The following is a 230,686-nucleotide window of genomic DNA, read 5'->3' as shown; positions in this document are numbered from 1 at the left end:
CTCAGGCAACAACGGGGCGAAGATATCGTATTGTTGGAGAACAACGATTCCGAATCTTGATTTCACAGTTGCACATTCCCCATACATTATGTAGGACATATGTCTCTTTTTCCACGAAAACGATTAAAAAACCTTTATATTCCAGACAAAATGATCGATATACAAAATGGGGCACCTGAATATCCCGTGTTGAGCATTGGATTCACATCTCACAAAAGCAACACGGGAAACAAAATGATACATACGGTAGCGAGAAAGAGAAGAAGAGAAGCTCTGTCTGGTGAGATGGCAAGGGCTAACAAAGGAGTAGTCATATGAAGGTACGAACGAGTCAAAGAGGAAAAACACGCAACATCTACATGAACTTGCTGTTATCTGTTCTGTTGTTGATTAGCAGCATCCCGCTGTGGCCGGTCTCAAAAGTGAACGCCGCAGATGAGGAACATCATCTGTTATCCCTGAACCGGCCTGTGTACAGTTCCTCATCTCTGGGCGGCAATACGGCAGATCTTGTGGTTGACGGCAACAAAAACAGCCGCTGGGAAAGCATATGGCAGCAAGATCCGCAGTGGATCTATGTTGACTTAGGCACGGTGGCCTCCATCTCGGGCATCTCCATCCAGTGGGAAAATGCGTATGCTTCCGCCTTTGATCTGGAAGTATCCAACGACGAGGTCAACTGGCAGTCTGTTTACTCGACAACGAAGGGGCAAGGCGGCCTGACAGAAATTGAGGTCACAGCGGAGGCACGATATGTGCGCTTGTTCAGTCATCAAAGAGCACAGCCAGCCTATGGCGTCTCTGTATACGAATTCAATGTATATGGGACGGGCGGAGCAAATCCACCTCCCAAACCATTAGCAATGAACCTTGCACTAGGACAACCGGTTACAGCGTCTTCGGAAGAAATTGATGAGCCCAGCCGTTCAGCCGAGGATAAAGCCAAAATGGAAAAAGGGAATTACGAAGCACGGAATGTAACGGATGGCCGTCCGGATACACGCTGGTCTTCCATCTACAAGGATCAGGAATGGATTGTTGTAGACCTTGGACTAATCCGGGAAATCGGGAACGTATCCCTACAATGGGAAAACGCTTTTGGACGTGCATACGATATTCAAGTATCAAATGATGCAGACCAGTGGACTACATTATACCGGGAACTGCACAGCGACGGTGGACGGGATGAGATTCCGGTATACGCCGAAGCACGGTATGTGAAATTAGCCGGACTTGGCAGAGGAACAACCAACGGATACTCCCTGTACGCATTCGACGTCTACGAGTATATCGAAGGCGATGCCAAACCTGTGCATACAATTCCGAATATCCCTGAACCGTCCTCGGTAAAGGTGGGTTCCGGTAGTTACGCTGTAAATGACATCACCATGCTGCAGCCGAAAAACCCGAAAAATCGCACAGCTGACATCACAGCGCCCCTCCCTTCCAATGACTGGTGGCAGTCTATTCTTGTATCCGATCTGGGGGATGGCAACAGTTTGGTCACACTCCCGCTTAAAAGCAGATATACCAAACAAGGACTTCAACTTCTGAATCCCGGAGCTGGTTACGTTTCAGCTGATGGCGGTTCTATGGACGCTGACGGTGAACCGGATCTGATCATGAGCACCAGCAATATGAACCCGGCGGAGGTAAATACCAAGGTGGCGGGATATGGGGATTATTCCGCAACGATCATCATGAGCGATGATGACACGGCCAAAATGAATACCACGTTTGTGAAAGGTTCCCCTTTCCTGTACAACACCTTCGATAACCCGGATACCATTATTGTTCGTTCTCCCAACATCACACGTCTCTTCGATGATCAGAACCGTGAAATTGTTCTGAATGATGGAGAATCGCTGACGGCCGATCATATCGGTGTTGAAGTAACCAATCAGGACAGAGCGCCCACGCCTCAGACCTTTACAAGAAACTACGGGATCTTTGCACCTGAAGGAACCGTATTTATGAAACTTGGCAATACGCTCAAAATCAAGCTGGGCCAGAGCGAAAACTATCTGTCACTGGCTACCCTGCCGTCCGCGGCAGAACTGTCTTATTATTACCGGCATGCCTACGCCTTTGTAACCGATACAACAGTGGACTACAATTATAATGAGAGCACTTCACTGGTAACGACTACCTTCAACTCGGTAACCCGGACGAAGCGGGCAGGCTTTTCCTCCGAGACACTGATGGCCTTGTTGCCGCACCAATGGAAACTAGCGACTACTCCGGTAACGGAGCTTGCTTACCCTTCCATTCGCGGCATGATGAAAGTAAGTGAAGGCAATACGTTTACGACACAGGATCGATTCTATGGCATTATTCCGCAATTTGTGGAGCCAGATGATCCAACCTACTCGCGTGCACAATTAATCAGCTATCTGGATCAGCTTGACGCGGATACGGCAGGCAATCTGATGAGCGAGGATCCTTACTGGCAAGGGAAAAAGCTTCATCCGCTTGCGCTGGGTGTACTCATCAGCGACCAGATAGGAGATACGGTACGACGAGACAACTATCTGTCCCTGCTTCGAACTATTTTGACAGATTGGTATACCTATTCGCAGGACGAACCTTTGCACTCGTATTATTTTTATTATTCGGATGAATGGGGAACCATCTTCCCTTACGGTAGCGGATTCGGTGTTAATACGGGATTGACAGATCATCATTTCACCTACGGTTATTACGTTTTTGCATCGGCTGTACTGGCCACATATGACAAAACATTCTTGCAAGATTACGGCGACATGGTTGAGCTTCTGATTCGGGACTATGCCAATCCTTCAAGGACAGATGATCAGTTTCCATGGCTTCGCAATTTTGATCCGTACGCAGGTCACTCCTGGGCAGGTGGTTACGCCGATAATCGCAGCGGGAATAACCAGGAGGCCGCAGGTGAAGCCCTCTTTAGTTGGGTCGGCCAATATATGTGGGGTGAGGTGACAGGCAACAAAGCCTATCGCGACACCGGGATCTGGGGCTTCATGACCGAAGAGAAAGCTGCCGAGCAATACTGGTTTAACTATGACGGGGATAACTGGCTGGAGGATTACCAACACGCTACGGTAGGTCATGTGTACGGCAGCGCCTACCTGTATGGAACGTACTTCTCTAATGAGGCGGAGCATATTTACGGTATTCACTGGCTGCCGCCAGCGGAATGGATGACCTATTATGGACGTGATCCGCAGAATACTAAGGCTCTCTACAATGGTCTCATTAAGGACCTGGGTGGTCAGCAGGAGCGCACATGGCAGCATATTATCTGGCCATTCCAGTCCATTGGAGACCCGCAAGGTGCTCTAGCCAAATGGAATACGAGTGAGATGCAGCAAAATGAAGTCTTTAACGCGTACTGGTTCATGCACAGCATGGCTTCTACGGGAACACGCACGATGGATATATGGGCAGATGATCCGGCAGCAACCGTGTATGAAAAGGACGGCGTCTATACAGCGCAAATCTGGAATCCGTCCGACACTGTCAAAACAGTTCATTTCTACAATGCCCATGGCGCTTTGGGTTCGGCTACCGTGTATGCCAAAGCGCAAGTAAAGGTTAACCCGCTGGAACATTCCGTCGTTAAACAGCCGGATGCCTCTCAGGGTGTAGTCTATCTCGATCGGAGCCAATGGACCATTACGGCATCCTCCAGTTCGGAGCCGGTAGAGCGCATGGTGGACGGTGATCTGACTACACGCTGGTCATCCGGACAGATTCAGAAGCCCGGCGATTGGTTGCATATCGATCTGGGTGGCGAACAGTTTATGGATACGGTATTCATGAACTCCGGCAACAACGGCGGTGATTATGCTCACGGGTACGAAATCTACGTATCCAAAGATAACGAGAACTGGAGCGAGCCTATCGCAGAGGGAGCAGGAACATCTCCAAGTCTGTCCGTTGATTTGGGCATGCAAACCGCCCGTTATGTCAAAATTGTATTGACTTCCTCTGCAGACAGCTGGTGGTCGATCTCTGAACTCAAGCTTGCCCGATTTGGCAAACTTGAAGCAACACCAGAGCTCCCACAGCCCGTACCGCCTCCAGATCGCTCTTCATGGATCGTAACCGCCTCCTCTACTCAAGGAGCAGATGTTACAGCCAATATGCTGGACGGAAGTTCAGATACACTATGGACAAACGGTAGGAAGCAAACCAAAGGACAATGGATTACCATTGACCTCGGCCAGAAGAGTTTGTTCGATGCCATAGAATTGGACCCGGGCCATGCGAAAGTAGACTATCCGAGACAGTATCGGATTTATGTCTCGGATGACGGTGAACACTGGGGCACATCCATTGCGGGCGGCGAAGGCACGCCTGGACGCATGTCCATCACCTTCCCTGAACAGCAGGCACGTTATGTGAAAATGGTGCAGATCGGGGATTCCGATCAATGGTGGACGATCTCCGAGTTGTTTGTTCATCATAATGGAACGGGCAAACAAAAGAGGCTGCTGCCAGATGGCTGGTCCGTGACCGCTTCCTCCGGAGACGATGCAGCGGCTATACTCGACGGCTCGGACCAAACACGCTGGACCTCCGGTCAGACTCAAACAGGCGGCGAATGGATTCAGCTTGATCTGGGAGCCTCGCAGCAAGTGAATCGGATTGTGCTGGACAGCGCGCACAGCCGGGAAGACTTTGCTCGCGGTTATGAAATATATACTTCTCTGGATGGAGAGCATTGGGGAAAAGCCTTGGCTTCGGGTGAAGGATCAGATGCGCTACTTTCTATCGCTTTTACACCGCATGAGGCACGTTATATTAAGGTCGTACAGACGGGTACCGATTCTCATTGGTGGTCCGTGGCTGAATTAGAGGTCTATACCGCTGATCAGACACCTTGGATATCCGGGGAACAGGATCATCTGCTACCTGTTGAACTGGATCGAACATCATGGACAGCGACTGCCTCCACCTCTGAAGATGTTGCGGCGATGCTCGACGACGATCTGAATTCGCGCTGGACCTCTTCATCTGGTCAACATGCCAATCAATGGGTCCAGATTGATCTGGGAAGCAAGCAGAGCTTCAGCCGCTTGACAATGGACTCGGGCAGCAGCAGTAACGATTATGCTCGCAGCTTCCAGTTCTTCACTTCTGATGATGGCGAGCATTGGAATGGGGGTACGGAATCCCTGGGAACAGGAACAGCCATCTCAGAAACGTTCTCCAAACAAACGGCGCGATACATCAAAATTGTTTTGACCGCGGACACTCCCGAGTGGTGGTGGTCCATTGCCGAGTTAAAACTTTACCATTAATGTCAGCATGATCTCTCCAACCATCTCTCTCCCGTCCTTGCGGGGCAGGGGTGGTTTTTCTTTGATAAGGATGAAGCATACCTCATGTAAACTTCATGTTCCATGTATCACCTCTATAGTAAGATATAGATTAATGTAAAAATTATTAATTTCTAATCGATAAGGAGGGCTTTATTTGAAAAATATAATTGTCTTTGGTGCAAGCAAGGGATTAGGGGATGCATTTGTCAGAGGTGTGCCACAATCCGGTGATAAGGTCTGGGTGGTCTCCCGCAGCAAGCCGGAAAGTCTGTCCGTGGAGGATGGCGTCCAGCGAATATGGATTCAGGCTGATCTTTCTGAGCTTCAGGCCGCAGAGCAAGTTGCCAGCCAACTTCAAGGCGAGACGTTGGATGTGCTTATTTATAACGTGGGGATCTGGGAAAAGGAAGGATTTGAAGAGCACTACACGTTTGATCGGGATGAACCCGCAGATATCAGTCAGCTGATCCATGTGAATGTGACTTCTACGATTATATGTATACAGGCTTTACTGCCTCAGCTCCGCCAGTCTGAAGCAGGGAAGATCATCCTGATCGGTTCAACAGCCGGTTTGAGCAATGCAGGCAGTAGCCAGGTTTCTTTTGTCGCCTCCAAATTTGCAATACGTGGTATTACGGAAGCTCTAAGAGAACATACGAGGAATGACCGCATCGCGGTGACATGCATCAACCCGGGAGAACTGGCGGCAGAAATTCCGTATGAAGACGGGATGGAACGTGCACTTGCCGAGTATGATGGGACCCGCATTCCCCTGCAGGATATGGTCGCCATCGTTCGATGTATCATCAGCTTGTCCAAAGCGGCCTGCGTGAAAGAGATCAACATGCCCGCCTTAACGGATACGAACACCTAGATAGCAATGACATCTACACGCCTCAATCGGTCCGTTCACCGGAGTGCGCTCTGTATACACACGCTGGACCAGAAGCCCGTTTACATTAATACATGCGATAAGTGCGCAATACCTATAGAATTCAGGCGTTCATGCTCAGGGATATTTTCATATAACAAATGGGATTTTCCGGCCTTGGCCAGGTGATCACGCATAGCTGCAATTCGTCCTTTGTTAACATCAATAAAACGAAAATCGATTTGGCGCAAATGCTCCAGCCCGGTCAGTCCAGCAAAAGAATCCGCCTTGAGCGCCGTATTCATCTCTTTCAGTTCAATAGACTCCAAAGCACGGGCTGTCCATAGATGTTTGGTATCCCGTAACGATTTCATATAGTCCAGTTCGAGCTGTCTGAGAGAGGTCATATGGGAAAAGTCGCATAAATGCTCCAGCTTGGGCAAGGACAGATGCAGATATTCCAGCCCGCGCATCTGTTCGAGTCCCTGAATACTCGTCAGCTTGCGAACAGAGCTGAGCTTTAACATCGATATGGTCGACTGTGTCAATACATCCAGTCCCCCTTTTAACTCACAGTGATCCAGGGACAGATACTGAAGCATGGGCAGTTCCGCTAACACATCAACACTTTCGACCGTGCAGTTCAGAATGAGTGTATGCAGTTGGAGGCATGCCTCAATAGAAGCAAATCCGTTGAATTTGCCACGCAGTTCAAGAAAGGTCAATCGTTTGTAGTGTTTAATAAAATCGAGCACGGTCGCCTTTGCAGGTGAATTCAATCTTAGAAACTGCATCTGCTCCATCGCACCCAGAATCGTCAAATCCTGTGCCTGTGAAAGATCAAGCTGCAAGGCAGAGACATGTTTCAACTGTGCCAGTCGCCCCAGAAATCCGGATGAATATACCCCTTTAGGGTCCATATGTGATATGTGCAGGATCAGATCCGGCCGGGCAAAGAATACTTTGGCATCGAGCTCGGCAAGGTCCTCATATGTATCCGCGCCAACGCGAAAATGAACCGTTGCTCTGCGGCGCAACAGATGCACCGCCTGGTGCATCTTTTCGGCATTCCATGGAACCCCCTGTATTGATGCATGCCATAACTCACTCACAGATAATCCCCCTTTTCCTCCCGTAGTTCCAATTCATTCCATTATAAACAAGATCGCCTGGATGAACCACCACCACCGATCCCCGTTTTTTCATTCCTTTCCTCTTTTTTTCGTTCCTCCCCTTTACTGTTCTCATACTCATGCCTTTCCTTCCCGTTGCTTTCAGGATTATTCGACAGAAATCTACATAAAACTATAGATCATGCCGACATATAACTAAGGCGTTTTGAGCTTTTAATTAATCATCTGGGGAGATGGAATATGTCGAACATGTTGAACAAGTGGGGGAAAACGGGAGCACGGACATCCAGTATGGCAAATACGTTGTCCATTGTGCTGCTGGTCATTATCGTAGTTGTATTTACCGTGCTGGGAACATTTATGTTTGCAAGCACACGAAACATTCTGGTGAAACAGCAGGAATCCATGCTCCAGACCAAGACACAAGCCATTGTTAGTGAATTTGATGCACTATTCAAGGAAAAGGGTGCACTGGTCAAGCAAATGTCCACCAACACATTATTTCAGCAATACATAGAAACAACAGCATCTGCTGCGGATGCGAAAAGTTCAACCTACGCTGCGGAAACACAGGCGACACTCGCCGCTATCGTTAAGGCAGAGCCTTCGTTTGCCGATGCCTGGGTCGCGGGTCTGGATGGAAAAGGCTTTTGGATTCAAAATGATGGTGTCGTATCTGCACCGGACTTTGATATCCAGTCACGTCCATACTACAAGCCGGTTACTGACGCAGACGGACTTTATTTCTCCGATCCGTACATTGATATTGCAGCAGGCGATGTACTCATGGGTATCTTTTATCCGATCAAAGACGAAAACAACACCACAATCGGCTTTGCCGCAGCGGATATTGCATTCAAGGATATCCCGGTGATTATGGAGAGTTATTCCCTTGGAAGCACGGGCTATTCCATGTTGCTGTCCAAGAGCGGGGAAATTCTGTACCATCCGGATCAAGAAAAGGTATTGAAGGAGAACATCCTGGACAGTACGGGGGACATGGGGGACATCGGCAAGAAAATGCTTGCTGGTGAAAACGGCGTACAACTTATGAACGACAATGGGGAACGTCGGTATATCGGCTACGCTACCAGCAAGGATACGGGATGGTCCGTTGGTCTGACCATATCCGAAGAAGAAGTTCTCGCGGAATTAAAAACATTCACGTGGATTACACTTGGCGGTTTTGCTGCAGCCACCCTTCTGCTTGTGATTATCTGTTACATTACCCTTCGCCGTCTGTTACGCTCCATACCACAGCTGCTGGCCAAGATTAAACAGATTGAACAAGGTGACCTGACTGTCCAACTGGATATCAAATCTAATAATGAAATTGGACAGATCGCTACAGGTTTGAATTCCATGGTGCAGAAAATTCAGGTCATGCTGCAAATGGTCGGCAGCTCGGCGCAAATCCTGAACCAGTCGTCGAATGATCTGCAAGATATCTCCTCACGAACGGCTGTGACCATGAATGACACATCAACAGCCATTAACGAGATTGCCAATGCTACAAATTATCAGTCCATCGAAACGGAAAATATCTTACGCAAAACAGGCTCATTATCCAGCCAAATTGATGAAATTGCTACCGATGCGCAGGCTATGGGAACGGTCGTGCAGACATCTGCTGATCAAAGCAGCCAAGGACTTGCGGTCGTGGAACAATTATCGAAATGGTCCGAGGAAAATCATCAGTCCACCCAAGCGGTGTCCTCTATTATCCAGGAGATTGACCTGAGTCGGAATGAAATATCCAGTTTTGTGGATACAGTCAAACAGATTGCCTCTCAAACGAACCTGCTCGCCCTGAATGCCTCCATCGAGGCTGCACGTGCTGGCGAACATGGAAGAGGATTTGCCGTCGTTGCCGAAGAGGTCCGCAAACTTGCAGAACAGACGGCTCAGGCAACAGAGGAAATCAACAAAAAGGTGAATGTTATTGAAGAGAAAACAACCCTGTCGGTTGAACATACCATGCGCGGTATGAAGATTGCGGAGGAGAATGCCAAATCCGTAGAAGATACCAAACATGTTTTCTTCAGTATTAACAAAGACTTGAAAGATCTGCAGCAACGTATGATGCAGATTACCACTAATACCGCCAATGTACACAAACACAAAGATGAGATATTCCAGGCACTGGAGATAATCTCCTCCACCACAGAGGAGAACTCGGCATCGACGGAAGAAGTAAGCGCCAGCACGCAGGATCAGCTGGATAGTATCGAACAGGTAGCGGATCTGTCGAAACAGTTGAACCAGCTATCTGGCAAACTGCAAGACGAACTAAGTCAGTTTAAAGTAAAGTCATGATCCGCAAGCTTTCCCCTGCTCTTCTCTTTTAGTCGCTGTCCATTTATTATTAATGAATATGCGTACGAAGAGGATTGGAGGCTGAATCATCATCATGAACTTTGCCAAACGAATGGATCATTTCAACGAAGGAATTTTCACCCGGTTGCTGGAGATCAAACGCCGCAGACTGGAGAACGGTCAGCCCGTTATTGATCTCAGTGTGGGTACACCGAATATCCCACCTGCGCAGCATATTATAACTGCACTATGCGAGGCCGCTGCTGATCCGGCTAATTATATATATGCTGTGAATGATCAGAGTGAGTTGCTGCAAGCTACAAGCGATTGGTACAAGCAACGCTATCAGGTCGAGTTAGACCCGGCAACACAGATCTGTTCCTTGCTCGGTTCACAGGAAGGGCTAGCACATATATCCCTCTCCATTGTCGATGAAGGTGATCTGGTGTTAGTCCCTGACCCCTGCTATCCCGTCTTTGCGGATGGGCCGTTACTGGCAGGTGCAGAACTCTATTATATACCGCAAAAAGAAGAAAACGGGTATGTTATTCAGCTTCAGGATATACCGGAAGATATCGCTCATCGAGCGAAATTCATGCTGGTCTCCTATCCCAACAATCCAACAACTGCGATGGCACCGGATCAGTTCTATCTTGACCTGATTGCCTTTGCGAAGAAGTATGATATTATCGTGCTCCACGATAACGCGTACAGCGAGCTCGTATTTGACGGAAAGTCATGTGGAAGCTTCCTTGCATTCCCTGGCGCCATGGACGTCGGTGTGGAGTTCAATTCCCTATCAAAAACGTACGGACTGGCCGGAGCTCGAATCGGCTTCTGTGTGGGCAATACAACCATGGTCTCCATGCTGAAAAAGCTAAAATCCAATATGGATTACGGGATGTTCCTACCGATCCAAAAAGCAGCAATTGCCGCCATTACCGGAGATCAATCCGAGGTTGAACGGGTCAGAGCTATTTATGAGGAAAGACGGGACATCCTGTGCGAAGGCTTCAGTAGACTCGGATGGAAAATAACGAAGCCCGAAGCGACCATGTTTATCTGGACACGGATTCCCGCTCATTATGAGAGTTCTGAACACTTCACCATGGACTTGGTCAGCCGGGCAGGCGTCATCGCAACACCCGGAAGTGCCTTTGGCCCTTCGGGTGAAGGATATATCAGACTGGCACTGGTGCAGGATAATGAGAACCTTCTCCGAGCAGTGGCTTCTGTTGAGGACAGCGGCATTCTCAGAAACATGTAGGATTAGCCAATAACGCGAGCTGCGACGGATTGAATCCGGAGCAGGCTCGCGTTTTTTGGGGTTGTTATAATCAGGTATCATTCAATTACTGGCCTTTCATTTTAAAGCCATCCATCGCTGTGTGAACGCATGACCCAAATGGATGAAGCCCTGCCGCGAATGGCGGTAAAACGTGGCGCGGCTCATATGTAAAGCTTCGGCCAACTCGGACTTGCGATAATTTTTATGCAGATAACTTTCCCTAAGTATGCGCTGCTCCAGATTAGTAAGCGGATAGGTCGGTGGATCAGCATGAAGGATGCTTACGACCAACTCCCGTGCCCTCACTCCTTTGCACCCCATTGCCTGTAAAGGAACCATCTCCTCAAGTACCTTATCATCATATATATGGTGAAGCATCAGTCTGACCTCATCCCGGGACAAGATACGGGGGGCTTCCTGCGGGATGCAGCCTGCAGTCCGAATGTTCTGCCTTAGAATACGCTGAACCCAGACCTCAAAGGTTGCCTGCCTGAAATCCAGTTCCCATACATGCATATCCTCCCTGGCATATGGCTGAGAGGGCATCGTCGACTCCTCAAATCCCAAATGAGGGAGTAACATGTTTAGTTGTCTGTCCGCAGTGGGAATGATTGCACGCAGACCGCTCATTGCATCAATTAGCCAGGATTGAAACAGCATGCCGCCCAGTTCCTCAGGCCGATAAGAAGACTGTCCCACGTCTACCGCAGCTAACAGGATACATATGGTATCAGCCGCTTCAGGAGAGCATCCGCGTGCCGAGTTGACCGGGTCACCTAGCATTTTTCTAATATCAGGAGAATATTGCTCCAATATGGATAACGTTTGGTCATGCAACCAAAGTCCGGCACAGAAAGCCAAAGGTACCCTGTCCGGATTCCGAATGACACGTATCCCCGCCGGCGCATAATTAGCAATATCATCTAATAATGAAGAATACTGTCCGTTCTCGATAAGCTCCGATTGCCAATCCGAACGTGCCAGCGATTCGGCAAGAAAACGCTGCAAGTAAGGAAGATCTTCAGGTTCAAAAGACATCTGCTGTTCCACTTCCCGTTGACGTATCCCTGTGAAATCCGTATATGCATGGGTCGAGGGCAATTGATCACGGTACAACTCCAATATGTGGGCCGCAATCTGCATTTGCAACAGTTTGTTCAATGAAGGATACCGCTCCATAAGCAGCTCCAGTACCCGGGAACGCATCATCTGATAATGGCTGGGGTCGCGCCTTTCATAATCCTCCCTCAACATCCGGGATACCAACTGATGCAGAGAAAGGCCTCCGGCTCCAGTGTGCACACATGATAAAGTACTCAGTGCCGTGTAATCCAATGCATTCAGAGGATGACTCAACAACTGGTTCAGCATCGTCTGATCCGCTGCCGGGAACAGCGACAGCATCTGCAAAGCCTCATACATATAGGGAGAGGTTGCTTCCTTGAGTAACTCTGCACTCAATATGCCGGGTATCTGTTGTGCGTAGTCCTCCCGCTCCCTTCCCTGACGTCGCAGCATATCCACTGTTAACGCCAGCAGCAGCGGGTGACCATCTGTTTTGTGTACGATATCCTGCTGTACGAGGGGTGGCAAGCCGCTTGACTGCACATATTCTTGAACCTCTTTGCGAGTGAAAAGCTCCAAAGCAAAAGAATGAATCTGATTGCCCCATACAAGATTCGTATGCCACTGAATGGGCAGACCTGTCCGCGAAGCCACAATAAGTAAGAACTCGCTTGTGCTTGTTACTAGCAGGGGAAGCAGGCTGGATAACAGCCAGCTATCGATCCGATCTATTGTTTCACAGTTATCAATAATCACGACAGTCCGTTGACGGGTAAGCTCTTCAACAACATGTGCAAGAAGTGGTGTATCTGCGACACGTGTTCGACCATACTCCGTTTCCAGAATCATCTCCAGATGAGACAGAAAAGCGCGCGGCGTCTGCAGGCAGAACTGTCCATCCATCCACAAGGTAACCGTTGAACATCGCCTGGCCTCTGCCGCCATCTCCGTGAGAAGTGTCGTCTTGCCAATCCCTCCAATTCCCGAAATTGAAAACATTTGTGAATTGACATTAGGTGAAGCAAGCCAATTGGATAATACCTCCAATTGCTGAGTCAAACCGACAATACATGGCGTAGGGGAATTTGGTTCCACGGATCTAAGATTCATGCTGCACACTACTTTCCATTCAAATTTGAAACAAAAACGAGACAACGCATTTCTTTTAATATACTATACTATTTCTTGACAGGCATAGACTGTTTCGGTTCCTCACATGCTTATCCATTCAACAATAATTTCATTACTGCAAACCAAAGGGGAAGTGAAGTGTAAATGAAGAAACGTTTATCCATGATGAAAGTACTGCTTGTACTCATCATGATCGCGGGACAAATGGGAGTGTACAGCTCTGTGAATGCAGAAGGAGAACCTGACGGGCCAAATGCCATTCCTCCGGTTGAGAACGGCTGGATCCAGGTATCTACCAAAGAACAGCTTGTGTATATTGACCAAAATCAGGAGCTTTATCTGACAGAGAACATCCGCCTGACTGCGGATATCGACTTGACGGGAATAGACTGGATTCCATTTGGCGGCAATGACTACGTACCGTTCAGTGGAACATTTGATGGACAGGGGCATTGGATCACTGGCTTGGAGATAAACAACGACACACGATTGTCCAATGGTTTTTTTGGTCAAGCCAACGGCCGCATTCAATATATTAACCTGAGGGCAGATATTAAAGGTGGCTCCAATACAGGCGCACTTGTCGGCTTTCAATCCGGGGGGAGCATTGATCATGTCTATACGGAAGGAACTGTACGAAGCGGGCACATCTACAAAAGTGTCACTCCTACAGGGGGCATCGTAGGATTACTGAGCAATGCACGTCTGTCTCACTCTTCCTCCGCTGCTTTCGTTACAGTAGGCGAATCTGACAATTTGCATGGTGGTGGACTTATAGGTTCCCAGGCAATGGGTAGCATAAGCGATTCTTACTTTACCGGTAATCTAGCTAACGAGCCTGTCAAGGACCATCCTACCTCCCATATATATGCTGGAGGAATTGTAGGTTATCAGTTAAGCAGCACAGATGAATACAATATCCTCAAAAATACATATTCAACTGGCGCGATCTCCACACTGAATCCGAGAAGCTACTCCAGTTGGGGGGCGATCGGTGGATATGTCTACAAAACAAATATAACGGATACATACTACGATACGATGACATCGGGTATGACTGTCGGAGCAAGCGATCCTTATCAAAGCACAATTGAGATCTATGGGAAAACAACAACAGAAATGAAGCAGCAGGCTACTTATACTGGATGGGATTTTACAGATACCTGGAACATTCATCCTGCAATCAACAATGGCTATCCTTATCTGCGCCCTGCCATATTAACAACCGCGCTGCCTCAGGCGGTTCAGAATGAATCCTACTCCATGGACCTGGCAGGTTATGATGGAGCGCGCTCAGGACTTACCTGGACAGCCTCCGGACTTCCCCAAGGATTAAGCTTGAGCCCTTCTGGTGAGCTGGGCGGTACACCGACACAATCCGGCACGTACTCTGTAAACCTCTCGCTGCTGGATGGAGGCTCCGCCACAACTGAACGTATTCTGCAACTTGTCGTTGTTACGAAGACTCCAGGCATTGCGGATGCGTCGGTTCAGCCCGGACTAGAGGTGGGCGCAACGAGCATTACAGCAGCGCAGACGCAAACGGGGCATTCCTTTGCCTACATCTTGGATCGCACGGACATCAATCCTCCATGGGTTGGGGATATACTACCTGAGGGTGCGGTAACCTATATTTCAGGTGACGATATTCCTGGTACAAGTCCAGGGCAGGCTGTAGACCTCTTTGAAGTGACAGAAGATGAAAATACAGGGAAATATCTCATACAGGCGTGGCAGCGCTTCACACTTGAACAAAAACACATTCGTCAGTTCGTTCCGGTTAACGGTCTTCATCTGGAGCCATCTCAACTGGACCTGACCACTGGTGGGCCCTCGGCTAAACTGACAGCCATCATTGATCCGGAAGACACTACAAACAATACCATTCACTGGAGCTCCAGTAATGAGGCTGTCGCCACCGTAGATATGCATGGGGAAGTCCAGCCTGTGACTGCAGGTACAGCCATTATTACGGTTACATCTGAAGATGGCTTCCATACAGCAACGGCAACCATCACTGTACTTCCCCAAGCTGGAACAGTTACCGGGGCTGTATATGGCACAGAAATGACTCCACTGGAGGGAGTCTCCGTTTCTGTGGAAAGCATCGGTGTATTTACAGACAGCCAGGGGCATTTTACACTGGAACAGATCCCTGTAGGAGCCCGAACACTTGTTGTACGCGCCAAAGGCTACAATACAACTGAACGAAGCGTCGAAGTACTGGCAGAGCAGGCCGTGGATATGGGCATGATTACATTAAAGCCCCTTGCTACCCCGCAGCCAGAGCCGCAACCATCACCGGGTACAACTCCAGCACCTTCACCAGCTTCAGGATCGGAATCGTTCTCAGGGTTCCCAAATGTTTTGCCACCGGCCGAAGATCCAGCTACAGTCAAGCTTGAAATTAACGGTCTGGACATCAAATCAACAGCCTCAACAGAGATAGCTCCTGACGGTCAGACTGTAATCCGACTCAAACCTGATACAGCTTCTCTCATGCAAGCCTTCAGTGGTGCAGAATTGGGAATACTAATCCGCATTAATCTGGATTCTCCTGTCGTATTTCTGGATTTGCCGGGTAAGTCGTTACAGAGTATTCAAAAGCAATCGGAAACCAGTGTAACTTTCGAGGTCAATGGAACGAGTTATGAACTGCCCCTGAACACTTTACCCCCACTGACTGACAACATGACTGTTACCATGGGTATTGGAAAAGCCTCTCCTAGCACCATCAGCACCCTGAATGCTACGGTGGCGAAGCAAGGCTATGAACTCATCGGCACTCCTATGAAATTTACCTTATATATCGACGGGAAGCAGACAGAACATGCTAATCACAAATATAGCAAACGAATCCTTCCACTCCCTTCACAGGTTGATCCCGCCACATCAACGGCCGTTTGGATCGATGCAGAAGATCAGATGTATTTTGTCCCTTCCCTGTTCACCATGGACGCCCAGTTGACACAAGCTATCATTTTCACTCCCCAGAACAGCATGTTTGCAGTTGTCTCTGCGAATCATGCGTTTGCGGACATGAAAGATCACTGGGGACGAACCAACGTCGAAATGCTTGCGAACAAATTCATTGTCGAGGGGGTAAGCGATAATACCTTTGCGCCAAAGAAAGAGATTTCACGTGCCGAATTCGCTGCATTGCTAGTCCGTTCCTTAGGATTGCCTGAGCACCAGCCAACATCCAATTTTGCCGATATCACTTCAGATCAATGGTATGCTGGAGCCGTGGGGACTGCACAGGCTGCTGGCTTAATCAACGGTTACGGTGATGGCTTATTTAGACCGGATGCAGCCATTACCCGTGAACAAATGGCCTCAGTCCTCGTCCGTGCATTGGAGTTTGCAGGAATGATGCCTCAGCGGAACACGGATGTACTGGATGTGTTAGCGGATAGAACTACTCTTTCCCCGTGGGCTTCCAGCCCTGTATCGATTTTGCTGGAAGAAGGTTTGATGAAAGGTACACAAACCAACATGTTTTCTCCTAAGGAACTGGTTACTCGGGCTCAGAGTGCGGCAGTATTGAGCCGAATGCTGCAATATATGAAATTTATCAACAGCCCGCAGTAGACGAAGTCCTGACATATTATCTAAGCACAGTTCGTTCAGAAAAGCCCGCTGCATGCATCATGCATGAGCGGGCTTCTTTTCACTACAAATTCTACATTGTGTCTTTAAATCCCTTTACTTCATCGACTTGCGCCAGTTGGAACGATACATCAGATACAGGAAGTACGGTGTTCCGATGATCGCAATGAGTATGCCTGATGGAATCTCTGTTGGTGCCATGACGGTTCTGCCGATTGTATCGGCGAGCACCAGCATGACTGCACCCGCTAATGCGGATAGGAACATCGAACGTCTTAACTTATTCCCCGTCAGTAGCCGTACCATATGTGGTGCAATCAGACCGATAAAACCAACGGTTCCTACACAAGCAACAGCACCTGCTGCAAGTAATACACCCACTGTCATGGCTAATAAACGTGTACGACGTACTCCGAGACCAAGCCCGGATGCACTGTTGTCATCAAATACCAGCAGTTCGAATCTGCGTGCCAGCCACCAAGCCACCGGTACCAGAATAACTAAAAATAATCCGATAACCCTCACCTGTTCCCAGGTACGAGCATAGGTGCTTCCTGTCAGCCAGATATATCCGCTGCTACCGTATACCGCACCACGGACAATCAGAATCTGAATACCTGCTCCAGCAATGGCAGACATCGCGATCCCTAGCAACACAACCGCCGAAGGGTTCAGTCCTTTCTTCCAGGCGAGGGAGAACACCACCACTGCAGCAATGGCTGCACCGATGATTGCCGCAATTGGCAGCAAGTATATCGGAAGACCCGGCCATAAGATGATGACCATCATCGCTCCAAGCCCTGCACCTGAGGACACACCAACAATTGAAGCATCTGCCAGCGGGTTACGTACCGCCATCTGAATGAGCACACCGCTAATTGCCAGTGCAGCTCCTGCACCTGCGGCAACAAGAGTACGCGGAATCCGAAGCTGAATCAGCGCGGAGAACAGTCCATCCGATTGGAATAGACTCGGCAACCAATCGGCCAGCGGAATTCGCATACCGCCAAACATCGTACTGAGCAAGATAAGCACGACGGTTATGACAGAAAATAATACAGCCATCGGGCCAAATGCAAAGCGACGTGCAGCTCCTCCTGTGCTCATTGAAGTTGACATGCCTGATCCGTTTGCAGCCTTCATGCGTGTAAGAACAAGCCAGATGAGCCACGGTGCACCAATGATCGCCATAACCGCACCTGTTGGCAGCTCCATGCTGGAGTTATGCACCATCTTGGCGAGGACATCTGCTCCAACCAGGAGCGCTGCGCCCCATATGAACACACCGGGTAAAAGTAATCGGTTAGAACGTACACCACTCAATCGAACCAGATGTGGTGCGACCAGTCCCACGAAGCCAATCGGCCCAATTACACTGACAATCACAGCAGCCAGCAATACAGCAAGAATTAACCCTACTGCACGAGCCAATGTAACCTTTTGTCCCAAGGAAGAAGCCGTTGATTCATCCAACTCCAGCATATCCCACTGTCTGGACAGGATTAACGCGAGAAGGGTAATGCCAACCACCCAAGGCAAAGCATAAAACACACCACTCCAGTCATTCTGGACAAGTGTTCCGGAGCCCCAAAGGAACAACCCTTGAGTCTCCATGGAGAAAAAAATATGTAATGCACTTGTAAATGAACCAAGCACCATCGATACAATCATACCGGACAATGCAAGTCGAACCGGGCTTGATGTTCGTCCGCCGCCCATGAAATAAGCCGCAAATGCTGCCAGCAAACCACCTAGTGCTGCGAAAAGAAAAGGCGACTGACTTAACACGCCTGGAAAAGCGATAGCTCCCAGCACCACCACAAAGTACGCTCCTGCATTAATGCCCAGCGTATCTGAAGCAGCCAATGGATTACGAGTAATCGTTTGCAGTAAAGCGCCCGCAACAGCCAGTGCGCCACCTGCAAGAATACCGATCACTGTACGCGGCATGCGCAAGTCCCAAACCATATTGTGCTCTAATGAATCCTGTCTGCCTGTAAGAGCGTCCCAAACGACATGCAAAGGAATGGATGCTTCTCCATAACACAGACTTACAAAAAAAAGCACGATGAGAGCGGTTAGACCGCCCCCATATATGCTTATTGTGCGCCAATTCATAGCTGGCTTAGATCCTTGAACCGAACTCATTTGGTAATCGCCTCGACTACCCCATCAACCAATACTTTGGAGGAGATCGGTCCACCAAATGTCCATGTTGTGCTATCGAGTTGATATGTGCGTTTTTCCTTCACAAAGTTCAGTCCGTTCCATACCGAGTTATCTTTCATGGCTGTGCCAAAGACGTCATCGTCTGGTTGTGTAATATAAATGAAGTTACTGTCCTTCACATCAGTTAAGGATTCAATGCCTACTGTAGAGAAGCCATAGTTTTCAACTTTGTCCGGCTGCCAATCGTTAACCAGTCCGATTTTGTCCAACGTACCAATGACAACCGAGTTATCCGTAAACATACGCAGGCTGACTGCATTTTGATATGTGAACGCTTGTGTCAGTGCAAAGTTGAAGTTTTCTTTCCCCGCAGCAGCCAGTTTTTCTTTGGCTTCTACATAGTGCTGATCGAGATTACTCAGAACTTCTTTCGCTTTGTCTTCTTTACCGAGAGCAGTTGCAATGTTATTAAAGATCTCTGTCATCTTGTCATAATCATAGCCGTCACCATCATACGGATCATATTCAATCGTTGGAGCAATTGCATTCAGCTGATCGTAAACCGCCGTGTTATTATCTGCATTAGCAATGATGAGATCTGGCTTCAATGCAGCAATAGCTTCCAGATTTGGTTCACTGCGTGTTCCGATATCCGTTACACTGTCATCCAGTGCTGCTTCGGATGTTACCCACACTTTATAGTTAGCGTTATCTGCGTTACCTACTGGTTGAACACCCAGGGCAACGACATCTTCCGTATATGTCCATTCAAGCGTAACGACACGTTCTGCTGGCTTGTCCAGCTTAAGCTCTCCACGTTTATGCTTCACGGTAACAGGACCTGCTGTCTCTTCAGCCGGAGCACTACCGGAGTCACTACCTTGACTTGTATCTGTTGTAGTCGCGGTTTTACCACAACCCGCCAAAACCAGCACAAAGGCCAGCATAATCAACAGTCCATTCAACCCTTTTTTCATATCTCTTTTCTCCCCTGTTAATATGTATTTATATGATAACAATTATCATTATCACTATTGGATTATGCCGTAGGAATGTATTTTTGTCAATGGAAAGTACCTTATTCCCATTCTTTTATCAAATAAAAAAGGAAAGGATAGCTCAAATGCCATCCTTCCCTTCTGTTGATTGCTGTTAACTCAACTGCATCGTAGTGATGCATGTATTATCATTTTCATATGTAGACAATTGCGTTTCTGCAACCTTTCCATCTCCAACAATACGAATCAGATAGGTTCTGTCTCTAGGCACCCAAAGATCCATAAATCCGTTTGCACCAGACTTCATCACTTCATCTTTCATAAAAGTGTTGCCTTGAGAATCGTGAATGGTAACACTGAATTCCTTATTACTCATTTCTCCCTGACAACCGGTCAAGCTATGAATTGCACAGGGATGGGTCTGGTCCACATAGGGTGCAATGGAAAGGAAAAACTCATTCTCAGGCAAATCATATGTAGTCGTATGTTTATCTTGATCTGTGACGATTAACTGTTTGGCATTAATGGAGGCAGATTCCGGTGTCTCTTTTCTTGTGCTGATATCTTCCACCAATTTTTTGATGTTAGGCCCATTGGCTGTACCTGCCTCTTCCTTGCCCGTATTGCTTGCAAACAGGTAGGTTCCGATTACAATCACAACTGCAACACTTGCAATGACCATCATTTGTTTTTTCATCTGGAGTCCATCTCCTCGTCCGTTTTCATTAAGTATAATGGAGAACAAACTATCATGGACTTATACAGCAAGAAATTCACCAGATATTCACATATATGGTTGGCTCAATTCGGGATAAGTATATATGGAATATCTAGTTGATAAGTCTTAACGCTCATTGCGTGAGCGACAATTAATGTGCCATAATCCGGTCTGCCATTTCCTCGGCTTGCAGCACCGCAGACAACGGGTCGGAGAGGAAATATCTATTCCAGTCAAGGCTAATAACACGGCAGTGATCTGTCTCGATGGACTTCTGCCATGGTTTGCCTGAAGCTTGATCAAGCCCACGTCTTGGACCATTATCGTGGATTCAGGGTCGTTCTCTAGGCTCACCACCGGTTAGATCAAAACATGGAGCAAGCGCTAACAAATCTGAGACGTCTGATTCAACGATTTGAAGCGTCTGCAGAAATCGGAGGAACCTGAGACACTCTATATCCGATTAACAAGCCGTTTTCAGTGTTTTTATTGGGGAATTTTGGTATATAACATGTCTGATGTTGCTTACAATTTAAACAGAGGACATGAAGGCATAATAAGATGTCCTGAGTTCCTTAGAAAATCATCTATCCAGTCGCCAAAATCGGCAGTCTGGGGATTTAAGACTCTTTATCCAGCTCAAAAAAGATTACACAAAAAACAGCGCCCACCAGAACGATTCAGGTGGCGCTGTATTATTTGGTTTGAATATGTCGCTATTTTCAATATGCATAAGCCAAAATACTATATCTAATCACACAAATAAGTGTTCATATCTCAAAATCTTGATACTACTGACAAAAGTCTTACGAGAATCCTTGCTCACCTGCAAAACGGGGATGGACATCAGCACAAGACAACTCCTCATTAGAAAATCGAATCCAGACATAATCATCATATAACACACCATGTGTTTGTTTTACGATCTCCGAAGCTACATAATCATTCAGATCTAAAGATTGCAAAATTTTATCGGCATGGTGTCTGGTACGAGGGAAGCATCTGGATTCAAAGTAATCCAGTACATCCCCAACGGTTACCTTAGACTTGCTTGGAAAAGGGAGAAAAACAGGAGATACATTGTGATCTTGCCATACATCAACCGTTTGATTACTATAATCCAACTTCACTTTGGCAATCACCTGGTCATGCTCCAAGACCTCAAATTCAAGAGGAGAAGATATAAATTTGTTTATTTTTTTCATCTGCTACCTCCCATAGTGATCTTTCATATTTCTTTGTTACGATTATATCATTTCTTCAACTTGTATTTCATTTCCTTACTTCATCATTCTATTGAAAAAAGCCCGAACAATTTCGAGGAAATCTCGAACTTGTTCGGGCTCTTCAGATTGCCTTCCATTCACGCAAACCTATCTACGTATTGGAGAGAGCTTTGTTTTTTTCATAAAACCGGGCATTGTGAGAAGATACACCCGCCATATCGGAAGCAGCAGGTTCCAGATAGGTCTTGGCACTGTTGACTGCGAGCACCGCATCGTTAAAAGCACCTGCGATCAGTCGAACTTTGCTGCCATAAGTGATGAAGTCCCCTGCTCCAAATACGCCGGGAATACTGGTGCGCATCCGTTCATCCACCGATATGCCGTAATCTTCCCGCGCCAGTCCCCATTGCACAAGGTTACCAAAATCACGATCATACCCATGGCTTACGACAACTTCATCCACTTCAACATGTGTGATCTCACCAGTTTCTACATGGGCCAGCTCAACACGATCGATTTTGTCACCTGTACCGTATAAGCGTGAGATGCTAAATGGCGTCATGACGCTCGCTTGAGCTTTCATCTGAGCAACTGGCGACTCGTGTCCGGTAAATGCATGACGTCTGTGTGCCACCGTAACTTCACTTGCGATCTTGCCCATTTCATTCGCCCAGTCAACTGCGGAATCACCGCCACCCGAGATCAGAACACGCTTCCCGGCAAATCGGGATAGATCAGTTACGGTATAGTGCAGGTTCGTCAGCTCATACCGATTGGCACCCTCGACATCCAGCTTTTGCACCTGAGTCATGCCTCTGCCCGCACATAACAGGATGGTACGTGTGTAATGACGCTCCCCTGTTTTGGAAATGAGTACAAATACACCATCTTCACGTCGTTCAAGCTCAGCAATTTCCTGCCCAAACACAATCGTTGGATCGAACGTTCTCGCCTGTCTCTCCAGCGATTCAATCAGCTTCTCACAGGGAATCGGATCAACCCCGCCCACATCCCAGATCAGCTTCTCCGGGTACGTACGCATGAATCCACCCAGTTCCTGTTTGGCTTCGATGATCTTGGTACACATGGCTCTCATACCACTATAAAATGAGGCATACATGCCAGCTGGCCCACCACCAATAATCGTAATATCGTAGATATCCAGTTGAGGCTCCAAAGTCATCTATGGCACCAACTTTTCAACAACGTAGTCCATCAATTTTACAGAACCAATCGGACCCACACCAGATACGAATTGGCTTGTCTTCAACGGGAAGACATGATCATTCTTCACAGCCTCCAGATTCGACCACACTTGGCTTGCTTTCAGATCTTCCATAGATTTCTTTGTGTCATAACCTACGAGGGTTCTGTCTTCCAGGAAAATATAATCCGGATTCATCTCGGGCAAGAATTCCAGGGAGAACTGGCTAAACCAATCTGTAGAGTCTTTGATCGCTTCAGGACTATTCAGACCCAGGATATCATAGAAGAAAACACTGCTGCTTCCTCCTTTGGGACCCATGAAACGGTATCGATTGTGCTCAACCCGGAGAACCAATACGGTCTTGTCTCCCAGAGCTGCCGCAATTTTCTCTTTTGCTTGTGAGGCTTTCTCATCGAATTCAGCCAGTACTTTGGCAGATTCTTCAGTCTTATCGAATATGGCAGCCAGCTTTGGCATAGCACGTTTCATTTCACTGTTGGCATCCAGTGCCACCGTAGGAGCGATTTTGGACAATTCATCATATACGCCCTGTTCCATACCTTCGCCAGCTGCAAGGATCATATCCGGTGACAACGCAAGTAACTGCTCATAGTTATATTGATATTGCTCGACTTCAATGATCTGGACCCCGTGTTCTTTCAAATAATCAGGGCGGTATTCCGCTTCAACTTCTGGAGTTAACAAAACGATTTGGGGTGTAACACCCATTTCAATCAGATACTCGGCATAGATCGAATCAAACACAACCAGATTTTGAGGATGGGTTGGAATCGTTACTTCTCCAAACTGATCCTGCACCACCTTAGTCCCACTTTCATTGGCGGTTTCTTCTGTTGTACTCGCTGCTCCTTCAGTTTGAGCACCTGCTGTTCCAGCTGTAGCCTTCTCTTCAGTAGCTCCACCGGAACATGCCGCCAGCATCATACTGATCACTAACAGCATAATGCCCAGCCCTTTAAATCTTCGTGACATGATATACTTCTCCCCTTATATATGTTGATAATGATAATTATTATCAAATATTATCAAATAAGAAGTGTTGCTTCCATAGCATATCGTGCGTATTCAGTTGGATTATTGTGCTCTAGTGCTCTGCTTTTCCATTTACATATTTCACAATTTCGTTCAGGATCAATGAGTGCCCTATAATCCCGCGACCTTCTACCCACAGACGGGTATCTATATCGAACACCTGATGGCTCTGGACTGCCTTTAATTCTTTCCACACACTGCTGCCCAATAGATTCCTCATACTATTTTCCACATTAAAATGCAACATGACGCGCCTCTCCACAAACAAGTAATCCGGATTAGCCTGCATCAGCAAGTCAAGGGAACAAGGATTGAACCACGCTTTACCATCGATCAGTGCGTCTGGAAGAGACAATCCAAGCTGTCTATACAGCATTCGGGATGCTCCGCCAGACTGGCCCCCCAAATATCGATACCCGAATGGTTCAACTCGCAATACCATGAAGGTTGCACCAGATTCAATCACACTTTGCAACTGCTGGCGTGCAGTCTCCACTTCGTTTGTCATCCGGAGTTGAAGCTGTCTCCCCTCTTCTTGCTTGTGAAACCAGATTGAATATTCGTTTAGCACACTTCCGATTTCCATATTCATTCCCCCGATCCATGGCGCAATTGTGCGTAACTGCTGCCTGTATTCGTCAGACCACACGTTGCCAATCAGGAGCTCAGGTTGCATGTGCCGAATCGCCTCGACATCCATTTCATAGGGTGAAGCCTGCAGCATCTGTACCTGATGCGCTTGAAACAGCTCATATTGGTGCTCGGGCAACAGCAAAGGGGTTACAATCACCGCCTCTGGGATGATTCCCAAATGAATTAAGACTTCAGCAAAAAGCGGGGAAAGGCACACTATCCTGCGATTTGGCAGCGTCTGTGCATATTCTCTTGGGGATACGCCTGTCAGTTGCTTGAAACGACGACTGAAATAATGTGCATCTTCAAATCCTAGTTTTTTGGCAATAACCTGTGAAGTGGCTGACGTTAGCACCAGCTCTTCCTGTGCGCGATAGATTCGGTAATAGGCCAGAAAATCGAGGGGCGGCTTTCCATAATATTCACTAAACTTGCGGGAATAATGCCACGGGCTCATACCTGAAATCTGGGCTAACTGCTTGCGTGTGATCACCTGATCATGATGCTGCTGCATGTAATGAACGGATCGACGCAGGCTCTCTTCTGTCGTATGCATCTTGTCCGGCTGAGCTTGGTACAGGTGGTCCAACAACTCATGAATCAGATGTTGTCTGCGAACCCATACTGCATGTGGATTCTGAGACACTTCTCCGCTTACCTGCTGGCTAAGGCTGCCTAAGCTTCCACCGGTCAGTTGTACCTTCTGGTATCCAGTACCGTGAGGAACATGCCAATAATGCTTCACGATCTCTCGTTGGTTCTGAGGCATTGTGTACGTATGGAACTGAATATGCCACCCTGCCAGATCCTGAAGCCCTCCCTCCATTACTTCAATAACCACATTTTCTTCTAAAGCAATAAGCTGTCCATAAGAAACTTCGACTGGATGCCCATTTAGTTTCCAGATGGCTTTTCCATCCATAAGGAGGATAAAGGAGGGACTCGAAAAATAATGCACTTTGCCCGCAGTCATCCATGCCGGGGTTAAAGGTTCGGTTGATGCCCACTGCGCCACCCATGCTGCATTGTTCGTCATAAGATTAATCCTTTCCATACGCTATGTAAGATTGTAATTTCTTTCATTTGAATTTCTATCATTGTACCATTTTGCATTCCTTTCATAAGATTTTGACTATCGAAAGCCAAAAAAGAAGCAAGCGTATCACACATGTGTGGTCGGCTTGCTCCTTCTCATGGTCTATTTTGTTCCTCAGCAGGAAACAGAATGCTTGCGGAAAAGGGGGATTATTTCGCGGCAGTGGTGTTCACTCGCAATTGTTCATTCAATTTCAGCACATTTTCAAATTTCGAAATGCGGCTGCCATTCTTGGATCCGTATATGCCTGGGTACATAGGTATCATGGACATGCTCACCTCCTTTCCTGATCACCCGTTGAATTTTGCGGAATCGAACGTTATTATTTTCAGATAAGCCAGAAGGGTATCCAGTTCAGCCGTATAGACATGCTCTGTTCTTCCGTTTCGCACCTGAACATCCGTCCGTTTGGAGAACTTGCTGTAAAGCCTGTTAATATAACGGTTCTCTGCAACGGCATGGAACTGCAGCGTTTGAATATCACGGTTCTCCTCACAGATCCATAACACCACATCCCGAAGCCCTGCAAAAAACACTCTGCTGCTGCGATATTTTTCAGCCAATATGGCAGAATCAATGAATGCCGTGTTCCTGTCTTCCGTATAACGATACTGAATGAACGCGCTCAACTGCCCCTGCTCATCGTCGAATAAAAGCAAATGTGCTTTCTGTACCGTACTAATCAGATGGAGCAATGCATCATGCAGCATATATTGCTCATCGAAGTCATCACTGTTTGTCAGATAAAACCGCGCAAAACGGGCATAATCCTCGTCTTTTAACGTATCGTGAGCCTTAAGTTGCAGCATCAAGACGACTCCACCTTTCCATGTTGCTCCTTCATCCTTAAGTCTCGCTCAAAAGAAGTGAGGTATGAACGAAGCTGCGCAAGCTTCACAACGTAAGCATTCAGTTCACCTTCTTCACGGATTGTACTTGTAACTTGCTGCGCAATTTTGGAGAATAACCTGTGGTTGGCTTCTTCACTGAGAGCCCAGAACCGAATTTCCTGCACAGGTTCCTCATCCTCATATTCATCCAAGTGTTGCACCAGGAGCTGAAGACCCTCGATAAAAATCCTGCTTCGGCGGTGCTCATGCACAATGAAAGCCACCTGAAGCTGAATCACATGCCGATCCTCATAATCATGCTCTCCCGTGCCATGAATATATCCAAACGCACCTGCTACCTCATCCTCATCATCAAAACATAACATCGCCCCCCCACCCATAAGCAGTGGACTGGATATATAGCTGAGTGTCGTCGGAAAGGAATAGGGCAGATTTAATTCATTATAATGAGCCAGCAGAAAGTCCATATATCTATGCTGGTACATATAGGTTGAACATTTAGCAAAATAGTGACTCATAAGTATGTCCCTTTCTATTACCGGGCCTTTATCCCTACAGGTGATGTGGTCTATTGTACTCACGTTAGTTTAAGTTTTGTTTAAGTCCGGGAAATTTCGCCAAAAATCTTCTTTCTGCAAACTGGGGATCCATCTATAATAAAAAATATACGATCTTACCCTGGCCGGAGGTCACCCTAGATGAAGCTTATCCCATCGGCTCGCAGTCTCATCCGCAAACGGACTATTCTCCGGAGAAGCCTGTTCCTGCTTGTGATTGCTACCGGAATTCTGATGATATATATATCAATATCAAAAACAGCCCAATTAACAGCAGCTACAGCCCAGGCGTTAATATCCGCAGAACACGGAATCCTGGATATGTCTGATCGTTCTTACTCCATATTGCCCAATGTGACTTTGGATGGAGAATGGGAGTTTTACTGGCATCAACTGCTGGAGCCGATTGATTTTTACGCTTCTGCTCCACCTGTGCCTGCCTTTGAACAAGTACCCGAGCCCTGGACATCGTACAAACAGGACAACGATTCATTTCTGCCCAATGAAGGCTATGCAACCTACAGACTACGCATCCTCCTTCCGGATGAACGATCAAGCAGCCCACCACTTGCCCTTTATTCCAAGAGCATCGCCTCGGCTTACCGAATCTGGATTAATGGTCAACTGCAAAGAGGCAATGGCACTGTTGGCACGGATCGTTTCTCTGAGAGTCCCAAGAGTTATCCCAAAGTCATCTATTTCGAATCGCGTCCTGGTTTGAACGAAATTGTCATTCAAGTGTCCAACTTCTCCCAGCGAAATGCAGGCATCTGGCAGAGCATGAATCTGGGAACAGCGGAGAATATCTCCTGGCTACGGATTCTTCATATCGCCGCGCAGTCAGGTATTGTCGGGATTTTTGGTGTGATGGCGTTATATTACGGACTGGTCTATCTTAACCGCAGAAAAGAATTTTCCGCCCTGCTGTACAGTCTGCTCTGTCTGTCCGTGGGTGTGCGTACCGTTGTGCTTGGTGAGTCGACAGCGCTATATCTACTACCTGATCTCCCATGGGAATGGGCGGTCAAAGCCGAATACATATCCGTCGCCCTGACGGCATTATTGCTAATTCTGTTTATTAACAGGGAATATCCCGAGGAATCTGTATCCTGCGTGTCTAAAATCGGCGGACTTGTTCTCCCGATCTTTATTCTGTTATTCCTGCTCACACCGGCTCGTGTGTACACTTATGTTCTGACACCCTTTACATGGGGGGCTCTGTTTCCTTCACTGATCTATACACTCTATATGTATGTCCGATCTGCGTTCAAACGGAGAAAGGGTGCTGTCACCAGTATGATCGGTTTTCTGTTTTTCATGGCCTTTGCCCTGAATGATATGCTCTTCTACACGGTCCATTTGCCCACAGAGGACATGCTCTCCATCGGGTTGCTTATTTTTCTGTTAACCCAGGCGTATAATCTGTCTTCCCGCTTCTCACGAGCATTATGGCAAAAGGAACAGTTGTCCCTCCAGCTTCAACGAACGAACCAGCGGCTGGAACAAACCGTGGATGAGCGAACCCGCTCATTGCGGCTAAGCAATGCAGAGCTTCAGGAAGCCAACCAGAAGATGGCTGAATTCGAACTGTTCCGTGTCCGGCTCCTGTCTAACATCTCTCATGAGCTGAGCACACCGATCACATCCATTAAGGGTTTCGCCAAAGCATTGCGAGATGGCATCATTACGACCGAAGCTCCTAAGTATGTGAACCGGATCTACACACGTTCCCTGCTACTCGAACGAATGATTCATGATCTGATTGAGCTTACGAAGCTGGAAACCAACCAGGTTCAGTTTCAAATGCAGGACGTTGATTTGCTCTCATTCATGCAGGAGTTGTTCCAGAAATATGAAGCAGACGTAGAGACGCAAGGTATCCATTACCGTCTGAATCTGCCTGTGGAATCAAACTTCGGGGACAAGGACTCCGAGGGTTGGATCGTGCAACTGGACCCTATTCGAATCGAACAGGTGCTGTCCAATCTGATATCAAACGCACTGCGATTCACACCTCAGTCCGGGACGATCTGTGTGCGTCTTCATCTTGAGGAAACACCCTTAACGGAAACAGGCTGGACCGCCTGCATCTGTGTTGAGGATACGGGTACGGGCATTCCGCCGGAGTGGCAGGAACGAATCTTTGAACGTTTTGAACAAGCTAGTCAGCAGCTTGGAGTTGATCACAGAGGCTCAGGGCTGGGACTCGCCATCTGCAAAGAAATTATGTATTATCACAATGGAGAGATTGGGGTAACCAGTGAGCCAGGTTCAGGCAGTCAGTTCTGTTTTCGGTTACCCGCCTGGAGAGGAAGATTGCAGGAAGATGACATACATTGAGGAGCGCCGCCGCATTCTAGTTGTTGAGGATGATATCGATATCGCAGATCTGGTCACGATTTATTTACATAATCAGAACTACATAACTCATGTAGCGCATAATCTTGAGGAAGCTACGAAGCTGCTGGAACAGCGACGCCCTGATCTCATTTTGTGTGATATCATGCTGCCTGACGGAACAGGCACCGACTGGATACGAGGGCTTCGGAAGAGCGCTGATGTGCCTGTCATTTTTCTCAGCAGCCGGCAGGAAACCGAGGATATCGTTCAGGGACTGGAACTGGGGGATGATTATATAACCAAACCGTTCGATCCGGATATTATGGTCGCCAGGGTCAAAAAAAGACTACGACCTGTACCCTCCACATCCGAAAACATGGTTGCCACTGGCGAGAACGTATGGCGTGACGGCTGGCTCGATCTGCATTTTGACCGCTTTGAAGTCCGGGTCAACGGCAAAGAGATCAGTTTACCTGCTAAAGAGCTGCAACTCCTGTTCCTCATGGCAAGTCGCCCAGGGCACGTTTTCAGTACAGACTACTTATTTGAACGCATATGGGGGCTGGATAACTGGAGTGATGTTCGCACGGTCATGGTGCATCTTCATCACCTGAGACGCAAAATTGAGGATACCTCCAGTACCCATCGATACATTATCACCGTTCGCGGGATCGGCTACAAATTCCAGGCACAGTGAGATGGATCGTAGCAACCCTATATATTTCATTTAATAACTTGCTTGATCCGTTAAACGAGAACAGAGGGCTATCCTATAAGTCATGATATGACTTATAGGATAGCCCTCTTCACGTTTGCCAGTTTCACATGGAAAATGATTTCAATGCCATGCCTATCACTAAGATTATGCCTCGCTTACACGCTTTTGCGGTTGGCTGTTCTTCAATATAAGTATGCAACATATTGAAGGTTCCCTCTTCTATTGTAGAACGGAATGTCCAACAGACTGACGGAACCCCCTATGACAGTGCCAACATGGCGTTCATATCTTCTTCTGCTGTTGTAATTAACTTGAGACCAAACATATCCACGAGTACATCCAAGACACCTTCCGATATGAACTCAGGCGGTTTTGGTCCAATTCGAATGTCCTGAATGCCAAGGCTGAACAGGCCAAGCAGGATTGCAACTGCTTTTTGCTCAAACCAGGATAGCACAATGCTGACAGGTAACTCGTTCACAGTACAGCCAAAAGCGTCCGCCAAAGCCATTGCAATTTTCACCGTAGAACCGGAATTGTTGCATTGACCCAGATCGATATAACGCGGTATACCCGTGTCTCCAACCGTACCATAATCCACATCGTTGAAGCGGAACTTGCCACAGGACGTCGTCAGAATTACAGTATCATTCGGCAAGGATGTCGCGAGTTCACGATAGTAGTTGCCACCTTTCCCTGGCGCATCACAACCTGCAATAACGAAGAATCGACGAATATGACCGTCTTTCACCGCTTGAATAATCTCGGGCGCAAGCCCAATCACGGTCTCATGATGGTATCCTGTCGTCAAGACTTGCTCTGACTGTACATTAGCCGCAGGCAGTGACAATGCACGTTCAATCAGAGGGGTGAAGTCATCATCCATAATCTTGGCCACACCCTCCAGACCAGCCACTTCGTACGAGAAAAAGCGGTCTGCATATGTGCCTTTGATCGGCATGACACAGTTGGTCGTTGCAAGAATAGCACCCGGGAATTGTTCAAAAAGTCTTCTCTGATCGTACCAGGCTTTGCCGATATTGCCCTTGAGATGGGCGTATTTCTTCAGCGCCGGATAACCGTGCGCAGGCAACATTTCCGAGTGGGTGTAGATGTTGATTCCTTTCCCCTCAGTTTGACGAAGCAACTCCTCCAATGCATACAGATTATGTCCCGTCACCACGATGCACTGTCCTTCAATCTGGTTCTGGCTAACCGTAATCGGTTGCGGTACACCAAAGCGGTCCGTGTGCGCACGATCCAGCACATCCATAATGCGGATTGCTGCATTACCTACCTTCATCGCCATCTCCAGATGTTCCTGTACATTAAAATTCGAGTTCGTTAATGTCATATATAATGCCTCATGTGTAATCCGATCCACCTCAGGATCAGAATATCCCAACTGGCGTGCATGTGTCGCATAAGCAGCGATGCCTTTTAACGCAAAAATCATCGTATCCTGCAAACTTGCGATTGTTTCGTTTTTGCCGCATACCCCTACCACGGTACACCCGCCACTCGGCGTCTGTTCGCACTGATAACAAAACATATGGTTTCCCCTCCAAACTTAGATTAAAACGCAGTTCGTTATGGAATAGCGTAACAGACCCTGATATGAGCTAGTGTGATGGTGCACACAGTTTCTGATCCAACATCTATATATGGTTCTTCAGACTATCATCCAAACTGACTGGAAATAATAACATTCGAAAAAAGGCATATCTCGGATCATTATGAAAAATACTGTGTACAGCTAAAAAACGTATAAATCCATAATCTTAAAAAAATACGAAAATGAAACGATTCTAGATTTTGCCCGTAAGGGTAATACACAGAGAAATCTAATATTCAAGGAGCTGGTCAATTGCAACATTACAGACACAGTGCGGAGGAAACCCTTCAGGATGTACAGAGTTCCTCCAAGGGACTCACGACCTCCGAAGCTGCCAAGAGAATTGAAACGGAAGGATATAACGAGTTAAAAGGTAAAGATGCAACACCCGTCTGGAAACTGTTCCTCGAAAATTTTAAAGATCCGATGGTCATCGTGCTGCTGATTGCAGCCGCGGTACAGGTTGTCCTTGGACACCTGATTGAATCGTTGATCATATTCCTGGTTATTTTGCTCAACGCAGTAATCAGCGTAGTTCAGACCAAAAAAGCCGAAAGCTCGCTCGACGCGCTGAAACAAATGTCTGCACCCGAAGCCAAGGTCATTCGTGACGGGCAGAAAAAAACCATTCCAGCGAGGGAACTCGTTCCCGGTGATATTGTTATGCTGGATGCAGGTGATTATGTCCCGGCAGACGGGCGTATTCTGGAATCAGGAAGTCTGAAAATCAACGAAGGCATGCTGACCGGAGAATCCGAAGCTGCGGAGAAACACGCTGATGCCATTCCGGATGAAGCGCCTATTGGAGATCGTCGCAATATGGCCTTCAGTGGCTCACTGGTCGTATATGGACGGGGCATGCTAGTCATTACAGGAACGGCTCTCAAAACCGAAATCGGCAAAATTGCTGAATTGATTGAAAATGCCGAAGCCAAAAACACGCCATTACAGCGCAAGTTGGAATCATTCAGCAAAAAACTGGGCTTTTTCATCCTGGGCTTGTCGATTCTCATCTTTGGCATTGAAGCCGGTCGTGTATGGTTGACCGAAGGTACGGAGAATATCGGACCATCCATCGTAAATGCATTGATGTTTGCCGTAGCTGTTGCGGTTGCTGCCATTCCTGAGGCGTTGTCCTCCATTGTGACTATCGTATTGTCACTCGGAACAAATAAGATGGCCAAACAACATGCGATCATTCGCAGACTGCCTGCCGTTGAAGCGCTCGGCTCTGCCAGTATCATCTGTACGGATAAAACAGGAACACTAACTCAGAATAAGATGACTGTCGTTGATTATTACATTCCCCATGGCACCAAGGACGAATTCCCCGATGATCCCGAACAGTGGTCGGAAGAGGAACGGCGTTTGTTACATATTGCAGTGCTCTGCAATGATTCGAATATTAACCAGGAAGGCAAGGAACTGGGTGATCCAACCGAAGTGGCCCTCATTGCCTTCAGCAACCGGGTGAACAAGGATTACAATGAAATCCGTGACCAGTTCCCGCGTGAAGCTGAGCTTCCTTTTGACTCGGATCGAAAGCTCATGAGTACGGTGCATACCTTCGAGGGACAGACGGCTTTGCTGACCAAAGGTGGACCGGATGTGCTGTTCAGTCGCTGTAGTCATGTGTTTATCAACGGTGAGGTTCAGCCCCTCACACCCGAGATTCGCACACAGTTTGAAGAAAAAAATGAAGCCTTCTCCAAACGTGCCTTCCGTGTGCTGGCCTACGCGTACAAAAAATTCGATGATAAAAACCAGGTCACCATTGATGACGAGCATGATCTGACACTTGTTGGTCTGACAGCGATGATTGACCCACCGCGTGAAGCGGTATACGGCTCTATTGAAGAGTCCAAAAAAGCGGGTATCCGCACCATCATGATCACCGGAGATCACAAAACGACGGCTCAGGCGATCGGTGTGGATATCGGCCTTGCCGAACCGGATGATCTCGCCATTACCGGAGCCGAACTGGACAAAATGTCTGATGAAGAGCTGGATCAACAACTCGAACACATCTCGGTATACGCCAGAGTATCACCTGAGAATAAAATCCGGATTGTGCGTGCATGGCAGCGTAAAGGCAAAGTTGCAGCGATGACCGGAGATGGGGTCAATGACGCACCAGCGCTGAAACAAGCCGATATCGGCGTAGCGATGGGTAGCGGAACAGATGTCGCCAAGGATGCGGCTGCCATGATTCTGACGGATGATAACTTTGTCTCCATCGTGAATGCGGTCAGTGTTGGGCGGATGGTATTTGATAATATCAAAAAAGCCATCGCATACCTGTTCGCCGGTAACCTCGGCGCGATTATCGCCATTTTGTTTGCCTTGATCGTCGGCTGGGTTAATCCATTTACGGCCCTTCAGCTGTTGTTCATCAATCTGGTGAACGACTCCCTGCCTGCCATTGCTTTGGGTACAGAGAAGCCCGAGCCAGATGTCATGCGACGTAAACCACGTGATATTAACGAGGGGATCTTCGCAGGTGGAACCCTGCAAGCTGTGATTACACGTGGTGTCCTGATCGGTGCGGCTGTTATCGTATCCCAATATATTGGACTTGGCATCTCGGAGGAAATCAGTGTAGCTATGGCATTCACAACCTTGATTCTCGCACGCAGTCTGCAAACATTTGCAGCACGTTCCAATACACAGACCATCTTCCAGGTGGGCTTTATGACCAATAAATTCGTGCTTGGCTCCATTCTGGTATGTCTCTGTCTCTATGGAATCACACTGATTCCAGGTATTCGCGGCGTCTTCGCCATCCCGGATACATTCGGCTGGAATGAGTTCCTGATTGCAGGCGGACTTGCTCTTGCTGCCGTCATTCTGATGGATGTCATCAAGTGGATTCGCAATCGCGGCAAACAAGTTACTGCGGCGTAAGATCTGCAGTTATAACATGCACAAACAGGCGCCCGTTATCGGAGCGCCTGTTTCTGTATCTAATTACCCCTGTTTAATGCCAAAAGCGATCCATCTTCCATCAATATCCTCGATCACAAACTCCTTGTTATTATAGTCTGTATGATTGAGGACACGTACGATTTTCACATTTGCGTTGATCAATTCCTGTTGAAGCTCTTCCTGGTTCTTGGTAATAAAATATGCATCATATCCATACCCATATAATTCTCTGTTGGGAATGACCTTCTGTCCATTGCTTTGGGTTAAAATAATCTCGGTAAGATCACGATACAGGCAGATATGAGGTTCCGCGGCATCAAGATATTCGACCACCCGAAAGCCCATCTTTTCTTCATAATACTGCGCGGTTCGCTTCATATCCAGAGTCGGAAATACGCTGTGGGACATTAATAATAAGTGAGTCATGGGTATAATCTCCTTCATTTTCAACATGCTAATTACTTACATATCTAGTTACCTAACCGCTGATCCATCTGCTTATGTATGTTCAATGATCATTTTAGTTAAATTCAGGAAATCCGTCTATTGTTTATTATTAAAATCTTACTATGCTCATCACATCCGAACGAATTAGTATGACATTATTGCCATATGATAAATTTGGGTGTAAAATGATATATTGCTTTTCATCACATTTTCATCAAAGCTCAATCCGAATTCACATTCATAGATAAGACAGGAATGGTACCGTGAAAGATAAAATTGTCATGCCACTCTGGACGTGCTGCTTGTTCATCGTTGTGATGAACACCACCATGTTCAATGTTTCTTTGCCAGTCATTATTCATGATCTGCAGATCACCTCGGACCTGGGGTCTTGGGTCATCTCAAGTTATTCGATTGGTTACGCCCTGTCGACGGTGATTTACAGTCGATTGTCAGACCGTATCTCGGTACGCAAACTGTTAACGGTCGGGCTTCTGATCCTGGGGTTATCTTCATTGCTAGGGTTGTTCGCGCATAACTTTGCAATCCTGTTACTGACACGTATTCTGCAATCTGCGGGTGCAGGAGTTATGGCCGGGCTGGGTCTCGTCATTGCAAGTCGTTACATCCCGGTGGAAGTACGCGGAGCTGCCATCGCGCTGATCTCATCAGGTAGCGCCATGGCTTTTGGACTTGGCCCCATTGTCGGCGGACTCATTAGCGAGTACTGGGGCTGGAACGGACTTTTTGCCATAACGGTGCTTGTCCTGCTCGCCCTGCCTGTATTGCTCTATTTTCTCCCCCGTGAAACCGCCAAAACAGATCAGCCGTTCGATGTTATTGGTGCCATACTAACCGTCATTAATGCCACTACACTTCTCGTCGCGATCACCCAGCAATCCTGGTTATGGTTTGCCGTGGGCGTTATTTCACTTGTTGCACACCTCCTGTATATTCGAAAAGCGAGTCTTCCGTTTGTGAATCCACAAGTATTCCGAACGCCAGGATACACCCGGTTAATCCTTATCGGATTCTGCGTGCTGGTGGTGAATCTGGGCAATCTGTTTTTGATGCCACTTGTGCTCGCTGATTTATATGGACGCTCTTCGCTCGCCATTGGTTTGCTGATTGCTCCTGGGGCAATTGTTGCAGCATTCTGCACCCGTTTTGTTGGACGCTGGATCGACCGTTATGGCAATATGCGATTTATGATCATCGGACATACCCTGCTCGCAGCGGTACTTGCTTTATTCATGCTCGGACTGGATCAGTCCGCCTTGATCATTACAAGTGGTTATCTCTTTTTCTCACCAGCACTGTCAGCCTCCATGGCTTCACTGAATAATGAAGCGTCACGAGTGCTGCCCAAAGCGCAAATCGGTTCCGGTATGGGCATGTTACAACTGATTCAGTTCTTCGGTGGTTCGGTGTCTGTAGCCGTGTGTGGGCTGCTGCTGCACAGCATTCCGGGAGTCTCGGTCGAGCAAGCTTATCATGTGGTGTATGCTTGTCTCTTGCTCGTCTGCGTTGTTTCACTCGGGCTGACCATCTGGCATAGCAGAACTTCACACTCAGGCATTAAACCTGTTACATTGGACAATTGACAATTGAGGTTTAAAGTTCATAACAAAAAGGCTTGCGCCAAGCGCAAGCCTTTTTTAGTTTGGAACAGAAATGCCGTTTTTTAAAGTAGATCACTCAATGAACTTGAACTTACCGGTTAATTTCCTGATTTCCTCCTACAGCAACATACCAACTACTTCCCGTCCAGTGCGAACTTCCAGGCCTCCATTATGCTAATTGGGGCTTTACTGCTGCTCTCGCCGTCACCTTCCTGCGTCCAAAGTGGTGGATAATACGCGAATACTTGTCCTGTCTGGAGCTGAGACATATCCTCTTGCCAGCCTTTCCAGCGAAAGGTCTGATAGAACTGCTCCAGATCGCCATTCGCCAGCCAGTTGATGAAACCTGAATATGCCAGTTCTGTCGATTCCCATTCGAGTGTATCCGGTGCAAAATAATAAATGTGTCCCGTGCGGCCATACTTGCCTGTATCCAGTCCGAAGAAACCTCCTGCCGCATCATATGCAACGACCATCATACCTTCCAGCACATCTACCCAAGGTTGCTCACTCACACCATTCCAACTGGTGAGACTCCCCGATGTACTGTCACCACCCGCCCCAAGCAGCGTGATCCAGCCATGGTCCAGTACAATACCTTCTGTCTCATAAGCAACAGCCCCCAAATAGGATTTGGTGCTTATTTGCAGACGATAGAGGGTATCCTCTCCAGCCTCTTGTTTTGCTGGAACATACATATATGTATTTTGACCGCTATCCAGGAGTTCTTTGAGTTCTTCCCATGCGTGATTCTCCCGATCTACTAATTCAGCTATCGTTAATGTATTCATGAGCAGTCTCCTCGCTGATTTTATAAGAGCATATCATGGGTTATTAACCCGTTCAAATCTGCTATAATCGATCTTCAAAGCTAAATTCAAGGGGGAAACGATTTGATTCGCGTAGTTATACTTATGATTCCGATTCTGATGGTGCTTGTATCCGGTTGTCAGAATCATACATCTGCCATGAAGGAACCCGTTTCTGTTCAAAAGTCTGATCCCCAGGTCATCCATTACATATCACCCCAAGGAAACGACTCGAATAAAGGAACCATTCAATCTCCGTGGAAAACGTTGCAGCACGCAGCCGACCATGCTTCGCCAGGAAGCACGATCTATTTGCGTGAAGGTGTCTATCATCAGAAAGTCAAAATCACCAGGAGCGGTAATTCTTCCGCTAATCCAACCCTATTTTCAAGTTATCCTCAGGAGCAGGTTATCATTGATGGTAAAGGTTTATCTGTCCGGGGCATTGAAGGGTTAATTGAAATTGAAAATGCCAGTTATATCACGATTCAGAATCTCGAAATTCGTAATTTCACAACCACACTTGGGGGCCAAGTTCCAACCGGGATCTATGTCCACGGAGCAGGTGAGCATATTCAGCTGTTAGGCAACACCATACACGCGATCGCTAGTTACGCAACTCCTGAAGGTCCCGATTTGCGGGGCAGGGATGCCCACGGTATTGCCATATATGGCACAGAGCACCCTCAAGCATTACGCGATATCATCATCAAGGATAATGAATTGTATGATCTTACACTTGGTTCAAGCGAGTCACTCGCAGTTAACGGTAATGTTGATACCTTTGCCATCCAGGACAATATCATCCATGATTCCGACAATATTGGTATTGATCTGATCGGGTACGAGGGTACGTCCGAGGATGATACATACGATCAGGCTCGGAACGGCATTGTACGAGGCAACGAAGTATACGATATTACGTCCAATAATAATCCCTCCTACGGTAAAGACCTGCCCAATGATACCAACTCGGCTGGCGGCATCTATGTAGATGGCGGGAAAGATCATATCATCGACCAAAACCGGGTATATCGGAGCGATATCGGAATTGAGATTGCCTCGGAGCATGCCGGACGTTCAACCAGCAACATTACTGTGCGTGATAACCTGATTTATTCCAACAGATTGACGGGTATTGCCATGGGAGGTTATGACGAGGAACGAGGAGCTACCGAGGATAGCAAGATTATGTACAATACACTTGTGGGGAATGATACCCTGAATGCAGGCAATGGACAGTTATTCATGCAGTCACGGACAAAGAACAATACGTTCATGCGTAACATTCTCGTATCGGGCAACTCGGAAGTACTGATATACAACGAATATACTAGCAATACCGGCAATGTGTTTGACCATAATGTCTATTACTCACCAGGTGAGCAGGAAGATGCCCTGTGGGTTTGGAAAAATAAAGCCTACTCCGGCATCGCTGCCTACATCAAGGGATCTGGCAATGATGCACACTCCATATATGTGAACCCGGCATTTATGGATGAACCGAGCGAAGATTTTCGTCCTCAGGCGAACTCTCCGGCTAAGGCGTATGGTTACCTTGCTCCGCGATAAATTAACCCTGAGTCTGCCATCTCAACTTAGTCAATCTTTTTCATGCAAATAAAAGGAGCCTGTGCATGTGGGATCATCTCCCTCATCATGCACAGGCTCCTTTTTGCTTTCTTTTGATGCAATCCAATTTTTAACTTTTTACCATCTGAGCTGCATGTGTCACCCGGTTTCGTCCTCCGGTTTTGGAGGCATACAGGGCGTTGTCCGCTCTTTGGAACAAAGTCTTTTCCGTATCTTCCTCTACTACAGTGGCCGCACCGATACTCACAGTACTGTTATATTCACCCCAGTCGGCTGAAGCAACCTGTGAACGATATCGTTCTGCAATACCAATCGCCTGCTCCTCTTCACAATCTGGAAGAATGACAACAAATTCCTCTCCACCGTAACGTGCAACCACATCCGTACTTCGCGATACCGTTTGCAGCAGCCCTGCCAGATTGCCGAGCACCAGATCTCCGATCGGATGTCCGTACGTATCATTAATGCTTTTGAAATGATCAATGTCCACAACGAGAAGGGAGAAATAACGTTGTTTCTCCTGGAACATCATCAAACTTTCAAGCATTTTTTCCTGGAAAAACCTGCGGTTCTTCAATCCTGTCAACAAGTCGGTGGAGGCCAGTGTCTCCAACTGATCATTCACTTTGATTAACGCCTGCTCTTTAATTTTATATTCCTCATGCAGTCGTTCAAGCTCCTTGTTCGCTTCTTGCGTCGCTTGATACAGCTCCTGCAGTTTGGTTTTGGTATGCAAAATATCCTTCTCATGTTCGATTCGCTTACGCATGACAACAACGACACAATTTGAACCCCTGCTCTGAATATGCGCTTTACAATCTGACCATCGTCAGGTAAAATCAGTTCAACATGTCGCGCGACAGAGATCAACATTACGGAGGAAAACCATGAGTACTTCAACACATAGCTCTACACCTCAGCAACTCTGGGGAAGATCATTCCTATTTATCATGTTAGCCAACGCATTATTGTTTATGGCATTTGAAATGTTGCTTCCCACCTTGCCTTTGTTTGTCTCAAGTCTTGGTGGCGAAGCCTCCCAAATTGGGCTTGTTACAGGCGTATTTATGTTTTCCGCCATCTTGATTCGACCCTTCACATCTGTTTTAGCAGCTCGAATAGATAAAAAATATCTATTGATTATCGGCATCACTATCTGTGCATTAATGACAGGCGCATACTACCTATCGTCAGGTATTTGGATGATTCTTGTATTTCGAGTGATCCACGGATTCGGATTTGGTTTGGCAACGACATATTTTGCAACGATTGCCACTGAAAACATACCAAGAGATCGCCGGGGAGAAGGTATGGGGTATTTCGGCGTAGGGGAGACGGTCGCTATATCCATCGGTCCATTGATTGGAACAAGCCTGTTGTTTAGGTACGACTACCAGAGCCTGTTTATGGGAGGTATGTGCATTTTGCTGTTAGCTCTCCTAATGACAGTGTTTGTATCCAGAAAGCCGAAAACAGAAGGTAGTAGCGAGTCTGTGCAAACTCATGTCCCTTCGGTGAAACTGATTGAAAAGAAGGTACTCTTCCCTTCCCTTCTCATTATGCTCGTTGGCATTGCAGCGGGTTCAATCATGTCCTTTGTGGCTTTATTTGCCGCCGAAAGAGGGTTCGAGAATATAGCCTGGTTTTTCTTCATCGTCGCCATCGCCAGCTTCGCCGTTCGACTGTTTTCGGGGAAAATGTTTGATCGATGGGGACCAGGTTCCGTGTTGTTACCTTCTGCCGTGTTTGCAATCGCGGGGCTACTGGTTCTGATTATCGCCCAGAGTGATGTGCAATTCCTGATCGCCGGTGCGTTATACGGCTTTGGTTTTGGTGCCATATTCCCGGCGATTCAGACCTGGTGTGTGAATCTTGTAGAAGAACATGAGCACGAAAGTGCGATGGCTTCCTTCTTTAACTTCTTTGACCTCGGAATTGGCGGTGGTTCGTTGATCCTGGGCGTGGTGGCTTCTGCATTTTCCTATACGGTGGTGTATGCTATCTCTATAGGCATTTTTGTGGTATATATCTTGTTATATTTGGTATACTCCCAAAACAGCAGAGGTATACAGCTCGCCAACTGGAGGTAGACATTGAGTAAAAAACGAATCAAGGAAATTGCCATTCAACATTTTAATCGTCTGGGTTACGAGGGGACCAAGATGGCGCAGATTGCCGAAGAGGCAGGCATTCGCAAGCAATCCCTGGCTTATCATTATTCATCCAAAAAAGCGTTATTGCTGGAGTTATATGAGGAAGTTGTGCAAGAGGAACAACAGTTTGTACGCCAATTTTTCAGCGAGTCTGTTACCCAAACGCTGGATCAGCAGCTATATGCCTTTTTGCATGAACACAAAAATCGCTTTCTGACTCACCCAAACGTTGCTTTTATGTATATCCTGTCCTTTATCACACCGCTGGAGGTGCATGATTTTGTGCTAGCCCAGTATCGAACGTACCTCGGGACACTGAAGGAAGAGCTGGCAGCCGTATTTACCAGACATTCCGATATACGCCTGAGTCCGGAAGAAGCCACCGTAGCTTTTGTCACCGTGATGGATGGATTGGATGTACAGCTCGTGTATGAGACACGACAATCCTATGAACAAGCTTTGGCGATCACCTGGAATGTCTTCTGGTCAGGCATCCAGCGTTAACGGATCAATTACGATCAGACTACAAAAATAAGAGGGGCGTCCCACCAGCCATGTTGATGACTTTTGGGATAGCCCCTCTATTTCTTTATTTCACAGTTAGGATCACACGTTGATAATGCTTCAACTGATGCTCTCCATCATCCTGTACTTCGGCAACGATATGAAGGGTATCACCCGATTTGGCATCGTCAGGAACGGTAAATGTCACCGCTTCGGTGTCACTGCCCTGTAATTTTATCGTATCCACCTGCTCATCCTTGGCAAGTTCACGATGCAATCCAAGCTGCAGGTCACCCGCCATTTCAGGCTGAACTTTGTTCGGTGTTACTTTGGAATCCTCATAAGTGTCCGCTTCGAAATATCTCCACCACGTATAGGTCAGTTGATCTCCATCCGGGTCTTTACCCTCCGCGTGAAGAGTAACTTCCTCCCCAGGACTAACACTAAGATCCACCCCTTCCTTAATCGTTAAAGACGGATTATGGTTGGCACCTTCGTAAGTGTCTGCAACTGCCCAGTCTGCACGTGCTGCAAAATCATCCTGCACATCGTCAAACCATCTCATCAGAGAGTATTCGGCTTCATAGCGTTTGGTGTACGGATCGTAATCAAGCACATTGTTTCTAAACAGCTTGTCGTTCACAACCCCAAAGCGTCCACCCCAACCGCCGTAGGAAGGGTCTTCCATACTGCGCAGCCCATTATCAATCAGATAAAAGAAGGAAGGAGAGTCACCCTCGGATATAAAATCGTACTTGTCATATTGCGGATTGTTCTTCAGATATTCAGCACTTCCCCGTTGTTCTTCGGCTAGTTCGCCTTCGATCATTTTGCTGTCACCCATCGATGCATACATATCCATCAGCTTGCCATGTCCGTTCAGAATATTCTTGACCATCCAGTCGCCATGAAGCTTACTGTTCACTTCTTCGGCATGCATCTTCCATGCATAGGCAAAATGCCAGAAGTTCGATTGGTCGTTGAGAATGCGGATATCCGGCCAATTCTTCGCAATGTATTCGTTGTAGCTGTCATCCTGATCGAGGATGATGTACAGGACCAGTTTGTCACTGACTTTTTTGCGAATCGTATCCCACTCGGCCGTATCTTTGTACTGTTCTTCAATCGATTTTAGCGCTCTGGCTGTGGTATTGGTGCCCCCCCATGTCTGAACAATCAGGTCTCGGGAGTCATCATCGAGGAAAAGAGTTTCGAGGAACTCGGAACCTTCGGTTTCCTTCTCCATCTCCCCTTTATCGGAAATATTACCGATCTTGGTCATCGCTCGAAGCTGTTCCGGCTCCGGGTACCCATCCGCATGTTTGGATAAGTTCGGGTAAATCTCGCCATAGGCATCGATCATATCGTACACCCACTGTGTGCCTGTCCAGCGGAACGGTTGGATCCCCGCTTCCTCGTCTCCAGCATAATGATACACCGAGCTGGTCAGTACAATTCCGGCAAGGTCCATTTCATTCGAATATAAGAGGAAACGAATGACGGAGTTCATATCATCCACTTCACCGTCGGTTGTAATCACCGTTCTGCCTTTGGCAGCTTGGTTGTTTGCAGGTTCCTGGGTTTCATTCTCTATCTGCTCTGTCGCCTGATTCGGTGTGTCACTCGCGGTTTGTGGCGCTTTGGATGCGCATCCACTAATCACCAGGATGATACTGAGACAACCTGCGGCAAAACCGTTTAACCATTTTCTCTTGTTCATAATGCTCCCCTTTCTTCTGTACAGCGTGATGTTAGTTGGGTTGGGATCAATGCAAAAAAACCCGAACAACATTATGAATGGAACAAAGTCCACGCATAGTGATGTTCAGGTTTTGCCTGCCCGAAGCAGTAACAATCCTTATTTGAGTGAAAGTATATCATGTCCACTCATGAATGTAAACGTATTCAAATGTTTTTTTGAATTTATCTTTGATATAGTATAATGCTTATAGCCAAGAATCAAACGAATCGGCCCGTTATTATATCAATGTTATTAGGAGGACTCAGACATCATGCAACAACTGGATGCGGCCTTGAGCCGTTTGGTGGAACAGCAGGATTTATATAATGAAGCTTATGGACTTTTCCAAAATCATGATCTGCGTCCACGCGAACAACATCACCAGCCGGAAGTGGATACACGAATACCTCTTTCTCCAGAACTTCAGTATCTGTACAGTCATTATGAAATGATGGATGCGGATGCGGAAGGTACACTCAAAATGAAAAATGCCGCCGTCGAAATCGGTGATGCAGCGCTGATCTCCTTTGTCGCACCTGAACATCTGCTTCGTCAGCAACTGGGATTCCGCTGGATTGGCATGAATGAACCTTATGAGGAGTCCTCCACCTGGCCAAAAAATCACGTTGTCATCGCAAACTTTAACGATGATCCGTTAATTGTAGATGTAGAAGCACCAAACTCTCCCGTATATGCCGCTTTTACAGGTGGAGAACCAAACCGTGTTGCTGATTCGTTGTCAGACTTTTTCAGTGCACTAGCCATCCTGATTGAAGCGGCGCGTACCTATGCCGGAGAAGTAAAAGATGAAGAAACCTATGAAACCAAGCCCGAGTATCTGGAGCAAGTGGAACCTTTATTGCAATATCTGTTGGGAGAAGAGTATACTGCTCATCTGTTCGAATATCTGTCATTTTGTTAATTATATATTTACTCTGTAATAACGCTATTATCAAACTAGGACCCAACATTAATTGTCGGGTTCTAGTAGTTGTATCATTAATTCGATGTGATGCTTAACAGAAAGCTTTTTAGGGAATCCCAATTGATGGAAAACTCCGTCAGCTAGATTATCACGAAATTGTTTAGCTCCTATAGTTTCAGGAGTATTATTATACTCGTTTAGAAACTCAACAAGCTTACTTAAAGCTTGAAAATACTTACCTTGAACGTTCGAAGTGCCTTCTTTATCATCAGATACAAAGTGACGAATCCAAATTTCATTGCTCTCGGGACTATTTTTATAGGTTAAATGTAGGGCAACTGCATGAGCAGGTCCTCCTCCTCCTGTTCCTGAACCTATTACTTGATAATCTCCAAAGCCAAAAAAATCTGGCCTATACACGCAAATTAAATCTGAATAATACTCAGCAGACTGATAATCAGCATTGCGTGATAAACGGTTAAAACAATCTTTAATAATAACCCTATTAAATTGTTTAAAAGAATTAGAAAACGAATTACTAACTTTCCCATCTTGGAAAATGTGATAATCGATGTCTCTTTTCTCCTTGGATCCTTCTATAAAATTTAAAATATTATAATTACCCGCTATGTAGATAAAAGAGAACGAGAATTCTTTGTAAAAATTCATTACTTGCTCTAGTTCCGATATGCTTGTTGACTCTGTAATAAAATAGCCTAAACTTACTATGTTTTTATTTTCGAATACCTCTAATAAGGGATTATAAATTTCATATCCCTTATTACTTAAGTCTCCAGTTTGTGGATTAACAATTAGAACAAAAGGGACTCCCGAGTTATTTATTTCAGGAAGTATCCTCCTAGTTGTTGAATTGAGATTAACGGGTTCAATTATCGGAGTTACTTTTTGACTTTCTTTGATCAAAAAGTTTAATTCATTTATTGCAAAAAGCTCATTTTGCTTACCACGTAGAAAAGGAAAGTACATAATTTATCCTCCTGTTAGATAACATTTAATGTATTATTCTACGAAACTGTAAAACTTCTGATCTTTTAAGAGAACCCCTCTCAAGTAGAAACCTAATAGATTTAGGCCAAACAAAAGAATTATCTATTTTGGCTTGAGCTCTAAGCTTGAGTTGTTTGACCATCAAATCATGTGCATCTAATGGTTCCAATTCCTTGAACAATTTTAAACACTCTTCAAAAATGAATGCATCCGAGACTCTTGGCACATCACCATAAGCTTCTTTAATCACTGCTTCATACTCATGTCTTCTTAGTGTCAGAAACATTGAACCAGGATTTAATTCGTTAGTATATTCTCCAGCTTCTCTATATACTTTTAATGCCCCTCTTTTACTCAAAAACATAATTCCTACATGATTAGGTACTTGTGAAAGTATTAATTCGATGTTTTTTTCATATGAGACAACCATAGTTTGCTTGAATAACTGTTGATAAGAATTTATCTGATTAGCTAATCTCCGATTGTTATCAATTTCAGTTTTTATTTCATAAGCTATTGAAGTCCCATTCAACCACAACAAATCTGCGACACAACTCCCACTTTTCACTTCGGTCAATATGCCATTTTTCATCTTTTTACGACTTTCTTTTTTCATTTTACCATATAGTTCCGATTTGTAAATATATTCACATCTATAGTGCTTCAAAAGTATACTATATGCTTCATCGAATAAGAGTCGAAAATCTCCATTAATATTAGCTTCTTTGACAAATTCAAAAGATTTCGAGAGTTCATCAAGTAATGGTTGGTATCCAGATGAGATAATTTGTCGGATAAATGAAGCAGAATATATTCTTGCTAAATCGCTAAGTGAAGACAACCTAAACACCTCTCAATATTTTTAATTCAAAGTAATAGAAATTTATAGAAGAAATTTCATATCAAGATTAAATAAATAGAACCATCTTTCATAATATCATACTCAATTTTGATTTGGTTACATTCCTGAAAATGGTTTATAGTTTCTTTTTTTGTATACTTATATATAATAACTTTAAAGAAATTATGTATTAATCTTCCTATATCATTCGATAGTTGCACATTATTCAATTAGACATTCTAAGTTATTCCCTATAATTGTTATTAAAGTACAGTTCATATCAAGGAGGGGCGCCCATATGATCTATGTGGCTTTGCTACGAGGCATTAATGTAGGCGGGAACAATAAAATTAATATGAAACAGCTGAAAGAAACGTTTGAACAAGCAGGCATGCTGGATGTCGTTACCTATATCAATTCTGGCAATATTATTTTTGCTGACCATCAGGAACGTGCCGATGCGAATGCGGAGATATCCCTTTTGTTAGAGCAGGCCATCGCCGCCGATTTTGGCTTACAGATCAGGGTAATGGTGCGGAATATGGATGAAATCCATAGCGTTATTCAGGCGCTGCCAGAAGAATGGGTTAATGATGACACAGCCAAAAGTGATGTGATGTTCCTCTGGGATGAGATCAATGAGCCCTCCGTGCTGGACCAACTGCCTATTAAACCGGAAATCGGCACACTGATCTATGTTCCCGGAGCGATTTTATATTCAGTCAGCAGAGAAGATGCATCCAAAAGTGGCATGAACAAGCTTGTGGGATCCAAAGTATATGCCTACATGACGGTTAGAAATGTGAATACCACACGTAAGATCTATGCACTAATGCAGGCAGCAGCAGAGAAATAACTCGGAACCAGCACAATGGATAGTCAGTTGTGTATCGTCCAATTCATATGAAAAAAAGCATGCAGAAACATCCTTATGGATGTCTCCTGCATGCTTTTTACCGTGTTAGGAAACTATTTTTTCCACTGTGTATTAGTCAATTTGAATGCGTCTGCGAGATTGATCATCACCAGGACGTTTCGGAATCTCGAGCTTCAGCACACCTTCTTCCAATTTGGCCTTAATGTGCTCCTCATCAATATGATCAACATAGAATCGCCGAATAAATTCGCCGGAACGGCGTTCCTGCCGTATGATTCGATTGGAGTCATCCTTCTGCTCCACTATATCATTGCGTTTGGCACGAATAATCAATTCATTACCTTGAACCTGAATGTCTATGTCCTCTTTGGCGATGCCCGGAAGCTCGGCTTCTACCGAATATTTGTCTTCTTCCTCACGAATGTCGGTCCGGAATGGCTGGGAGCCAGTTCCAAAAGGGGAGAGGAATGAGTTCTCAACCATGTCATTGAAGGATTTCAACATGTGTCCGAACGGGTCTTCATTTCGTTTACGAAACGGAATCAGATCAAACATGAAAATCAGCTCCTTTTATGTGGTTGGTTTATTGGTGTTGCTTACATTGATTATTATAATACCCTTGCAAATAAGGCTCAAAGTCAGTAAAAGACGAAAAAAAACGATTTTCTTTCATCATGGTTCACTATTTTAAAATAGATCCTATTTTCTTTTATTTTGACCTTATTTGATCTTCTGACTTTGTCTGACTATAACGAATGAATAGCGTCCGCTACAGTATTGGATTGATTCTTCCTCATTCCTAGCATCATGATTGCCAGCAATACAACCAGAACAGCTACGAGCATAAATGGAACATGTTTATCCACTTGATAGAGTGTTGTTGTAAGTAAAGGCGTAATGACGGCGGATATCCCCTGAATCGCTGCTACCAATCCCGCTGCACCTCCCTGCTGTTCTTTGCTAACTGCCAGCGAAGCACCTGCCATGAACCCCGGCATCATCAGGCCCGAACCCATGCCAAACAGGAAAAACGAGAAATAATACATGGATAACACATTGAAGACTAAAAACAGGATCATGCTTGCGATCAGGAAAAGGGATCCGAGCAAAATCATCGGACGTGGCTGCCATTTCAACCATTTCATCTGAATGACCTGCATGATCAACATCGCTGCTCCAGAGAACATGAGTCCAAACGAAACCATTCGGGCCGTCGCCGCTGAGGATAGAGCCAGTTGATCCTGAAAATAAAATCCCCCGACAACCTGTAGTGTCATGATACCCATCATCGTGACCAAGCCTGCAGCAAGGTACATTCGTAAACCACGTTGGAACGGGTTGACTTTAGGCGGTTTTGCCTGAATGACCGGTTTGGCTGCCGGGATTAACAACAAGGCAATAATAAACGCAGCGATCGCTATAAAAATGCCAAAATAAAGCGGCCAGAGCAGACCGATAAGGGTAAAAGCTCCTGCAATCGCAGGTCCAAATACAAGGCCAAGTCCATTCGCAGCACTGATAATCGCCATCCCGCTTCCCCGCTCTTCCCCTTCTGTCACATCACCCATATAGGCCTGGGCAGAAGAAAGTACAGCCGGAATAAACATACCGATCAGACTGCGCGTCACAATCAGAAGGGTTAACAATACGCCCCCTCCGATCCAAGCATTCAATCCACCGTACAATGCCAGTGCAAATAATGCACAGCTCACAGACATACCTATAAATCCAATCAATATGATGGGTTTTCTTCCTCTTATATCACTCCATCTGCCCCATACCGGAGCCATGACAGCCATCATAATGGACCCAAGGGAGATAATAAGACCGGAATGACTTTCTTTCATGCCCAACTCGCGAATAAGTGGTGGCATAATGGGTGCAATCAGCATCAGACCCAGCATCGCTGCAAATACGCTAAAAAAAATACTTCCTCTAATTCGGTTCATGCTTATACACTCCTCTATATTTCAGTACAGTATCCACTGTACCTGGAGTATACAAGGCGGAATGAATCCCCACTGCCTCTATACGGAACAATTCACGGCAAGCCGGATTATTAATTTTATTCTAAATAAGATAAACCCATAAAACGTTACACCAGACCACTACGATTGCAGCACCATCTTTCGATCGCTGTTATCAACGGATTTCCGTGATTCCCTTCTATGATGGAAAAAATCCGTTGATAAAGGCGAACGCTCCGCTTCTCCAGACTGGTTCTGCACTCTTCGTTCTTGTGTAATGTTTCAGTTCATATCTTATTTAATAAATCTTTTTCATTTCAGAGGGCTTCACGCCGAATTTGCGATAAAATTGCTGCGAAAAGGCACTGACATTGCTGTAACCGACCGCAATCGCGGCCTCGGTGACGTTGTTATCCTGATTGCGCAGCAACTTCATGGCGTTGTCGAGACGAACCTGACGCAAATATTCGAACACCGTGCTTCCGAAAAGTGCCTTGAATCCTTTTTTTAATTTAAAATCGTTAAGACCTACTTGTCTGGACAATGCTAGCAAAGATGGAGGATCTACCATACAGGCCTCCATAATCTCCCGTGCCGTATGTAACTTCCGGATGTCCTCTCTCGAGAGTCCCGCGGGAATTGGCGCCAGATCAAACAATTGGATCATAAATCGATTCAAGATCTCCAACGCTGTCGCTTCCATCATTAAGGATGATCGATAACTGTTGTTTAATTCCACAATCAAACTGTCGATCATCGTTCGTATCCGATTATCCAATTGAAATATAATTGGCTTAAACACTTTTCGTCCCAACACCTGATTAAACGCAATCGGCTTGAAACTGCCCAGTTGTGCCGCGGCATAATTGAATAGAGAAACCGGAATCCCCAGCGAAAACGACGTATATAGCTCCCTTGCCGGAGGATGGAACCACGCTTCGAAATCATGCATGAAAATAAGGGCCCCCTGCCCTATCGATAATGAATAATCCTGACCGGATATATCCACATGTCGCTCTCCTGACAAGGCAAATTGCAATTCCACAATGGGTGTATCGGACGCAAAATACGTAGGATAAGGCTGATGATATTCAACCTGGGAATATAAAATCTCAATGCCACTGTATGTTGTCACTCTTTTGACCTTACCGCTACCCGCCTTGGGAGAGAGCAGATACGTGTGTTCATCTTGCTGACTGTAAGGCTCCTGGGTCAGGTAATGCTGATATACTACGCCTAATGCATCATCCGTGCGCATGGGTATTCACCTCGCCTATATCTTGATCAGACTTGTCAGTAAAAAAGCCCGAATTAATTGATAATGATTCTCAATTATAATTCTAGCGTATTTTTGCCCGTTCGACCAGTCCTATATATATGAAGGTTCACGTCTGCTTTTTTCTTCATGTGGCAACATCATTTTATACGCTAACTTACATATCCAATTTGGAAAAATATGTCTTATCTAACCTTTTACACAAATCGCAGACTTCTCTTACCTCTCCTTAACATAAGCTCCCTATACTAAAACAATTGTACAACTCATTACATACGAAACGATAAAGGGGATCTGGAACATTGAAAAAGAGAAATCAATGGCTTGCCGTTCTGTCGATGACTGCCATTCTTACCGCAGGAGCAACCAGCTACACATCAATGATTTATGCCGCTGACGCAACTAAAACTACCAATGATCATGTCGTACTGCGTACAGCCATCCAAAATATGCAGGGTACGGTCACATGGAACGGAAGCAGTCGCAGTGTTGATATCCAGATCGCAGATACTAAAGTACAACTTCCAATAGGAACGTCTTCAGCCACCATCAACGGTGTGAAAACTCCTTTGGACAGTAAAAGTTACATCACCAAAGGTACAACGTATGTATCTTCCCAAACGCTAAAATTAATTACGGATCAACTGATCCTGAAACAAAATAAAACCGGTTTTGAAAAGACCGCATCGTTTCAGATGCCTGGTGGCAAAGCAGAAATATCAGCCTCCACGCCAGATGGACAGCGCCTGCTCGTAACCGAAGCGGACAATGGTAGCATTGCCATACTGGATATTGCTGACTTGAAAAACATTAACGTATTAAAGACAGTCAGCTTCCATGACCTTTCCGCCAAAGCTGAAGTCACAAGCGTAACCGTGTCCAAAGATGGTAAATACGGACTTGCTGTTATTCGTACAGGGGATACAGACAGTGAAGCAAAAAAAGGGTTGCTTGCCATTGTGGATCTGACTACCTACAAAACGGTAAAAACATATGAACTCGGCATTGGTCCTGACTCCATTGCACTGTCACCTGACGGTCTGCACGCGGTTATCGCGATAGAGGATGAAGAGTTGAATAAAGCTGCCGATGAAATTGACTATGCCAACACCAAACGTCCGGGTAGTATTATGGTTGTGTCTTTTGCTGACGGGAACGTATTGGAGGGTGAAATCACCAACTTGCCGGTATCTCTCGAAAATGTAGAAGGCGCCATCTATCCGCATGATCCACAACCAGAGTATGTTGCCATTAGTGCAGATAACAAAACAGCAGCCATCACGTTACAGGAAAACAATGTCGTTGCCATTGTAGATCTGGAGTCAAAAAAAATCAGCTCAATCTTCGCTCTGGGTACTACTTCACATCAAGCGGATCTAAAGGATGATGGTATCGTTCAGTTTAAAGAGACGTTGACCGCTCGTTATGAACCGGATGGGATTGCTTTCTCGGCTGATGGCAAATACCTGCTGACAGCTAACGAAGGGGACTTGGGCAAGAATGAATTTGAGGACGGTGTAAAAGCGGGCGGACGTAATATCGCTGTCTGGGATCTGCAGGGCCAGCGGATGTACGATAGCCAGAATCTCATTGACGAGGCAACAGCTATGGTCGGCTTGTATCCGGATGATCGCAGTCCCAACAAGGGCAGTGAAGTGGAGAACCTGACCGTTGCTACTGTAGATGGTACAACATATGCCGCGGTAGCTTCCGAACGGGCAGATGCCATTTTGTTCTTTGATCTTGCTGATCCGGTCAATCCGGACTACCTGGGTCTAATTCCTACAGCCGGAGAATCACCGGAAGGAATCCATCGGGTAAATGGACGTAACCTGTTTGTGAGTGCAGATGAAAGCACGGGAACACTTAGTTTTTTTGCCAAGAAATAGATCGAGTGCCTTCGGTATTCAAAGACTGAATGGAATGGTTTCACACTCTATTGAGTAGGTGGGGGCGTAGAGCCCCTGTCCTCTCCTACTGTTGTCCCCACACCATTCCGCGTATCCAAAACTAGTGCTGCAAATGTTATCGACGCTTCATATTTTCCAATTCCCGCCTGTTCCGCTCGACTTCCTCTTGCAACACTCGTACTTCCATCCTTAATGCGGATACTTCCTCTTTGATGCCAGACCTCTTCATCCCAAGATAGAAAACCAGATATAATACAAGACCAATCATAATAAAGAAAATTAATAGCGTTATAATCCCAGTAATACCAAAATTACTAACTCCATTCATAATGTACGTTTTCCCCTTTCCCATATCTTATTAATTTATATTTACAACAATACCATAATTAAGCATAACGAACAGTATAAAAAGCCAAGAGAGCATGCTCCCTTGGCTTTCAATTCATCTATATATACCTTCCTATCCGGTGATCCTTATTCCCAGAAGAAACGACCTGCGAACACTTTTTCCGTCAACAGTTTATACGTTTCTTCGGGCAATTCTTTTTTCATCTTTGCCATAACGGCGTCTTTGCCTTGGTTGTATTGTGTCGACATGCCAATCTCTGCCGTTGTATTGCTTGCATCCAGACGCATGATTGGGGCTTGAGCATCTTTCGTCCAAGGTGTCCATGCCGCTAGATCAGGTGATCCACCCGTACCTGGATTGCCTGTGTACAGGAACTGCTTCAGATATGCTGCCATCGCGGCGGACAACTCATCACGTCCTGGTTTGTTTGTATCGCTAAAGTACCCATCAGGGAAATAGGCAGCAATTCCGTCTGCGTGTCCTGTATAGAAGTCCATATCCGCACCATGTGGTGCGCCCAGTAACGTGAGCAAACGCTCAGAGATGACCCCAGGTTGTGTACCCCATGCAAAACGATACGCATATACTGGTGGCTGACCTGCTTCACTCGTCAATTGCTCCGCTACACGCTCTGCATTAAAGCCTGCATAAGCTTCACTTCCGTATTTCAACGCAGCAGCATATTGCTCCGCCTTGGTTTTATCGGTAAACAGAGTCTCATCCGTGATGGATGGAGAGAAGTTTGGATCACCGAAGGCAAATCCGGAGAACTCCGTTTCCAGGCTGCCGAGCAATACCGGTACTTTTTTATAATTGCCATTATTGATGGCGTCAAATCCTTCTTTTGGAATCACGGTGCCATCCCGGAACAGATGCGGGAATGGGTCCATACGGATTGCCGTTGCACCAAACGCAGTGACCAGCTTGTCCGCAGGCAGTGCACGCAGGTAGCTTTCCAGCTGTGCCTGAGACTGCTTGCCAATCCATGCTTTTGCTTCTTCTGCGTTAGCCGCTTTCCCCTCTTGCACGAGTAGCTTCACAAGTACATCCTCGGATTTTTGCTTGCCTTCTTCCGGTGATGCTGTCGTCAATCCTCCGCTGAAAGCAACTGCTTTTTGATACAGCCCTTTGCTAAGTGGCGAGATCAGAGTTGCCAGCACATCACGTGCACCAGCAGATTGTCCGGCTAATGTAACATTGCCTGTATCTCCGCCAAAACCTTCGATATTATCCTGCACCCACTCCAATGCACGGAATGCGTCAAGCAGACCATAGTTACCTGAGTCATCCAGGGCATTGCCTGTTTTCAGTGCTGCGTTTTCGAAGAATCCAAGTGCTCCCAGTCGGTAGTTCACGGAAATGATAATGCTGTTGGTGCTCCGTGCAAGCTGTTCACCTTGAAAATCTTTACCTGATCCGGTCATATTCCCGCCGCCGTGCAGGAACACCATAACCGGAAGTTTCGAACTGGTTGTGTCGGGACGCCAGATATTAAGATACAACGAATCTTCGCTTCCCGCTGTAGTCTTGCCGGAGATCTGCAAGCTGTTCGCTGCAAATTCCTTAGCCGATCTCGTTCCTGTCCATGATTCCGGTTCTTGCGGGGCTTTCCAGCGCAGTTCACCAACCGGTGGTGCCGCATAAGGAACACCGAGCCAGCCGAGCGTGCCATATTGCTCATAGGTTTTTCCATCAATCGCGCCATACTTGGTCTGTTGCACAGTTTGAGGTTGGAACGCTCCAGCTTCTTTATGTTTCAACCAGTTCTGCTCCAAAGTTCCACTGCCATTCTTGAACTGTATCTGCAAAGCCTGTGCAGTTGCCTCTGCCATCAGGCGGTTGGTAAGTTGACTCGCGCCCTTCCCTTGAAGTGCCTTGATTCCTTTCCCAGCCGCGTAGGTGGAAGCCGCTCCCTGCTCATAATCCGAACCCGCTTCATATCCAAGCACCTTCAGCAGCATTTCCGCATAACCTTCCGCTGTAAGGGGTGCATTAGGTTCAAACTTCTCCGTTCCTGTTACGATCTCAGACACATATGGATGCTGCTTCAAGTAACCAATGACCGGTTGTAATACTTTGCCTGCCTGAGCCGCATCGTCATACGTTTCCGATCCCTGATAAGCGAGTGCTTCTTTCTCCAATCCGGACAAACGCAAGTAAAGTACTGCGGCCTGAATGCGTGTAGCCTTTTTGTTTAGATAAGCCGCATTAACGCCTTGACCACTGCCACGAATAAGTTCGGACTGAATCAGCTTGTCCATCGCTGCTGAAGAAGAGGTTGTTGTGTTCCCTGCTGCATAAGCTGGTAGAGCGGATACACATAACCCCAGAATTGTTGCCACGGCAATCGAACGTTTAATGGTTTTCATGTCATAAATCTCCTCGCTGTCGAATAGTGAGTGATGGGATAATTTCATTGGAAATGTTCACTTGAGATGTGTATCTAGGAATCAGTATTCCAATGTCTGGATGAGTCTATATCTCTATTTAGGAAAAATGGTCTGCTGCGCTCCTTTCTGCTTAACCTATCTGCTACGGCGCTTACGGTCATGCCATCAGGCATTTTTTTATATAAAAAAACCTGAACCGAAGGCAAACAGACATCGCTTTAGCGTGGTCTACTGCCCTCAATTCAGGTTTTGCCTGCAATCAGTAACAACCCTGAGGAATGAGGTTCATTCCATATGAAAATGTAAACGCAATCAATCGTTTGGTAACTAAAGAGTCAACGAATGAACTGACACAGGTATTGCCCTAAATACGGTTACAATCCTGTTGTTATGGTGATGTTAGCACATAATGTAAGCGTTCGCAATACCTTTTTTTTAATCGTCATTATATGATCTCTGAACTGTCTCTTAATTCGTTAACTCCTCACTTTGTCCAGTTTACCTAAATTCCAGCACCCTTCACTAATCGTAAATTTTACATATAGTTAACCCATTTCATACGTTAGTTTAGCAATTGTTGTATACACTTGGTTTGGGATACCAACTATACATATATTCTAGGAGGATGCATTCATGTTAAACCGGTTTAATGTCCGTGCAGCCAAAATGATGCTCGCGGTGACAACAATTGTTACGGCTACACTCGGAGGTAGCAGTGCAGCGTGGGCTGTGGAAGACACCACCTCAACAACATCTGCATCACCGATTAAAAATGTGATTATTCTGATTCCTGACGGTATGGCTAACGATGCTACCGCTCTGGCTCGTTGGTATAAGGGCTCGTCCCTGACACTGGACTCCATGGCAAGCGGCATGGTTCGGACTCACTCCGCCGATGCGCCGATTGCGGACTCAGCCCCTGCCGGAACCGCTTTTGCAACAGGTTATAAATCTCATACCGGATTTGTTGGTGTACTGCCGGACAAGGCTACGATGCCAGGGCAAAAGGCGATTGCACCTGGAGACGAAAGAAAACCTGTTGCTTCCGTGCTGGAAGCATCCAAACTGGCGGGTAAAGCAACTGGCATTATCGCTACATCCGAGATTATGCACGCCACACCAGCGGACTTCTCCTCTCACTATCCGGACCGTAAAAACTACGATGCACTCAGCAAACAACAAGTCTACAATGGCATGGATGTTGTGTTGGGCGGAGGTAGCAAATATCTTGAGCCAGCCGGACGTAAAGACGGCGAGAATCTGATTTCGTCCATTAAGGCACTGGGTTACGATTACGTCACTACACCAGCTGCAATGAAAGCATCCGATTCGAACAAACTGTGGGGTATGTTTGCACCCACGAGCATGGCTTACAATATGGACCGTGACCCTGCGAAGCAGCCAAGCATTGCCGAGATGACATCCAAAGCCATTGAAGTACTGTCCAAAGACAAAGACGGCTTTTTCCTGATGGTCGAAGGCAGTAAAGTGGACTGGGCAGCTCATGCCAATGATCCCATTGGTATTATCAGTGACGTGCTGGCTTTTGACGATGCCGTAAAGGTAGCCATGGATTTTGCCAAAGCAGATGGAGAGACCGCCGTTGTGGCTGTTACGGACCACGGTAATGGTGGACTCACCATTGGTAACAACGCGACTTCCGGCACTTATGACAAAGAGCCGTTGTCCACATTTATCGGACCGTTGAAAAAGGCCAAGCTGACAGGCGAGGGCGTTGAAGCGAAGTTGAATGCGAAGCGTACAAACATCAAAGCAGTGATGAAACAGTACTATGGCATTACGGACCTGACTTCCGAAGAAATTGCCACCATTAAAGCGGCCGAGCCGGGCAGTCTTAACTATGCAATCGGTCCAATGATCAGCAAGCGTGCTGGGATCGGCTGGACAACCGGTGGTCATACAGGTGGAGATGTCGTGTTGTACACGTATGCTCCGAACAATGACCGTCCATTCGGTGTGATTGATAACACGGATGTCGCCAAATATATGGCACGTGTACTGGATCTGGATCTCGACAGCGTGAGCAAACAATTGTTTGTACCTGCCAAACAGGCATTTACAGCCAAAAGCGCGACGTACAAGCTGGATCTGACCGACGCCAAAAATCCGAAGATCCTCGTTACAAAAGGTAACACCAAGCTGGAACTGCAAATCTACAAAAATATTGCACTGGTGAACGGCAAAAAGACAACTTTGGAGGGTGTCATTGTGTATAACGGTGTAGAGGCATTTGTACCCCAGACGGCCGTTGATCTGATTCAATAATTCGTTAGAACTACTGGAACCACAAGGAGATTACACCATTTGGCTGCCGAATATTTCGGCAGCTATTTTATTGTTTACTGATAAGGAGTAGGTTCCTGCTAGTGCCTATCGTATAATGAACGTAACAAACATACATATGATGCAAGAAAAAGGGAGAGATTCACCCATGTTGATCAAATTAAACTGGATTACGCTGAGGGTCAGTAATTTGGAAGCTTCACTCGGGTTCTACCACGATATGCTCGGACTTCCAATTCAGCGCAGATTCGAAAGCCGTGGACGGCAGATTGCCATGCTTGGCATGGAGAATGAAGCCAAACTGGAACTGATTGAGGGCAGTGAATCCATTCTTAAACCGGAGGCCGGCGTGTCGATCGGTTATGAGGTAAACTCGCTGGATGAAGCCATGGAACGACTGGCAGAGCTGAATATTCCGATTGTTCGTGGCCCGATCCAGCCCAATCCGCAGCTGCGGTTTATTTACATTACAGATCCAGACGGCTTCGAGGTACAACTCGCAGAGCATGTCTAATTAGGCAACTGCGCACAAATGTGCGTATCACGATGACCAGTTGGGTGTGCAAGTGTGCAGTCAAACCAGATGCAAGCTCACATCTGCATCGGGCAGCGTAAGCACGTTTTTATGTCTGTTTACAGCTTCATGCGGCGCATCAGCGGCACACCTATCCGATTTAGCAACCGATCAAGCAGCAGCCAGCACCAGCGTCTGCCCCATGGAAGGTGGCGCTCATACACGGCCGAATACTCAAAATCCGCCACCGCACCGCGATTGCGCTTGAACTGCGCAGCCCCGGCACTCTCATGCAACAGATGGCCGTTCTCGCGAGCCTGTCCGATCAGGCATGCCGATAACATGCGGTATAGTCCGACGGACTGAGACACCGCCGTATCGTAACCAAACAGCGGGGTTGTCATGATTCCATTTCGGCAGAAATAACCCATCACCGCGTCCAGTCGCCCTTCCTTCCGCAGTCCATACAGTCTGAGTGTTCCAGATGCCATCGCAGCAGCAATGAACCGTTCCGTAAACTGGGGATTGTGATAGGAGTATTTTTCAAGGTATAACAGCTTGTATAGCTCCACGATTCGCGGAATATCTGCATCCGTCATATCTGCTTCGTAGACAAATTCATATCCATGCTTGCCCAATAATTCGTAATCCCGCTTCAACAGCCAGCGCGACTTCGAGTTGCCAAAATTCGGATCATGCGCATGATACAGATAGATTTGTCGGCTGGGAATCAGTCGACACCCCACTTCCGTTAGCCTCGCCGTCAGATCGGGATGAAGTCCCGGGCACAAGGAGCGAAATACAATGACATGTTCAGGGTATCGCTCTTGTACCGCTGCAAGCAAACATTCTGCCTGTTCACCGGACATGGCTGGATACAGATTGGTGGACAACAACCAGTTGTTCACATGCACAACTTTGTTGATCTGTGATTGCTTCATTCCCCAACCTATTAGACTGAGCAGCACAGAAAGACCTTTTTCCAACACTGGTTTCTGCAACATGGTCAGTTCCTGCTTGGCGTAACTCACATAGTGCGTATATGGCGAACAAACGTAAGCATTATCATACTCTGTATCATTCACTGTCAGCGGAATAACGAGATCACCAATCCGGGCGAGCAACAATGTCGTTTCCACGTTGGACATAAAGCTTTGGGTCCCGTCCAGCATCATAGGTTCCAGATAGACTCTGGCATATCTGCCATCCTCCGTATCGGGCCAGTCCATGTCTTTGAACGATTGCTGATCATAAAAACGTACGCGTGCAGCCCTATTATCATTCTTAACCTCATATGTACTGTCATCACAGTCCAATCTATCTTTCATTCCTTTATCCTTCAACCTTTTACTCCCCCATGAGGTTACATCTTCTTTTAACTACCATTTACAGTTTCAGTTCTACGCTCTTCATACTCTACACATCACTGTATAGGAAAAAAATGTCGGCATCAAGCTGTATTCCAGATAAAAAAAGCCCGTCTAGTACGCTAAATACGTACCGACAGGCCCTCAACTATTAATATTAAAGTTTATTCTCAACGGAAGAAGCCTGATGATCCGAGACTAACTCATTCAGGTCTACAATCAGTTGCTCCAATTCTCCAAAGCTCTCTACCATCTTCTGTGTCAGGTTACGTTGTTCTTCCATGCTCGCCAGAATCTCTTCTGTCGCTGCACTGGATTGCTCCGTTACACTCGAAATCTCGGAAACCTCATTCACAACTCTGGTGGAAGATTCCTTCATTGTAGCCGAACTAGTCTCGATATCTGTCGCTTGATTCAACACATGCTGAGAGTTGCTGTTGATCGTACGGAATACTTCCTCTGCCGTATGGACGCTATCTCTTCCTTGTTGTAACGATTGACGAATACGTTCGAATCGATCCGTCAGTGCCTGCGTCTGCCCTTTTAATCGAGACAGGATGGTTCCGATATCACTTGCGGACTGACCCGAGTTCTCTGCCAACTTACGAACTTCCTCTGATACAACAGCAAACCCGCGTCCATGCTCACCCGCACGAGCGGCTTCAATGGCCGCATTAAGTGCGAGAAGGTTGGTCTGACTCGCAATATCCGCTATGCTGTTCAGCATAAGTGTCATGGATTCACTTTCCTCGTTGAACTTTCGCATGTCATTTGCAGTTGTATTAATCGTTTCATATAGATCTTGCATCTGGAAGTTTAGCTGGTCCATCTGTGTGCTTCCAGTTCGCGTGCTCGTTGCCATACTTGCGGATAACTCTTTCATCTGCTGGGAATACGAAGCAACGTCCTTGATATGCTGATCCGACACAGATAAGGATTCTGAAATCTCAGCTACACTGGTCGCCTGGAACTCAACACCTTTTGCAACCTCACTGAACCCAAGCGTCACCTCATTGGTGATAGAACCAGTCGCATTCACTTTTTGCTTCAATTGATCCGTATAACGTGATAACCCTTCGACCGATTCCTTCACACGCTCCAGCATGGTTTCCACTCTTTGCTTAGAATGCTCCACCTCATTCTGGCGTACTTCACTTTCATGGAAGAGCCTTTGATTCAGCTGGGAGACCAGCATCAGAATGGCCCCCGTGAGAGCGAATAGTCCCACATTAACGATATTACCTATTAGCTCAACAGAGTCAACGGTATTCATAACAAATAATTGAAGAACACTGTTGACTAGTAATACCGAAAATCCAACCACAAAAAATTTCTTGTTAGGAAATAACAGTAGAACTGCGGTTATGACCAAACTTAACGCAAAATTGACCGTTCCCCAACCGACATAGACTCCACATATTGTCAGTAATACGGTAATCAGCCATGGAATGAGATGAATATGTTTCTTTTTCGCATTAGCGTATGTAATCCAAACTACAAAGACTAGAGCTACTCCATTGGACACAAGTAACTTCGGCATCGTAAAGGCCAGCCCCATACCAATGGCAATAATAATCCACAAAATGATACCGATTAATTTGTTCCTTTTCCAAATAATTTCGTCCATACGATCCATGCATACCCCGTCCTTTTAAGTAGGTTAAATGTGAGTTGTAGGGCCTTTCTGTACTACATCTAGTAGTCTTTGGTCCTGCTTATGTGCAAATCGCAAATACGCAGCGCCTTAGCATAGTACATATTAACTTCATAAGTATGAAACCAGCGCTACTTTATGTATATCGGTATTCAACATTTAAAATGAATATGAAATATAAAATGATATGTAAGCATATCATTTTACAAATAAAAAAGGCCTGTTTCATGCGTTATGGCGCACAAGACAGGCCTTTTTGATCGTGAATGGATATGCAGCAAATCTTACTTTCCGAATACAAGTGTCGTATTGGAGGAGCCTGCATACTTGGTGACGAACTCACGCGCGTAGCTGGCACTCTCTACCTGATAACTGTAATTGGAGCTTGGTCTCCAGTTCGTTTTAGGAGAAGTCGGACTATTAAGCGCTGGTGTACTGCCCGAATCCGTAAACTCACCTTTTCCTTTGTCATCCAGGATGCCACCCTTTTCAGCGCCAGCACCAAAGTAGTTGTTTTCGGAATAAATCCGTGCTTTTTCACCAATTGTGATGGCCTGATTAAAGTTGTTTGCATAGTTGTTTTTGAGATGGAAGTAACCATATCTTAAAAGTCCAGGACCACGTACATATAAATTTTCGAAGTAATTATTGGACATCGTCACATGAGGTACTCCATTGTAACTGCTGTTACCATCATTCGGATGACCGAGGATGACGCCATACTTATGGTTCGCAAATTTGGAATTGCTAATCGTAATATAGTCGGCGCGATCACCAATATACAGAAGTTTGTCCAGATCACTACCGCCAGAGCTGTAGCTGTGACCAGCAAAAGTCACATGATCAATCCAGTAATTGGAGCCTGAAGTGATATACATCTGGATATCATCATTGGCATTAATATTGGAAGCGTGTTCAAAAGTCAGATTCTGAAAAATCACATTGCTTGAACTGCTTGTGGATCTGAAATGAATATTCGTTAATGTATGTTTGCCAAAGGAACCTACAAGTGTCTTGTTCGCTCCAAATTCAACCTTTTGCAGCGTGGAGGAAGAAATATTCTGTTCAACGACGACAATCTTGGCTGTAGAGCCTGCCATATGTGTTCTCAAGTCATTGAGATTACTAACGTAAACCACCTGACCGTTCTTGCCACCTGTCGTAGCTGACTTGGATACACCATTTTCATTCTTGGCACTGCCTGCAAAACCAGTCAACCCGTTCGTACCTGTGTTCGGATAACTGGCCGCACCATATGTAGACGGGGCTGTGGAGACAGTTAATAACAATAGAGTTACAGCGAGTAAAAGCATCGAAAATTTCTTCAAAATTTCACCATCCTTTATAATATTACCCTCTAAGACAACTCGATTATATCGTGTAACTTTGGCTGTGACAATACAAAAATTGCAAAAAGACAACAATTATCATTTTTATGCAACAGCAGATCAGATATAGTGAAAAAACGTAAAACCAGGCCATTCTTTCACACAAAACAGAGCCGCTAATTAGCGGCTCTATTAACGAGTACTATGTGATCCAACTTGGAACTGATCCACCCTCGGATCAATTCCTAAAGCCTCTGACAAAAAACATCGCTTGCGGATATAATATGTTACGACTTCTGATAGCTGCGGCGGAACGCGCCAGGTGTAAGTCGTTCCAGCTTCTTGAAGATGGCTCCATAATAGCTGGTCGATTCGAAACCGACTTGACGAGCAATATCCTCCATACCCCGTTGCACATTATCGAGCAGCAGTTCCTTACTCTTGTTGACTCTTACCTGATTAACATAACTGATGGGACGAATACCTGTCGTTTTCTTAAACAAATGACAGAAATATTCTGGTGTGACACAGATCAATCCAGCCAGCGTTGGCAAAGTGATCTCTTCAGCATAATGCTGTTCAATATAGTCCAGAACCGGTTTTAATCGCTCATACTGCTGCCCGACCGTATCGCTGCCCTCAACAGATACGCGTTGAATAATCTCTGTCAATAAGGTATAGAGAATGGCGGAGCAGGCGTAATTGCTTAATGTCTGCTCTTGTGGTGTTAAGGCAGCTTGCAGCAACTCCCGCATTCGGGATAGAAGGTATTCAGGTTGTGCAAGCGTGTATACGCATGTATCGACAATGCCCACGGTTTCAAATAAGTTTGCTGACCCGTTGCCATCGAAAATGATCCAGTCGACTTCCCAACTGTCGGATAGCGCATAGTATTCGTGCTTCTGTCCAGGGAATAACAGCATGCCCATACCTGGCTTGACGATATGTTCCGTTTCACTGAGCTTGAGCATACCCACACCGCTGCGACATTGTATCCACTGATAATCCTCAATGCCTTGGTCTCGGCGGATATGCTCCTGTTCATGATGCAGGCCGATGCCAAGTAAATAAAAAGGGAGCAGCTTGTCTCGGGCAGATAACACCGGAAAATTACGATTGGGATGAGGCATACGACTAACTCTCCTGATCTTAATATTGTTATGTCATATTAATTATTTAAGATATTCACTTGAATTAATATAACATATAATCGCAATATATTGATAAATAAAGGAGATCACAGGATGACAATTAAGATCGGAATTGATTATTATCCAGAGCAATGGACCCCGGAGTTATGGGAGAAAGATGCCATACTTATGCAACAGACAGGGGTTGCAGTTGTGCGAATGGCGGAGTTCGCCTGGAGCCGAATGGAACCGACTGAGGGTAATTATCAATTTGAATGGCTGGATGCGGCTATAGAAGTATTCGCTTCGCGTGGCATGGAAATTGTGTTATGCACCCCCACCAATACCCCGCCAAACTGGATGACAACCGGTTATCCGGATGTGCTGCCCATGGATGAACAACGCCACATTATTCGGCCAGGTGTGCGTGGACATCGCTGCAACAACAGCCCTTCCTTGAGAATGCTGGGTTCCAAATTTGTGGAAGCGATATCACAGCGTTATGGTAAGCATCCAGCCGTCATTGGCTGGCAAATCGATAACGAGATGCACTACCAGGAGTGCCATTGTGATACATGTAATCGTGCATTTGTCGCTTGGCTGCAAAAGCGTTATTCCAATCTGGAGGAGTTGAACCGGGAGTGGGGTACGGTCGTCTGGAGTGGTGAGTACAGCAGCTGGGCTGAGGTAACAACACCGCTCGGACCCAGCAAACCGATGAATCCTTCCTATCTTCTGGAATACAAGCGGTTTTGTTCCGACAGCGTAGGTTATCTGCTGGGATGGCAGCTTGAGATTTTACGCCGTAACTGTCCAGGCCAATTCGTGACGCATAACATGTGGCAATATCCGAATAGCCTGGACTATTATGATATGCACAACGAATTGGACTTCGTCTCTGTTGATTATTATCCGAATGAGCTGTATCGCGATTATGGCGATCGGTTTCCGAGGAACGGAGCGCTTACGCTGGACTTGGTTCGCGGCATCAAACGCCGGAATTTCTGGGTAATGGAACAACTCAGCGGAGCACAGGGCGCCTGGATGCCGATTCAGCGCACCCCCTATCCTGGCCTGATCCGTGCTCGCTCCTGGCAGACAATCGCCCGCGGTGCAGATATGGTCGTCCATTTCCGCTGGCGGAGTGCAACCGTCGGAGCCGAACAATTCTGGCATGGGCTGATCGACCACAGCAATGTTCCTGGACGCAGGTTCAGGGAGTTTGCCGAGCTTACTCGCGAGGTGAACCAGTTAGGAGAGTTGCTTGCCGATTCGACCATTGTTACCCAGGTTGCGATTCTGCATTCGCATGATCAGCATAGAGCGCTTTCCCTTCAGCCGCAGGCGGAAGGAGGAATGCACTATATAGACAACTTGTCCTCCATGCATAATGCATTTCTGAAAATGGGCGTAGGTACAGACGTTATCAATTGGACCGAGGAGCTCGACGGGTACAAGCTGGTCGTTGTCCCTTCCCTCTTCCTGTTAAGTGAAGAAGTAGCACAACGACTGGAGCGATTCGCAGCTAAAGGAGGAACGGTTGTCCTCACCAATCGGACTGGTGTGAAGAACATGAGAAATGTATGTGAGATGCTTCCTCTGCCGGGGCTACTGGCCCAAGCGGCGGGTGTTGTCGTAAGTGAATATGATGCCATCGGCAACAGTGAGCATCGGGTACGGAACGCGGAGGGCAAGACATTCGCTGCGAAGCAATGGTGTGATCTACTGGAACTGCGAGGTGCAGAGCCAATCGCCTGGTATGATAACGACTTTTACGAGGGTATACCAGCGGTTACTGTCAATAAGTTTGGTGAAGGTGAAGTGTATTATGTCGGCACTTGGCCGGAGCCATCGTATTTCTATCAGCTGTTTGAAGATATATTGAAGGAAAAGGAATTAGCGCCCAAGATCCAGCTGCCGGAAGGTGTTGAGCTGTCGATTCGAACGAAGGGGGAGCAAGACTTTCTCTTCCTGATAAATTTGACGAATGAGCAACGAGAGATTACGCTGGACGTTCCTTATCGCAGCTTGTTGACCAGCGAGAGGTTGGATCAGAAGTTGACCCTTCCAGCTCTGGGAGTAGATATACTAACTGTATAAGATCAGCCGTTTTCATATTTAAAAAGGGATGTCTCACAAGGCTTACGACCTTGAGGGACATCCCTTCTCTGCTTTCACTAACATCCACCTAATCTGAATAAGAGTATTGCCAGTTAGTTCATCTTATTTGATTTTGATTTCCAGTTCATCATTCTTGGCTTCCTGCAAATCATCGTAGACCTTATCTGGTTTGCCACGAAGTATTAATATCATTGACTCCGGATTGTCCAGCAGATTGCTGCTGAAAGAATACATCATTCCGTCTTCCGTTCCGCTCCCGCCTACCCCGGATAACTTGGTCTTCTTCCCGTTTTTAGTGGTAGTTACAATCTCGAGAGGCTGAACGACCTCACTGATCAACAACTTCATTTTGTAATCGATCTCTTGCTCCGGCTCAAAAACAAATCTAACCCGAGTAACAAGCGGTGATAATTCCACTTCTGACAACATAACTTCATAACCCCCAACGGTAAACGTACGATTAACGTTGAGGATTTCCGTTTTGGGGATAGAGAATTTAGGATCCAGCGCAAAAGAAAGATTCATTTTTTTGGAATATTGATACTTCCGTTCCTTTTCCCCGTTTTCTGAATATTCCACCACATCTGGAACAACGGAAGAAAGCTGGAACTGAAGATTCACTTGCTCAGGCAGCGGTTTATTTCGATTACGCTCAATTGTATTCCGGCCATAAATGGTATGCTTATCCTTCGAAAAATGTATACCTCCTATATTTCCGTTATCAAGGACATAACCTGTTCTTGCATCCGTCATCTTGGTATTGACTATCGAATAAATCTCTCGCGAAGCATCCGTCTTGGCGGTATACAATACGGTTATCCTGTTCTCATCTGCCATAACCGCATTCACGGTAAACTGATATATGCCCGATGTAACCGTCCGATCCACAAGTTGCACATAACCATGATTGAGCGTTGAAGTAATCGTAGCACGGTCCATATCCGAAGTTAGCAGGCCACGAAAGGGCTCTAGCACTCCCCAATGGGTTACAGGCTCAGTATATGTTGCCTGCTCTTGACCATAACTCCCAAGCGGACCTAAGAGAAACCAACCCGCGGCCAGGGCCGTGACCAGCACTGCCGTAATCCATTTGATATGAACGGTCCTACCTGATCGTCTTGTTCTGCCCTTCGCGAGACCACGTTGAATTGCCGCAGTCGTGTCCGCCGGATTCCATTGCTGGTTCTCTCTTTTCACCTGATATGCGTCTGCAAGAAGTGCTTTCTCCTCCGGGTTAGTGGTCATGCCAATCCCTCCTATTCCTCATCAATTTGCGCAACTGCTGGAGCCCCTTGTGCTGCCAGGTCTTGATTGTCCCTTCCGGTTTGCCGAGGATGGAGGCAATATCCGTCAGTGTCATGTCGTTATAATATTTCAGCAATAATACATGGCGATATTTCGGTTTCACCTTTTGCAAAAGAGACTCCATAGCGATTCGATTATCGTCAACGCTAATCATCCATGATGCCGGAATGCTGTCCTCCATATCCTCCTTCGCCAGAGGTGTCGCCCGCTTGCGGCGCCTCTGTTCATCGATGCAGACATAGATTAGAATCCGAATGATCCACGACTTGAACGCCTTCTCATTATTCAGCGTACGACGTTTGATCCAAGCTCGGCACGTCATCTCCTGTACCGCTTCCAGCGCATCTTGCCGGTTACGCAGATAACTGTAGGCAATGGAAATGAGCGTATCTTGATGTTCCATAATGGATTGCACAAATGCCGTCTCGTCTTCGGTCTGTACATAGATCCTCTGGTTCATCTCTGCTTTTGTTTCCACCCCGCATCCCTCCTTCTCTCTCTCTTTCTGTGGTATAAGACGGGTGAGTGAAGCAAACGGTTTTTAATATTTGTTCATTATAAAAAGCCCCGCCATCATCATGAGGGAGCTTGATTACATAGGACTTCGTCTGCCGATATACTGAATTACGTACAAGCATGAACAATCTAAGATCAACTAACTTACAGGTTGCCGGTGACTTCGATCCCGTCAGCCAATTGCAGATGATTTCTCACCCAAGCTATAAACTGATTCAAAAATTTCCGTAATTCTGGCTCTGCAACCACCTGTTGATCCAGCTCTGATAAAATCCCCACCCACACTTCCTTCGTAATCGGATTCTCCCAGCAGGGATCAAGTGCCTTCATCTCTTCTCCAGTTCGCGGGTCAGCTTCCATCTCTACTTCAACAGATTCTTCTATGTATAAAGGGGATAAAACAAAACCCACATTCCGCTGTGGACCTTGATACTGATATATGAGCGCAGGAATTGTTCTCTTTGATTTTTTAGCCATATGCTCCTCCTGTTTCAGGCAATCTCTTACCAATCAGAGTTCAAACCAGATTAAACCGCCATCAACCCGCCTGGTTTCTCGCTCCATCTGATGCATCCAACTCCGCGCCTCTTCGCCCCCGATATGAAACAAACAGTAGATATACGACTCCCCATCCACAATCTCTTCTAATCCGGAAGCCTCTTCTATCCACACTTCAAGGGCTCTAGGCCAGGAAGGATCTTCACGTTTCAATACAAAGCTGTTGGCTTGGTGTTCTAAGCTGTACATGTTGGTAAACGTTAATGAACTTGCCAGACGCTTCACGACTTCAGGTAAAATCGCAGGCTCCGTTGTTCTAATCCCATATTCCCAGCCCATATGTACAACCTCCTTCAGACTTCTTTTGCTCCAGATGATTGCTTTTGTCCATGCATTTGATGGATCGAACGATCCAACCACAACTCATACCAGTCCAGAAAATGTAATCGATTCGTATTGCCCCAATACTGATCAGGATAAATTCCATTGCGGTTAGCCCGGTCATCAACCCAGATCTCTCCGTAGGAGGCTCCCTTAACAATCAGATTCATGGAGATGCCACAACCAAAATCACTGATGCGCAACATGCCTGCCGACCATTTTGGATCAAAATATTCATGTTCCAGCACTTCCCATTCCTCTTCTTCCTTGCTATCATCGAACCAGTCATAGTTCCAGTTCCATGCTTCCGTGAATTGGAAAGGGTCCGAGATCGCATTCAGCTCATCATCATAACCAAGCACAGCGTATACGCCATCATTCGGGTTTTCCAGACCATAATAAGGTCCTGCACCACCCGTTCCCATATGAAGAAGCCATACCTTATACTCCTCCGGTAACTCAATTCGCCATTTCTGTTCAAATTGCGTAATATCCTCCTGCGTCCACACAGGTGCCATTTCATATTCATGGTTTTCTACGCCAAACAGCTCCAGATCCGGGTCCAGACTTCGGAGAGTGATCAACTTTTCACGCATACGTTCCAGTTGTACATTGTACATGGCCTACTTCCCTCCTTTGCTACTCCATTACGTTTGTTCCACGGCGTACCCGCGTTGCTGCAACTCACCCAGTGTGGCTGCCACATCTCGCTCAGGACACAACTGCTTAATCAGTCTGGCGGTCACCGGTTTTCCTTCATATACTTCAGCTACGGCTTCCAACGGCAGATCCGGCAAGTCATAGTACCCTTTGGCCCAATCAGCGTAATCTTCCGAGTTCTTATTCAAATATCCCAGCAAAAATTCTGCGCCACCTCTGGCGTCCACTTTGTCTTCCTCGGCCATCGCCAGCTGAATCCAGTTACCAACCTTCCATGGAAAGTCGTTCCCTTCCTGCCATAGGCAAAAGGTCACATCCTCCAGATCCAATGTTTCCTCCTGATCTCGCAGTACAGCCATCAAGGCCTCTGGTACTTCATCGTACATGCCCGGATAGATTTCTCCGTCCTCACGAGCATGTGGGCTCAAGGGTGACTCATGATCGAATCCTTTTATCAACGTGCCTGAGTTCGTAAACAAGACATGCAGATGATCACCTGCGCCGTTATTGATGTTTCCCCATGCCAGACCTGGCTGAAGTTCAGCTTCATAATGATGAACGCGTAGCCATTCTTCCTCCGAAAAGATAATATCCAAAGCAGCGAGTATTCTCATCCGTTTACGCAGGGCATCTGCATTCATCATCGTTATCTCGTTCCATTCCTGCATATGAATCCCTCCTGTTTGTATATGTACACTAAATCCGGATTAATTCATCCAGCGTGTTATCTCCCTGAATACTTGGTGTCATGACAATGGTGATCCGACTGGCTTCTCTGGAGACGATACACGCATAATTTCCGGGTTTTAACTGAAACAGAACCCCTTCACACGTATCATCCGGCTCCAATTCACCGCCAGTGACATCATCCGCCGCTCCCAGATAGACGTGCCCAGACGGAACTTGCAGATCATACACCTTTTCCCGTTCCGCTGCGTGATCTGGATCTGAATCCTCCTCTAGATCCTCCAGGCTCCATTCCACCTCATACACTCCATCCGCACCCAGATTCAAGAACAGACAATGACCTGCATTTACCTCAGCCAGCTCATCCACTGGAATGGACCACCAGTCCGAAGTATCCTCAAGCCGATGTTTTAACGCTGCCAGATCATACAGGCACAATGTTGCCGTATCTGTAACCATTTGAAATGTTCCTCTCATATTCACCCGTCCCTTTTGTCTGATCCAGGTCTGACCTCAGAAATATATTTCATTCATTATATCAAGCCTGATACACGTGTAAAAGGAACCCATGGACCATCTCCGCTTGCGCAACTCTTCATTTCTCGCTCCAAATGGTCGATATAAGCATAACTGACTTTTTTTGAACCTGATGGAGGAAGCCAAGCCATGTCAATTAACAATAGAAAAGAACCCTTTCGCTACACATTGAAAGAACCGATCCACTTTGAGATCTATATTCTCAGCATCAACGGGGTTAACGCACCAGCCAAACCCATTCAGGCCGAACTCTGCGATATCAGTCGATCCGGCTGTCAGCTGTCATTTCCGCTATCCCTTCCTGTAGAGAATAACGATATTCGGATTGGAATGAATATGCTGCTCTTTGAAGACCCTCTATATATGGAAGGCACTCTCCGTTGGGGTCAAGAAAAAAATACCTCATGGCACTATGGTGTTCAACTCGAAATGCAGGATGGGAACCAGGACCGTCTCTCTAGAGAGATGCGAATGCTTGCAGGACAAGGCAAAATTATCGTGAAATAGCCATATAGCCTGATAACAAAAAACAAAAAAAACAGCCCAATCAAATTGGACTGTCGCAAGTGAAACTCTTTTCTTTATGCCGCTTTACTTACTGTCGCTGGTTGTTCCATTTTGGACCAGTTCACGGTTTTTTCAAGAACCAGTGAGACCAATACCCCAATGACGAGACCATTACTTATGATCGGAATGAGGTACATGGGCAAGGTTTGAAAAGCCTCAGCAGGAATATTCATGACTGCAACTCCCGTGAGGACCGGCAGCGCTACACGATAGATCGTTTTAGAATTAAACGTCGTACCTTCAAGCGTTCTAAGTGCCGTACCGAACATCTGAAGATAAGCCACGAACAAAACAGCACTGCCAACGCTTGGTGGTATTTGTGCAAAGAATGCCGTGATTGAAGGTGTAAGACCCATCACACATAACATCCCCGCTCCAATAATCAAGGCAGCACGACGCAGAATGCGAGTACTCTCCAGAAACCCGATCGATGATGCAAATAAACCAAAGGGCAGCACACCTACACAGGCTGACAACATCGTGAACAGACCCGTTAGCGCATAGGAATGCCTATACTGACGACTTGTTGTTTCTGTCCGGTATAGTTTCTCAACTGTGCTTAATGTGGTGATCGAATTCGTCATGTTCACCAACCCCACGAAAAATGCAGTAATGACAATACCCGGTTCCCATCTGGGTGCTCCCCAGGGAAACAGTTCGAGACCAGCCGGGGCCTGATTAGGCTGTCCGCCATGTTGTCCAGGAAACAATAGACTATAAGCGATCCAGCCTGCCACAATCCCAATCAGGATCGCGTAGTTCCCCAGTTTCCCCCTACCCTTTAATTGAATCCATGCCACCAAAAATGCAATGACAACGGACAATGCGGCAACAGGCAGATCGAAGCGGCCAAACTCCGTATATCCAATCATGCCTTTGAAAAAATTCATGGTTAATTGAATCGTCATTAGAAACAACATGGCACTCTTCACCATAGGTGTGAACAGCTTTTGCAGCACTTGCGCTGCTCCCAGCCAGCCCAGAATCACCATCGTTAGTCCCGCTAACAGAAAACCTGCAGCCAGCCCACCGCCAATACGCTCCAGACTCATACCTGCCGATGAAGCAGATACCGTCAAACTTAGCGTCAATCCCCACCATAACCCTGACGGACCATCCATAATCGCATATCGATGACCAAATACGGCTTGAAGAATACATACTGCTCCGGTAAGGATAAATGCGTGCTGCATGGAGGCAGCGATGGCATCCGGAGACAGAAGAAAATTATGTCCAATGGATAGCGGAACAACAACGGTATTGGTAAACAGGAAGAAAAACCACTGTATACCTGCCAAAATCAGTGAAGATACGTCCTTCATATTCTTTTGTGAAAAATGCTCTTGATGTCTGTTCATTCGTTTGGAATATCCTTTCACTGTTCTGTATCATAAATGTATAAACCTTCTCAGGCTTGGGTTAATAGTCGTTCCATCTCGGCATACCGATGCCGGCTCGCATGTGCAAGCGGTGTAATCCCGTCCCGATCCGCAATCTTTGGATCTGCACCATATTGCAAAAGCAAGGCAACAATCTGCTGGTGACGCGGCCCACCATCTCCCAAAATGACCGCTTCCAGCAAGGCTGTCCACCCCAGGTTGTTGATATGGTTCACATCCACATCACTGCGTGTCAGCAGAAGCTCCACAATGTCCACATGGCCCCGATCCGCTGCCGGGATAAGGGCTGTGCCGCCAAAACGATTCGTTAACTTCGTATCTGCACCTGCTGTAATCGCCAATTCGACCATGTTATACATACCCTCAGCACTCGCGTATAACAGCAGGTTGTCCAATCGTACATCCTGAAGATTAATGTCGGCTCCGGCATCCACTAGCATCCTTGCCGTGTCTATCTTGTTACCGTGCACCGCTGCCAGCAGAGGTGTTCGCCCCAATGCATCCCGTTCGTTCAACCGGCTACCCTGTTGTGTGATAAATCGAATGACCTCATCGGTATGGCCCGCTTGAGCAGCATCATGTATTGTTCTAACCACGTTGTTTTATCCTCCAATTCAAGGTCTTTCTCATGCAGTAATATTCATATAGAAACCAAACCCTGTTAGTCAGGTATGCAAATCTAATGTATGGTAACATAAGATCGTAGTATATTAAAAATACATGTTTTGTTGGCTTTCCATACGAATTACATATACATTGCAGGCGAAGGAGAACAACCACTTGGATATCAAACAATGTCGCTATTTTATTGCCATTGCTGAGGAGAAACAGATTACAGCAGCAGCCCGAAGACTTCACATGGCTCAGCCACCCTTAAGCCAGCAGCTTAAGTTAATGGAAGAAGAGCTTGGTGTGATTCTATTTGAACGCAAAGGGCGCATGATGGAGCTAACGCAGGCGGGTCGCAGCTTCTATGATTATGCGGTTACCTTGACCAAATATATGGAGGAAGCTGTAATGGAGATGCAAAGTTTCCGTCACGGCATACGGGGCAAACTCGCCATCGGTATCAATACCATATCGGATCGCCTGATCCCGCAAGCACTGCAACAGTTTCGCACTACCCACCCACAGGTTACTTATAAAATTCAACAAAATGAGTCCGCACAATTATGCCGATTGCTGGAAGATGGCAAAGTTGAACTTGCCTGTGTACGCATGCCTGTCCAGACTGAACGTTATGAGGTGCTGCATCTGCCACAGGAGCCCCTTTTCTATATCTCTTCAACACCACTTGATAGTCCGACAGAGATGGGACCAGGAGTGGAGATGGGGACTTATTTTGAGCAGCTTACAGGTATCCCTCTACTGCTTCCAAGTACAGAAGGACTCGGCATGTTCGAGTTGATACTGGACAAGTTCCGGGAGCATCAGGTTACCCCCTCCATCATGGGTGAGTGCTCAGACATTAATATGTTACTCGAGCTGGTCCGACTCGGATTCGCCAGTTCCATCGTGCCTCACACGGTACTACAGCTATATCACGAGCACCCATTTCACGTATATCGCATTCAGGACCAGCATTCCACGGTTGGCTCGGCGCTGGTCTGGCTGCAGAACCGCTATCTGTCCAAGCCTGCACAACACTTTGTGCAACTGGTGCAGGGTATGCTTCCCGTGTAAAAGGCTGTAAGCAAAAAAACAGCAGCTTCACCGGATTACATTCCGGTGAAGCTGCTGTTTCATTTTTATGGTTAAGCTTTAGCTGTGAACAACAAGTCTTTTTCTTTGATCGTAGTACGACCAGCAGACTCGATGGACTCATACTGATGCATGTTTGTAATAATGACTGGTGTTATCGTTGTGTAACCGGCTTTTTCGATCTGTTCCCGGTCAAACTCCATCAGTACATCACCTACGGCAACCTTCGCACCTGCTTGAACTTTAGGAGAGAAGAACTGACCTTTCAGCTTCACGGTATCAATCCCGATATGAATCAACATTTCTGCGCCTGTATCACTCACCAGACCAATGGCATGTCCACTCTTCGATAACGAGAACACGGTTCCGTTGATCGGAGATACGACGCGACCTTCAGATGGTTGAATCGCGAATCCTTTACCCATAATTTCTTCAGAGAATGCAGGGTCTGGCACTTCGCTCAGCGGTTTAACTTCACCTGTGATTGGGCTGAATACTTGCTCATCTTGTGCTTTTGCTTCTTCAGTTACAGCAGCAGAAGTTGTTGCTGCTGGTGCCGGCTCAGCTGCTGGTGCAGCTACTGGCTCTGATGCATTTTCTTCTTGGAACCCAAGAATGTACGTCAGTACTGCCGCAGCTACGATGGCAATCAAACCACCAGCCAGAGCATAGAGCAGTGTGCTAATTGCTGGACTGATAAATGCTGCCACACTCGGCAGACCTGCAAGTCCTGTAATAACGTAAGATTTAACATTGAAGATACCCATGAACCCACCGGCAATCGCTCCCCCGATAAGGGCTGCAATAAACGGTTTTTTGAACTTCATGTTGATACCGTACATCGCTGGTTCCGTAATCCCCATGACAGCCGTAAGACCTGTGGAATAAGCAAGGGATTTGGTTTTGCTATTTCTCGATCTGAGACCTACACCAAATGCTGCGCCACCTTGTGCCAAGTTAGCTGCAAACATCAGTGGAATGATAAAGTCGTAACCCAGTGTTGTCATTGAACCTACAACGATTGGCAGCAACGCATAGTGCATACCTGTAATGATCAGCAGTGACATCGTACCACCAATCAAGATACTTGCGAAGATGGACATGTTATCGAACAACCATGAAATACCACCTGACAAACCATTACCAAGAACCGTACCCAATGGACCTACTGTCATCAACGTCAGTGGAACCATAATTAACAGTGTTACTGTTGGAACAACCAAGAGTTTAAGTGAAGCATGTGTTACACGATCAACGGCTTTCTCTACATAAGAAGCAATCCAGATGGCGAGAATGATCGGAATTACTGTGGAGGAATACGTTGCGGCAATGACTTTAATGCCTGCGAATGTCGAATCCCCTTCTGCAAGTAACGCGGTAATCGTTGGATGCATAATACCCGCGGCGAGTGCTGCCCCAATGTACATATTGCTACCCAGTTTACGTGCAGCACTGATCGCCAGAATGATTGGCAGGAAGTAGAATGCACCGTCACCGATTGCTGACAAAATGATGTAGGTCGAGCTGGTATCGGACAACCATCCCAGAGCTACCAGGATAGCCACGATCCCTTTGATCATACCAGCACCTGTAATCGCTGGCAGAATCGGTGTAAATATACCGGAAATGAAGTCGAACAACGCACTTACCGGATTTCTCTTTTTCTTTTCTCCAGTTGAGGCACTTGATGCTGCATTATCTGCGTTTGGAGATTTGGACATGTTGCCAACAAGTGCGTTATACACGATAGGCACATCGTTACCGATGATGACCTGAAACTGTCCACCGTTTTCCATAACACCCATAACGCCTGGTGTATTTTTCAGCGTCGCTTTGTCCGCTTTTTTGTTGTCATTGAGGTTGAATCTGAGTCTTGTCATACAGTGTGTGACTTGATCGATATTCTCTTCGCCACCGACAAGCTTCAAAATATCCTTGGACAATTGTTGTTTATCCATTGTGTTTTGCTCCTTTTATGTGTAATGAAGGTTAAAAAAAAACCTAAACACTGAATAATGACAAAGCAGAAAAGCTTATCATTATTCAACGTTTAGGTTTTGCCTTTTTAGCAGTAACAATCCCAATTTTATTCAATTGTTTGTTCATTTCTGACAACTCGTTCAATATGAATGGTCAGATACAATATCTCTTCCTTGGACAACACCCGATTATAGATCTTACGCGTATAGTCACTGATCCTTACTGCACATGCATGTGCTTCCGGATACTGCTTGCTCACCAAGTCATGAAGGGGATTATCTTCTTCTTTATCTTCAATCGCCGTTCCTTGCAACACACGTTGGGCAAAGAACTTCAGATGAGTTAAAAATCGATAATAACTCAATGAATCTTCATCAAGTTCAATCACAAAGCTACGTCTTACGATGTTAAGTATGTCCTTAACAATGTTTGTAATACTGATCGTTTCCCTCATCTCACCGTTCATCTGGGCATTAACCAGATGCATTGCAATGAATGCGCATTCGTCTTCGGGTAACAGGACACCTAATGTTTCCTCAATAATCTGTAGCGCCTTGAGTCCAATGGCATATTCCTTCCGGTACATGCGCTTGATCTCCCAGAACAATGCGTTACGGATCTGCAATCCTTGACGATGTCGATCAATGGCAAAATGAATATGATCCGTCAGTGAAATGTAGATGCTTTCATGCAGCTTCTCACCTAACACCGTCTCGGCATAACGGATAATCTCATCCGAGCACTCGACATATTCAACCGGGATATCAGACAGAAGTGTTTTGAGTTTCTGTGATACTTCCTTACTTTCAAGCGAGAATATTTTTTCGACGAGACTCTCGTCAATCGATTCACCAGTATGCTTTTTGAAGGCAATTCCACGTCCCATAACGACCAGTTCGTTTCCTCCCGGATCAATTACGGTAACTACGTTGTTGTTCAACACCTTCTCAATTTTCATTTCTTCACATCACCTTGCACCGTCAAAGTAGTAAAAGGCAAAACCAAAGCAGGTCACAAAATATGCCCCGCCTCTGGTTTTGCCTGATTGAACAGTAACAATCCAGTATTCATTAGCCTTAGGCCCATCTTACCATATAACTATCCATATGACAATGTTTTTGTGAAAGCGGTTAATGTGCATTAATGTGACATCAGAAGGTGCTTGTACAACTATGCTTATAGAACTAGTATTTACTCGTTATTGTTCTTTAGACTTGCGCCATTTGTACCAATGACTTCTTTGTACCAGTGGAATGATTTTTTCTTGTAACGATCCAATGTTCCTGAACCATCATTGTTGCGGTCTACATAGATGAAGCCATAACGTTTCTTCATCTCTGCTGTTGAAGCACTTACCAGGTCAATACAGCCCCATGACGTATAACCCATCACTTCTACGCCATCCTCAAGAGCTTCTCCCACCTGTACCAGATGGTCATTCAAGTATTGAATACGGTAATCATCGTTCACCGTTTTATTGCCATTTTCGTCCGTAATCAGCTCATCGACTGCACCCAGACCATTTTCGACAATAAACAATGGCTTTTGATAACGGTCCCAGTATTTGTTCAGGGTTACGCGTAGTCCTTGCGGATCAATCTGCCAACCCCACTCGCTCGCTTTGAGATAAGGGTTTTGTACACCTGCAAACAGGTTTCCTTTTCCTTCGATACGTTTCTCGGGATCACCTGTCTCACAGATACTTACATAATAACTGAACGAGATAAAGTCTACGGTATGCTTCAGAATTTCAGCATCGCCATCTTCAAACTTAATATTGATATTATTCGCTTTGAAATAACGATTAATGTATTTCGGATAATAACCACGTGCATGGATATCAGCAAAGATATCATTGCGCTGTTCAGCATGCATCGCTGCAACCACATCATCCGGATTCGGAGTCAACGGATACGTAGGCATGCTCAGTACCATACAGCCGATTTTGGCTTCAGGCATAATTTCATGGCCCAGTTTAACAGCCAGGGCACTGGCTACCAATTCATGATGGATTGCTTGGTACAGATCCTGTTTGGACAGTTCTGCTTTTGGCGTGTAGATTCCGCCGCTCATGAATGGCTCCTCCAGGATGGAGTTGATTTCATTAAACGTCAGCCAGTATTTCACTTTGCCTTTGAAACGGTTGAATAGCACTGTTACATAACGCTCGTAGAAATCGATCATTTTCCGGTTAACCCAGCCATCATATGTTTTGGACAGATGCAGCGGTGTCTCATAGTGAGAGATCGTTACGAGTGGTTCAATACCATATTTGTGGCACTCATCGAAAAGGTCATCGTAGAATTGCAGACCTTTCTCATTTGGCTCCAATTCATCACCTTTAGGGAAGATACGGGACCAAGCGATAGATGTACGGAACACTTTGAAGCCCATTTCAGCAAACAGTTTAACATCCTCTTTGTAACGGTTATAAAAATCAATCCCGATCAGTTTCAGGTTATCCTCTGTAGGACCTTCCGTTCTAGGCGTTGTAATCCCGTGAGGCATAACATCTTGAACAGAAAGACCTTTGCCATCTGTATTATAAGCTCCTTCAAGTTGGTTGGCTGCTACAGCGCCGCCCCATAGGAAGTCTTTCGGAAATGGTGTAGTCATATCAATCATTCCTCTCATTATTTATCACTATAATAGGTTGGTTATAGAACTTAGTTAGTTGGCAGTTGTTCCAATCGTTGCATGATCAGCTCCAGTTGAGCACCCGTAATCGACTTTGATGAACCAAATTGATCTCTGGACATACCGGACATAATACCGGCTTTGGCACTATTTTGAACGGCTTCAAAAGCCCAATGCTTATCATTCAAATCGTTGAACAATAATACAGTTGACTCGTCTGCAGCATTCCAGCCGCGACTCGTCAAAATATGGTCTACGATCACTGCCATCTGTGCACGTGTTACTTCCTCTCCCGAGGCAAATATCTGATTGCTGACACCTTTCATCAACCCTGCCTTGGTCACTGTTGCAATGGCCTGACGAGCCCATTCAGGGGCAGAATCTGTGTACGGGTAAGCAGATTCGGATACTTCAGGAAGATTTAACTTGTCGGCAAGCACGAGGGAGATCTGCGCTCTTGTCACAGGCTCCGTTGGCTTTGTTCCATGCTCTGTGTTACCTCCATCCTGTTCCCCCGAAGTTCCTTTGCTTAATTGGAACAGGTCGGCAAGTACTTCTTTATTGTCAAAAGCCGGTACCCATGACCAATGCTTCATGCCGCCATACAGTCTTTGGCTATCCATGTATGCATCGTCATACAGCGTCATATTGACATGCTTGGCTCCAAGCTCAGTTAAAGCCTGATAAGCCAAAGAGCTTGTCCGGCTGTCAGTGGTTGGATCATTTTTGGCATGCATAATCCATACTGGGACATCCACAATATCTTTCAGTTCTTTTTTGAATGCTTCTACAGATCCGGTGTAATCCGCTACCGTATCCTTGGCCGCTACAATAATCGCTCCAGCAAACAGATCGGGATATTGTGTCAAGAAACGGAAGGCACCACCACCGCCACTGGAAACACCAGACAGATAGATCCGATTCGGATCAACTTCACCTTCAGCAACCAGCTTCTGAATCAACTCATACTGCGCCACGAAGTACGCCTGCATCTGGGCCAGTTGCTCCGGGTTATCATAGATTTTGAAGCTGTAATTCTCAGGATACTGTACGGCCAGTACGGAAGTATCATACCCCGATTCCGTCCAGACTACAGCTCCACGATTTGCAGTAAGATGGCTGCGCCCGTCCGTACCAACTTCGCCACCACCATGGAGCCATACCATGAGCGGCTTCGGTTCTTCGGACGTGCTTCGTTTCAGTTGATAGGACAAGTTCGCACCATTACTGCCTGTAAATTGTCCTTTTTCAAACTCATCGACCGTACGCGTTTTGACTACATTTACATTTTTATCGTCAAAAGAAAGTTCAGGATACGCCTTGCTTGTGACTGCAAATGCTGACTTAAATCCACCTGGATATTTAAAAGGCTTTACCGCCATATGGATGGTATGATCCGTAATTGTCAATTTTATTCCGTCATCTTCATACTCATTTTGTATGATCTCTTCCGCTTCATTTAAAGGATAGCCATCATAATTGCCAGTAATTTCGAAGTCTGAAGCTTTCAGATTCTGATATTTCTCCGGATCCGCTACAGTAATGTCAAAGGACTCTACCATCTCTCCAGGATCACCAACATAGGTATTGGCCTGGATTCGAGTAACCTGGGTGCTTTCCGCACCAACGGTTGCTGGCCAGATCACACTCAGACTTAGTGTCAGGGCAAGCATCCATCCCATACTTTTTGTGTTCATGCTCCATCTTTTCAAAAGATATCCCTCCATATGTAATGTTTGTAGCACATAAAAAAGCGGACAAACGCTAATCAGCAGGCCCTCAGGAACATTAAATTCCATTAAACACGAACTGTTATATCAGGTTTGCCCGCTCAGAAAACGTGAGAACTACAGTTGCTCACCATTACTGGAGATTACGTTTTTGTACCAGTCGAATGAATCCTTTTTGGAACGTTTGAGTGTTCCGTTACCTTCGTCATCCAGATCCACGTAGATGAAACCATAACGTTTGGACATTTCGGAAGTGGACATGCTCACAAGGTCAATCGGGCCCCATGCTGTAAATCCAATCAGATCGACGCCGTCTTTGATAGCTTCTTTCATTTGTTCAATGTGTTTTTTCAGGTAATCCACTCGATAGGAGTCATGGATCGAACCGTCTTCTTCAACACGGTCATATGCACCCAGACCATTTTCTACGATGAACAATGGTTTCTGGTAACGATCCCAGAAGTTGTTCAAGGTTACGCGCAGACCGATCGGATCGATCTCCCAGCCCCAGTCGGATGCTTCCAGATAAGGGTTTTTCACGCCGCCAGTCAGGTTACCCGATGTTTCTTCCTTGTCTGCGGATGCAGATTTGGTTACGGACATGTAGTAGCTGAAGGAGATAAAATCAACGGTATTGTTCAGCAAGATCTCGTCATCGCCTGCTTCTTTTTGGATCACGATGTCGTTTTCTTCAAAATAGCGAGCCATGTAGTTCGGGTATTTACCACGAGCATGCATGTCCGTGAAGAAGAGGTTGATTTGATTCTCGTGTTGAGCCAGACGAACATCTACCGGATTACATGTTGCTGCATAAGTTTCCATACGAGCAAGCATACAACCCACTTGGGAACCAGGGATAATTTCGTGTGCAAGCTTCGTTACCAATGCACTTGCTACAAATTGATGATGCAGCGCTTGATAAGTGGTTTGTAGCTTGTTATCCACTTTATCGATCAGAATGCCGCCGCCAGTGTACGGGCTGAACAGCATTACGTTAATTTCATTAAACGTCAGCCAGTATTTCACTTTATTTTTATAACGGTTAAACACCGTTTCTGCATAACGAACGTAGTGCTGGATCACTTCGCGGCCAGCCCAGCCATTATATTTTTGCGTCAAGCCAAGCGGTGTCTCATAGTGAGACAATGTAACGAGCGGCTCAATACCGTATTTCAACAATTCGTCGAAGACTTCATCGTAGAATTTCAAACCAGCTTCATTTGGCTCTTGATCATAACCGTTCGGGAAAATACGTGCCCAGTGAATGGACAAACGGAAAACTTTGAAGCCCATTTCAGCGAACAACGCAATATCTTCTCTAAAGTGATGATAGAAATCGATACCAAAACGTTTCGGGAAACGTTCTTCAATTTTGCCGGAGAGGATCTCTTCGATTCGGGAAGAGGAAATTTCCATAGCATGTCCGCCTGTACGCTTCTCTTTTGGAACATGAGCGATCATGTCCGCTGTGGAGAGGCCTTTGCCGTCCTTATCGAATGCACCCTCCAATTGATTGGCAGCTGTAGCGCCGCCCCATAGGAAGTTTTCGGGGAATCCTTTTTTTGCCGTGGTCATGAACAACAACCTCTTTTCGAAATTTATTTTGGTTTTTCCAGATAAAAAATGGTGTAATTTAGAGCAGAAAACAAGAAAAACCTAAACTCAAGGTAAAATAGCACCAAAAAAAGGAGCTTTCATTTCACCATCAGTTTAGGTTTTGCCTGTCTTCACAGTTACAATCCATCAAAAGATGTTATTGCATATTCTGTTGTGTTTGCTCTTGTAATGTAAGCGTAACATATCTATTTTGCAAAATCAACTTCACTGGATCAACTGATCGTTCACACACTCTCACCATCGAAAAAATTAACGCGGCATACGCATAATCGCTGCCCTTAATGCCTGCGCTCCTTCCTCCGTTTCCAGGTAAACAGCGGGACTTTGGTCCCCTAAAGCCGGGATATCTTTCGCCATCCATTCAAAAGCGTACTCCCCCATTTCACACAAAAGCACCCGACTTATATCTGCCGGAATCCCTTGTAATCGCGCACGTTCTACCCATGCAGGGTCCATCTTTTGTCCAAGTTCTTCGAACAATTCGGAAAATGAGTCCCAGCTTGCCTGATTAAACTCCTTTAAATAGATACCTTTCATACTCATGTAATTTCACTCCCTGGATTGCAATTAATAACACCGAAGTCCTATCTGACACAATTCATCCTTAAGCCGCTTGAATCCGTTTCTGTAACAGGTAGACTTAATTTTAAATGTTTTTCGGGGGAAAGAACAGTCAAGGAGGATTCAATAATGACTCAGGAAGAAAACACATCCGGTTGGGATGCGATTGATCAATCCATGCGTGAATTGTATGGGGAACAGGAGCCAAAACACTACGGCACTGCCCTTCCGTATATGCTCGGTGGGCCTGATCCACTTGATGGTATCAGCGTCTATGCGGTGAACACACCTATGCCTCACTGGCATTTTGTCACATATGGTTTCTCTGAATTATATGAAAAAGAGATGCAGGATGCATCCAAGAGCGGGTATGGTTTTGAACTCACATTTCGTCTTACACGTAGTGAAGCAGAGACTGATCCGCCAGCCTGGGCGCTGAATCTGCTACAGAATGTAGGCCGTTACGTGTTCAACAGCGGAAATATCTTTCAGCCAGGAGATTACATGGACGCCAATGGCCCCATCTGTCTGGAGTCTGATACTTTGCTGACTGCTCTCTCGTTTATTGAAGATCCGGATCTACCCGCAATCTCTACGCCTAATGGTTCAGTGCAATTTATTCAGATGGTTGGCATTACAGGTCGGGAACTGGAAATGATTCAAAGCTGGAATGCTCGTGGATTCCTGTCTGCCTCCTCCATGTTCATGCCCAAATATGTGACGGATCTGATGAGAAATTCGTACGCAGATATTCCTTCGGTTATACAAGCGGTTGAGGATGGAATGGAACAGGACGGGTCCAGCACAGCGTTTTTATTCATACAACAACTGGCTTGGGAGTCTCCTCGCAAAAGATTGCTGCAAAAATCGGTCCCGGCCAAACTCCAGCTTGGAGCCAAACAAGCCGTATTAGTTGGCACCATCCTTCGCAGCCGAATTTCGAAAGGTGCCTCCCTATCCTTGATCGGACCGGATACTAATATTCTGTTCGAATCAGGAGAACAGCCAGCCGTATTGGAATCGGACAGACAAGTTACCCTGACGGTGAACAAACAAATTGTTGAGGAGCTGGCAGAGAACCTTCGCCCGGTTGAAGGGACATTCGAGATAACTTCATTGGATCATATTCTCGTTCAGATTGTTAGAACAGAAATTAAGGACCAGGAAGGACACGTCATTCAAACGATTGGATGAGAACTGTACAGCAAGGAGGAAACAACATGCCTGCCATTACATTTGCCACACGACACGAAGTGTCCCCGACTTGCTCTCATGCAGCAGGAACGGCTCCGTTCGAATATTCACCAAAAACCAGTCTGGACAGGCTTCGCAAAATCAATCATTTCCTGATTCATGCATTCCAGAACAGTATCTCGGATATCAAAGAGAATTTAACGGGCACCTATCTTTTTCTACTCACAGATACGGACGGTGTGTTACTCTCCATGGATTACAGTTCAGATCTTGAAGCTGTGGTGAAACATTCCCCTATATGTCCGGGTATGATCTTCACCGCAAAGAGCTGTGGAGTCAACGCCATATCAGAAACGATGGATAACAATAAACCTGCACTGTTGCTGCCGGAACAGCATGAAAGTCCTTATTTTCAAAGCTGGCATTGTTACGCCGCACCGCTGTTCATGGGATCCCAACATTTTGGTTATCTGGATGTGTCCACCATTAATGCAGATATGCAAGGTGAACTGATCGCCATTGCCAAGCTAATTCCAGCGTACATGCAGAACTGTTACCAGAGTCAACAGACTGCTGAACTGTGCGACAAACCGGCGGTGGAGTTCACCGAGCGTCAGTTAACGATTCTGGAGATGATAGCCGGTGGCCTCACGGTAAAAGCCATTGCTTTGAAATTAAAGATCAAGGAATGCACCGTGAATCATCACAAAAAAGTGATTTTCAACAAATTAGGTGTGCAATCCAGCACAGAAGCTGTTTCAATTGCCAGCCGAATGTCTTATGTATAGAAGACCCCTATAGATTCCTATAGGTAGTATATGAGAACGTTTGTGCTACAATTTAGGAAGCAGGCAACATGTAGAGAGAGAGAAACACACACACACATTTCAGGAGGGTAATATGACAATTCCAAAAAAAGCTTCTTTATTAGCCATGCTCATTATGATTATGCTGGTTGCAGCCGCTTGCGGTGACAAAGCAGATAACACAGCCGCAACAGAAGAGCCTACCCCGACAGAAACAACGACGGGTACTGATTCTGATACAGCGAATACAGAAGAAACAGAGAAAACAGAACCAGCAAGCGAAGAGTCCAAGGAAACTGATAATTCCCAAGACGTTGAGCTGGGGACGACGGAAAAAGGTTCTTACACCAATGACTATTTCGGCGTATCTCTGAAATTCCCGGAAGCATGGGAGTTCCAGGATGCTGCAGGCATGAATGAGCTGACAAGTGCTTCATCCGAAGCGATTGCTGGTGATGATGAAACGAAGAAAAAACAAATTGAACTGTCTCAGACCAAAACATTGAATCTGCTTATGGCTTCAAAGTATCCATTGGATGGGGGGCAAGTTGGCCCTTCCGCTATGGCCATTGCTGAGAAAGTAAGCTTGTTGCAAGGCATCCGTACAGGTAAAGACTACCTGGAAGCAACCAAGAAATTCATGGTGGATAGCCAGTTCCCTTACGATTATAAGGAAATGACAACGGAAACCATCGGTGGTAAAGAGATGGATCTGATGCAAATCACGATGGATGCAGGTGACGGTTCAACCATTACTCAAGATTACTATAGTACAATCATTGAAGGTTATGCTTTCAACTTCATCTTCACTTACATGGATGATAAGACCAAAGCCGAGATTGATACCATCAAAAAATCGGTTCAATTCAAATAATCGCTTTTGATTACTGCCATTATACAAAGAACATATAACTCAACCCCGATAACGATCTATGGAGATCATCGTCGGGGTTCTTTTTTACTGAAAAAAGATGTCTTGCTCTTGCACTAGCTAGATATGGCTACCCAGTGCCCTTCCGTGACCTCTACCCACTTGGAATGTTCGAGATTATAACGGTCCTACAAAAAAAGGTTGTCACCAAGATCATCTATATGATCCTGATGGTAGCCTTTTGTCATTCTTCCAGCACACGGCAATCTGCCAGAACATCGGGATAATTTAACATGCTGTCCGCATCAGTAATTTTGCGAATAACTTTGCACGGTACGCCTGCTGCAAAAGAATGCGGTGGAATATCACGAGTCACCACGCTACCTGCTCCGATCACACAGCCGTCTCCAATCGTTACGCCCCCGCAAACTGTAACGTTTGCCGAGATCCATACATCGTTTCCAATCGTGACCGGGTTGGCATAACATAGTGACTTCACATCACCGTTTTGGTCCACCATCTGTCTCCGCTCGCTGGCAATCATGGGGTGAATGGGAGTAACAATCGTAACATTGGGTCCAAAACTGGTATAGTTCCCGATCGTCACTTGAGCGTCATCTTGTATCGTCAGATTGTAATTACCAAAGAAATGATCGCCTATTCGGGTATGCACACCATAATGAAAAAAGATGGGGCCTTGCATGAATCCACCTTCACCGATCTCTCCCAGTAACTGTTGCAATATTTGATTCCTCTCCTCAGTCTGTTCTTCAAAGGTCTGACTGTAACGCTGACTGAGATTATGGGCCCGCCTTTTGATGGTTTTTAATTCCGGATCACTTGGACTAAACAACACGCCTTTCATGATTCTCTCTTCTTCACGCATCATGAATCCTCCTCTACAAGGGTTAGCTTATAAAATAAAAGCCACAAACATGGCCTGTGGGTTATAAGGCTTCTGATAGAATGCCTGACTTCAACGCCTGAAGCACCATTCCTCGTAACCCAGCATCAAAATCATGTTGGAACGAGTCCTGATGTACAATCTCGGGCAACGACGGCATGGGATGATCCTTCCCGTATTGTTTCCACGCCATATCCAGCTCTTCTCTCTCCACCCGTTCCTGATAAATGACAATCTGGTGCGGGGCAACGACGGCATTAATCGTTTGCAAGATGTGACATACGTTCACTACAAAATCATCTTTGCTCAAGTCACGGTGCCACTCAGGTGAATAAGGAAGATACTTGATCTCACCAAACATCCCGTTTTTCCCACGGATCATCTGTCCATTCAACATCATGCCCATACCCGGCGGGTATCGGTTCGGAAAATAAATTCCTGCTACACTCCGTTCCTTCATATCCGCATGCTGTGTACAGTATCCGCTAATCGCTGCATTAACATCATTCTCCACGAGAACGTTCAGTTGGAACTCGCTCTCGATCTCCCGTATCAGATGTGAGTGAATAAGCTCTTCATGACTGCTCACCGTGATGTCCCCATCTACGGCTTGCCCCGGAATACCAATGCCGATCATATCAATGGAGGGATACTCCGTAATGAAACGCGCGATAAGTTGCAGCATATGCTGTTTATCAAAAGCAGGCAAGATGCTCTCTTCCTTCAGCACAACCTTATTCTCCAGATTCATGACCGTTGCCGAAATCAATTCCTGGCCTTTCATCTCTTTGATGTAAAGAACCAAAGCAAGCTTAAAGTTATAATTATATCGATATGCCTGAGCAGGACGACCGCCGTTAGAGGGAACCACTTTATCCTGGAACAACTCTCCGCCATCACATAATTCCTGAATCAGCGCATTAATGGTAACAACACTAAGATTGGTTAATAAAGCTAATTGCGGTTTGGTCGCCGTCTCAATCTGCTGCATGACTTCACGCACATTATTCAAATTGATGTATTTCATCATTGTAGCGTTGGCTTTTTTCATAACCCTCTCGTTTCTACTCTGGTTCAATTGAGCCAAAGCAATGGTATGGATGTCATTCAACCATATCATAACATAATGCCTTACTCGAACAATGAGTTCCATCGTGCTGGAAAAGGATCGAAATCGGCAGGGTTACTTTGTTCACTCAAACAAATCATCCATTGACTTCACAGGTTTCACTTCCATCGGCTGGTTGGACAAGACCATACTTGCATAGGTACCTGCCCATATTATAACTGCCATAATAACGTAGACCATCCATACTTACCTCCCTGTTTCATGCGGATTATGATTTTGCGATACTTACCACATGTGTCTATTCCTCTAGTTAATAAACAAACTTTATAAAGTGTATTACGTAAGTATGCGAGGATAATAGTTCTTTGTCAATATGATTTAGATTTATCCGAGCCCTTTTCAGTCCAAGGAACATGTGGACAACATGACTACAACAACGCGTATTATCTCGATGCCCATAAAAAATAACTGCCGACAGAATCATTCAACGATTCTGTCGGCAGCTATTTTTTCAACAAGCGAGCAGTTTATTTCGAATAGATTCGCTGTACCCCGGGCAATAAGGTCACAACTTGAATACCCACTCCCCATGCAAAATAGACCAAGTGAATAATAGAGACATCCTGAATCCAGTACACCTGCGCCATAATCCAGATGATGAGAGCAAAACCCGTATACAACGAAAAAGTCCAAGCCCAATAGCGGTCAGGATAGAGATTCAGTCTCTCACCCAGCCCCCAATGAACGTAACAGATGAGCGAAATAGCAATCATTGTAGGCATCACGCCAAGTACCAGCAATAGGATGATCCCCGGGAACAAAAAACTGGCAAACGGAGAATTCTCTAACAAAGATGTGGGCAAACTCACCATACTTCCGGATGGGTCTATGATTAAAATGACGCCTCCAACGATCGCTCCAATCCCCAGCATTCCATGCATCAAAATGAGTAACCACGATCTGCCTATACGCTGCTTCATCATGAATTGCTCCTTCCGTTCTCTCGTCTCTCAACTTCATATATGGAGGATTTTGCTCAAACCCTCTAGTACCATTCTCACACATGACGCGTATTGTTCCTGTGCTTCTTTTCACTATATTGAATCTCGAAAATCACTCGTAATGGAAAAACTTGATAAAAGAACGTACGTTCGGTATAATGGAATTATCCTGAATAAGCGAGAGGCAGATATGGACGACAAATTTATTAAGGAATTACGCGAGATTAGTCGGGATGACAGACGAAGATCGGAATTTATGATTCAAGGTTTGAAGGAAACACTGCAAGAACGCAAAGAAGAAGGCTTACTCAAGCGCTGGATACGGCGTAAGAAAACAGAGAAAAAAATCTCTCAAAGATTTAATCAAGATCCTCGCTCGGATCAAAAGTAATAACATAAAAAGGAGGCGGAATACGCCTCCCTTGCTATTTACATACTTGAATTATTTAGGCTTTGTTAGTTGTGACTTAATCCATAAGTTAGCTAAAATACACATTTATGCTTCCAATAGGTCAAATCCTAGCTGGACTTGGTTTCTGATAAGCTTACTTACCTGACTTTCTTATAAAGGGAGTGAAAATATGACAAATACTTCGGGCTCAATATCAAAAAAGAAGGCAATAATTCTGGTGACAGGAATGTCGGGTACAGGTAAATCAACGGTTCTGGGCGAACTTGCTCATAGAGGGCATAGAGTTATCGACACCGATTATGATGGTTGGAGCGAGAATGTGGATGGTTCTGGGTGGTTATGGCACGAGAATCGAATCGATGAGCTGCTCACTGAACATAGCGAAGGTACTTTATTCATTTCGGGTTGTGTATCAAATCAGGGGAAGTTTTACCCGATGTTTGATGCAGTAGTGTTGTTAAGTGCCCCCCTCGAAGTAATCCTTGAACGTATAACTTCCCGTAAGACAAACGATTATGGAAAAACTGTCGAACAACGTGAAGAAATTATGCAAAACGTCGCTACTGTTGAGCCTCTCTTACGTGCTGGAGCTACTGTTGAGATCGACACCAGGAAGCCGCTTGATGAAGTTATAACCGAGCTTGAGCTCATTGCCAACTCCACTAGCTGATCACTTCTTCGCACTGTACAAAACCGCCCAGTTCGACCAATTTAAGTACCTTGTTAAACTAAGCATCCGATCATAATGATCTGCTGCTTTCTTTGTTTTATTGAGTTAACGTTTCCCGTTAGCTTAAGAGTAATTTCACTTTTTTAATTGACTCATCTTTTTAAGGAGTACCGCGGTGCAGACAGATATAACACTGGCTAAGTATAAAAGAGCATATGCTATGGCAGCATAATATGTAAGTTCAGCTTCAATATCGGAGCTTGTAAGAAGAAGAATAATGGAAAAGCCAACAACAAAAACTACAGCACCTAACAGAACATTTTTAATTCCTTCTTTCACATACTCACCTCCCAGGGATTTTTGACAGTTCCCGACCTGCTATTTTAGCGTTTATAATTTTTCCTCCCTTAGGCTATTCTTGATTGTGATCTAGCCCTTTCCCAAAACAAGTCTTTTGGTTGTATGATTCGAAAAATTCGGAACGAATATCCAGTGTTTTAATAGTGAGTAGATATCCATTTATCGTATTAGTAATCATTTCAATTTCAGATACATTGTATGAAGTTATATCCATTTTCGAAATGATCACTTGCTTACTAAGCACTTTTGATAAAGAAGAGGTAATTTGTTTCTTTACATCGTCATTTAAACTTTCAAACTGGAGTACAAGGCTTTCAAGGTCATCCTTGCTACCTTTAATCAAACTGTGGGATTGGATAGCACTATGCTTTGGAGATGAAGACTTGATAGCATAAATCTCAATGATATCATCCATATTAAATTTAAAGTTTTTACCTTCTTCTGTTCCAACAAATAGGTAGCCTTCCTTCAATTCTTTAGCAACACCACGGAAAAATTCATCTCGATTATTAACTTTAAATATTACAGAATGTTGTTCTTTAACTGTCATCTCAATAAATTGCCTCTTATTCATCATACTATGCAATGTGTTCCCCTCCCTTTTAAAGATAAAGTATTCTTTATGAGGTATGTTATTCCCTTTTCATTAAACTAACCTGCCCTATAGCTTAACTGAAAAACAGCCGACTATTTAGCCGGCTGTCCATTTGAGTATCACTATGAGTTCTGTACCTGATTTATCTATTTCAGCTTTGATCTACCCCGTTTTACGGCAAAATGGCAAAAGACCGGACTGGAAAACCAGAAGCTTTCTCCGCTTTGGGTACAATGTTGAAGATAACAGCGCCCTTGGCCGGCACCTGATCCAAGTTGGTTAACAGCTCAACTTGATATGTATCCTGAGCAAGTACATAGTATTCTGCCAGAAGTGCTCCATTCTTCTGATAATCCACCGCTGAATCCGTGTCAAAGGTTTCATGCCCAATGGCTTGCACTTTTCTCTCCTCAAATAAAAACATGAGCGCACTAACCGACCATCCGGGTGCATGACTGTTGCCCTTATCATCCTTGTTATCAAATGCTTCATGGTTAGGCCAGCGTTTGCTCCAATCGGTACGTAAGGCTACAAAGCTTCCAGCTTCAATCACGCCATGCTCTCTTTCAAATTCAAGAATATGCTCCACTTCCAGTGTGAAATCCGGATTGTTCTCTACTTCTGCAGACTGGTCAATGACCACAAGCGGGAGCACAAGCTCCTTCAAACCTAATTCATCCAGATACCGGGTATCCCGAACGAAGTGGATCGGCGCATCAAGATGTGTCCCGTATTGACCCGGGAACTTGAAGCTCTGGGCAAAGAAACCTTGATCGTGAGCAAACAGTGTATCGAATTGTGCTGCCTCAAAAGCTGAAAAATGTGGAGAGCCTGGACCAAACGTATGGGTCAGATCCACCCATTTCTTTTCTTTTAACAATTGAATGGCTTGAATGAGTTCGTTGGACATCCTAATCACCTCATGCACAAAATGGAATAAATTTCTCCTATTATATCTTATTCCACTGCAATTGGGGAGCAGCCCCTATATTGGTTGGCAGGGTTATGTCCCAATCTCACTTTTTCTATCGGCATATCTGTTAATTTTCAAATTTAAAAACTTCACTGACCGTAGTTGTCAGTGAAGTTTATTTATAATACAAGAGTAATCCATTCAATCATGAAAACAAAAGGAGCATGTATGATGCAAACGAAGAACGTATATCTATATGTATTTGATACGATGTCAGATTGGGAGATAGGATATCTAACTGCTGAATTGAACTCGGGAAGGTATTTCAGGAAAGAAATTAAGCCTTTACAGGTCGTAACGGTCGGCATAGATAAACATCCGGTAACTACCATGGGCGGATTGAACATCCTTCCCCATATTTCTATTGATGAATGTACATTGAAAGGTGACGACGTCATCATTCTTCCGGGAGGAAACACCTGGATGGACACCATCCATGATCCCCTATTGAAAAAAGTTGCTGTCTCTATAGAAGAGGGTACAGTTATTGCGGCGATTTGCGGTGCGACAGTTGCACTTGCAAAAATAGGGATACTGGATTCCATAGAACATACAAGCAATGATTTAGAATACCTGAAGATGATATGCCCAGATTATACTGGAGAAACATATTATGTAACGGAGCCAGCAGTAACCGATGGAAATGTAGTTACTGCATCTGGAATAGCTCCGTTAGAATTTACGATGCATGTGTTGAAGCTGTTGAATGTCCTTACACCAGAAACATTACAGGCCTGGTTCAATCTGTATCAGACTCATGAGTCCAAATACTTCTACCAGTTAATGACTTCTATTGCACCTGAATAACCAGTTTCCCGCGGGTATGATGGGTTTCACTCTTCTCATGTGCTTCCCGTACTCCCTGTTGAGTTAGCGGGTACGTTCCATCAATAACCGATTTGAGTTTGCCTTCCGCAGCCAGTTCAGCCAGCTGATCCAGTTGATCCCCTTTGGGCTCCATCATGAAGACGTTGGCCGTTACTCCGGCTTCCTTGGCAAGCTTCTCATCCGGTTGTTCCACCAAGGATACCAGATGCCCGCCAGACTTTAACACCTTGAAGCTATTACGCTGAATATCACCGCCCATGGTGTCCAGTACAACATCATAACCGGAGAGAATCTCCGAGAAATCTTCTTTTTTATAATTGATAAAATGATCTACACCCAACGAACGAAGCAACGCTTCGTTTGATTCACTCGCCGTGGAAGCCACTTCAGCGCCGAGGGACTTGGCAATCTGAATGGCATACGTCCCCACACCACCTGCACCAGCATGAATAAGTACCTTCTGTCCTTTGCCTAAACGTCCATGATCCACAAGTGCCTGCCAGGCGGTCATCGCGGCCAGCGGGATCGCTGCTGCTTCCTCGAAACTCAGTTGCTCCGGTATACGGGCAATAATATCCGCATCAACAGCAACATATTCTGCATAGGTTCCGAATTGACGCGGACGCGCAAATACCCGATCACCTTTTCTGAACCGCGTGACATTTGAACCTGCTTCAGCCACAATACCCGCAACATCGCCGCCCAGAATCAACGGAAAATTCTCCGCTGCTTCTTTCATATCACCTTGTCTGATTTTGAAGTCTACCGGATTCACCGACGTGGCATGTGTTCGGATTAACACCTGATTCACTCCACATCTTGGCTTGGTTACTTCCTGTTCCTTCAATTGTTCCGCTCCACCAAATTCCTCAATCACAATTGCTTTCATTAGAGATCCCAGCCTTTCCATTGGATTATCGTTATGCTCTCCTCCATCATTACCCTTTCCCAGCAATCACTTGACCTATTCATTCAAAATTCACAACAATCTGAGATTCACAAGCCAATTCAACAATCGTGATATAATGTCGATTAGCGATGAAGTTAAATCTTAACCCAATAACTGAACAAGCGAGGTAACACGATGGAAGTAGAAGTAAGTACATTACATGCATTTTCTGATCAGGCTCATGGCGGAAACCCCGCAGGTGTTGTTTTACAAGCAGCGCATTTGTCTGAAACCCAGATGCAAGAGATTGCCAGACAAGTCGGTTTTTCAGAGACTGCGTTTGTCATGCCGTCGGATCAGGCTGATTTCAAAGTGCGTTATTTCACCCCAAGTGATGAAGTTGATCTATGTGGACATGCCACAATTGCTTTATTTTATCTAATGAAGACACAGCTGCTCGTTAATGTTGGTACATATACACTGGAGACACTGGCCGGAATTCTTAAAGTTGATATCGAAGTCAATGGAGAAGTCTATCTGTCTCAGACGTTGCCGGAGTTTGGGGAGATCGTGGATCGACAGCAGATTGCCGATTCGTTACGTATTTCTATGGAGGATTTGCATTCCGAACTACCTGTACAGATTGTGTCTACCGGGCTACCCGATATCATGATAGCCGTTAAAGATATTGATGTTCTAACCAAAATCGACCCTGACTTCCAGCGTATCACTGAAATATGCAAGGCTCATCATACCGTAGGTTATCATGTGTTTACACTCGAATCAGATGCTGAAGACGTTCTGGCAGAATGCCGTAATTTTGCACCGCTTTATGATATACCGGAAGAGAGCGCAACGGGCACATCCAATGGTGCAATGCTCTGTTATTTATCCCAATACAACCAGCTTACAGATCCTCATCTTCACACGTACACGATCAGACAAGGGTATACCATGAACCGCCCCTCTGAGATCCGAGCCAGATTAACTTTGGACAGCTCTAATGAAATCACACAAATTCAGGTTGGCGGTAATGCAATTCATATTAATAACATTCAAATTCACCTCCCTTAATGGGAGGTGTTTTACGTACTTAGGATATGCGAAGCAGTGTAGTAGCCTGTGGTCATCATTGAATTTGTTGTAAAAATCGTAGTACCGCTACCTCCAACTGGTTCAGTCCTGGCTGCTCTATAGGAAAATGGCCTGCACCCTCCAAGATCACACATTCCTTGTCCACCACCAGACGATCAAAAAAAGATTGGCTGAACCTGATTGGTGTCATGGGGTCCAGTTCAGGGTGAACCAACAGGACCGGACACTGGTTGAACTGTTCCGGGCTTACCTCCGGTTTTTTATTAAGGAATGTTCTTAATAATTCCAACGGAATACGTGTAGCTGCCGCTTGTGGATCATCCATAATAAGCCGGGTTAAGTCCTTATTATTAGTAATCAGTTGCATTCGGGATACCTGTTTGACCGAAATACGTACATGATCCAGTAGACCAGGGAACAGATCCATCATCCGTTTTCCCGCCCGGCTTACCAGACGATTCGGTGCAAGCTGATCACGCATTTCCGGGTTACTCGTATCTACAAAAGTAGTTGCGATCAAACCCTTAACACGCTTGCTGCGTGCACTGGTGTGATAGGCAAGCATACCTCCGATACTACTTCCCAATACAACGATTGGCTTGCCGTCTTTCTTGTATTCCCGTTCGATGAGTGACACAAGCAGCTCTATCCATAGTTCGTAGTTGATACGTGTACCAGACATTGCATAACTTAACCCATACGGCGGAAGATCTGGCGATACCACCTCGTATCCATGCCGCTGCAACATGCGAGCATACGGAGCGAGCAACCTGCCATTGCCTCCCGCCCCATGAATGAACAGGATTTTGATTGAAGACTCCGGCGCAGGTAAACGATCGATATGCAGATGGACCCCATTTGACTCCGACCATTCTTCCTCAGGAGCTGTATGCTCCCCTAGCCTGACTTCTTCCGGGAAAAAGGCCTGATACTGTTTCCAATAGGGATGTGTTGTCTGATAGGAAGGCAAACTTTTTTTCATACGGTACATTCTCCTCTTTTCCTATACCAAAAAAAGCCGTACAGTGTACGACTTTTCGTTAAAAACGTCTATGACCATACTTCTTTTTATAACAACTTCATAATTCTGTCAATCCGGAAACTGTACATTGCCCGGTACGATATATGCCCCGCCTGACCCATCATTAGGCAGAGCCGGGATCGTGTCATTTAATACCTGACCGCGAATATCGGTAATACGAACGTTTAGTTTTTCTTTGCCCAGTCCAGTTCCGAGGAAATGATTATAGTCTTGCTTTTCAAGATTGAGCCACGTACCATCCTTCTGTTTCACTTCGAACTTTAGCACCGGATATTTGTGATTACGAACCTGAATGGCTGCCCACCACTGACTGCTACCTTCCTTAATCCGATAGGAGACGTTGCCTTGAATTGGGGCTTTGACTACTTTCCAGCTGATATTGATTTTACCTGCCTTTGGGTCACCAATCAGGTTAAAGGCATTCGGTGAGAGATCCAGCGCTCCACTGGCGCCTTCTGGATAGAGATCTGTTACATAGACGGTTGTTTTGCCTTTAGGACCCTGCACCTCGAGATAGGCTCCCGCTAAAGCGGCTTTGACACCGTTATAATTGAGTTGGAACGGATTAAGTGCAGTAATCTTCATGTCCGCCGGGATGGGATCAAGCAACACCGCACCTCCCGAGTAACCTGAGCCTGTATACGTCGCGTAACCCTGATATGTATCGTTCCATGCAGCAGATGCAGGCAGAGCAAATAATACGAGACTGAGCAACATCCCTGTACCGGCCCATTTTAACCGTTGAAATCTACTTTTCATGTTCATGAGCTATTCCTCCTCGTCATTCTACCTTCTGTTACATTGAAACATAAGTTGAACTAAAGAATATTTACACTTGCCACTCCGATGACAGAATAACCTTCCGATCACAGTTTATCCCCAGATTTTTTGATTCAATTTTACAAAGGTGAAAATCTGTTGATAAAGGCGAATGCTCCGCTTCTTCAGGTTTCTTCTGTCCTCTACGTTCTCGTGTAAATGGTTGGTTCAACTGCTAGATTTGAATATAACATTATTTTACATAATAACTTCTTATTTTCAATCCCTCTCTACCAAATCACAACTATAGTCCTGCCCGTGGACTTGAACATTCACGACCACGCACAAGATATGGATACATACCATAATTTGGTGAAATAGGTATACTAACAAGGCTGTATTGGATGGGTTCCCAGTAATAAAAAAACGCCACACCCCGGAGTAATTTCTCTCTCCAAATGGTGTGACGCCTATTAAGTATTACGGTGAAAATTCCCTGGCTGCCCAGGGAGAGCCGCACCGGCTCAACCCGTTTCCCTTCGTTTCATCCGCTTCCTTAGTCGCTCATACGATGCGTAAATCCGCGGAGATTCTTTTGTCAGGATAGGCCCCAGCACAGCCAGAATTAACACATACAACACGGCAAACGATTGGATGGATGCCATCAGCCCTCCGGCCTTGCCGATGTTTGCCATGATAATGGAGAATTCGCCCCGGGAGACCAGGGTAAAGCCCACATTCAACGAGGCCTTAGGGCTCATTCCAGCCAATCTGCCAGCAATCATACCTGCACCATAGTTACTGGCAATCGTCAGAATAACGGCAATAATCGTCATCCCAACAGCTCCGCCAAGTGAAGCCGGCTCGATGGTCAGGCCAAAACTGAAGAAGAAAATTGCACCAAAAAAATCTTTGAAAGGCATGATCTGATGTTCAATCCGACTCACATGTCTTGATTCGCCCAGCACAAGTCCCATCATCAACGCTCCAATAGCTTCCGCTACATGTAGTGTCTCCGAGAAACCAGCCACCAGGAAGAGCAGTGTCATGACGGTAAGCAGGAACAACTCTGATGACTTGATATTCAGTGCCTTATCAATATATTTGATGCTTTTCCTGCCAATAATCAGGAACAGCACAATAAACAGCAGGGCAGACAGCGATACCAGTAGAACACTTAAGAATGAAGTTGCCCCGCTGAGCACAAGCCCAGTCAGGATGGAGATATGAATCGCGATGAACAAGTCATCGAACATGATCATGCCCATGATAATCTCTGTTTCAGGGTTTGCCGTGCGTTTCAGATCAACCAGCACTTTAGCTACAATGGCTGTAGAAGAGCTGGTCATGATCCCGCAGACAACAAGTGTCTCCTGAAGGGGCAGATCCATGAACCACCCCAACAACAATCCAGAGACAAAATTCAGACCAACATAGAACATGCCCCCGGTCAGAATGGCTTTACCAGACTTTAATAAACGGGAGACCGAGAACTCCAAACCCAGATAAAATAACAAAAACAAAATGCCAAGCCTGCCCATAAATTCAATAAAGGTCGAACTTTCGATAAAACGTAAATCCACTATGCCGATCTGTGGTGCATGTGGTCCAACAGCCATACCAATCAGGATATAGAACGGAATGACCGAAAATCGTAATCGTGAAGATATCAGCCCAGTAAGTGTAATCAGCGCAACGGCAATTCCCACTTCGAATATGAGCATATCCATAGGCTAAGTCCGTCCATCAGTCAACAATTGTTTGAGATGTTTGATCTGATTCCGTTCACCGGCAACTACAATTGTAGCTCCAGCGGTAAAAGCATAATCCGGGCCTGGATTAAAATGCTTCTCCTTATCCTTGGTCACAACAGCGAGAATAACGGCGCCCGTAGCCTGACGGATATCCAGTTCACCAATCGTCATGCCAACGCTTGCGGCGTGAGGTTCAATTCGCAGCCATTCGATTAACAGCCCTTCAAGCATCACTTCACGCTCATCCTGAAACTTCGGTTTATAGGTCATACCACCAACGATGGCGGCTACTGCCCGGGCTTCATCATCGTCCAGGGTGACAAGTGATACCATATCGCCCACCTCTTCAGGCGTATCCCCTGACTCCATATGGAACAGGTCACGTCGCTCGTCGTTATGAATCACAATGACCAAGTGCTCACCACTACGGGTATGCAGCCAGTATTTACGCCCAATCCCTGGCAAGTCTGTCTCTTTAAAGTGCATGATCTGCACCCCCTAGGGCCGGCTCGTTCAAGGTTTCGCTCCTCAGCTCAATCCCCGTGATGCGGATTCTCATGGAACCTGATGGTGTATGAACAGACCTAACTTCCCCTACACTGCCAAGCAGTAATTGACTCCCTACTGGAGAGAGGAAGGAAATACGCCCCTCATCAGGATCGGTATCTTCTGGCATAACAATCATGAACGAATCTGACGTATGAAAATCGAGATATTCAAAATCAATATGACTGCCGATCAATACAGCCGAGTCCAGATCTTCATCCGGGCCCAGGAGCAGTTTTTCCACATACTCCGTATATGCCGACAGTTGTTTTTCCAACTGTATCCGCTCTGGATCGCGCACGTCGAAATAGGCGTCGAGAAATGTTCTTTTCTCTTCACCGAATGTAAATAGCTGGCTCACCAGCTTCTCTCTGCAATTATGGCGGGAAGTCCTATGGTTCATAGTAAATTTCACCCCCTATACAAGCCTTGTTCTCCATGTTGATTGGCATGTTTCTCTTCATCATCTTGTTTTCCTCCTTTATATTATAAAAAGACCCCGGGATACGAGACCTTCTTACCATCTTACCAAAACTAATATTTTAATCCAGTATATTCGTCTAACTTGCTTTTTTATTATCATTTGTGGTCATATATTCCATTTAATAACTTAATTCTTCACATCATATGGTAGATCCATAGAACATTTTAATTACTGCATAAAAAACATTTTATGAATTTTCATCTCGTATTTTTATTTGCTTTCCTGTATATTTAACTACAAACTTTTATTCAATTTATGCAAATAAGCCTCTACAGACTTTAACACAATAAAGGAGTGCATCGAAAAAGTGTCCACGATAACAAAAGAAACTACAGAGTCCGTTCAAGTTACTGCCGCAGATTATGTTCATTCCGTTTACGAGTCGGTTGTCGCCAGAAATCCGTACGAAGACGAGTTCCATCAGGCTGTCAAAGAAATTCTGGATTCCCTTATTCCTGTTATTGAAGCACACCCCAAGTACAGGAACCATAGTCTGCTGGAACAGCTTGTTGAACCCGAACGTGTAATCACATTCCGTGTCCCATGGGTAGATGATCAGGGCAAAGTTCAGGTTAACCGTGGATTCCGGGTGCAATTCAACAGTGCCATTGGCCCTTACAAAGGTGGACTTCGCTTCCATCCTTCTGTATACTCGGGCATCATCAAGTTCCTTGGCTTCGAACAGATCTTCAAAAATGCTTTGACCGGTCTGCCCATTGGCGGTGGTAAAGGCGGTTCTGACTTCGATCCCAAAGGAAAATCGGATCTGGAAGTTATGCGTTTCACGCAAAGCTTCATGACAGAGCTGTACAAATATATCGGTTCCGATACCGATGTACCGGCAGGTGACATTGGTGTAGGCGCACGGGAAATTGGTTACATGTTCGGCCAATACAAACGTATCCATGGCGGGCATGAAGCAGGCGTGTTGACAGGAAAAGGTCTGCTGTACGGAGGAAGCTTGGCACGTAAGGAAGCAACTGGCTTCGGCTGTGTGTACTTCGTGAAGGAGATGCTGCAATCCAAGGGGCTCAGCTTCCAAGACAGCACAGTCGTTGTCTCTGGCTCTGGTAATGTGTCCATCTATGCCATTCAGAAGGCCCAGGAGCTTGGAGCTACAGTCGTGGCGTGTAGTGACTCAGGTGGCTACATACACGATCCACAAGGCATCAATCTGGATACCGTGAAACGTCTGAAAGAGGTTGATCGTCTTCGCATCAGCGAATACATCAAAGAACATCCGCATGCTACATATACCGAAGGCTGTGAAGGCATCTGGTCTATCCCTTGTGATATTGCTCTTCCATGTGCGACGCAAAATGAGATCGATGAAGAAGCTGCGGCCCTTCTGATCAAAGGTGGCGTGAAGGCCATTGGCGAAGGCGCAAATATGCCTTCCACTCTGGCTGCCATTGACGTCTTCCACGGCGCAGGCGTGCTGTTCGGTCCAGCCAAAGCGGCTAATGCCGGCGGTGTAGCCGTGTCTGCTCTTGAAATGTCACAGAACAGCATGCGGTTGTCCTGGTCATTTGAAGAAGTAGACGCCAAGTTGCATGACATCATGAAGAACATCTACACCAGCTGTGTAGAAGCTGCTGAAGAGTATGGCTGTGAAGGCAACCTCGTAGCCGGAGCGAATATCGCCGGTTTCCTCAAGGTAGCTGATTCCATGATTGCTCAAGGTGTAGTCTGATACTAATAGGAATGATATAGAATAACTTTAATCAGCAAGCGTCTCTCAGTAATCAACAGAGAAACGCTTGCTGATTTGTTGTATAAACATTTCATCTCCAGAACAAGCTACCTTTAACGAAAAAAGATAATATTTGAATTAAAGGAGAATCACCATGGACTGGATATGGAAATCCATTTTGTTAGTACTCGTAGGTATGATTCTTCTACGAATTGCAGGGCGCAAATCAATCTCACAAATGAATGTCGCTACTACAGTCATCATGATCTCAATCGGCACAACCATTGTGCAACCTGTTGCAAATCATGAACTAGGAAAGGCAATTGGATCAGCCACCGTTTTTATTGCAACACTGCTCTTGGTAGAGAGACTAAAGATTAAATTTAATCTGTTCGAACAGTTATTGAGCGGAAGCTCCAAAATCGTGGTAGAGAATGGTGAGATCAGCATTACAAATTTAAAAAAAATGCGGTACACCGTAGATCAGTTAGAAACCCAGTTACGATTAAATGGAATATCCAACCTGAGCGATCTGGAGATAGCAACATTGGAACCGAATGGCCAACTTGCTTATGCACTAAAGCCGCACGCTCGTCCCGTCACCATGGGTGATTTGGAAAAACTGTTGGGAGGCACTCCCAATCTAACAAATACCAATTCGAATGATATCTTTCAGGAAGTAAGTACGGGCAGTCATAAGTATCCTATCGATCCCGAGCTAGAATAACCCTGTGCGGATATACTGATCTGCTGACCTACCATGCATGATAATTCATCTGTATTCCCTCTTGATAGGGTAACCACATGAGATGAAACAAACCGCTCTCCCCGATGCTGGAAGGCGGTTTGTTTCCTCTATATGTTCACTAGGGCATGATCAATCGCATATCTTCCATCCTGTCTATAGCCACACAACAACTCGTTATCAATACTGCAATCCATACACGAATTCCCTTCTTCCTTGTATGCATTTGTTGTCCTCCACATGAGGAGTAGCTCATATCCTTTCTCCCTTGAGTAACTCAATTGTAAAGGCAACTCACTCGGCTTCTTCCCTACCTTCGATGGATAGAACGAGAAAACTGATTAGAATTGCTCTAATCGCAAGGCAATGGTAAAGTGGTACTGACGTAATTCCATCTATTTGTACTATTATAAGGAAGTGTTTACATTGTCTAACCAACCATTTGCCAGCACTGCGAGTCCTCATCTTAGCGCAGACTGTGAGCAATGTTTTGGCCTGTGCTGTGTTGCCTTGCCCTATGGCAAGTCATCTGACTTTGCTTTTGATAAAGCCAGCGGCACACCCTGTCCCAATCTGCGCACGGACAATCGCTGCGGTATCCATACCCAGCTTCGGCAGAAAGGGTTCAAAGGTTGCACGGTATATGACTGTTTCGGAGCTGGACAGAAGCTGTCCCAAGTGACCTACGCGGGCAAAGATTGGCGTGATCATCCAGAGTCTGCAAACGAGATGTTCGATTGTCTGCCTGCCTTGCGACAACTTCACGAGTTGCTCAGTTATATGAAGGAAATGATGATGAGACCGGAGACGTCATCCCTTCACTCGGCATTTGGTGAGTTATATGAGGAGATTGAGCGCTTGAGCAATCTGGAGCCTGCGGCACTCCTCCGTCTGGACATCGCCAATTATCGGTCCAGTGTGAATCAACTCTTGGTCGAGGCAAGTGAGAAGGTACGTGCGAATGTGCCACCCACCGCTCATGGACAAGGGAAGTCGAAGAAGAGTAAAAAACGTACCGGAAGTGACTTTTTTGGTGCTAATTTAAAAGGGGCTGACCTGCGGGGCGCAAGCTTCCGAGGGGCTTTAATGATCGCAGCTGATCTCCGAAATGCAGATACACGAAATGCGGATTGGATTGGCGCAGACTTGCGGGATACAGATCTGGGCGATGCAGACCTGAGAGGTGGCATCTTCCTGACGCAATCCCAGATTAATGCAGCCAAAGGTAATGTGAATACCAAGTTGCCGGATCATCTTAACATTCCCTCACACTGGGTGTAGGGTGCCATTTCCGCAAGAGCACGGGCAGGGATACAAGCAGGATAGTACCTGCCAATTCATATGAATGTATGAATCGTGTACAGCAACAGCCAAAAAAAACAGCTCGTCCTGTACATCCAAGGACGAGCTGTTTCTATAAAATTACTGGAACGAATCAGAATTATAACAAGTCGCGGCGAAGATCTTCAGCCGATTTCGGAGACAAGTGACCGAGCGGAATATCAAATACCGTTTTCGCTCCCTTATGTCCTTCCACGCTCAAGCGTTGTGCGGCTCTTGCATACGCTACAAGTACGCTTGCTGTAAATTCAGGATTGCTGTCGAGTTTCAGACCAAATTCAATAATTTGCTTTTGACCCGCACCCGTAACCCCACTGCGAATTACAAATCCACCATGCGGCATACCTTCATGCTCGGATTTCAATTCTTCTTCGCTAATGAACGTTACAGTTGTATCGTAATCTGCAAAGTAGTTAGGCATCGACACAATCGTCTCACGGATCTCATCCTGATTAGCACCATCTTCTGCTACCACATAACATTGACGCAGATGTTTCTCACGTGTAGACAACTCTGGTGTCTCCCCTGCACGAATGCGGTTGATCACCTCTTCAACAGGTACAGTATACTGTACACCCGCCTTAACGCCTGGAACACGACGAATAGCATCCGAGTGGCCTTGGCTCACACCTTTGCCCCAGAACGTGTACTCTTTTCCTTCTGGCAGGATGGACTGTGCAAGCAGACGGTTCATGGAGAACAAGCCTGGGTCCCAACCTGTGGAAATGACACTTACGTGACCGCCTTGCTCTGCCGCAGCATTAACTTCCTTGTAGAATTCAGGAATCTTCGCATGTGTATCGAAGCTATCTACCGTATTGAACAATTTGGCGATGGCTGGTGTCTGCTCTGGAAGGTCGGTTGCAGAACCACCACAGAGGATCATAACATCAATCTTGCCTATGTATTGCTCCGCTGCAGAGATATGCTCAAAACGTACTTCTGTGCTTTCAGCGACCATCTGCTCCGGATTACGACGTGTAAACACAGCAATCAGTTCCAGATCCTCGTTCTGGGAAATGGCTTTCTCTACACCTTTACCCAAGTTACCGTAACCAACAATACCCACTCTAATCATGTTCAATCCTCTCCTGTCTTCTTCTATAGTTGTCTATTACTCTGTTTATAATGATATAACATACCATGTAACCTGTCAGGTTTCCAGTTCGAAATAAAAATACCTTGCAGCGGTGCAGCAATAATGCGGCTCCGTATGCAAGGTATTATGGCGTTCATTCGTTATTTTAGGAAGGCAGAAAGCAGGAAAGAAAAATAGCCCCTTATCTTCTGCTTATGATTCTGTCCAGGTCAACGTCAGTTCAATGACGCCTTCCTGTCCCGCCAATGTTCCTCCAATCAAGGACCAGACATCCTGCGTTTCCGGATCGGTTCCCTGAATGATAATATTTTTGTCATCGATCGTCTGACCTGCATCCGTTAACTTTTTGGCGTTGAAGTAATCTTTATACAGCTGGGATACGGTTTTCATATCTTGTTCAGTGGAGAAAATCACCATGGCCGATTGCTTGCCTTCATTCTCACCAGAATTGGCTAAACGAATCGTTGCATCTTCCGGCAATGGGAAATCACTTGGCAAGTTCTCCGGCAACTCATTGGTTCCAGCAGCGGCTTCCTCACCACGATCTGAATCCGAGTCGGCTGGCGCAGTCGTACCCTCCGTCTCGATCACTTCACTTGTTGTTGCTTCGCTTGCACCTTCATTAGTCGCTTGTTCATTAGTTCCGGAGGAAACTTCGGTGTCCACCTTCTCCGTATCACTAGGTTCGTCTGCCGCGCTGCTGCAAGCACTCAAGGCCACCATCATCGCCAGTGCCGCACAGGCCAATACATATTTCCTTCTCTTCACCATCCGTTACCACTCCTTCATCTTCATTTTATGTGCTAATCTCGTTCAAACGGCTGGATCACAGGCACGGCATGAACGTTATTCTTAACCCATATCACAGATACAGATAATACACTTAAAGACAATAGACAACTGGCTACGAGAATGGACAAGAAGCGGGTGATTACTTTAAACTTTTTCATCCATCCCTCCTCCTCATCCTGTTCATCATGTGTTTGTGGGGTCATGTTACTCATAGGTCACTGGACGGTGTCACTAATTTCATGATCTCGGCAGCGACAATATCCGGTTGACTGTTGTGGATGTAATGCTCGGCGTGAGGGACAATCTGCTGGGTTCCTTGTCTAGACCATGAAGCAAATTTCACTTGATCTGCCTGCCATGCCCGACTCCCCTCACTGGGTTGATCTGATCCGGCTGTCAGGATCGTCAGAGGAAAAGGAAACTCCTTTTTGTTCTCCAGCACACGTAATGCGTTGATCTTGGAATGACGAATCTCATCCATCACATTGTCATTGTATGCATGCTTCAGGGTAGCAATGGTGGCAGCCTTTTTCATCGGCGCAGAAACCAACTCCGGGTCAATGACCAGTGTTGCCATCATCTGATCCGAATGTAGCAATGTACGCGCAATGCCTGTTTTAACCAGGAATCGGACTGAAGTAAAATACCATTCGGGCGTATCCATTTCCACCGTACTGTAATACTCCGGGCTTCCGCCATCGATCATGACCATGCCAGCCACCTCATCAGGATACCTTTGCGCAAACCGCAGTGTCTCCAGCGCACCCAGAGAGTGACCGACCATGATGTAAGGTGGACGTTGACCGGATGTTCGCAGCAATTGGTGAATCTCTTCCGAGATGGTATCAACATCACGAGGTTCATCTGTATAGTCGCTGTATCCATACCCGAACCGATCATATACCGCAATTTTCACCTGTGATTTCAACTTGTCATATAGCGGACTGAAATCCACATATGGATTGGGTGTCCCCCAGCCTGAGGCAAACACCACGGTTACCTCTCCTTTGCCAGCGGTGTAGAGGTGCATGTTGCGACCACTCACTTCATAATACTTGCCTGGCGGGGGATAGGACTTCATATCCTGCGTGGATTGATACGCTTCATACGCTGTACCTGCCAGCAGCAAAAGTCCTGTGGCAAGCATGATGCCTCCCAGCACTTTTAACCCTCTCCGTAACCCCTTCTTCATCTTCTCTACCCCTTACCCCAAAGGTTCATCTATATATGTATGCTTCAATCGTACCCAAGAAATAGCGGGATTGAAACAATCCCGAGTCCAGTTCTTTCCCCAACCAAAGTCCAGTGCCCCTCCCCTACCTGTAACGCAAAAAAAACTGCAAATCTCCCATTCAGGAAACTTGCAGTTGATCTATACTTGTATTCTAAAACTCTTACCTCAATCTATCTCACGATGATCCTTACCTATAGTTGTAACGTAAGACCCACCGGGCAATGATCACTGCCCATCACGTGGCAGTCGATATGCGCATCTGCCACCTTAGGTGCCAATTGATTGGATACGAGAAAATAATCAATGCGCCAGCCGACGTTCCGTTCTCTAACCTTCGGCATATAAGACCACCAGCTGTATACATCCGTACGATCCGGATACAGATGGCGGAAGCTGTCTACATACCCGGAAGCAAGCAAATCAGTCATCTTGCCACGCTCTTCAAGGGTAAATCCCGAGTTGCCCAGATTGGGCTTCGGATTCTTCAGGTCAATCTCCTGATGAGCCACATTCAAGTCACCACAGACAATAACCGGCTTAGTCTGCTCCAATTGCAGAATGTACCCCCGGAATCGATCCTCCCATTCCAGACGGTAAGGCAGTCGGGTCAGATCCCGCTTCGCGTTAGGGGTATAGACGTTCACCAGATAAAACTCATCATACTCCAGTGTAATCATACGTCCTTCCGGCTCGCTGTCCTCCTCCATCCCGTAACGAACGGATAAAGGCTTGATTCGGCTAAATACAGCCGTACCGGAATATCCTTTTTTGATCGCATAATTCCAATATTGATAAACATCTTCCCCCAGGTCCATCTCAATCTGTCCAGCTTGTAATTTGGTCTCCTGAAGGCAGAAAATATCCGCCTTACTCTCCTGATAATAATCCATGAATCCTTTGGTCACACATGCCCTTAAGCCATTCACATTCCAGGACACCAGCTTCATATCCTCATCTCCTCACATCTCTCCAATATAGCACGGGCCCATTCTGGGGGACAAGCCTTACGGATTTGAGATGAGATGGAGTCATTGGAATCCTTATGGTGCTAGCTTGACTATAGTTCGCTTCGTAACTTAGAGAACACCGCAAGGTCAATATATCTGCCTTTCTCAAACTCATGTTGTCGCAGTACACCCTCCTGTTGAAAATCAAGCTTGTGTAACAGGCGAATTGACGCCTCGTTCTCCGGTTCAACCTTCGCTTCGATCTTGTTGAGCTGCATATTCGTGAATCCAAAATGCAGCACAGTACGGGCCACTTCAGTCATAACACCGCGGCCCCAGAAAGAGGAACGCAAGTCGTATCCGATCTCTGCACGGTTATGTACATCTTCATAGTTCAGGAACCCACAGGTTCCGATCACTTTACGAGTTTCACGGTCTTCAATCATCCAGCGTAAACCCGTGTGTACCTTGAAAATCTTCGTATACCAGTTCATCTCACCCTGTGCATCCTCCACGGATTCAAAGGGAGTGAATGGCATATATTGAACTACAGCTTCATCGGAATATAACGCGAGCAGATCATGGCTGTCTCCAGCCTCAGCTGACCGGAGGATGAATCGTTCTGTCTGAATTAATGGAAATAGATCAAACCTAAATTGCTCACTCATGCGAGGTCTCCTTTGCAACATTCATTGTAGAAGTCCATTTTACTACACTTGCCTTCATCAAGCTTTTACTATTAATATGTTCTATTAAGGCATTACTGTAGAAAAGGATACATAGGAGAGGACGTGCTATTATCACACAATCATATGACGTTATTATCGTTGGAGCCGGCTCCATGGGTATGAGTGCGGGTTATTATCTATCGCGCAGTGGATGCAAAACTTTATTAATTGATGCCTTTGATCCTCCGCACACGGAAGGAAGTCATCACGGGGATACCAGACTGATGCGCCATGTGTACAGTGGTGGGCCAGACTATATTGCCATGGCATTACTTGCACAGAAGTTATGGCACGAGCTGGAGGAAACGACCGGAGACCAACTGTTTGTTCCTTCCGGTGTAATAAATGTGGTTGATCCAGAGATTCATTCCTTCCACAACCGATTGAGCCATGCAGATGATGCAGGTATTCGGTATGAAACGTTGCACGCAGCCGAGGTGATGAAACGCTGGCCAGGTATTACAATACCTGAACATTACGAGGGCATGTATGAGCCTGATGCGGGTTATCTGTATAGTGAACCCTGTATTCGTGCCTTCCGCAAAGCAGCCGAGACTCACGGTGCCACCTTGTTAACGCACACGCTTGTGGAGCATATCGAATACGGACCCCATTCCGTTGCAGTTCAGACTTCAGGTGGTGAGACATACCATGCAAATCAAATCATCCTGAGCGCTGGCGCCTGGTTTCAGACATTAAAACCTTTTGTGGATCTCCCAATTCAGGCAGTGCGTAAAACGGTTGGATGGTTTGATGCACCAGAAGCCTTGTATGGCGAGGCACACTTCCCCGGTTTTACACTGGCAGGAAAAGAAGGTACATATTATGGATTTCCAAGCATTGGCGGATCAGGTCTGAAGATGGGTCGTCATGATACGGGCCAAATGTGGACACCAGGAAGTACAATGGCTCCTTTTGGTACGGAAGAAACGGACGAGGGGGATCTGCGCAGGCTGCTCGAACTTCATATGCCTCAGGCAGCTGGGGAATTGAAACGTGGTAGTGTGTGCAAGTATGAATTTACTTCGGATGAAGATTTTATTATCGACCGACACCCTGCCCATGAACGTGTGTGGCTGGCAGGCGGTTTCTCCGGTCACGGCTTCAAGTTTGCAAGTGCCATTGGGCAGATTCTATCCGACTTGGTGCAAACGGGGTACACGGATCAGGATATTAGCAGGTTCGCCCTATCCCGTTTTCGTTAAGTACCAGCTGGGTGGATAAATATATGTATATCTAAAATAGCTACTTTCCTTGAGGGTGCAGTGTTGTTTAAAGCACTGCACCTCCAAGAAAAAAGGACACATAATAACGTTTAATTCATGCGTACTCACACTAATTAACTTTGACTAGGCTCCATTGCTGATTGGCCCCGCCATTGTCGGCCCACTGAATAGTGGAGGCACCTGCGGTCAGAGAACCTTGATTGATGTCAACCGTCAGGCCACTGTTTCGATTCGCAAGTACCACATATCCTCCCACATCAATTGGCAGCCATTGTTGATTGTTGCCCCCGTTATCCTGCCACTGAATCAGAGCGGCTCCGCCTTGTGTGGAACCCGAATTCACATCCAGCAAAAGCCCACTGCCTACATTGTGAATGTTGTAATATCCGTTACCTGCCGACTCCAGCTTCCACTGCTGGTTGGCTGCTCCATTATCATTCCACTGAATGATCGTTGCCCCACCCGTAGAAGAAGCACCGTTAACATCAAGTGCAAGTCCACTATTGCGGTTGATTAATTTGTAGATTGCCCCGGATTCATATCCTGTACCACCATTGTAAGTTGCACCGGAAATGACGTAAGTTGTGACCGAGTTAGCCTTGGCCGTAGCGGTAAAGGTTTTATTTTGCACCGAAATATTGGTCAGTTGCTGCAACTTCTCTGTTGAAGAGGTCCGATATACTTGAGCAGACGTACCTGTGTTAGTAAAACGACTGAGATCATAGGTTACCGTTGTATCCGTCGATTCCGAATTGGTTGTAACCAGCACTACTTTGCCGGAAGCTGCATCATAGGCTGCAAGGGTATTGGCATCACTCATGCCGATAATCTTGTATCCGGGACGAATAAATTTGCTGTAGTTGCCCATGACATAATATTTTTGGTTCACGGTGTAACTGGTCGTTTGTGTATTGTTCAACACGTTCTTGAAGAATCCCCATCCTTCTGCACTATCCACGGCTTGCCAATACACCCATCCACTTGCGCCCATATTGCGAATATCCTTGAGGATGGTACGTGACATCGTAAGTCCGCTTGCATCCCCATCTCCATATTCCGAGGTCCACAGATGTTTGCCCGCAGACGTTGCTGTGTTGCGCAAAGCAGTACGATTGCTTCCGCCATACGTATGAGTGTTGATCTGAGTGATCGCTGATTTAACGGCATTGCTATAGCTATTGAACGACACATTAGTATCATCGATACTGTATTCTTCCGGTGCGCTCAGCTTTGTGGACAGGCCCTTTGCATTCAACGAAGCTTGTACCTGACTCAGAATTGTGTTCTGATCCGCCCGGTCAAAATGCATGCCCTCCTGGTCATTGCCCTGCTTCCACCACGTCGAGATCGGTTCATTCAGCGGAGTTACGCTATCAAATGTGATCCCCCAGTTATCCCGAAAATGCTTCACAACCTCGGTTAAGTAATCAGCAAAATCATCGTAGTAATCGGGCTTGAGGTTGTTCCCACCATTGGCCGAACCGGACACATTACCACTGATGGTCATCCAGTAAGGTGCGGAATTCGCAAAAGCTTCGATGATATTCACGCCTTGAGCTTTGGCAGCTTGCAGCATATATCGTTGGTTTGCATCTGCATTCCAGTCATACACGCCGGGAGAAGGCTGGTAACCAGGAACGGCTTTGCGATATTCAAGGATATTGGATGATGGATTATCCCCGCCTCCAATGTTGTACCGCAGGATATTCAGACCCAGTCCGGTATTTGCGTTGAACATTTTCTCCACATACTCATCCCGATTGGAATATTCTCCAACCACTTTGCCCCACCACGCGAGGGATGTCCCCCATCCTTCCATCGTCTGATATTGCTTCGATGGATCGGCAACAGCCGTGTAGGCTCCCGCAGCAGATACCTCTGTCCCCACACCCAAACTGCCTGTTAGCAGACTTCCTGCCAGCAGCAGCGAGCTCATTCGTTTTAACCACTTCATCCGCTTCACTCCTTATCATTTTACACTTGCACTCCGATGTCAGAACAACTTTCCGATCGCTGTTATCCCCAGATTTTTAATTATTCTTAAAAAGGGGAAAATCCGGGGATAAACGCGCACGCTTCGCTTCTTCAAGTTATTTCTGACCTCTCCGTTATGTGTAAATGTATAGTTTAACTTAGAAAATAAACACCTATTATTGTGCAACCTCTCTGAAGGTCGCGTCTGACTTATCGAGTGCGGTAACGACAGCTTCCAGTTTCAGCACATTATTATAATGTCTCAGGTACAGGTTCGGGTTACTAAACGAGGTATACGATGTCCAACTAGCGTTAGCAAGTCCATTTACACGTTTGAATGTGGCGTCATTTCGGAACGTAGCGCTGCCGTCATTTTTCACGAGTGTAATGTTGCCATTATTATTGCGCAGGAAATAACCCGGATAATTCATGGACTCAAACGAAATGCCTGTTGCATTTGACAGACCTGGAACGATACGGAATTGTGCATCCTCCGCCGGACTGACATTGGCATCAATCCGCGCCTGATAGTTGTAGTGACGAATGTAGCTGCCAGGCACATTGAAGGACTCCAGCTTGCGGATATCACCCGGTTGTCCGGACTCTTTCAATACGGTCATATGCCGGACCAGTCCGGTAAGACCTGCAATCTCTTGCTTGGCACCCCAAGTCTGGAAGTTGTCAGCAGAGTCGCTGTAATAATATTTTTGTGTCGCATAGCCGTCAAAGTAGATTCGCCATGAACCATTATCCAGCTGAACAAGCGCCGGGCCTTCCACCCAAGATCCCCAACCTGCCCAATCCCCTGTGCCTTTGAAGGTATAAGGGCCCGTTAGCGAGGTGGATGTCGCATATTCAATGTATTTGGTGGTCTCGTTTTTGGTAAAAGCATGATAGGTTGAGCCTGTCTTCACGATAAACGTATCGATATAATTGGGAGCAATGCCCGCCAGTTCAGTAGGGGCAGACCATGAGGTAGATGTTAGATTGCTACCTGAAGCTGTGAGTACATAAGGTTTGAAATTCTCATAGTTACCTGGTGAGAGGGACACGATAATGTTCAGACTGCCGTTGCTGTCTTTGAACCATTCTGGTGCCCAAGTGTGTGCAATTGTGGTAGGTGTGGATAAAGTAATATTACGGACAAATGTCCAGTTTACCTTATCCGGGCTGGAGGCGATGCCGATGGTGTTACCCGACCAGTTCGTGGTATAGACGACGTAATATAGACCATCTGTGTGCTTCATGATGCTGGGATCGCGAATCAGATTGGCCGGAGGTGTATAGGCTGGCCCTTTCAGCAAACTATAGTGGGTCGCATTATACGATTCATAGATATACATATTGGACTCACTTGTGTTCGTAAAGGCGGATATCGTATAAACACTTGTCGCTGCTCTGGCTGTATTGGGGAATAACATCGTTAATAGAAGCAATGTTCCGAGCAGCAGAATCATTCCGGCCTTGAAACCGCTGGACTTTTCTACTCCTATTCCTATCCCCTCTTCCGTCTTCGTCAACATTGGGTCATCTCCTTATCCATGATTAAATGGAATAATTAATTAGACTTAACATACCCTATGGCAGAATACACGTTATCTTGGAGTCAACCTCTATAGACACACCTTACGACTACCTGTTCAAATTCCAATTACATGAAGCATCACTCCCTTCACAGATCATGGATGAACACTCTTTATATATGTAAACGTTTACAAATAATCGTGCCACAAATGTTCCCTCTGCTTATTGCACAAACCTGATTACCACAGTTCCCCATCCCCTTAGCCGAACTCACTCCCAAGACCGAATCCCAAGATTCACAAACCCAGGTCAATCTGGCTAAGAAAATGAGGGGGTAAAACTGCGGTAAAAATAAACTTTTGCGTTATGTGTTGCTATTTTCTAGTCCTGGTCCATTACAATAAATGGCTGCTTCAAACTCGAACGATCTCGTTCCAGTCATCGCTCCCTTGCATCTCTAAATCAATAAGACAGCTAAAGATCAATACATGAGCTACTTCACCACAACCCATGGATAACGGGATGGCCCATCTAAAAGAAAACGTACACGTTCTGGTGTTTTACCTTCTTCATCGAACAAAAGTAATTCATTCTCTTCCTGTAGCCAGGCTACAGGGATCTTGTAATCCTCTTGCGGACCAATCTGCCAGTAACGACCCAGATGATGTCCGTTCAAGTGGATGGTTCCTTTGCTCATCCCAGTCAGGCGAAGCATCAAGTTCACCTTATGATGCTCGGAAAGGGTAGGCTTGGTGAAACGCCAGCGGTACCAAACGGGCTGACCGTACGAGTCTTGTGCTCGGAGGGTACCAGATGTAGAGTGAGCCTTCTCGCTCACCATAACACTTGAGATCCCATCGTCCGAGGTAACGGTCACCAGATTGGCAGTACAATTGCCACCTGAGGCGATACCAGGCTGTCCTGCACGCTGGATTGATCCCTGTCCAGGATGGAGCGCTTCCTGTTCTACCTCGTATCTCTCCCATTGTTGGGGAAGCAATGCATCCGTCCCTGCCATACGCCAATCCTTCAGTTCGCCCTGACTTGGATACGTGATCAGTTCCAGTCGATTCAGCGAAGAGCGGCTATACGGCATTTCCAGTGTATTCGTCTCTCCGGCCTTGATATACAAGGATATGTCTAACGTCTGGAAGGCAAACCAATCCTGATATCCCTCCATCGGAACTTCGATGCCATTGATACAAAGACCTTTGCTCAAGGCACCCACAAGAATCGCCCGATCCATGCCATCCAGCGTAAAGCTTCTGCTCAGCAGTGGAGATTCTTGGAGAGAGTTCACCTCATCGAGATGAACACTTCCACTCTCCGTACGCCAATCCCGACGAATATCCTGAACCTTGCCATCCAGATACACAGCACCAGCCAGACCTTTGCTCTCACCTAAATACGGGGAGAAGTTCAATCTGCCCATATGCTGTACCAGAATCTGAAGTGTATTCTTCCCTTTGGCCACCTGCAACTGCACACCTGCTGCCCCTACCTGACGAACCAGTGCCTGCTGAACACCATTAACGATGATTCTGGCAGTATCCTGGATATCCGGCAAAATGAGGTTAGTGACCCCTTCGGTTGGACTCTCGAAATCACATTCGTACAATAGATAACCAAAATCTTGTCCGTATCGGGAAAAGTCTTCCGGTTGTCCACTCGCCGAGCGTTGCTTCGCAGTTAATGCAATACGTGACAGCTCAGGAGAATCAGACAACGTCGGCGCACTCGGTAATGTCCATGGAAGCTGCTGCTGCATACCTGCAATAGACTTCTCGCTGGCATAGAACTCGTGACCTGTTAACGTCCGTTCTCCATCGGTCCAGTCACCAAGCAGCGTAATTGTGCGATCTGGGTCAGTGATCATGCCCTTGACCTGACCAGATGGCAATACATCTACGTCATCGAAGCCGATCGCATAACGAAGTCCTTTCTGGTCTGTTGCTTCCAATCGCCATGTTCGATTCATCATCTCTTGATCCAGAATGACGAAACGGATTGGTGTACCGTTTGCTTCCAATCGAATCATTCCAGACTCTTGGAAATGGAACAGATCGAAGCGGTATACGTTCCTTGCTGAATCATGCTCAACTAGCACTTGCATCGTACTGCCCGTGACGTTTAGTGCCCCGGCTTCCAGTTCAACAACAGACCGCTGTCCCGCAGCGGCCACGATGAACAGGGTCAATTCTCCGTTTATCATTTCATTGCCCGTAATCATCGTACCCACAGTCAGGTATACGTGTTCAGCAATCTGTACTCGATCCAGCAACGGAACAATCTGTCCCGGATTCACCGATACCGGAAGAGTTCGCCCTTCTTCCAACGTAATGTGCACTGTCTCGCGTTCATCCTTGTGACTCTCCAGGAACCAAATCTGCTGGTTGTTAGCCTGTCTGCCTCGTACAGATATGCCTTCAGGATGACGTACAACGATCTGTTCTTCTGGAATTTCCTCTGTTTCCATCAGAAGGGCCCCGAAAGCATGGACGAAATAGGACAAATTCTTGGTTACTGCATATTTCGGTGTCACCCGTCCATATTCGTTCAGCGGTGCATCATAGTCATAGGACGTAATCATGAAGATGTCACTGCTACCCATCGTTCTGCCGCCATATCCACCAAAGTTCGTGCCACCATAGAACATGTAGTGACTGATTCCGGTATACCCGGCACGCAGGATCTCCATGATGCGTCTCTCCAGTAAAGGCGCTGTCTTCTGAATGGCCGCAGGTCCTCCCCAATTCTCGAACCATCCGGTCCAGAATTCCGTGACCATCTTTGGGGTGTTCGGCTGTTTGGCTCGAAGTTTCTCATAATGCCCGTCAGCACCTGACCAGAAATTAGCCCCTTCAATTGTGCCTTCCGCCCCGCCAACGCAAGTGATCAGCGTAGCGTCAATGCCACGTTGCAACAATCCATCCCTCAGCGTATTCATATGGTCACTTGCAGCAGCGTCATCCATCAAATACCCGTACTCATTCTCCACCTGCACGAGAATGACCGTACCCCCGGCAGACAGCTGGCGTTTCCGAATGATCGGCACAAGTCGGTCAAAATACAAATTCACATAGTGCAAATACGTCTCATTATTTTCCCGGAATTTCACGCCGTCCTTTGTACCAAGCCAGTATGGAAAACCGCCAAAATCCCATTCTGCACAGATAAACGGACCCGGACGCGCGATGACCCACATGCCCAGTTCTGCGCATAAATCCAGAAATGCTCCGCAATCGTTGTCCCCTTCAAAGGACCACTGTCCTTCTTCCGGTTCATGCACATTCCACGCAAAGTAGGTGTCGATGCAATTCATGCCTGCCAGCTTCGCCTTCATCAGAACCTCACGCCATTCTTCCTTCGGCATACGGAAATAATGGATCGTGGCACTGTTCAGAAATATACGCTCTCCGTTTAGGAAAAAGCTGCGTGCATCGTATGTTAATTCAGATTGAACACCATTCTCAGCCCTGGCGATGTTCTTCTCCTGTTCCTGCAGCAAAAGGGATGCTTTCTCTGTCAAAGTTATCCCCTCCTTCTCTTTATTTAGGTTCATATGTCCTGTTGTTCATTTAAAATATAAGTTCAACTAATGAATATTTACACTGGCACTTCGATGACAGAATAACCTTCCAATCGCTGTTATCCCCAGATTTTTTTGATTCCCTTTTCTCAAAGGGAAAATCCGGGGATAGCGTATGCTTCCGATGTAGCTTTCTTGCAGAAAGCTTGTAGGCGCACGCTCCGCTTCTTCAAGTTATTTCTGTCCTCTTCGTTTCTGTGTAAATGATTAGTTCAAAATGATATTGTTCATATTTACACCAGCACTCAGATGACCGAACAACCTTCCGAGTGCTGCTATCAGTTCCCCTGCAACGTCACACCTTCCAGTACAACGGTTGTAATGGAGTTGTCGGCCGTGGGCACTTCAAGTCCGTTGGCATACACCGGAATGTCTTCAAGCTGTTCCAAGTTCCGATCCCGTGAAGTCTGATACACCTGAGCGGTGGATGATTTTCCGTACGCATACCCTTCCAGTTCAAACGCTGTTGTACCCGCTGACAATTCGTTACGAATCACCAGCACCAGTCTCTGACGTTCTGCGTCATAGGCAGCCAGCGTGCGTCCACCATCCGTTGGAATAATCGTCGCGCCGGGACGAATGAACTTTGTAAACTGAGCCATACCATAATACTGTTTGGTCATCTCGTACTGCTCTTCTCCGTTGAAATTGGCATGAATGAAGCCCCAATTATTATTGGCCCCTTCATCTTCAACGGCCTGCCAGTATACCCAGGCGGATGGCTGCATGATTTTCAGATCAAACATGATTCGCTCTGCCAACTCTTGCACCGAGGTCATATCCTCATGACTGTGCGGCTCGCTGCCGCCTGTTCCGTACTCGGACATCCACAGCTTCTTACCCTGGCGTTCTGCCAATGTGCGCAGCTCTTCCATTTTGCTACCATTATAGGAGTGGGTATTGATCTGCTGGATTACGTCCAGCGTGTCCTGATCATAGAGGTTGAAATTAAACACCGTCTCATCAATGCTGTTATCGTCTGCGGCACTAATGACGGTTCCGTCCAGTCCTTTGCTCTTCAACGATGCAGCAACTTTCTTGATAATCTCGGCCTGTTTCTCATTCGTAAAATGACTGCCTTCCTGCATATTGCCCTTCTTCCACCAGTCGGAGGAAGGTTCATTGAGCGGATTCAGTGTGCGGAAGGTGATCCCCCAATCGTCCCGATAATGCTTCACAACTTCGGTCAGATAATCGGCAAATGCATCATACTGATCGTCACGCAGATTATTGCTGCCATCCACAGCTCCGGTAACGGATCCACTGATCGTCATCCAGTAAGGTGGTGAATTGGAGAATGCTTCGGCAATGTTCACGCCGCGCTCCATCGAGCCTTGTAATACAGCCCGCTGACCTGCATCAGCATCCCAGTCCCACTCTCCAGGTTCAGGCTGGAAGCCAGGTACATCCCCGCCGGGACGGAGGGCTTTCATCTCTGGATTTTCCTCACCGCCGATATTATAACGAACGATGTTCAGCCCTAATCCTTTCTCCGGATCAAAGACCAGATCCATCACTTCACTAACCTTCGCCTGATCCTTCCATCCGCCAAGATCGTTGGCCCACCAGGCAAGTGACGTGCCCCAACCTTCAAAATGATCATAGGACTGATCCAGCTTCAAACGTACCGGTTCCTCTTGGAATACAAGTGTTTTGGATGATTCATTGGCAAAATGATTGATAACAATTCCTCCTCCTGCCAGCAGGGCAATCAGGGCTACCCCCATGAGGATATAACTCCGTTTGCTCCTGCTGCGTTGTTCTTTATGCGCCATGGGCTAAACAATCCTTTCTCCATGTACGTTGATGACTCCGTTGACCTTGAACGTTAAATTCAAAACATAGACACACACTCAGGCACCATCTGTGTTACTTGATTCCACTGCTTCCGCCGCTAATGTTAGCCTCATAGACATAACGCTGTCCGAAGAGATAGACCAGCACCATCGGAATGGTGAGGAACAAGGAAGCGATCATGACAAGGTTCCAAGGCGGCATCTGTCCGCCACCTACCGTAGTCAACAGCTGCACGCCGAGTGCCAGCGGCATTTTCTCCGGATCATTGATATAGATGAGCGGCCCCATGAAGTTCCCCCAGTTATAGGAGAATGAGAAGATCGCAATGGCAGCAAGTATCGGATAAGTCAGTGGCATAATGATCTTCCAGTAGATTCCCGGGTGTCCCATACCATCGATCATGGCGGCTTCATCCAGTGATTTTGGAATACTCATGACAAACTGCCGAATCAGGAATACGTTGAACGCTCCGGCGAAGAAACTCGGTACGATCAGTGGGTAAAATGTATTAATCCAGTCCAAGTGACGGAAGATGATGAACTGTGGTACCATCGTCACCTCACCCGGAATCATCATCGTACTGAGCAACACAATAAACAGGAAACGGCTGCCTTTTGCCTTGATTCGGGCAAAGCCGTAGGATACGATCGAAGCTGATAATACCGATCCGACAATCGTAAAGACGGTTATGATGACCGAGTTTTTGAGATACGTGCCAAGATTGTTATTCGTGAAGATGGTATAAAAGTTCGACCATTGGAACTCCATTGGAACGAAGGTAAAGGCTGATTTGACGGTTGTTGCGTCACTTGCCAGTGCAATGGAGATCATGTACAGGAAAGGCGAAGCAAGCAGCACCCCGACCAGAATCAGAAAAATATAGGATATCGTCTTCTCCACAGTCGATGGATTACTCATTGGCTTTTCCCTCCTCGTAGTGCACCCATAGCGCCGATGAACGGAATACAACGAGTGTCAACGCCATGATGATGATGAATAGTACCCAGGCAATCGCCGATGCATATCCCATTTTGTAGAATTGGAACGCATTCTGGAACAAATAGGGAACAACCATCTGACTTGAATTGTCAGGTCCCCCGGCAGTGACGATAAATACCTGCGCGAAGGTCTGGAGCGCTCCAATCATTCCGGTCACGAGATTGAAGAAAATGACGGGAGTCAACATCGGGAATGTAATATGGAAGAACGATTGTGTACTTTTCGCCCCATCGATGGCAGCGGCCTCGTACAGTTCCTGTGGAATGCCTTTCATCCCTGCAAGCAGCAATACCACGCCACCGCCCACACCCCATAAGGACATGAGAATCAATGCAGGCTTAACCCAGTTAGGATCAAGAAGCCAAGCAGGACCCTGAATACCGAAGATCGCAAGTGCCTGGTTGATCAAACCTTCAGTTGGCGCAAGCAAGTGGATGAAGAGCAATGAACTCGCAACCACCGGAACAACGGAAGGCAGATAGAACAGAATACGGAAGAAGGTGATCCCTTTGATTTTCTTGTTGAGGTAATATGCAATCCAGAGCGAGATCGACATGCCCAGTGGAATGGATATCAATGCATAGAAGAATGTATTGCCGACGGATTTCCAGAAGATCGGATCATCGGTCAGTAATGTTTTGTAATTGTCGATACCGATGAATTCAGGGGACTGGAACAGATCCCAATTCGTGAAGCTCATATAGATGGAAAACAGGATCGGACCCAGAGTCAGCCCCAGAAATCCGATCAGCCAAGGCGAGATGAAGATGTAGAACCATTTCCCGTCCTTTTTTCTCACGTTAAGCCCTCCCATGACGCAGAGAGCAGATGGAACCCGCATTCTCGCCGATTCCACCTGTCCTGCTGTCGCTGCTATTTGTGCATGTTCAGAAAAATCCTCTATTTGTAGAGTCTTTCCAGACCACTCTGAATTTCGGTTACGGTATCATCAAGCGAGGCTTTGTTGTTAAAATACACACCCAGCTTATCGTTAATGAGCTTCATCATTTCGTTCCATTGCGGGTTGAACGGTTCTGCATAGATCGTTGATTCACTGAACGCAGCCATGTTGATTTTTTTGCCGCCGTATTCAGCATTCAGGAATTCATCACTGGACAGACCTGCTTTGGTTGCAGGAGCATCCTGACCGGCTTTGACCATTGGCATCTGTGCTTCCGGTGTGGTCAGTGCTTCGATGACTTTGAATGCTTCTTCCTTGTGTTTGGAAGCGTTGGTAATCGTTAACCCGTTGAAGAATGCGTTTGTTTCGCCCCATACCGGAGAGATATCCCAATTAATTCCTTCCACCTTGGCAAGTGAACCGATGTTCCAGAACCCTGTCGTTTCCATGGCGATCTTGCCTTGAGCGAACAGCGGATCAGCTCCGATATTCCCCATGTCGGCAATCTCGGTTGGCGTTGGTCCCGCACCGTGTGTGAAGGTCAGATCATTCATGAATTGTAATGCTTTCCGCACAGGCTCTGTATTGAAGGTTGGTTTGCCACTCTCATCGAACAGCGAGCCACCGTTCTGGTAGATCAGCTGCATCCATTGCGGCCACCAGCTACCCGGATAGTAACCCCATTGAACCGTTTTGCCATTCTCCTTCACCGTCAGCTTCTGAGCTGCCGCCATCAGATCATCCTGCGTCCAATCTTTGGTTGGGTACTCCACCCCAGCCTTGTCGAACAGATCTTTGTTATAAAAGAGGACCATCGCACCTGCCCGATCCGGCAAACCAAATTGTTTGCCATCATACTTCATCAGGTTTGCGATATCATCGGAATAACGCTCGGACATATTCACATTGTTCGCTTGAATCATGTCATCCAGCGGTATAATCTGATTCTTGGAGGCGTAAGCCTGATAGTTCTCGGCAATCATCATGATGTCCGGTGCCGTTCCTCCGGCGATCATGGTCTGTACCTTCTGGTCATAATCCCCTGCAACCACGTTCAGCTTCACGTTAATATCGGGATACGTCTGTTTCACAATGTCGAGTCGTTCCTGATAAATCTTCTTCTCATCCTCCGAGCCCCAGATGGTCATGCTCAGATCCACCTTGCCACCGGACTCGCCGGAAGAACCATTTTTACTCCCGCTGCTACAGGCTGTCAGACCCATTACCATGACCAGCATCAATAACGAAATGACCTTTAGACTTCTTCTCATACGTTACGCCCCCTTGATATAATGAATGGATGACTACACTGAAACCCGTTTCATGAAATGGGTTTCATTAAGCTGAAACATAAAACCCGTTCCACTTTATGAAAGGGGTTTCATTCACGCACTCATTATATTTCACCCTTCGAGGAAATGTCAACGCTTTCTTTTCCAATTACAGACCCTTTATCTTGCAGCAGGTCCTGTACTTTGACGCACAATCAGCTCCGGTTGCAGAATGATCTGCTTCTTCGGTTTGCCTTGATTAATCAGCTCATGCAGCACATCCACAGCCTGTTTGCCAAGCTGATACGTGTTCTGGGATACGGTTGTCAGTTCCGGTATAACGGCACTGGCGAGCGGTGTATCATCGAATCCCACAATGGATATATCCTTCGGAATCGAGAGCCCATGCTCAATCGTTGACTTGATCGCACCAATCGCTGTGTTGTCATTAACGCAGATGACTGCGGTGGGTGGATTGTCACGATCCAGCAGTTTGGACATCTCCCGTTTGCCATCGTCGATGGAGAAGCTGCCGAGCAATTGCCGTTCTTTCGGTATTTCGAGCCCATGCTCCCGAAGTTTCTTCTGCACAGCTCTGACCTTGACCATGGTGGTGGACAACTCTTTCAGACCGCCAACAAAGGCGATATCCCGATGCCCCAATTCAAGCAAATGCTCAGCTGCAAGGGCTGCCCCTGCCCCCTCATCCGTGTATACCCGGTGGAACCCGCCTTTGGCAATATTGCCATTGACCAGTACAATTGGCATACGCTTGCCCATATCAATCAATTCCTGAGCCATGTCATCCGGACAGACTTGCATGTTAATTCGCCCGCCGAGGAAAATAATCCCGTCTACCCGCTTCTCTCGCAGGATGGACAAATATTCAGATTCCCTGTTGTAGTCACCTGCGGTATTGCACAGAAAGAAGGTATACCCCAATCCGCGAGCCTCATTCTCCGCTCCCCAGAACACTTCCGGGAAGAAGGGATTCGTAATGTCCGGCAGGATGATGGCGATGGTACCCGTCTCTTTCTTGATCAGACTGCGCGCCTGCGCATTGGGCTGAAACTGGTGCTTTTCAATGATGGACATAATCTTCTCTCGGGTGCTTGCACGCACAGGTGCCGTATCATTCAGTACCCGGGAGACCGTCGCTACAGATACATTTGCTTCTTTGGCGATGTCGTATATGGTGATCGGTGTCATAGCGGAACCTTCCTTTTTCTCTAATTTTCCCTATTTTCCCTGCTTATCATACCAGATAAGGAATGGCGATGAAATGGGTTTCAGTGTCGGGCGAATGATTTCACACTGAACCCATAGAAGTTCCGGGTATGACATTCATACGTGAATGGTTCGTTGCATTACGCATTAGCGTCCATATTTTTACAGTACATGTATGCTTTTCTTTATTTCACCTTCTAATCTGCGTTTATGGTCCATATATTAAAATGTAAGCGAATTCAATGGAGATTAGAGGAGTGTGAACGACGTCATGATCATTCAAGTCAGTCCGCTGGCAGAAGCAAGACTTACTGAAAAGCTGGGAGATCGACCAGGCTATTTCAAATTGTTTTATGATACCGATGGATGCGGTTGTGACGGAATTGCGGTACTTCTGATCTTAAACGAACCGGATAGCGATGATGTTACCGTAGAAGCGGGGTCGCTTCCCTTTGTAATCAACAAACAGCAGCAGATTTACTTTGAACCCTCTCTGCGTCTGCAATCCGAGCACAGTTTCCCTTCATTCCGACTGAGTAGCGATTCCATGATCTATGGCAGTAATGTCAAAGTCCATGATTTACGAGATACCGCAGACGTAGCCCCTCAGCCCACTGGATGGTTTGTACGATAAACGTTGAATTAGCACTATAATCAAAACCTCCCAATCCCAGATGCTCCGTGGGACGGGAGGTTTTTTATCAATTTTATTGAGTTTATTAGGCACTATTTTTGTGAACATTTCATTTGAGTTAACGTTTGCTGTCAGTTCAATTTTGCTGAAATTACTTCACAACAATTTCAATTGGGTTCATGGTCATAGAGATATCCGCGGTCATATCCACAATGAGATTTTGTTTCCCTTTTTTGGTTACTATAAACTCATCTTCAACCTCAACCACTTGACCTAACTTAAACTCAGTTACATATCCCACATCCGCATAATTACGCTGCTCGTTACTACCGGAGAAGGAAAAACGAATGATAGGTTTTCCATGGGTTACTTCAACAGGTTTAATACCTGTATATTTTAATGTTCCTTTTACTTTCAATGTCTCACCCGTACTTAAAACTGTTGGTGTTGTGACTTCGAGAATAAAATCAGTTGCTACTACACGTTCAGTAACATTATCCTCATTTTTATCGGTTGATGAACACCCAGCTATTGTCATGGATACCGCTAATACCAACATTAAGATGCTATTACTCATTTTAATAATTTCGTATCACCTCTCTCATACTCTAACGAATGATGTATAGAAAGGGTTGCTCAATTTGTTCCTTGGTTTCCCTGAACTATCATTTACTGTTAGTTCAATCATGTATCACACGAATTCAATTAACTTCTTATCTATTTCTGCGATATCACCAATCTCCGATGTACCATCCCAAAGGATAATTGAAGAAGCTTCATCGTTTTCAACAAAATCATCAAGTTGGCACAATTCACCCATGAACAGAGCTCCATACTCCGTCCGTTCGGGTCCATGAAAACTTGGCTGGAGTCTAAACTTCATTAGCCCTTTGAATTCAGCCGTATCCATATTTTGATTGGTTTCCTCAAACAATTCTCTAATTACACATTGTTCCGCATTCTCTCCAGCTTCAATAATACCACCTGGAAGTTCCCAGTTGTTTCTCCACTTATTATGCATGAATAGATATTTTCCTTGGCACTTCACCACAATTAGAGCATGTGTTAGTGGAGCATCCAGTGTGCTTGTAATGACCTTATCGTATTCGATACGAATAAATTCCAAAAAAATGTTACCTTTTGAATCTGTCACGATTGCCATTTTTACTCCTCCATTTCTTTTGTAAAAAAAATAAAAAAACGCGCTAGACCTTAGTCCTGCGCGTTCATATCTCACAGGATGGGGAGCGCGAATAGCGTTAACCCACCCCAAATTTTTTAGGAATGGATTAACGCTTTTCATGATGGTGAGATTGTTTTAATTCTTGAATTAACATCTGTCATTCTCCTAATCATCAATATATGGAAATGATACCCACCTTAGCACTTTAGAGTCAAGTATATAATTTTGCTGATTTACCAATAACGTAACCTTCCCGTTAGTTCATTCCCACTCTTTCCAAAAGGTCCATCCTCCATCTCTTAGCGAGAAAAGTGATTTACACTGCTTACATCTTAAAATTGAACCAGAAGGATATTTTGGATTATCGATATACAGTTTGGGAACACATTTCTCGTAGCCACACTTTGGGCAAATCTGTCTCATGCTTTTCTTTGTTTTCAACTTCTTACCTCGATTTATTTATATATTTTCTTTATTCTAGCTCATTCATTGAACTAAACTGTCCTTTAGCTGAACAAAAACAACCGATCACGTGAACTGTACCTCCATTGTTAGTCGTGTTTAACAAATGGGGTGCAGCTCACAAGCTGATCGACTGCTGTCTGAGGTTTATTGAGTTACCGTATACTTTTAGTGTAACAAATGACGACGAATATAATTTGACACTTCAGTATCATCAAAAACCGAAATGCTTTTCAACTTCCAGTAACATCTGATCTTTATTAGACTGAGATGTTCTCATAAACCATTTTAATTGATACTGCTCTGCTTGTTGCAGGTAATGATTCGATGCTCTAACCACCGTGTTTAATGTTTCTTCCCGTGCACGTTGTGGATCTGATAAACTAGGGAACAAACCCTCCATGCCTCTCAGATGATCCCGATCCAAATACTCCGCTCGAACTAGGTCATCTTCTGCAAACATATAAACAACTCGGTTGGGGTTAACAATCTCCCTTAGATAAGCAGGTTCCATAAAAGTATCTACTACGATTGGCTTCTCTTTCCCCATCTGTAACAAATCCAAAATAATAAACTCAACGCTTTCATCAAACACTGAATTTAACCAGTGACTTCTATCGTTCCCACGCCCTAAAAAGAACCATTCCCAATCAATGAAGTGTCGCAAAATTGCTGGATGATCCTGCGGATTAGCCTTTTTTTGATAATCGAAAGTGTGGTCATCTGAAGAATAATAATTCATATCCCATTTTGAAGAAAGTAAATTAGTCATCGTGCTTTTGCCGCCGCAAGGGCCTCCACATATCCAATAAACGTGATCTAAATATTGTCTTAATAGTCGATCTGAAATTTTCATTGTACAACCATCCCCCTGTATAAGAATGTTTCTTAAATGGGAGAATATCTCATTTTGTTCGCATTAAATGTCCAGGTCGCTGGCATTGCTACACCGCCTTTCCGAGCTTAATTTCTGATAAATTTATTCCTCGGAATCACTTTTCACAATCACAACTAATGATCTGTATACTGCAAAGCGTGAATCGGTGTACCTTTAGTGATTTCACCTGTCAATGTATTGATTTCTAGTAGCTCTACCAAAACCTTCCATCCATTTTCGCTTTTGAAAATTTTATACGGGAGTGGTGGTGACTGTTCGTAGTCTTGTCCTGCATACTTTTGAACTACGTAAAGTTGAACTTCATCCGTATTGATTTGTTTGCTTTCCACAATTTCATACCCTGTAGTTGGATTGGTTTTAAAATCCTTCACATATCCTTCTTCACGACTTTTCTCATCCAAATAATTTGTATCTTTAGAATAGAACATCATTCCTTCAACATCCCTAGCAATGTAAGCCTGAAAGTACTCCGTTGCTGCTTCCATCGGAGTTTGGGCTACGACTCTTTCCGCAGTTGTAGTCGATGCTACTAAAATAGAACCAGCAACAACACTGGCAAGTAAAAGCGATACTAATCCTTTTCGTTTCATGGATTGAGAACTCCTTTTTAGTGATAGAGTTGGTAATAGTGATCAAATTTTCTTTGAGATCTATTTAGTATAACGCATTGAATTATTGGAAAGTTTTTATATTTATGAGAAATTTGTTTACATCTATCTTTTAGCCTCTTTATCCAAACTCTTCTTTACGCCCACCTCACTTAATGTTAGATTTTATAACATATCATTATGAAAGCGAGTGGGTTAAAGATGGATCTGCGACAGTTATTGACTATCCCCATTCTCTCCAAAGCAAAGGTCATTGCCGGGCATCGTGGCCTTGATCGCTTGGTGCAATCGATTAATATTATGGACGCACCAGATATTGTCCAATTCCTGAAGCCAGGGGATATGCTGCTGACGAACGGTTATATCCTAAAAGATCGTCCCGATGCTCATCTTGCATTCATTACAGACATGCATGCAATTGGTTGTGCAGCGCTTGCTGTCAAGACACAGCGTTTCTCTCTTGAATTATCTCCGCAACTGCTTGAGATAGCCGACAGACTAGGCTTCCCAATCATCGAGCTGTCTGAGATAGACAATACACTCGGTGAGATATTTCAACATTCGATCAGTGCCATCCTCCAGAACAAAACCCATGAGCTACACTACGCCTTGTCTATTCACAAGCAATTTTCCACGATGGTGATGCAGGGAAAAGGCATACCATCCATCGTAGATACATTGTCTCAGTTGCTATCCTCACCTGTACTTCTGCTTGGTTCGAAGAAACAGATTACGGCAAGCTCCCATTATGCACAACAGATGGATCACCAGTCTCTCGCCGCGCCCTTACTGACTTTTATAGATGAGTCCCCTTCCTTCCACACCGCAATCTCGATCTGTCTACTTACTGCTGATAAATATCGACATGCTGAGCTTCATCCCATCTTCACGGATCGGCACGAGGGTTATTTGATCGCACTATACGAGAGTTCCGCAAGCTCTAAACTCTCCACTCTGGCACTGGAGCAAGCCGTCAATGTGATCGGCCTGGAGTTAACCAAGAAACAAGCCGTCAAGGAACGCTCCCGCCGTTACAAAAATGAATATTTCTCCGATCTCATTCAGGGCTTCATTCGTTCGGAACAAGAAGCGCTACATCGCGGCAAGAAATATGGGCTGCAAGCCAAAGGGAGTTCTGTTCTCATCATCGCCAAAAAGGATGAATCCTTAGCGGACATACCTAAGCAGAACTCTACTCCCTCTGGGGGAGAGCGTTTCATCTCGGAACGAGACGCTAATTATGAGCTGATTAAACAGGAATTCGCCCGATTGGATCTCTCCTTTGTCATGTTCACTAAGAACGACCAGTTCGGCATACTCGTCTTTTTGGCCGAATCGTCTTGGGACGAACATACCGTTGTTCAGCAGCTTGAGCGGATCGCGAGCAGTCTGTATACAGAGTCGCAACTCAGCTTATCCTTCGGAATAGGTAATCCCTACACAAACGTATTGGATATCGGACTCTCCTATAAGGAGGCAGTCAAGGCGCTCCAATCCGGCTATCAGATGCGAAAGACCCGCTTCGCTCACTCCTATCAAACCATGGATATAAGCCGTCTGCTGCGCATGATTCCCCATCATGAGATGCTGCAGTTCCATCACGAAACCTTTAAGGCCTTCGCTGACCGAGATCCAAATGAGCGTAACGAGCTTATGAAAACCTTGTCCTCTTTCTATGAGAATCATTGCCAGATCGTTGATACAGCCAAAGAGCTGTTCGTACATCGCAATACAGTGATCTATAGGTTGGAAAAATGCGAGAAACTGACCGGCAGGAACATTAAGGACCCGATGGAGAGCCTGCGCTTCCGACTTGCCTTCGCGCTTGAGTCCCTTTTGAATGTTAATCCAGCTCCTAGTGAAGCTAATCATACGTCTTAAACCGAGGACGTGTCATGTATAATGACACGTTCTTTTGTTTTCTTTTCATATTCAATTCATGTTCAATCTTCATTTGTGCATTTTAACTGATTTAATTCTATTTTTATGTTCAGAGTAACTAATGACAATGATGCAAACAGTCTATATGATTAGGAATATATTCATTAATGTCATGTTAATTAACATCAATTCGCATCAAGAAACGAACTACCATCAGGCTGTAGGAAAGGGGCTACCTATCATGGCTATACAGATACAAGGCGTATCCAAATCATTTGTCAGTGCAACCGGAGAAGATATTCAGGTCCTGGCTGAGGTTTCGATGCAAATCAAGAAACAGGAGTTCTTCAGTATCGTGGGACCAAGCGGTTGCGGCAAAAGTACGATTTTCAATATTATCGCAGGTCTGCTCAAGCCAACCAATGGCAAGGTTATCGTCTGTGGTGAAGAGATCGATCAGACCACCGGACATGTCGGTTATATGATGCAGAAGGATCTATTGCTCCCTTGGAGAAGCATCCTGGATAATGTCACGTTAGGCTTGGAAGTGAAGGGCATTTCCAAAAAGGATCGCGGCGATATTGCCATGGATTATCTGGATCGTTATGGCCTGGCTTCATTCGCAGAAGCCTATCCCTCCACCCTATCAGGCGGTATGCGCCAACGTGTTGCCCTCATACGTACCCTCGTTACCCAGCCCGATATTATATTACTGGATGAACCCTTCTCAGCACTTGATTATCAGACCAGACTCATTCTGGAAGATGAAATCTTATCCATTCTCAAATCCGAGGGCAAGACAGGCGTCCTGATCACGCATGACATCGAGGAAGCGATTGCCATCTCCGACCGAATTGCCGTTATGAGTAAACGACCAACAACCGTGAAGCAGGTGTATGACATTGGTCTCGCTTCGCAATATGGCTCAGCACTGAAAGCCCGCTCCGACCAGAAGTTCAAGCAGTATTTTGAATCGATCTGGTCAGAGCTTGATATCCAAATGGGGAGGATCAGCTAATGAAGAGCACATCACCTGAAATTACCCTTGCCGGAAAGCCTGCTGGAGTTACGAAGAGCAAGAGCAAACGCAGACAGTCCACCTTCTCCAAAGAATGGCTGGTAACAATGCTATGGCGGTTCATTATTGTTGCAGTCATCCTGGTGATCTGGGAATCCGCCGTTCGTCTGAAACTGGTTAACGGATTCCTCATGGGATCACCAAGCGCCATTCTTGATGCCGCCATCACGATGGCCAGCTCAGGGCAACTGCTTACAGACGCGTTTGCAACGGTGAATGCCACAGTTATCGGCTTTGTAGCCGGAAGCTTAATCGGATCATTGGCAGGACTGCTCATGTGGTATTCCAAGTCCGTTGCCCGTGTGCTCGATCCGTTCATTGTAGCGATGAACGGTATTCCGAAGATCGCACTTGCTCCCATGATTATCATCTGGTTTGGTTCAGGCATCTTCTCCAAAATTGCTCTGGCCTCCGTGGCGACATTTATCGTCGCGCTATTATCCGCCTACCAAGCGACGCATCAAATCGACGAATCCCAGATTAATCTGATGAAATCCTTCGGTGCGAAGAAATCACAAATTTTCCGCAAAATTATCGTTCCTTCCTCTCTGCCATGGATCATCTCGGCCTTCCGTATCAATATCGGTTTGGCACTGGTGTCTGTTGTAGGTGGAGAATTCATCTCTTCAGATAAAGGACTTGGACATATGGTATTCGTCGAAGGTAACCTGTTCAACCTTCCGGCCGTATGGGTTGGCGTGTTCATGCTTATGCTGGTCGCCATGCTCCTCTACACCTGTGTCGGTTATATCGAATCCCGTCTCCTTCCATGGAATGACAACAAGACCAGCAGCACATCCACATCTGTATAGCTGACCTACAACGATTAAAGGGGCCTGATGACTAATGCGTACATTCAAAAAGATAGCTATTCTAGCAACGATGACGTTTATTTTGACTACACTGCTCAGTGCATGCGGAAGCAATGCCACAACACCCGCGAGTGGTGCAGGTACATCTAATAGCGGGGGGCAAGCAAATACGCAGGTGGACAAAATTATGGTCTCCGAGGTGTATCACAACCTGCTCTACCTTCCCTTGTATGTAGCGAACAACCAAGGATTCCTAGAGGAGAATCGTATTGAGCTATCTTCCATCCGTGCTGCCGGAAGTGGCCCAACAGCATTGTCTTCGGTGATCTCAGGCGAGTCTGCGTTCTCCTTCCACGGTCCTGAGCATGTCGCATTTGCTAATGCAAAGGGCGGAGATGCTCGCTCACTGGTCCTTCTATCCGGCAGTGCTCCAGTATGGGCAGTTGCGCGAGAAGGCGTAACCGTGAACTCGACAGCAGATTTCAAAGGTAAAACCATCGTTGTGGGCTTGGCACCTACAAGCTCGAACAGCTTACTGCGGAAACTATTCGCTGACAATAACATCGATATCGACAAGGATGTGACGATCACTGAGGTTCAGAATGGCTCCGAGCTTGGTGCTGTATTAGCCGGCAAAGCCGACATTGCTATCGTTTACGAGCCTCAGCTGGATCAAGGCATTGCAGAAGGGCTGCATATCGTCCATGATTTCACGAAGGATTATCCTGACTTTGCCTTTGCAACGATGAATACAACCGCAAGCTTCATTGAAAAGAATCCTGATCTCACCCAGCGCTTTGTGACCTCTATTGAGCAAGCCCTGGAGTACATTCAATCGAATCCTGAAGGCGCAAAAGCAGTTGCCGTGAAGGAATTCCCGAATCTGGACAAAAACGTCGTGAAGCAAGCGGTACAACGCATGATCGATAGCAAGGTATACCCTGCGGAGGGACTCATCAATGAATCAGCATTCGAGACCGCAATCGATATGCAGCGCTTCATCGGCAATCTGAAGGAAGACCTCGATTACGAGGACATTATCGATTCAAGCTTCACCACCAAATAGAGAGAGAAAGGGTGATTACTCTGAACCAGGACAACTATCTCACACACCGCCGTACAGAAAGCGCCAAATATGCGGACGGAGTTATTACAAGCGAGGAGCTTGCCCTATTTACAGCAGACTTGGAGCTGATTCGAAGCTTCAAGTTGCCAGAAGAAGTAGGGCCCAATCCCCCGCATAGGAGCGTGCCTCTGCGATGATTACGAAACCGCTGAACGAGCTGACGATTGCTGAAGCCGCGACACTGATTAAAAATAAGTTGATATCTCCTGTCGAGCTTACAAAATCCTATTTGAATCGCATTGAGAAAGTAGAGCCTTCTGTGCAAGCCTTCGTTACGGTCACCGCCGAACAGGCTTTGCAGGCCGCAAGAGAGTCTGAACAAAAACTGATGAATGGCGAATATCTCGGTCCTCTGCACGGCATTCCCTATGGAGCCAAAGACATTATCCATACCGCTGGCATACGCACCTCGGCCGGATCAAATACCTTTCCTGACTTCGTACCCGGAACGAATGCAACTGTGATTAATAAGTTGCAAGCTGCAGGCGCTATCCTGCTCGGCAAGACAACAACGACGGAATACGCCTTTCAGGGAGGAGAACCGCCAACACGCAACCCGTGGAATCTAGAACATACCCCGGGCGGTTCCAGCTCCGGCTCCGCCGCTGCAGTAGCGGCTGGCATGGCTTCCTTCACACTCGGAACACAGACCTTTGGATCTCTGCTTAGACCCGCAGCATACAACGGATTAACCTGTATGAAACCCACTTACGGCAGGGTTAGCCGTAATGGTGTCATCACAGCCAGCTGGAGCCTGGATCATATTGGCGCCTTCACTCGATCTGCACAAGATAACGCAATCGTTCTGGAAGCGATGGCCGGGCAAGATGAGCTGGACTCCTTCACGCTTCCTTATGGCAAGCCAGACTTAACAAATGCTCTTGAGCATCCTATATCAGGAATGATGGTCGGGCTACCGAGCAGCTTCTTCCAGACTGATGAACCGGCGATCTTGTTAGCGGTAGAGTCGGCAATCGCTGTGCTTGAGAAGCTGGGCATGCAATGGAAGAAAGTTGACCTGCCTTCTTATATGGAAGAAACCATTGCTGCTCATCGTACGGTAATGCGGGCAGAAGCTGCCGCCTTCCATCAGGAACGCTTCGCGGAAGCCTCTGATCGTTACGGTCACACGATGCGGGAGCAGCTTGAACTCGGTTACCAGACGAGTGCCGTTGATTATTTGCAGGCACAACGCATCCGAACGATATTCCGGAGCGAGATGATGATGCTTTTCAATGAAGTAGATGTGTTATTGACTCCATCAACACCGTATGTGGCCCCATATGGCTACAAGACAGGCAGCCCGATTTTCAACGGACCGTTCACCAATACAGGACTACCTTCCATCACCGTACCCATCGGGTTTGATACCACCTCAGGGAAGCCATTGCCTATCGGCATGCAGCTTGCCGGTCCACTCATGAGAGAAGACCGCGTGTTGTCCATCGCTCATCATTATCAGCAGGCTACGAACTGGCATCAGTTAACAACAAATATACACACTCATTAGGAGAGGAATGACAGCTACGATGTCTACCATCATACATGCAAGTGCAGCACCCAAGTTCTCGCTTCCTTTCTCCCATGCTGTCCGCGCAGGAGATTTGGTCTACGTCGCAGGTCAGGTAGGCGTTGATCCAAAAACGCTTGAGCCTATCGGTGGCATTAAGGAGCAGACTGAGCAGTGTATTCGTAATATTGAGGTGATCCTGCAAGAAGCCGGACTTACACTCGATCATATTGTGAAGGCAACCACTCATCTGGCCCGAGTCGAGGATCAGTCCGAATACAACGAAGTGTATGCGCGAATGATTAAACAGCCCTATCCCGCCCGTATTACCGTATTCAGCGGGTTAGGTCCTTATTTAATTGAAATGGAAGTGCTGGCGTATGCACCTTCCGTCCGAGGAGAGTAGCACATCACCAAAGAGCACCTGTAGCCATAGATGGGCACAGGTGCTCTTTGTGTCTAGAAACCCGGTCCTCTTTTGAGAAACGGGTTTCTTTTTGGTATTCCTATTTTGTTTTGAAGCGAGATGATTCCTCGGCAAGTTGTTTGGTCAGTCCATCGATTCTCTGCACCATATTTGTCAAATGTTCTGTCATGCCGGACTGTTCCTGCATTGTTGCTGTGACTTCCTCAACAGAAGCCGACACCTCTTCACCGGAAGCAGACAAGTTCTGTGCAGCCCCAATGACGTCATCCTTATCACGTTCAATGGATTCGATCTCAGTAGCAATAGCCTGAACCTGGCTCATCATCTCATTCATATTCTCGGTGACAAAATTGAATGTCTCCTTGGTCTGGCTAACACTGCTCTTATGCTGTTCCGCAATCGCTTCAATAGCCTGAACACTCCGGTTATTCTGCTCCACGTGATCAATGGTCTGCATCACGATTCGGTTGATATCCTCCGATTGAGCTGTCGTCTGCTCTGCCAGCTTGCGAATCTCAGAAGCAACGACTGCGAAGCCACGTCCCTGATCACCAGCTCTCGCCGCCTCGATCGAAGCATTCAACGCAAGTAATTTCGTCTGATTTGCGATTTCGGCAATCGTACCTGTAATCTGGTGAATGCCCGAGGAGCTTTCGGCGAGTTGCACTGTAATTTTGGAGATGTTGCCAACTTCAATCTCGTTCTGGCCGTTCACCGCAATGAGTGCATCAATAACTTCATGATTATTTTTGAATGCATCCGTAATTTCATCTGCCTTGAACTTCACTGCCTGCGACATTCCATTCACGTTGGCAATCTTGTTACCCACATTCATGAATTTGTCCACAATGGCTTCCGTATCGTTCGCCTGGGACTCCATCGCTCGTGAAATCTCAAATGCTGTTGTCGTTGTTTCGGCAATCGTGGTCGAAGTTTGCTGAGTGGACTGTTCCAGCTCGGATGTACTTGTTTTCAGGATGCCGATGGAATGGTTCATGCTGGAGATCAGCTGTTTATTGCCTGCTGCCATAGTATTGAAGCTGTCCACCAATTGTTTGAATTCTCCGCTATATTTACCTTGAGCCTGTACCGTCAGATCGCCGCCCGCAAGCTGTCTGAACAACACAGTTAGTCTTGTAATTGGTCTGGTTACCAGCAAAGAGATCAGAATACCCGCTACGACGGAAATCGCAATAGCACTAAACAGAACAATATACATCTGTTTTGCCATCGCACGCAAAGGCTTTTGCACATCACTCAGTTTATCTTCAACAACGACGGTCCAGTCCGATCTTGGGATTTTGGAGTAATACGCCACTTTCTCATCTGTGCTAATATCCCCTTGCTGTAGTTCAGCGCCAGGAGCCAGATCTACCAATGATTGGTATTCGCCGGACTCCATCTTCTGGCCTGCCAACTTCTCATCCGCTGAATCGTAGATGACCGTACCTACACGGTCCAGAATGATCACTTTTCCCTCATCATTAATATTGATATTTTGAAGCTGATTAACGAAGAACGAGGTGGATGCCGCAGATACGAGCACTCCCTGTACTTCTTGATTCTCATTGTAGATTGGCATGGCAAAAGCCGTACCAAGTTGTCCTGAGGACTTGGCTACAATCCCTTCACTAATCACGTTTTTACCCTGAATCGCTTCTTGGAAATATGCCCGATCTCCGCGTTCTGCCTTGATCACTGCCGGATCATTCGCTGCAATAATAATGCCATTCCGATCCAACAAAATCAGACTGTTGTTACCTTCCATACCTGCCAGACTGTCCGCGAGAATACCACTTGCCTTATCCAGCAGCTCATTGTTTTCCGAGAAAAAGTTCTCACCTTCCTGCCCATCCGTATTCCGAATCTCCAGCAGATCCTGGAAGGTACGATGTGTTGTGATCAGAAAAGTGGATTTTTCTTCCAAACTTAGTGAAGCATACAGACCTGCCCCCACCCGGTCCGAGGTTGCCTTAATTTCATCTTTGCTTTTGTCGAGTGTAATAACTGCCGCTACGCTGTAACACACTACCGCAGTTACCGCCAGTACGATACACACCAGTAGACTGATCATAAGTGGTAACTTGACTCTGAACGACATGTTGCGCATGCGTTCTCTTGCCTTGCTAAATACCATAATTCCATTCACCATCCATTTTCATTTTCGTCATTATGAAGTCCAAATTCTATGTATCTACTTTATATCGGTCGATATCAAATAATCTGTAAGCTGTTTCCCCAGTAATTCTAGGTCAAAGGCCACTGCAAACGATTGGAAAATGAAGACTTTGGGTTAATACAAAATATGACATCAACATCGTATAATATATGAAATACATATCGTGCAGGAAGAGGGACACCGCATTGAATCCGAGAATGCCTACTTTATTAAATGTCGAATAGGAGAAGTGATATGGCAAAAACAGCATTACCTACGCTATTAAATGTCGTGCGCATTTTATTGAGTGTAAAACTGATCTACGTGATTGTGTCCTTTATCGTGTTCCTCATTGACTTCAACCAGAACATGGAGGCCTATCTGGGTTTCTCACGCAAAGGAGATGATCTGGCTTACGCCTCTGGCGTATTCTTAGCCAGAATGTTGTTTATCATCGGTCCCAGCCTGCTCGCTGTTATATTCATCACCAAAAGAAAGTTCAAGCTCACCGTGACGTTTCTGAGTCTGGCGCTATTCGTTTCCATTCCGAATGAGAGTAACCTGTTTACCCTGATTCATCTCTTCGCCCTGCTTATCGTGCTTTTGCACCGTCCAAGCAAGATGTATCTGAAACGAAAGGATACCCCTGTTAATGAAGCTGTAGTTGAACCGAAGGATTAATCAAAAAGGGCCTGACGATGTCGTCAGGCTTTTTAATGTTAGTACGTATAAGCTGGATCGCATTGTTTTCCGTTCACATGCTGTACTTCATTTCGTTATACTCGTTGTAAGATACCTCGACAGGCATACAAAAAAACACCCTACGGAGAGACTAATACGTGTCTGCTCCATAGGGTACATTTTATGATAAAAGCTTATATAACCACGAATTCCGTGTTGAAATCAGATCCCTCGCTTACCCCAGATCGGCAATCCGCTGTCCAATACGCGGAAACAGCCCAAAGGCATTCTCATAGAAGACTTTATCATGATGCTGCTCCGGTACAAGTCGACGGACAAATTCGGCATACAGATCGATGGGCGCAAGCGGCCAGTCGGTGCCAAACAGCATTTTCTCATAATGATCCGAATAGACCAAGGCCCGGCGGAAATGATCCATGAACAAAGGCTCGTTCATGAACCGTTCAAAATGGGGCCGGTCCCCCACCACAAGACCAGACAAATCCGCGTACACGTTAGGATTCTTCGCCACCACTTCAGCTGCATCCATCACCCATGGATCACCCAAATGACAGATCATGAAGTTCACACCGCGCTGCTGCAAGGCTAATTCATCCACCGTCAACGGATGCGAATATTTGAGTAATCCATTCATGGAGTACGTGTCACCCGTATGAATCACGACAGGCAGGTTGTACTTGGCTGCGAGTTCATAGACCGGAGTATAGATTTTGTCATACACATAGTGATGATAGTATCCGGCATAGAGTTTGATTCCGGCTACTTCTGGGGATTGCAGTCTTGCTTCAATCCGGTCAAGCTCGTCCTGAGCGTTTTTACCATCTAGCGCATTGGGATTGATGCCCACGCATTCCATGAGGAATGACGGAACCTTCTCTTCCAGATCAAGTCCCATCGGGTTAGGGGAACTGGAATCCGGGAATGCTCCCTTCGTCTGCTCCGTAACCCCCATTCCGATACCCATAATGACGTCGTTTTTATCAAACTCCGCTTTAAGACCAGCGGCAGAGTAATCCACTTTCGATAAATCGATTGCTGTTCGGTGAAAGCTGTCGATGTCCGACAGATGAATATGAATATCAATGATCGGCATGTAAAGCCTCCTTTTCATCGGTAGAAGTTGCAAAATTCAGTTTGAGAAGGTCATGCACATCCGCTGAACTCAGCGGGATTGGTCCCAGAACCAGATAGGTCGGCTCCGTCCAGACCGTCTCCCCCTGCTGGAGTGTCAGATGATGATGTACGTTCAGACCCGTCACCTGATTATTGGCAAAACCCCATGCACTCTGATTCGGGTAACGATGGACCGCATGCAGCATGTTCTCACGCGAAACCGATCCTACTCGCAAAAGGTCTTCAAGTGGCAAGCCCACATCCACCTTGCCGAGCGGGAATCGATCTTTACCCGGTTGCTCTATCCAACCTTCCGCAAATACAGATGAAGGCTGGAGGAAACGTTCCTCCGCAAGCGAGTAATCCGTCAGCGTCAGGCCGCTTTCGTTTGTCACGGCAAGTAGCGTGCAAAGTACAGGGACACCCGGTAGCATCAGATAATGCTGCTGGATCGTGATTCCCCGATTCGCTTCATGCTTTTCAATCCGGGTGGTCAGCTTAATACCCTTCCAAACGTTGCCGTATTGATCCTTCTGCTCTGTCCAGGAAGCGGCTCTCTGTTCCAACTGGCGGCTGAAACCATTCATGCCTGGAACCCCCACACCCAGCCCGCCATACCACGGATTCCACCACGAGCGTGGAGCCGGTTCAGGGTATGAGCTATCCAGCCATTCTTCTCCTGCATATTTCAGGGAGTGTACTACACTCCCGAATTCAGGAGCAACGGCGATCGACAACACTCCATTGTCTACGGTGTACAAAGGTCCAGATGAACCTTCTTCAATCTTCTGCTTCACCTCTGTTCCGCTCTGCGGGAACCAAAGGGCAGTTCGCTCCTGAATCCGATCTTCGCCCCGGTATAGCCCACGAACTTTCCAACCACTCACGTGTTGGTCTCGGTCCGCTTCGTCTGGTGAAAATGTCAGCTTGGCAGAGTTTAGATTCTGCTCCGGATTGAATTCCTTCGCATTGGCCATAACCTCCGGTTTGCCACCCTGCTGTACATACAGCTCCAGCTTGCCCGCAAGCGAAACCAGTTTGTGTTCAGTCAACGTTGCTTGCAGCACATCCGGGGCAAATGGATTCCCCTCACTCAGTGTCAGATCCAGATGACTGTCCAGCAACGGAATGACCGGGTTACGCTGCTTCCGCGCAAACGCACGGAAATCCGACCATTTGGCAAACGTGTTCAAAGCATATACAGTTGCTTTTGTCCGCACAACGGCTCCTGCAGGAATACGGCCAAGCTCATGCTGAAACCCCAGCGTGTATTCCGGGCGAAGCAACTTCAGAGAAGGGTCCCAATAGATACCGCTGGCACCATACTCCTCCTTACAGAACAGCCAGTTCTCCGTGATTTGGGCGCTGTCCCAATGGCTCGGATCACCAGCGTAAGAATCCCCCATATCCACAAAACGGCCTTGATACGGTAAAATTAGCTGGTTTCCGTAGAAACCAAAGTTATTCATCAGAAACAGCTCTTCTTCCCAAGCGCTGTCTCGTGTATTCTCAACCTCGTGGTGGAATTCGGCGATTCCATTCGCAGACAGCTTGACCACAGACTTAATCTGCAAGCCAGGGAAATCCTCCGAGTCATACAGTGCTTCAAGAACCTGAATTTCCCCTTCGGGATAAATATTCACTTCTTTTGCTTGTTTCTTGGATAACTCTTCGGCAAACGGCTTACCCAGCTTCGGATAAGTCCACCAGAACGAATGACGGGAGCCCGGGTATTCAATCCACATGTTATTATCTTGCTTGCTCATATGAATAGAGAACGCACCATTAACAGCCACCCATTGATCCTCAATCTGCCCGCCATATTTCCCTTCGATTCCCTTCATCAGTACAGAAATTTTGCTTGTAAAAGAGATCGCATGGTTCCCCACTGGGACAGCCGTCACTTCTACTTCTTGGGAATAGAGACCATACGAACGCAAGGTGAAAGGCACTGGCACAGACATTTTGCCTTTGGCAGGCACCGTAAAGCGCACCGAACGCTCCGCCCATTCAAGGAATTCATCCTCAGGCAAGTTCAAGCTGAACTCCGTTTCTGCATCCACATTATTTTCCACGTTCAGAACCAACCCGGCCGGAATACCTGGATAGAGCTCCTTCACAGGCAAGACGGTCTTGATCTTGGCCGGGAATTTCGGGGCAATACCTAACCTGAACTCCGCTTTCTTACCGCCGATCAACCATGTGCTGGCAACCACGGGATGAGTCTTATTGGTATTCTGTTCCTCTGTAATTGGATCAAGGTGAAACTCACCTTCCACGATGATGGTTTCTCCCGGAGCCACTGCTCGTGCAACGTCCAGCGCATATCGAATGTTTTTGTTATCCTCACCCTTAATCTCAACCGCCAGTTCGGACGCAGAAGTGTTCTTGATGCGATAGCGAACCTTATAGCTGGAACCGAATACCAGATCATGATCATCGACTTCTGTTGAGATTTCGTAATCCGGTGTTTCGAGGGCAGTCAGCCCGCGACCCGACTTTTCAAATTCAGCCCGCAGGGAGACATCTCCCTTTTTCCACGTGTAGTCAAAGAAATCAAAACCACGCTCCCGTCGGCCATCCGGCTCGGTGACGAGTTCACGCGTGCTGTCTGCATACCAATCCAACTCCTCAAAATAAGGAGCAAGTGCTTCGGTCTGTAAGATCGTGGGGATGAAATTCATCAGATGCACATGTTCATCTTTTTTCTCCCAGAAGAATCCGCATTTCTTGTACATCGGTACAGCCTTTGTGTTGCCTGCCCACGTGAACAGATCCAGTCGAGGCCATCCGGCCTCCACGGTCTTGCGCACAGCATTCAGGATCAAATTACGTCCGACCTTGTAACCGTGATAGTCGGGGCGTACGTTAAGCAGCGGTACATATAGCGCTCTCTCGTCATAGCGGTAATGAGCAAAACTGCAGAAGCCAACAACCTCTTTCTCATGAACGGCTAGAAACACATAAAGATTGGACGAACTCTCCATCTCCCGGCGAACTGTTTCCTCTGTTCTAAGGTTGGTGCCACCTCCCCAGCTTTCATTACTACGGTTCCACATATCCGCGAGTGCGGCAGCGTAAGAGGGATCGTATTCAATAATATGGATTTGATCAATAATCGAAGTTACGGTCATGTTCTGATCTCCTTCTCTTTATGTACAGGATGGTTAAGAAGCTAGTGATAGTCTTATCATACTATAAATGGAAGCATTTTCAGAGAATTAAAAATCTTTCTTTCCAACTTATATGTGCCTTTCGGAAGCTCTTGTTAGAAGCGTCAAGGATGGACGAATCTATTTAGGCATGAAAGAAAAAATCCACGTCTTTTAGTTAGACGTGGATTTAGGAATATGATCAGCTACTAATTTTCAATTATGCCAATATAGAACGGACATTGCGTAGAACTGATTTCATAAATTCAGAGGTTGGTTCGGCATGCCCCGCAATTTGGATACGTCGTTGCCGCACATCAAGACTCTTCAACTGATCCGTCAAAACAACACCTGAAAATGGCAGCTCTTCTGGTAGTGTAACTTCAAAAGGATAATCCTTGGCTTGGCTCGTTATAGGACATACAACGGCAAAACCCGTTATTTCATTGAATTCAAGTTCCGATAGAACAATAGCCGGTCGTCTCCCGGCTTGCTCGTGACCCGCTTGAGGATCAAAGTCAAGCCATATCAGATCGCCTCGTTTGGGAATAATCAAAGTAACTCGTTCCCTTCAGTACCAAAGTCTATTTCTTCATGTCTTGTATCCTGTTTCACTTTAGAGAGCAAAGTCTTTAGATGGTTACGTAGTTCCTCATTGGACTCTACAGGCTTGGTTTTTGGACGCAACAACAATTCATTATCTTCTGTCACCAAAATCTCGATTTCCGAGCCTTCTTCCAGATTAAGACGCTTAAGCAATTGGTTAGGAATGCGAATCGCACTGCTATTTCCCCATTTGCTAAGTGTGGCTGTAGTCATGGCAATCCCACGCCTTTCGTTTGATTGATGCTCCAATTATACCTCACCTCCCTACAGTTGTATATCTATATGATATACATGAAACAATAAAAGGATACATTGTATTCAACCATAAAATAATGATTGTACAGCCTATGATTATGAATAGATATACCATTGGTATAAAGCAAAATAAGCATATAAAAAAACCTCATTTGGTCGAAACGAGGGTTCCCAGTCAGATCATCCCCAACAATGAAAAACAGCTGTAAGCCTTAGACGAAAAAAATGAAGTCCAGACTGCCCCTGTTTTATGGAGCTATAGTCCCTCGGTAGCTTACCCTTGTATAATGTGCCTTGATCTCGACTGCCAGTTCGGACGCAGAAGTGTTCTTAATGCGATAGCGAACCTTATAGCTGGAACCGAAAACCAGATCATGATCATCGACCTCTGTAGAGATTTCGTAATCCGGTGTTTCGAGGGCAGTCAGCCCGCGACCCGACTTTTCAAATTCAGCCCGCAGGGAGACATCTCCCTTTTTCCACGTATAGTCAAAGAAATCAAAACCACACTCCCGTCGGCCATCCGGCCTCCACGGTCTTGCGCACAGCAGCGTAAGAGGGGGCGTATTCAATGATATGGAGCTGGTCGATAACCAGTTCCGTATGAAGTGTCAATGAATCCATTCAACCCTTATGTACGGGTAAACATATTGCCGCAGTGTGTCCTGAAATGGCTATACATGCGAACTTTGACAAGCTCTATTCGCTATTGTTACTCTTTGTAGAGGAGTGTTTCTTTTATATATAAAAAAGATAGATTCATGGAGGGAAAGCATGACAGAATGGATCACGCAATTTATACTCTTTTTTAAAGATTTGTCATACGCAGGTCTCGTTATTGCCTTGTCGTTTGAATTCGTACCTGCTGAACTTGTGCTGCCCATGGCGGGATATTGGGTGTATCTTGGGGATATGAAGCTTTGGCTGGCAATTCTGGCGGGTACCGTAGGCGGAACGTTTGGACCTCTGACGTTATATGCCCTGGGACGATACGGCGGCAGACCAATGGTCGAAAAATTCGGCAAGTATTTCTTGATTCGCCCCCACCATCTGGACGCTTCCGATAAGTTCTTCGAGAAATATGGCAGCGGGGTAGCTTTCTATGGACGTTTTGTTCCCGGCATTCGGACCGTGATCTCCATCCCTTGTGGTATGGCGAAGATGAATGTGTTTAAATTCAGTATCTTTACATTCTTGGCCATGCTTCCGATCACCTCATTGTACATTTACTTAGGCTTCAAATTAGGCTCTCAATGGGAACATGTGGATGAGATTGTTAAACCTTATATCGTTCCGGCAGCGGTGGTTTTCTTAGGCGCTTTTGGATTGTACGTGCTTTTGAAACGTTGGAAAAGAAGAACGGCTTTGAACAAGTCATAGGCTTGCCTGAGGAAATGCGGGCTGTATAGTAGAGTAGCTGGTATATGATGAAAAAAATCCTTACTCTACATGGCCTGTGGTTATGATTTGTTAAGTTACTAGTGATAGATGATATGCCGTACTAATCTACTCGTATATTCACATGCAAAGCCCCACCGATCATGGCGATCAGTGGGGCTTTATCGTTTCAATTGATTTCTATATCAGTTCCTGCCTTCTTTTCAAATACACATACAACACTACGCCAGATACCGCACAGATCACAGCACATAAACCGATGAATCCATATCCCGCCTGAAGTCCGCGCAGCAGCCCCAACTGAGTTGTTGAACCGTACATATTCTTCACACCTTCAATCACCCAGCCAATCACATAGTTACCAATGACACTACCAACCCCCATCAGAGTAACTGTGAACGTAATCGCGGTGTCACTGCCGTTCGGATATCTTCGTGCGATAAACGCCATAACTGTTGGATAGATCATCGCTATTCCCGCGCCAGATATCGCAAAGAAAATCGCAAGACGCTCTCCCCCTGCAAGCGCCACGAACGTACATACTCCCGAGAAAGCCGAGAACAGAATCAGTGATAATACAAATCCGATCCGGTCCGTCAATGGTCCAAGCAGCAGGCGTCCCAGCGAGAACGTGAGGAAGAACGCAGATAATAACCCGGAGGCTTTGACCGTGTCCCACGTGTAGGCTTTTTCCAAGAAATTAACCAGCCACCCCCCAACCGCCAGCTCCGATACCACGCCAAAAGAAAGAATGAGCACCATCAGCCAAAGGGCAGGATCACGTGTTAACGTCTTCAGTGAAGTCCGATCTTCATGAGGAAGATCGTCCCCCGGGAATTTGCTGCGCAGCGCCGCAATGATCGGCAGCAGACAGAGTGACAACATGACCAGATACATGCCGCGCCAGTCCAGTTCGTGTCCAAACACCTTCAAGGACATGACACCCGTCGCCAGCAAAGGAGCCACCGTTGAACTCAGTCCATAGAAGAAATGGGACAGGTTCATCATCGTACCTGTGTTTTTTACAAATATCCTTGCACCCAGAATCGCCAAAGCAATCTCCAGCATGCCGTTACCGATGTACATGAAGAAGTACGATGAAGCAAAGAGAGGATAGTTATGAGACATGTAAATGAACACACCCGAGAGAATCATCGATGCAAACGATATAATGCTAACCGCCTTAATGCCCCATTTGCGAACCAGAATAGCCGTGAAGGAGCAGGCGATCAGGTACCCAAGTGCATTCAGGGACAATAACGTCCCGAGCTGTTTCTCATCCAGATTGAAGTCAAATTGAATGCGCGGAATGGCCGGCCCCTTAATATTTTCCGATATGCCGAATACGATAAATCCGAGAAAGATTGTTGCCAGCTGCATGGCGTACAGCTTGTTGAACTTTCGTTTGTTGCCTTGTGTACCTGCTTGCTGATTCAAAATAAGTTCCTCCAGTGTGTTCAGGAAAATGATTGCACGTTATAACTACGATTGCAGTACCATCTTCCGACCGCTGTTATCCCTGTATTTTTTGAATTTCTTGCTGATCGGTAAAATACAGGGATAAAGGCGTTCTTCAGATTGGTTCTGCCCTCTCCGTTATCGTGTCAATGATTTGTACATATGAAATAGGAAACATAGTTAAGCATTATTCCTAAAAATAGAATACTTGTAAAAGTTCCTTTGTCCTTTACCACTGCTTCTCAATCACCTGAATGCGGTAGGTCAGGCTCTCCAGTGTAACAGCGACTAGTCCAGTCACATACTCGCGCCGAGTGTCTCTTTGGATGATCAACTCCGGCATATGCTCCTGTGGGATCAAGTGATCCAGACAGCCTTGTAACAGGTCATTCCGCATAGCCGGGTCCATAGTATCGCCCGTAACGACAATCGCTGCCGGGTTGATAATCGCAATGATGGAAATCAGCGTCTTTGTGACGAGTTCCTGCAACCCTTCCATCGTTTTCAACATTCGCAACTGCTCTTCTCGTGACACGCCAAAAGGTAAGAAGGACACCTCGCCCCCAAATTGCGTGTTCCCGGTCAGCGGACGACCATCAATGATAAAACCTGCACCTGGAAAATGGTTCTCCGGAAACGTAACTACCGCGAAGTTCTTCTCTTCCTCAAACTGCTGCTGGTTGTAAAGTCCGTAGACCGTCAGGTTCATATCATTGCCAATGACCACTTCCACGTCTTCATATTGCTCTTTGAGCCTTGGGCCGAGCGGCTGATACATCAGCTCCGGTACATCACAGATCCCAATAACGCCGTTGTGTGCCACCCCAGGTATGCCGATACCAATGGCCTGCACATTGTGGTGTTGTTCGATCAGGTTTGCAATCAAATCCTCTACCACCGTGACATTAATCTCATCCAAAATGAGTGTCTGTTCGTCGGCCATCTCTCCGTTCAGATTGGCATATGTATGTGTGATCGAGTGAATGCCGCCCTCTGTTCGAATAATCAGGCACAGTACGCTGGCGTAGTCCGCATTAAACTGGTACCGACTCGCCGGTCTCCCCCCACTCGATTCATCTGGTCCCAGATCGATAATCTCACCTGTCTGAAGCAACTCGTTCAGGATCGTGCCGCATGTGGCAACACTGAGTTTTGTCAGATTTGCAATGGAAGCCTTCGTGCCTACGCCCATGGATCGGAGTGTATTCTTCACAAGTTCAACGTTAATGCGCTTCACCTGTTGGGTGTTGTGTGATGTGGGTAACATGGTAAGTTATATGCCTCCTTTCGTTCATTTCGAACCATTCAATGAATGTTTTTAAAAGTATTTTAATAATTGAAGTGTAGGGGGATTTGGCAGGAAAGTCAATGCTAAATTGGGAGCGAAAGACGTTTGGAAGGGAAGGCAAAAAGACAGTTCAAGATCATCTTATATGATCCTGCGCTGTCCTTTAGTTAAGGTGACTTTATGTAGACTGACTCATTTGATTTGCCAAGATGCTCTTCTCCAGTCGGACTTTAAATAACATTCTGTTTAGATCCTGTTCCATGGAATGAAGGTGATATGCAGCTTGTTTCACCGTGTCCATATGCAGCACCCCGCCTCGCTTCGCGATGATGTCCATGGCATCCAGGATGAGTTTGTTACATGTGACCAGCTGATCGACGTAATCGTCTTCCTGTTGGACAAGTTGTGCGTACTGCAAAGCGAGGTCTTCGCTGTTGGTACTTGTCATGTCACCACTCCTAAAATTGGTACGCATAAGAGTACCAGATATACAAAAAGTATATGGTACGCTCATGCGTAACGTCAAGACCATATGGAAATTTTAGGAGTGATACTCATGGCTAAGAAAGTCGTCGTCAATATTCATAAACTCACGGAAAAACATAATATCTCACTGCGCGAACTAGCAAGATTATCTGATATCCGCCACGCTGCTTTGAGTGAGTTGCAGTCTGGGAAACGTGAGAATATCAACTTTGCTCATATTGAACGGATCGCAGAGGCGTTGGGTATTGATGATATTAGGGAGATTATTGAGATTCGGGATTGTTAGTATGTTTAAGTGTAACCTACTTATAGTTATATGTAACTTTAACAATCTCATGTTAAGAAATATATTTGTTCTAAGTTAGTGATTACATTCCTCCATTATTGGTAATATTATACATAAGTTTCCTTCCGCAACTCACCAACAACTCATATAACGATTATTAATTAGTTTGTCATAGTAAAATGAGGGAGACGAAGCCAATTAATTATCAAATATGATGTTGTAAAATACCAAAGTTTGAAGATTTTTAAAAACTGTTCGTCAGTAGGTAGCTTGTTATTGTTACGCCAATCATCAATAATGTTCTTACAATCAATATTCCTCTGACTATTTATGCCTTTTATGCCTACAATTTCGCTACTGCTATGTCGAGAGTAGGCTCCAAATAAATCGGAAGCATTAAACATACCGAAGAAGTATTTCCTCCACGATCCCTTATCAATTTGTTTAACTAGAGAGTAAACTAAATTATTGACTCTATGTAGTTTAGATTTGCGATCATATTCATCTTTATTTCTATATACGTCATTTGTAATAACTTCAAGTATGTTACTCAATCTTTTTATAAAATCAGCTTGGATAAAACTGTTTATGTTAGCCCACTCGTATAGAACTACACTGATTTCTTTTTTCACGACAGCACCTTTGAAAATATAGCTCGAGTTAAAAATGCTTCTTTCATTTATAACAGCTACATTAAATTTTGGAATATTGTAAGAATTGAAAAGCTCATTCATTTGTATGGACCACAAATATTCTTGAAACGGATTCACCTCAATATATCTTTTTTGACCATTATTAGCTATATGATTCGCATATTTCAAGGCTATCGAGTTATTAATAAATATACCTTGCAAGTTCAAGGTGGATTCTATGTCACTAACTAATAGATTTTCACTTTTATTTGATATTTGTTCTGGAATTTGATTATTCCAAAAATACTGTAATTTATTGAATGCTTCATAATAACTCAAAAAAACACGATGTAAAGAAAAAAAGTTACTCTCTCCCATTTTAACAATAAATCTATTCAAATCAGAATGATTAACCCAGAACAATCTTTCAGGTTTAGTAGTGTACCCATCTTCAACATTTTCTGCATGTTGGTCTTCATACCCCATATAAAAACTATTCAAAGCAGGTAAAGTATCTGTATTTGAAGTAACAATAAGACCAAAATTACTCATGAATTCCCCTCCAGAAATGGATCTATAACATACTTGCTCATAACAATCTATAGCCGATGAACAACAATTTTACCTGTAGCGACCTACTACAACATAGGCTACTTAGATTATCCCATTATCTAACATACTGGATAACGTTCGTCTTGATCGCGGATTTCCAACTCGCTCTTTAGGTTACCATTTTCCAAAAAACTCGACATCTCAATTAAGGAGGATTATGATTGTTTTAAGAAACTTCCTTTGCTTCCAACAAAATGAAATAAAGCATATTTATTTTCAATTAATTGTCGTTTCAAGTCCAAAGACATTTCAAAATAAAAATAATGTTTTCATTCACCTTAGCGTAATATAAAAGGCATTTCGTTAAGTATCTCTCATTTTGAGTTTTAATAATTCAAGTACCGGAATAGATTGAACTGTAGCTTGATAGATTTTCTACTTTAACTGATATTTTAACAATCCTAATTTCAACTAGGAGTCTAGACTTAATTTACAATTTCACCTGTGGTTATTTGAAATTGTTCAATGATTGGTTTTTTTTAAAGTAACTATAATTAAGAATATGCTTAATCTGTATTATTTGTTGAAAGTATATTAATATACTTATCTTCTGAGATAACTACTATTAAACATTCAACGTCCTCTTCTTTCTGTTTATTTAGATACCTCACTGCTGAATTGAATCGGGCCCCTCTGGATGGATCACCTTTAGAAGTTGCTGATCCGTCCAATATGACACCTAAGCCATGACAGAATCCATTAAGATCAACTAAGAGAGCGCCGTCAATATTAGACACTAATTCAATTACATCCTTACAAAGAATAGTTTCTTCTATAATTGTTCCAGCGTAACACAAGCGCCTCATCTCTTCGGATGCTCTTTCCGAAATAACGACCATTGTGCCATGTTTTTGATTTTTTACTGTCTCAATCAGCTCTATTATTATTTCTTTGTTCACATTATTACTAAACGTGTGTTCAAGTTTAGTAGTTAAATCACTTATATAATCAATTTTTAACGGTAAATAGGGAATTAGATTTGAATAACCTATTTCTTCATGTTCATCTGCATACATTATCCATTGCAAATATTCTGTAAATTTCACTTTATAATATCCTGTATTATTATTGACTCTCCCTAACCCATATGCATTATAATTTTCGTCTATTAATAATGAAATACGATCATTGGTCATTTCTAATAATTTTCGGATGTGTTTATAATCGCTTATTTTTACTGGTACTTTCAAAGATATTGAAACTTCAACTTCGAAATCATCCTGTTTCCTACTACGATTTTTCAAAAAAACTATACTGCCGTTATTCACTTGACTTTCATACCTTAGTGAAGATAGTACATTGAAATGTGTATAATTATCAGCAAGAAAATTATTAGATCTTGATGCAGAATGCTTGAATAGCTCGTCATAAGTACGATCTTCCCATCGGAGTCTCCAACTTACTTTTAAAGACTGCATATATTCGTGTTCAACATCATCTCTATAAAAATATCTTTTGTAATTATTTTTATCAAATTTAATTAGAGAAAATTGATATATAACCTTATTACTTTGATCTAACAAGTCATAAGATGAAACATTAGGCAGTGAACACCAATAAATATATTTATCATATTCAGTATTTAGTATTTCTTCTATTTGCTTATGAAGAATTTCATGTTCTCTACTTCTGTATTGATAGAATTCAAAGTCTTCGGACCTTGTGAAATCATTTATAGCGTTAGTAATCTCTAATTTTTCTGGAGAATCAGGATATAAATAGTACTTATATGTATCATCATGCTTCAAACGTATATCTAGTAAATAAATATCTTGTATGCTTAGGTCAAGTATGTCTCTAGGTATGATTCTTTCAAATTCATTTAATACTTTCTCCTTAACTTCTTTATGTAGCTTAATTTCTCTTTCTTTAAAAGATTTCTTTTGTTTTTCCAGAAAACCATATAAATTTTTCATAATTTACGTCTCTCTTTCTTATTACTATCATTTGATTTCTATCTCTGTTATTTGAATCACAACACCGTGAAAAGTATTGTATCCACAAATAACGTAATAATACACTTATCCAGTTAATCACGTTTTTATGTGCACTACAATAGTAGAAAAATTATGAAAGTGTCTTATCAAACCATCCATTGGCATGCAAAAATGTACGCATCAATGTGAAACACGGCGTGGATCTGATCAAAATCTGTGTGACGGGTGGCGTGACAGATGCGAAAATGGTGGGAGAGGCTGGCCGTTTACAGATGACGGTGGACGAAGTTGCGGCGATCTGCGATGAAGCGCATAAGATTGGTTTGCGGGTGGCAGCGCATGTGGAGAGCACGGAAGGCGTAAGAGTTGCGTTACAAGGTGGCGTTGATACCATCGAGCACGGTTCGGAGATGGATGACGAAATCATTCATTTGTTCAAAAATAATCCCAATGCCCTGAATGGTTACACCGCACTCATCCCCACCCTGCAAGCCGCCTATTCATCCGCTTCACTGGATACCAGCGTAACAAAGGTAAGTGCAACGGTAAAAGAGAATTCAAGACTCGTCTACGATTCCATGCTCAAAGGTGTAAAACAAGCAATCGAAAACGACATCACCATCGGGATCGGCACCGATGCCTCCATGCCTTACGTGACTCACTATGATATGTGGAGAGAGATGGACCACTACATGAGGCAGGCCAACCTGAACAACAAACAGGTCATCGACATGGTGACTCGAACCAATGCGAAAATCCTCGGTGTTGAGGATGTTACAGGGATGGTGGATATCGGAAAAAATGCCGATCTGATTATCATGGAGCAAAATCCACTGGAACATATCGAGGCCTTGTCAGACATCTCTATGGTTATGGTCAAAGGAAATCTAATTCAAACACCGTCTGTTACAAGAATCAAAGAAGTCGACGATGTTCTAAACTCCGTATGGTGAGTTCAGATATGTAAATATAGAGTCGATCAGTAATACGTAATACTTGCTTCAATTAAATACGCTTTATCTTTAGAGTTCAATAATTCAGGCATTATGCTTTGAGGTGGAGGAATATCTTCAACAGGTTCTCCATCCAAAAATAATTCAAGTGCTTCTTTCGCCATCAATAATGCTTCTTCAACTGAATCGCCACAGGTGATACATCCAGGCAAATCAGGAAATGTAACATTAATTCCATCCTCTGCAAAATTAAAAATTGCGTAGTATTGGTAAGTTCGAATAATATGGGACACTCTCCTGTTAAGATTAATCATTCAATCCTTTGCCCTCCAGGATCGGCTGCATGCACTTCTCGATTCGTGACACTTTTGTTTTGGCTTGCTTTGGTTGTGAGAAATAATAGAGGTATGCCCGCTGCCGTCCGGGTGTCAGTGCTTCAAATGCATCTCGGAAAGCAGGATTCTCATCGAATTGCTGCTGAAGCTCCTCAGGAACGCTATATTCGGCAGTTTTTTTCATTTCCACTTGCAGTCCGGCCTGTTCCACTTCAATCGCTTGCTGGATATAGGCTTTGATCATAGCCTCCTGCTCCTCAATCTGCTCCAGACTGGTGAAGCGAAGCTGACGCTCTGCCTGTACATTCTCCGTTTGCTGGACCAAAATGCCGTGGTTATCCTTCAGCAGAGCACCTTTGAAGAACAGAATGGCCACGTATTCTTTGAATCCATGAATTAGTACGATGTTTTTCCCATCCAGCATATAGCAAGGGTGCATCCATTTCATATCCTCTGTCAGTTCAAAATCTCGAATGATCTCTCTCAGCTTTGTAGACTCTTCCTTCCACGTTTTGAGTTTCTTTAGATAGCCGTCAACTTTGCGATTCCCACTTGTATCCGTCATGGAGAAATCCCTCTCTTTATCTCATGTTCTTATAGGTTCAATTGTACTGGTTTTCAGTGGATTGTACAGCGTTGCTTACAGAGCTTTTATTGACTTTTCCAAGTGAATTTAAACCTTAATCGCAACAAAGACCATCCAGTTAGATGGCCTATCATTTAATTCAATCTCATCTAATAAGTTTCAATCGACAGTTCACCATACCCATAGTAAAATAATGGAATGTCTATTGCCATAATTCCAACATACGAAAGGATGATTTAAATGAGAGAGTACACAGTTGTTCCGGGTCCGAAAAATGTTCAAGTAAACCGAGGTGATACTCAGGCTGCTGTTAATTTATTTGCGGATATCATCAATCACAAAGCACAATCCGGATGGATCTATCAATCCATGGAGTCGCTTGCCGTCACTGAGAAACCCGGTTGTCTCCAACAACCTGTTACAACGCATCATTATATGCTGATTTTCTACAGAGAGATTTAATAATAGTACAACAATCATGCGAAACTCAGAATCTGAGGAACTGATATATAATAACATGCCTTCCGAAGAAGAACTTATTAGACTCTTACATACACATCATGAAGAAAACGATCCTCGAAGCAGTTTCTATATAAGAACTCATGTTATTCCAGAAATCGATTGGTTGAAGTCTTTGCTTAACGTTTCACTTGCATTATTCGCAGGGCTAATCATCTCTATGATCTGTTTCTATCTCTTGAATCCATTCATTCCAGTATATGCTTTGCTAAGTGCCCAGATTGTTTTCATAGCAAGTATGTTATTCATAGTTCTACGACGTGTTAGAGTGATCCTGATATGGAGTATTAGAATTTATCAACGTTTTGCCCCCATTGAGGTGAGGAACAAATGTCGTTTTGAACCAAGCTGTTCTGTGTATATGATTCAAGCTATTGAGCAATACGGAGCGATTAAAGGTCTTTCCTTGGGCATCCAGCGTCTTCGCAAATGTAATATCAACGGTGGAGGATATGATTATCCTTAAAATTAAAAGGTCCATAGACAATCTATGGGCCTTTTGGTTTGGTTAACATTTATGGCTTAAGCTAATATCCAGTAGTGACTGTGTCTCATCTTCCAACATGGAGGAAGCTATCATCCTGAAGTCATCAACCCCAATCTCAAAGTGACCTTTACGAAATGGAAACCCCCAATTGCGATTCCCACGTGTAAAAGTGAGCTGGTCTAACAACGTTGCAATCTTTACTTCTCGACACGGAAGATAACGGAGATCTCGGCGAAAGGGTACAAATGATTCCGACATCTGATATTGGTAGACCCTGTCGTCGATAATCTGACCAATAGCGGTAAAAGCCTGTAGCGGCTTGCCAGTTGATATGTCTGTACGTGGAGAGTAGTATATCATCCAATCGCCCGGGGACATCTGTCGCAACAGCGCTGACTTGCCATGGCACAGCTGCGCAAACCCTCCCTCTACGGCTACATTTACATGAGAAGCAGATACAACGCCAATCCAATATCTGCTATCCTGATTTGGTTTCATGGATACATCCCATTCCCTTCTCTCGTTTACATTTCCAGATTCGATTTCAATCGATCTAATTGCAAAAAATGATGTCTGTAGTGCATCTCTATCAACAAAAACCACTCCTGAGCGTTTAGAGCGCCAAGCCTTGGATGACGTATTTTGTTGTTTACGGACGCTTGGTGTAGTACAGATGCCGTGCTTCTCATCCGGTTCACTACCTCGTGAAGCCCGTCGATCAAGGACTCCATGCTCTCAGGTGGTTGCGGGGTGTACTGCGGGGAAGCAGGGACTTTAACAGGCACGGGAGGGAATTGTCCTAATTCAAATACTTTCCTACCTAGTTCTGTTTTTTCCTCCCCCGAGTTTAATGTCGAATCCTCGCTGCTCAAACACTGCTCAATATTATGCAGATGTAAGAAAAGCGCTGATTGAATCAAATGTACATACATCTGTCCAATGGACCATTCCTCTTCACTCTGTTTTTTATATAAGCTAGACATATCCAATTTGTTCAGTTCTGCCAAATATCGTTCTACAGCCGTTTCAAATGATGTCAATACTTCCGTTGTACTTCTCATCCTTCAACCCACTCCTCTTGATCTGTGATATATCAAAGTATAAAAAAACACTACTGACAGGTGTATGTCAGTAGTGTTTTAAGATGTTTTTGGCTACTTCCTGCATTCGGAAGCGCAAAGACTCCGGCTCCAAGACCTCGATATCTCCACCCCATCCAAGTAAATAATGCAATATTTCTTCCGGGTAGCGGACACGAAAATGAAAAACAACACCTTCCTCTTGCTCCTCAAATGCATCCATATAAAAATGAAGGGCCTCCATAATTTTGTCAGCAATTTCAGGTTTAGCCCGAATTAATACTTGCTCGTTACGGTCGTCAGGAGGTCGATAACTGTTTAGATCAAAATCCGGTGGCAAAAGGAATTGATCCTCCAGCACGGAAAGTTCAGTCATCCGTGACAAACGAAAATGACGAATGTCTTGTCGCATATCACAACGTGCAATTAACATCCAATTCTCCTGAACCAGTGAGAGGCCATAGGGTGAAACCTCACGCATGTTATACCGATTCCCATCCGTTCCTGGCATTTTTTTCAAATACATAAAGCTGATTTTACGTTGTTCCAAAATGGCATTACGTATCTGGTTAAGGTATGTTTTCACCCGCGCTCGGGTTAAAGGTTCAACCGTATGAAGCAGTCGCATCGTTTCCCGAACACGTATCGATTCGTTTCGAACGGATTCTGGTAAAATCGCTTCAATTTTACGTTGAGCCGACTTAGCCTCCATCGCGTATTCTGTATCCAATCTCTGTTCGATAAAATCAGCTCCCATAAGCAGGGATACAGCTTCTTCTACGGTGAAGCTTACCGGGGGCAGAAAATATCCTTCCATGAGGGAATACCCATGACCCGGGGCTCCCATAATCGGAACGCCAGCTTCGCTTAATGCCTGAATATCTCGATATATCGTCCGTACACTTGTCTCCAATTGAGCAGCTAAATCTTCTGCTCGTAACATCTTTCTTCTCTGCAATTCAAGCGTAATCGCAAGTTGCCGCTCCGTTTTGTTCATTTTCTAGCCCCCACCGTTTCATCATCCAAACCTAACTCATTCTATCACAGTAACTTGCCCTTTCGTTTCGTGAATTAAAGCTATGGAACGTCTTAAATACCATCCAAGATGAGATAGTCTTAATCCCAAAAAAACTGATACCCCAAAAGGATATCAGTTTTTTATCTACTTTATATCTGCTGAAATTACGGTTAATTCTATTCGTTACTCCTTACACGTACATGGCCAGCAACAAGTTATAGATCATCGTGGCAGCTTCCGCTCGGGTCGTTTCACTTCCTGCACGAACCGTATGGTCCGTATATCCACTCACAATCTTGGCCTGCACCGCTGCATCCAGTGCTTCTTGTGCCCAAGATGGCGTCTGCGATGCATCGGTGAAACTTGGTTTAACGGATGTATTACCAGACATTCCGGCTTGTGCATCTGAACTTACTTTCAGCGCATTCGCCATCATGACTGCCATCTCGGCACGAGTAATCGTACGATCGGGCTTAAATGTGTTATCACCGTAGCCTTTCACAATTCCCGCTTGTACGGCTGCGGCAATATCACCTTTGGCCCAGTCTGGCAGACTACCTTGATCTGCAAATGTCAGATCCGTTTGCACTGATTTTAATGCCAGCGCCTTACTGAGCAACGTAACAAACTCTGCCCGTGTGATCTTTTTGGAAGGTTGGAATGTTCCATCTGTGTAACCTTGAATCACGTTCATGCCCAACAAACGATCTGCGTAGTCGGAAGCCCAGTGTCCATTCAGGTCAGACAGATTCACCGGTGTGTAACTGGACACAACGAATGTACCCAGATGATTAACATTGGCCGTTATGCTTCCTGCTGCATTCATCTTGCCACCGATAAATACCCAGCTCTGACGAGCTTCATTATAATAGTAGATTGCAGGTTGGGTACCGTTAGGCATATCTGCCGAATCCATATTCAGGCTCAATGTCGCCTGATCATTCAACGTTCTTCCGCCACTGCGGCTGATCTGTACAGCTTGTCCAAGCACATTCAGGGAAGCTGTATTCTGCAACTTATCCTTGGCAACCACAGACACTTGCAGCGTATCCTTGGAACCAATGGCTCCCGATGGAACATTGAATTGCACGATGTCTTTCAAACCCGTTTGGACCGGCTGATTCGCTCCCACCTCCACCTTCACTTCAGTGGATGAATCTGACCCCGTTTCCGGGTTGGTTGGTGTGGTTGGAACGGTAGGCGTTGTTGGCACACTTGGTGTGTTTCCTCCAGAATTCCCACCAGAGTTGCCTCCATTACCTCCACCTGAACCCCCGCCACCATTGCCTGAGCGGGCTTGTACAGTCACGGTACGGATAACTTCCTGTGCCGCATTACCAGCGATATCCTTCACGTTATACCGAAGGGTGTAGATCCCTGCTGCCTGTGTGTTCACCGTGCCATCCACCTGCACGGAACCACGGGTGCCGACATTATCAGAAGCCTGTGCTCCAGGCTCGTTGTACGTATCTCCTACGTTCAGCGTCATCTGGCTGCTACCTTGCAGGGTGATGACGGGAATCTCACGGTCTATTTGAATGACCAGAGGTAAAGTATACGTTTGTTCCAGATCGTCTGTTGCTCGGAATAAAAGGTTGTGCTCTCCCGGCTCCGTTACCTCCAAAGGTGTATTCTCTGTATAAAGTTCGTACGTCTGCCCTCCATCACGAGACAACTCGATGATCGCGGAAGTAGCAGGCGCGTATACTGCGCTGGTTACACTAACCGTTACGGACTGGTTCGTCCATGTATCCGTGTGATACGGCTGGCCGTCAGCGGTAGTCATGTTGCTTTTTAATACCAGCGCCTGATTATTCTTGCCTTCCACAATGACAGTGAACGTTTTGGGTTGTGACTCCGTGCCACGTTGCACGGTTGCCGTCAGTTCCAATCGCTCATTATTGTCCGGTTGCGTTAGCAGCTTGCCCTCGTTATTCATTAGTTCCGGGTTGGAGCTGGACCAGCTAATCGTTGCACCATGCTTCCCTTCAACAGGAAGGGTAAGATCGGAATGGACCGCGTTCAGATCGCCCAGATCGATTGCTTGAAGCGTATCGGTTACTGCTTGTGCATCACTGTAAGGTGTGGCACTCACAAAGATTGGATTTGAGTAGAACCACAGATCGCGATAGTTGCTATCGTTAATTTGATTAAAGCGGATCGTTGCATCAGCTGTCGTATTTTTCGGATCAAGCTGCGGTTCACCATTTACAGTCTCACCTGTCACGTTCATGCCCAGATTCGTACCGCGCAGGCGGAAATACTTGTCCTGGTCTGTAGCTTTGATCTTGTACGTGATGACATTATAACCTTCGGCATCTGTGGTCCAATCGTTGGGTGTGAAGGTAGCCAGTACTTTGGTAGAATCGTTGGTGTCTTTGGTATATGCGGCTGTACCCTTCTGGGCCTTGGCTGTCACATCCCCAGCGATGAGATCAACGTGATCCACCATGGGTACTTGTCCAGCAGACGTGCCGCTGTTGATTGGATTTTCATAGTTATTGCTCGCCGTTGGACTCTTGAAGCGAATCTTCAGCTCTACTTCATCGCCTTGAGTCACATGAAGGTCTCCGCCCATCTCAACCTGAGCACCCGCTCCGGAAGCTGTAAAGTCCAGTGCGTTGATCAGGTCGCCGAATACGGAAAATGATTTCCCCGAACGCAGTCCATCCAGAACAGCCTGCATACCTGTACCCTCAACCCAAGAATAAGTCTTGGCATATTCGCCCGGAAAATAACCACTGGAATTCGTGCCAATCGTCTTGAAGTGGTAATCCGAATTGCCATAGTTCCAAAAGTGACGTCCTTCTCCCAGCAATGCATCCCATAGTCCGCCAACCTTGGCGACCATATAGTCTACACCGCCGTATGTACGGTATTTGTATCCATCATCTGCGGTCGGATTAGCTACATTGTAGCTTGTGTTGTACCCTCCACGATCCGGTTCCATCTGGTTACCCAGCATGCCTTCGATACCAAATACCACTTGTGGTGCCAGATCGTTAAACTCACGGAAGTCCGCGATGGTATATTTGTTTTTGCCGCGTGAAGGATGGTTGATCATCGCATAACTTGTCGTTGGATAGTTCGTTGCGAGCCAATTGATGGCGGTTAAGGCATCCTTATGAGTCGTGTACGCACGCGCTCCGTTCTGATCCCATTTTGTTACGTCAGCCGCATTAAACAGGTTCGCTGCGCGATTCGTGAAACGGTATTCGAATTCCTTGGCAGCGTTCAGCGCTTCGGTTGAATTCGGTTCATCCGTAAGAATCCCCACCCCAACGTGTTCATGTGTCGGCATGTCCCATTCGAAACCGGAGAAGATCGTTTTTCCTGCGTATTTACCTGCATTCTGAAGGGCCTTGATCTGTGGCACCTGATACTCATTCATTCCTTGGGACATCGGTATTGGTCCACCCGAAATGTCGTTCCCGTTGTGATCTCGTTTGGATAACCGCAAATGATCCGTAAGCGCGATCCAGTCCAGCCCATATTTGGTTAAACCCGCATCGAGCACGTTCTCCAGTGAAACCTGTGCATCATCGGACTCAAACGTATGTACATGCAAATCTCCCGTTTGCCAAGAACCTGTTGCGGAGCTGTTGATCGCTGTGTTGTCCCCAGCATCTGCATACGTTATCGCAGCAGGGAAAGCCCCCATGACCATCCCTGTAGCCAAGGGTATAAGTGTAAGCATCGCGAGCATTTTCTTGCCTTTAATATTGAACAAAATCATTCCACCACCCGATCTGAGTTGTTGTGTCGGGAGTAAATATAAGAGACTTTCGGGGGCAGGGTCAACGGCCTGGAAGCATGTATTTAAAATTTTACATATACCTGCATTCTTTCATATTCCGTTAAAGGTTTCTCAAGCTTTTTCTAACAGAGCCATGCTCTGTACTGCTCCATATTGGGGGAGTGAATCTAGGGATAACGCTGCAAATAGGAGGTGATACAAAATTCAGAGATTGTTCACGATTCAGGAAAGTTCCACCACTGCTGTGGATCATTAGGAGGAGAACTGGTGTAGCGGAATGATGAGATGGAGTAGATAGTGGATTTTGTAAAAAGATCAGGGTTGCGCATATGCTGAGTATAGAAAAAAGCACCCACGAACTACAGGCATAATATGCCATGAAGCCGCAGGTACTTTGGGTTGAGCGGGATTTTGCTTCAGCATTTATATCTTTACTTTTGTGAACTGGGGACGAGTTGTTTGTGAAATCAAACCTATCTCCACTTTATATTTAAACTGGAAAAATACGATACATAAACCGATAATGTTGGAGATGGCTAACAACGTAAAGATCATTATACATTGAAGGAGTTGCACACTTTTGAAAAGATTCTATCTAGGTCTTGGATTAACGATCACCATGATCATTGTACTATTATCAAGCTCTACTCCAACAGAAGCAGCATCGAAGAAAGTAACCTTAAAATTATCAGATGGAGCGACGTACTATGGTGAAGTTTCAAACGGGAAACCTCATGGTAAAGGAACCGCGAGATGGGGAAAAACCGAAGTTTACTCTGGAGATTGGGTGAGTGGTACACGGCAAGGAAAAGGCAAGTATACATATACATTAGTTAAAGGTGGAGGTGTCCCCTTTGAGGATTACAATGAATCTAATATGGGCCATGGAACAGGTGAATTCACTACAAAAACCTACATCGGATCATGGATTAACGATACATATCATGGTAAAGGAAAAGAAATTACGCAATGGCTAGAAGTACAGTATCTTACTTCTGATGGTAAGGTTTACCCTATACATGACCGTTACAACAACACCATTAACGATGGAACATTCAATCAGGGCAAGATGTCTCAAGGATATTACGCAATCCACTCTTCAGATACTGTCTCACTAGGATATACTGATCATACAACTACGATTGCTCTCAAAAATGATTATTTCAACGAAAAGTTAACCGGGGATAAGGACTTTTTTGACACGATTATCAATTATAAAAAGAAACACGGTTCTTCTGAAAAATATATTGGGATTAAACCATCCGAATTCTCCAAAGGTACAATAACTAGTGGCAAATTCACGGGGGTCACGCATCTAATCGATTATAGTAATTCAGTAAGTTATTCTAAACAAGTCATAATGAATGATAACGTATTAAAAGAGAATCACATACCATCTGCCGTCTTTAATAAGGATCGTAAGAAAATCATTAATGAATTCCTGCAAGCTATTAAGCCCTATTCAGTCAAAATCAATACCATCTCTGACGAGATTATGTTATTAAAAGTCATTAACTATGAGGAAATGATCCCTAGGTAGTGGAGGTCACAAAATGAGAAAAAAGCGATGGATTGTGAGCATAGTCATTTTGATTATCATACTTTTCATGAGTGAGTTGATGATGTTGTCCTCAGGAAAGGTTGGCGTTCTCAACATAACGCAGAGAGTTATTTCAGGTGCACCTCATGTTATCGTTCAAGGGCAGACACTGTCTTACCAAGGTAAGGTTCATTGGGAGGATATCCAAAGTAGTATCGAAGAATATTCCGCGAGCGATGAAGGAACGGTCTTGTATAAAGCACTAGGCACCCCTGTCCCACCACCTTGGATATATGTGAGAAAAGGAAACCATCAGGGTTTCCGATATAAAATCCCGCAGCTTCCCTGGAAACTATAAATGATCTGGGAACTTCACGAGCGGACATCACCAGATGTTCGCTTTTGCTATGAATTTGTAGTCTACCTCGCTCCATGGTGACATGTCCTATGGTTCAGGTATCAAATACAATCCACACTATTGTTCATCTCACTTTTCTTCCAAACCGTTAAACTGCCTGAGCATGGCGGTGAAACGCTCCAGTTCCTTATCATCCCATCTGGATATACGGCCATAAAAAGCTGACTCCTTCTCCTTGAGCGCACCAACCGTCGATTGTTGACCCAGTTCCGTAAGAGACAGTAACACCCCGCGCCGATCGTTGGGGTCTTGCTCTTTGCTAACATATCCTGACTTTTCGAGTTGTTTGATTAATCGGCTGACCGAGCTGCGGTCCATTGCATTCGCTTCTGCCAAAGCCGCGGCGCTTGTTGGGCCATAGGAGTAGAGCCACCGTACCAGTTGAAAAGCGGCAGGTTGCAGGTTCGCATCAAAACGCTCGGCTGACCGAACGTTAAGCGCATGCGATGCACTGATCAGTGCATGAATCTGCTCACCCAGCGCTAGCTCCAGGGCTGTTCTAGCTTTGGTTTTGACTGAATTTTTACTCATTATTGTTAACTCCCTCTCCCAGATACATGAAAGTAGACTTTTCGAAATATAGTTGACAAATATCAATTAATATTTATAGTTGATTTATGTCCATTATATAATTCCGAATCTATTCGTGTCAAAAGGAGATCTTCTCATGAAAACTAAACATCCCATTATTGTCATCACCGGAGCAACAAGCGGTTTAGGTCAGCTTGCTGCCATGGAACTCGCCAAACGCGGGGCACACCTTATACTCACAGCCCGAAGCAAGGAACGTGCAGACGCTACCAGGTACAAAATCAAGGAAATCATGCCTTGTGCCAAAATCGAATTTTTCTATGGAGACTTGTCGTTACTGAGTGATGTAAAACGTGTTGGGCTTGAGATTGCAGCCGCTTATCCGCGTATAGACGTAATTTTGAATAATGCCGGACTTCATGCATTTGAACAGAGAGTCACGTCCGAAGGATATGCCGAGATGATTGCCGTGAACTATTTGGCACCTTGGCTGTTAACGCACACATTGCAATCTTCCCTGATTCAGTCCGGCCATGCCCGAGTCGTCAATGTTGCATCTGAAGCTTCGCGGAATCATGGCACACTGGTATTGCCAGATGACTTAACGGATATCACTCCATTTACTGCACGCGGTTCCTCTCCAATCTATGGCAAAACCAAACTGCTCAATATTATGTTTACTGGTGAACTAGCCAGACAATGGCGTGGAACCGGAATTCGCGTAAATGCCTTGAATCCAGGCTTCAATGTTACGGGTCTAGGGAGAGAACTATGGTTTGCAAGTGTGCTTGAGCGCATTCTAACCTTTCTGCACATCGGCGACCCACGACGGGGTGCGGATATCATAACTCGGTTGGCTGTAGAACAGAAGTATGGCGAGGTATCAGGAGGATATTTCAATGTGGGAACTGGAGCATCTATTGTTCCTATACATCCTGGCGGAGATGAGGCCATGCAAAACAGACTGTGGGTGGTTACGACACAATTACTGAAAGAACGTGGTTTGTTGGATTAATAGAAAGCAGAAAAGGGCTGTTCCATAGCCCTTAACATGGCAGGAACAGTCCTCCTTTTTTCAGTAGCTTATATTGTCGCAAACACCTTATCGAATCCAGCTTTTGACTTGGCGAACAACTCACTTGAACCAAGATTCGATGCCGGGGCCAGTACTTCCTGAGCCACCACACCATTGTAGCCAATCGCCTGCAGATTTCTCAGAAATCCGCCCAGATCAATGACCCCTTCGCCGGGGTACAAACGCTCATAATCCAGTAATTCCTCGATCGGCAAATCATAAGCATCGTTGATATGCACATGAACAATCTGCTCTTTCTTCAACTTCAACAGATCTTCCATCGGTAAACCATTCGTATGCCAGTGATAGGAATCTACAAGCAAACCTACGTTAGACGCATGGATCGTCTCGATCCAGTCCAGCGTATCTTCCACACGCCAGATAAACGGATTCTTCCATTGCGTCCGCAAATGATTGCAGCCAACAAACTCCAGCCCTAACTTAATCCCGTAAGCGTCCAAGATATCTGCGCAGAGTCTCAAGCGTTTCGTAGCTGCCGCCATAAATTGCGCTGCCGGTTGATCCGTTGAGGGTAAAATATACGTGCAGCAGCTGTAACAGTCCAGCGAAGCAGAGGCTTCAGCCATAGCGACTAACGATTGCAATCCCTCACGAAACTGCTCATCTGTCGTCCGCCACTCTACCGTCAGGCCCGATGAACCGATGATCACCTGATTGCTTTCCAGCAGATGTTGCGCCTGTTCCTTGCCATACGTTTCAATCAATGAGAGCGGATTCAAATCTACAGATCCGAATCCGTGCTTGGCCGCCTCTGTGATATATTGTTCATCAGACTCGATGTTGCCCAGTCCCGCATTCGTTAACCCTCTAATCATCCCAATCTCCTCCTGTGACTTGTCTGGAATTGCAGCTTGTTTATCGTATTCTTTATCATTTTATAATAACAGTACTCTCCGAAAAAGAAACCATCAAAAAAGAGCCGCAACAACGTTACATTAACGTCATTACCGCTCTATCTTTTCTATCTCACGCTCTCTAAAGTATACCGGTTACGTGGAATCTCAAGACCCAGATTCTCCCTTAGCGTCTCATGTTCATACTCCGTGCGGAACAGCCCTCGTTCTTGCAGAACCGGGACAACTAGCTCCACGAAATCTTCCAATCCATTGGGCACCACGGTACGAACATTGAATCCGTCTGCCGCTTCGCCTTCAAACCATTCCTGAATCTGATCTGCGATCTGATCCGGTGTACCAATGAACGATGTACGTGGAGTGGATACCAGCAACGCGACTTGGCGCAGGGTCAGCCCCTGTTCCCGTGCCTGCTGCTTAATCTTGTCTGTTGTACTGCGGAAGCTGTTGCTGCCGATCTCCCCAATCTCGGGAAAAGGTTCGTCCAGCGCGTACTGGGAGAAGTCATAATGATCGAAGTAACGTCCCAGATAATTCAGCGCCTGATCAATACTTACCAGTTCGGCAATTTCCTGATACTTCTGCTCAGCCTCTTCCGCTGTCCTACCCACAATCGGGCCAATGCCCGGGAAGATCAGGATATCCGCTGCCTGACGACCATATGCCACTGCTCTTGCCTTCACATCCCGGTAGAACTCCCTTGCTTCCTCCAACGTCTCATGTCCTGTATAGACGGCATCCGCCGATCGGGCAGCCAGATCTTTACCAGATTCGGATGAGCCCGCCTGAAAAATCACCGGATGACCCTGCTTCGAACGCCCTACATTAAGCGGACCCTGTACCGAGAAGTGTGCTCCTTTGTGATTCAGCGTATGTAACTTGGCAGGATCGAAAAATACGCCCTGTTCCTTGTCTCCGATAAAGGCATCGTCCTCCCAGGAATCCCAAAGGCCTTTGACCACATTCAGATGTTCTTCCGCAATCTCGTAGCGGAGCGCATGGTTCGGATGTTCGCCTTTGCCAAAGTTCAGTGCCGAACCTTCCAGAGGTGAAGTAACCACATTCCATCCGGCTCTCCCACCGCTTAATTGATCCAACGAGGCAAATTGCCGCGCAACCGTGAAGGGTTCACTATAGGAAGTAGACAATGTAGCAACCAGCCCGATGTGGGAAGTTGCCCCGGCGAGTGCGGACAGAAGCGTGAGAGGTTCAAAGCGATTGAGAAAATGAGGATTGGACTTCTCGTTAATGAAGAGGCCATCTGCAATAAAGAGCAGATCAAACTTGCCTTTTTCCGCGATACGCACCTGCTTCTTGTAGAACTCCAGACTAACACTCGCGTTAATGGGAATATCCGGGTGACGCCAAAAGGATATGCTGTTACCCACTCCGTTCAGATTAGCTCCCAATTTCAATTGTCGTTGCGACATATATATTCCTCCCTAGATTGTAGTGATGACCATTCAGTTCGAGTATCCTTTTATCTCTGAGAGTCGTTTCGTCATTTCATTATTTCTTTATGCTGTTTCCGCCTGCTTCTGCTGTTGCCATGCTTAATCCCGATGTATCCGCTTGTTTCACATCACTTACCCGGACTGCCCAAGCCGCTCCCACTAATACAACCCCTGTGAATAGAAAAATAAACGGAATGCCGATCCATCCACCGAACAAACCACCGATTAACGGTCCAAGCACAATACCGAACTGACTCGCCGTCTGACTCAGACTGACAGCCCTCCCACGAAAATCGTGATCAGCATACTTGATGATGAGCGCATTGAGCGCCGGATAGACTGCAGCAAAGAACAAACCAAAGACAAATCGCAGGCTGCCAAAATAAATCAGATTAGTTGCTGTCATTTGCAGCAGACTGCCAATCCCACCGCCAATCAGACCGATAAACAGTGTTCTCTCGTATCCGATCCTTCCACCAATCTTCCCCCAGCGCGGCCCCATAATGACGGTTGCCACACCAATCGCCGAGAAGACAATTCCTGCACTGAGTGTTGCACTGCCAATATCTCCGCCAATCTGGACCACATAGAGCGTCAGCACCGGTTCGATGATGAGCACGGAGGTCGAGACTAAGAGAATCAAACCGTAGATTCGCATCAAACCCGGCGTGGAAGCCGCTCTTTTCAAATCCCCTATGATCTTCGTTGGAACGATCGTAAGAGTTTGTCGTGACTCCTTAACACCGAGGACCATCAGAGCCGCGAGTAATGTAATTACAGCGGATGCAATGAAACATCCCCGCAGTCCGATCCAGTGACTCAATACACCACCGGCAAGAGGACCAAGAATTCCGCCCGCAGCGCTGGCCGTAGAGATCACGCCAAGTGCATAACCCACCTGTTTCTCCGGAGTATTGGTGCCGATCAGTGTAATCGAGGCGGGATGAAAACCAGCCATGAGTCCCTGAAAGACCCTCACCGCGATAAACGTATACGGATCATACACAAAGAAGTTAGCCAGATGTGCAATGCCTAGCCCCACTCCGGAACGGACCAGCATCAGTTTGCTGCCATATTTATCAGCCAGTGATCCCCAGAAGGGTGCGCATAATCCGCTGATCAGAAAGCTGATGGAGATGGAGATACCCGACCAAGCTTCCAAGCCACTCTGGATACCGAGATCATTTTGCAGGAATATAGGAAAGAACGGAACGGATAGCGAGTACGCCATATGATTGAAAAACAGGCCGAACCACAGAATATACAGATTTCTCTTCCATTGTGGCATCTTGGCATTCTCCATACTATATAATTCCTATATAAAAAGTAGGTTATTATCCATATTAGGATAACGTCATCGGAAAGTATAATAGAAAAGTTCAATAGACCCATTCAAGAATTAAATGAATGGGTCTGTTATATAACTTGAACTAAAGATTTTACACTGAACACTCCGATGACAGAACAACCTTCCAATCGCTGTTATCCCCAGATTTTTTTGATTCCCTTTTCTCAAGGGTAAAATCCGCTGATAAGCCTATGCTTACGACGTAGCTTTCTTTCAGAAAACTCTCAGACGAACGCTTCGCTTTTCCAGGTTTTTTCTGCCCTCTCCGTTTCTGTGTAAAAGATTAGTTCAACTTATATAGATGTACAGTAAAATTTACTGCACTTGGACCGACATAAATACATCGACCTCATCTTCACTGTCCAATATAAATCCAAATCGTTCATACAATCGCCGAGCAGGGCTTCCTTGCAAAACATTTAAAATAATCCGTTTCCCCTGAACTTCATCCTGTTCCAGCAGCATGTTCAGTACCTGAGTTCCTATTCTCTGGCCTTGATAATCGGGATGTATGTAGAAATGTTCCAATAGATATACCTCAGACTTGGGCTTCAACGCTACACAACCTACCATTGAACCCTCCACTTCAATAATCCGCGTATGGACAGGGTCGAACGTATTTCGGAAACGTTCACGTACTTTCACATCATCGTACCTTCCCAACCTGCTTAGATCATCGTAGAGTACCAACGCCCGCAAATCAGCGAGTTGTTCTTGGTCTGCCTGTACAGCTTGACGCATTGTTATTGGGTTCATTGGTTGAATTCCTTTCCATTAGAGACACGTTAATTTCCGAATGTCTTATCGCACTATAGAACACTAAAAATCATACCTTTGGCAGCTCACTTGAGCAACATCGGATTTTAGAACGCACCATTTTTTTCAAACATATTGAACTCCTCAAAAAAAATAAAAAAGCCCAAAAAGGACGGTGCAGTCTTGCTTATACAAATAAGCGAACCCCGCAGCCATCCCTTCTGGGATGTAGATTATTGTAGAAAACTATGAAACATTTGAAGCTAGCACTGCATGTTGCAATGCTTCCAGACCCAACGCGAGCGCACCACACAGGCCTGCATGCTGGCCCAATCCGGGCTGAACAATATATTGGTCAATATGTTGCTTAATTGGGGCTGCATTCACATAACCATTGAGATTCCGCACTACCTGCTCCCGGATGATAGGAAACAGATGATCTTGCTGCATCACACCACCGCCCAAGATGATCTTCTGCGGCGAATGAAGCAAGATGGCCGTTGTAATCGACTCCGCAATGTAAAAGGACTCAATCTCCCACGCCGGATGATCTGCCGGCAGTTCACTGCCAGGGATCTGCCAACGGGCTTCAATGGCTGGTCCTGCAGCCATACCCTCCAGACAATCGCCATGATACGGGCATAATCCGGCAAAGTGATCGTCTGGATGGCGTCTTGTGCGAATATGTCCACCCTCGGGATGTAACAATCCATGGACTCGTTGGCCCCCTGCCACAAGTCCAACACCAACGCCTGTACCAATCGTGTAATATACACAGTTGTCCAGCCCTTGCGCCGCTCCCCACGTCACTTCACCGAGCGCGGCAGCATTCACATCTGTATCCCATCCAAAAGGAACCGGAAATTCATGCTTCAAGGTTCCAATCACATTACAGTTTCCCCACCCAGGCTTAGGTGTGGTCGTAATATAACCATAGGTGGGACTATCCGGTTGCAGATCAATCGGACCAAAGGAGCCGATCCCCATGGCTTCCACATCTTTATCCCTGAAATAGTCGATCACCTTGGCAAGAGTGGTCTCCGGATGTTCTGTTGGAAAGCTGATCCGATCTTCAATCTGTCCATGCTCATTACCTACACCACATACAAACTTTGTTCCGCCCGCTTCTATGGCTCCAATACGCATCGTTCTGGACTCCTTTCCTTCATTACAATTAACCTTTAGCCTTGGTTGGTGATATCTCATAGATATGAAGTGAAGAGAAGACCAGATCAGTATTTTCGGCATGAGCAGAGATGCTCTTGGAATCCACATCCGGATAGATCAGATCCGTAATAACCGCCTGACCATCATTTGCAAATACCTCCACAGATGAATGATCTACAAAGATACGCAAACTTTGATTCGCACTCGGTGCCTTTAACTCAGCTGTATGACGGCTCAGGAAATGTTCATGAAAATCGCCGATACCCGATCCACTACGATCGATATACACTTCCCCTCGGTTGGCGTCTACGCCAACGAGCGTTTCGTTGTCAGCTCCGCTTCTTAAGGCAAACTGGAACGACTGATTTGGAGTCCACTCTGCATGGATCTCATAGTTCACTATTTGCAAAGCGTTCAACTGCTCACTCACTTGCTGAATCGAAGCATCCTGTAGGGACAATAATGGCGTACGGGCTTGCTTGAGCTCACGCGCAGGACGTTGAATCAGTATCACTTCACCTGCTCTTGTCTCCAGTGACAGCTCCCGTGCAATGGTCATTGCTCCACGATAATCATTGGTTGGCGTCTGGTTGGCATACATCCAGTTGCTCATCCACCCCATAAACAGGCGTCTGCCGTCTTCAGCCGGAATGTCTGACCAACTAACTCCCGCGTAGTTATCCCGGCCATGATCAATCCAGCGAACCGTATGGGATGCCTCATCTGGGACAAATGTACTTCCATCAAAATCTCCGGTAAAATATTGTGTTCTGGATCCTTCTTTAAAAGCAGGATCTGCACCGATGCTAACGAGCATCACCCATTTCACCTGCTCTGAATCTCCATCCACTGCAAGCGGGAACAGGTCCGGGCATTCCCACACGCCATCGTGTGAACCGATCCCTTCGCCAAATTCACTTCCTAGCGTCCAATCCTTCAGATTGGGAGATCGGTACAGACATACCGTTTGACCACAAGCGATAATCATAATCCATTCCTTGGTCTGCTCATGCCAGAACACTTTGGGATCACGGAAATCTACAAAGGACTCATGCTTTAATACCGGATTACCCTCGTATTTAGTCCAGGTTCTGCCGTTGTCTTTGCTATACGCCAGACTCTGACGCTGAACAGGATGCTCATTTGGTACTTCCAGATGATGTGTAAAAATAGCTACCAACCCCGGCTCATCTTCGAAAAATCCGGAAGTATTGTTCCAGTCCACCACCGCACTGCCGGAGAAAATCATGCCATGTTCATCCGGTGCCAGAGCTACAGGAAGTTCCTCCCAAGTGACGAGATCTCGGGTTACCGCGTGACCCCAATGCATCGGTCCCCATGTAGTACCAAACGGATGATACTGATAGAACAAGTGATACTCCCCATTGAAAAACACCATGCCGTTTGGGTCGTTCATCCACTTCTCTTTTGGTGAGAAATGGTATTCATTTCTGTAATCTTGTTTAAGAATTGTCGACATTATGGTTTCTCCTCCGTACTTTTCTTTATTTGTTGTTACGGTCATATCCCGCTTGTTTAATCTGCAGCCATTCTTGCAATCCAAGGCGATCCAACTCTTTCAAGTAAGCATCCCAGTCCTGATCTATTTTCCCGTTCTGATACCATTCTGTACGCAGACGTAACACGTAGGCGAAGAGATCGGTCTCAATCGTGGACAATCGATCCAGTTCATCAATGGAGAAGAACACACTTGGATATACGTTCTCCGCTTTCATATGCGGAACCATAACCTTGTCGAGAAGTTCCATGCGCCAAGCCGCATCTTCCGGTTTGGTTGTGTATTTGTCATAATAACTGTCGAGAATGGCCAATGGTCCTGCAATACTGGTTTTTTGTCTGAGTTCCACAGGTGCAGATCCTTCCAGTGGAAGATGTTTCAGCATCCCTTTGGCTTCATCGAATTCAAAAATATTTTGCTGACTCTCGTCTCCATAGGTACCCCAGTTGTTCTGTACGGATTGGAGCGGATCGTACAGTTGGTCTACCCACTTCGCTGTAGATTCCAGGTTTTTATTACTGCTGGTAATGACCATGCGACCACGATCAAGCCCAATCCCGTTTGTTCTTGTGACATTGACCTCTCCGTTAGGCCCGGCAACCGGAGGCAGAACATCATACGTATCATTCATGCCTGTAATGTTAGCCTTATCCCATGTGAAGTACATGCCGTACTTGTTATCCTTGCCTTTCGCCAGGTACGTGTTCCAATCCTGTTGGTACGATTCGACATCCACGAGGCCTTCCTTAACCAACTCATGAATATATTTAACCGCTTCCTTGTAGCCTTCATCAGCTGCCGTGAAGACCACTTTCCCATCATTGGTTACCACAGTATGATCCCAGTTCTCTCCGAGTCCAAATGCCGCAAAGAGAAATGTCAGATCTTCTCCGCCCGGTTTGTTAATGAAAGATAACGGAATTTCGTCGGCCTTACCGTTGCCGTTCGGGTCTTGGGTTTTGAACGCAATCAATACTTCTTTCAGTTCTTCGGTTGTCGTTGGCATCTTCAGTCCAAGCTTGTTCAACCATTCCACATTAATCCAGGGCAAGTTATCCACTGCCTGAATCCGTTGTTTGCCACTTCCGAGTTCTTCAATCCATGGGAATGAATAGATATGTCCGTCTGGAGCCGTGATCATGCTCTTGTATTCGGGAGCTTCCTCCAGCACCTTTTTCAGATTGGGCATGTGTTGTTCAATCATGTCCTCTAGTGGAATGATCGCCCCGTCCTTCGCCAGTTTCAGGAGATCATAATCCCCGTAACCTGCATCAAAAATGGCATCCGGCAAATCACCGCTGGCGACCGCCAGATTTCTTTTTTCTGCAAACACATCACTCGTATAGTTCTTCCAGTTGATATGCACATTGGTTTTCTCTTCGAGTCGCTTGTTAATCAGCTTGTCGTTTGGATCAGCTGGAGCCAGTGGAGAGCTCTGTGTTATAAAATTCAATGTCACCTTACCATCAGGTGATTGCGCCTCACTTGCCGCGCCGCCTCCACCCCCGCCACAGGCGGTTAGAAAGAGCATTGCAGATAACATGGAAATAGATGCCGTTGTAACGGCTTTTCTGGACTTGTTCACTTTTTTCATAATAATGACCTCCATGAGTTGGATTGGATCAACTTACTGTATCGCAGGCTGTTCACTATTTGAGGGAACCGACCATGACACCTTTTTCGAAATACTTCTGGAAAAACGGGTACATGATGATGAGTGGCAGACTCGAAATGACAATCGCTGAGTATTTAATCATCTCGGAGAGCCGTTTCAGTTCTGCCATCGCGAGCTGATCACTGATCATGCCCGGTGCAGCCTGATTCTGAATCAGAATGGAACGCAGAACGAGCTGTAACGGATGCAGGTTCGGATTATCGAGATAGATCATTGCATCAAAATAGGAATTCCATTGCCCAACGAACGCATAAAGTGCGAGTACAAAAATGATCGGTTTCGACAACGGAATGACGATCTGGAAGAAAATCTTCATCTCAGAAGCGCCATCCACGTTTGCAGCTTCTTTCAGTTCTCGAGGGACTCCTTTGAAAAAGGTTCTGGAGAGAATGATGTTCCAGACGTTAACGGCTCCAGGGATGATGATCGCCCACACCGTATCCAACATGCCGAGATTACGTATGAGTAGATACGTAGGGATTAATCCCCCGCCGAAGAACATGGTAATGATAAAGATAATCATGAAAAATCCACGTCCCGCGAGCCTATCATCCGACAATGCATAACCTGCAAATATGGATACGGTCACGGTGATCAGTGCAAAAGAAACCGAGTACAATACCGCATTTGCAAACCCCCGGATCATGGCTGGATTGGACAAAATCATCTGATATCCGTCCAGACTCCAGTCCGATACATTAAAGGACAGTCCACGATTCAGTAGCACCGTCGGGTCCATGAATGAGGCGATAACAATATAAATCAGGGGAACAACCACAACCAGTACAGCACAGGTGAGAAAGATGGCATTGAGTGTGAGGATCAATCGATCCATTCCCGTGTGTTTAACAACCATGGATAATACTCCTTTCCTAATAGAGGCCTTCGCCTTCATTCAATTTCTTCACAATCAGATTCACCGTCACCAGCAAAATCACATTGATAACGGAGTTGAACAATCCAACTGCCGCAGAATAAGCGTAATCTCCAGACTGTAACCCCACCTTGTAGACATACGTGGCAATAATCTCGGAGGACGGCAGGTTCATGGACGTCTGCATCAGATAAGCCTTCTCAAATCCAATGGACATAATCCCGCCAGCTGCAAGAATAAAGACGATGGCCATAATCGGACGAATCGTTGGAAGGTCAATGTGGCGAATACGCTGAAGGAGATTGGCTCCATCCAGATTAGCCGCATTGTGAAGCTCCGGATCAACATTGGCCAAAGCCGCGACGTATATGATGGAAGCCCAACCCGCTCCAGTCCAGATATCGGACAAAATGTAGATCCAGCGGAAATATTCCGGTTCAGACATGAACATGATTGGCTGACCTGTAATCCATGTGGCTAATTGATTAATCGGCCCTGTCGGTGAGAGGAAGATGAATAGCATACCCACAACAACGACAACCGAGATGAAATTGGGTGCGTATAGAAACAATTGGATATTTTTCTTGATGCCAGCTTTGCGTACCTGATTCAGCATGAGTGCCAGTAAAATGGGCACCGGGAAACTGAATATTAATCCCAAAAAGCTGAGTTTAAGCGTATTCATTAAAATGATATCGAAATTGGGTGAAGCTATAAATTTCTCGAAATGCTTCAGTCCCACCCAATCACTACCCATGATGCCTTTGATCGGACTGAAATCCTTAAACGCAATGATGGCTCCGTACATCGGAATGTACTTGAAGATAAGAGTCAAAATTAAGGCTGGTGCAAGCAACATATATAAAAAGTAATTTTTTTTGAGCTGCTGCAACCTGTGACCGCTTGTCGTCCTCACTTTCAGTACCCTTCCTTCGCCCTTTTTGCTGTCGGCTATGTTATCCAACACGATACCCCCGTTCATTCTAGAAGTTGACAATTGTTTTCAGTAAGGGCTTTCAATATTACAATTGCCTATTTGATAATTTACAATTTATCAGGTTTCAACAGATTTAGTCAATACGTTTTGTAAAAAAATATTTGTGCATTTGATCATTTTATCTTTGCATTAATGTAACTAAAGAGGATTAAATTTGCATATATACAACACTGAATCGTTAATACCAGCCTAGATATTTCTATATTTTCACCGTAATAGATCATCATTGTTACACTAGTCAACGAAACTTCTGGAACAATTATGAAAATAGAATTCGCCTATCTAAATGTAAATACAATTGTACATTTGTAAAACAGAGATTGCTATTTGTCCCGTTCTATTATACATTTGACTTAGAGAAGAATATGGATGACTATTGATGATTAGAGGTGAAGCATTAGATGGCAAAGGAAAGAGTCACGATACAAGACATCGCTGATGCTTTGGGGATCTCCAGGAATACGGCTTCCAAAGCATTAAATGATAGCGGAAACATCCCGGATGAGACCAGAAATCGTGTAATTAAAAAAGCAATTGAACTTAAATATAAACAGTTTGCCTATATGGACAATGAGCAGGTTCTAAGCAAGGCTCCGGGCAATATCGCCCTGTTAACTGAAAACCTGCCTAATACATCTCACTTTGGTTCGTTGTTAATCAGCGGTCTGGAGAAAAGAATCAGTGCGGAGGGATACAATCTCTCGATTCATATCGTGCGTGAAGACGATCAAGATACACTTACACTTCCCAACAATTTTGATATAGCCAAAGTAGACGGCATTATTTGCATTGAATTATTTGATCTGGAATATACACAGCTGATTACCGACCTGGGCATTCCCACCATCTTTATCGATTGCGCTTCCAACATATGTTATCCCGAATTCCAAGCAGATTTGCTACTCATGGAGAATGAACATAGCATCTACCAGTTAACCACAAAATTAATTGAGAGCGGCTACAAAAGTATCGGATTCGTCGGAGATTACAATCACTGCAAGAGTTTTAATGAACGATGGGTTGGATATCACCGTGCTATGCTGGAGGCGGGGTTGCAGGTCGACCTCTCCCATTGCATCGTAGACAATGATCGCCTGTTTTCCAAGCCAGGATGGTTGAACCAGCGAGTGGCAGAACTGGCATCCCTACCTTCCGCCTACGTATGCGCTAATGACTTTATAGCAGTTGATCTGATCAGGGCGTTAAAAGATAGAAATGTCGCTGTGCCACAGGATATTGCGATATGCGGATTCGATAATGCACCCCAATCTCGAATTATTGAGCCAGCATTAACGACGGTTCATATTTATAGCAATGAGATGGGCATTAAGACTGCGGAGATGCTATTATCCCGGATTAATAGCCCGACACAGCCGTATCAGGTCTCACACATTGTGACCAAACCCATCATCAGGGAGTCCACACCAGCAATCATGGCCGATCATTCTCAGATGATTCATAGTTCTGCAAAATAAAAAAAAACGTATGTCTCACGAGTAACAGCTCGTGAAGCATACGTTTTTTGGTGGTTTCGATTTGGTTGGATGAAAACTCTATCCTATCCATTCCATCGCTCCCTAGATAAAAATCATCTCGCGATTAGATCTCTTTCAAGATGCCTTTTACAAGTCCGATAAAGGTTGTTTTCACTTGCGCAGCCACTTCAATAACTTCATCATGACTTAACGGCTGATCCAGAATACCACAGGCCATGTTGGTCAGACAGGAAATGCCCAGTACCTTCATACCGCCATGAATGGCAACAATGGCTTCAGGTACCGTGGACATACCCACTGCATCCGCACCCATCGTACGAATCATGCGAATCTCCGCTGGTGTCTCATATGCCGGGCCACTCCACCATGCATAGACACCTTGCTGCAGGCCAACATTCTGCTCTTCTGCAACCTTAAGGGCAATGCTGCGCAGTTCGCGATTGTATACCTGTGATACGTCTGGGAAACGAACACCCAGTTCGGCGTTATTCGGCCCCATCAACGGGTTATTGCCTACTAGGTTAATATGATCTGTAATGAGCATCAGTTGACCCGGCTCAAAGCTTGTGTTGATGGCTCCGCAGGCATTGGTGATAAGCAATTGCTCGACACCCAGCGCCTTCATGATCCGAACCGGGAAAGTCACTTCGTCCAGTGTAAAACCTTCATAATAATGAAGGCGGCCTTTCATCGCTACAACCGTTTTGCCCATCAGTTCACCAATAACCAATTCATTGGCATGACCGATAGCCTCCGATTGAGCGAAATACGGAATATCTGTATACGGAATAACGGTCGCATTTTCAATCTCGTCCGCGAGCGCTCCCAGTCCCGAACCCAGAATCATGCCTACGGCAGGTTTGGTATGGATTCGGTTTAATATGTAATCTCTTGCTTCCTGAATATGTGCGGATTGATGCATAATGATATCCTCCTGATGATCTGAATTGAGTAAACAAAAACTGAGTTAATGAGGTGCTACTCATCAAGTGTAATGAACAATGGTCATGATGTAAATGGAAGCTGTTCTATATACAATAAAAAAACGACCCTATGCTCCAGAATCGTTTAAAAACATGGACATACCCTATTCCAATGTATATTTGTTTCTACTTTTCATGTAATCGATTGTCATGATCAGTAACAGCATCAATGTAGCAAACATCAGCGGTTTGGCAAAAGTACCTTCTTCAAAAATATAATAACTAAATATAAAATTTCCGGCAAAAGTAATTAAATAGTTTCGGATGCAATCCATCTTCTCATCTCATTTCAGGAAAGAATTTGGTTCACCATTTCTTCAACCCTATCACATAATCCCATTTAATACCATATTTTTATCATCCATACAAATCAACGCCTCTAATCATGCACGAGATAACCGCACTGTATAATCTATATTGACTACAGCAAAAAATCGGCCACATCGTGACCGATTCTCTCCACTTATCTGATGTTCAGGACATAGGGTTAATGATACGCCAAAATGATTCCTTAGGCTGCAACTGTTGATCAAAAACAAAGGGCCAATTTTTGCGTCCGCGTACCGGGAAATGGTCTAACCAGGTATAATTGTCCGCTACTCCCCAGAACGTCACAGAGGTAATGGATGATTTATACTCACGGAACAAATTAAAGATTTCTTCATATCGACGCTCCTGTAGCTCAGCCATCTCTGAAGTTGGCGCGGTGAGGTCCGTTCGACGATCCTCATGACGAAACACGGACATATCCAGCTCCGTAACATGCAACTGCACATCCAGTGAAGCATAACGCTCAATAGCCATTCGGATCTCCTCAATCGAAGGACCATGAATATTCCAATGCCCTTGCATCCCAATCCCGTGTACAGGCGCTCCCTTGTCCAGCAAAGACCGAACCAGATTGTAGATCTTCTCCCGCTTGACCGGATCCGTCTCATTGTAGTCATTATAGAAAAGAAGCGCATTTGGATCAGCTTCATGGGCCATACTGAACGCTTGCAGCAAATAATCTTCCCCCACCAGCTCTAACCACTTCGTGTCCCGCATGAACAGGTCGGTCTTATCTTCAACAGCTTCATTGACGACATCCCACGCATATATTTGCCCCTTATACCGACCTACTACTGTATCAATATGTTGCTTCAAGCGAGATAATAGCAGCTCTCTGGAAGCAGGGGCACCTGAGGTATCCTCAAAGACCCATTTCGATGTTTGATTATGCCAAACCAAAGTATGTCCGCGAACCCCAATCCCTTGGGCAACAGCAAAATCAACAATTTTATCCGCCGCCTCAAATGTATAACGATCCTCTTCCGGGTGAATTTCTTCAAATTTCATCTGATTTTCAGCCGTGATGCTATTGAAGTGTTTGGCGATAAATTCCCCTTCGGACTGCAACATTCTGGTATGTACAGCAGCACCTATTTTGAACGTATTAGCGTACGCAGCATGTAATGATGGAATTTCAGTTGGCATTTACAATTCCTCCCTGCCATTTTTTATCCATCATATCGTTTGTTGAATACGCTTACAATGAACAAATTATACTTCTTCCCCCTCATATTTAACTATTTATGATCCTGGGCCCTGTGCACAAAACAAAAACACCTCCACGTATGTCCGACTGCTCATCTAAACAGAACATTTCTCGGAAGGTGTTTTGTGATCGGGCTGTTCAGTTAAATTCAACTCATGCACAAAGAGGGTATGAAGCGTTACAGCTTGTCCACTTGTAACAAGGTCACCTGTTTCACTGTGCATGCCGGGTTAATTTGCTCTTCGGACAGAATGTTCAGCTTGATCAGGCTTTTCAGCTTATGGCTGTCTACCTTGGATAACAATCGCCAGATGTCCGGGTCTGGAAGAGAAGCATACAGCTTCTGATCATCGTATTCCTTCCGGTTCTGAAGCACTGTTTTCACGGTGTAACCACCAACCTGCGTCTCATACACCCCTTGTTCTGCACAATACGCGACAATCTCATCTCGTAGTACAGACAACTGCTGCTCAATATCTTTTTGCTGCTGTTTCAGTTCAAAGTAGGTTTGCACTTTCTGCTCCATATCGATCACGCTCCTCTACTATCATAGGTATGCGAGGATCGCTAGTTTAGGACTGACTGTTTATTTTATTTAAAAAAAGTGGTCTTTCTATTACTTAATCGTATACTGTCGTCATTGTGTATCCCCGTATTACGATTACAGCAGATGTTCATTCAAATACGGATTATGGACAGCCATGTTGTGAACCCTTTCCATTACATCTGGCCCCATGGGGACATTCCCAACGCGCTTTAACAGAATCCAGCGAAGACAAGCTACAGCTTCAAAAACCTGCTCCTCTTCCAGCGTGTACGTATAACTTGCAGAACGTGCAAATTGAGCGCGATACATCTCGCCATAACTTTCCCCATTATAGACGGTGATCAGAAACACAGACCATGCCATATCGTACCTTGGATCACCGTAATGCCCATTAGTCCAATCGATGATGGTGTACTGGTCGTCCATCTCAAGAATGTTTCCCAGATTATAATCGCCATGAATCAAACGGTCCTGTCTGATCTGGACCTGCTGAATCAACTTTGCCAGAAGATCATTTATATCGTCATGTAATTCAATTTGAGGAAAAAAGTATTGAACAAAATCGTACCTGGATATGTATTCTTCACCTTCTCCAGTACCCACTTCATTCACCGGATAACGATGGACCTCCATTAATCGCTCAGCCAAATGTATCAGCTTGGTTTGCGTTAATTGGGTAATCGGCTTTCCATCATAGCTCGTTAACAGCACTTGATTCTCTTGCTCGTCTAATCCCCAACCGTAGGGTTTGGAAACACGAATTCCACTTTGATAAAGCTTGGACAATAATCGATATTGTTTGGCAATATCCGGTTTGGAATCCTTGTCCCAGACTTTCAATACGTACCGCTGATCTTCCATTTCGATTCTCATCACACTCGCTTCCAGTCCAGGTGGCAAGGAAATGATCTGATACTCCTGTTCCATCACCTGCTGGATACGTTCATCCAGTTCTATCCATTTCATCTGGCTAAGTTGAATCGTCATCATTTCCCCTTCTTCCATGTTATGACCGCCTCTCCCTGTTAGTCAGGTATAATCAGGCCTTTGCCAATGACATTGGCGGATACCGGCTGCTTCCCCAATTCTCTGGCCCATACCGACAGCTGTCCCATATGGTGAATCTCATGGGCGATCACATGTCGCATAACTTCTCCCCATGAATCTGTACTGGCCTTGCCAGCTGAGCGATGATCGATATAAGCTCTTTTTTCCATACTCGAATCCCAGGCTGTAACAAATGCCTCTACATCAGGACGTAACTTGCGATCGAGTCGCCTTACCGCCTCAAGATTCTGGTAGTTTGCAAAATCTTCCGCATCATCCGGTTTGCCCTGAAGTAACTGAAGCCAGCTCCACTCTACATCAATGATATGAAATAATGTTTGTAATATGTTGCCTACTCCGCCCGTGCGAGGCCGAAGCAATTCTTCAAGCGGTACATCTTCACACCATTCATACCATTGCTCACGCACCATCCAGTTGTAACGAAAAAAAGTTTCCATCAGTATATTCCCCTTTATCGGCTATTTTTTCAGAGAGATTTGATCAATTCCGTATTGGCAAAGGTATCCTCCGAATATTTACACTTACCACTCCGATGACAGAACAACCTTCCGATCGCTGTTATCCCCAGATTTTTTTGATTCCTTTTATAATGGGAAAATCCGGGGATAAAGGCGAACACTTCGCTTCTTCAGGTTTTTTCTGTCCTCTCCGTTTCGTGTAAATATTCTGTTGAATTTATTTAGTTAATTTCTTTTTTATATACAAGATTACATGAATACCTGCATAAATAAACAGGACATTGAACAAATATAGAAGTACATTTAAATAGATGCCAGATATAAACCAGATTGTTCCGTCCAAGTTGGCATAATGATAATCCGTAAAGAATCGGATTGGAAAACCATACTCTGTTCGGAGCGGTCCATCTTCAGTATGTAAAGTTCCAGGAATACAAAGGATGGCTAATACAGCAAGCCAGGCTGATAGATTCATTATTCTTTTGTTAATCGTCAATACCTCTTCCCCCTTAATCCTCCCTGACGGGATCTTTTCCAAAGTACGTTCCCTTCAACTTTTGATCCATAAAGTCTCTTAAGTCCTTTTGATCAACTATATATCTCGAACTTCTATTAAATCTGCTTTTTCTGGTTACAATAATCTGTTTCCGATTGTATTGAATTGTAATTTCAGCGTTATGCTTTAATCTCAAAGCAATTCCTGCACTAATGCTTCCTGTGACATCATCTACTGGTATTTTGGCTGTTTCCGGGGCTGCATTCAGCCAGCCGACTATACGGCTAGTGTCTTCTTTACTTAACGTAACATTGTCAATGCTAACGTGTCCTCCACCGTCGCCTGTCCTGGTGTACACGACTATGCTCATCTCTGTGCTTATCACTTGATTTCTTGAAATCGGCTTATTTGGATCAGGGTTACTCGTGATTAGAAAATACAGAAACATAATTGCTGCACCTATGAAAAACCAGAATCGCCTACGTTTTCCTAGCATTACAGCGCATTCTCCGAATCCACCACGTTGGCAAACAGTCTCAGTACCGTATTGTGATGTGCAATAATCTGCTCCGCTTGAAGCGTCTTTGAATTCCATGTGCTGTGCGCATCTTGAACCAGATTGACCGTGTAACCCAGACTGTACGCTCTGCGGCAAGTCGTGTCTACACATACCTCAGTCTGCATACCCGCGAGAATCAACTCCGTCACGCCATCTTCTTGCAATTTCAGATGCAGATCGGTTTTGTGAAACGAATCCGGTGTCTCTTTTTCGATAACGAGGTCACCAGCTATAGGTGCAATGGACGGATGGATGTCCCAGCCCGGTGTTCCTCGTTCCAGTGGACTGCCTGCCCCTTCGCTGTGCTGGATATATATGATGGAATGGCCTGCTTCACGGGCCCTGGCAATTAACACCTGAATCTTCTGAAGCAATCGTTCCCCTTGATATACGGGATCTGCTTCATCAAACATCGCTACCTGTACGTCAATGATTAGAAGTGCACAATGCGTTGTCATTTTGCTTTCCTCCTGACAAATCCATTTAATTCAACTCTTTCTTCTTTGCTTTTTTAACAAAACTTCCAATCCCATATCAATCAGTACAAATAGAATAGCAGCAAAAACGCCAAATAAGGTCAGAACTAACGTCTCTTTGAAATCCAAGATTGCTTCTCCTGCGCCCATGACCAGATAATAGATATACATGCCTAAAACTCCAGCACATGCATAGCCTAATATCCTCGTACTTAGATACAACACATGATTAGGGAATTGTATTCGGCTGAGCAGATAGTCTAGCAATATCGATAAAGGTAGCCCGATCAACAGGATCAAGGGAGTCGCGTATACCAGATAAATAACAATGTAAAAATCAAAACTGTAGGATTCATTCATCGATATGAGACTTGCAGCCAAAGTAAAACAAATGATGGTTAGAACGGTTGTCATCAGCTTTCTTCCCATGTTCATCTCATCACTCCAATACAGTTATCTCTATCATTGGATGTGCTCATGCATCAGATTTTGCCGGTTGCCATCCGATTTCTTGAGACCAACGATGTGCTCTCTGTAATATGCTCCACACCATTGGTCCTTTTCCTTCAACATATTTGGGACGCTCATCTTTATACAATGATATGAGTCTGTGCTTTTCTTCCGCATAGTTCAAACAATCTTCTGGATGCTCCCTTAAATAGTCTCTGAACAGCAAGGTCATCTGCTCGGAGAAACTGCCTGCCTGTCTAACGTGTATATGTATCCTTCTGTTTCCGGGTTCTTCACGAAAGTAACGTTTAGTCTTATCTGGATTTTCTGCTCTGAATACAAATCCGACTGTTTCGATCTCACGTTTGTAGTCCAACAGATTCTCATGATTAGAAACTGATATTTGTATATCTATGATGGGTTTGGCGTCTATTCCCACAATTGAAGTGGACCCAACATGATCAATCCGCACGGCCTTTTCTCCTAACGCTTCTCTTAATTTCGAACCCGTTTCGAGAAACAAATCACGCCATTTCGGATCATACTTTGCAATTCTCCATTGATCCTCCATACAACTCCTCCTTGGTTATCCAATCAAGCTATATAATTAAATAACACGTTCTTTTACCCTTTTGTTACATGTAGATTATTTAGTGATGCCATATAGAGATCATGCAAAATCATCATTGTTTATCCCTAGTTCTATTTGTTTTTGGGATTCAATCATATATTCGTACACATCATCAATTTCTGTTATCCCTTTAATATTCTCTTTTAACAGTTCAATAATTAATTGATTATCACTCTCTCGCATCTTTATATCTTCCATATAGTTATCGTTATAGTCGTTCATAAAATCTAATTTGTTCTTATAAAACCGAAATCTTTCCAGAACATACACTTCCTTAAGATTAATAAATAATGCTACAAAATCCTTAAGGTTTCTGGCCACTAAAGTTACTTGATTACCAAACGCCGTAGGTTGGATAAAGATAACCGGAGCTTCTTCCAAATCACTAATGGATCTGTTGAACGTGAAAAAAGCAAAATGGTCACCATCTGCCCCTGTTCTTCCAAATATGATGGCATCATCTGGCGTACAATAGTATCTATCATCATCATTGTTAAAACTAATATAAAACCCCATATAATCCTGAAGGGTCGCATCATGTTGTTTACGTAATGCCATATCTATTCGAACGATGCCTTCTAAGGATTCTGGCATTTTATAATGTACTTCCATGTTTGCATACCTCTCTTCTATTAGCATTTATCGATAGATTTATATTCTGACACAAATTAAAAAAAAGAGAAGGACCCTTAGGCCCTCCTCATAACTTCTCAATGATAATCACACTTGAAATTTGTAAACTCAGCCAAAGCATTTTGCCCACTCGCGTATAGACCAATAAGTACGCCTGTAAAACCTCCTGCCACCTCCGAGGATAGGTATCTCGTCTGTGCCGTGCCCAGCAGAATCTCTTCACCATCTGCTTGAAACAGGAAACTGTAGCGTTCCTGGCTTGAGCGGATCACCAGCGTTGCATGCTGTTTATTTCCCAGATCCACTTCATGTTCTATCGATTTGATATCACCGATATTTAGACGCTCGACCACCTTATAACCGTCCTGCTCCTGACGAATAGCCACTTCATAATGATGATTCTCATCCATGTAGATCGTGATCCCGGCTTCTCCACTCGTCACACCAACATCGACTGAAATTGTGGCATTAAAGTCTTTTTGACGTAACCCAATGAACGTTGGGGAGGCCGGAACGTCCAGCGTTACATCGGTTCCTGTTAGCGTAAGCTTATCTGATTCAAGCTGATAGTGTTCTGTATTTGGATGACGAAGGTAACACCAGTCGAGGTTCCAGTCTGTATTTGCAAACGTATAATGCTTCTTATCCTGCTGGATCACCGTATCCGGGATACGATTGGTCTCAAAACTCGTCAGTGTTGTGCCTTCATGCCCGGCTGTAAACCATCCATCTTCACCAAACGTAATTGGAGTCAGAAATACTTCTCGGCCCAAATGATGGTACGTAGCCCATCTGCCAATCTGTCGGAATCCCAAGTGGAAGAGCCACCAGTTCCTCAGATCATCCTGAACCAGATCACCATGCCCCACACCCTGGAGCTCATACCCGCCCAAATTACGGTTGGTTAGAACCGGATTGTGCGCATAGGCTTCGAACGGTCCTGAAGAAGAAGTTCCCCGAGCATACGTAACCATGTGACCATACTCCGTGCCGCCCTCAGCAGCAAGCAGGTAGTAGAATCCGTTTATTTTATACAGATGTGGGCTTTCCAGATATCGTCCACCTGTTCCGTTCCATATCGAACGACTCGGGGTCAGTTTGCGGCCAGTTTCAATTTCAAGCTCGCACTGAACAATTCCGCCAACGCCTTCATCATCCACCCCGTTACTCATAAACAAGGTTTTTCCATCTTCAAAATACAAATCGGGATCAATCCCGCCTTGATCCACATAAATAGGCTCAGACCATCCTCCGTAAATATCGTCCGTCCAGACATAGAAATTCTGATGCGTCGTATCATTCGTTGTGACCATATAAAAACGCCCGTTATTGTGCCTGATGGTTGGGGCAAATACACCCCCGGAGCTGTTCACCGTCTCGAGCTGAATCTGGCTTTTACGAGTCAGGCAGTGACCAATCTGCTTCCAATTCAGCAAATCCTTGCTTTCAAAGAGCGGTACGCCCGGGAAATATTGAAAAGAACTACACACCATATAGTAGGTATCGTGCACCTTAATCACACTAGGGTCTGGATAAAAACCTTTCACAACAGGGTTATTGTATTTCATTACGCCACTCCATCTCTTATCATAAAATTCACAAATATAAGAATTCAACTTCGTAACAACTACAAAAATTAAACACCATCGGGCATAAACTTGCAATGAATATGGATTGCATCTTGGAGCTAATTTCGTTAAATTAATATATATGTGATTTTAGAAGATTGAGGGTAGGGAGTTGTACAGATGATCAAAGCAAATGGGGAATCCCAGTTCCTTCCTTTATATGAGGCGCTGGCAAGCGAAGTCAGATGGAGAATCATGGATATGATTGCAGTTCGCGAAATGAATGTGAAGGACATTGCCGCAGCATTAGAGCTTAGCCCCTCCATTGTCACGATGCATATTCGCAAACTGGAGGATGCGGGTCTAATTGGGAGCAGGCGAGTTCGAATCAACGGAGGGACGCACAAATTATGTTACCTCAAGCAAAATCAGATTGAGATCGAGCTGCCATCAGCAAGCCAAACTTCACGATCCAGAGAACAGACGATAGCCGTTGGACACTACACTGCTTTTGATATTCACCCTACCTGTGGGCTAGGAACACTTGAGAAAGAAATCGGCGTATGGGACGATCCACGTTACTTCCTTGATCCTGAGCGTGTACACGCTGCTATCTTGTGGTTTGGGAAAGGCTATGTTGAATATAAAACACCTAACTTTGTACTACCGGATCAGACAACCGATGCTATTGAAATTTCGATGGAACTAGCGTCTGAAGCTCCGGGATTGCGAGATCATTGGCCTTCCGATATTCGTTTCACCTTCAATGGCATTTCTCTTGGAACGTGGACAAGCCCTGCCGACTTTGGCAGAGCAGCACGCGGCAAATATACGCCAGAATGGTGGCATCGCAATGTGAATCAGTATGGATTGTTGAAGACTATTCGTATTGATGCCTACGGTACCTATATGGATGGTGAGCGGATGTCAGACATTACTCTCAAAGATGTCAAACTAGGCGAACCGTTCTGGACGCTACGTTTCACGGTTGACGAAGAAAGCCCCAACGTAGGGGGATTAACGATCTATGGTGCCGGTTTTGGTAACCATGATCAGGATATTGTTATACGTGTACTTCAGATCTGAAGTAACCGCTGAGGGGAGGTGGTGATATCATCAGATCTGGCATTAGAAAAATAACCTGCCTATGTGTTAGCAATCATTCTGTGTTTGGAACGACTTTCTTAGCTGATTAATATGAGCTTGATGATAACGGTGATGGTCAGCCATATGCCATAATCCCCAACGTACCGTAGCTTGCTTTTCGTTCTGATGTCCAAAAGTAACTACTCGATCTAGGTCACCATCTGCTACTTGTGTGCATGTTTCTTTCAGAAGGGTTAATACACCCTCATATTGAGAGATAAGTGTGTCACGTGACACATCTTGAACCAGCGGAAGTCTATTATTTTCATCAGTCATGGGACCATATTGCTCTATTAATGACTGCGGAAGGACAACTCCCTTTATTCTATAAACCCAATTCATATCAACAAACGTAATATGTCGTATTAATTGAGCTGTACTATTAAACTGGTTCTTTTCCCCTTTGTAATCTACCTCTTCTTGCGACATCCCCTCAGTAATCGATTTAAGTCGCTGACTATTCTCTTTTACTGCGGAAAATAACATTCCAACAATAGGTTCCATATTGGCTTCACCTTGTAAATCGTAAATCATAGTCATCCCACCTTTTTACCTTCGCTCTTTCAATAGGTCCTTAATTTCCCTTAACTCTGATAATATTTCTTTGGTGTGCTGGCTATTTTTTGAGTTATCTATTCCAACTTTCACAACATAAATACCGAGGAACAGATACACCACCAACATAATGATCATTCCCATGTACATCTCTCCTTTCCAAGTAGCAGCACATTGTTACAAACGGTTACTGCAGTTTATACACCCTCTCTCTCCAACTGATTTCCATGGAATGCCTTCAAAAGAAAAGCCCGATCCGGAACGTTCAACCGTTCATACGATTTCAGATACTCTCTATTGTCATATGGAACGCCAATGAATTTCAAGTCCATTTTGCCCTCTTGGAGATCCACGATTCCATATCTGGCAATGGCAAGGTCGTTACAGCCTAAAGCTCCCGGATTCATATATACTCTTTGATCTGTCTTATAATAATGAAGAATATGATAATGACCAAAACAAACCAAATTATGGGCCGTCCCCTGATATCTTGCATCCAATTTGGTCCCGGATGGATCTTTATCGATGACATCCAACTTGTCGTTGTTCATATGATAGTGAGTCAAAAGGAACCGATGTCCTTCTACCTCTTTTTCAACGAATTTCGGTAGAGCTTGAATTTTCTTGATCGATTCTGCACTCAAATGCCGACCAATCCATTCGTGATGCTCGGCCATGCCTTTGTGCCCTTCTAATGGACCCTTATTTTGAAGCAAACTCAATACGGCCTCTTCGTGATTCCCCGAAATCGCTATCATATTTTCGCGGCTGTACAACATCTCGATCACTTCATTGGAGTACGGGCCAATACCGATCATATCTCCCAAACAAAATGTATGCTCAATGTCTCCTCTGGAATCGATATCAGACAATACCGCTTGAAGCGCAGGAAAATTCCCATGAATATCGGTTAAAATGGCAACCTTCATTGTGATTCCTCCTCAGGAATATACATCGTCTGAATCTCCTGCACACCCGGAATAAAACCCAGATTCAGATACACGGACTCGGCATCATTTCCTTGCATCACATACAATCGTAGAACGGGATACTTACCTTTAAGTTCATTTAATGCTCTCTGTAACATCAGTGTAGCAAGCCCTCTTCCTCTATATGCCGGACGAACACCTATGCTATACACAGCAGCCTGATTGTCTTGCAAGCATAAGCGACAATTTGCAATAAGCTGTCCCGTTTCCTTGTCGTATACTAGCGTGGAAGCTTGAGTTAGAATCTCATTGGTATAATTAGGATCATCGCTTGGTATAAAATCTGCAAGAGTGGTATGTTTTCTTCGTGTAGCTTCAAGACTTCCTGCAAAACTCTCCAGGTCACATTGAGCAATTTCATCTTCATTCACATATTTTCTGGTGCCGGTTTCACTTTCAATAATCTCTGGACCCTTCACGGTTACCCTGCTGTCCCATTCGATTTCAAAATGATCTGTAGGCCGCTGCATCCAGCGACATCTGAACTCCACTGGCCAGAATCCAGCTCTTGCATATAGATCGACTTGGTCTGGAAGAATCTCAAAGGTCAGAATACGTTTGCTGCGATCCGACCACTGTAATAATTTATGCTTCAGAAGTTTCAATACCTCAAAGCACTGCTGGAATGGCGGGATAAAAAACAAATGATACATCCGGTTAGGCTCCATTCTCACGCCACCTATTTTGCTTTCTCCTTTGTAAATCCAGTAGGCACTGATCTTGGAAGAACTGAACTCTTCTTCCCTGAAAAATCCGACATAACGCATATCATAATAAACCGTGCAATATAATCCCCATTCGGCAAAGTCAGCTTTGCGAATCGAATATTCATCCGACAGATCATATTGAAGAATATCTGTAGACCACTCGGCTAAACTCATACGTAATTCCTCCTCAAATCTAATTAAACGGCAAACAATCAAATCATTTTCCTATACGCCACACCGTGAACATGAATTAACACATGCTGTGCCTCAATACGTTCGAAGAAATCCAACATGTCCTTAAACGGATTCTCGAAATACAAAGACGACCAAGGAAAACCTCTAATGTCTGCCCTGTTTTTGTATTCTTGAACATACAATGCTCGCCGTGAACATCAAAATACCAATTTCCCGTTAATTCTTCTTCTCCGTGGATTACATCCGCATTGGTCAGCAGATGGTACGCACCTGCGAGAATTTCCGTCCGATCAGGCTGATCGGTTTCCAGTATCAGTTGGTCGATCAATTGCCGCGCGATTCTTTGGTACATATCCATCACAGCCAACAATTCTTCCGTAATTTCCTGCGTTATCGCCTTCATAATTTCAGATCCTTTGCCCTTTCCAATGAAGATGAACTGCCCGACCTTGCGGTTAGCAAAGATACGATAACGTAGCCAAAAAGTTGAACCGTAAATACAATGGCAACAAACTCAACCATTATGCTGTTCGCTGCATTAAAATCATTCACAAGATCCACGAAGATCTTCCCAGGTCGGGTTAATACATCCCACGAATTCCACCGATTAAATCTACCAATGTAGACCCCTATACTGCTCAATAGCAAAATAACACCGACAACCATCATGCTAATGTACTTATTTATTAATTTGTTTAACATGCCATGGATTTGAATGATCGAACAAGTCGAGAGCAGCAATCCGATGATCGCTACGGCAAACGTCAGGGTGAGTCCATACCAAAAATCAATATTAACCCAAAATCTAACCTCCCCTTGGGCATCAAAATATCTGAATGAATGCAGAATCTCCGTAAAAAGATAGGCCGCATTGGGCAGAAAAAAGAGCCATACCCCACACATCAGCCCCATACATATCATGCTCGTTGTGGTTAATTTCTTATTGAATATGTATCTAATGCAGGATGAGATGATGAATGGTACCCATGCCAGGAACATGTCCCAACTTAAAAATCGATACATATTCGTATCTGTTTGGGCACGTAAATACATCACAACACCTAAACAACATAAAGTAGCCACGAGCAAAGTAACGATGAATCGGAGATCTTGAACTGGATGTTTGTTATCTTTCATTTCTTTGCTTCTACTTCCTTTTCCTTGATGAATGTTATAAGTTATAAATACTTTTTAAATGCCTTGCTGGATTCTCCGTTGTATCCCAATTTCGTATAAAAGTGATGTGCTTCGTTTCTGGATGATCCGCTTGTAAGAAACACCTTCACACAATTTTTCTGCTCACATACATGCTCTATATGTTTCATCAATTCAGATCCATATCCCTTGCTCTGCACATGTTCCGTAATGATAACCCGCTCAACTACGCCGAATGGTCTATTTTCCACCAAAGCATCCAGACAAATATGTAAATGAGCTGTGCCGATCACCTGATCACCCATTTCATACACAAACAAAAAACTGTTTGGGTTATTCCGAACCTCTTCAATCCGTTCTGCAAGTACCTTCGTGTTTAAGTTGTTTGGCAATAATTCTTTATACAGTCTTTCAATAACCGCTGCATCCCTAGCTTCTGCCTCTCTTATCATCAAGCTTCCCCTCCCTGTTACCTCACTTGATAACTTAAAATGATATCACCGTTGTCTTCAAACTCTCCCGTTTCTTGAAACCCGCAACGTTTGTACAGCGCATTTGCCGCAATGTTATGTGGAACATGGGATACCCTGATTTGCTGGCAGTCACTTCTCTCTTGCAACATATGAATCACTTCTTGAATGGCAAGTTTGCCGTAACCCTTCCCCTGGTACTTCTCATCAATCATGAAGCGCAGAATCCAGTAATACCCGTCATTGTAGATCTCGTTATCAAATAAAATAAAACCGACCATCTGATCCTCTGCCAAAATACCGTATGGTTTGGACGTAATTTCCTTCGTTGCATGCATCAATGAATCCGCATTGCTTGCGACCAAATCCAGCTGATCTTCCCGTGGTTTAAGGTGGATGCACTCGAGTTCATTTTCTTTGGTTATGGGTTGTAGGCTTACTTTTTTCACATCCACAATCATCTCTCCTTGCAGCTTATTTGCTAGATTTTCTTGATCAATATAATTTCCAAAGGTTGTGTATCGAGCAACAGAGCCCCTGCATCAACATACCCCAGCTTTCGATAGAAATGTTGGGCATGTTCGTCTGATTGCGTTGAAGTCATCACCGTATCGAAGCCTTGTTGCTTCATTAAATTTTCCCAGTAATGCACCACTTTTTTGCCATATCCGCCGTTTCGATAGGGTTCATCAAGCCAGATCATATTCATGAAGGGAAGGTTGTCCCAAAAGTAACCGTACCTCATCCATCCAACTCTTGATCTCTCGTCCTCGTCCCATAGGATGAATATTTCTTTCTCACTAATCTTCGTTTTCATAAGTGGCTGATGGATATGCCGATCTCTTTCAATGATATAGTCATAGTCAGCTTCCGTTGCATACTCAATCTTCATTTGTATTACTCCCTTCATTAACTATGTCCATCATAACCCAAAATGTGGTATATGCGAACAGTTCTTTCCTCTTTTTCTCCATGCCAAAAAACCACGGTTTTCCGTGGCTGCACCCGCTCTATTTTCCTCAATCCGCTGTTGATCCGCTGACCAATTGCCCCTTGTACCATACGGCCTGCCGCGCAGATCGCCGCGCAACAGCTTCCGCCGAACAACTCGCATGCACTAATACAAAACTCGCGGTGTCGCCTACCTTCGGCCAGACTTGCTCCCCTTGTGAATCCAGCGGTGTAATCCCGCCTGTTACCCATGCCAAAGATTGAGACAAGGACAGTTCGTCGCTATATCCGTACAGTTCTGCGAATCGTCCCGCTTTCTCAAGCATATCCCCATTGCCAAAAGGAGACCAATGATCCGTCAGGCTGTCTGTGGCCAGCTTCACGTTCACACCCATACGGTGGAGCATGGGAAGAGGCATCATCGTTCTGCCAATGGGCACCGTGGAAGCAATGCTCATCCCGAGCGAGGCCATTCGCTGCGCCATATCTTCTGCTTCCTGCTGCTCTGCGCGGGCGAACCAGAACGCATGACTTACTGTAACTTTACCCTGAAGCCCTGCTGCTTCGGTCAGATTTGCGAGTTCCAGCAGTGTTTGTTTGCCAGCCTGCCCGCCATCATGCAGATGAATATCGATGCCCGCCTGGTGCTGAACAGCCAGTTCAACCATGGTGTTCAGTGATTTCTCGATCTGTTCGTCCACCGTATGAGGATCAAGTCCGCCCACATGTGTTGCCCCTTCCTTCATCGCTTGGCCCATAAGCTCCACTGAATGGGAGCGAAGCAGTCCATGCTGCGGGAAAGCCACGATCTCCGAAGAGATTTTGCCCGAAAATGATTCCAGAGCCTGCCGCGTCGCTTCCAGTCTTTTCAAGCCACTGACGGGTTCAATATTGCAATGACTACGTACATGAGTGGAGCCGTACCCCTGGATCAAGGTCAGAATACTCTCCGCTTGACGCTGGGCATCTGGCAGCAACTTGGGCAACAGAACCTTCTCTTCTTCAATACGTTCGAAAATACTGGAGATACGTTTAACGGCTGTCCATGGCCCATCGTAGTAGGTTTTATCCAGATGAATATGTGCCTCCTCGAACGAAGGCAACAGCAGAAGTCCCTTGCCATCTACTTGTGGTAGATCACTAGACAGCGCGTTGTTTCCTTCCACAATCTCCGCGATCACTCCATCTTCAATCCGCAGATGAGCGGGGCTTGTCCGCGTCCCCGTCACCTGTTCTCCCTCCAGAGCATAACCCCGCTCCACAGTCACGTTTGTTAACCAATAAGCCTGCTTCATCATGTCATCCCTCTTTTCTTACCCGGCATTACGCCCCCCGGATACCGATTGATCTATGATCCATGGTACCATACGGTTTCACCGGGCAAAAATACGTAAAAGGTTGGTGTTCCATATGCGGAACGTTTGGCTCGCTATGGATCAAAGAATGCCAAAAAACAGACACAATCCAGTGCCTGTCCTACGCGTTCAATCTCCTATCAGAGATTTATTTTCCATCCATCTGTCTATACATTCATCCAATCTCATTAAAAACCAAACCGCGCATGCCCTTCATCCGTCATGCCTTCAATGTGCTGGTCGCTTAAGTAAACGCTCTAATAGCATACAAAATTTATTATGTAAATATGACGCTTGCTTGGACTATCTCCAGGCTTTATGAAGATAAACATGAAGTGATATGGATAATCTGAAGTATACTGCTCCGAATGATTTTTCACATCATAAGTCTCTCCAGAAAATAACGGAATCCTCTCGCGTTGATCGAGAGAGTAAGCAGAGGATCCGCAGCATGAACCGAAAAGTAAAGAACCGGGGTAATTCCATGCATGACTGGAGAGAGAGGACGTTCGAGACGAAGCATTTAATGTGAAAACTGTCGGTGGCGGGTCATAATCCTTATTTCTTCTTTAAAACCGCCGCGAAAGACTCACCCTCCGCTTGATACTCTCCGCCATTCACATCTGCGTATATTTTTTCGAGAGTAAATCCGGCATCATTCACTTCTTTTTCCAGACTTTCAATCGTAAAATGTTGATTCCAGTAGTGATAATTAACTAGCTCACCATCTCCAAAAACGAGAACATTTTTTGACAAAGTCACATGATCAGGGTATTTTATTGAAGCAAATAAAGATAAATGTTTTTTATCCGAAAATGGATTATCTTTTCTAGTTAAACCCCACATAAAATTTTGCTCAAATTTTTCGTAACTATTCTCCGATAACACATCTAATAGAACTAATCCTTCGGACTTTAAACCACGATGGATATTGCTAAGTATTTTTCTTCTGTTTTCCGGATTAAAGACACTATAGATTTCATAGATTAGTAGAGCAAGATCAAACTCCTGTTCAATCTCAATGTTAGTCATATCTTCGATTCTGTAATCTATTATTAAACCCTTTTTTTGGGCTTCGTGAACTGCGTATTCAATTGATTTTTCATTAAAATCCACACCAACAACCTCATATCCCCTAGCAGCTAAACTTTGGGAATACAGGCCTGGGCCACAACCTAAATCAATGATCTTTTTATACTTCGTCAACGGTGCAATTTCGCTAATAAAATTAACAGTTTCATCAATAAAATCGTTCCCCTTGCTTCCACCAGGAATATTTTCATCAAAATGAGCTTTCAAAACAAAGTCAGCACGGTTTGAGTCAAGCCAGATTTGTACTGATCCTTCCTCAAATGGCTCGGGAATTTTAGCTATATCCAGTAATTTCTCCATTTTTTCACCTCTATTGAATTTTTATTGGTTGGTTTGTATCTAAAATAATGCGTTGCTTAGCTGAAGATCAGCTAAAATCAGCTAAGCAACCAGTTATTGAAGTTAGTAAAATGGCGCGTTTTTTGCGATTCTATTTCATAGATTTTTTAACAGCTGTTACTGATTGTTGAAAGGAACGTAGTTACAGTCCATGTGGTTGTAATTGTTCCATCCACGGCTTGGCCTTTACCTTCTTTGTCTTTTGCTAATTTTTGCAATTCCAATACTGCATTCATTGCTTTCACCTCCTTTTCTAAGTGGAAATCATACTTTTAACAGCTGTTACTGATTGTTGAAAGGAACGTAGTTACAGTCCATGTGGTTGTAATTGTTCCATCCACAGCTTGGCCTTTACCTTCTTTGTCTTTTGCTAATTTTTGCAATTCCAATACTGCATTCATTGTTTTCACCTCCTTTTTCCGGAATGATACTCACTTTTTAGCAATGATTACTTAATGTTGAAAGAAAAATGGTTACTGTAATTGTTGTTACTGTTGCTTCCACGGCATGACCTTTGCCCTCTTTGTTATTGGATAATTTCTGCAATTCCAACACTGCATTCATTGTTTTCACCTCCTCCTAAAATTTATGTTCAATCAGGACCACCCGTCCAACGGGTGGTTTGCTCTTGGGGTATAACCCCCTGTTGCCAAACTGCGCCTAAAGACGCTAGCCTGACAGCAGGGCTGTTCAGGCTCAGTGTTATTTGTCACTTTCACTCACCAGTTAAACTGGTTTTACTTCTTTTTGCTCCGATTACTGCTGAATGGATCTTCGTATTCTTTTACACTCAGCTTATCTAACGCTTAATCATGTGCTTCTTGCTCACGAATATACTTTCTTACTGTTGCTTCATTTAAGCCCACTGTACTCACATAGTACCCTTCTGCCCAAAACTTTCGATTGCCGTATTTATACTTGAGCTGGGCATGCTTCTCGAATATCATTAGCGAACTTTTTCCCTTTAGATATCCCATGAACGTGGAGACAGCTATTTTCGGTGGAATCGCTACCAACATGTGAACATGATCGGGCATCATATGACCTTCTATAATTTCTACTCCCTTGTACTTACATAGACGTCTAAAAATTTCGATTAAGTCTTTTCTCACTTGATTATAGATTTCTTTCCGTCTATACTTCGGGGTGAATACAATGTGGTATTTGCACATCCACTTTGTGTGAGCTAGGCTATAGCTCTTGTTTGCCATCTAAGACCATTCCTTTCTTTGAGCCTGAACATCTCAATTTTATCGGAATGGTCTTGGTGGTCAAACCCTCGATCCCTCCACCCGCATAGCGGGTGGTTTTTTGTTTCGCGCGTTTCACGCACTCAACTGGCTAAAGCCATAACAATATACCCATATATTTCTTAACTAATTTTTATTAACTCGTTACTGAAACATCGTGAGCTTTAGTTCTTGTCAGAAATTCATCTGAATTGACTAGTGGCAACCAATAGAGCGGGTTATCTTTGACGATCCCCATCAATGCCAGTATTATTCCCGAGCTACCTGTATACACATCATCCGCTAGCCTATATGAGAATTGACCCGGGTATACATAATATCCATTTTTATCAATTAAGAATAAATTAAGCAGGCTCAATACCTCTTTAATAATTACTTCACGATCCCCGTTATTTTTCATCAAAGAAGGAATTAAAAGGAAGCTTCCTGCCCCATCGAACAACCCACCACTAATAGTGGAACAGATCTGTGACAACTTTGTAATCGCATTGATTTCTTCTTGATAAGCCTCTTCTCCACTTACATGATTTAGAAACCATATTGCAATTCCAATTCCAATCGACCCTCCTGAAAGATAGGGCAATTGACGATTTCGATTATCCAATGTTTGTAGGGAGCCGGTTACCTCATCAAATATTGTTTTTTCTAGATCCTCCTTTATTAATTGTCTAGCTCTCTCCAAATACTGTTTATCATCCGTGATGGAATACATGGCGGAATAAAAGAGAGAGACACCTGATAACCCATCAATTACTCCTATCCCTACTGCCATCCAATCATTCGTGCTAAACCGCGCATCGTTATTTCGATTTCTTTCAATTGACTCTTCAATTTCCTTCGCAAACTGTAAATATTCATCGTTTTCTGTCTCGATATATAAACTGATGACGAACAGTCCTATTCCTGAAAGACCTGAGCGCAAAGAAATATTGGATTCGTTCATATTAGCTCTTATGTTCTTCAATTCATTTAAGACAACTGCCTCATAACCTGTTTCATACAATAAAGCCAATATCCCTGTTTTCCCATCAAACATACCATTGGCTTCAATAGTATTTAAATTTCCTAACAAAAAGTCTTGGATCCACTTATCGACTTCTAGAGAGTTCGTATTATTTTTGATAAGTGTAAAAGCAGCACCAGTCCCACCAGTTAAAAAGTTGAATTTACCCCCATTCATCTCAAACTGGCGGATATCTCCATGAACAAATCTTTCATCATTTGTTAAATTATCCTGCATGCCCTCTATTAATTTCTTCGTGATTGAGGAGATGTTAAAGTCACTTGTTTTATCAGAAAGGACCATTTCTTTAGGAAAATACTCTTGGTAATTTCTTATTTTTTGGTCACATTTTTCCTGTAAATCTACAATAAATTGGTAAAATGAGTCTTCATAAATCTCTTTTATCCATCTGAAGTGATTGTATTGTAGGTACTCATCTAAAACTTCCGAAGATAACACTGGAAGAGCCAGATACTTTGTTAATTTCTTTAATCCAAACCAATCTCTCGCTCCACTGATCTTCATTTCCTGGGATGCGAATCCGATGGTCATCATAGTGGGTTTGTCTTTGGAGGTTACATGCATAGCTGTTTCAAAATCAATTAGCCTCACGGTTAAGTCATCAGCCACCATTATATTCGCTGGCTGAAAATCACCCATGGCTATTCCTTTTTTATGCATCTGATCTATCAGTGTAAAAAGTTGCAACAATACCTTTTTAACATTTGCGGCATGATTACGCATACGCTCATCGTCTCTAAAGAATGGAAAGTGTTGAGCGAGCCACTGCCTTAAGTCTCCCCCTTCAATGAATTCCTCCACCAAAAAGTAGTGCTCCCATTCTTGAAAATACTCTATTAAACTTACAACGCCCGTTACATCTTTAAGCTTCGCTAAAGCATCATATTCCTTTATCTGTCTCGATAAGGAGTCATGAGCTGAACCGTCCAAACCAGCATTTGGTCTGGCTTCCTTGATAATCACATTCAGGTTATCTTTCTTTCGAGTCGCACGGTATACCCCACCCGCATTACTATAGCTAAGTGCACTTTCAATCTCATATCGCTCTAAATTGCCATCCCCTTTAGTTTCCAGATCATCAGAATAATTTAGTGAATTCAGATAATCATCAAAATCTTTCACAAAATCAGGAACCTGATAAAAGGGCGTTCTCTCATCTTTAACTAGATTACCTTGTTCATCCTTAATACAATGTTCTCCATATTCATTATATACACTTCTGAATCCACCATATCTGTAAAATACATTACTATTTTTCCATCTCTTATCACTAAGTATATACGCGCCTTTCTTAAACCCTTGGGTTGCTAGACATAACATGTCTAACAATTTTACAAAGACATTGTTATTCACAGGGTATATTGTTATAAACTTCCCCGAAGAAGCACGATTGGCATTCTTCGAATTCGTTTTGATAAAACTTTGTCTATCCTTGAGGTGCTTGAACTCAATCCGCTCATCTATACATAATTTAGAAACCTGATCTAACAGGTTCTGTGATTCTTCGAATAACGCTGTAACATGAATTTTCCATCCCTGATCAGGAAGTCGTGAACCTTTAACATGATAGTGCTTCCAAACCGATTCACGATCTGAGATAACCGCATATGTATCAGGAATGTCACCAAGTTCATACCTATTCTGCTTTTTTGCATCATTCTCCAATTTACCGTAATATTCCGAGTTTGGTTTTAAATATAGATTGTATAGCATATTTCCTTCCATACATAACCCCTCCGATTTAGCTTTAACGTACTCTATTATCGAAATAATTAACGTTGTTAGACGAATTACATATTAAAACAGCCTTCAAAAAAATTTTTGAGCCTGTTTTATAAACTTGTCATTCTTAAAATTCTTTCCTTCGGTATATTAGAATAGCAGACCATAAAGATACAATATAGACAATAACACCAAATATTAAGTAAATAATCGGGGCAAGTAGATCTGGATTGTTCGGGTTAAAGAATGATGCCACATAACCAACCAAGCTTTGTGAAACAATCGTAATCAATATCGCCCCACCTACACTCCCCAATGTAATGGAATCCGATTTTTCTGGACCAAAGATGTAGTACAGTGGAAAGTTTATTGCACCAGTGAGAAGAACTGCGAAAATCCCAAAAAAGATAGAATCGGACATCTCATTGATCGGCGTGCCTGACACCAGATCATATATATAAAAGATGCTATACGATAGTATAACTCCGTAAATTACCACCAAAAAATAGAAGAGGTAGTGACTTTGTACAATAGTACTTCTACTGACAGGTAGAGTAAGAACATATTTATCATAACCCGACTTACCCTCGAATTTGATTACGTCAAGGGCAGACATCACCATAAGCAAGATATTTAACAGTGCAACTAACCGATGCATAGAGGCATCTGCAAATGTTAAAATGATGACCGATAACAGTATGGCCAGTCCCGTATATAAAAAGGAACTCCGATAAACTAAATAATAACTTGTCAATAATAAACCGTTCATTTATTCATTACTCCTTGTTAATAATAAGCTGATGTCATCCATTGAGATGGGCTTCGTCACCAGATCATGCGGTAATTGCTTTTTATCGGATACAAGTACACTGTAATACGTATCAAGGTTTCTTTTGGCAACCACGATATCTTGGTTAAGTGAATTAAGTTTTTCCATGTCCATATCTACAATTGTATAGTTTTCAAAAACTTCATCTTTCTCTGCATTCAGCAAAATTTCACCTTCCTTTATAATGACAAGATGAGTAGCTATTTTCTCAATATCACTCATTATATGAGAGGAAAGTAATATACCCCCGTTTTCTTTGCTGGCAAAACTTTTTAACTCATTTAACATCTCTTCTCTTGATGAGGAGTCAAGCCCTCCCGTCGCTTCGTCAAGAAGCAATAATTGTGCATTATGCGATAATGCAACAGCAACTGACAGTTTCATTGACATCCCACGTGAAAATTCATTTACCTTTTTATCTACAGGAAGAGAAAAAGAACTAACTAAACGATGAAAGTTATCCTGATCCCAAGAATCAAACAATTTGCCAAAAACTTTATTCAGTTGCTTTATTGTAAGATGAGCCGGTAGATTAGCTGCATCAAATACGACGCCAATCTTCTCTTTGATTTTAGGGTTTTTATTTATATTTTCTTCTCCAAATATGTTCACCATGCCATCGTCATTGGAAATTAACCCTAATACAATTTTGAATGTTGTTGATTTCCCCGCACCGTTATCGCCAATAAAACCAACAATTGATCCGGATGGGACATTAAATGAAATCCCCTTTAAGACAACCTTGTTTCCATAGGATTTTCTAACATTTTTAATTTCTAAAAGATTTGACATTCTCTCACCTCCTGATTTTCTGTTTTCTATTTGTCCTTTACAATTAATGTTGTTCTTGAATCATCCGAAAAGTGTACATGCAGTACATCTTCAAGATCAGATGCTGTTAAGCTCTCAAGTGTTGGCAATACGTCAAATAAGTCCAAGTCATTAAAACGATAACGTGTAAATTGATTAGCGATAAATTGAGGCGAGTTAATGGCACTTAAAAATGCACCAATCTCTTTGTTAATAACACGTTCTGCATCGTCTTGATTGATGGAGTCCTTTTTAAATTTCTCGATGGTTTCACTTATAATTTTAATTACGTCTTCAGGCGAATGACTGTTTCCACCTATGATCGAAAACCCAAAATTCTTTTCATGTGTATATTCGAAATTAAATGATTTGTCCACATAACCATTCTCATACATTTTCTCATAAGCTTCTGAACCGCTTCCGAACATCAACTCAAGCAAAACATTTAATGACAACTCATATTTAAGTATCTCTTGTCCTTGTTTTATCGGAAATGATTCTTTGTATCCAATAAAAACTTTAGGAATCGGAACTGGCAATTTTATAACACTTGAGCTTTTGTTCACTGCAGCACCTTCTTCAGGAAAAAAACGGCGAATCTTTTTAGTTTCCGGAAATTCTTTTTGCTCCTGGTTGCTTCGAACAAGCCTTAAAATTTCTTCAGGAACTACAGGTCCAATAACGAACAGCAACATGTTGCTCGGGTGATAAAATGTATTATAGCAAGTGTACAAATCCTCTTTTGTAATTTGTTGAATAGAAGGAATTGTTCCTGCAAGATCGATTTTAACTGGATGACTCTTATACAGATTATCCAGAACACCAAATCGTGCACGCCAGTCTGGATTATCGTCATACATTTTTATTTCCTGTTCAATGATACCTTTTTCCTTTTCTACCGTTTCATCTGTAAAATAGGGTTCCTGAACAAAATCAAGAAGAGTTGTGAGATTCTCTTTTATGCGAGATGTAGCCGATAATGTATACGCTGTACGAGTGAAACCGGTGAATGCATTAACAAAGGCTCCTTGCTCTGCAAATTTATGAAATGCATCCCATTTTTCACATTCAAACATCTTATGTTCTAAAAAATGGGCTATTCCATCCGGGAATTGAACAAAATAATCTTTTCCTTCAGGTGAAAATTTGTTATCTATCGAACCGTACTTAGTTGTGAATGTAGCAACTGTTTTATGGAAGTCTTTCTTGGGATGTATGTACACTTCAAGGCCATTGGGGAGCTTTTCATAATATATGGTTTCTTCTAATCCCTCATAAATAATGGGGTGCAATTCATTCACTCCTCTCTATTCAAAAAGTAGATCGTATCCAGTTCCCACTTTTTAGCCGTGCAAATGACATCAGCTTTTGATATTTTACTAATTCTTTGAATCTGATCATGTATATCAATAGATAATCCACTATCCACAGATTGAATGAATATGTCCATAATTCCTACAGGAGAATCATGCGCTTCCAATAATAGATTAATCAACATTCCTTTACCTTGTTCAACTTCCGCATCTGTAAATTCTCCTTGTTTCATGGCACGCTCTTGTTCTCTAATCATTTCAACTACACGTTCATAATGAATGAAATCAATCCCTGCCATAGCGATCAATAATCCTTTATTGCTTTCCATTTGGGAATGAGAGAAGTAAGCAAGACTTTCCTTTTCACGTATATTACGAAATAGCTTGGAAGATGGAAACCTGCCAAAAATAGCATTCGCCACTCTTGCAGCCTCGTAATCCTCATCTTGTATTGTCGAAGAAATTCTGTACCCTAACAGAAGGATACCTTGCTTTACGTCCATTTTATCTTCAATAACTTTAATATCATTTACAGTTACACCTGCAGAAGAAAACCCTTTCATAAATTCATTGTTATGTTGTTCACAAAAGATGTTCTGCACCATTAATTTGACCTGATCTTCGTTAAACGCACCCACAATAAATAAGTCAAAACGATCCGTTTGAAGCATATTTTCGTAGGCTTGATAAATTGATATTGCATCCAGTGAATTAATATCTTCTTTTCTTCCGAATGCTGGAATTTGGTAAGGCTCACCTTTATACATCTCTTCTAGCAAGCGAACATTCGCGTATAGCATTTTTTCATTATGTATTGAATCAATCCGTTGTTTTAAGGAACGTTTCTCTTGTTCAACAATTACAGAATGAAACCCTCCATTTTCAATTAAGGGATTGTAAACGATCTCATGCAATAACTCAAGAGACGACTTCAGTAATGAAGCAGAATCATCAAGAAATTTGTCCGCAGGTATCTCCATCCTAAAAACAATGCTATGATCTTCACCTTTTTTTTGTACATCTAGAAGGAGAGTTGCTCCGTACAATTTATCAAGTTTTTGTTGTATCAACTTACGATTCGGGTAATGTATTGACCCTCCGTTCAGGATATGGGGAATGAGTGCTCTTGCAGTGATCAAACTCTCTTGGAGAGGCGACTTCATCGTTAACATAATGCTTACTGTCTTAAATTTATTCGTGTTGTACAGGTGAAGATGTACGCCGTTTAACTCCTCGGAACTTATATGTATATCTTCCAACTGTGATTTCCCCCCTCATATATCTATATAAGAATTCTTTTTATGTCCAAATCCATAAATATATTAATTGATGATCACCAAGATAGTAAACTAAATAATCTACATTTACATATTTTTTCCACTATTGTATCATAACCCATCATATAGTTCTACCATAATTGCCAAAATAATTCAAAATTCCTCTTTACTACAAACGGACGTTCCTCACGTAACATCGACTCTTTGAGAACTCACTCTTGTTTATGCGTTTGAATTATTAAAATGTTCTGAAACTGCACATTTGATATTTAGAAGTGACTGATGTGGAGAGAAAGCTGAAAAAGAGGAATTATAGATAAGGTGATCTTAAGAGAACGTCATCAGAGAAAATAACAAGCTGGCTCCTGGTGTTTACCATAACCAGCTTGCAAATTGGATTTCTATAAATCTTTTAGTATCCTGCCATTTGTTTGCTTATCTTTTTGCAAATATAGCTGATATACTATCTCCCAATGCTTGAATCAATATTGCAACAACGTGAACTATCAAAAACAAATTAAAAAATGGAAAAGAATACGGGGCAATCCGTTCGGTGAGTAATTTTGATTCCAAAATCCCTCTTACCGTTTTGGCCAATACGTTGTCACTATCGTTTATACTGGGTTCCAAGAAAGTGCCATCAATGGCGATAAAAATCATTTGAACAACTATGAATATTCCAATCGTAATGATCCAGCGCTTTGCTCGATTAGAATGACGCTTTTGAGGAGCATACGACATCGTAGTTCCTCCTTTCTGAATTAAATTTGAATCCTCATTGAATATGCATATTCCTAGTAGTTGTATTTAAGATATATATATATACCACACATAGATTATATACCACTTCCATATTACAAATCACTTATTTTATCCCAAATAAAGAAAAACAAGGATAATCAAAATTGTTTATGATGCTCTCTAAATAATAAATATGCTTTAATTCATATTGGACTTTCACTTTCTAACTATTATCAGGCTTAAAAATGAAACCGCGCATGCCCTCCATCGGTCACACCTTCAATCTGTTCGATATCCAGCAGTCTGCGCTTCATCTCCAGGCCTCCACGGAACCCGGTCAGCTTGCGATTAGCCCCTATAATGCGGTGGCATGGTAGCAGAACCGGAATTGGATTGGCCCCATTTGCAGCCCCAACTGCTCGCACAGCCGAAGGTCTTCCAATCGCAGCAGCTATATCACCATAGGTCCGAATTTCACCATAAGGCACACGCCCTAGCTCTCTCCATACCTCCTGTTGGAAGTTCGTTCCGATCAAGTCCAGTGGGATCGCATCTGTATAAGCCATCGATTCTCCTGCAAAATAGGACTGCAACCAGTCCATCATACCTGTTTGTTTCAGAGCATCCTCGTTCTCTTCCAGTTCCACGCCAGGTGCAACCTTCTGTATCCAGCCGTTCCAATCTTCCAGTGTTTCGTTGGGCATAACCACTCGGCATAATCCCTGTTCCGTAGCGAGCAGCACCCATGGACGACCGTCCAACTGCATCGTGGTGTACATCAACTTATTTCTCATTCGTTTATCGCCCTCTCCCCGGTGGAATGCTTAATGCTAGGACTAGGTGGTAACCTGCTTCTTCACCTTACGTTTCATACTGCGGATCATCTGCTTGCTCTCCGGATCCACGCGATAAGATTCCGTGATTTTCTGAAGTGCCTTATTATACGTAAAATCGTCCAGGGTATTATGGTTCAGATAACGCATGGTCACCTCAGGTTGTTTCACATAAGCCATTGAGATGGCCCAAGCGACTGCCATTTTTACATAATACGCCTCGTGTCTAATCTGATCCAATGCGGAAAGAACCTGATCGATATATCTCTCATTCAGATAAAAATTCAACAGCATTACCACACCAAACCGGATTTCATATTCCTGATCAGATCTCAGATACGGCTGCAAGAACGCCCACATGGGCTCCGAATGAACCTTCGTATATTTCAGTCCAGCACAGAAGCTGTCACACACCGACCAGTTGTCAATCTTCGGTACAAATGTTTCAATAGCCTTTAACAGTTCGTCCAGATCAGCCTGTACATGCCCAATGACCATCGCTTGCAACATCACTTCTTCAAAATATTCATCCTCTGCCGTTTCCAGATACGTGCGCCAGTCCCCTGCGGCAAGCTGCTTGGCAATTTTTCGTAAGGCTGGCAACCTTACACCAAGTACATTCGTGATGTTGGGAATAAGTGCGGCCGAGAATTTTTGATACTCCGGCTCAACCATGCTGAGCAATTGTGTTCTGATATCTACTTCCACTAGCGCATGTCCTCCTCGTCTGTTGCTGTACAACAAGTATATCCTTGAAGCGGCTGTTTGTAAGCCCATATCGAATGTTTGAGCAAGATTACAATATCATTTTGGGACTCTCATTTTTTCTCCATTTGTTTAATTCCCAACCCATTTCGTTTAAAAATATGAAGCTGACCGAATAGAAAGGAGTGTCGATATGAACGGACCTCATACCAAGAAAGATTTCTCCGTGGAGGAGATCACCGAACAACTCGTGCAACATGTACAATCCCGGAACCTTCCCGATTTCTATAAATTGGTGAAAGAACTGCATCCCTACGACCTCTCACTTGTATATAAAAAGTTCCCTGAAGAAGAAACCAATCGGTTTCTGCTCCTATTCAAACCCGATGCTCTGGCGGATCTCGCCGAGACCTTGAAGCTGCACGAACAGATTCAACTGTTTGAACGACTTGGGCCGGAACGAACACTTGAAGTCATGCAGCGGATGGACAAAAGTGATTTGATCCGGTTTATGCACGATTTACCCGCCAAACGCCGAGAAGAATTGCTGTCCAACATGAATCTGGACCACTCTGCCATTATCCGATCCGTGCTTAATTACCCGCCGGAGACGGCAGGACGCATCATGACAGATCAATATCGGACCCTGCTCGCTCATGAGACAGCCAAGGAGGCCTTACGACAATCACAAGGTACCATGCATATTTCAGCCTCCAGTTATCTCTATGTAACCGATAATGAAGGCAAACTGGTCGGTGTCGTGAGTTATCGATCCCTTGCCTTGGCTGACGATAAGACCCAGGTTGAAGAACTGATGACCCGGCGGGTGATCCATGCAACGGTAGATATGGACCAGGAAGAAGCAGCACAGCTTCTACAGCGTTATGAGTTTATTGCACTTCCGGTGGTGGATGAAAATCACAGATTATGCGGTATCATTCAGATGGATGATGTCATCGATATTATTATGGATGAAGCCAGTGAAGATTTGGCCAAGATGGGGGGCGGTAGCAAGGATATCGACTTTGATACCAAACCACTCGTGGCCGTCAGACGCAGGCTTCCCTGGCTCATCTTGCTTCTATTGATTGGTCTAATCTCGGGAAGTATTGTGGATTTCTTTGAGGATACACTCAATCAGGTTGTGGCATTGGCATTTTTCATGCCGATGATCGCAGGTATGACCGGTAACACAGGAACGCAGTCTCTGGCTGTTGTGGTACGCGGACTGATCGGACGCAAACTCGACAAAGCCACCGTACTCGCACTGATTGGTCGGGAGATCAAGGTAGGCACCATGATTGGTTTGGTATGTGGATTGCTGATTACTGTCATCGCTTATTTCTGGCAAGGGGACTGGCTGCTGGGCGCCATTATTGGGGTATCTCTGTTCCTCACTCTGGTTATTGGTACACTGACCGGTACATGCATCCCGCTTCTGCTTAGTCGTTTCAAAGTCGACCCGGCTGTTGCCTCTGGCCCATTAATCACCACATTGAATGATATCTTGTCCCTGTTTATCTATTTTGGGATCGCCACACGTTTCCTCGATGCCTTGATGTAAATAAGTTGTGCATACAGCAAAACAGACCTGATCCTGAGATCAAGGTCTGTTTTTCATTTTATCAAGTGTTACGCTGATCTTTTATTTTTATTATAGATATCAAACGCTACAGCGAGCAGCAGTACCAATCCCTTAATCCCCTGTTGCCAGTCAATACCGAGACCAATCAGGGACATCCCGTTATTCAGCACACCCATAACCAAACCACCGATGATGGCACCAAATACCGTACCTATGCCCCCTGAAGCGGAAGCACCACCGATGAAACAGGCCGCAATGGCATCCAGCTCGAAGTTGGTACCCGCTCTTGGCGTAGCCGCATTCAAACGTGCGGCGAAGATCAACCCGGATACCGCGGCAAGTGTACCCATGTTCACGAAAACCCAGAAGGTTACCTTTTTTGTTTTGACCCCAGACAGGCCCGCGGCCTTCTCATTACCTCCAAGCGCATACACATGCCGTCCCATGACAGTACGATTCATAACGAAGGAGTACACAACGATCAGGATAAACAGCAGGACCAGGATATTCGGAATACCTGCATAACTTGCGAGTACAAACGTAAACAGATTTGTCACAACAGCCACCACAATCAACTTGAGCAAAAACAGTCCCTGTGACACGACCTCGAATCCATATTTACGCTGGGAACGGCGTTCCCGCAGTTCATTGACAATGTACCAGACGGTGAGCACAAGACCCACAATGATCGATACCAGACCGAAGCCTGAGAATTGAATGTCTGCCAGGAAGCCCGAACTTATTTTCTGGAAACCACCCGGGAAAGGAGAGATCGATTGCCCCTCCAGCACGATCATCGTCAAGCCGCGGAACAGTAGCATACCTGCCAGCGTCACGATAAATGCCGGAATCCGTACATATGCGATCCAGAAGCCTTGCCATGCACCGATCAAAGCGCCAACCAGCAAGGAAGCGATAACTGCAAGCCAAGCCGGAAGCTGCCAATCAACCATCATAATCGCGGCAACGGCACCAACAAAGGCTGCAATGGAACCAACAGACAGGTCAATATGCCCGGTAATGATGACCAGCACCATTCCGATCGCCAGCACCAGAATGTAACTGTTCTGCAAAATCAAATTCGTAATATTAATCGGCTTGAGCAACAGCCCGCCTGTAAGTACCTCGAACAAAAGCATAATCACTACCAGGGCAATAATCATGCCGTATTGACGGATATTATTTTTGAACAGTTTTGTTATCATTTCCATGCTTGCCGCCTCCAGACTTGGTCATATATCTCATCAACGTTTCCTGCGATGCTTGCTCCCGGCTGACTTCACCGGTGATTCGTCCGGCATTCATCACATAGATCCGGTCACACAGGCCAAGAACCTCCGGAAGCTCGGATGAGATTACCAGTACGCCCTTGCCTTCAGCAGCAAGTCGATGAATGATCGTATAGATTTCGAATTTCGCTCCCACATCAATACCGCGGGTAGGTTCATCCAGGATAAGAATATCTGGTCCGGCAAAAATCCATTTGCTGAGCACCACTTTTTGCTGGTTACCTCCACTCAGATTACCGGTCTTCTGCAAAATACTTGGTGCTTTGATGTTCATGCTTTTCTTCATCTTTTCCGCCACGAGTACTTCTTCACGCTCGTTCACTACTGCGTTTCGCGTCAGCTTGCTCAAACCCGTTAAGGAAATATTGCGCTTGATGTCATCCATCAGAATGAGTCCGTATTCCTTGCGGTCTTCTGTCACATAAGCAAACCCATTCTGAATAGCCTCTGTGACGGTATTGTTGTGGATTGGTTTACCATTCTTAATGAGTTGACCCGAAATATTCCGGCCATAGGATTTGCCAAAGATACTCATGGCAAGCTCGGTACGCCCAGCGCCCATCAGCCCGGCAATACCTACAATCTCACCACGTCTGATATTCATATGGATCTGATCCAGTACTTTCCGCTCGGCATGATGTTCGTGATATACCGTCCAGTCCTTTACCTCAAGGATAACTTCACCAATGGTGGCATGACGCTCCGGATAACGGCTAGTGAGATCACGTCCTACCATTCCACTAATAATCCGGTCCTCCGTCACTTTTTCCTTCTTCATATCCAACGTCTCAATTGTCTTGCCATCCCGTAAAATGGTCACCGAATCGGATACCTTGGATACCTCATTCAGCTTGTGTGAGATCAGGATACAGGCAATGCCCTGTTTCTTGAATTCCAACATCAATTGCAGCAGATTTTCACTGTCGTCCTCGTTCAGCGCAGCGGTTGGCTCATCCAAAATTAGCAGACGAACCTTTTTGGAGAGCGCTTTCGCAATTTCGACCAGTTGCTGTTTGCCTACCCCGATGCTGGATACCAGCGTATTTGGATTTTCGCTCAGTCCCACCTTCGAGAGCAGTTCTCGTGTACCTACAAAAGTTTCCTTCCAGTTGACAATTCCTCTGCTTGCACGCTCGTTGCCCAGATATATATTTTCCGCAATTGAAAGGTAGGGAATCAGGGCCAACTCCTGATGAATAATGACAATTCCCAGATCCTCGCTCTGCTTAATATCCTTGAACTCACAATTTTTGCCCTGAAATAAAATGTCGCCTTCATACGTGCCATGTGGATATACACCACTCAGTACCTTCATCAACGTAGATTTACCTGCGCCATTTTCACCACATATGGAATGAATTTCGCCTTCACGGACTTTCAGATTGACATTTTCCAGCGCTTTGACGCCAGGAAAGGTTTTGGTGATGTTTTTCATTTCCAGAATGATTCCGGCCATGGGATGTGCTCCTTTCATTTATTATTTCAGTCCGATTTCTTCCTTCGTGTAATACTGTGTACCAACGATATCCTGCTCCACATTTGTACGGTCCACCGAGATGGGATCCAAGAGATACGCCGGAACAACCTCAATTCCGTTGTTATATGATGTTTTGTCATTAACTTCAGCCTGTTTTCCTTGCAAAATACTATTGGCCATCTCTACCGTCTTCTCCGCCAGCTTCCGTGTATCCTTGAACACCGTCTGCGTCTGTTCCCCGGCCACAATGGACTTGATCGAGGCAAGTTCGGCATCCTGTCCTGTAATAACGGGCAGCGGCTTGTTCGAAGTACCGTAACCAATCCCTTTCAAGGATGAGATGATACCAATACTGATTCCATCATAAGGAGATAATACTGCATCCAGATTATCACCCGAGTAATAAGCACTCAACAGGTTATCCATCCGTGACTGGGCCAGTGCCCCGTCCCAGCGCAAGGTCGCAATCTGGGCCATCGTCATCTGCTTGCTGCGTACCACCAGTTTGCCGGAATCGATGTACGGCTTCAGCACAGACATCGCACCGTCGAAGAAGAAATAGGCGTTATTATCATCCGGAGAGCCACCAAACAGCTCAATGTTATACGGTCCTTTTCCATCCTTGAGTCCAAGCTTTTGTTCGATGTAGGAGGCTTGAAGCACACCCACCTTAAAATTGTCGAACGTGGCGTAATAGGTTAAGTATGGCGTATTGCGAATGAGCCGATCATACGAGATCACTTGTATCCCTTCGTCATGCGCTTTCTTGATTACATCCGTTAATGTGTTGCCATCCACGGACGCGATGACCATCACATCCACACCTTTGGTGATCATGTTTTCAATCTGTGAAATCTGATTCTCGACCACATCCTCAGCATACTGAAGATCGGTTTTATACCCCTGCTCTTGAAACAGACGGACCATGTTCTCCCCGTCTCCCACCCATCGTTCTGATGATTTGGTTGGCATCGATATACCGACATATCCCTTGTCTTTGCTGCCTGGACCACTCTCTGCCAGATTGCAGGCCGAGAGCATTAAGGTCATCACCAGAAGCCAGATGAGCATTGCTCCTTTTTTCATATGAAGTTCCCCTTTCCTCACGTCATACGGTTCTGAATGAGTTATAAGATAACGCTTACAATACATGTAGTGCATCCTGTTGCTTGCTGTTCCTGTCTGAGACTAATGGTAGCATTCGAGATGCCGCAAGGTCTTTGCACGTTTTGAACCTTTTTTATAAAAATTTAACTTTTGATGGAAACGCTTAAAGTACAAGTGTGACCCATGAGATACCATACCAGAGTCAAAAAAAAGGACATGCTCCACTTCGCTTCACGCGAAGTAGAACATATCCATCTCATTTTTCACACGTCTGAATGAACAACTGTAATACGATATTTAATTCGCGGAAGGTTGATAAGCTGTCCCCCCGTTCTTTCGATACTGCACTGGTGAAATGCCCATTGTTTTCTTAAATGCAGTGCTGAAATAATGTTGGGTATCATAACCTACACGCTCAGCTATGGTGTGGATCGGCAGTGTTGTTGAGTCCAACAGCTGTATAGCCTTGCGAATGCGAGCATGCGTGACAAGCGTGACAAAGGAATCATTCAGCTCTTTCTTCAGCACACGACTAAGATATACAGCAGATACTTGTAGACGGGAAGCGAGCGATTCCAGAGTCAGTTCCCGATCGGCATACTCTTCGTGAATAAGTTGTCTTGCCCGGCGAACCAGAGGGGACAACTGCACTTCCCCGTATACCCGTTCACGGCAATGACGGTACGTATCCGGCGTTTCTTCCAGTGTCCCTGCATGTGTCTCCACATGAGCATGAATGGCAATATTCAGGCAAGAACTGATCTGTTGTTCCAAAAGAGACTCTATCTCTTCAGGGGCTTCCTGCCACAGACACATGCCGATCAACCCGCTTACGTCCCGAAACAGGACATGTGGCACATCCCCCAGCAGTTCACTAATTATATTTTCCACTGCAAACAGAAACAACTGACGATCATTCTCTCTCAGTATCGTCTGACGAGCTGCAGCGGCAGGCCAGCGTACGACCCCAATCTGCACAGGTGGGACGGCGGGCAGCCGCAAAAACACAAGCTGCTCCGTCAAATTTCTTCCCTCAGCCTGCCCTTCCAGCCATTCCAGCATAAATCGCTGGCGAAGCAACGGGATATTACGTTCAATCTGATGAGCTGCCTGTTGTACATATGCCGTCCTCTGGTGCTCTTCAGTAAGTCGCTGATGCAATCGCTCAAGTGCAGCATGTAATTGTTCTGCTTGCACAGGTTTTAAGATGTAATCCTCTACGCCAAGACGAACCGCCTCCTGCGCATATGCAAATTCATCATGTCCCGAGATGATCAGGTAACGACAGCCCGGACACTTCTGCTGAAGGGCACGGATTAGTTCGATTCCGTTCAGGAATGGCATATTCATATCAACGAGAACAATATCCACACCCAGGTCAGCCGCCCGTTCCAGCGCTTCCTCGCCATCTTCCGCTTCACCTACAACCTCCATCCCAAGCGATGTCCAGTCAATGGCATCCCGAATCCCCTCACGAATGATCGGTTCATCATCAGCGATGAGCACGCGATATTTCTTCGCCACATGGCTATCCGGCGTAATCTCCATTACTGTGGTTGATGCGGATGTCTCATCTGTTTCAGTGGAAGTTGTCACGGCTGATTTCATGAATTTTCCCATTCACTCTCCTGCCTCTCTTCGTTATTGATTTGCTTGGTTGGTGGGAGCTCTCGCATCAACGGATGATTGATGGTCACACTCGTTCCTTCACCTTCCTGGCTCTCCAGTACAATACCGTACTCATCGCCAAAGGACAGACGGAGACGGGCCTGCACATTCAACATTCCATAACTTTTGCCTGTCATCCCAGGCGAAGACGCTTCCAAACTTGCCAAAGGAGCTTCGAGCAGCTGCTGCATCTCGGCCAGCCGTTCGTTGGACATGCCTGCCCCATTATCCTGAACGGTCAGCAGTAGTCTGTTATGTTCCAATCTGGCCTCCACCCGAATGTGTCCCGGCCCACGCCTGCCCTTGATCCCATGATAGATTGCATTCTCTATTAGAGGCTGAAGCAGCAGCTTTAACACGAAAAGTTCCCCCAGTTCCTCTGGGATATTCAATGTATACTGAAGACGATCGCGGTATCGTGTCTGCTGAATTTGCAGATAGCTGGTCATATGCTCAATCTCGGAATGCAGCGGAATGTAATCCTGTCCCTTACTAAGCCCTATGCGAAATAATCGAGATAACGCGCCAACCATGCCGGATACATCTTCTGCCCCCTCTTTGCGCGCCATCCAATGAATCGTATCCAGGGTATTGTACAAAAAGTGTGGTTTGATATGCTCCTGCAAACTTCGCATCTCAGCGTCACGCTTCTGCCGCTCCCGCAATTCATTAAGTGATATCAGTTCTCGAATCTGTGCCAGCATTCGGTTATAACTGTTGCCAAGCATGCCAATCTCGTCAGCCCGGTCGCTCCAGCGACCTGGTCTGAGATTGCCGGTCTCCGCCCTGCGCATATAGGACATGAGCCGGAAAATAGGCTGAGCAATGGAACGGGAGAACCATAAAGAGGCGCTCAGGCCAAACAAACACACCACAAATACAAAGCTAACCACGTAAAACTGGATTTGGCGCACTTCGGATATCGAGTCTCTTGTTGGAAATACCCCTACCGTTCTCCAACCCGTAAAGGTAGACGACTGATACATGAATAATAACGTTCCACCTTCTGTTTCAGCGGTAAATGTTCCACTCTCACCGGAGGGGAACCAGTCTGTGGGAATGTGTTCTATTAGCGGGTGCTCCGGCTTATATACACTTTGACCTTCTGCATCCGTCACCATCACATAACCGGATTTCCCCAAGGTTACATTACGGGCAGCCTGAGAGACGGACCTTAGTTTAAGATCAATCATAATAACGCCCCGCACACGTCCTGACGCTTCATCCGTTATGGAACGCGCAACCGATACAATTTCATCGTCCTTATACCGTACATGTGTCGTGAGATTACGCTCTTTCGGCTGACCCAATACCATGAAGATGCCCGGATTGGCCGAAGCTTTTTGATACCAATTTTCCTGAATCAGGCTCTGTTCCGCTCGGGGATACATCTCGTTGCTAATATAGTCACCACTTGCATTGACGAGAACAATTCCGGCGATTTCAGGATATAATGTTGTGAACCCCTGCAAGGTTTGTTTGATGCCATATAACCGATTTTGCTCCGTTTCGGTAATTGTGTCCCTGTTCATCGATTCGATGCCTGCATCATCATTCGGTGGCATTTTGTCGTCCATAAAAGCATCAATATCCGGGTCAAATGCAATCAGATAGGTCATGTTTTGCAAATTTTCCATTTTGCTGTTCAGAGCTTCATTCACTTTGCCAATCAGTTGCATGGTATGCCCTTCAACCTGTCGCTCAACTACGCGCTCCACCGTCCAGTTCACAAGCAACCCAAGCCCTACGGATGGTACAATGGCGAATAACAGAAAAAGCAACATCAGCTGGTAGCGAAGGGGCATATTACGCAAGCGCAAACGCCGAATCCCGTTCCTGAAAGTGGAGAGAATCGCTCTCCTGCTCCAAGGCCTTGGACTCTTGAAATCTCCCTTGTTATTTGGCATAGTAATCATCCACATCCGAGCGTGTCACCACAGAGATCCCTGTGTCCACCATCACGGGAAGCGGTGCATTTTCACCGGATGAGGATGGGGCAGGAACCGTTAACTGATGATGCAGATGGAACAGATATTGGAGCGACCAATATCCCATATTCCAGGTTCCCTGTGCAATTGTAGCTGAGATCGTACCGTTCTTGATCATGTCCAATGTAGCCTTATTTGTATCAAACGAAATAATCTGCAATGGATGTCTGTCCCCGGCAGTTTGAACGGCTTCCCCCGCCCCTGCTCCTCCGGTGGCTTCAGTCACAAAAATACCCGCCAGCTCGGGATGTTCCTTCATCATTCTCTGTGTTTCGTCTCTGGATACCATCGCATCACCGTGTCCATCTGCAACTTCAACGATCCGCATGGAAGGGTACCTCTCCTTGATCGTATCGCGGAAGCCCTTCGTCCGCTCTTCATGATTTTGTTGCCCAGGTAAAGTTAATACCGCGACCTCTCCCTCACGACCCAGCAGTTCAGCCATTTTATCGGCAGCCATTACACCCGACTTGTAATTATCTGTCCCAAGAAAAGAATAGGCCTGGCTATCAGGTGCATCCGCGTCAAATAATACAACAGGGATATCTGCGTCGATTGCCTTGTTAATCGCTGGAACTAACGATTGTGGATCGATTGCAGATATAGCAATGCCCGCGGGTTTACGAGCGATAGCCTGCTCGATCACCATGGTCTGCTCCTTCGCATCATACCGGGTAGCCCCGCGATATTCTACGGTCACGCCAAGTGCATCCGCGGCATCCTCAAATCCTTTGAGCGGGCTCTTCCAATACTCCAGCCCGGACTGGAATGTAATCATGATATACGTCTCTCCGATATCACCGCGCAGCCCACGGTCCTCCCATGAACTGTTTACCTGACTGGTGTATTCGAATCTCAACACATACAACGCAAATGCTGAGATTAGCAAAATGTAAACAAGCAGCATTTTTTTCATTCCGTTCACTTCCTCAAGTTGTCTGATCACCTTGTACTTCGTTTAAATTGTAAACGCAATCATTCAAAAAGAAAACTCCCCCTTATCTTTTAAAAAGGAAGCTCCTGTTGCTAACCGTGTATCTGCTGCAATAATGTACTATATGGTATCTCCCTCTGGACGTATGATCATGGAACTAAACTACAACCAGAGGAGAGCATCAGCATTATGAATCTTGCATCTTTTTTAATCTACTGCATCGTCGTTACATTCACCCCCGGCCCCAGCAATATCGTAATTCTTTCTTCCGTACAACACGTTGGGGCACGTCAAACGATGCAATATGTGTGGGGAGCTACGCTGGCATTTGGTCTGCTGCTTACCGCTTCAGCTTTTCTTAATCAGCTTCTTGCGGGAGTGTTGCCAGGAATTCTAAAGGTGATGCAGATTGTCGGTGGCCTGTACATGGTGTATCTGGCGTACCAAATCTACAAGATGGGTTCCACGGAGGATGCACCAAAACAAGTTACCGGATTTTGGAACGGTTTCATCATGCAATTTGTGAATCCAAAGGTCGTCTTGTTTACTTTCACTGTCATCCCAAGTTATGTATTGCCCTTTTATCAAAGTTCATTTTCTTCGTTCCTGTTCGTGCTGTTAATTACCTTCATTGGATTCCTGGCCTATTCCAGTTGGGTTGTTTTTGGCACGGTTTTCAAAACATTGCTGAATCGGCACCAAAAATTACTGAGTATTCTCATGGCACTTTTTTTGTTATACTCAGCCATTATAGTATCCGGATTGATCTAAAGCTTGGGAGGTGTGCTGCATGGAACGGTTTAACTATAAAAAGTCGCAAGACGTGCTGGCACTATCCGCCAGCTTTACTGATTTTGCATACAAAAAACATTGCCATGAAGAGTATGCGGTCGGCGTAACCCTGCGCGGCATTCAACAATACAACCTGGACGGACAATATCAGGCCTCTCACCAAAATGGTGTCATGTTGTTTAACCGTGAACAGTCCCATGATGGAAGTTCCTATGATAAGGCTGGGATTGACTATGTGATGCTGTATTTGAAGCCGGATTTGGTAGAGGAGATTATAGGCAAAAAGGAATTGCGTTTTGGAAGTCCCATCGTCTATGATCCCGAGCTTGCCCGTAAGATCCTGATGCTGAACGACGCCGTTCAACTCAGACAGGACGAAGCCGAGTGTAGCGAACGGGTCTTCGATCTGGTTCACCTGCTGGCTCAGAAGGAAATGGACACCAAGCTCTGGTTGCCTCAGGACAACCTGGTCCGCAAAGCCAAGGAAATCATGTTTTGCAGCAACGAAGATGTGCTCAAGCTGGACAACCTAAGCTCCGAATTTGGCATGTCCAAGTTTCAATTTATCCGTGAATTCAAGGCACATGCAGGCATATCCCCCTACCAGTTTTTCTTAAACTGCAAGGTGGAGCGTGCCCGTCAATCCATCGAAACACACAAGGACGTCTATGCTGCTGTTGCCGATTGTGGATTCGTTGATCTGACCCATCTGAACCGACATTTCAAACGGGTATTTGGTGTCACGGCTTATGAATACATGTTGCAGCTGAACTAGTTCCATTGGATCGATAATCTCGACTCCAAATGGATAAAATTTGACGCCACTCCTGAAAATCCCCGTATAGAACGTCAATGTTTCTTAACGTTCTGTACGGGGATTGACTTCTTTTTTCGTTGGGCACTCAGATTCTTTTCTTTCGTCTCCAGATCCACACGACTGCCAACGCTGCCAATAAAATGACTCCACCATATAATATGAGTTGGATATATTCACTTCTCCCATCGGTGGTTTCTCCAAAATCTTCTTTACTTACAAGCTTGCCCGCACCCAGCAATTTCAGATCGTCTCCGGCTTGTTCAATTGGAACATTGCGACTGCACAGATTCGTATGAAGCTTATGATCCACTTCATATTGATAAGCATAGATCAGGTAGGACTGATTCTTTTCAAATTGAATGCCACAGGACTCAGAACCACCGTCACTCGCGAGAATTTTCATCTTTTTGGCATTAACCCCCTTCCATGCAGTATCTACATCAAAGGTATACTCTCTTAATAAGCCATCATGCTTCGACTGTTGAGAACGTCCCTTCTTCACCACTTCTCCTGTAAATACAGTTGTGTTTGTCTTCAATCTCTCTTGAACATCACTCTCGACACAACTGCAAGCATACACTTTCTCTCCGGGAAATAGAGCTAACCCAGACGTAACCAACAGTAAGACCAACATGCACATCACCAACCGTCGTTTCATTCCGCCCACTCCCCTATTAGATTCTCTGCTCAAACAACCGTGTTAAGGTTACATATTTTTATTGCTGCAATAATTATTGTAAAATTATAGCACAATACCAATATGGCTATGATCGCATTCGCAGACACAACCTACAAAATCAAACATCGCGGAGGAACTGAACATTTGATGCAAAACTGGAAAAGAAACGTCTCATTCCCGTTGCTCGTTGCAGCGTTATGCATGATCGCCTTTATAAGCATCGCCCTGTCCATCAGCGACAACCAGATTCATCGATTTGATGATACCTTAATCGGATGGATTCAGGGGTTGGAATCCCCTGGTATGACACAATTCATGCACCTTTTCACCTGGATCGGCAGCGAAATGCCAGTGGTCTTCATTACCATCATCGCCATGATTGTATTATACATTTTCCTGCGACACAAACGCGAACTGCTCTTCCTGGCTTGTGTGATCGCAGGTTCAACCCTGTTAAATGCATTGCTCAAGCTGGTATTCCAGCGTGCCAGACCTACCATTAACCGGATCATTGAAGTGAGCGGTTATAGCTTCCCCAGTGGGCATTCTATGGCAGCATTTAGCCTGTATGGTGGACTGGCCTTTCTAATCTGGAAACATGTACCCACCGTCACTGGACGTGTACTGATGATTATTGCCAGCGCCGTATTTATACTGACCATTGGGATAAGTCGTATCTACTTGGGGGTACATTATCCAAGTGATATTGTCGGCGGATACTTCTTAAGTGGTTGCTGGCTCTCCACATGCATCTGGTTTTATCGGCGGCATTTGGAACGCATGTCCCAACTGCAAAGCAGAAGGCTTGCCTAGGCGGCCCGCTGTTGTACTACACAAAGAAATACCCGGCTTTCCTTAACTGAAGGATAGCCGGGTATTTCTTTGTGTTAAATGTCCTATCTTATTCTTGAATCCCATCCTGTATGAGGTGCAAATCCACATGTAAGCGAATATCCATGGCAGAATAGTTCTTGTAGAATGTCTGGCTATTCCATTGACGGGTACGGCTTTTCACATAATCTCCGAAGCCTACAGGGTCCACATGTTCGGACTGAAATTTCTGAACAAGTCGATTGATTTTCTCTTCCATATGTTGTTGGATCTCATACTCCAGAGCTTTCATATCGTTGCCCGATAAGAGAAAGTCATTTTGAGAGTCTTTAATGACGGAAGCACTGATCCGAATGCTCGTATCCAAAGTCTTGGACTGTGGATCAGAAGACCGATGCTTTACGGATGAAGACAAAATTTTAAGCAATGCATAGTGAGGTTCTTTCGGAACAGATTGTGTCAAGTTAGGAACATCTGTGACAGGCACCAGAAACTTGCCGTTTTTAGCGTTCTCTGTCAGCAATTTCAAACATAATCCCTCCTCCTCATTGATCTGAAGCGTTGCGAGTTCACCCCTAAATATAACCAACCCATCCAATTCAATTTTCTGTTGTTCATTAAGGGTGAGCCTTGGAAGATAAATATCCTGCCCCTTGCTGAAATACTGGAACAACGTCTGATGCAAGCTTGAATGAGGGAGATTTGCATAATTGGCATTTTGCTCGATTAATTTCATCAGATATAACGGATCTTGAAAAGGCATGGATGCTTTAATAATATCCAGCGCCTTGCCTTCAGCAACCGCAAGCTGCATCCGTCTGGACACCTTTGTATTGTGAGACAGAATATGCAAAATATTACCAATACCATGACGTGCATATATTTCCCCGAGTACCATCACTCTTAACTGGCCGTATTCAATAGGTTCCTTCGACTGCATATTCATCCTTGACACAACGTCAAAGTTATTCGATGAATCGATCTCCATCAATCTAACATCACTTTTGTCTTTGTCGCTATACTCCCCAATCAGCACACTGTTATGGATGTGGTCGTCTTGCAGATCGTATGCGGAAGTCAGAACAAGACTGATCTTGTTAATGATACTGGTATCTTTACAGGAACTGAGAAGAAATATGACCATTAAAATCAACAGGATTCTGCCTATACGGTTCATACCTAATCACTCCTCGTCCAGACGATTTGTTCGATGCATTTTACCTGGCTTATAACGAATGAAAGAGAGTGGCCTCAAATAACTCGGACGGGTAGTCGTCTGTTCATAGGATGCTCGAATCAGGCTGTCTTTGAGATCATTGAACCGCATCGGGAAGAATGGCGACATGTATGGTGAACCTAAGGACTTCAAACGCGACAGATGAACCAGCAGAAAACAAAGTCCAATCGCAATGCCAAAAGCGCCCCAGATTGAAGCTAACAGAATAATCGGAAAGCGTAAAAAACGAATCGCATTCGACATTTTATAGATCGGTGTGACAAACGAAGCAAGCGCAGACAAGGATACAATAATAATCAACACATTACTTGTAAGCGCAGCTTCTACAGCAGCTTGTCCCAGAATAATGCCACCCACTACGCCTAGCGTTTGTCCGATACGATTGGGTAATCTCGCGCCGGCTTCCCGCAAAAATTCAATCGTCGTTTCCAGAAATATTGCTTCAAAAAGAGGCGGAAAAGGTACACTTTGCCTGGTAGAAATCAATTTGCCCAAAAGCTCTTTAGGCACAACTTCGTAGTGAAATGTCATTAAGGCAACATATAGCGCCGAGGCGAATAGGGAGAAAATCACCCCAAAGATGCGGATCAGGCGAAAAAAGGAACCCAGCGCCCAAGGCAGATAATAATCCTCCGGAGAGACAAAGAAATCAAACAACGTCGACGGGCCTGTTATAAAAGAGGGAGAGCCATCACTAATCACCGCCACTTGGCCTGTTATGAGTGCATAGATAACTCTGTCCCTGCGTTCCGTTGTGGTAAACAGCGGAAAAGGCGTGAACGAATTATCTGCAATCAATTGATCCAATTGTGAGGTATCAAATACAACATCAAAATCAATAGCCTTCAGTCGCTCTTCCATCCTCGTCACGTTGTCAGGATTGGCGATGCCTTCCACATAGAGAATGGCCACTTTGGACTGGGACAAGGACCCTACCGTTATTTCCTTTACAATCAGATTGGTTGTGCGCAGCTGCATACGAATCAAATGCAGATTAACTGCCAATGATTCCACGAAGCCAACTTTGGGACCTATTACACTGAACTCATTCTCGGTATCATTATTACTTCGGATTCCTTCCTTGCCTGCCATAGGAACGAGAATGGTCTCCTGTTCATGAATATGGCCTCGAATCAGCAGATTGCCCTGAAGAAGAGCTTGCAACACTTCATCACTCTGATCCGAAACTTTCAGTTCCTCCAGAGGGGTATGAGTTATCAGATCGTGCAAACTCACTACTGTGTCAATAGCAGTGTGCTCTTGCAACGCATGGATTACAATTTCCAGCAAATGACTGTCTACCAGCGTTTTATAATAGCAAAATTCGAGTGGCAAATTGCCAATGGTTATATCACGGGTCATGAAATCATCGGAACGACCACAGGCTGCAAGCACATCCGTAACGGACTCCAATCTTTGCTCTTGAGTATGGGCAGATAAGTTCATTCTTCATCTCCTTTGTCCGCGCTATTTGTGGTGTCCTTCGTGGGGGAGAACTGACCCTGATTGATTCGGAACAAGGAGAATAGAAAAAGAAGCGGAAGATACATATAGATCAACACTTCTCCAATTCGCATATACACCTCTGTCATCATCTCAATCTGGTTGGTATCTCTAATGATCAAGATTAAAATCACGAAGATTACCACAGCGAACCTCAGACCCAGGGTGGGTCTGATCGACCTCTCTAATTTCAGACAATGACAGGCCGCCCAGAGTCCCAGCGTAATAATCGCTAACATTTTCAATAACCAGAAAGACAAGACCAGATACTCCATGCGTTGGATCAAGGGCATTTCGATAATACTGATCAGATTGAGTGTGGGCCACAGATGCTCTTTCATTTGTCCGTGACTGAAGAACATAAAGGCAAATGTGAAAAAAACCAGGTACACCACTGTGGCGGTAATGACTGCAGCATAAGCCCATTTAATCGAACGTTCGGGTGTTCGGATAAAGGGATAAACGACCAGCAGAATACCGCAGCCGATAAATTCGTGGAGCATATCCCGTGTTGAAAGCCAGATGGAGGAGGCATCATGATCCAAAATCGGCAGCAAATTGCGAGGATGTAAATAGGATGACACTAGAAAAATTTGTGGAAAAACAAGCACGAGAATGAACAGGGTTCCCCAAAGACACATACCTGTTACCGACTGTATCCCGCCAGCCACGCAATAGTAGGCTATTACCAATATTGCCAGACTGATTAACCAGGTATTTTGGGTAGGCAGAACCCATAATTGAACAATATGAACATAGGAAAGGAAGGCCACAGAAGAACCCAGCACAAAGTACAACATAAAAATCCAGTTGATGATGGAGCCTGCGTACCTGCCCCAATAGCGTTGATTGATGTGTACAAGCGTAGCTTGGGTCGGGGATTGGCGCCCCAGCAAAACATACATCATTTTAATAACTCCGGCTACAATAAAAGAGGCAATCACGATGCTGATCCAACCATCGTTCTCTGCCCCGTGAAGCATCTTATATTGAAAATTCATCAAACCAACACTGACCAAACTGACATATAACACAAAAAATATATGAATGGGCGACATATTGTAGCGGTTCCCAGACGCGTCCACAGAAATCTCACCTTTCTAAAATCAGTTATCAACGATTCCACAGTGTCCGTAAAGTAGATTTAAAATATCATAGTTAGGTTAGTCACTTTAGTTCAGTATGTAAATAAATCTGCATTTTATGCACCACAATACAAAAACCCGCCTGTCCCATGCATAGGAACAAGCGGGTATTGATTTATGCCAAATTATAACTCTTCACCATTGGATTCGATAACTTTTTTGTACCAGTGGAAACTCTTCTTCGGTGTTCTGCTCAAGTCTCCGTTACCGTCGTTGTCTTTATTGACATGAATGAAGCCATAACGCTTCTTCATCTCTCCAGTGGAAGCACTAACCAGGTCGATACATCCCCACATCGTGTAGGCAATGAGATCTACGCCGTCAGCTACCGCTTCTTTCATCTGTTCAATGTGACCTTTCAGATAATCAATGCGATAGTCATCCTGAATGGAGCCATCTTCCTCTACCACATCGATAGCACCCAGACCATTCTCAACCACCATCAGTGGAATCTGATAACGATCATACAGATGATTCAGCGTGTAACGCAGTCCTTTTGGATCAATCTGCCAACCCCAGTCGGAAGCTTCGAGATATGGATTTTTGATACCGCCCAGCAGATTACCTTCTGCTCTCTCGAGGGACTCATCCGCACTTTCAACCAAAGACATATAATAACTGAAGGAATAGAAGTCTACGCAGCCTTCACGCAAAGTCTGCTCGTCTCCCGGTTGCATCTCGATCTGGATACCTTCTTCGGCGAAGAAACGTTTGGCGAATCCAGGATACGCTCCACGAACCTGTACATCACCGCAGATCATATTGGAAATTTGGTCTTTCTTCTGTGCAAGCAACATGTCGTCCGGGTTACATGTGTTTGGATAGGTGGTCATGAAAGCGACCATACAGCCGATCTGGAAATCAGGGTTAATCTCATGTCCCAGCTTCACCGCTTTGGCACTCGCAACGAATTGGTGATGTAATGCCTGGAAACGAGTCTGAGGATCATCCACTCCGTCGACCAATGTCTCTTTACCTTCAAACAGAATACCTGCAGCCATATATGCACCCATCGGCATCGTCAGACAGTTGATTTCGTTAAACGTCAGCCAGTATTTGACCTGATCCTTGTAACGGTTGAACAGGGTTGTACAATAACGGATATAACAATCGATAACTTCACGGGAAGCCCAGCCATTATACTTCTGTGTCAGACCAAATGGCGTTTCATAATGGGAGATCGTTACGAGCGGCTCAATATTGTATTTTTTCAACTCGGCAAAAACATTATCGTAGAACTTCAATCCCTCTTCGTTTGGCTCCAGATCATAACCGTTCGGATAGATCCGGGACCAGTTGATGGACATGCGGAACATTTTGAAGCCCATCTCTGCCATCATGGCAATATCTTCTTTGTAATGTCCGTAAAAATCAACCGCTTCATGGCTCGGATAATACGTGCCCTCTTCCAGTACAGGCGTAATCCGGCGTGGAATCGTGTGTGTTCCTCCTGTCATCATGTCAGACGTGCTTGGCCCCTTGCCACCTTGATTCCATCCACCCTCGAATTGATTGGCAGCCGTAGCGCCACCCCAGTAAAATCCTTCTTTCATTGTCATGACCAGTTCCTCCTTCATATTTAACTCATTTCGATATAAAGTGCTTGATATTATGCGAGTAGCCGTTCCGGTCACGAATCGTTCTTCTGATCGCTGTTATCCTCGGATTTCTTTTATTCCCATTTCTAAATGGAAAAATCCGATGATAAATGCGAACACTTCGTTTCTTCAGAATCGATATCGTCCCCTTCACTACTTCGCAATAAATGAAGAACAAAATTATAAGACTGAGTCAAAATGTCTTGGTAAGACTTTTACATTAGTGTACCACCCATACCCTGACACCTATTGTCATGGTATAATCAGAGCATGGAAAATAACCGACTATTTCGAATGTTGCTTTTGTTATTGGAGAAAAAGAAAGCCACCGCACCCGAACTCGCCCGTATGTTCGAGATTTCTGTACGTACGGTGTACCGCGATATCGACCGGTTGAGCGCTGCGGGCATTCCCGTCTATACAACGACCGGCAAACATGGCGGTATCCATCTGATGGACAACTATGTCATGGACAAGTCCCTGTTGTCGGAAGAAGACCAGAACGAAATTTTGATGGGGCTATACAGCATCAGTGCAATCCCACACCTTAATAGTGCTCATATGCTGCAACGGTTAACCGCCCTGTTTGATCACAAGCTGGACTGGATCGAATTCAATTTCTCACCATGGGGCAGCATTCCCCTGCAAGAGAGAGAACTGTTCAATCAGGTGAAACAAGCCATATTAACGAATCAACTGATTACGTTTCATTATGTTAATTCGGATGGTGAGAAAAGCATGCCAACTGTGGAGCCACAGAAGCTTATATTCAAAAACAGTACATGGTACTTCAAAGGGTACATTCATAATGATCCTGATCGGAAAGAATTCGAGACATTCAAAATGAAACGGATCACTCAATTGACCTTTCTAACGAGAAAACATGATCAACCTGTTCATGCGGGGTCAACCTACCCTGAATCAGAAGCAGCTCCTGTCCTGACTCCTCTGACACTCTCGTTCTCCAGCAACATTGCATACCGAGTACATGATTTTTTCGAACCTTCCCTCATTAAAAAAGAGCCTGATGGCAGGCTCCGTGTGTCTCTCGAACTGAATGTAGGGGAATGGCTCTACTCCTTCCTGCTGTCATTTGGTTCCGAGCTGACCGTAATCGAGCCTGTTCATGTTGGACAGGAATTGCTCAGACGTCATATCAAAGCTGTTGAACATTTGCAGAACGTCATGAACAAACTTCCCAACCATGAATGATATAATATAGGCCTATATAACTTTTGATCACAGCTGACTCTACGTCATCCATCTGACCGAAGGAGGTTTATCCATGCAAGACATTAGACGCAACAATGTGGAACGTTTCAAAGGTTTTGGTACGTTATACGATCAGAACCGACCAGCTGCTCCCACTGAAGTGGTGGATATTCTAACGACATATCTTGGCAGCACACCGCGTATGGTCGCAGATGTTGGCTGCGGCACCGGCTTATCCTCTTGGATCTGGCTTAATGAAGCTGAGCGTATCATCGGCTTTGAACCCAGCGATGACATGAGGTCTGTAGCAGAATCCAAGTGGGAATCTGCCGGGAAGCCGGATAACCTCCGTTTTGTGTCCGGCTTGTCTCATGACCTCGGACTACCAGATGGCAGTGTCGATGTGCTAACCTGCTCCCAATCATTTCACTGGATGGAGCCGCAACCCACACTACGTGAGTTTGCACGTGTACTTCGTACAGGGGGCGTATTTGCAGCCTACGATTGCGACTGGCCGCCAATGTTAGACTGGCAGTTAGAACAAGCCTATCTGCAGCTGAATAAGGAAGCAGATCAACGAGCAGCCAGTCTGGCTCCCCAGGATAGTCAGGCACACAAATGGAGCAAGGATGGGCATTTGCAGCAGATTCAGCAGTCTGGGTTGTTCCGATATGTCCGGGAAATCGTGTTTCATCACCACGAGACATTCACAGCCGATCGATATGTCAATCTCGCCCTGAGCCAAGGCGGCCTGCAAACGGCGTTGAAGTTCGGAGCGGATGATCTATTAACAGCTGCTGACGAGTTCAGAGCGCTGGCTAATCGTGTATTTGACGGAGAATCCAGAAAAGTACTCTTTTCTTATCGCATGCGCCTTGGTATTGTCTGAAAACCGTCCGTTGCTTGCATCTCTCGTACATACCAAATGAAAAAGGGGGTCCTGCACGTCATAAACATGATCTCTAGGACCCCCTTTTGTCTACATCCTCAGGAAGAGAATAAGTCACTTAATTGTCGCTCCTGTACACTCAATGCCAACACCAATTTTGTTGGATCTTGTCTTGAATAGATGACGTTAATGATATGACCTTGCTGCACCTGCGGCAGCGCAGATGACAAAATTTCTTTTTGCGTTGTCACATTAAAGGTTTTACCGTTCGTTTTCGTTATGCTGAGTTTGAGCTGAAGCTTGATCTTATTACTGCCTCCACTCCCAAGTGGAGTGACATCAAGGATCTTGGCCATCGCTTTTTCCCCTGTTCTTGCAATATCCATCATTTCAGGTGATACCCCTTGCTGTACCATTTTTTCATCCAACAATTGCTGCATATCCTCCTGTGATAATTGCCCCTTCATATCAAGCCCTACCTTGCGCTCATCCTTTACGGAAACAACTAACGGAATGAAACTGCCCGGCTGAAACTGTGCCATGGAGGTCAGTGGAATGACGGCTTTCATCTCCGTATCGTATTTCTCGCGCCCCTTACGCGACACCGTCAGACCCAATCGAACCTCAGGCTGTTCATTAATATACGTCCCCGTCTGTTGTATAGTCTTAATGACCCCCACTGCTGGTAAACCTGTCTTCACTCGACCTACGCCAAAAATATTGCTCAAAATCGCAGGAACAAAGATCAGTGCAAACCCGGCAAAGATCGCCGGAGTATACCACCATGCCTGCATAATCATAAACGGATCATTCCACAGCTGTTGTGCCAGAAATGGGGAGAACCCCACTCCGAACACCGTTAATACACCAATGAATCTCAGGAAACCTACCATATGATCCACCCTCTCATAATATTTCTCTTAATATCTCTATCAACACCTGGAATAGTATATCTATCATTCGTTGTTATACGCATTATTCAAATAGAGTATCACTGTCCTATAACCAAATACCTTCTAGATGGACAGTAGCCCCATGTAGATCAGTTCGGACGGATTTGCTGGATTTTGACCTAACCCCACCCGATCGCCTACTCGTGGAATCTGCATTTTGGACACCAGTGTCTCCAATGTTCGCTGATACTGGTTGCCATTCGTTTCTGTCACATCCAACACAAGCACAACAATCGGATCAAAGTTGATCAGTTTGCCTGTATCGGTGATTGTCACCACCGTTGCTGTTGCCGTTAAAGGCAGAGAACCACTCGCCGCCAACTGTGCCTGCTTTGCCGAATCCAGACTTTGGTTGATCGCATCCCGATGTTCCTTTGATACAAAACCTTTCATCATCATGCCCGTGAGTCCTTTATTCATCATTTTATCCGCTTTAGCAATTGCATCTTCCTGTTTGTTCTTTTTACCGAACCATCCCATATCAAACACCTCATTTGTTTTATTTGTTTTTAGAAGTTGTTCAAAAAGTCCACTTTTGATTACGAATCATGCCTAGCGGCATCATCAGCATCGAATATGAAATTCAGCCGAAATGTCCGTTGCTCACGTAGGTCTCCTACGCTCCGCTACTCCATTTCTATCTTCATTCCATCTTCTCGGTACTGAAAACCAGACTTTTTGAACACGTATTTATAGTTAAATTATAAACACCGTGACTTGTCCTTGAATACCCTTCTGGCGGCATACAAAAAAAACGAAAAATCCGGCAATTGAATTACGGGATAATCGTTTCTTTGGTAAGGAATGATGCTAATTCCGCAAAAAAGATCTGCTAATCCGATCTTCATTTCACGATTGGCGGCCATATTTTGTGCCAAATACGTTGCATTGCACAAAATTACAGCCCAAATATTCATTTTCAAATGTGTACAAACTAGTGATCCTCTCCATATAAGTGACTCCAAAAGACTCATTAGCACTAATTGTGTATCCTTAACTTACTCATCATTCTAACTCATCGCGGTTAACACTACGGCAATCGTATTAAACACACCGTGAACAATCATGCCGGGCACGACCGATCCTGTTCGTTCATAGGTCCATGCAAGTACAACCCCACTAATAAAATTCACGGGCATGGCATTAATCGTGGGATAGTGTGCAAGTGTAAAGATCAGTGCACTAACAACAATCGCCCATTTCATTCTAATACGAGTCCGTAGCCAGCGATATATGAATCCGCGGTAAAAGATCTCCTCATAGAATGGTGACACAAATCCAGCCGAAACAATACCAATAACGATAGTAAAAAGAGTTACATCTCGCTGCAGACTCTCTGTTTTGCTGTTTTCTACCGTATTTCCAAGAAAACTCGTGAGATATATTGCTGTCATACTAAAAATGATGAGAAGCAGTAGCCAAAGTCCAATTCTCCACCAATCTCTCACAGGAAATTCCTTCACTCCTACATCTCTCCACGACAGCTTTTTGGGTCGTAAAGCAATCAAATACAGTCCCGTTAAAAGTGTAATTGCGATGGTAAGCCCTGTGAGTGTCCCTGAATAAAGCGTATTCTCAAACCACTTCTCATACATGGACTGTATCGCGTATTTGATAACGAACATTACAAATACGAATTCCAGAGTGAGTAATACAATTAACTCACGCCAAGTCCAATGATCCATCTTCTTCCACATTACCGATCTAGTCATCCTTAATCCCTCAATCCTCTGTTATTTATTATAATGATATTAGGTGACGTAACGTCACCTGCAAGCATTTTTATGGGAGGGAATAAATAACATGCCCAGATGGACAACAGGACAAGTATCCAAACAGAGGAATATCTCCGTTAGAACACTACGTTATTATGATCAGATCGGTCTACTAACACCGAGTCATAAGGAAGATAATGGGCGCCGTTATTATTCAGAGGAAGATTTATTCACGCTTGAAAAGATTACGTTGCTTAAATCACTATCACTATCGCTTGAAGATATTCAAAATGTAATGAACAAGCTATCTTTTCGTCATATTCTGATCGCACATCATAATCATCTTCAGGAGCAGTTAACTTCAATTCAGGGTAGTATTGTAAATACTACGTCTTTGATCAATATGATAGATCTAGAAGGCATACTTTCCTGGGATCGGGTTTCGCATCTGGTCCATAACGTACAGCCCATTTCTAAACAGTGGATCGATTATTTTGATACTGAAGAAGTTGCCTTTCTATAGAGATCATTACCGAATCTTAGTAATAACGATAAGACTACTCAACAATATGTCTCCTTGATACGCCGGATTGAGTGGTGCATACAGGAATCTGTTCCTCCACAATCCGATGAAGGCTATAACATTGCCTGTGAATTAATGAAGTTATCACACGATACTTTTAATGGAGATGAGAAATTGATGGAAAAGTTTTGGGAAGTGAGGAAACTCCCTGCTACGGAGTCAGGACTATACCCTGTATCAGACGAAGTCCTGAACTTTGTGGAGCTTAGTACTGCTTACGCTCATGAAACAGAGTCGAAATAATCCATCTTTTCCAAACAGATAATATTATATTTCCGCTCTATTTTTTGCGTAACAGATATACCAGCTTCCGATAATACATGGCTGCTTCCTTGTATTTCCGCTGATCCTCGGATACTACGGCCATCCCCTCATATAACGGTTCAAGCCGCATGACATGCTGCGCGGATTCAAAATAAGGCAGACACGCAAGTGCCCGCTCCATGAAAACTTCGCGATCTCCATGCGCAAGAGCCAGATGGCTTTGGTAGAAGGTTGCGCTCATCTGCTGGTCCTGTGTTGTGGCACATTTCAAGAGTTGATCTACACTCTGTGCGAGCACGCCCCAGTTCTTCCGTGCCAGAGCCACTTCGCATCGATACACACTGACGAGCGGCTGCATTGCGAGCTGTGTTTCTTCCGTTTCCTGCTGCAATAGCGATTCAAATCGTTCAATCTCCGCCTGTGCCTGATCCAGTTCACCTGTCATCGTCAGCATGACAATGCGATTGTTGGCAATTGCCGTCACCAGATCTCCCTGGTTGCTGGCATACACGAGGTTTGCCTCCGCCATCGTTAATGCCGAGAGTGCCTCCTGAACCAGCCCCATCGTGAAACAATAGCCACTATATGCCACATATAACCCGGACAACCGATGGAACATCCGTTGATCATAGACATGACGCATCGTAAGCTCGAATACCTGTTTTGCCTCTTCATACTGTTTGACCTGAATATAGGCTTCCATCTTGATATTTTGCACAGACAACCAGAATTCACTGCCAGGAAGCGCCAGGTCACTGAGCCTGCTTGCATGAGTTAATACATCCACAAAGGCCATTTTGGAACGATAATACTGTATTTTATAGAATAAAAGTGCTTTGACTAACGGACGCGGCAGATCAATATCATCTGGACGACCGTACTTCTCCAGGTAAAAATTAAGGTAGGACGTATGTATATACTCATGAGCCGTTGCATCGTTTAATTGCTGATAATAGACTGCCTTCATCAAAGCTGTTGTCAACTCTACGGTCAACGTGTCATCCCGATCTGCCAGTGCATGCACCGTATCTTCGGATATCGCCGACGCTGGAACAGACATTTGTTCGAAAACAACCTCTGCTCGTTCGAGTGTTTCCTCGTCCTGAGCCGCAGCTTTTAGAATATAGGAAGGGGATACCCCAAGACGCCCGGCGATGGCTTCTGCCAAGTCCTCAGGTAGCGGATAACGATCAGCCAGAATATTGGCAAAGTGGGCCTGCGTGACCAGACCTTCCACAAGGTCTTTACGGGAGATTTGTTTTCTTTTGCTTAGCAGTTCAATGCGTTCCTTCAGCATGGTATCCCTGTCCTTTCTGTCCTAACAAGCGAGTACATTCTATTCACATCATCGCAAAATTAGTGATATAACGCCACCCTTCCGGCGAAATCAACGAAACGGTTTCCGTTTCCGAGGTAATTGTTTTACAATAAGAAAGTATGTGTAAGAGCATTTTATCGAAATGCTGAAACATGAGCTGAATATGAAAGGATGCAAATAAATGATTATTAAACCAAGAACACGTGGTTTTATTTGTACCACTTCCCATCCTGTAGGTTGCGCTGCGCAAGTGCAGGAACAGATTGATTATGTGAAATCCCAGCCTGAGCTGAAAGGACCGCGTAATGTGCTCGTGATCGGTGCTTCCACCGGATACGGTCTGGCGTCACGCGTTGTTTCTGCTTTTGGAGCTGGAGCGAATACAGTCGGCATTTATCGTCCAAGCAGTTCCACAGAGAAACGTACGGCTTCTGCAGGCTGGTACAACTCCGCTGCATTCGAAAAAGCCGCTGAGGAAGCAGGCCTGAAATCGTACAGCATTACAGGTGATGCATTCGCAAACGAAACACGAGACAAAGCCGTTGAACTGATTCGCAGTGAACTCGGTCAAGTCGATCTTGTTGTATACAGCGTAGCCTCGGCACGACGTACCGATCCGAACACGGGTGAAGTATTCAACTCTGTGCTGAAGCCAATCGGACAATCCTACACGAACAAAACGGTAAACTTCCACACAGGCGAAATCAGCTCTGTTACCCTTGAGCCGGCAACCGAAGAGGAAATTCGTCAGACGGTAACCGTAATGGGTGGAGACGATTGGGAACTATGGATGGATGCCCTGCAACAAGGCGGCGTGCTTACTGATGATGCAACAACGATCGCATTCTCCTACATCGGTCCTGAACTTACCCATGCCATCTATCGTGATGGTTCCATCGGTCAGGCCAAGAATCATCTGGAAGCGACTGCACACAAGCTGAATGATCGTCTGAGTGCAACAGGTGGACGTGCATACGTAACTGTAGCTAAAGCGCTGGTGACTCAATCCAGCTCCGCGATTCCAGTCGTACCGCTGTACATCTCAGCATTGTACAAAGTCATGAAAGAAAAAGGCTTGCACGAAGGCTGCATTGAGCAATTGCAACGTCTGTTCGCTGATCGCTTGTATACGGGAGGAGAAGTTCCAACCGACGCTCAAGGTCGTATTCGCATTGACGATTGGGAGATGAGAGCTGACGTTCAGGAAGAAGTGGCGAAGCTCTGGAATGAGTTGACCACAGAGAACATCTACGATCTGTCCGATCTGGAAGGTTACCGTCGCGAATTCTTCCAGCTGTTTGGTTTTGAAACCGATGGTGTGGATTATGAAGCAGATGTTGATCCCAACGTTGAAATGCCTCATCTGGTGAACTAAAGAAGTTTGGGCGTGGACGTGAGCTTAGATTTTCGTTAGAGCTAACTTGTGGATATCATGTTAAAGATCTGATTTTAAAATCGATGAAGGGGAGCCATCTGGCTCCTCTTTTTTTTGCCCTTTTAAAATCACTCAACAATTCCAATTTCCGTGTCCATACATTCTTTCATGTATTCCCTAATCAAATCGATTTAAGCAGCTTTTTCAACTCTTTTGGTACCGTCTTCTCGATAGTAATGGAACGTGCTCCATGCATGGACGCAAAGAATTGAAGTCCCTCCCGAAAATCCGTAATCCATTCCTCCACAGGTGGAGCAGTCTCTTCCATCGATAACAAACGAACGGTAAGTACTCCAGTTTTGCGATCAAGTCGTGGGTCCATACGTCCAATCAACCGATCACCGTGAAGAATAGGCATGGCATAATAACCGTAGGTTCTTTTCACCTCTGGCGTATAGATCTCCCATTTATAGTGAAAATCAAATAAATCAACAATACGTTCTCTTCTCCATAACAGGTTGTCCAGCGGTGGCAGGAAACGGACCGGGCCAGACGGATCATAGTGTGGCTCTTCCTTTTCCATATGCAGCAGCAAATCCTCATCTTCAGCACGAATATAATAAGGCGTCGCCACGTCCTCCACCTTAAGCGGGATCATTCGCCCATCTGACACACGGGCAGCAATATCGGCGCGTCGTTCAGCCGCTGTAGATTTCAGCCAACCCAGACGGGGATCACGGGCATCTACGACACGATACGCATGAATGTATTTATCCAGCAGAGCCTGTCTCTGGGCCAACACATCGATGTCTTCTTTTATCGTAAGTCCCTGTTGTTGCAATCCGGATTCGGTAATATGAAAATAACGTTCATTCCCCTGCCTCGCCACCACACGAATCACAGCGGAGTCTAACAGTAAATTCAGAGCAAGTGTGGTATCCTTCGTCTTAGGCACATCTGCACTGTCCCAATAACCACTTACCCGTTCAACAGCACGGAAGGCTCTGGAAGGTAAAGGTCCTTCTTCCTTCAAACGCTGTAACACATGCTGCACTGTTTTCTCCAGACCTTGCAAGGACGGAGCCAGACGCTCCCTTAATCGAGCACGCACAGGTTCAAAGAGAGCATAATCCTCGATTGGAATGACACAAGCAGCATTTGCAAAATATTCAAACACCTTGTGATCACTCAGCAGCGCATTTAAACTGTTAGAAGTATAACCAGGGTCGCGAACACCCAGCACCAAATGCTGGTTCCCGGTTACAGCAGCCACAGGATCGATCTGCACACAGCCAAGGGAGCGGATCAGACTCATCACTTGGTCGGGTCCCGAAGGTAAGGAAACTGCGGGCCAACGTCCAAGTAAAGCTTGCGTTTGCAGCAAAAAACGCCGAACGATTTTTTTATTCATGTGCAGCGCTGTTGTCATATGTATAGGTTCTTCCCTTCATTTAGTGTACAAAATTCTATCATTTTACTTATCCAGCAATCCGTTCCTTATGGACAAAATAAAAAGAAGCACCACCATCCTGGATGATCTGCTTCTTGTGTTTGACCTTTTGCAACTTTTCCTGCTTCGTAGGCATGAGTCGTACATGCTGGGATAACGCACCATAATCTCCGTTAACTCTTCGGCTCTGTTCCGAGCACCATTGACCTGACCGCTCTGCTTTGCGTAATGCTTTTTGTGTTTGTGTACGTGCCATAATGGATCACACACTCCTTTGGTTGATATACACTCAATATATCATGTGCAGCTACACAAGTGAAGGTGAAGCTTTTTTGTTGAAGCGGATAAGTAAATATATCTTCCAAATTATAATTATTTAAGCTATGGCAGAGGGAAACTGCAACGTAAATTGCCCATTTTCCTCAAGAAGAGTGAATACAACCTGCTGCAATATATAAATTAATATAAAAGTTCTTGAAAT

General features: G+C 45.2%; 208 protein-coding genes and 2 pseudogenes (1 of these 210 cut by a window edge). 58 read left to right on the top strand and 152 right to left on the bottom strand.

The window, feature by feature from the left end:
* From AC6CIF_RS13850 to AC6CIF_RS13840, 3 genes are all read left to right on the top strand, one after another.
* On the top strand, nt 1–60 hold the final stretch of the coding sequence (locus tag AC6CIF_RS13850) for a winged helix-turn-helix transcriptional regulator (RefSeq protein ID WP_498200063.1). 303 nt of this gene lie to the left of the window's left edge; the window shows 60 of its 363 coding nt (coding positions 304–363); its start codon lies beyond the left edge, outside the window; it ends in the stop codon at nt 58–60.
* Between the two features lie 254 nt (nt 61–314).
* Nucleotides 315–5,285, top strand: a complete 4,971-nt coding sequence (locus AC6CIF_RS13845) for a discoidin domain-containing protein (RefSeq protein ID WP_498200062.1) — start codon at nt 315–317, stop codon at nt 5,283–5,285.
* A gap of 175 nt (nt 5,286–5,460) precedes the next feature.
* Entirely contained in the window at nt 5,461–6,180 is a 720-nt protein-coding gene (locus tag AC6CIF_RS13840; protein ID WP_498200061.1) for an SDR family oxidoreductase, read from the top strand.
* An 80-nt stretch (nt 6,181–6,260) separates the two neighbouring features.
* Here the strand turns inward: AC6CIF_RS13840 and AC6CIF_RS13835 are convergent, their stop codons facing one another.
* Nucleotides 6,261–7,289: a leucine-rich repeat domain-containing protein gene (locus tag AC6CIF_RS13835; protein WP_498200060.1), complete on the bottom strand. Its 1,029-nt coding sequence runs from the start codon at nt 7,287–7,289 to the stop codon at nt 6,261–6,263.
* Nucleotides 7,282–7,431: a hypothetical protein gene (locus AC6CIF_RS13830; protein ID WP_498200059.1), complete on the bottom strand. Its 150-nt coding sequence runs from the start codon at nt 7,429–7,431 to the stop codon at nt 7,282–7,284. Before AC6CIF_RS13830 ends, AC6CIF_RS13835 begins: the two co-directional genes overlap by 8 nt.
* A gap of 119 nt (nt 7,432–7,550) precedes the next feature.
* Here AC6CIF_RS13830 and AC6CIF_RS13825 point away from each other — a divergent pair, with 119 nt between their 5' ends.
* Both AC6CIF_RS13825 and AC6CIF_RS13820 read left to right on the top strand, forming a co-directional pair.
* Nucleotides 7,551–9,626 (top strand): methyl-accepting chemotaxis protein, encoded by a 2,076-nt coding sequence (locus AC6CIF_RS13825; RefSeq protein WP_498200058.1) that lies wholly within the window; start codon nt 7,551–7,553, stop codon nt 9,624–9,626.
* 94 nt (nt 9,627–9,720) lie between these two features.
* A complete protein-coding gene (locus AC6CIF_RS13820) occupies nt 9,721–10,893 on the top strand; it encodes an aminotransferase class I/II-fold pyridoxal phosphate-dependent enzyme (protein ID WP_498200057.1) in 1,173 nt (390 codons plus the stop codon).
* A gap of 96 nt (nt 10,894–10,989) precedes the next feature.
* Here the strand turns inward: AC6CIF_RS13820 and AC6CIF_RS13815 are convergent, their stop codons facing one another.
* Nucleotides 10,990–13,089 (bottom strand): NB-ARC domain-containing protein, encoded by a 2,100-nt coding sequence (locus AC6CIF_RS13815; RefSeq protein ID WP_498200056.1) that lies wholly within the window; start codon nt 13,087–13,089, stop codon nt 10,990–10,992.
* A gap of 165 nt (nt 13,090–13,254) precedes the next feature.
* On the opposite strand from AC6CIF_RS13815, the gene AC6CIF_RS13810 reads away from it, so the two are divergent.
* On the top strand, nt 13,255–16,701 hold the full coding sequence (locus tag AC6CIF_RS13810) for an S-layer homology domain-containing protein (RefSeq protein WP_498200055.1): 3,447 nt from the start codon (nt 13,255–13,257) through the stop codon (nt 16,699–16,701).
* Nucleotides 16,702–16,815: 114 nt separating this feature from the next.
* Here the strand turns inward: AC6CIF_RS13810 and AC6CIF_RS13805 are convergent, their stop codons facing one another.
* From AC6CIF_RS13805 to AC6CIF_RS13760, 10 genes are all read right to left on the bottom strand, one after another.
* A complete protein-coding gene (locus AC6CIF_RS13805; RefSeq protein WP_498200054.1) occupies nt 16,816–18,867 on the bottom strand; it encodes an iron ABC transporter permease in 2,052 nt (683 codons plus the stop codon).
* The gene (locus tag AC6CIF_RS13800; protein WP_076214095.1) at nt 18,864–19,865 is read right to left on the bottom strand and encodes an ABC transporter substrate-binding protein; all 1,002 of its coding nucleotides are present in this window, start codon (nt 19,863–19,865) and stop codon (nt 18,864–18,866) included. The genes AC6CIF_RS13805 and AC6CIF_RS13800 overlap by 4 nt, the downstream gene beginning before the upstream one ends.
* A gap of 175 nt (nt 19,866–20,040) precedes the next feature.
* Entirely contained in the window at nt 20,041–20,583 is a 543-nt protein-coding gene (locus AC6CIF_RS13795) for a CueP family metal-binding protein (RefSeq protein WP_498200053.1), read from the bottom strand.
* A gap of 827 nt (nt 20,584–21,410) precedes the next feature.
* Nucleotides 21,411–21,809 carry a hypothetical protein gene (locus AC6CIF_RS13790; protein ID WP_076214089.1) on the bottom strand — a complete coding sequence of 133 codons (399 nt, stop codon included), beginning with the start codon at nt 21,807–21,809 and terminating at the stop codon, nt 21,411–21,413.
* Between the two features lie 172 nt (nt 21,810–21,981).
* On the bottom strand, nt 21,982–23,007 hold the full coding sequence (locus tag AC6CIF_RS13785) for an NAD(P)/FAD-dependent oxidoreductase (protein WP_498200138.1): 1,026 nt from the start codon (nt 23,005–23,007) through the stop codon (nt 21,982–21,984).
* Nucleotides 23,008–23,013: 6 nt separating this feature from the next.
* Nucleotides 23,014–24,030 (bottom strand): ABC transporter substrate-binding protein, encoded by a 1,017-nt coding sequence (locus tag AC6CIF_RS13780; protein ID WP_498200052.1) that lies wholly within the window; start codon nt 24,028–24,030, stop codon nt 23,014–23,016.
* A 112-nt stretch (nt 24,031–24,142) separates the two neighbouring features.
* Entirely contained in the window at nt 24,143–25,759 is a 1,617-nt protein-coding gene (locus tag AC6CIF_RS13775) for a helix-turn-helix domain-containing protein (RefSeq protein ID WP_498200051.1), read from the bottom strand.
* Nucleotides 25,760–25,968: 209 nt separating this feature from the next.
* A complete protein-coding gene (locus AC6CIF_RS13770; RefSeq protein ID WP_256704295.1) occupies nt 25,969–26,091 on the bottom strand; it encodes a hypothetical protein in 123 nt (40 codons plus the stop codon).
* Between the two features lie 18 nt (nt 26,092–26,109).
* The gene (locus AC6CIF_RS13765; protein ID WP_498200050.1) at nt 26,110–26,628 is read right to left on the bottom strand and encodes a hypothetical protein; all 519 of its coding nucleotides are present in this window, start codon (nt 26,626–26,628) and stop codon (nt 26,110–26,112) included.
* Nucleotides 26,628–27,188, bottom strand: a complete 561-nt coding sequence (locus tag AC6CIF_RS13760; RefSeq protein ID WP_076214075.1) for a hypothetical protein — start codon at nt 27,186–27,188, stop codon at nt 26,628–26,630. The genes AC6CIF_RS13765 and AC6CIF_RS13760 overlap by 1 nt, the downstream gene beginning before the upstream one ends.
* A gap of 180 nt (nt 27,189–27,368) precedes the next feature.
* Here AC6CIF_RS13760 and AC6CIF_RS13755 point away from each other — a divergent pair, with 180 nt between their 5' ends.
* Complete coding sequence (locus AC6CIF_RS13755) at nt 27,369–29,567, top strand: ATP-binding protein (RefSeq protein ID WP_498200049.1); 2,199 nt, start codon at nt 27,369–27,371, stop codon at nt 29,565–29,567.
* On the top strand, nt 29,554–30,264 hold the full coding sequence (locus tag AC6CIF_RS13750) for a response regulator transcription factor (RefSeq protein ID WP_076214072.1): 711 nt from the start codon (nt 29,554–29,556) through the stop codon (nt 30,262–30,264). Before AC6CIF_RS13755 ends, AC6CIF_RS13750 begins: the two co-directional genes overlap by 14 nt.
* A gap of 280 nt (nt 30,265–30,544) precedes the next feature.
* On the opposite strand, the gene hcp is transcribed toward AC6CIF_RS13750, so the two are convergent.
* Complete coding sequence (gene hcp / locus AC6CIF_RS13745; protein ID WP_498200048.1) at nt 30,545–31,837, bottom strand: hydroxylamine reductase; 1,293 nt, start codon at nt 31,835–31,837, stop codon at nt 30,545–30,547.
* 315 nt (nt 31,838–32,152) lie between these two features.
* Between hcp and AC6CIF_RS13740 the strand changes: the two genes are divergently transcribed.
* Nucleotides 32,153–34,804, top strand: a complete 2,652-nt coding sequence (locus tag AC6CIF_RS13740; protein WP_498200047.1) for a cation-translocating P-type ATPase — start codon at nt 32,153–32,155, stop codon at nt 34,802–34,804.
* Between the two features lie 63 nt (nt 34,805–34,867).
* Here AC6CIF_RS13740 and AC6CIF_RS13735 read toward each other — a convergent pair whose 3' ends face one another.
* Entirely contained in the window at nt 34,868–35,251 is a 384-nt protein-coding gene (locus AC6CIF_RS13735; protein WP_498200046.1) for a VOC family protein, read from the bottom strand.
* Between the two features lie 284 nt (nt 35,252–35,535).
* Here AC6CIF_RS13735 and AC6CIF_RS13730 point away from each other — a divergent pair, with 284 nt between their 5' ends.
* On the top strand, nt 35,536–36,876 hold the full coding sequence (locus AC6CIF_RS13730) for an MFS transporter (protein ID WP_498200045.1): 1,341 nt from the start codon (nt 35,536–35,538) through the stop codon (nt 36,874–36,876).
* A gap of 152 nt (nt 36,877–37,028) precedes the next feature.
* Here the strand turns inward: AC6CIF_RS13730 and AC6CIF_RS13725 are convergent, their stop codons facing one another.
* Nucleotides 37,029–37,685, bottom strand: coding sequence for a DUF2625 domain-containing protein (locus AC6CIF_RS13725; protein WP_498200044.1), 657 nt, complete (start codon nt 37,683–37,685; stop codon nt 37,029–37,031).
* Between the two features lie 102 nt (nt 37,686–37,787).
* Between AC6CIF_RS13725 and AC6CIF_RS13720 the strand changes: the two genes are divergently transcribed.
* Nucleotides 37,788–39,275 (top strand): right-handed parallel beta-helix repeat-containing protein, encoded by a 1,488-nt coding sequence (locus AC6CIF_RS13720; RefSeq protein ID WP_498200043.1) that lies wholly within the window; start codon nt 37,788–37,790, stop codon nt 39,273–39,275.
* 130 nt (nt 39,276–39,405) lie between these two features.
* On the opposite strand, the gene AC6CIF_RS13715 is transcribed toward AC6CIF_RS13720, so the two are convergent.
* Nucleotides 39,406–40,065 (bottom strand): GGDEF domain-containing protein, encoded by a 660-nt coding sequence (locus AC6CIF_RS13715; protein ID WP_498200042.1) that lies wholly within the window; start codon nt 40,063–40,065, stop codon nt 39,406–39,408.
* Between the two features lie 118 nt (nt 40,066–40,183).
* Between AC6CIF_RS13715 and AC6CIF_RS13710 the strand changes: the two genes are divergently transcribed.
* Both AC6CIF_RS13710 and AC6CIF_RS13705 read left to right on the top strand, forming a co-directional pair.
* Nucleotides 40,184–41,386, top strand: a complete 1,203-nt coding sequence (locus AC6CIF_RS13710) for an MFS transporter (RefSeq protein WP_498200041.1) — start codon at nt 40,184–40,186, stop codon at nt 41,384–41,386.
* A 3-nt stretch (nt 41,387–41,389) separates the two neighbouring features.
* Nucleotides 41,390–41,953, top strand: coding sequence for a TetR/AcrR family transcriptional regulator (locus AC6CIF_RS13705; protein WP_047843882.1), 564 nt, complete (start codon nt 41,390–41,392; stop codon nt 41,951–41,953).
* An 85-nt stretch (nt 41,954–42,038) separates the two neighbouring features.
* Here AC6CIF_RS13705 and AC6CIF_RS13700 read toward each other — a convergent pair whose 3' ends face one another.
* Nucleotides 42,039–43,673 (bottom strand): DUF1593 domain-containing protein, encoded by a 1,635-nt coding sequence (locus AC6CIF_RS13700; protein WP_498200040.1) that lies wholly within the window; start codon nt 43,671–43,673, stop codon nt 42,039–42,041.
* Between the two features lie 292 nt (nt 43,674–43,965).
* Here AC6CIF_RS13700 and AC6CIF_RS13695 point away from each other — a divergent pair, with 292 nt between their 5' ends.
* Nucleotides 43,966–44,616, top strand: a complete 651-nt coding sequence (locus AC6CIF_RS13695) for a hypothetical protein (RefSeq protein WP_498200039.1) — start codon at nt 43,966–43,968, stop codon at nt 44,614–44,616.
* Nucleotides 44,617–44,664: 48 nt separating this feature from the next.
* Here AC6CIF_RS13695 and AC6CIF_RS13690 read toward each other — a convergent pair whose 3' ends face one another.
* On the bottom strand, nt 44,665–45,606 hold the full coding sequence (locus AC6CIF_RS13690) for a sce7725 family protein (protein WP_339186291.1): 942 nt from the start codon (nt 45,604–45,606) through the stop codon (nt 44,665–44,667).
* 25 nt (nt 45,607–45,631) lie between these two features.
* Complete coding sequence (locus AC6CIF_RS13685; RefSeq protein ID WP_339186290.1) at nt 45,632–46,468, bottom strand: sce7726 family protein; 837 nt, start codon at nt 46,466–46,468, stop codon at nt 45,632–45,634.
* Nucleotides 46,469–46,766: 298 nt separating this feature from the next.
* Between AC6CIF_RS13685 and AC6CIF_RS13680 the strand changes: the two genes are divergently transcribed.
* Nucleotides 46,767–47,324 carry a DUF1697 domain-containing protein gene (locus tag AC6CIF_RS13680; protein ID WP_498200038.1) on the top strand — a complete coding sequence of 186 codons (558 nt, stop codon included), beginning with the start codon at nt 46,767–46,769 and terminating at the stop codon, nt 47,322–47,324.
* A 132-nt stretch (nt 47,325–47,456) separates the two neighbouring features.
* Here AC6CIF_RS13680 and AC6CIF_RS13675 read toward each other — a convergent pair whose 3' ends face one another.
* The 3 genes from AC6CIF_RS13675 to AC6CIF_RS13665 form a co-directional block, all read right to left on the bottom strand.
* Nucleotides 47,457–47,900: an Hsp20/alpha crystallin family protein gene (locus AC6CIF_RS13675; RefSeq protein ID WP_036617413.1), complete on the bottom strand. Its 444-nt coding sequence runs from the start codon at nt 47,898–47,900 to the stop codon at nt 47,457–47,459.
* Between the two features lie 191 nt (nt 47,901–48,091).
* Nucleotides 48,092–49,294: an MFS transporter gene (locus AC6CIF_RS13670; RefSeq protein WP_498200037.1), complete on the bottom strand. Its 1,203-nt coding sequence runs from the start codon at nt 49,292–49,294 to the stop codon at nt 48,092–48,094.
* Nucleotides 49,295–49,610: 316 nt separating this feature from the next.
* Nucleotides 49,611–50,570 (bottom strand): helix-turn-helix transcriptional regulator, encoded by a 960-nt coding sequence (locus tag AC6CIF_RS13665; protein WP_498200036.1) that lies wholly within the window; start codon nt 50,568–50,570, stop codon nt 49,611–49,613.
* Between the two features lie 320 nt (nt 50,571–50,890).
* On the opposite strand from AC6CIF_RS13665, the gene AC6CIF_RS13660 reads away from it, so the two are divergent.
* Complete coding sequence (locus AC6CIF_RS13660) at nt 50,891–52,477, top strand: choice-of-anchor I domain-containing protein (RefSeq protein WP_498200035.1); 1,587 nt, start codon at nt 50,891–50,893, stop codon at nt 52,475–52,477.
* Between the two features lie 495 nt (nt 52,478–52,972).
* Here AC6CIF_RS13660 and AC6CIF_RS13655 read toward each other — a convergent pair whose 3' ends face one another.
* Nucleotides 52,973–55,216: a carboxylesterase/lipase family protein gene (locus AC6CIF_RS13655; RefSeq protein WP_498200034.1), complete on the bottom strand. Its 2,244-nt coding sequence runs from the start codon at nt 55,214–55,216 to the stop codon at nt 52,973–52,975.
* A gap of 654 nt (nt 55,217–55,870) precedes the next feature.
* On the opposite strand from AC6CIF_RS13655, the gene AC6CIF_RS13650 reads away from it, so the two are divergent.
* Nucleotides 55,871–57,523: an alkaline phosphatase gene (locus AC6CIF_RS13650; RefSeq protein ID WP_498200033.1), complete on the top strand. Its 1,653-nt coding sequence runs from the start codon at nt 55,871–55,873 to the stop codon at nt 57,521–57,523.
* Between the two features lie 166 nt (nt 57,524–57,689).
* Complete coding sequence (locus AC6CIF_RS13645) at nt 57,690–58,055, top strand: VOC family protein (RefSeq protein WP_498200032.1); 366 nt, start codon at nt 57,690–57,692, stop codon at nt 58,053–58,055.
* A 119-nt stretch (nt 58,056–58,174) separates the two neighbouring features.
* Here the strand turns inward: AC6CIF_RS13645 and AC6CIF_RS13640 are convergent, their stop codons facing one another.
* The 4 genes from AC6CIF_RS13640 to AC6CIF_RS13625 form a co-directional block, all read right to left on the bottom strand.
* A complete protein-coding gene (locus AC6CIF_RS13640) occupies nt 58,175–59,383 on the bottom strand; it encodes a GNAT family N-acetyltransferase (protein WP_498200031.1) in 1,209 nt (402 codons plus the stop codon).
* A gap of 196 nt (nt 59,384–59,579) precedes the next feature.
* Nucleotides 59,580–61,058 (bottom strand): methyl-accepting chemotaxis protein, encoded by a 1,479-nt coding sequence (locus tag AC6CIF_RS13635; RefSeq protein ID WP_498200030.1) that lies wholly within the window; start codon nt 61,056–61,058, stop codon nt 59,580–59,582.
* Nucleotides 61,059–61,360: 302 nt separating this feature from the next.
* Nucleotides 61,361–62,404: a pectate lyase family protein gene (locus tag AC6CIF_RS13630; protein ID WP_091013596.1), complete on the bottom strand. Its 1,044-nt coding sequence runs from the start codon at nt 62,402–62,404 to the stop codon at nt 61,361–61,363.
* Nucleotides 62,405–62,691: 287 nt separating this feature from the next.
* Entirely contained in the window at nt 62,692–63,534 is an 843-nt protein-coding gene (locus AC6CIF_RS13625; RefSeq protein ID WP_405170340.1) for a helix-turn-helix domain-containing protein, read from the bottom strand.
* A 114-nt stretch (nt 63,535–63,648) separates the two neighbouring features.
* Between AC6CIF_RS13625 and AC6CIF_RS13620 the strand changes: the two genes are divergently transcribed.
* On the top strand, nt 63,649–65,634 hold the full coding sequence (locus AC6CIF_RS13620; protein WP_498200029.1) for a beta-galactosidase: 1,986 nt from the start codon (nt 63,649–63,651) through the stop codon (nt 65,632–65,634).
* Nucleotides 65,635–65,757: 123 nt separating this feature from the next.
* Here the strand turns inward: AC6CIF_RS13620 and AC6CIF_RS13615 are convergent, their stop codons facing one another.
* The 7 genes from AC6CIF_RS13615 to AC6CIF_RS13585 form a co-directional block, all read right to left on the bottom strand.
* Entirely contained in the window at nt 65,758–66,900 is a 1,143-nt protein-coding gene (locus AC6CIF_RS13615) for a DUF4179 domain-containing protein (RefSeq protein ID WP_498200028.1), read from the bottom strand.
* On the bottom strand, nt 66,890–67,438 hold the full coding sequence (locus tag AC6CIF_RS13610; protein ID WP_498200027.1) for a sigma-70 family RNA polymerase sigma factor: 549 nt from the start codon (nt 67,436–67,438) through the stop codon (nt 66,890–66,892). The genes AC6CIF_RS13615 and AC6CIF_RS13610 overlap by 11 nt, the downstream gene beginning before the upstream one ends.
* Before the next feature lie 182 nt (nt 67,439–67,620).
* Complete coding sequence (locus AC6CIF_RS13605) at nt 67,621–67,953, bottom strand: hypothetical protein (RefSeq protein ID WP_498200026.1); 333 nt, start codon at nt 67,951–67,953, stop codon at nt 67,621–67,623.
* Between the two features lie 33 nt (nt 67,954–67,986).
* Nucleotides 67,987–68,313 (bottom strand): hypothetical protein, encoded by a 327-nt coding sequence (locus AC6CIF_RS13600; RefSeq protein WP_498200025.1) that lies wholly within the window; start codon nt 68,311–68,313, stop codon nt 67,987–67,989.
* Between the two features lie 14 nt (nt 68,314–68,327).
* Nucleotides 68,328–68,975: an SMI1/KNR4 family protein gene (locus tag AC6CIF_RS13595; RefSeq protein WP_498200024.1), complete on the bottom strand. Its 648-nt coding sequence runs from the start codon at nt 68,973–68,975 to the stop codon at nt 68,328–68,330.
* A gap of 27 nt (nt 68,976–69,002) precedes the next feature.
* Nucleotides 69,003–69,683 carry a hypothetical protein gene (locus AC6CIF_RS13590; protein ID WP_498200023.1) on the bottom strand — a complete coding sequence of 227 codons (681 nt, stop codon included), beginning with the start codon at nt 69,681–69,683 and terminating at the stop codon, nt 69,003–69,005.
* A 28-nt stretch (nt 69,684–69,711) separates the two neighbouring features.
* Nucleotides 69,712–70,179 (bottom strand): DUF6386 family protein, encoded by a 468-nt coding sequence (locus tag AC6CIF_RS13585; protein WP_498200022.1) that lies wholly within the window; start codon nt 70,177–70,179, stop codon nt 69,712–69,714.
* Between the two features lie 189 nt (nt 70,180–70,368).
* Here AC6CIF_RS13585 and AC6CIF_RS13580 point away from each other — a divergent pair, with 189 nt between their 5' ends.
* Nucleotides 70,369–70,746 carry a PilZ domain-containing protein gene (locus tag AC6CIF_RS13580; RefSeq protein WP_036617371.1) on the top strand — a complete coding sequence of 126 codons (378 nt, stop codon included), beginning with the start codon at nt 70,369–70,371 and terminating at the stop codon, nt 70,744–70,746.
* Between the two features lie 74 nt (nt 70,747–70,820).
* Here AC6CIF_RS13580 and AC6CIF_RS13575 read toward each other — a convergent pair whose 3' ends face one another.
* Nucleotides 70,821–72,164, bottom strand: coding sequence for a uracil/xanthine transporter (locus AC6CIF_RS13575; RefSeq protein WP_498200021.1), 1,344 nt, complete (start codon nt 72,162–72,164; stop codon nt 70,821–70,823).
* Nucleotides 72,165–72,214: 50 nt separating this feature from the next.
* Nucleotides 72,215–72,802, bottom strand: a complete 588-nt coding sequence (locus tag AC6CIF_RS13570; RefSeq protein ID WP_498200020.1) for an ankyrin repeat domain-containing protein — start codon at nt 72,800–72,802, stop codon at nt 72,215–72,217.
* Nucleotides 72,803–72,986: 184 nt separating this feature from the next.
* Here AC6CIF_RS13570 and AC6CIF_RS13565 point away from each other — a divergent pair, with 184 nt between their 5' ends.
* Nucleotides 72,987–73,889 (top strand): LysR family transcriptional regulator, encoded by a 903-nt coding sequence (locus tag AC6CIF_RS13565; protein WP_076252800.1) that lies wholly within the window; start codon nt 72,987–72,989, stop codon nt 73,887–73,889.
* A 71-nt stretch (nt 73,890–73,960) separates the two neighbouring features.
* Here AC6CIF_RS13565 and AC6CIF_RS13560 read toward each other — a convergent pair whose 3' ends face one another.
* The 6 genes from AC6CIF_RS13560 to AC6CIF_RS13535 form a co-directional block, all read right to left on the bottom strand.
* Nucleotides 73,961–75,865, bottom strand: a complete 1,905-nt coding sequence (locus tag AC6CIF_RS13560) for a beta-glucoside-specific PTS transporter subunit IIABC (RefSeq protein WP_498200019.1) — start codon at nt 75,863–75,865, stop codon at nt 73,961–73,963.
* Between the two features lie 128 nt (nt 75,866–75,993).
* A complete protein-coding gene (licT, locus tag AC6CIF_RS13555) occupies nt 75,994–76,845 on the bottom strand; it encodes a BglG family transcription antiterminator LicT (protein ID WP_036668684.1) in 852 nt (283 codons plus the stop codon).
* Nucleotides 76,846–77,078: 233 nt separating this feature from the next.
* A complete protein-coding gene (locus tag AC6CIF_RS13550) occupies nt 77,079–78,503 on the bottom strand; it encodes a glycoside hydrolase family 1 protein (RefSeq protein ID WP_498200018.1) in 1,425 nt (474 codons plus the stop codon).
* A gap of 50 nt (nt 78,504–78,553) precedes the next feature.
* The gene (locus AC6CIF_RS13545; protein WP_498200017.1) at nt 78,554–80,236 is read right to left on the bottom strand and encodes an S-layer homology domain-containing protein; all 1,683 of its coding nucleotides are present in this window, start codon (nt 80,234–80,236) and stop codon (nt 78,554–78,556) included.
* 135 nt (nt 80,237–80,371) lie between these two features.
* Entirely contained in the window at nt 80,372–81,829 is a 1,458-nt protein-coding gene (locus AC6CIF_RS13540; RefSeq protein WP_074096040.1) for a glycoside hydrolase family 1 protein, read from the bottom strand.
* Nucleotides 81,830–82,120: 291 nt separating this feature from the next.
* Complete coding sequence (locus AC6CIF_RS13535; protein WP_083657375.1) at nt 82,121–82,414, bottom strand: antitoxin Xre/MbcA/ParS toxin-binding domain-containing protein; 294 nt, start codon at nt 82,412–82,414, stop codon at nt 82,121–82,123.
* A 147-nt stretch (nt 82,415–82,561) separates the two neighbouring features.
* Between AC6CIF_RS13535 and AC6CIF_RS13530 the strand changes: the two genes are divergently transcribed.
* The 3 genes from AC6CIF_RS13530 (at nt 82,562) to AC6CIF_RS13520 (ending at nt 85,306) form a co-directional block, all read left to right on the top strand.
* Nucleotides 82,562–83,626, top strand: a complete 1,065-nt coding sequence (locus AC6CIF_RS13530) for a suppressor of fused domain protein (RefSeq protein ID WP_498200016.1) — start codon at nt 82,562–82,564, stop codon at nt 83,624–83,626.
* A 26-nt stretch (nt 83,627–83,652) separates the two neighbouring features.
* Nucleotides 83,653–84,414 carry a helix-turn-helix domain-containing protein gene (locus AC6CIF_RS13525; RefSeq protein WP_498200015.1) on the top strand — a complete coding sequence of 254 codons (762 nt, stop codon included), beginning with the start codon at nt 83,653–83,655 and terminating at the stop codon, nt 84,412–84,414.
* Between the two features lie 112 nt (nt 84,415–84,526).
* Nucleotides 84,527–85,306, top strand: a complete 780-nt coding sequence (locus AC6CIF_RS13520) for a hypothetical protein (protein WP_498200014.1) — start codon at nt 84,527–84,529, stop codon at nt 85,304–85,306.
* Nucleotides 85,307–85,547: 241 nt separating this feature from the next.
* Here the strand turns inward: AC6CIF_RS13520 and AC6CIF_RS13515 are convergent, their stop codons facing one another.
* The 3 genes from AC6CIF_RS13515 to AC6CIF_RS13505 form a co-directional block, all read right to left on the bottom strand.
* Nucleotides 85,548–86,189, bottom strand: a complete 642-nt coding sequence (locus AC6CIF_RS13515; RefSeq protein WP_498200137.1) for a sugar O-acetyltransferase — start codon at nt 86,187–86,189, stop codon at nt 85,548–85,550.
* Between the two features lie 61 nt (nt 86,190–86,250).
* Complete coding sequence (locus tag AC6CIF_RS13510; RefSeq protein ID WP_498200013.1) at nt 86,251–87,258, bottom strand: ROK family protein; 1,008 nt, start codon at nt 87,256–87,258, stop codon at nt 86,251–86,253.
* A gap of 545 nt (nt 87,259–87,803) precedes the next feature.
* Entirely contained in the window at nt 87,804–88,259 is a 456-nt protein-coding gene (locus tag AC6CIF_RS13505; protein WP_498200012.1) for a hypothetical protein, read from the bottom strand.
* A gap of 208 nt (nt 88,260–88,467) precedes the next feature.
* Here AC6CIF_RS13505 and AC6CIF_RS13500 point away from each other — a divergent pair, with 208 nt between their 5' ends.
* A complete protein-coding gene (locus AC6CIF_RS13500) occupies nt 88,468–88,668 on the top strand; it encodes a hypothetical protein (protein ID WP_498200011.1) in 201 nt (66 codons plus the stop codon).
* A gap of 190 nt (nt 88,669–88,858) precedes the next feature.
* Nucleotides 88,859–89,359, top strand: coding sequence for an AAA family ATPase (locus AC6CIF_RS13495; protein WP_218639211.1), 501 nt, complete (start codon nt 88,859–88,861; stop codon nt 89,357–89,359).
* Nucleotides 89,360–89,494: 135 nt separating this feature from the next.
* Here the strand turns inward: AC6CIF_RS13495 and AC6CIF_RS13490 are convergent, their stop codons facing one another.
* The 3 genes from AC6CIF_RS13490 to AC6CIF_RS13480 all read right to left on the bottom strand — a co-directional run bounded on the left by AC6CIF_RS13490 (nt 89,495) and on the right by AC6CIF_RS13480 (nt 91,224).
* Nucleotides 89,495–89,698 carry a hypothetical protein gene (locus AC6CIF_RS13490; RefSeq protein ID WP_498200010.1) on the bottom strand — a complete coding sequence of 68 codons (204 nt, stop codon included), beginning with the start codon at nt 89,696–89,698 and terminating at the stop codon, nt 89,495–89,497.
* Between the two features lie 73 nt (nt 89,699–89,771).
* Complete coding sequence (locus AC6CIF_RS13485) at nt 89,772–90,305, bottom strand: hypothetical protein (protein ID WP_498200009.1); 534 nt, start codon at nt 90,303–90,305, stop codon at nt 89,772–89,774.
* A 181-nt stretch (nt 90,306–90,486) separates the two neighbouring features.
* Entirely contained in the window at nt 90,487–91,224 is a 738-nt protein-coding gene (locus tag AC6CIF_RS13480; RefSeq protein ID WP_498200008.1) for a cyclase family protein, read from the bottom strand.
* 234 nt (nt 91,225–91,458) lie between these two features.
* Between AC6CIF_RS13480 and AC6CIF_RS13475 the strand changes: the two genes are divergently transcribed.
* On the top strand, nt 91,459–92,094 hold the full coding sequence (locus tag AC6CIF_RS13475) for a type 1 glutamine amidotransferase family protein (protein ID WP_498200136.1): 636 nt from the start codon (nt 91,459–91,461) through the stop codon (nt 92,092–92,094).
* Here AC6CIF_RS13475 and AC6CIF_RS13470 read toward each other — a convergent pair.
* Nucleotides 92,078–93,004 (bottom strand): NADP-dependent oxidoreductase, encoded by a 927-nt coding sequence (locus tag AC6CIF_RS13470; RefSeq protein WP_498200007.1) that lies wholly within the window; start codon nt 93,002–93,004, stop codon nt 92,078–92,080. The two genes, AC6CIF_RS13475 and AC6CIF_RS13470, sit on opposite strands and share 17 nt — an antisense overlap.
* Before the next feature lie 195 nt (nt 93,005–93,199).
* On the opposite strand from AC6CIF_RS13470, the gene AC6CIF_RS13465 reads away from it, so the two are divergent.
* Nucleotides 93,200–94,078: a PhzF family phenazine biosynthesis protein gene (locus AC6CIF_RS13465; RefSeq protein ID WP_498200006.1), complete on the top strand. Its 879-nt coding sequence runs from the start codon at nt 93,200–93,202 to the stop codon at nt 94,076–94,078.
* A 55-nt stretch (nt 94,079–94,133) separates the two neighbouring features.
* On the opposite strand, the gene AC6CIF_RS13460 is transcribed toward AC6CIF_RS13465, so the two are convergent.
* The 5 genes from AC6CIF_RS13460 to AC6CIF_RS13440 form a co-directional block, all read right to left on the bottom strand.
* Nucleotides 94,134–95,081, bottom strand: a complete 948-nt coding sequence (locus AC6CIF_RS13460; RefSeq protein WP_498200005.1) for an alpha/beta hydrolase — start codon at nt 95,079–95,081, stop codon at nt 94,134–94,136.
* 108 nt (nt 95,082–95,189) lie between these two features.
* Nucleotides 95,190–95,906: an expansin ExlX gene (exlX, locus tag AC6CIF_RS13455; RefSeq protein WP_498200004.1), complete on the bottom strand. Its 717-nt coding sequence runs from the start codon at nt 95,904–95,906 to the stop codon at nt 95,190–95,192.
* 518 nt (nt 95,907–96,424) lie between these two features.
* Nucleotides 96,425–97,630, bottom strand: coding sequence for a cation:proton antiporter (locus AC6CIF_RS13450; RefSeq protein ID WP_076216431.1), 1,206 nt, complete (start codon nt 97,628–97,630; stop codon nt 96,425–96,427).
* A 3-nt stretch (nt 97,631–97,633) separates the two neighbouring features.
* Nucleotides 97,634–98,140 (bottom strand): cation:proton antiporter regulatory subunit, encoded by a 507-nt coding sequence (locus tag AC6CIF_RS13445; protein WP_036617317.1) that lies wholly within the window; start codon nt 98,138–98,140, stop codon nt 97,634–97,636.
* On the bottom strand, nt 98,130–98,603 hold the full coding sequence (locus AC6CIF_RS13440) for a GreA/GreB family elongation factor (RefSeq protein ID WP_076216429.1): 474 nt from the start codon (nt 98,601–98,603) through the stop codon (nt 98,130–98,132). Before AC6CIF_RS13440 ends, AC6CIF_RS13445 begins: the two co-directional genes overlap by 11 nt.
* A gap of 388 nt (nt 98,604–98,991) precedes the next feature.
* On the opposite strand from AC6CIF_RS13440, the gene gdhA reads away from it, so the two are divergent.
* The 3 genes from gdhA (at nt 98,992) to AC6CIF_RS13425 (ending at nt 102,403) form a co-directional block, all read left to right on the top strand.
* Nucleotides 98,992–100,377 (top strand): NADP-specific glutamate dehydrogenase, encoded by a 1,386-nt coding sequence (gdhA, locus tag AC6CIF_RS13435; protein WP_498200003.1) that lies wholly within the window; start codon nt 98,992–98,994, stop codon nt 100,375–100,377.
* A 154-nt stretch (nt 100,378–100,531) separates the two neighbouring features.
* On the top strand, nt 100,532–101,104 hold the full coding sequence (locus AC6CIF_RS13430; RefSeq protein ID WP_498200002.1) for a DUF421 domain-containing protein: 573 nt from the start codon (nt 100,532–100,534) through the stop codon (nt 101,102–101,104).
* A gap of 444 nt (nt 101,105–101,548) precedes the next feature.
* Complete coding sequence (locus AC6CIF_RS13425) at nt 101,549–102,403, top strand: pentapeptide repeat-containing protein (protein WP_498200001.1); 855 nt, start codon at nt 101,549–101,551, stop codon at nt 102,401–102,403.
* Between the two features lie 160 nt (nt 102,404–102,563).
* On the opposite strand, the gene AC6CIF_RS13420 is transcribed toward AC6CIF_RS13425, so the two are convergent.
* The 6 genes from AC6CIF_RS13420 to AC6CIF_RS13395 form a co-directional block, all read right to left on the bottom strand.
* Nucleotides 102,564–103,541, bottom strand: coding sequence for a diaminopimelate dehydrogenase (locus tag AC6CIF_RS13420; RefSeq protein ID WP_372238418.1), 978 nt, complete (start codon nt 103,539–103,541; stop codon nt 102,564–102,566).
* A 213-nt stretch (nt 103,542–103,754) separates the two neighbouring features.
* Nucleotides 103,755–104,333 (bottom strand): hypothetical protein, encoded by a 579-nt coding sequence (locus AC6CIF_RS13415; protein ID WP_076216423.1) that lies wholly within the window; start codon nt 104,331–104,333, stop codon nt 103,755–103,757.
* Nucleotides 104,334–104,365: 32 nt separating this feature from the next.
* Nucleotides 104,366–104,512 carry a hypothetical protein gene (locus tag AC6CIF_RS13410; RefSeq protein ID WP_017687030.1) on the bottom strand — a complete coding sequence of 49 codons (147 nt, stop codon included), beginning with the start codon at nt 104,510–104,512 and terminating at the stop codon, nt 104,366–104,368.
* A 50-nt stretch (nt 104,513–104,562) separates the two neighbouring features.
* Nucleotides 104,563–105,546, bottom strand: coding sequence for an alpha/beta fold hydrolase (locus AC6CIF_RS13405; protein WP_433745995.1), 984 nt, complete (start codon nt 105,544–105,546; stop codon nt 104,563–104,565).
* 233 nt (nt 105,547–105,779) lie between these two features.
* Nucleotides 105,780–106,535 carry an exodeoxyribonuclease III gene (locus AC6CIF_RS13400; RefSeq protein WP_498200000.1) on the bottom strand — a complete coding sequence of 252 codons (756 nt, stop codon included), beginning with the start codon at nt 106,533–106,535 and terminating at the stop codon, nt 105,780–105,782.
* A 110-nt stretch (nt 106,536–106,645) separates the two neighbouring features.
* Complete coding sequence (locus AC6CIF_RS13395; protein WP_498199999.1) at nt 106,646–107,203, bottom strand: GNAT family N-acetyltransferase; 558 nt, start codon at nt 107,201–107,203, stop codon at nt 106,646–106,648.
* A gap of 131 nt (nt 107,204–107,334) precedes the next feature.
* Between AC6CIF_RS13395 and solA the strand changes: the two genes are divergently transcribed.
* Complete coding sequence (gene solA, locus AC6CIF_RS13390) at nt 107,335–108,468, top strand: N-methyl-L-tryptophan oxidase (RefSeq protein WP_498200135.1); 1,134 nt, start codon at nt 107,335–107,337, stop codon at nt 108,466–108,468.
* Nucleotides 108,469–108,598: 130 nt separating this feature from the next.
* Here the strand turns inward: solA and AC6CIF_RS13385 are convergent, their stop codons facing one another.
* The 8 genes from AC6CIF_RS13385 to AC6CIF_RS13350 form a co-directional block, all read right to left on the bottom strand.
* A complete protein-coding gene (locus AC6CIF_RS13385) occupies nt 108,599–110,443 on the bottom strand; it encodes an RICIN domain-containing protein (RefSeq protein ID WP_498199998.1) in 1,845 nt (614 codons plus the stop codon).
* Between the two features lie 196 nt (nt 110,444–110,639).
* Complete coding sequence (locus AC6CIF_RS13380; protein ID WP_498199997.1) at nt 110,640–111,986, bottom strand: AbfB domain-containing protein; 1,347 nt, start codon at nt 111,984–111,986, stop codon at nt 110,640–110,642.
* Between the two features lie 494 nt (nt 111,987–112,480).
* A complete protein-coding gene (locus tag AC6CIF_RS13375; RefSeq protein ID WP_498199996.1) occupies nt 112,481–115,516 on the bottom strand; it encodes a beta-galactosidase in 3,036 nt (1,011 codons plus the stop codon).
* A 338-nt stretch (nt 115,517–115,854) separates the two neighbouring features.
* Complete coding sequence (locus AC6CIF_RS13370; protein ID WP_498199995.1) at nt 115,855–117,351, bottom strand: glycoside hydrolase family 30 protein; 1,497 nt, start codon at nt 117,349–117,351, stop codon at nt 115,855–115,857.
* Between the two features lie 94 nt (nt 117,352–117,445).
* Complete coding sequence (locus AC6CIF_RS13365) at nt 117,446–118,291, bottom strand: carbohydrate ABC transporter permease (protein WP_017687022.1); 846 nt, start codon at nt 118,289–118,291, stop codon at nt 117,446–117,448.
* Complete coding sequence (locus AC6CIF_RS13360; RefSeq protein WP_036668619.1) at nt 118,284–119,171, bottom strand: carbohydrate ABC transporter permease; 888 nt, start codon at nt 119,169–119,171, stop codon at nt 118,284–118,286. The genes AC6CIF_RS13365 and AC6CIF_RS13360 overlap by 8 nt, the downstream gene beginning before the upstream one ends.
* A 101-nt stretch (nt 119,172–119,272) precedes the next feature.
* Nucleotides 119,273–120,544, bottom strand: a complete 1,272-nt coding sequence (locus AC6CIF_RS13355) for an ABC transporter substrate-binding protein (RefSeq protein ID WP_091027983.1) — start codon at nt 120,542–120,544, stop codon at nt 119,273–119,275.
* Nucleotides 120,545–120,724: 180 nt separating this feature from the next.
* Complete coding sequence (locus AC6CIF_RS13350) at nt 120,725–121,753, bottom strand: LacI family DNA-binding transcriptional regulator (RefSeq protein ID WP_036617286.1); 1,029 nt, start codon at nt 121,751–121,753, stop codon at nt 120,725–120,727.
* Nucleotides 121,754–122,042: 289 nt separating this feature from the next.
* On the opposite strand from AC6CIF_RS13350, the gene AC6CIF_RS13345 reads away from it, so the two are divergent.
* Nucleotides 122,043–122,405, top strand: coding sequence for an iron-sulfur cluster biosynthesis family protein (locus AC6CIF_RS13345; protein ID WP_017687018.1), 363 nt, complete (start codon nt 122,043–122,045; stop codon nt 122,403–122,405).
* Nucleotides 122,406–122,556: 151 nt separating this feature from the next.
* Here AC6CIF_RS13345 and AC6CIF_RS13340 read toward each other — a convergent pair whose 3' ends face one another.
* The 4 genes from AC6CIF_RS13340 to AC6CIF_RS13325 form a co-directional block, all read right to left on the bottom strand.
* On the bottom strand, nt 122,557–122,964 hold the full coding sequence (locus AC6CIF_RS13340) for a hypothetical protein (protein ID WP_076216401.1): 408 nt from the start codon (nt 122,962–122,964) through the stop codon (nt 122,557–122,559).
* 132 nt (nt 122,965–123,096) lie between these two features.
* The gene (locus AC6CIF_RS13335) at nt 123,097–123,567 is read right to left on the bottom strand and encodes an NUDIX domain-containing protein (RefSeq protein WP_076216400.1); all 471 of its coding nucleotides are present in this window, start codon (nt 123,565–123,567) and stop codon (nt 123,097–123,099) included.
* Nucleotides 123,568–124,264: 697 nt separating this feature from the next.
* Nucleotides 124,265–124,906, bottom strand: coding sequence for a hypothetical protein (locus AC6CIF_RS13330; RefSeq protein ID WP_498199994.1), 642 nt, complete (start codon nt 124,904–124,906; stop codon nt 124,265–124,267).
* Between the two features lie 155 nt (nt 124,907–125,061).
* Nucleotides 125,062–125,538 (bottom strand): hypothetical protein, encoded by a 477-nt coding sequence (locus AC6CIF_RS13325; protein ID WP_076216398.1) that lies wholly within the window; start codon nt 125,536–125,538, stop codon nt 125,062–125,064.
* 219 nt (nt 125,539–125,757) lie between these two features.
* Here AC6CIF_RS13325 and AC6CIF_RS13320 point away from each other — a divergent pair, with 219 nt between their 5' ends.
* From AC6CIF_RS13320 to AC6CIF_RS13290, 7 genes are all read left to right on the top strand, one after another.
* Complete coding sequence (locus tag AC6CIF_RS13320; protein WP_498199993.1) at nt 125,758–127,437, top strand: PucR family transcriptional regulator; 1,680 nt, start codon at nt 125,758–125,760, stop codon at nt 127,435–127,437.
* A 241-nt stretch (nt 127,438–127,678) separates the two neighbouring features.
* Nucleotides 127,679–128,455, top strand: a complete 777-nt coding sequence (locus AC6CIF_RS13315) for an ABC transporter ATP-binding protein (protein WP_339297684.1) — start codon at nt 127,679–127,681, stop codon at nt 128,453–128,455.
* A complete protein-coding gene (locus tag AC6CIF_RS13310; protein ID WP_498199992.1) occupies nt 128,455–129,327 on the top strand; it encodes an ABC transporter permease in 873 nt (290 codons plus the stop codon). Before AC6CIF_RS13315 ends, AC6CIF_RS13310 begins: the two co-directional genes overlap by 1 nt.
* Before the next feature lie 34 nt (nt 129,328–129,361).
* Nucleotides 129,362–130,393 (top strand): ABC transporter substrate-binding protein, encoded by a 1,032-nt coding sequence (locus tag AC6CIF_RS13305; protein ID WP_498199991.1) that lies wholly within the window; start codon nt 129,362–129,364, stop codon nt 130,391–130,393.
* An 11-nt stretch (nt 130,394–130,404) separates the two neighbouring features.
* On the top strand, nt 130,405–130,590 hold the full coding sequence (locus AC6CIF_RS13300; RefSeq protein WP_076216388.1) for a hypothetical protein: 186 nt from the start codon (nt 130,405–130,407) through the stop codon (nt 130,588–130,590).
* The gene (locus AC6CIF_RS13295; RefSeq protein ID WP_498199990.1) at nt 130,587–131,963 is read left to right on the top strand and encodes an amidase; all 1,377 of its coding nucleotides are present in this window, start codon (nt 130,587–130,589) and stop codon (nt 131,961–131,963) included. Before AC6CIF_RS13300 ends, AC6CIF_RS13295 begins: the two co-directional genes overlap by 4 nt.
* A gap of 19 nt (nt 131,964–131,982) precedes the next feature.
* Nucleotides 131,983–132,369, top strand: coding sequence for a RidA family protein (locus AC6CIF_RS13290; RefSeq protein WP_498199989.1), 387 nt, complete (start codon nt 131,983–131,985; stop codon nt 132,367–132,369).
* Between the two features lie 100 nt (nt 132,370–132,469).
* Here AC6CIF_RS13290 and AC6CIF_RS13285 read toward each other — a convergent pair whose 3' ends face one another.
* A complete protein-coding gene (locus AC6CIF_RS13285; RefSeq protein ID WP_498199988.1) occupies nt 132,470–134,527 on the bottom strand; it encodes a methyl-accepting chemotaxis protein in 2,058 nt (685 codons plus the stop codon).
* A gap of 276 nt (nt 134,528–134,803) precedes the next feature.
* On the opposite strand from AC6CIF_RS13285, the gene AC6CIF_RS13280 reads away from it, so the two are divergent.
* Nucleotides 134,804–135,229 (top strand): hypothetical protein, encoded by a 426-nt coding sequence (locus AC6CIF_RS13280; RefSeq protein ID WP_498199987.1) that lies wholly within the window; start codon nt 134,804–134,806, stop codon nt 135,227–135,229.
* A gap of 235 nt (nt 135,230–135,464) precedes the next feature.
* Here AC6CIF_RS13280 and AC6CIF_RS13275 read toward each other — a convergent pair whose 3' ends face one another.
* From AC6CIF_RS13275 to AC6CIF_RS13255, 5 genes are all read right to left on the bottom strand, one after another.
* Nucleotides 135,465–136,343, bottom strand: coding sequence for an amidohydrolase family protein (locus AC6CIF_RS13275; protein ID WP_076319943.1), 879 nt, complete (start codon nt 136,341–136,343; stop codon nt 135,465–135,467).
* Nucleotides 136,330–139,497, bottom strand: coding sequence for a GNAT family N-acetyltransferase (locus AC6CIF_RS13270; RefSeq protein ID WP_498199986.1), 3,168 nt, complete (start codon nt 139,495–139,497; stop codon nt 136,330–136,332). Before AC6CIF_RS13270 ends, AC6CIF_RS13275 begins: the two co-directional genes overlap by 14 nt.
* A gap of 238 nt (nt 139,498–139,735) precedes the next feature.
* Complete coding sequence (locus AC6CIF_RS13265) at nt 139,736–140,071, bottom strand: type II toxin-antitoxin system PemK/MazF family toxin (RefSeq protein WP_017687002.1); 336 nt, start codon at nt 140,069–140,071, stop codon at nt 139,736–139,738.
* Nucleotides 140,068–140,370, bottom strand: coding sequence for an AbrB/MazE/SpoVT family DNA-binding domain-containing protein (locus AC6CIF_RS13260; protein WP_017687001.1), 303 nt, complete (start codon nt 140,368–140,370; stop codon nt 140,068–140,070). Before AC6CIF_RS13260 ends, AC6CIF_RS13265 begins: the two co-directional genes overlap by 4 nt.
* Before the next feature lie 254 nt (nt 140,371–140,624).
* The gene (locus AC6CIF_RS13255) at nt 140,625–140,948 is read right to left on the bottom strand and encodes a hypothetical protein (RefSeq protein ID WP_215076300.1); all 324 of its coding nucleotides are present in this window, start codon (nt 140,946–140,948) and stop codon (nt 140,625–140,627) included.
* Between the two features lie 202 nt (nt 140,949–141,150).
* Here AC6CIF_RS13255 and AC6CIF_RS13250 point away from each other — a divergent pair, with 202 nt between their 5' ends.
* A complete protein-coding gene (locus AC6CIF_RS13250) occupies nt 141,151–141,756 on the top strand; it encodes a DedA family protein (protein ID WP_211082661.1) in 606 nt (201 codons plus the stop codon).
* Nucleotides 141,757–141,954: 198 nt separating this feature from the next.
* Here the strand turns inward: AC6CIF_RS13250 and AC6CIF_RS13245 are convergent, their stop codons facing one another.
* From AC6CIF_RS13245 to AC6CIF_RS13235, 3 genes are all read right to left on the bottom strand, one after another.
* Nucleotides 141,955–143,154, bottom strand: a complete 1,200-nt coding sequence (locus AC6CIF_RS13245; RefSeq protein WP_498200134.1) for an MFS transporter — start codon at nt 143,152–143,154, stop codon at nt 141,955–141,957.
* 307 nt (nt 143,155–143,461) lie between these two features.
* A complete protein-coding gene (locus tag AC6CIF_RS13240; protein WP_498199985.1) occupies nt 143,462–144,499 on the bottom strand; it encodes an ROK family protein in 1,038 nt (345 codons plus the stop codon).
* Between the two features lie 199 nt (nt 144,500–144,698).
* Nucleotides 144,699–144,968, bottom strand: a complete 270-nt coding sequence (locus tag AC6CIF_RS13235) for a hypothetical protein (protein WP_498199984.1) — start codon at nt 144,966–144,968, stop codon at nt 144,699–144,701.
* 108 nt (nt 144,969–145,076) lie between these two features.
* Here AC6CIF_RS13235 and AC6CIF_RS13230 point away from each other — a divergent pair, with 108 nt between their 5' ends.
* Nucleotides 145,077–145,292, top strand: coding sequence for a helix-turn-helix domain-containing protein (locus tag AC6CIF_RS13230; RefSeq protein WP_498199983.1), 216 nt, complete (start codon nt 145,077–145,079; stop codon nt 145,290–145,292).
* Nucleotides 145,293–145,453: 161 nt separating this feature from the next.
* On the opposite strand, the gene AC6CIF_RS13225 is transcribed toward AC6CIF_RS13230, so the two are convergent.
* Nucleotides 145,454–146,476 (bottom strand): hypothetical protein, encoded by a 1,023-nt coding sequence (locus AC6CIF_RS13225; RefSeq protein ID WP_498199982.1) that lies wholly within the window; start codon nt 146,474–146,476, stop codon nt 145,454–145,456.
* Nucleotides 146,477–147,042: 566 nt separating this feature from the next.
* Nucleotides 147,043–148,452 carry a diadenylate cyclase gene (locus AC6CIF_RS13220; RefSeq protein ID WP_498199981.1) on the bottom strand — a complete coding sequence of 470 codons (1,410 nt, stop codon included), beginning with the start codon at nt 148,450–148,452 and terminating at the stop codon, nt 147,043–147,045.
* A gap of 179 nt (nt 148,453–148,631) precedes the next feature.
* On the opposite strand from AC6CIF_RS13220, the gene AC6CIF_RS13215 reads away from it, so the two are divergent.
* The gene (locus AC6CIF_RS13215; protein ID WP_498199980.1) at nt 148,632–149,426 is read left to right on the top strand and encodes an amidohydrolase family protein; all 795 of its coding nucleotides are present in this window, start codon (nt 148,632–148,634) and stop codon (nt 149,424–149,426) included.
* A gap of 26 nt (nt 149,427–149,452) precedes the next feature.
* Here the strand turns inward: AC6CIF_RS13215 and AC6CIF_RS13210 are convergent, their stop codons facing one another.
* Complete coding sequence (locus AC6CIF_RS13210; RefSeq protein WP_498199979.1) at nt 149,453–149,740, bottom strand: type II toxin-antitoxin system HicB family antitoxin; 288 nt, start codon at nt 149,738–149,740, stop codon at nt 149,453–149,455.
* On the bottom strand, nt 149,733–150,326 hold the full coding sequence (locus AC6CIF_RS13205; RefSeq protein ID WP_498199978.1) for a YdeI/OmpD-associated family protein: 594 nt from the start codon (nt 150,324–150,326) through the stop codon (nt 149,733–149,735). The genes AC6CIF_RS13210 and AC6CIF_RS13205 overlap by 8 nt, the downstream gene beginning before the upstream one ends.
* A 261-nt stretch (nt 150,327–150,587) precedes the next feature.
* On the opposite strand from AC6CIF_RS13205, the gene AC6CIF_RS13200 reads away from it, so the two are divergent.
* Entirely contained in the window at nt 150,588–150,809 is a 222-nt protein-coding gene (locus tag AC6CIF_RS13200) for a hypothetical protein (RefSeq protein WP_100529170.1), read from the top strand.
* Between the two features lie 16 nt (nt 150,810–150,825).
* Nucleotides 150,826–151,332, top strand: coding sequence for a membrane protein insertion efficiency factor YidD (gene yidD / locus AC6CIF_RS13195; RefSeq protein ID WP_498199977.1), 507 nt, complete (start codon nt 150,826–150,828; stop codon nt 151,330–151,332).
* A gap of 42 nt (nt 151,333–151,374) precedes the next feature.
* Here the strand turns inward: yidD and AC6CIF_RS13190 are convergent, their stop codons facing one another.
* The 4 genes from AC6CIF_RS13190 to AC6CIF_RS13175 form a co-directional block, all read right to left on the bottom strand.
* Nucleotides 151,375–151,851 carry an EVE domain-containing protein gene (locus AC6CIF_RS13190; RefSeq protein WP_498199976.1) on the bottom strand — a complete coding sequence of 159 codons (477 nt, stop codon included), beginning with the start codon at nt 151,849–151,851 and terminating at the stop codon, nt 151,375–151,377.
* A gap of 26 nt (nt 151,852–151,877) precedes the next feature.
* Nucleotides 151,878–152,414 (bottom strand): DinB family protein, encoded by a 537-nt coding sequence (locus AC6CIF_RS13185; protein ID WP_498199975.1) that lies wholly within the window; start codon nt 152,412–152,414, stop codon nt 151,878–151,880.
* A 67-nt stretch (nt 152,415–152,481) separates the two neighbouring features.
* Complete coding sequence (locus AC6CIF_RS13180) at nt 152,482–153,429, bottom strand: helix-turn-helix transcriptional regulator (RefSeq protein ID WP_498199974.1); 948 nt, start codon at nt 153,427–153,429, stop codon at nt 152,482–152,484.
* A gap of 211 nt (nt 153,430–153,640) precedes the next feature.
* A complete protein-coding gene (locus AC6CIF_RS13175; RefSeq protein WP_498199973.1) occupies nt 153,641–157,180 on the bottom strand; it encodes an S-layer homology domain-containing protein in 3,540 nt (1,179 codons plus the stop codon).
* A 607-nt stretch (nt 157,181–157,787) separates the two neighbouring features.
* Here AC6CIF_RS13175 and AC6CIF_RS13170 point away from each other — a divergent pair.
* Nucleotides 157,788–158,747 carry an MORN repeat-containing protein gene (locus AC6CIF_RS13170; protein ID WP_498199972.1) on the top strand — a complete coding sequence of 320 codons (960 nt, stop codon included), beginning with the start codon at nt 157,788–157,790 and terminating at the stop codon, nt 158,745–158,747.
* Between the two features lie 487 nt (nt 158,748–159,234).
* Here the strand turns inward: AC6CIF_RS13170 and AC6CIF_RS13165 are convergent, their stop codons facing one another.
* A complete protein-coding gene (locus AC6CIF_RS13165) occupies nt 159,235–159,696 on the bottom strand; it encodes a MarR family winged helix-turn-helix transcriptional regulator (RefSeq protein WP_498199971.1) in 462 nt (153 codons plus the stop codon).
* Nucleotides 159,697–159,832: 136 nt separating this feature from the next.
* Here AC6CIF_RS13165 and AC6CIF_RS13160 point away from each other — a divergent pair, with 136 nt between their 5' ends.
* The gene (locus AC6CIF_RS13160) at nt 159,833–160,711 is read left to right on the top strand and encodes an SDR family NAD(P)-dependent oxidoreductase (protein WP_498199970.1); all 879 of its coding nucleotides are present in this window, start codon (nt 159,833–159,835) and stop codon (nt 160,709–160,711) included.
* A gap of 68 nt (nt 160,712–160,779) precedes the next feature.
* Here the strand turns inward: AC6CIF_RS13160 and AC6CIF_RS13155 are convergent, their stop codons facing one another.
* The 9 genes from AC6CIF_RS13155 to AC6CIF_RS13115 all read right to left on the bottom strand — a co-directional run bounded on the left by AC6CIF_RS13155 (nt 160,780) and on the right by AC6CIF_RS13115 (nt 171,298).
* Nucleotides 160,780–161,607: a sugar phosphate isomerase/epimerase family protein gene (locus AC6CIF_RS13155; protein WP_498199969.1), complete on the bottom strand. Its 828-nt coding sequence runs from the start codon at nt 161,605–161,607 to the stop codon at nt 160,780–160,782.
* Between the two features lie 146 nt (nt 161,608–161,753).
* Complete coding sequence (locus AC6CIF_RS13150; RefSeq protein ID WP_498199968.1) at nt 161,754–163,076, bottom strand: LLM class flavin-dependent oxidoreductase; 1,323 nt, start codon at nt 163,074–163,076, stop codon at nt 161,754–161,756.
* Between the two features lie 79 nt (nt 163,077–163,155).
* Complete coding sequence (locus tag AC6CIF_RS13145; RefSeq protein WP_498199967.1) at nt 163,156–164,388, bottom strand: MFS transporter; 1,233 nt, start codon at nt 164,386–164,388, stop codon at nt 163,156–163,158.
* A gap of 375 nt (nt 164,389–164,763) precedes the next feature.
* Nucleotides 164,764–165,204, bottom strand: coding sequence for a GNAT family N-acetyltransferase (locus AC6CIF_RS13140; protein WP_498199966.1), 441 nt, complete (start codon nt 165,202–165,204; stop codon nt 164,764–164,766).
* 246 nt (nt 165,205–165,450) lie between these two features.
* Nucleotides 165,451–166,350, bottom strand: a complete 900-nt coding sequence (locus AC6CIF_RS13135) for an ROK family protein (RefSeq protein WP_498199965.1) — start codon at nt 166,348–166,350, stop codon at nt 165,451–165,453.
* Between the two features lie 28 nt (nt 166,351–166,378).
* Entirely contained in the window at nt 166,379–167,851 is a 1,473-nt protein-coding gene (locus AC6CIF_RS13130) for a glycoside hydrolase family 32 protein (RefSeq protein ID WP_498199964.1), read from the bottom strand.
* A gap of 25 nt (nt 167,852–167,876) precedes the next feature.
* A complete protein-coding gene (locus AC6CIF_RS13125; RefSeq protein ID WP_498199963.1) occupies nt 167,877–169,484 on the bottom strand; it encodes an ABC transporter substrate-binding protein in 1,608 nt (535 codons plus the stop codon).
* A 55-nt stretch (nt 169,485–169,539) separates the two neighbouring features.
* Complete coding sequence (locus tag AC6CIF_RS13120; protein ID WP_036617174.1) at nt 169,540–170,421, bottom strand: carbohydrate ABC transporter permease; 882 nt, start codon at nt 170,419–170,421, stop codon at nt 169,540–169,542.
* 16 nt (nt 170,422–170,437) lie between these two features.
* The gene (locus tag AC6CIF_RS13115) at nt 170,438–171,298 is read right to left on the bottom strand and encodes an ABC transporter permease (RefSeq protein ID WP_223200008.1); all 861 of its coding nucleotides are present in this window, start codon (nt 171,296–171,298) and stop codon (nt 170,438–170,440) included.
* 539 nt (nt 171,299–171,837) lie between these two features.
* Here AC6CIF_RS13115 and AC6CIF_RS13110 point away from each other — a divergent pair.
* Nucleotides 171,838–172,911, top strand: coding sequence for a LacI family DNA-binding transcriptional regulator (locus AC6CIF_RS13110; protein WP_076212235.1), 1,074 nt, complete (start codon nt 171,838–171,840; stop codon nt 172,909–172,911).
* Nucleotides 172,912–173,035: 124 nt separating this feature from the next.
* Here the strand turns inward: AC6CIF_RS13110 and AC6CIF_RS13105 are convergent, their stop codons facing one another.
* The 12 genes from AC6CIF_RS13105 to AC6CIF_RS13050 all read right to left on the bottom strand — a co-directional run bounded on the left by AC6CIF_RS13105 (nt 173,036) and on the right by AC6CIF_RS13050 (nt 182,338).
* Nucleotides 173,036–173,854: a purine-nucleoside phosphorylase gene (locus AC6CIF_RS13105; protein ID WP_036617166.1), complete on the bottom strand. Its 819-nt coding sequence runs from the start codon at nt 173,852–173,854 to the stop codon at nt 173,036–173,038.
* Between the two features lie 535 nt (nt 173,855–174,389).
* Entirely contained in the window at nt 174,390–175,391 is a 1,002-nt protein-coding gene (locus AC6CIF_RS13100; protein ID WP_498199962.1) for an endo-1,4-beta-xylanase, read from the bottom strand.
* Nucleotides 175,392–175,630: 239 nt separating this feature from the next.
* On the bottom strand, nt 175,631–175,978 hold the full coding sequence (locus AC6CIF_RS13095) for a hypothetical protein (RefSeq protein WP_081746078.1): 348 nt from the start codon (nt 175,976–175,978) through the stop codon (nt 175,631–175,633).
* A gap of 135 nt (nt 175,979–176,113) precedes the next feature.
* Nucleotides 176,114–177,004: an aminoglycoside phosphotransferase family protein gene (locus AC6CIF_RS13090; protein WP_498199961.1), complete on the bottom strand. Its 891-nt coding sequence runs from the start codon at nt 177,002–177,004 to the stop codon at nt 176,114–176,116.
* Nucleotides 177,005–177,024: 20 nt separating this feature from the next.
* Nucleotides 177,025–177,504 (bottom strand): DinB family protein, encoded by a 480-nt coding sequence (locus AC6CIF_RS13085; protein ID WP_498199960.1) that lies wholly within the window; start codon nt 177,502–177,504, stop codon nt 177,025–177,027.
* A 238-nt stretch (nt 177,505–177,742) separates the two neighbouring features.
* Nucleotides 177,743–178,021 carry a hypothetical protein gene (locus AC6CIF_RS13080; protein ID WP_498199959.1) on the bottom strand — a complete coding sequence of 93 codons (279 nt, stop codon included), beginning with the start codon at nt 178,019–178,021 and terminating at the stop codon, nt 177,743–177,745.
* A gap of 13 nt (nt 178,022–178,034) precedes the next feature.
* Nucleotides 178,035–178,517 carry a hypothetical protein gene (locus AC6CIF_RS13075; RefSeq protein ID WP_498199958.1) on the bottom strand — a complete coding sequence of 161 codons (483 nt, stop codon included), beginning with the start codon at nt 178,515–178,517 and terminating at the stop codon, nt 178,035–178,037.
* Complete coding sequence (locus AC6CIF_RS13070) at nt 178,517–179,038, bottom strand: cysteine hydrolase family protein (protein WP_498199957.1); 522 nt, start codon at nt 179,036–179,038, stop codon at nt 178,517–178,519. Before AC6CIF_RS13070 ends, AC6CIF_RS13075 begins: the two co-directional genes overlap by 1 nt.
* A gap of 30 nt (nt 179,039–179,068) precedes the next feature.
* Entirely contained in the window at nt 179,069–179,491 is a 423-nt protein-coding gene (locus tag AC6CIF_RS13065) for a hypothetical protein (protein WP_498199956.1), read from the bottom strand.
* A 40-nt stretch (nt 179,492–179,531) separates the two neighbouring features.
* A complete protein-coding gene (locus tag AC6CIF_RS13060) occupies nt 179,532–180,077 on the bottom strand; it encodes a GrpB family protein (protein WP_498199955.1) in 546 nt (181 codons plus the stop codon).
* A gap of 99 nt (nt 180,078–180,176) precedes the next feature.
* Nucleotides 180,177–180,749 carry a hypothetical protein gene (locus AC6CIF_RS13055; protein ID WP_498199954.1) on the bottom strand — a complete coding sequence of 191 codons (573 nt, stop codon included), beginning with the start codon at nt 180,747–180,749 and terminating at the stop codon, nt 180,177–180,179.
* A gap of 98 nt (nt 180,750–180,847) precedes the next feature.
* Nucleotides 180,848–182,338, bottom strand: coding sequence for a glycoside hydrolase family 43 protein (locus AC6CIF_RS13050; RefSeq protein ID WP_498199953.1), 1,491 nt, complete (start codon nt 182,336–182,338; stop codon nt 180,848–180,850).
* 180 nt (nt 182,339–182,518) lie between these two features.
* On the opposite strand from AC6CIF_RS13050, the gene AC6CIF_RS13045 reads away from it, so the two are divergent.
* Nucleotides 182,519–183,424, top strand: coding sequence for an ArsR/SmtB family transcription factor (locus AC6CIF_RS13045; RefSeq protein ID WP_498199952.1), 906 nt, complete (start codon nt 182,519–182,521; stop codon nt 183,422–183,424).
* Between the two features lie 66 nt (nt 183,425–183,490).
* Here AC6CIF_RS13045 and AC6CIF_RS13040 read toward each other — a convergent pair whose 3' ends face one another.
* The 23 genes and pseudogenes from AC6CIF_RS13040 to AC6CIF_RS12930 all read right to left on the bottom strand — a co-directional run bounded on the left by AC6CIF_RS13040 (nt 183,491) and on the right by AC6CIF_RS12930 (nt 201,799).
* Complete coding sequence (locus AC6CIF_RS13040) at nt 183,491–184,018, bottom strand: DinB family protein (RefSeq protein ID WP_498199951.1); 528 nt, start codon at nt 184,016–184,018, stop codon at nt 183,491–183,493.
* A gap of 15 nt (nt 184,019–184,033) precedes the next feature.
* A complete protein-coding gene (locus AC6CIF_RS13035; RefSeq protein WP_167483655.1) occupies nt 184,034–184,183 on the bottom strand; it encodes a hypothetical protein in 150 nt (49 codons plus the stop codon).
* A 53-nt stretch (nt 184,184–184,236) separates the two neighbouring features.
* The gene (locus tag AC6CIF_RS13030) at nt 184,237–184,968 is read right to left on the bottom strand and encodes a metallophosphoesterase family protein (RefSeq protein WP_498199950.1); all 732 of its coding nucleotides are present in this window, start codon (nt 184,966–184,968) and stop codon (nt 184,237–184,239) included.
* Complete coding sequence (locus AC6CIF_RS13025; RefSeq protein WP_498199949.1) at nt 184,965–185,909, bottom strand: GNAT family N-acetyltransferase; 945 nt, start codon at nt 185,907–185,909, stop codon at nt 184,965–184,967. Before AC6CIF_RS13025 ends, AC6CIF_RS13030 begins: the two co-directional genes overlap by 4 nt.
* Before the next feature lie 76 nt (nt 185,910–185,985).
* Nucleotides 185,986–186,333, bottom strand: a complete 348-nt coding sequence (locus tag AC6CIF_RS13020; protein WP_498199948.1) for a hypothetical protein — start codon at nt 186,331–186,333, stop codon at nt 185,986–185,988.
* Entirely contained in the window at nt 186,330–187,067 is a 738-nt protein-coding gene (locus tag AC6CIF_RS13015) for a DUF1361 domain-containing protein (protein ID WP_498199947.1), read from the bottom strand. Before AC6CIF_RS13015 ends, AC6CIF_RS13020 begins: the two co-directional genes overlap by 4 nt.
* A gap of 41 nt (nt 187,068–187,108) precedes the next feature.
* Complete coding sequence (locus tag AC6CIF_RS13010) at nt 187,109–187,537, bottom strand: GNAT family N-acetyltransferase (RefSeq protein ID WP_498199946.1); 429 nt, start codon at nt 187,535–187,537, stop codon at nt 187,109–187,111.
* Between the two features lie 17 nt (nt 187,538–187,554).
* Complete coding sequence (locus AC6CIF_RS13005) at nt 187,555–188,010, bottom strand: GNAT family N-acetyltransferase (protein WP_498199945.1); 456 nt, start codon at nt 188,008–188,010, stop codon at nt 187,555–187,557.
* A 26-nt stretch (nt 188,011–188,036) separates the two neighbouring features.
* Nucleotides 188,037–188,447, bottom strand: a complete 411-nt coding sequence (locus tag AC6CIF_RS13000) for a GNAT family N-acetyltransferase (protein ID WP_498199944.1) — start codon at nt 188,445–188,447, stop codon at nt 188,037–188,039.
* Nucleotides 188,448–188,574: 127 nt separating this feature from the next.
* On the bottom strand, nt 188,575–189,801 hold the full coding sequence (locus AC6CIF_RS12995) for an amidohydrolase (RefSeq protein WP_498200133.1): 1,227 nt from the start codon (nt 189,799–189,801) through the stop codon (nt 188,575–188,577).
* Nucleotides 189,802–190,419: 618 nt separating this feature from the next.
* A complete protein-coding gene (locus AC6CIF_RS12990) occupies nt 190,420–191,253 on the bottom strand; it encodes a class I SAM-dependent methyltransferase (RefSeq protein WP_498199943.1) in 834 nt (277 codons plus the stop codon).
* Nucleotides 191,254–191,399: 146 nt separating this feature from the next.
* A complete protein-coding gene (locus AC6CIF_RS12985; protein WP_218639195.1) occupies nt 191,400–191,528 on the bottom strand; it encodes a class III lanthipeptide in 129 nt (42 codons plus the stop codon).
* A gap of 36 nt (nt 191,529–191,564) precedes the next feature.
* Complete coding sequence (locus AC6CIF_RS12980) at nt 191,565–191,693, bottom strand: class III lanthipeptide (RefSeq protein ID WP_218639195.1); 129 nt, start codon at nt 191,691–191,693, stop codon at nt 191,565–191,567.
* Nucleotides 191,694–191,730: 37 nt separating this feature from the next.
* The gene (locus tag AC6CIF_RS12975) at nt 191,731–191,856 is read right to left on the bottom strand and encodes a class III lanthipeptide (protein WP_218639197.1); all 126 of its coding nucleotides are present in this window, start codon (nt 191,854–191,856) and stop codon (nt 191,731–191,733) included.
* A 245-nt stretch (nt 191,857–192,101) separates the two neighbouring features.
* Nucleotides 192,102–192,503: pseudogene (gene tnpA, locus AC6CIF_RS12970) on the bottom strand (IS200/IS605 family transposase); the annotation flags it as partial.
* Between the two features lie 175 nt (nt 192,504–192,678).
* On the bottom strand, nt 192,679–195,291 hold the full coding sequence (lanKC, locus tag AC6CIF_RS12965) for a class III lanthionine synthetase LanKC (RefSeq protein ID WP_498199942.1): 2,613 nt from the start codon (nt 195,289–195,291) through the stop codon (nt 192,679–192,681).
* A 124-nt stretch (nt 195,292–195,415) separates the two neighbouring features.
* Nucleotides 195,416–196,057: an ABC-2 transporter permease gene (locus AC6CIF_RS12960; RefSeq protein ID WP_076212274.1), complete on the bottom strand. Its 642-nt coding sequence runs from the start codon at nt 196,055–196,057 to the stop codon at nt 195,416–195,418.
* Entirely contained in the window at nt 196,058–196,909 is an 852-nt protein-coding gene (locus AC6CIF_RS12955) for an ABC transporter ATP-binding protein (protein WP_076212276.1), read from the bottom strand.
* Between the two features lie 26 nt (nt 196,910–196,935).
* Nucleotides 196,936–198,228, bottom strand: a complete 1,293-nt coding sequence (yfmH, locus tag AC6CIF_RS12950; RefSeq protein WP_498199941.1) for an EF-P 5-aminopentanol modification-associated protein YfmH — start codon at nt 198,226–198,228, stop codon at nt 196,936–196,938.
* Nucleotides 198,225–199,499 (bottom strand): EF-P 5-aminopentanol modification-associated protein YfmF, encoded by a 1,275-nt coding sequence (yfmF, locus tag AC6CIF_RS12945; RefSeq protein WP_498199940.1) that lies wholly within the window; start codon nt 199,497–199,499, stop codon nt 198,225–198,227. The genes yfmH and yfmF overlap by 4 nt, the downstream gene beginning before the upstream one ends.
* A 453-nt stretch (nt 199,500–199,952) precedes the next feature.
* Nucleotides 199,953–200,258, bottom strand: a complete 306-nt coding sequence (locus AC6CIF_RS12940) for a YfzA family protein (RefSeq protein ID WP_076212282.1) — start codon at nt 200,256–200,258, stop codon at nt 199,953–199,955.
* Nucleotides 200,259–200,497: 239 nt separating this feature from the next.
* A complete protein-coding gene (locus AC6CIF_RS12935) occupies nt 200,498–201,052 on the bottom strand; it encodes a methylated-DNA--[protein]-cysteine S-methyltransferase (RefSeq protein ID WP_498199939.1) in 555 nt (184 codons plus the stop codon).
* A 42-nt stretch (nt 201,053–201,094) separates the two neighbouring features.
* On the bottom strand, nt 201,095–201,799 hold the full coding sequence (locus AC6CIF_RS12930) for a DNA alkylation repair protein (protein ID WP_498199938.1): 705 nt from the start codon (nt 201,797–201,799) through the stop codon (nt 201,095–201,097).
* 190 nt (nt 201,800–201,989) lie between these two features.
* Between AC6CIF_RS12930 and mgtE the strand changes: the two genes are divergently transcribed.
* Complete coding sequence (gene mgtE / locus AC6CIF_RS12925) at nt 201,990–203,360, top strand: magnesium transporter (protein ID WP_498199937.1); 1,371 nt, start codon at nt 201,990–201,992, stop codon at nt 203,358–203,360.
* Nucleotides 203,361–203,428: 68 nt separating this feature from the next.
* Here the strand turns inward: mgtE and mmsB are convergent, their stop codons facing one another.
* From mmsB to AC6CIF_RS12895, 6 genes are all read right to left on the bottom strand, one after another.
* Nucleotides 203,429–204,592, bottom strand: a complete 1,164-nt coding sequence (gene mmsB, locus AC6CIF_RS12920) for a multiple monosaccharide ABC transporter permease (protein ID WP_498199936.1) — start codon at nt 204,590–204,592, stop codon at nt 203,429–203,431.
* Nucleotides 204,561–206,126: a multiple monosaccharide ABC transporter ATP-binding protein gene (gene mmsA, locus AC6CIF_RS12915; RefSeq protein ID WP_047844003.1), complete on the bottom strand. Its 1,566-nt coding sequence runs from the start codon at nt 206,124–206,126 to the stop codon at nt 204,561–204,563. The genes mmsB and mmsA overlap by 32 nt, the downstream gene beginning before the upstream one ends.
* A 21-nt stretch (nt 206,127–206,147) precedes the next feature.
* Complete coding sequence (gene chvE / locus AC6CIF_RS12910; RefSeq protein WP_498199935.1) at nt 206,148–207,233, bottom strand: multiple monosaccharide ABC transporter substrate-binding protein; 1,086 nt, start codon at nt 207,231–207,233, stop codon at nt 206,148–206,150.
* A gap of 318 nt (nt 207,234–207,551) precedes the next feature.
* Entirely contained in the window at nt 207,552–208,850 is a 1,299-nt protein-coding gene (locus AC6CIF_RS12905; RefSeq protein ID WP_498200132.1) for a response regulator, read from the bottom strand.
* An 8-nt stretch (nt 208,851–208,858) separates the two neighbouring features.
* Nucleotides 208,859–210,727 carry a cache domain-containing sensor histidine kinase gene (locus AC6CIF_RS12900; protein WP_076212294.1) on the bottom strand — a complete coding sequence of 623 codons (1,869 nt, stop codon included), beginning with the start codon at nt 210,725–210,727 and terminating at the stop codon, nt 208,859–208,861.
* 91 nt (nt 210,728–210,818) lie between these two features.
* A complete protein-coding gene (locus AC6CIF_RS12895) occupies nt 210,819–211,826 on the bottom strand; it encodes a substrate-binding domain-containing protein (RefSeq protein ID WP_076212296.1) in 1,008 nt (335 codons plus the stop codon).
* Between the two features lie 207 nt (nt 211,827–212,033).
* On the opposite strand from AC6CIF_RS12895, the gene AC6CIF_RS12890 reads away from it, so the two are divergent.
* Together AC6CIF_RS12890 and AC6CIF_RS12885 are read left to right on the top strand one after the other, a co-directional pair.
* On the top strand, nt 212,034–212,615 hold the full coding sequence (locus AC6CIF_RS12890; RefSeq protein ID WP_076212299.1) for a LysE family translocator: 582 nt from the start codon (nt 212,034–212,036) through the stop codon (nt 212,613–212,615).
* Nucleotides 212,616–212,634: 19 nt separating this feature from the next.
* Nucleotides 212,635–213,411, top strand: coding sequence for an AraC family transcriptional regulator (locus AC6CIF_RS12885; protein WP_076212301.1), 777 nt, complete (start codon nt 212,635–212,637; stop codon nt 213,409–213,411).
* A gap of 127 nt (nt 213,412–213,538) precedes the next feature.
* Here the strand turns inward: AC6CIF_RS12885 and AC6CIF_RS12880 are convergent, their stop codons facing one another.
* Nucleotides 213,539–214,111 carry a hypothetical protein gene (locus tag AC6CIF_RS12880; RefSeq protein WP_076212303.1) on the bottom strand — a complete coding sequence of 191 codons (573 nt, stop codon included), beginning with the start codon at nt 214,109–214,111 and terminating at the stop codon, nt 213,539–213,541.
* A 168-nt stretch (nt 214,112–214,279) separates the two neighbouring features.
* Here AC6CIF_RS12880 and AC6CIF_RS12875 point away from each other — a divergent pair, with 168 nt between their 5' ends.
* The gene (locus AC6CIF_RS12875; protein WP_083657149.1) at nt 214,280–214,945 is read left to right on the top strand and encodes a phosphatase PAP2 family protein; all 666 of its coding nucleotides are present in this window, start codon (nt 214,280–214,282) and stop codon (nt 214,943–214,945) included.
* An 88-nt stretch (nt 214,946–215,033) separates the two neighbouring features.
* On the opposite strand, the gene AC6CIF_RS12870 is transcribed toward AC6CIF_RS12875, so the two are convergent.
* From AC6CIF_RS12870 to AC6CIF_RS12855, 4 genes are all read right to left on the bottom strand, one after another.
* Entirely contained in the window at nt 215,034–216,140 is a 1,107-nt protein-coding gene (locus AC6CIF_RS12870) for a Ger(x)C family spore germination protein (protein WP_498199934.1), read from the bottom strand.
* Nucleotides 216,141–216,146: 6 nt separating this feature from the next.
* Nucleotides 216,147–217,646 (bottom strand): spore germination protein, encoded by a 1,500-nt coding sequence (locus AC6CIF_RS12865; RefSeq protein ID WP_498199933.1) that lies wholly within the window; start codon nt 217,644–217,646, stop codon nt 216,147–216,149.
* Nucleotides 217,643–218,761 (bottom strand): GerAB/ArcD/ProY family transporter, encoded by a 1,119-nt coding sequence (locus AC6CIF_RS12860; RefSeq protein ID WP_143760335.1) that lies wholly within the window; start codon nt 218,759–218,761, stop codon nt 217,643–217,645. Before AC6CIF_RS12860 ends, AC6CIF_RS12865 begins: the two co-directional genes overlap by 4 nt.
* A 212-nt stretch (nt 218,762–218,973) precedes the next feature.
* Entirely contained in the window at nt 218,974–220,407 is a 1,434-nt protein-coding gene (locus AC6CIF_RS12855) for a glycoside hydrolase family 1 protein (RefSeq protein WP_498199932.1), read from the bottom strand.
* 309 nt (nt 220,408–220,716) lie between these two features.
* On the opposite strand from AC6CIF_RS12855, the gene AC6CIF_RS12850 reads away from it, so the two are divergent.
* Both AC6CIF_RS12850 and AC6CIF_RS12845 read left to right on the top strand, forming a co-directional pair.
* The gene (locus AC6CIF_RS12850) at nt 220,717–221,658 is read left to right on the top strand and encodes a helix-turn-helix transcriptional regulator (protein WP_498199931.1); all 942 of its coding nucleotides are present in this window, start codon (nt 220,717–220,719) and stop codon (nt 221,656–221,658) included.
* A gap of 73 nt (nt 221,659–221,731) precedes the next feature.
* The gene (locus AC6CIF_RS12845; RefSeq protein ID WP_498199930.1) at nt 221,732–222,547 is read left to right on the top strand and encodes a class I SAM-dependent methyltransferase; all 816 of its coding nucleotides are present in this window, start codon (nt 221,732–221,734) and stop codon (nt 222,545–222,547) included.
* A gap of 98 nt (nt 222,548–222,645) precedes the next feature.
* Here AC6CIF_RS12845 and AC6CIF_RS12840 read toward each other — a convergent pair whose 3' ends face one another.
* From AC6CIF_RS12840 to AC6CIF_RS12830, 3 genes are all read right to left on the bottom strand, one after another.
* On the bottom strand, nt 222,646–223,440 hold the full coding sequence (locus AC6CIF_RS12840; protein ID WP_498199929.1) for a hypothetical protein: 795 nt from the start codon (nt 223,438–223,440) through the stop codon (nt 222,646–222,648).
* Between the two features lie 123 nt (nt 223,441–223,563).
* Nucleotides 223,564–223,980: a hypothetical protein gene (locus AC6CIF_RS12835; protein WP_017686889.1), complete on the bottom strand. Its 417-nt coding sequence runs from the start codon at nt 223,978–223,980 to the stop codon at nt 223,564–223,566.
* A 530-nt stretch (nt 223,981–224,510) separates the two neighbouring features.
* On the bottom strand, nt 224,511–225,212 hold the full coding sequence (locus AC6CIF_RS12830) for a CPBP family intramembrane glutamic endopeptidase (RefSeq protein ID WP_498199928.1): 702 nt from the start codon (nt 225,210–225,212) through the stop codon (nt 224,511–224,513).
* Nucleotides 225,213–225,303: 91 nt separating this feature from the next.
* On the opposite strand from AC6CIF_RS12830, the pseudogene AC6CIF_RS12825 reads away from it, so the two are divergent.
* A pseudogene (locus AC6CIF_RS12825) lies at nt 225,304–226,041 on the top strand (MerR family transcriptional regulator).
* A 37-nt stretch (nt 226,042–226,078) separates the two neighbouring features.
* On the opposite strand, the gene AC6CIF_RS12820 reads toward AC6CIF_RS12825, so the two are convergent.
* Nucleotides 226,079–227,359 (bottom strand): XRE family transcriptional regulator, encoded by a 1,281-nt coding sequence (locus AC6CIF_RS12820; protein ID WP_498199927.1) that lies wholly within the window; start codon nt 227,357–227,359, stop codon nt 226,079–226,081.
* A 202-nt stretch (nt 227,360–227,561) separates the two neighbouring features.
* Between AC6CIF_RS12820 and fabV the strand changes: the two genes are divergently transcribed.
* Nucleotides 227,562–228,755 carry an enoyl-ACP reductase FabV gene (fabV, locus tag AC6CIF_RS12815; RefSeq protein WP_498199926.1) on the top strand — a complete coding sequence of 398 codons (1,194 nt, stop codon included), beginning with the start codon at nt 227,562–227,564 and terminating at the stop codon, nt 228,753–228,755.
* 181 nt (nt 228,756–228,936) lie between these two features.
* Here fabV and AC6CIF_RS12810 read toward each other — a convergent pair whose 3' ends face one another.
* Together AC6CIF_RS12810 and brfA are read right to left on the bottom strand one after the other, a co-directional pair.
* Nucleotides 228,937–230,184 carry a DNA glycosylase AlkZ-like family protein gene (locus AC6CIF_RS12810; protein ID WP_498199925.1) on the bottom strand — a complete coding sequence of 416 codons (1,248 nt, stop codon included), beginning with the start codon at nt 230,182–230,184 and terminating at the stop codon, nt 228,937–228,939.
* 49 nt (nt 230,185–230,233) lie between these two features.
* On the bottom strand, nt 230,234–230,461 hold the full coding sequence (brfA, locus tag AC6CIF_RS12805; RefSeq protein WP_036617079.1) for a ribosome rescue factor BrfA: 228 nt from the start codon (nt 230,459–230,461) through the stop codon (nt 230,234–230,236).
* Nucleotides 230,462–230,686: the final 225 nt, after the last annotated feature.

It is taken from the genome of Paenibacillus sp. GQ49 (assembly GCF_059759055.1).
This window is presented reverse-complemented; position numbering and strand designations above follow the sequence as displayed.

Bases quoted from the DNA above. Each gene is read 5' to 3' on its own strand.
- AC6CIF_RS13845 (WP_498200062.1), top strand. From the start codon at position 315: ATGAAGGTACGAACGAGTCAAAGAGGAAAAACACGCAACATCTACATG.
- AC6CIF_RS13830 (WP_498200059.1), bottom strand. From the start codon at position 7,431: ATGAGTATGAGAACAGTAAAGGGGAGGAACGAAAAAAAGAGGAAAGGA.
- AC6CIF_RS13825 (WP_498200058.1), top strand. From the start codon at position 7,551: ATGTCGAACATGTTGAACAAGTGGGGGAAAACGGGAGCACGGACATCC.
- AC6CIF_RS13820 (WP_498200057.1), top strand. From the start codon at position 9,721: ATGAACTTTGCCAAACGAATGGATCATTTCAACGAAGGAATTTTCACC.
- AC6CIF_RS13815 (WP_498200056.1), bottom strand. From the start codon at position 13,089: ATGAATCTTAGATCCGTGGAACCAAATTCCCCTACGCCATGTATTGTC.
- AC6CIF_RS13810 (WP_498200055.1), top strand. From the start codon at position 13,255: ATGAAGAAACGTTTATCCATGATGAAAGTACTGCTTGTACTCATCATG.
- AC6CIF_RS13805 (WP_498200054.1), bottom strand. From the start codon at position 18,867: ATGAGTTCGGTTCAAGGATCTAAGCCAGCTATGAATTGGCGCACAATA.
- AC6CIF_RS13800 (WP_076214095.1), bottom strand. From the start codon at position 19,865: ATGAAAAAAGGGTTGAATGGACTGTTGATTATGCTGGCCTTTGTGCTG.
- AC6CIF_RS13795 (WP_498200053.1), bottom strand. From the start codon at position 20,583: ATGAAAAAACAAATGATGGTCATTGCAAGTGTTGCAGTTGTGATTGTA.
- AC6CIF_RS13790 (WP_076214089.1), bottom strand. From the start codon at position 21,809: ATGAAAAAAATAAACAAATTTATATCTTCTCCTCTTGAATTTGAGGTC.
- AC6CIF_RS13780 (WP_498200052.1), bottom strand. From the start codon at position 24,030: ATGTCACGAAGATTTAAAGGGCTGGGCATTATGCTGTTAGTGATCAGT.
- AC6CIF_RS13775 (WP_498200051.1), bottom strand. From the start codon at position 25,759: ATGACGAACAATGCAGCATGGGTGGCGCAGTGGGCATCAACCGAACCT.
- AC6CIF_RS13770 (WP_256704295.1), bottom strand. From the start codon at position 26,091: ATGTCCATGATACCTATGTACCCAGGCATATACGGATCCAAGAATGGC.
- AC6CIF_RS13765 (WP_498200050.1), bottom strand. From the start codon at position 26,628: ATGCTGCAACTTAAGGCTCACGATACGTTAAAAGACGAGGATTATGCC.
- AC6CIF_RS13760 (WP_076214075.1), bottom strand. From the start codon at position 27,188: ATGAGTCACTATTTTGCTAAATGTTCAACCTATATGTACCAGCATAGA.
- AC6CIF_RS13755 (WP_498200049.1), top strand. From the start codon at position 27,369: ATGAAGCTTATCCCATCGGCTCGCAGTCTCATCCGCAAACGGACTATT.
- AC6CIF_RS13750 (WP_076214072.1), top strand. From the start codon at position 29,554: ATGACATACATTGAGGAGCGCCGCCGCATTCTAGTTGTTGAGGATGAT.
- hcp (WP_498200048.1), bottom strand. From the start codon at position 31,837: ATGTTTTGTTATCAGTGCGAACAGACGCCGAGTGGCGGGTGTACCGTG.
- AC6CIF_RS13735 (WP_498200046.1), bottom strand. From the start codon at position 35,251: ATGACTCACTTATTATTAATGTCCCACAGCGTATTTCCGACTCTGGAT.
- AC6CIF_RS13725 (WP_498200044.1), bottom strand. From the start codon at position 37,685: ATGAATACATTAACGATAGCTGAATTAGTAGATCGGGAGAATCACGCA.
- AC6CIF_RS13715 (WP_498200042.1), bottom strand. From the start codon at position 40,065: ATGCGTAAGCGAATCGAACATGAGAAGGATATTTTGCATACCAAAACC.
- AC6CIF_RS13710 (WP_498200041.1), top strand. From the start codon at position 40,184: ATGAGTACTTCAACACATAGCTCTACACCTCAGCAACTCTGGGGAAGA.
- AC6CIF_RS13700 (WP_498200040.1), bottom strand. From the start codon at position 43,673: ATGAACAAGAGAAAATGGTTAAACGGTTTTGCCGCAGGTTGTCTCAGT.
- AC6CIF_RS13695 (WP_498200039.1), top strand. From the start codon at position 43,966: ATGCAACAACTGGATGCGGCCTTGAGCCGTTTGGTGGAACAGCAGGAT.
- AC6CIF_RS13690 (WP_339186291.1), bottom strand. From the start codon at position 45,606: ATGTACTTTCCTTTTCTACGTGGTAAGCAAAATGAGCTTTTTGCAATA.
- AC6CIF_RS13680 (WP_498200038.1), top strand. From the start codon at position 46,767: ATGATCTATGTGGCTTTGCTACGAGGCATTAATGTAGGCGGGAACAAT.
- AC6CIF_RS13675 (WP_036617413.1), bottom strand. From the start codon at position 47,900: ATGTTTGATCTGATTCCGTTTCGTAAACGAAATGAAGACCCGTTCGGA.
- AC6CIF_RS13670 (WP_498200037.1), bottom strand. From the start codon at position 49,294: ATGAACCGAATTAGAGGAAGTATTTTTTTTAGCGTATTTGCAGCGATG.
- AC6CIF_RS13665 (WP_498200036.1), bottom strand. From the start codon at position 50,570: ATGCGCACGGATGATGCATTAGGCGTAGTATATCAGCATTACCTGACC.
- AC6CIF_RS13655 (WP_498200034.1), bottom strand. From the start codon at position 55,216: ATGAAAACCATTAAACGTTCGATTGCCGTGGCAACAATTCTGGGGTTA.
- AC6CIF_RS13650 (WP_498200033.1), top strand. From the start codon at position 55,871: ATGTTAAACCGGTTTAATGTCCGTGCAGCCAAAATGATGCTCGCGGTG.
- AC6CIF_RS13645 (WP_498200032.1), top strand. From the start codon at position 57,690: ATGTTGATCAAATTAAACTGGATTACGCTGAGGGTCAGTAATTTGGAA.
- AC6CIF_RS13640 (WP_498200031.1), bottom strand. From the start codon at position 59,383: ATGAAAGATAGATTGGACTGTGATGACAGTACATATGAGGTTAAGAAT.
- AC6CIF_RS13635 (WP_498200030.1), bottom strand. From the start codon at position 61,058: ATGGATCGTATGGACGAAATTATTTGGAAAAGGAACAAATTAATCGGT.
- AC6CIF_RS13625 (WP_405170340.1), bottom strand. From the start codon at position 63,534: ATGCCTCATCCCAATCGTAATTTTCCGGTGTTATCTGCCCGAGACAAG.
- AC6CIF_RS13620 (WP_498200029.1), top strand. From the start codon at position 63,649: ATGACAATTAAGATCGGAATTGATTATTATCCAGAGCAATGGACCCCG.
- AC6CIF_RS13615 (WP_498200028.1), bottom strand. From the start codon at position 66,900: ATGACCACTAACCCGGAGGAGAAAGCACTTCTTGCAGACGCATATCAG.
- AC6CIF_RS13605 (WP_498200026.1), bottom strand. From the start codon at position 67,953: ATGGCTAAAAAATCAAAGAGAACAATTCCTGCGCTCATATATCAGTAT.
- AC6CIF_RS13600 (WP_498200025.1), bottom strand. From the start codon at position 68,313: ATGGGCTGGGAATATGGGATTAGAACAACGGAGCCTGCGATTTTACCT.
- AC6CIF_RS13595 (WP_498200024.1), bottom strand. From the start codon at position 68,975: ATGTACAATGTACAACTGGAACGTATGCGTGAAAAGTTGATCACTCTC.
- AC6CIF_RS13590 (WP_498200023.1), bottom strand. From the start codon at position 69,683: ATGCAGGAATGGAACGAGATAACGATGATGAATGCAGATGCCCTGCGT.
- AC6CIF_RS13585 (WP_498200022.1), bottom strand. From the start codon at position 70,179: ATGAGAGGAACATTTCAAATGGTTACAGATACGGCAACATTGTGCCTG.
- AC6CIF_RS13580 (WP_036617371.1), top strand. From the start codon at position 70,369: ATGTCAATTAACAATAGAAAAGAACCCTTTCGCTACACATTGAAAGAA.
- AC6CIF_RS13575 (WP_498200021.1), bottom strand. From the start codon at position 72,164: ATGAACAGACATCAAGAGCATTTTTCACAAAAGAATATGAAGGACGTA.
- AC6CIF_RS13560 (WP_498200019.1), bottom strand. From the start codon at position 75,865: ATGGATAAACAACAATTGTCCAAGGATATTTTGAAGCTTGTCGGTGGC.
- licT (WP_036668684.1), bottom strand. From the start codon at position 76,845: ATGAAAATTGAGAAGGTGTTGAACAACAACGTAGTTACCGTAATTGAT.
- AC6CIF_RS13550 (WP_498200018.1), bottom strand. From the start codon at position 78,503: ATGACTACACCATTTCCGAAAGACTTCCTATGGGGCGGCGCTGTAGCA.
- AC6CIF_RS13540 (WP_074096040.1), bottom strand. From the start codon at position 81,829: ATGACCACGGCAAAAAAAGGATTCCCCGAAAACTTCCTATGGGGCGGC.
- AC6CIF_RS13535 (WP_083657375.1), bottom strand. From the start codon at position 82,414: ATGAGTATGAAAGGTATCTATTTAAAGGAGTTTAATCAGGCAAGCTGG.
- AC6CIF_RS13530 (WP_498200016.1), top strand. From the start codon at position 82,562: ATGACTCAGGAAGAAAACACATCCGGTTGGGATGCGATTGATCAATCC.
- AC6CIF_RS13525 (WP_498200015.1), top strand. From the start codon at position 83,653: ATGCCTGCCATTACATTTGCCACACGACACGAAGTGTCCCCGACTTGC.
- AC6CIF_RS13520 (WP_498200014.1), top strand. From the start codon at position 84,527: ATGACAATTCCAAAAAAAGCTTCTTTATTAGCCATGCTCATTATGATT.
- AC6CIF_RS13515 (WP_498200137.1), bottom strand. From the start codon at position 86,189: ATGCGTGAAGAAGAGAGAATCATGAAAGGCGTGTTGTTTAGTCCAAGT.
- AC6CIF_RS13510 (WP_498200013.1), bottom strand. From the start codon at position 87,258: ATGAAAAAAGCCAACGCTACAATGATGAAATACATCAATTTGAATAAT.
- AC6CIF_RS13505 (WP_498200012.1), bottom strand. From the start codon at position 88,259: ATGATGAAGCAGCGTATAGGCAGATCGTGGTTACTCATTTTGATGCAT.
- AC6CIF_RS13500 (WP_498200011.1), top strand. From the start codon at position 88,468: ATGGACGACAAATTTATTAAGGAATTACGCGAGATTAGTCGGGATGAC.
- AC6CIF_RS13495 (WP_218639211.1), top strand. From the start codon at position 88,859: ATGACAAATACTTCGGGCTCAATATCAAAAAAGAAGGCAATAATTCTG.
- AC6CIF_RS13480 (WP_498200008.1), bottom strand. From the start codon at position 91,224: ATGTCCAACGAACTCATTCAAGCCATTCAATTGTTAAAAGAAAAGAAA.
- AC6CIF_RS13475 (WP_498200136.1), top strand. From the start codon at position 91,459: ATGCAAACGAAGAACGTATATCTATATGTATTTGATACGATGTCAGAT.
- AC6CIF_RS13470 (WP_498200007.1), bottom strand. From the start codon at position 93,004: ATGAAAGCAATTGTGATTGAGGAATTTGGTGGAGCGGAACAATTGAAG.
- AC6CIF_RS13465 (WP_498200006.1), top strand. From the start codon at position 93,200: ATGGAAGTAGAAGTAAGTACATTACATGCATTTTCTGATCAGGCTCAT.
- AC6CIF_RS13460 (WP_498200005.1), bottom strand. From the start codon at position 95,081: ATGAAAAAAAGTTTGCCTTCCTATCAGACAACACATCCCTATTGGAAA.
- exlX (WP_498200004.1), bottom strand. From the start codon at position 95,906: ATGAACATGAAAAGTAGATTTCAACGGTTAAAATGGGCCGGTACAGGG.
- AC6CIF_RS13450 (WP_076216431.1), bottom strand. From the start codon at position 97,630: ATGGATATGCTCATATTCGAAGTGGGAATTGCCGTTGCGCTGATTACA.
- AC6CIF_RS13445 (WP_036617317.1), bottom strand. From the start codon at position 98,140: ATGCACTTTAAAGAGACAGACTTGCCAGGGATTGGGCGTAAATACTGG.
- AC6CIF_RS13440 (WP_076216429.1), bottom strand. From the start codon at position 98,603: ATGAACCATAGGACTTCCCGCCATAATTGCAGAGAGAAGCTGGTGAGC.
- AC6CIF_RS13430 (WP_498200002.1), top strand. From the start codon at position 100,532: ATGGACTGGATATGGAAATCCATTTTGTTAGTACTCGTAGGTATGATT.
- AC6CIF_RS13420 (WP_372238418.1), bottom strand. From the start codon at position 103,541: ATGATTAGAGTGGGTATTGTTGGTTACGGTAACTTGGGTAAAGGTGTA.
- AC6CIF_RS13415 (WP_076216423.1), bottom strand. From the start codon at position 104,333: ATGGTGAAGAGAAGGAAATATGTATTGGCCTGTGCGGCACTGGCGATG.
- AC6CIF_RS13410 (WP_017687030.1), bottom strand. From the start codon at position 104,512: ATGAAAAAGTTTAAAGTAATCACCCGCTTCTTGTCCATTCTCGTAGCC.
- AC6CIF_RS13405 (WP_433745995.1), bottom strand. From the start codon at position 105,546: ATGAAGAAGGGGTTACGGAGAGGGTTAAAAGTGCTGGGAGGCATCATG.
- AC6CIF_RS13400 (WP_498200000.1), bottom strand. From the start codon at position 106,535: ATGAAGCTGGTGTCCTGGAATGTGAATGGCTTAAGGGCATGTGTGACC.
- AC6CIF_RS13395 (WP_498199999.1), bottom strand. From the start codon at position 107,203: ATGAGTGAGCAATTTAGGTTTGATCTATTTCCATTAATTCAGACAGAA.
- AC6CIF_RS13385 (WP_498199998.1), bottom strand. From the start codon at position 110,443: ATGAAGTGGTTAAAACGAATGAGCTCGCTGCTGCTGGCAGGAAGTCTG.
- AC6CIF_RS13380 (WP_498199997.1), bottom strand. From the start codon at position 111,986: ATGTTGACGAAGACGGAAGAGGGGATAGGAATAGGAGTAGAAAAGTCC.
- AC6CIF_RS13370 (WP_498199995.1), bottom strand. From the start codon at position 117,351: ATGGCGCATAAAGAACAACGCAGCAGGAGCAAACGGAGTTATATCCTC.
- AC6CIF_RS13365 (WP_017687022.1), bottom strand. From the start codon at position 118,291: ATGAGTAATCCATCGACTGTGGAGAAGACGATATCCTATATTTTTCTG.
- AC6CIF_RS13355 (WP_091027983.1), bottom strand. From the start codon at position 120,544: ATGAGAAGAAGTCTAAAGGTCATTTCGTTATTGATGCTGGTCATGGTA.
- AC6CIF_RS13350 (WP_036617286.1), bottom strand. From the start codon at position 121,753: ATGACACCGATCACCATATACGACATCGCCAAAGAAGCAAATGTATCT.
- AC6CIF_RS13345 (WP_017687018.1), top strand. From the start codon at position 122,043: ATGATCATTCAAGTCAGTCCGCTGGCAGAAGCAAGACTTACTGAAAAG.
- AC6CIF_RS13340 (WP_076216401.1), bottom strand. From the start codon at position 122,964: ATGTTGGTATTAGCGGTATCCATGACAATAGCTGGGTGTTCATCAACC.
- AC6CIF_RS13335 (WP_076216400.1), bottom strand. From the start codon at position 123,567: ATGGCAATCGTGACAGATTCAAAAGGTAACATTTTTTTGGAATTTATT.
- AC6CIF_RS13330 (WP_498199994.1), bottom strand. From the start codon at position 124,906: ATGAAAATTTCAGATCGACTATTAAGACAATATTTAGATCACGTTTAT.
- AC6CIF_RS13325 (WP_076216398.1), bottom strand. From the start codon at position 125,538: ATGAAACGAAAAGGATTAGTATCGCTTTTACTTGCCAGTGTTGTTGCT.
- AC6CIF_RS13320 (WP_498199993.1), top strand. From the start codon at position 125,758: ATGGATCTGCGACAGTTATTGACTATCCCCATTCTCTCCAAAGCAAAG.
- AC6CIF_RS13315 (WP_339297684.1), top strand. From the start codon at position 127,679: ATGGCTATACAGATACAAGGCGTATCCAAATCATTTGTCAGTGCAACC.
- AC6CIF_RS13310 (WP_498199992.1), top strand. From the start codon at position 128,455: ATGAAGAGCACATCACCTGAAATTACCCTTGCCGGAAAGCCTGCTGGA.
- AC6CIF_RS13305 (WP_498199991.1), top strand. From the start codon at position 129,362: ATGCGTACATTCAAAAAGATAGCTATTCTAGCAACGATGACGTTTATT.
- AC6CIF_RS13295 (WP_498199990.1), top strand. From the start codon at position 130,587: ATGATTACGAAACCGCTGAACGAGCTGACGATTGCTGAAGCCGCGACA.
- AC6CIF_RS13290 (WP_498199989.1), top strand. From the start codon at position 131,983: ATGTCTACCATCATACATGCAAGTGCAGCACCCAAGTTCTCGCTTCCT.
- AC6CIF_RS13285 (WP_498199988.1), bottom strand. From the start codon at position 134,527: ATGGTATTTAGCAAGGCAAGAGAACGCATGCGCAACATGTCGTTCAGA.
- AC6CIF_RS13280 (WP_498199987.1), top strand. From the start codon at position 134,804: ATGGCAAAAACAGCATTACCTACGCTATTAAATGTCGTGCGCATTTTA.
- AC6CIF_RS13275 (WP_076319943.1), bottom strand. From the start codon at position 136,343: ATGCCGATCATTGATATTCATATTCATCTGTCGGACATCGACAGCTTT.
- AC6CIF_RS13270 (WP_498199986.1), bottom strand. From the start codon at position 139,497: ATGACCGTAACTTCGATTATTGATCAAATCCATATTATTGAATACGAT.
- AC6CIF_RS13250 (WP_211082661.1), top strand. From the start codon at position 141,151: ATGACAGAATGGATCACGCAATTTATACTCTTTTTTAAAGATTTGTCA.
- AC6CIF_RS13245 (WP_498200134.1), bottom strand. From the start codon at position 143,154: ATGCAGCTGGCAACAATCTTTCTCGGATTTATCGTATTCGGCATATCG.
- AC6CIF_RS13240 (WP_498199985.1), bottom strand. From the start codon at position 144,499: ATGTTACCCACATCACACAACACCCAACAGGTGAAGCGCATTAACGTT.
- AC6CIF_RS13235 (WP_498199984.1), bottom strand. From the start codon at position 144,968: ATGACAAGTACCAACAGCGAAGACCTCGCTTTGCAGTACGCACAACTT.
- AC6CIF_RS13230 (WP_498199983.1), top strand. From the start codon at position 145,077: ATGGCTAAGAAAGTCGTCGTCAATATTCATAAACTCACGGAAAAACAT.
- AC6CIF_RS13225 (WP_498199982.1), bottom strand. From the start codon at position 146,476: ATGAGTAATTTTGGTCTTATTGTTACTTCAAATACAGATACTTTACCT.
- AC6CIF_RS13220 (WP_498199981.1), bottom strand. From the start codon at position 148,452: ATGAAAAATTTATATGGTTTTCTGGAAAAACAAAAGAAATCTTTTAAA.
- AC6CIF_RS13210 (WP_498199979.1), bottom strand. From the start codon at position 149,740: ATGATTAATCTTAACAGGAGAGTGTCCCATATTATTCGAACTTACCAA.
- AC6CIF_RS13205 (WP_498199978.1), bottom strand. From the start codon at position 150,326: ATGACGGATACAAGTGGGAATCGCAAAGTTGACGGCTATCTAAAGAAA.
- AC6CIF_RS13200 (WP_100529170.1), top strand. From the start codon at position 150,588: ATGAGAGAGTACACAGTTGTTCCGGGTCCGAAAAATGTTCAAGTAAAC.
- yidD (WP_498199977.1), top strand. From the start codon at position 150,826: ATGCGAAACTCAGAATCTGAGGAACTGATATATAATAACATGCCTTCC.
- AC6CIF_RS13190 (WP_498199976.1), bottom strand. From the start codon at position 151,851: ATGAAACCAAATCAGGATAGCAGATATTGGATTGGCGTTGTATCTGCT.
- AC6CIF_RS13185 (WP_498199975.1), bottom strand. From the start codon at position 152,414: ATGAGAAGTACAACGGAAGTATTGACATCATTTGAAACGGCTGTAGAA.
- AC6CIF_RS13180 (WP_498199974.1), bottom strand. From the start codon at position 153,429: ATGAACAAAACGGAGCGGCAACTTGCGATTACGCTTGAATTGCAGAGA.
- AC6CIF_RS13165 (WP_498199971.1), bottom strand. From the start codon at position 159,696: ATGAGTAAAAATTCAGTCAAAACCAAAGCTAGAACAGCCCTGGAGCTA.
- AC6CIF_RS13160 (WP_498199970.1), top strand. From the start codon at position 159,833: ATGAAAACTAAACATCCCATTATTGTCATCACCGGAGCAACAAGCGGT.
- AC6CIF_RS13155 (WP_498199969.1), bottom strand. From the start codon at position 161,607: ATGATTAGAGGGTTAACGAATGCGGGACTGGGCAACATCGAGTCTGAT.
- AC6CIF_RS13150 (WP_498199968.1), bottom strand. From the start codon at position 163,076: ATGTCGCAACGACAATTGAAATTGGGAGCTAATCTGAACGGAGTGGGT.
- AC6CIF_RS13145 (WP_498199967.1), bottom strand. From the start codon at position 164,388: ATGCCACAATGGAAGAGAAATCTGTATATTCTGTGGTTCGGCCTGTTT.
- AC6CIF_RS13140 (WP_498199966.1), bottom strand. From the start codon at position 165,204: ATGAACCCAATAACAATGCGTCAAGCTGTACAGGCAGACCAAGAACAA.
- AC6CIF_RS13135 (WP_498199965.1), bottom strand. From the start codon at position 166,350: ATGCGTATTGGAGCCATAGAAGCGGGCGGAACAAAGTTTGTATGTGGT.
- AC6CIF_RS13130 (WP_498199964.1), bottom strand. From the start codon at position 167,851: ATGTCGACAATTCTTAAACAAGATTACAGAAATGAATACCATTTCTCA.
- AC6CIF_RS13125 (WP_498199963.1), bottom strand. From the start codon at position 169,484: ATGAAAAAAGTGAACAAGTCCAGAAAAGCCGTTACAACGGCATCTATT.
- AC6CIF_RS13120 (WP_036617174.1), bottom strand. From the start codon at position 170,421: ATGGTTGTTAAACACACGGGAATGGATCGATTGATCCTCACACTCAAT.
- AC6CIF_RS13115 (WP_223200008.1), bottom strand. From the start codon at position 171,298: ATGTTGCTTGCACCAGCCTTAATTTTGACTCTTATCTTCAAGTACATT.
- AC6CIF_RS13110 (WP_076212235.1), top strand. From the start codon at position 171,838: ATGGCAAAGGAAAGAGTCACGATACAAGACATCGCTGATGCTTTGGGG.
- AC6CIF_RS13105 (WP_036617166.1), bottom strand. From the start codon at position 173,854: ATGCATCAATCCGCACATATTCAGGAAGCAAGAGATTACATATTAAAC.
- AC6CIF_RS13100 (WP_498199962.1), bottom strand. From the start codon at position 175,391: ATGCCAACTGAAATTCCATCATTACATGCTGCGTACGCTAATACGTTC.
- AC6CIF_RS13095 (WP_081746078.1), bottom strand. From the start codon at position 175,978: ATGGAGCAGAAAGTGCAAACCTACTTTGAACTGAAACAGCAGCAAAAA.
- AC6CIF_RS13090 (WP_498199961.1), bottom strand. From the start codon at position 177,004: ATGGAAGAAGGGGAAATGATGACGATTCAACTTAGCCAGATGAAATGG.
- AC6CIF_RS13085 (WP_498199960.1), bottom strand. From the start codon at position 177,504: ATGGAAACTTTTTTTCGTTACAACTGGATGGTGCGTGAGCAATGGTAT.
- AC6CIF_RS13075 (WP_498199958.1), bottom strand. From the start codon at position 178,517: ATGCTAGGAAAACGTAGGCGATTCTGGTTTTTCATAGGTGCAGCAATT.
- AC6CIF_RS13070 (WP_498199957.1), bottom strand. From the start codon at position 179,038: ATGACAACGCATTGTGCACTTCTAATCATTGACGTACAGGTAGCGATG.
- AC6CIF_RS13065 (WP_498199956.1), bottom strand. From the start codon at position 179,491: ATGAACATGGGAAGAAAGCTGATGACAACCGTTCTAACCATCATTTGT.
- AC6CIF_RS13060 (WP_498199955.1), bottom strand. From the start codon at position 180,077: ATGGAGGATCAATGGAGAATTGCAAAGTATGATCCGAAATGGCGTGAT.
- AC6CIF_RS13055 (WP_498199954.1), bottom strand. From the start codon at position 180,749: ATGGAAGTACATTATAAAATGCCAGAATCCTTAGAAGGCATCGTTCGA.
- AC6CIF_RS13050 (WP_498199953.1), bottom strand. From the start codon at position 182,338: ATGAAATACAATAACCCTGTTGTGAAAGGTTTTTATCCAGACCCTAGT.
- AC6CIF_RS13045 (WP_498199952.1), top strand. From the start codon at position 182,519: ATGATCAAAGCAAATGGGGAATCCCAGTTCCTTCCTTTATATGAGGCG.
- AC6CIF_RS13040 (WP_498199951.1), bottom strand. From the start codon at position 184,018: ATGATTTACGATTTACAAGGTGAAGCCAATATGGAACCTATTGTTGGA.
- AC6CIF_RS13035 (WP_167483655.1), bottom strand. From the start codon at position 184,183: ATGGGAATGATCATTATGTTGGTGGTGTATCTGTTCCTCGGTATTTAT.
- AC6CIF_RS13030 (WP_498199950.1), bottom strand. From the start codon at position 184,968: ATGAAGGTTGCCATTTTAACCGATATTCATGGGAATTTTCCTGCGCTT.
- AC6CIF_RS13025 (WP_498199949.1), bottom strand. From the start codon at position 185,909: ATGAGTTTAGCCGAGTGGTCTACAGATATTCTTCAATATGATCTGTCG.
- AC6CIF_RS13020 (WP_498199948.1), bottom strand. From the start codon at position 186,333: ATGAAGGCGATAACGCAGGAAATTACGGAAGAATTGTTGGCTGTGATG.
- AC6CIF_RS13015 (WP_498199947.1), bottom strand. From the start codon at position 187,067: ATGAAAGATAACAAACATCCAGTTCAAGATCTCCGATTCATCGTTACT.
- AC6CIF_RS13010 (WP_498199946.1), bottom strand. From the start codon at position 187,537: ATGATAAGAGAGGCAGAAGCTAGGGATGCAGCGGTTATTGAAAGACTG.
- AC6CIF_RS13000 (WP_498199944.1), bottom strand. From the start codon at position 188,447: ATGAAGATTGAGTATGCAACGGAAGCTGACTATGACTATATCATTGAA.
- AC6CIF_RS12995 (WP_498200133.1), bottom strand. From the start codon at position 189,801: ATGAAGCAGGCTTATTGGTTAACAAACGTGACTGTGGAGCGGGGTTAT.
- AC6CIF_RS12990 (WP_498199943.1), bottom strand. From the start codon at position 191,253: ATGGAGAAATTACTGGATATAGCTAAAATTCCCGAGCCATTTGAGGAA.
- AC6CIF_RS12985 (WP_218639195.1), bottom strand. From the start codon at position 191,528: ATGAATGCAGTATTGGAATTGCAAAAATTAGCAAAAGACAAAGAAGGT.
- AC6CIF_RS12980 (WP_218639195.1), bottom strand. From the start codon at position 191,693: ATGAATGCAGTATTGGAATTGCAAAAATTAGCAAAAGACAAAGAAGGT.
- AC6CIF_RS12975 (WP_218639197.1), bottom strand. From the start codon at position 191,856: ATGAATGCAGTGTTGGAATTGCAGAAATTATCCAATAACAAAGAGGGC.
- lanKC (WP_498199942.1), bottom strand. From the start codon at position 195,291: ATGGAAGGAAATATGCTATACAATCTATATTTAAAACCAAACTCGGAA.
- AC6CIF_RS12960 (WP_076212274.1), bottom strand. From the start codon at position 196,057: ATGAACGGTTTATTATTGACAAGTTATTATTTAGTTTATCGGAGTTCC.
- AC6CIF_RS12955 (WP_076212276.1), bottom strand. From the start codon at position 196,909: ATGTCAAATCTTTTAGAAATTAAAAATGTTAGAAAATCCTATGGAAAC.
- AC6CIF_RS12940 (WP_076212282.1), bottom strand. From the start codon at position 200,258: ATGTCGTATGCTCCTCAAAAGCGTCATTCTAATCGAGCAAAGCGCTGG.
- AC6CIF_RS12935 (WP_498199939.1), bottom strand. From the start codon at position 201,052: ATGAGAAATAAGTTGATGTACACCACGATGCAGTTGGACGGTCGTCCA.
- mgtE (WP_498199937.1), top strand. From the start codon at position 201,990: ATGAACGGACCTCATACCAAGAAAGATTTCTCCGTGGAGGAGATCACC.
- mmsB (WP_498199936.1), bottom strand. From the start codon at position 204,592: ATGGAAATGATAACAAAACTGTTCAAAAATAATATCCGTCAATACGGC.
- mmsA (WP_047844003.1), bottom strand. From the start codon at position 206,126: ATGGCCGGAATCATTCTGGAAATGAAAAACATCACCAAAACCTTTCCT.
- chvE (WP_498199935.1), bottom strand. From the start codon at position 207,233: ATGAAAAAAGGAGCAATGCTCATCTGGCTTCTGGTGATGACCTTAATG.
- AC6CIF_RS12900 (WP_076212294.1), bottom strand. From the start codon at position 210,727: ATGCCCCTTCGCTACCAGCTGATGTTGCTTTTTCTGTTATTCGCCATT.
- AC6CIF_RS12895 (WP_076212296.1), bottom strand. From the start codon at position 211,826: ATGAAAAAAATGCTGCTTGTTTACATTTTGCTAATCTCAGCATTTGCG.
- AC6CIF_RS12890 (WP_076212299.1), top strand. From the start codon at position 212,034: ATGAATCTTGCATCTTTTTTAATCTACTGCATCGTCGTTACATTCACC.
- AC6CIF_RS12885 (WP_076212301.1), top strand. From the start codon at position 212,635: ATGGAACGGTTTAACTATAAAAAGTCGCAAGACGTGCTGGCACTATCC.
- AC6CIF_RS12880 (WP_076212303.1), bottom strand. From the start codon at position 214,111: ATGAAACGACGGTTGGTGATGTGCATGTTGGTCTTACTGTTGGTTACG.
- AC6CIF_RS12875 (WP_083657149.1), top strand. From the start codon at position 214,280: ATGCAAAACTGGAAAAGAAACGTCTCATTCCCGTTGCTCGTTGCAGCG.
- AC6CIF_RS12870 (WP_498199934.1), bottom strand. From the start codon at position 216,140: ATGAACCGTATAGGCAGAATCCTGTTGATTTTAATGGTCATATTTCTT.
- AC6CIF_RS12865 (WP_498199933.1), bottom strand. From the start codon at position 217,646: ATGAACTTATCTGCCCATACTCAAGAGCAAAGATTGGAGTCCGTTACG.
- AC6CIF_RS12860 (WP_143760335.1), bottom strand. From the start codon at position 218,761: ATGTCGCCCATTCATATATTTTTTGTGTTATATGTCAGTTTGGTCAGT.
- AC6CIF_RS12855 (WP_498199932.1), bottom strand. From the start codon at position 220,407: ATGACAATGAAAGAAGGATTTTACTGGGGTGGCGCTACGGCTGCCAAT.
- AC6CIF_RS12850 (WP_498199931.1), top strand. From the start codon at position 220,717: ATGGAAAATAACCGACTATTTCGAATGTTGCTTTTGTTATTGGAGAAA.
- AC6CIF_RS12845 (WP_498199930.1), top strand. From the start codon at position 221,732: ATGCAAGACATTAGACGCAACAATGTGGAACGTTTCAAAGGTTTTGGT.
- AC6CIF_RS12840 (WP_498199929.1), bottom strand. From the start codon at position 223,440: ATGGTAGGTTTCCTGAGATTCATTGGTGTATTAACGGTGTTCGGAGTG.
- AC6CIF_RS12835 (WP_017686889.1), bottom strand. From the start codon at position 223,980: ATGGGATGGTTCGGTAAAAAGAACAAACAGGAAGATGCAATTGCTAAA.
- AC6CIF_RS12830 (WP_498199928.1), bottom strand. From the start codon at position 225,212: ATGACTAGATCGGTAATGTGGAAGAAGATGGATCATTGGACTTGGCGT.
- AC6CIF_RS12820 (WP_498199927.1), bottom strand. From the start codon at position 227,359: ATGCTGAAGGAACGCATTGAACTGCTAAGCAAAAGAAAACAAATCTCC.
- fabV (WP_498199926.1), top strand. From the start codon at position 227,562: ATGATTATTAAACCAAGAACACGTGGTTTTATTTGTACCACTTCCCAT.
- AC6CIF_RS12810 (WP_498199925.1), bottom strand. From the start codon at position 230,184: ATGACAACAGCGCTGCACATGAATAAAAAAATCGTTCGGCGTTTTTTG.
- brfA (WP_036617079.1), bottom strand. From the start codon at position 230,461: ATGGCACGTACACAAACACAAAAAGCATTACGCAAAGCAGAGCGGTCA.